This window comes from Leifsonia tongyongensis, from assembly GCF_010686705.1.
In the GTDB taxonomy this organism is placed as follows: domain Bacteria; phylum Actinomycetota; class Actinomycetes; order Actinomycetales; family Microbacteriaceae; genus Diaminobutyricibacter; species Diaminobutyricibacter tongyongensis.
In genome coordinates this window covers 1-229176 of the sequence record NZ_JAAGWY010000002.1, presented here as the reverse complement: position 1 = coordinate 229176, position 229176 = coordinate 1, and the positions used below count along the sequence as shown (strand labels likewise).

At 66.5% G+C, this 229176-nt stretch carries 215 protein-coding genes (1 of these 215 only partly in view); 101 read left to right on the top strand and 114 right to left on the bottom strand.

Annotated elements, in window-relative coordinates; translation table 11 throughout:
• The 3 genes from G3T36_RS09040 to G3T36_RS09030 form a co-directional block, all read right to left on the bottom strand.
• On the bottom strand, nt 1-3668 hold the 5' portion of the coding sequence (locus G3T36_RS09040; RefSeq protein WP_163289478.1) for a type VII secretion EssC family protein. The gene continues 847 nt to the left of window position 1, outside the view; only the first 3668 of its 4515 coding nucleotides appear in the window; it begins with the start codon at nt 3666-3668; the stop codon falls past the left edge of the window.
• 540 nt (nt 3669-4208) lie between these two features.
• Nucleotides 4209-7667: a TM0106 family RecB-like putative nuclease gene (locus tag G3T36_RS09035; protein WP_163289477.1), complete on the bottom strand. Its 3459-nt coding sequence runs from the start codon at nt 7665-7667 to the stop codon at nt 4209-4211.
• Nucleotides 7668-7729: 62 nt separating this feature from the next.
• On the bottom strand, nt 7730-8023 hold the full coding sequence (locus G3T36_RS09030) for a hypothetical protein (RefSeq protein WP_163289476.1): 294 nt from the start codon (nt 8021-8023) through the stop codon (nt 7730-7732).
• Nucleotides 8024-8219: 196 nt separating this feature from the next.
• Between G3T36_RS09030 and G3T36_RS09025 the strand changes: the two genes are divergently transcribed.
• The 5 genes from G3T36_RS09025 (at nt 8220) to G3T36_RS09005 (ending at nt 14250) form a co-directional block, all read left to right on the top strand.
• Nucleotides 8220-8534 (top strand): hypothetical protein, encoded by a 315-nt coding sequence (locus G3T36_RS09025; protein ID WP_163289475.1) that lies wholly within the window; start codon nt 8220-8222, stop codon nt 8532-8534.
• Nucleotides 8535-8600: 66 nt separating this feature from the next.
• Entirely contained in the window at nt 8601-8945 is a 345-nt protein-coding gene (locus G3T36_RS09020) for a DUF4190 domain-containing protein (protein ID WP_163289474.1), read from the top strand.
• Nucleotides 8946-9039: 94 nt separating this feature from the next.
• On the top strand, nt 9040-9441 hold the full coding sequence (locus G3T36_RS09015) for an NUDIX domain-containing protein (protein ID WP_163289473.1): 402 nt from the start codon (nt 9040-9042) through the stop codon (nt 9439-9441).
• 1262 nt (nt 9442-10703) lie between these two features.
• The gene (locus G3T36_RS09010) at nt 10704-12857 is read left to right on the top strand and encodes a gluzincin family metallopeptidase (protein ID WP_163289472.1); all 2154 of its coding nucleotides are present in this window, start codon (nt 10704-10706) and stop codon (nt 12855-12857) included.
• Nucleotides 12850-14250 carry a ComEC/Rec2 family competence protein gene (locus G3T36_RS09005; RefSeq protein ID WP_163289471.1) on the top strand — a complete coding sequence of 467 codons (1401 nt, stop codon included), beginning with the start codon at nt 12850-12852 and terminating at the stop codon, nt 14248-14250. Before G3T36_RS09010 ends, G3T36_RS09005 begins: the two co-directional genes overlap by 8 nt.
• Here G3T36_RS09005 and G3T36_RS09000 read toward each other — a convergent pair.
• The 6 genes from G3T36_RS09000 to G3T36_RS08975 form a co-directional block, all read right to left on the bottom strand.
• The gene (locus G3T36_RS09000) at nt 14237-15319 is read right to left on the bottom strand and encodes a T6SS phospholipase effector Tle1-like catalytic domain-containing protein (RefSeq protein ID WP_163289470.1); all 1083 of its coding nucleotides are present in this window, start codon (nt 15317-15319) and stop codon (nt 14237-14239) included. The two genes, G3T36_RS09005 and G3T36_RS09000, sit on opposite strands and share 14 nt — an antisense overlap.
• Nucleotides 15320-15403: 84 nt before the next feature.
• Nucleotides 15404-16003 (bottom strand): DUF2510 domain-containing protein, encoded by a 600-nt coding sequence (locus G3T36_RS08995; RefSeq protein ID WP_163289469.1) that lies wholly within the window; start codon nt 16001-16003, stop codon nt 15404-15406.
• Nucleotides 16004-16120: 117 nt separating this feature from the next.
• Nucleotides 16121-16570, bottom strand: a complete 450-nt coding sequence (locus G3T36_RS08990; protein WP_163289468.1) for an SRPBCC family protein — start codon at nt 16568-16570, stop codon at nt 16121-16123.
• Nucleotides 16571-16622: 52 nt separating this feature from the next.
• Nucleotides 16623-17060 (bottom strand): hypothetical protein, encoded by a 438-nt coding sequence (locus G3T36_RS08985; RefSeq protein WP_163289467.1) that lies wholly within the window; start codon nt 17058-17060, stop codon nt 16623-16625.
• Between the two features lie 49 nt (nt 17061-17109).
• Complete coding sequence (locus G3T36_RS08980; RefSeq protein WP_163289466.1) at nt 17110-17688, bottom strand: HhH-GPD-type base excision DNA repair protein; 579 nt, start codon at nt 17686-17688, stop codon at nt 17110-17112.
• A 52-nt stretch (nt 17689-17740) separates the two neighbouring features.
• Entirely contained in the window at nt 17741-18076 is a 336-nt protein-coding gene (locus G3T36_RS08975) for a nuclear transport factor 2 family protein (RefSeq protein WP_163289465.1), read from the bottom strand.
• Nucleotides 18077-18232: 156 nt separating this feature from the next.
• Here G3T36_RS08975 and G3T36_RS08970 point away from each other — a divergent pair, with 156 nt between their 5' ends.
• The 3 genes from G3T36_RS08970 (at nt 18233) to G3T36_RS08960 (ending at nt 21334) form a co-directional block, all read left to right on the top strand.
• The gene (locus G3T36_RS08970; RefSeq protein ID WP_163289464.1) at nt 18233-19174 is read left to right on the top strand and encodes a quinone oxidoreductase family protein; all 942 of its coding nucleotides are present in this window, start codon (nt 18233-18235) and stop codon (nt 19172-19174) included.
• Nucleotides 19175-19380: 206 nt separating this feature from the next.
• A complete protein-coding gene (locus tag G3T36_RS08965) occupies nt 19381-20226 on the top strand; it encodes an NAD(P)-dependent oxidoreductase (RefSeq protein ID WP_163289463.1) in 846 nt (281 codons plus the stop codon).
• A 55-nt stretch (nt 20227-20281) separates the two neighbouring features.
• Entirely contained in the window at nt 20282-21334 is a 1053-nt protein-coding gene (locus tag G3T36_RS08960; RefSeq protein ID WP_163289462.1) for an ATP-dependent DNA ligase, read from the top strand.
• Between the two features lie 34 nt (nt 21335-21368).
• Here the strand turns inward: G3T36_RS08960 and G3T36_RS08955 are convergent, their stop codons facing one another.
• From G3T36_RS08955 to ligD, 4 genes are all read right to left on the bottom strand, one after another.
• The gene (locus tag G3T36_RS08955) at nt 21369-23384 is read right to left on the bottom strand and encodes a cell wall-binding repeat-containing protein (RefSeq protein WP_163289461.1); all 2016 of its coding nucleotides are present in this window, start codon (nt 23382-23384) and stop codon (nt 21369-21371) included.
• Between the two features lie 127 nt (nt 23385-23511).
• Complete coding sequence (locus G3T36_RS08950; RefSeq protein WP_163289460.1) at nt 23512-23877, bottom strand: TfoX/Sxy family protein; 366 nt, start codon at nt 23875-23877, stop codon at nt 23512-23514.
• A gap of 1 nt (nt 23878) precedes the next feature.
• Nucleotides 23879-24313, bottom strand: coding sequence for an SRPBCC family protein (locus G3T36_RS08945; RefSeq protein ID WP_163289459.1), 435 nt, complete (start codon nt 24311-24313; stop codon nt 23879-23881).
• 45 nt (nt 24314-24358) lie between these two features.
• Nucleotides 24359-25381 carry a non-homologous end-joining DNA ligase gene (ligD, locus tag G3T36_RS08940; RefSeq protein ID WP_193571053.1) on the bottom strand — a complete coding sequence of 341 codons (1023 nt, stop codon included), beginning with the start codon at nt 25379-25381 and terminating at the stop codon, nt 24359-24361.
• Between the two features lie 60 nt (nt 25382-25441).
• Between ligD and G3T36_RS08935 the strand changes: the two genes are divergently transcribed.
• From G3T36_RS08935 to G3T36_RS08925, 3 genes are all read left to right on the top strand, one after another.
• On the top strand, nt 25442-26119 hold the full coding sequence (locus G3T36_RS08935; RefSeq protein WP_163289458.1) for an endonuclease/exonuclease/phosphatase family protein: 678 nt from the start codon (nt 25442-25444) through the stop codon (nt 26117-26119).
• A 70-nt stretch (nt 26120-26189) separates the two neighbouring features.
• Complete coding sequence (locus G3T36_RS08930; RefSeq protein ID WP_163289457.1) at nt 26190-27641, top strand: lipase maturation factor family protein; 1452 nt, start codon at nt 26190-26192, stop codon at nt 27639-27641.
• Nucleotides 27638-29107 (top strand): phytoene desaturase family protein, encoded by a 1470-nt coding sequence (locus tag G3T36_RS08925; protein ID WP_163289456.1) that lies wholly within the window; start codon nt 27638-27640, stop codon nt 29105-29107. The genes G3T36_RS08930 and G3T36_RS08925 overlap by 4 nt, the downstream gene beginning before the upstream one ends.
• 99 nt (nt 29108-29206) lie before the next feature.
• Here the strand turns inward: G3T36_RS08925 and G3T36_RS08920 are convergent, their stop codons facing one another.
• Nucleotides 29207-29785, bottom strand: a complete 579-nt coding sequence (locus G3T36_RS08920) for a hypothetical protein (protein ID WP_240148419.1) — start codon at nt 29783-29785, stop codon at nt 29207-29209.
• 155 nt (nt 29786-29940) lie between these two features.
• Here G3T36_RS08920 and G3T36_RS08915 point away from each other — a divergent pair, with 155 nt between their 5' ends.
• On the top strand, nt 29941-30222 hold the full coding sequence (locus G3T36_RS08915) for a hypothetical protein (RefSeq protein WP_163289454.1): 282 nt from the start codon (nt 29941-29943) through the stop codon (nt 30220-30222).
• 23 nt (nt 30223-30245) lie between these two features.
• Here the strand turns inward: G3T36_RS08915 and G3T36_RS08910 are convergent, their stop codons facing one another.
• Nucleotides 30246-30911 carry a GAP family protein gene (locus tag G3T36_RS08910; protein WP_163289453.1) on the bottom strand — a complete coding sequence of 222 codons (666 nt, stop codon included), beginning with the start codon at nt 30909-30911 and terminating at the stop codon, nt 30246-30248.
• Between the two features lie 130 nt (nt 30912-31041).
• On the opposite strand from G3T36_RS08910, the gene G3T36_RS08905 reads away from it, so the two are divergent.
• Nucleotides 31042-32193, top strand: a complete 1152-nt coding sequence (locus tag G3T36_RS08905; RefSeq protein WP_163289452.1) for an AI-2E family transporter — start codon at nt 31042-31044, stop codon at nt 32191-32193.
• An 11-nt stretch (nt 32194-32204) separates the two neighbouring features.
• Here G3T36_RS08905 and G3T36_RS08900 read toward each other — a convergent pair whose 3' ends face one another.
• From G3T36_RS08900 to G3T36_RS08890, 3 genes are all read right to left on the bottom strand, one after another.
• Complete coding sequence (locus G3T36_RS08900; protein WP_163289451.1) at nt 32205-33629, bottom strand: DUF2252 domain-containing protein; 1425 nt, start codon at nt 33627-33629, stop codon at nt 32205-32207.
• 63 nt (nt 33630-33692) lie between these two features.
• Nucleotides 33693-35114, bottom strand: a complete 1422-nt coding sequence (gene gad, locus G3T36_RS08895) for a glutamate decarboxylase (RefSeq protein WP_163289450.1) — start codon at nt 35112-35114, stop codon at nt 33693-33695.
• A gap of 72 nt (nt 35115-35186) precedes the next feature.
• Nucleotides 35187-36035 carry an MIP/aquaporin family protein gene (locus G3T36_RS08890; RefSeq protein ID WP_163289449.1) on the bottom strand — a complete coding sequence of 283 codons (849 nt, stop codon included), beginning with the start codon at nt 36033-36035 and terminating at the stop codon, nt 35187-35189.
• Nucleotides 36036-36120: 85 nt separating this feature from the next.
• On the opposite strand from G3T36_RS08890, the gene G3T36_RS08885 reads away from it, so the two are divergent.
• A complete protein-coding gene (locus G3T36_RS08885; protein ID WP_163289448.1) occupies nt 36121-36762 on the top strand; it encodes a hypothetical protein in 642 nt (213 codons plus the stop codon).
• Between the two features lie 4 nt (nt 36763-36766).
• On the opposite strand, the gene G3T36_RS08880 is transcribed toward G3T36_RS08885, so the two are convergent.
• The gene (locus G3T36_RS08880) at nt 36767-37561 is read right to left on the bottom strand and encodes a methyltransferase domain-containing protein (RefSeq protein WP_163289447.1); all 795 of its coding nucleotides are present in this window, start codon (nt 37559-37561) and stop codon (nt 36767-36769) included.
• 138 nt (nt 37562-37699) lie between these two features.
• On the opposite strand from G3T36_RS08880, the gene G3T36_RS08875 reads away from it, so the two are divergent.
• Nucleotides 37700-37984: a hypothetical protein gene (locus G3T36_RS08875; RefSeq protein ID WP_163289445.1), complete on the top strand. Its 285-nt coding sequence runs from the start codon at nt 37700-37702 to the stop codon at nt 37982-37984.
• A gap of 29 nt (nt 37985-38013) precedes the next feature.
• Here the strand turns inward: G3T36_RS08875 and G3T36_RS20165 are convergent, their stop codons facing one another.
• Together G3T36_RS20165 and G3T36_RS20160 are read right to left on the bottom strand one after the other, a co-directional pair.
• The gene (locus tag G3T36_RS20165; RefSeq protein WP_338031526.1) at nt 38014-38922 is read right to left on the bottom strand and encodes an FAD-dependent oxidoreductase; all 909 of its coding nucleotides are present in this window, start codon (nt 38920-38922) and stop codon (nt 38014-38016) included.
• Entirely contained in the window at nt 38895-39512 is a 618-nt protein-coding gene (locus G3T36_RS20160) for an NAD(P)/FAD-dependent oxidoreductase (protein ID WP_338031525.1), read from the bottom strand. Before G3T36_RS20160 ends, G3T36_RS20165 begins: the two co-directional genes overlap by 28 nt.
• Before the next feature lie 152 nt (nt 39513-39664).
• On the opposite strand from G3T36_RS20160, the gene G3T36_RS08865 reads away from it, so the two are divergent.
• The 3 genes from G3T36_RS08865 to G3T36_RS08855 all read left to right on the top strand — a co-directional run bounded on the left by G3T36_RS08865 (nt 39665) and on the right by G3T36_RS08855 (nt 41546).
• Nucleotides 39665-40810, top strand: a complete 1146-nt coding sequence (locus G3T36_RS08865; protein WP_163289443.1) for an NYN domain-containing protein — start codon at nt 39665-39667, stop codon at nt 40808-40810.
• A gap of 80 nt (nt 40811-40890) precedes the next feature.
• Complete coding sequence (gene ykgO, locus G3T36_RS08860) at nt 40891-41013, top strand: type B 50S ribosomal protein L36 (RefSeq protein WP_163289441.1); 123 nt, start codon at nt 40891-40893, stop codon at nt 41011-41013.
• A gap of 173 nt (nt 41014-41186) precedes the next feature.
• Nucleotides 41187-41546, top strand: a complete 360-nt coding sequence (locus G3T36_RS08855) for a DUF7882 family protein (protein WP_163289439.1) — start codon at nt 41187-41189, stop codon at nt 41544-41546.
• A 22-nt stretch (nt 41547-41568) separates the two neighbouring features.
• Here G3T36_RS08855 and G3T36_RS08850 read toward each other — a convergent pair whose 3' ends face one another.
• Nucleotides 41569-41898: a hypothetical protein gene (locus G3T36_RS08850; RefSeq protein ID WP_163289437.1), complete on the bottom strand. Its 330-nt coding sequence runs from the start codon at nt 41896-41898 to the stop codon at nt 41569-41571.
• A gap of 141 nt (nt 41899-42039) precedes the next feature.
• Here G3T36_RS08850 and G3T36_RS20155 point away from each other — a divergent pair, with 141 nt between their 5' ends.
• Together G3T36_RS20155 and G3T36_RS08840 are read left to right on the top strand one after the other, a co-directional pair.
• Nucleotides 42040-45348, top strand: coding sequence for a glucodextranase DOMON-like domain-containing protein (locus G3T36_RS20155; protein ID WP_205245045.1), 3309 nt, complete (start codon nt 42040-42042; stop codon nt 45346-45348).
• A gap of 74 nt (nt 45349-45422) precedes the next feature.
• Nucleotides 45423-45680: a hypothetical protein gene (locus G3T36_RS08840; RefSeq protein ID WP_163289435.1), complete on the top strand. Its 258-nt coding sequence runs from the start codon at nt 45423-45425 to the stop codon at nt 45678-45680.
• Between the two features lie 18 nt (nt 45681-45698).
• Here the strand turns inward: G3T36_RS08840 and G3T36_RS08835 are convergent, their stop codons facing one another.
• Entirely contained in the window at nt 45699-46715 is a 1017-nt protein-coding gene (locus tag G3T36_RS08835) for a PHP domain-containing protein (RefSeq protein ID WP_163289433.1), read from the bottom strand.
• A 204-nt stretch (nt 46716-46919) separates the two neighbouring features.
• Here G3T36_RS08835 and G3T36_RS08830 point away from each other — a divergent pair, with 204 nt between their 5' ends.
• Genes G3T36_RS08830 through G3T36_RS08810 form a run of 5 tightly spaced genes read left to right on the top strand, consistent with a single transcriptional unit; the run spans nt 46920 to nt 51226 of the window.
• A complete protein-coding gene (locus G3T36_RS08830; RefSeq protein WP_163289431.1) occupies nt 46920-48002 on the top strand; it encodes an ABC transporter ATP-binding protein in 1083 nt (360 codons plus the stop codon).
• Nucleotides 48003-48038: 36 nt separating this feature from the next.
• A complete protein-coding gene (locus tag G3T36_RS08825; protein WP_205245044.1) occupies nt 48039-49238 on the top strand; it encodes an ABC transporter substrate-binding protein in 1200 nt (399 codons plus the stop codon).
• Complete coding sequence (locus tag G3T36_RS08820; protein WP_338031523.1) at nt 49217-50089, top strand: ABC transporter permease; 873 nt, start codon at nt 49217-49219, stop codon at nt 50087-50089. The genes G3T36_RS08825 and G3T36_RS08820 overlap by 22 nt, the downstream gene beginning before the upstream one ends.
• Entirely contained in the window at nt 50089-50901 is an 813-nt protein-coding gene (locus G3T36_RS08815; protein WP_163289429.1) for an ABC transporter permease, read from the top strand. The genes G3T36_RS08820 and G3T36_RS08815 overlap by 1 nt, the downstream gene beginning before the upstream one ends.
• A gap of 43 nt (nt 50902-50944) precedes the next feature.
• Nucleotides 50945-51226 carry a hypothetical protein gene (locus G3T36_RS08810; RefSeq protein WP_163289427.1) on the top strand — a complete coding sequence of 94 codons (282 nt, stop codon included), beginning with the start codon at nt 50945-50947 and terminating at the stop codon, nt 51224-51226.
• Here G3T36_RS08810 and G3T36_RS08805 read toward each other — a convergent pair.
• The 3 genes from G3T36_RS08805 to G3T36_RS08795 form a co-directional block, all read right to left on the bottom strand.
• Nucleotides 51198-51731 (bottom strand): signal peptidase I, encoded by a 534-nt coding sequence (locus G3T36_RS08805; RefSeq protein WP_163289425.1) that lies wholly within the window; start codon nt 51729-51731, stop codon nt 51198-51200. The two genes, G3T36_RS08810 and G3T36_RS08805, sit on opposite strands and share 29 nt — an antisense overlap.
• Before the next feature lie 699 nt (nt 51732-52430).
• Nucleotides 52431-54005: a hypothetical protein gene (locus G3T36_RS08800; RefSeq protein ID WP_163289423.1), complete on the bottom strand. Its 1575-nt coding sequence runs from the start codon at nt 54003-54005 to the stop codon at nt 52431-52433.
• 15 nt (nt 54006-54020) lie between these two features.
• Complete coding sequence (locus G3T36_RS08795; protein WP_163289421.1) at nt 54021-54557, bottom strand: alternate-type signal peptide domain-containing protein; 537 nt, start codon at nt 54555-54557, stop codon at nt 54021-54023.
• Between the two features lie 111 nt (nt 54558-54668).
• Here G3T36_RS08795 and G3T36_RS08790 point away from each other — a divergent pair, with 111 nt between their 5' ends.
• Together G3T36_RS08790 and G3T36_RS08785 are read left to right on the top strand one after the other, a co-directional pair.
• A complete protein-coding gene (locus tag G3T36_RS08790; protein WP_163289419.1) occupies nt 54669-54854 on the top strand; it encodes a hypothetical protein in 186 nt (61 codons plus the stop codon).
• Between the two features lie 86 nt (nt 54855-54940).
• On the top strand, nt 54941-55351 hold the full coding sequence (locus G3T36_RS08785; RefSeq protein ID WP_338031522.1) for an SHOCT domain-containing protein: 411 nt from the start codon (nt 54941-54943) through the stop codon (nt 55349-55351).
• 73 nt (nt 55352-55424) lie between these two features.
• Here G3T36_RS08785 and G3T36_RS08780 read toward each other — a convergent pair whose 3' ends face one another.
• The 3 genes from G3T36_RS08780 to G3T36_RS08770 all read right to left on the bottom strand — a co-directional run bounded on the left by G3T36_RS08780 (nt 55425) and on the right by G3T36_RS08770 (nt 61050).
• Nucleotides 55425-57983 carry an AAA family ATPase gene (locus G3T36_RS08780; RefSeq protein ID WP_163289417.1) on the bottom strand — a complete coding sequence of 853 codons (2559 nt, stop codon included), beginning with the start codon at nt 57981-57983 and terminating at the stop codon, nt 55425-55427.
• Nucleotides 57984-58054: 71 nt separating this feature from the next.
• A complete protein-coding gene (locus G3T36_RS08775; protein WP_338031521.1) occupies nt 58055-60664 on the bottom strand; it encodes a transglycosylase domain-containing protein in 2610 nt (869 codons plus the stop codon).
• Nucleotides 60665-60753: 89 nt separating this feature from the next.
• On the bottom strand, nt 60754-61050 hold the full coding sequence (locus tag G3T36_RS08770) for a putative quinol monooxygenase (protein WP_163289413.1): 297 nt from the start codon (nt 61048-61050) through the stop codon (nt 60754-60756).
• 197 nt (nt 61051-61247) lie between these two features.
• Here G3T36_RS08770 and G3T36_RS08765 point away from each other — a divergent pair, with 197 nt between their 5' ends.
• Nucleotides 61248-62549, top strand: coding sequence for an aminotransferase class V-fold PLP-dependent enzyme (locus tag G3T36_RS08765; RefSeq protein ID WP_163289411.1), 1302 nt, complete (start codon nt 61248-61250; stop codon nt 62547-62549).
• Nucleotides 62546-63031 carry a Fe-S cluster assembly sulfur transfer protein SufU gene (sufU, locus tag G3T36_RS08760; RefSeq protein WP_420811039.1) on the top strand — a complete coding sequence of 162 codons (486 nt, stop codon included), beginning with the start codon at nt 62546-62548 and terminating at the stop codon, nt 63029-63031. The genes G3T36_RS08765 and sufU overlap by 4 nt, the downstream gene beginning before the upstream one ends.
• Before the next feature lie 93 nt (nt 63032-63124).
• Here sufU and moaA read toward each other — a convergent pair whose 3' ends face one another.
• Together moaA and G3T36_RS08750 are read right to left on the bottom strand one after the other, a co-directional pair.
• Complete coding sequence (gene moaA, locus G3T36_RS08755) at nt 63125-64192, bottom strand: GTP 3',8-cyclase MoaA (RefSeq protein WP_163289399.1); 1068 nt, start codon at nt 64190-64192, stop codon at nt 63125-63127.
• A gap of 61 nt (nt 64193-64253) precedes the next feature.
• A complete protein-coding gene (locus tag G3T36_RS08750; RefSeq protein ID WP_163290256.1) occupies nt 64254-65219 on the bottom strand; it encodes a LysR family transcriptional regulator in 966 nt (321 codons plus the stop codon).
• 116 nt (nt 65220-65335) lie between these two features.
• On the opposite strand from G3T36_RS08750, the gene G3T36_RS08745 reads away from it, so the two are divergent.
• The 9 genes from G3T36_RS08745 (at nt 65336) to G3T36_RS08705 (ending at nt 74815) form a co-directional block, all read left to right on the top strand.
• The gene (locus G3T36_RS08745) at nt 65336-66214 is read left to right on the top strand and encodes an FAD binding domain-containing protein (protein WP_163289397.1); all 879 of its coding nucleotides are present in this window, start codon (nt 65336-65338) and stop codon (nt 66212-66214) included.
• Nucleotides 66215-66217: 3 nt separating this feature from the next.
• Nucleotides 66218-66712 carry a (2Fe-2S)-binding protein gene (locus tag G3T36_RS08740; protein WP_163289395.1) on the top strand — a complete coding sequence of 165 codons (495 nt, stop codon included), beginning with the start codon at nt 66218-66220 and terminating at the stop codon, nt 66710-66712.
• Nucleotides 66709-69102: an aerobic carbon-monoxide dehydrogenase large subunit gene (locus G3T36_RS08735; protein WP_163289393.1), complete on the top strand. Its 2394-nt coding sequence runs from the start codon at nt 66709-66711 to the stop codon at nt 69100-69102. Before G3T36_RS08740 ends, G3T36_RS08735 begins: the two co-directional genes overlap by 4 nt.
• Nucleotides 69103-69186: 84 nt before the next feature.
• Complete coding sequence (locus tag G3T36_RS08730) at nt 69187-70083, top strand: XdhC family protein (protein WP_163289391.1); 897 nt, start codon at nt 69187-69189, stop codon at nt 70081-70083.
• Entirely contained in the window at nt 70067-70675 is a 609-nt protein-coding gene (locus G3T36_RS08725) for a nucleotidyltransferase family protein (RefSeq protein ID WP_163289389.1), read from the top strand. Before G3T36_RS08730 ends, G3T36_RS08725 begins: the two co-directional genes overlap by 17 nt.
• Complete coding sequence (locus tag G3T36_RS08720; protein ID WP_163289388.1) at nt 70672-71595, top strand: AAA family ATPase; 924 nt, start codon at nt 70672-70674, stop codon at nt 71593-71595. Before G3T36_RS08725 ends, G3T36_RS08720 begins: the two co-directional genes overlap by 4 nt.
• Complete coding sequence (locus tag G3T36_RS08715) at nt 71588-72904, top strand: vWA domain-containing protein (protein ID WP_163289386.1); 1317 nt, start codon at nt 71588-71590, stop codon at nt 72902-72904. The genes G3T36_RS08720 and G3T36_RS08715 overlap by 8 nt, the downstream gene beginning before the upstream one ends.
• Nucleotides 72904-73611 carry an SRPBCC family protein gene (locus tag G3T36_RS08710; protein ID WP_163289384.1) on the top strand — a complete coding sequence of 236 codons (708 nt, stop codon included), beginning with the start codon at nt 72904-72906 and terminating at the stop codon, nt 73609-73611. Before G3T36_RS08715 ends, G3T36_RS08710 begins: the two co-directional genes overlap by 1 nt.
• Before the next feature lie 43 nt (nt 73612-73654).
• A complete protein-coding gene (locus G3T36_RS08705) occupies nt 73655-74815 on the top strand; it encodes an XdhC family protein (protein WP_163289382.1) in 1161 nt (386 codons plus the stop codon).
• Here the strand turns inward: G3T36_RS08705 and G3T36_RS08700 are convergent.
• Genes G3T36_RS08700 through G3T36_RS08690 form a run of 3 tightly spaced genes read right to left on the bottom strand, consistent with a single transcriptional unit; the run spans nt 74788 to nt 77887 of the window.
• Nucleotides 74788-75420 (bottom strand): DUF5134 domain-containing protein, encoded by a 633-nt coding sequence (locus G3T36_RS08700; protein ID WP_163289380.1) that lies wholly within the window; start codon nt 75418-75420, stop codon nt 74788-74790. The genes G3T36_RS08705 and G3T36_RS08700 overlap by 28 nt on opposite strands.
• Entirely contained in the window at nt 75417-76277 is an 861-nt protein-coding gene (locus tag G3T36_RS08695) for a hypothetical protein (RefSeq protein WP_163289378.1), read from the bottom strand. The genes G3T36_RS08700 and G3T36_RS08695 overlap by 4 nt, the downstream gene beginning before the upstream one ends.
• Nucleotides 76274-77887, bottom strand: a complete 1614-nt coding sequence (locus G3T36_RS08690) for an MFS transporter (RefSeq protein ID WP_163289376.1) — start codon at nt 77885-77887, stop codon at nt 76274-76276. The genes G3T36_RS08695 and G3T36_RS08690 overlap by 4 nt, the downstream gene beginning before the upstream one ends.
• A gap of 134 nt (nt 77888-78021) precedes the next feature.
• Between G3T36_RS08690 and G3T36_RS08685 the strand changes: the two genes are divergently transcribed.
• Nucleotides 78022-78558, top strand: a complete 537-nt coding sequence (locus tag G3T36_RS08685; RefSeq protein WP_163289374.1) for a dihydrofolate reductase family protein — start codon at nt 78022-78024, stop codon at nt 78556-78558.
• Here G3T36_RS08685 and G3T36_RS08680 read toward each other — a convergent pair.
• Both G3T36_RS08680 and G3T36_RS08675 read right to left on the bottom strand, forming a co-directional pair.
• Nucleotides 78539-79366 (bottom strand): SDR family oxidoreductase, encoded by an 828-nt coding sequence (locus G3T36_RS08680; protein ID WP_163289372.1) that lies wholly within the window; start codon nt 79364-79366, stop codon nt 78539-78541. The two genes, G3T36_RS08685 and G3T36_RS08680, sit on opposite strands and share 20 nt — an antisense overlap.
• On the bottom strand, nt 79363-79800 hold the full coding sequence (locus G3T36_RS08675) for a nuclear transport factor 2 family protein (protein ID WP_163289370.1): 438 nt from the start codon (nt 79798-79800) through the stop codon (nt 79363-79365). Before G3T36_RS08675 ends, G3T36_RS08680 begins: the two co-directional genes overlap by 4 nt.
• Before the next feature lie 60 nt (nt 79801-79860).
• On the opposite strand from G3T36_RS08675, the gene G3T36_RS08670 reads away from it, so the two are divergent.
• A complete protein-coding gene (locus G3T36_RS08670) occupies nt 79861-80499 on the top strand; it encodes a TetR/AcrR family transcriptional regulator (RefSeq protein WP_163289368.1) in 639 nt (212 codons plus the stop codon).
• Between the two features lie 23 nt (nt 80500-80522).
• Here G3T36_RS08670 and G3T36_RS08665 read toward each other — a convergent pair whose 3' ends face one another.
• Entirely contained in the window at nt 80523-81086 is a 564-nt protein-coding gene (locus G3T36_RS08665; protein ID WP_163289366.1) for a TetR family transcriptional regulator, read from the bottom strand.
• Between the two features lie 80 nt (nt 81087-81166).
• Here G3T36_RS08665 and G3T36_RS08660 point away from each other — a divergent pair, with 80 nt between their 5' ends.
• On the top strand, nt 81167-82252 hold the full coding sequence (locus tag G3T36_RS08660; RefSeq protein ID WP_163289364.1) for an SDR family NAD(P)-dependent oxidoreductase: 1086 nt from the start codon (nt 81167-81169) through the stop codon (nt 82250-82252).
• Nucleotides 82253-82335: 83 nt separating this feature from the next.
• On the opposite strand, the gene G3T36_RS08655 is transcribed toward G3T36_RS08660, so the two are convergent.
• From G3T36_RS08655 to G3T36_RS08645, 3 genes are read right to left on the bottom strand one after another with little or no spacing between them, the layout of a single operon-like run.
• The gene (locus tag G3T36_RS08655; protein WP_240148418.1) at nt 82336-82692 is read right to left on the bottom strand and encodes an SHOCT domain-containing protein; all 357 of its coding nucleotides are present in this window, start codon (nt 82690-82692) and stop codon (nt 82336-82338) included.
• 21 nt (nt 82693-82713) lie between these two features.
• Nucleotides 82714-83145, bottom strand: a complete 432-nt coding sequence (locus G3T36_RS08650; RefSeq protein ID WP_163289362.1) for a DUF6325 family protein — start codon at nt 83143-83145, stop codon at nt 82714-82716.
• 42 nt (nt 83146-83187) lie between these two features.
• The gene (locus G3T36_RS08645) at nt 83188-83445 is read right to left on the bottom strand and encodes a DUF8691 family protein (protein ID WP_163289360.1); all 258 of its coding nucleotides are present in this window, start codon (nt 83443-83445) and stop codon (nt 83188-83190) included.
• A gap of 218 nt (nt 83446-83663) precedes the next feature.
• On the opposite strand from G3T36_RS08645, the gene G3T36_RS08640 reads away from it, so the two are divergent.
• Entirely contained in the window at nt 83664-86183 is a 2520-nt protein-coding gene (locus tag G3T36_RS08640) for a winged helix-turn-helix domain-containing protein (protein WP_163289358.1), read from the top strand.
• Nucleotides 86184-86231: 48 nt separating this feature from the next.
• Here the strand turns inward: G3T36_RS08640 and G3T36_RS08635 are convergent, their stop codons facing one another.
• Entirely contained in the window at nt 86232-87752 is a 1521-nt protein-coding gene (locus G3T36_RS08635) for an MFS transporter (RefSeq protein WP_163289357.1), read from the bottom strand.
• 117 nt (nt 87753-87869) lie between these two features.
• Here G3T36_RS08635 and G3T36_RS08630 point away from each other — a divergent pair, with 117 nt between their 5' ends.
• The 6 genes from G3T36_RS08630 (at nt 87870) to G3T36_RS08605 (ending at nt 95460) form a co-directional block, all read left to right on the top strand.
• The gene (locus G3T36_RS08630; RefSeq protein WP_163289355.1) at nt 87870-88526 is read left to right on the top strand and encodes a TetR/AcrR family transcriptional regulator; all 657 of its coding nucleotides are present in this window, start codon (nt 87870-87872) and stop codon (nt 88524-88526) included.
• Nucleotides 88527-88868: 342 nt separating this feature from the next.
• The gene (locus G3T36_RS08625; RefSeq protein WP_163289353.1) at nt 88869-92228 is read left to right on the top strand and encodes a galactose oxidase-like domain-containing protein; all 3360 of its coding nucleotides are present in this window, start codon (nt 88869-88871) and stop codon (nt 92226-92228) included.
• A gap of 118 nt (nt 92229-92346) precedes the next feature.
• On the top strand, nt 92347-92994 hold the full coding sequence (locus G3T36_RS08620; protein ID WP_163289351.1) for a hypothetical protein: 648 nt from the start codon (nt 92347-92349) through the stop codon (nt 92992-92994).
• Nucleotides 92981-93337, top strand: coding sequence for a hypothetical protein (locus G3T36_RS08615; protein ID WP_163289349.1), 357 nt, complete (start codon nt 92981-92983; stop codon nt 93335-93337). The genes G3T36_RS08620 and G3T36_RS08615 overlap by 14 nt, the downstream gene beginning before the upstream one ends.
• Nucleotides 93338-93356: 19 nt before the next feature.
• On the top strand, nt 93357-94244 hold the full coding sequence (locus G3T36_RS08610) for a hypothetical protein (protein ID WP_240148416.1): 888 nt from the start codon (nt 93357-93359) through the stop codon (nt 94242-94244).
• A gap of 25 nt (nt 94245-94269) precedes the next feature.
• On the top strand, nt 94270-95460 hold the full coding sequence (locus G3T36_RS08605; protein WP_163289347.1) for an OmpA family protein: 1191 nt from the start codon (nt 94270-94272) through the stop codon (nt 95458-95460).
• Nucleotides 95461-95580: 120 nt separating this feature from the next.
• Here the strand turns inward: G3T36_RS08605 and G3T36_RS08600 are convergent, their stop codons facing one another.
• The 5 genes from G3T36_RS08600 to G3T36_RS08585 form a co-directional block, all read right to left on the bottom strand.
• Nucleotides 95581-97605, bottom strand: coding sequence for a vWA domain-containing protein (locus tag G3T36_RS08600; RefSeq protein WP_163289346.1), 2025 nt, complete (start codon nt 97603-97605; stop codon nt 95581-95583).
• Nucleotides 97598-98998, bottom strand: coding sequence for a sigma 54-interacting transcriptional regulator (locus G3T36_RS08595; RefSeq protein WP_163289344.1), 1401 nt, complete (start codon nt 98996-98998; stop codon nt 97598-97600). The genes G3T36_RS08600 and G3T36_RS08595 overlap by 8 nt, the downstream gene beginning before the upstream one ends.
• A 174-nt stretch (nt 98999-99172) precedes the next feature.
• The gene (locus G3T36_RS08590; RefSeq protein WP_163290254.1) at nt 99173-100687 is read right to left on the bottom strand and encodes an MFS transporter; all 1515 of its coding nucleotides are present in this window, start codon (nt 100685-100687) and stop codon (nt 99173-99175) included.
• Between the two features lie 941 nt (nt 100688-101628).
• Complete coding sequence (locus tag G3T36_RS19515; protein WP_193571050.1) at nt 101629-101802, bottom strand: hypothetical protein; 174 nt, start codon at nt 101800-101802, stop codon at nt 101629-101631.
• Between the two features lie 3 nt (nt 101803-101805).
• The gene (locus tag G3T36_RS08585; protein ID WP_163289343.1) at nt 101806-103080 is read right to left on the bottom strand and encodes an MFS transporter; all 1275 of its coding nucleotides are present in this window, start codon (nt 103078-103080) and stop codon (nt 101806-101808) included.
• Between the two features lie 95 nt (nt 103081-103175).
• On the opposite strand from G3T36_RS08585, the gene G3T36_RS08580 reads away from it, so the two are divergent.
• Together G3T36_RS08580 and G3T36_RS08575 are read left to right on the top strand one after the other, a co-directional pair.
• Nucleotides 103176-104984, top strand: a complete 1809-nt coding sequence (locus G3T36_RS08580) for a DEAD/DEAH box helicase (protein WP_163289341.1) — start codon at nt 103176-103178, stop codon at nt 104982-104984.
• A gap of 181 nt (nt 104985-105165) precedes the next feature.
• A complete protein-coding gene (locus G3T36_RS08575) occupies nt 105166-106980 on the top strand; it encodes a pectate lyase-like domain-containing protein (protein WP_240148415.1) in 1815 nt (604 codons plus the stop codon).
• Nucleotides 106981-107048: 68 nt separating this feature from the next.
• Here the strand turns inward: G3T36_RS08575 and G3T36_RS08570 are convergent, their stop codons facing one another.
• Nucleotides 107049-108062, bottom strand: a complete 1014-nt coding sequence (locus tag G3T36_RS08570) for a sigma-70 family RNA polymerase sigma factor (protein WP_163289339.1) — start codon at nt 108060-108062, stop codon at nt 107049-107051.
• Between the two features lie 160 nt (nt 108063-108222).
• Here G3T36_RS08570 and G3T36_RS08565 point away from each other — a divergent pair, with 160 nt between their 5' ends.
• Nucleotides 108223-109008: an SDR family NAD(P)-dependent oxidoreductase gene (locus tag G3T36_RS08565; RefSeq protein WP_163289338.1), complete on the top strand. Its 786-nt coding sequence runs from the start codon at nt 108223-108225 to the stop codon at nt 109006-109008.
• An 11-nt stretch (nt 109009-109019) separates the two neighbouring features.
• Here the strand turns inward: G3T36_RS08565 and G3T36_RS08560 are convergent, their stop codons facing one another.
• Nucleotides 109020-109565 (bottom strand): hypothetical protein, encoded by a 546-nt coding sequence (locus G3T36_RS08560; protein ID WP_163289336.1) that lies wholly within the window; start codon nt 109563-109565, stop codon nt 109020-109022.
• A 118-nt stretch (nt 109566-109683) separates the two neighbouring features.
• Between G3T36_RS08560 and G3T36_RS08555 the strand changes: the two genes are divergently transcribed.
• Nucleotides 109684-110016: a carboxymuconolactone decarboxylase family protein gene (locus G3T36_RS08555; protein WP_163289335.1), complete on the top strand. Its 333-nt coding sequence runs from the start codon at nt 109684-109686 to the stop codon at nt 110014-110016.
• 92 nt (nt 110017-110108) lie between these two features.
• On the opposite strand, the gene G3T36_RS08550 is transcribed toward G3T36_RS08555, so the two are convergent.
• From G3T36_RS08550 to G3T36_RS08535, 4 genes are all read right to left on the bottom strand, one after another.
• Entirely contained in the window at nt 110109-110924 is an 816-nt protein-coding gene (locus tag G3T36_RS08550; protein WP_163289333.1) for a shikimate 5-dehydrogenase, read from the bottom strand.
• A gap of 11 nt (nt 110925-110935) precedes the next feature.
• Nucleotides 110936-112114, bottom strand: coding sequence for a S1C family serine protease (locus tag G3T36_RS08545; RefSeq protein WP_163289331.1), 1179 nt, complete (start codon nt 112112-112114; stop codon nt 110936-110938).
• A gap of 122 nt (nt 112115-112236) precedes the next feature.
• Nucleotides 112237-113310, bottom strand: a complete 1074-nt coding sequence (locus G3T36_RS08540; protein WP_193571049.1) for an NAD(P)H-dependent flavin oxidoreductase — start codon at nt 113308-113310, stop codon at nt 112237-112239.
• Entirely contained in the window at nt 113307-113996 is a 690-nt protein-coding gene (locus tag G3T36_RS08535) for a helix-turn-helix transcriptional regulator (RefSeq protein ID WP_163289329.1), read from the bottom strand. Before G3T36_RS08535 ends, G3T36_RS08540 begins: the two co-directional genes overlap by 4 nt.
• A gap of 106 nt (nt 113997-114102) precedes the next feature.
• On the opposite strand from G3T36_RS08535, the gene folE reads away from it, so the two are divergent.
• The 4 genes from folE (at nt 114103) to cls (ending at nt 117671) form a co-directional block, all read left to right on the top strand.
• Entirely contained in the window at nt 114103-114690 is a 588-nt protein-coding gene (gene folE / locus G3T36_RS08530; protein WP_163289327.1) for a GTP cyclohydrolase I, read from the top strand.
• Nucleotides 114691-114784: 94 nt separating this feature from the next.
• Nucleotides 114785-115870, top strand: coding sequence for a transaldolase (gene tal / locus G3T36_RS08525; protein ID WP_163289325.1), 1086 nt, complete (start codon nt 114785-114787; stop codon nt 115868-115870).
• Between the two features lie 152 nt (nt 115871-116022).
• Nucleotides 116023-116196, top strand: a complete 174-nt coding sequence (locus G3T36_RS08520) for a hypothetical protein (protein ID WP_163289323.1) — start codon at nt 116023-116025, stop codon at nt 116194-116196.
• Complete coding sequence (gene cls / locus G3T36_RS08515; RefSeq protein WP_163289321.1) at nt 116196-117671, top strand: cardiolipin synthase; 1476 nt, start codon at nt 116196-116198, stop codon at nt 117669-117671. Before G3T36_RS08520 ends, cls begins: the two co-directional genes overlap by 1 nt.
• Nucleotides 117672-117701: 30 nt before the next feature.
• Here cls and G3T36_RS08510 read toward each other — a convergent pair whose 3' ends face one another.
• The 6 genes from G3T36_RS08510 to G3T36_RS08485 are packed head-to-tail and all read right to left on the bottom strand — an operon-like array spanning nt 117702 to nt 121955.
• On the bottom strand, nt 117702-118700 hold the full coding sequence (locus G3T36_RS08510; protein ID WP_205245042.1) for a redoxin family protein: 999 nt from the start codon (nt 118698-118700) through the stop codon (nt 117702-117704).
• A 31-nt stretch (nt 118701-118731) separates the two neighbouring features.
• Nucleotides 118732-119631 carry an alpha/beta fold hydrolase gene (locus G3T36_RS08505; protein ID WP_163289317.1) on the bottom strand — a complete coding sequence of 300 codons (900 nt, stop codon included), beginning with the start codon at nt 119629-119631 and terminating at the stop codon, nt 118732-118734.
• Nucleotides 119628-119861, bottom strand: a complete 234-nt coding sequence (locus G3T36_RS08500; RefSeq protein ID WP_163289316.1) for a hypothetical protein — start codon at nt 119859-119861, stop codon at nt 119628-119630. The genes G3T36_RS08505 and G3T36_RS08500 overlap by 4 nt, the downstream gene beginning before the upstream one ends.
• Nucleotides 119862-119920: 59 nt before the next feature.
• Entirely contained in the window at nt 119921-120295 is a 375-nt protein-coding gene (gene trxA / locus G3T36_RS08495) for a thioredoxin (RefSeq protein ID WP_163289314.1), read from the bottom strand.
• Between the two features lie 53 nt (nt 120296-120348).
• Complete coding sequence (locus G3T36_RS08490) at nt 120349-121065, bottom strand: esterase/lipase family protein (RefSeq protein ID WP_163289312.1); 717 nt, start codon at nt 121063-121065, stop codon at nt 120349-120351.
• Nucleotides 121062-121955, bottom strand: coding sequence for an alpha/beta fold hydrolase (locus G3T36_RS08485; protein WP_163289310.1), 894 nt, complete (start codon nt 121953-121955; stop codon nt 121062-121064). The genes G3T36_RS08490 and G3T36_RS08485 overlap by 4 nt, the downstream gene beginning before the upstream one ends.
• Before the next feature lie 91 nt (nt 121956-122046).
• On the opposite strand from G3T36_RS08485, the gene G3T36_RS08480 reads away from it, so the two are divergent.
• The gene (locus G3T36_RS08480; protein WP_163289308.1) at nt 122047-122313 is read left to right on the top strand and encodes a hypothetical protein; all 267 of its coding nucleotides are present in this window, start codon (nt 122047-122049) and stop codon (nt 122311-122313) included.
• Nucleotides 122314-122322: 9 nt separating this feature from the next.
• On the opposite strand, the gene G3T36_RS08475 is transcribed toward G3T36_RS08480, so the two are convergent.
• Entirely contained in the window at nt 122323-122619 is a 297-nt protein-coding gene (locus G3T36_RS08475; protein WP_163289306.1) for a ScoMcrA-related endonuclease, read from the bottom strand.
• Between the two features lie 215 nt (nt 122620-122834).
• Between G3T36_RS08475 and G3T36_RS08470 the strand changes: the two genes are divergently transcribed.
• On the top strand, nt 122835-124250 hold the full coding sequence (locus G3T36_RS08470; protein ID WP_163289304.1) for an alpha-amylase family protein: 1416 nt from the start codon (nt 122835-122837) through the stop codon (nt 124248-124250).
• Here the strand turns inward: G3T36_RS08470 and G3T36_RS08465 are convergent.
• Nucleotides 124209-124952, bottom strand: a complete 744-nt coding sequence (locus G3T36_RS08465) for a TetR/AcrR family transcriptional regulator C-terminal domain-containing protein (RefSeq protein ID WP_163289302.1) — start codon at nt 124950-124952, stop codon at nt 124209-124211. The genes G3T36_RS08470 and G3T36_RS08465 overlap by 42 nt on opposite strands.
• A 109-nt stretch (nt 124953-125061) precedes the next feature.
• Between G3T36_RS08465 and G3T36_RS08460 the strand changes: the two genes are divergently transcribed.
• On the top strand, nt 125062-125805 hold the full coding sequence (locus G3T36_RS08460; RefSeq protein ID WP_163289300.1) for a DUF4386 domain-containing protein: 744 nt from the start codon (nt 125062-125064) through the stop codon (nt 125803-125805).
• A 45-nt stretch (nt 125806-125850) separates the two neighbouring features.
• Here G3T36_RS08460 and G3T36_RS08455 read toward each other — a convergent pair whose 3' ends face one another.
• On the bottom strand, nt 125851-126258 hold the full coding sequence (locus G3T36_RS08455) for a DUF7144 family membrane protein (protein WP_163289298.1): 408 nt from the start codon (nt 126256-126258) through the stop codon (nt 125851-125853).
• Between the two features lie 178 nt (nt 126259-126436).
• On the opposite strand from G3T36_RS08455, the gene G3T36_RS08450 reads away from it, so the two are divergent.
• Nucleotides 126437-126964 carry a DUF1269 domain-containing protein gene (locus G3T36_RS08450; protein ID WP_163289296.1) on the top strand — a complete coding sequence of 176 codons (528 nt, stop codon included), beginning with the start codon at nt 126437-126439 and terminating at the stop codon, nt 126962-126964.
• Nucleotides 126965-127116: 152 nt separating this feature from the next.
• Here G3T36_RS08450 and G3T36_RS08445 read toward each other — a convergent pair whose 3' ends face one another.
• Entirely contained in the window at nt 127117-128958 is a 1842-nt protein-coding gene (locus G3T36_RS08445; protein ID WP_163289294.1) for a peroxidase family protein, read from the bottom strand.
• Between the two features lie 116 nt (nt 128959-129074).
• Nucleotides 129075-131207, bottom strand: coding sequence for an Ig-like domain-containing protein (locus tag G3T36_RS08440; protein ID WP_163289292.1), 2133 nt, complete (start codon nt 131205-131207; stop codon nt 129075-129077).
• Nucleotides 131208-131881: 674 nt separating this feature from the next.
• On the opposite strand from G3T36_RS08440, the gene G3T36_RS08435 reads away from it, so the two are divergent.
• From G3T36_RS08435 to G3T36_RS08415, 5 genes are all read left to right on the top strand, one after another.
• Nucleotides 131882-133480: an MFS transporter gene (locus G3T36_RS08435; protein WP_163289290.1), complete on the top strand. Its 1599-nt coding sequence runs from the start codon at nt 131882-131884 to the stop codon at nt 133478-133480.
• 144 nt (nt 133481-133624) lie between these two features.
• The gene (locus G3T36_RS08430) at nt 133625-134833 is read left to right on the top strand and encodes an epoxide hydrolase family protein (protein WP_163289288.1); all 1209 of its coding nucleotides are present in this window, start codon (nt 133625-133627) and stop codon (nt 134831-134833) included.
• A 269-nt stretch (nt 134834-135102) separates the two neighbouring features.
• Nucleotides 135103-135615 carry a MarR family winged helix-turn-helix transcriptional regulator gene (locus tag G3T36_RS08425; RefSeq protein WP_163289286.1) on the top strand — a complete coding sequence of 171 codons (513 nt, stop codon included), beginning with the start codon at nt 135103-135105 and terminating at the stop codon, nt 135613-135615.
• Entirely contained in the window at nt 135612-136271 is a 660-nt protein-coding gene (locus G3T36_RS08420; RefSeq protein WP_163289284.1) for an NADPH-dependent F420 reductase, read from the top strand. Before G3T36_RS08425 ends, G3T36_RS08420 begins: the two co-directional genes overlap by 4 nt.
• A gap of 26 nt (nt 136272-136297) precedes the next feature.
• The gene (locus tag G3T36_RS08415; protein WP_163289282.1) at nt 136298-137356 is read left to right on the top strand and encodes an LLM class flavin-dependent oxidoreductase; all 1059 of its coding nucleotides are present in this window, start codon (nt 136298-136300) and stop codon (nt 137354-137356) included.
• A 73-nt stretch (nt 137357-137429) separates the two neighbouring features.
• Here the strand turns inward: G3T36_RS08415 and G3T36_RS08410 are convergent, their stop codons facing one another.
• Entirely contained in the window at nt 137430-138038 is a 609-nt protein-coding gene (locus G3T36_RS08410) for a TetR/AcrR family transcriptional regulator (RefSeq protein ID WP_163289280.1), read from the bottom strand.
• Between the two features lie 146 nt (nt 138039-138184).
• On the opposite strand from G3T36_RS08410, the gene G3T36_RS08405 reads away from it, so the two are divergent.
• Both G3T36_RS08405 and G3T36_RS08400 read left to right on the top strand, forming a co-directional pair.
• Nucleotides 138185-139768, top strand: coding sequence for an APC family permease (locus tag G3T36_RS08405; RefSeq protein WP_163289278.1), 1584 nt, complete (start codon nt 138185-138187; stop codon nt 139766-139768).
• Between the two features lies 1 nt (nt 139769).
• Nucleotides 139770-140642, top strand: a complete 873-nt coding sequence (locus G3T36_RS08400) for a carbon-nitrogen hydrolase family protein (RefSeq protein WP_163289276.1) — start codon at nt 139770-139772, stop codon at nt 140640-140642.
• Here the strand turns inward: G3T36_RS08400 and G3T36_RS08395 are convergent.
• On the bottom strand, nt 140539-141891 hold the full coding sequence (locus G3T36_RS08395; protein WP_163289274.1) for an MFS transporter: 1353 nt from the start codon (nt 141889-141891) through the stop codon (nt 140539-140541). The two genes, G3T36_RS08400 and G3T36_RS08395, sit on opposite strands and share 104 nt — an antisense overlap.
• Before the next feature lie 25 nt (nt 141892-141916).
• Here G3T36_RS08395 and G3T36_RS08390 point away from each other — a divergent pair, with 25 nt between their 5' ends.
• The gene (locus G3T36_RS08390; RefSeq protein WP_338031518.1) at nt 141917-143509 is read left to right on the top strand and encodes an MFS transporter; all 1593 of its coding nucleotides are present in this window, start codon (nt 141917-141919) and stop codon (nt 143507-143509) included.
• 149 nt (nt 143510-143658) lie between these two features.
• On the opposite strand, the gene glgX is transcribed toward G3T36_RS08390, so the two are convergent.
• On the bottom strand, nt 143659-145764 hold the full coding sequence (gene glgX / locus G3T36_RS08385) for a glycogen debranching protein GlgX (protein ID WP_163289270.1): 2106 nt from the start codon (nt 145762-145764) through the stop codon (nt 143659-143661).
• A gap of 18 nt (nt 145765-145782) precedes the next feature.
• Nucleotides 145783-147198 (bottom strand): MFS transporter, encoded by a 1416-nt coding sequence (locus tag G3T36_RS08380; protein WP_163289268.1) that lies wholly within the window; start codon nt 147196-147198, stop codon nt 145783-145785.
• Nucleotides 147199-147433: 235 nt separating this feature from the next.
• On the opposite strand from G3T36_RS08380, the gene G3T36_RS08375 reads away from it, so the two are divergent.
• The 4 genes from G3T36_RS08375 to G3T36_RS08360 all read left to right on the top strand — a co-directional run bounded on the left by G3T36_RS08375 (nt 147434) and on the right by G3T36_RS08360 (nt 150003).
• Complete coding sequence (locus G3T36_RS08375) at nt 147434-148006, top strand: HdeD family acid-resistance protein (protein ID WP_163289266.1); 573 nt, start codon at nt 147434-147436, stop codon at nt 148004-148006.
• A gap of 46 nt (nt 148007-148052) precedes the next feature.
• Nucleotides 148053-148481, top strand: coding sequence for a hypothetical protein (locus G3T36_RS08370; RefSeq protein WP_163289264.1), 429 nt, complete (start codon nt 148053-148055; stop codon nt 148479-148481).
• A 78-nt stretch (nt 148482-148559) separates the two neighbouring features.
• On the top strand, nt 148560-149744 hold the full coding sequence (locus tag G3T36_RS08365) for a PucR family transcriptional regulator (protein ID WP_163289262.1): 1185 nt from the start codon (nt 148560-148562) through the stop codon (nt 149742-149744).
• Nucleotides 149745-149790: 46 nt separating this feature from the next.
• Nucleotides 149791-150003, top strand: coding sequence for a three-helix bundle dimerization domain-containing protein (locus G3T36_RS08360; protein ID WP_163289260.1), 213 nt, complete (start codon nt 149791-149793; stop codon nt 150001-150003).
• A 77-nt stretch (nt 150004-150080) separates the two neighbouring features.
• Here the strand turns inward: G3T36_RS08360 and G3T36_RS08355 are convergent, their stop codons facing one another.
• Entirely contained in the window at nt 150081-150917 is an 837-nt protein-coding gene (locus G3T36_RS08355; protein ID WP_163289258.1) for an ion transporter, read from the bottom strand.
• Between the two features lie 166 nt (nt 150918-151083).
• On the opposite strand from G3T36_RS08355, the gene G3T36_RS08350 reads away from it, so the two are divergent.
• Both G3T36_RS08350 and G3T36_RS08345 read left to right on the top strand, forming a co-directional pair.
• Entirely contained in the window at nt 151084-152622 is a 1539-nt protein-coding gene (locus G3T36_RS08350) for an arylsulfatase (RefSeq protein WP_163289256.1), read from the top strand.
• Nucleotides 152558-153583, top strand: coding sequence for a formylglycine-generating enzyme family protein (locus tag G3T36_RS08345; RefSeq protein WP_491047482.1), 1026 nt, complete (start codon nt 152558-152560; stop codon nt 153581-153583). Before G3T36_RS08350 ends, G3T36_RS08345 begins: the two co-directional genes overlap by 65 nt.
• A 58-nt stretch (nt 153584-153641) precedes the next feature.
• Here the strand turns inward: G3T36_RS08345 and G3T36_RS08340 are convergent, their stop codons facing one another.
• Nucleotides 153642-154409, bottom strand: coding sequence for an ABC transporter permease (locus G3T36_RS08340; RefSeq protein ID WP_163289254.1), 768 nt, complete (start codon nt 154407-154409; stop codon nt 153642-153644).
• Nucleotides 154406-155158 (bottom strand): ABC transporter ATP-binding protein, encoded by a 753-nt coding sequence (locus tag G3T36_RS08335; protein ID WP_240148414.1) that lies wholly within the window; start codon nt 155156-155158, stop codon nt 154406-154408. The genes G3T36_RS08340 and G3T36_RS08335 overlap by 4 nt, the downstream gene beginning before the upstream one ends.
• A gap of 297 nt (nt 155159-155455) precedes the next feature.
• Here G3T36_RS08335 and G3T36_RS08330 point away from each other — a divergent pair, with 297 nt between their 5' ends.
• On the top strand, nt 155456-155725 hold the full coding sequence (locus G3T36_RS08330; protein ID WP_163289252.1) for a hypothetical protein: 270 nt from the start codon (nt 155456-155458) through the stop codon (nt 155723-155725).
• Between the two features lie 96 nt (nt 155726-155821).
• On the top strand, nt 155822-156055 hold the full coding sequence (locus tag G3T36_RS08325) for a hypothetical protein (RefSeq protein ID WP_163289250.1): 234 nt from the start codon (nt 155822-155824) through the stop codon (nt 156053-156055).
• 12 nt (nt 156056-156067) lie between these two features.
• Here G3T36_RS08325 and G3T36_RS08320 read toward each other — a convergent pair whose 3' ends face one another.
• From G3T36_RS08320 to G3T36_RS08310, 3 genes are all read right to left on the bottom strand, one after another.
• Nucleotides 156068-157795, bottom strand: a complete 1728-nt coding sequence (locus G3T36_RS08320; RefSeq protein WP_163289248.1) for an AarF/UbiB family protein — start codon at nt 157793-157795, stop codon at nt 156068-156070.
• Nucleotides 157796-157800: 5 nt separating this feature from the next.
• Nucleotides 157801-158361 carry a PadR family transcriptional regulator gene (locus G3T36_RS08315; RefSeq protein WP_163289247.1) on the bottom strand — a complete coding sequence of 187 codons (561 nt, stop codon included), beginning with the start codon at nt 158359-158361 and terminating at the stop codon, nt 157801-157803.
• A 75-nt stretch (nt 158362-158436) separates the two neighbouring features.
• Nucleotides 158437-159111, bottom strand: coding sequence for an O-methyltransferase (locus tag G3T36_RS08310; protein ID WP_163289246.1), 675 nt, complete (start codon nt 159109-159111; stop codon nt 158437-158439).
• Nucleotides 159112-159258: 147 nt separating this feature from the next.
• On the opposite strand from G3T36_RS08310, the gene G3T36_RS08305 reads away from it, so the two are divergent.
• From G3T36_RS08305 to G3T36_RS08295, 3 genes are all read left to right on the top strand, one after another.
• On the top strand, nt 159259-160125 hold the full coding sequence (locus G3T36_RS08305; protein WP_163289245.1) for a PrsW family intramembrane metalloprotease: 867 nt from the start codon (nt 159259-159261) through the stop codon (nt 160123-160125).
• 82 nt (nt 160126-160207) lie between these two features.
• Nucleotides 160208-161041 carry an aldo/keto reductase gene (locus tag G3T36_RS08300; protein WP_163289243.1) on the top strand — a complete coding sequence of 278 codons (834 nt, stop codon included), beginning with the start codon at nt 160208-160210 and terminating at the stop codon, nt 161039-161041.
• A gap of 41 nt (nt 161042-161082) precedes the next feature.
• Entirely contained in the window at nt 161083-161598 is a 516-nt protein-coding gene (locus tag G3T36_RS08295) for a heme-binding protein (RefSeq protein WP_163289241.1), read from the top strand.
• Between the two features lie 7 nt (nt 161599-161605).
• Here the strand turns inward: G3T36_RS08295 and G3T36_RS08290 are convergent, their stop codons facing one another.
• Nucleotides 161606-162199 carry a hypothetical protein gene (locus G3T36_RS08290; RefSeq protein ID WP_163289239.1) on the bottom strand — a complete coding sequence of 198 codons (594 nt, stop codon included), beginning with the start codon at nt 162197-162199 and terminating at the stop codon, nt 161606-161608.
• Between the two features lie 57 nt (nt 162200-162256).
• Nucleotides 162257-163642 (bottom strand): dihydrolipoyl dehydrogenase family protein, encoded by a 1386-nt coding sequence (locus tag G3T36_RS08285; protein ID WP_163289237.1) that lies wholly within the window; start codon nt 163640-163642, stop codon nt 162257-162259.
• 71 nt (nt 163643-163713) lie between these two features.
• On the opposite strand from G3T36_RS08285, the gene G3T36_RS08280 reads away from it, so the two are divergent.
• The gene (locus tag G3T36_RS08280; RefSeq protein ID WP_163289235.1) at nt 163714-164631 is read left to right on the top strand and encodes an AraC family transcriptional regulator; all 918 of its coding nucleotides are present in this window, start codon (nt 163714-163716) and stop codon (nt 164629-164631) included.
• 23 nt (nt 164632-164654) lie between these two features.
• Here G3T36_RS08280 and G3T36_RS08275 read toward each other — a convergent pair whose 3' ends face one another.
• From G3T36_RS08275 to G3T36_RS20000, 11 genes are all read right to left on the bottom strand, one after another.
• On the bottom strand, nt 164655-165227 hold the full coding sequence (locus G3T36_RS08275) for a dihydrofolate reductase family protein (RefSeq protein WP_163289233.1): 573 nt from the start codon (nt 165225-165227) through the stop codon (nt 164655-164657).
• A gap of 119 nt (nt 165228-165346) precedes the next feature.
• Nucleotides 165347-166588 carry an ROK family transcriptional regulator gene (locus tag G3T36_RS08270; RefSeq protein WP_163289232.1) on the bottom strand — a complete coding sequence of 414 codons (1242 nt, stop codon included), beginning with the start codon at nt 166586-166588 and terminating at the stop codon, nt 165347-165349.
• 11 nt (nt 166589-166599) lie between these two features.
• Nucleotides 166600-168165 (bottom strand): glycoside hydrolase family 5 protein, encoded by a 1566-nt coding sequence (locus G3T36_RS08265; protein WP_338031515.1) that lies wholly within the window; start codon nt 168163-168165, stop codon nt 166600-166602.
• A 20-nt stretch (nt 168166-168185) separates the two neighbouring features.
• Nucleotides 168186-169043 carry a carbohydrate ABC transporter permease gene (locus G3T36_RS08260; protein WP_240148413.1) on the bottom strand — a complete coding sequence of 286 codons (858 nt, stop codon included), beginning with the start codon at nt 169041-169043 and terminating at the stop codon, nt 168186-168188.
• A 7-nt stretch (nt 169044-169050) separates the two neighbouring features.
• Nucleotides 169051-169998, bottom strand: coding sequence for a carbohydrate ABC transporter permease (locus G3T36_RS08255; protein WP_163289226.1), 948 nt, complete (start codon nt 169996-169998; stop codon nt 169051-169053).
• A gap of 89 nt (nt 169999-170087) precedes the next feature.
• Entirely contained in the window at nt 170088-171338 is a 1251-nt protein-coding gene (locus G3T36_RS08250) for an extracellular solute-binding protein (protein ID WP_163289225.1), read from the bottom strand.
• 124 nt (nt 171339-171462) lie between these two features.
• Nucleotides 171463-172413, bottom strand: a complete 951-nt coding sequence (locus G3T36_RS08245) for an NAD(P)-dependent alcohol dehydrogenase (RefSeq protein ID WP_163289224.1) — start codon at nt 172411-172413, stop codon at nt 171463-171465.
• A gap of 221 nt (nt 172414-172634) precedes the next feature.
• The gene (locus G3T36_RS08240; RefSeq protein WP_163289222.1) at nt 172635-173372 is read right to left on the bottom strand and encodes a hypothetical protein; all 738 of its coding nucleotides are present in this window, start codon (nt 173370-173372) and stop codon (nt 172635-172637) included.
• Nucleotides 173373-173407: 35 nt separating this feature from the next.
• Nucleotides 173408-175252: a DNA methyltransferase gene (locus G3T36_RS08235; protein WP_338031514.1), complete on the bottom strand. Its 1845-nt coding sequence runs from the start codon at nt 175250-175252 to the stop codon at nt 173408-173410.
• Nucleotides 175249-177027, bottom strand: coding sequence for a DNA methyltransferase (locus tag G3T36_RS08230; RefSeq protein ID WP_163289221.1), 1779 nt, complete (start codon nt 177025-177027; stop codon nt 175249-175251). The genes G3T36_RS08235 and G3T36_RS08230 overlap by 4 nt, the downstream gene beginning before the upstream one ends.
• Entirely contained in the window at nt 177024-177299 is a 276-nt protein-coding gene (locus G3T36_RS20000) for a helix-turn-helix domain-containing protein (protein ID WP_275690003.1), read from the bottom strand. Before G3T36_RS20000 ends, G3T36_RS08230 begins: the two co-directional genes overlap by 4 nt.
• 72 nt (nt 177300-177371) lie before the next feature.
• On the opposite strand from G3T36_RS20000, the gene G3T36_RS08220 reads away from it, so the two are divergent.
• The 6 genes from G3T36_RS08220 to G3T36_RS08195 all read left to right on the top strand — a co-directional run bounded on the left by G3T36_RS08220 (nt 177372) and on the right by G3T36_RS08195 (nt 183903).
• Entirely contained in the window at nt 177372-177875 is a 504-nt protein-coding gene (locus G3T36_RS08220) for a DUF1643 domain-containing protein (protein WP_163289219.1), read from the top strand.
• A gap of 137 nt (nt 177876-178012) precedes the next feature.
• Nucleotides 178013-180076, top strand: coding sequence for a DEAD/DEAH box helicase family protein (locus G3T36_RS08215; RefSeq protein WP_163289217.1), 2064 nt, complete (start codon nt 178013-178015; stop codon nt 180074-180076).
• A complete protein-coding gene (locus tag G3T36_RS08210; protein ID WP_163289215.1) occupies nt 180076-180300 on the top strand; it encodes a hypothetical protein in 225 nt (74 codons plus the stop codon). The genes G3T36_RS08215 and G3T36_RS08210 overlap by 1 nt, the downstream gene beginning before the upstream one ends.
• A complete protein-coding gene (locus G3T36_RS08205; RefSeq protein ID WP_163289213.1) occupies nt 180287-182260 on the top strand; it encodes an AAA family ATPase in 1974 nt (657 codons plus the stop codon). The genes G3T36_RS08210 and G3T36_RS08205 overlap by 14 nt, the downstream gene beginning before the upstream one ends.
• Nucleotides 182257-182634 carry a hypothetical protein gene (locus G3T36_RS08200; protein ID WP_163289211.1) on the top strand — a complete coding sequence of 126 codons (378 nt, stop codon included), beginning with the start codon at nt 182257-182259 and terminating at the stop codon, nt 182632-182634. The genes G3T36_RS08205 and G3T36_RS08200 overlap by 4 nt, the downstream gene beginning before the upstream one ends.
• 360 nt (nt 182635-182994) lie before the next feature.
• A complete protein-coding gene (locus tag G3T36_RS08195; RefSeq protein WP_205245041.1) occupies nt 182995-183903 on the top strand; it encodes a sigma-70 family RNA polymerase sigma factor in 909 nt (302 codons plus the stop codon).
• 413 nt (nt 183904-184316) lie between these two features.
• Here G3T36_RS08195 and G3T36_RS08190 read toward each other — a convergent pair whose 3' ends face one another.
• The 6 genes from G3T36_RS08190 to G3T36_RS08165 form a co-directional block, all read right to left on the bottom strand.
• Nucleotides 184317-185630 (bottom strand): hypothetical protein, encoded by a 1314-nt coding sequence (locus tag G3T36_RS08190; protein WP_163289207.1) that lies wholly within the window; start codon nt 185628-185630, stop codon nt 184317-184319.
• Nucleotides 185631-186086: 456 nt separating this feature from the next.
• Entirely contained in the window at nt 186087-186515 is a 429-nt protein-coding gene (locus tag G3T36_RS08185) for a hypothetical protein (protein WP_163289205.1), read from the bottom strand.
• Complete coding sequence (locus G3T36_RS08180; protein WP_163289203.1) at nt 186512-186997, bottom strand: hypothetical protein; 486 nt, start codon at nt 186995-186997, stop codon at nt 186512-186514. Before G3T36_RS08180 ends, G3T36_RS08185 begins: the two co-directional genes overlap by 4 nt.
• A gap of 331 nt (nt 186998-187328) precedes the next feature.
• A complete protein-coding gene (locus G3T36_RS08175; RefSeq protein WP_163289201.1) occupies nt 187329-188168 on the bottom strand; it encodes an alpha/beta fold hydrolase in 840 nt (279 codons plus the stop codon).
• 30 nt (nt 188169-188198) lie between these two features.
• Nucleotides 188199-189080 (bottom strand): enoyl-CoA hydratase/isomerase family protein, encoded by an 882-nt coding sequence (locus tag G3T36_RS08170; protein ID WP_163289199.1) that lies wholly within the window; start codon nt 189078-189080, stop codon nt 188199-188201.
• Nucleotides 189081-189116: 36 nt separating this feature from the next.
• Nucleotides 189117-192002: a helix-turn-helix transcriptional regulator gene (locus G3T36_RS08165; RefSeq protein ID WP_163289197.1), complete on the bottom strand. Its 2886-nt coding sequence runs from the start codon at nt 192000-192002 to the stop codon at nt 189117-189119.
• A gap of 189 nt (nt 192003-192191) precedes the next feature.
• On the opposite strand from G3T36_RS08165, the gene G3T36_RS08160 reads away from it, so the two are divergent.
• Entirely contained in the window at nt 192192-193097 is a 906-nt protein-coding gene (locus G3T36_RS08160) for an alpha/beta fold hydrolase (protein ID WP_163289195.1), read from the top strand.
• Nucleotides 193098-193180: 83 nt separating this feature from the next.
• Here G3T36_RS08160 and G3T36_RS08155 read toward each other — a convergent pair whose 3' ends face one another.
• Nucleotides 193181-193582, bottom strand: a complete 402-nt coding sequence (locus G3T36_RS08155; protein WP_163289193.1) for a helix-turn-helix domain-containing protein — start codon at nt 193580-193582, stop codon at nt 193181-193183.
• A gap of 134 nt (nt 193583-193716) precedes the next feature.
• Here G3T36_RS08155 and G3T36_RS08150 point away from each other — a divergent pair, with 134 nt between their 5' ends.
• The 9 genes from G3T36_RS08150 to G3T36_RS08110 all read left to right on the top strand — a co-directional run bounded on the left by G3T36_RS08150 (nt 193717) and on the right by G3T36_RS08110 (nt 204216).
• Nucleotides 193717-194706: a DMT family protein gene (locus tag G3T36_RS08150; protein ID WP_163289191.1), complete on the top strand. Its 990-nt coding sequence runs from the start codon at nt 193717-193719 to the stop codon at nt 194704-194706.
• Between the two features lie 70 nt (nt 194707-194776).
• The gene (locus G3T36_RS08145; protein ID WP_163289190.1) at nt 194777-195280 is read left to right on the top strand and encodes a hypothetical protein; all 504 of its coding nucleotides are present in this window, start codon (nt 194777-194779) and stop codon (nt 195278-195280) included.
• Between the two features lie 62 nt (nt 195281-195342).
• Complete coding sequence (locus tag G3T36_RS08140; RefSeq protein WP_205245040.1) at nt 195343-196734, top strand: cytochrome ubiquinol oxidase subunit I; 1392 nt, start codon at nt 195343-195345, stop codon at nt 196732-196734.
• Between the two features lie 63 nt (nt 196735-196797).
• On the top strand, nt 196798-197802 hold the full coding sequence (cydB, locus tag G3T36_RS08135) for a cytochrome d ubiquinol oxidase subunit II (protein ID WP_163289188.1): 1005 nt from the start codon (nt 196798-196800) through the stop codon (nt 197800-197802).
• A 38-nt stretch (nt 197803-197840) separates the two neighbouring features.
• Complete coding sequence (zwf, locus tag G3T36_RS08130) at nt 197841-199292, top strand: glucose-6-phosphate dehydrogenase (protein WP_163289186.1); 1452 nt, start codon at nt 197841-197843, stop codon at nt 199290-199292.
• Nucleotides 199289-201148, top strand: a complete 1860-nt coding sequence (locus G3T36_RS08125) for a glycoside hydrolase family 15 protein (RefSeq protein WP_163289184.1) — start codon at nt 199289-199291, stop codon at nt 201146-201148. Before zwf ends, G3T36_RS08125 begins: the two co-directional genes overlap by 4 nt.
• Before the next feature lie 27 nt (nt 201149-201175).
• Nucleotides 201176-202723: a GMC family oxidoreductase gene (locus G3T36_RS08120; RefSeq protein ID WP_163289182.1), complete on the top strand. Its 1548-nt coding sequence runs from the start codon at nt 201176-201178 to the stop codon at nt 202721-202723.
• A 100-nt stretch (nt 202724-202823) separates the two neighbouring features.
• Entirely contained in the window at nt 202824-203201 is a 378-nt protein-coding gene (locus G3T36_RS08115; protein WP_163289180.1) for a hypothetical protein, read from the top strand.
• 76 nt (nt 203202-203277) lie between these two features.
• Entirely contained in the window at nt 203278-204216 is a 939-nt protein-coding gene (locus tag G3T36_RS08110; RefSeq protein WP_163289178.1) for a helix-turn-helix domain-containing protein, read from the top strand.
• Here the strand turns inward: G3T36_RS08110 and G3T36_RS08105 are convergent.
• Both G3T36_RS08105 and G3T36_RS08100 read right to left on the bottom strand, forming a co-directional pair.
• Nucleotides 204213-204635: a hypothetical protein gene (locus tag G3T36_RS08105; protein ID WP_163289177.1), complete on the bottom strand. Its 423-nt coding sequence runs from the start codon at nt 204633-204635 to the stop codon at nt 204213-204215. The genes G3T36_RS08110 and G3T36_RS08105 overlap by 4 nt on opposite strands.
• Before the next feature lie 81 nt (nt 204636-204716).
• The gene (locus tag G3T36_RS08100; RefSeq protein WP_163289176.1) at nt 204717-205130 is read right to left on the bottom strand and encodes a PRC-barrel domain-containing protein; all 414 of its coding nucleotides are present in this window, start codon (nt 205128-205130) and stop codon (nt 204717-204719) included.
• A 230-nt stretch (nt 205131-205360) separates the two neighbouring features.
• Here G3T36_RS08100 and G3T36_RS08095 point away from each other — a divergent pair, with 230 nt between their 5' ends.
• The gene (locus tag G3T36_RS08095) at nt 205361-206575 is read left to right on the top strand and encodes an RsbRD N-terminal domain-containing protein (protein ID WP_163289175.1); all 1215 of its coding nucleotides are present in this window, start codon (nt 205361-205363) and stop codon (nt 206573-206575) included.
• A complete protein-coding gene (locus G3T36_RS08090) occupies nt 206572-207546 on the top strand; it encodes a CorA family divalent cation transporter (RefSeq protein WP_163289174.1) in 975 nt (324 codons plus the stop codon). The genes G3T36_RS08095 and G3T36_RS08090 overlap by 4 nt, the downstream gene beginning before the upstream one ends.
• A gap of 10 nt (nt 207547-207556) precedes the next feature.
• Here the strand turns inward: G3T36_RS08090 and G3T36_RS08085 are convergent, their stop codons facing one another.
• The 4 genes from G3T36_RS08085 to G3T36_RS08070 form a co-directional block, all read right to left on the bottom strand.
• The gene (locus G3T36_RS08085; RefSeq protein ID WP_163289173.1) at nt 207557-207859 is read right to left on the bottom strand and encodes an XRE family transcriptional regulator; all 303 of its coding nucleotides are present in this window, start codon (nt 207857-207859) and stop codon (nt 207557-207559) included.
• Nucleotides 207860-207958: 99 nt separating this feature from the next.
• A complete protein-coding gene (locus G3T36_RS08080) occupies nt 207959-208441 on the bottom strand; it encodes a hypothetical protein (protein ID WP_163289172.1) in 483 nt (160 codons plus the stop codon).
• A 93-nt stretch (nt 208442-208534) separates the two neighbouring features.
• Nucleotides 208535-209515 carry a TetR/AcrR family transcriptional regulator gene (locus G3T36_RS19810; RefSeq protein ID WP_240148410.1) on the bottom strand — a complete coding sequence of 327 codons (981 nt, stop codon included), beginning with the start codon at nt 209513-209515 and terminating at the stop codon, nt 208535-208537.
• A gap of 138 nt (nt 209516-209653) precedes the next feature.
• Nucleotides 209654-210883 carry a hypothetical protein gene (locus tag G3T36_RS08070; RefSeq protein ID WP_240148409.1) on the bottom strand — a complete coding sequence of 410 codons (1230 nt, stop codon included), beginning with the start codon at nt 210881-210883 and terminating at the stop codon, nt 209654-209656.
• A gap of 96 nt (nt 210884-210979) precedes the next feature.
• Between G3T36_RS08070 and G3T36_RS08065 the strand changes: the two genes are divergently transcribed.
• Complete coding sequence (locus tag G3T36_RS08065; protein WP_163289171.1) at nt 210980-211216, top strand: hypothetical protein; 237 nt, start codon at nt 210980-210982, stop codon at nt 211214-211216.
• A gap of 19 nt (nt 211217-211235) precedes the next feature.
• Here G3T36_RS08065 and G3T36_RS08060 read toward each other — a convergent pair whose 3' ends face one another.
• The 5 genes from G3T36_RS08060 to G3T36_RS08040 all read right to left on the bottom strand — a co-directional run bounded on the left by G3T36_RS08060 (nt 211236) and on the right by G3T36_RS08040 (nt 215354).
• Nucleotides 211236-211838, bottom strand: a complete 603-nt coding sequence (locus tag G3T36_RS08060; RefSeq protein WP_163289170.1) for a dihydrofolate reductase family protein — start codon at nt 211836-211838, stop codon at nt 211236-211238.
• 6 nt (nt 211839-211844) lie between these two features.
• Nucleotides 211845-213536, bottom strand: a complete 1692-nt coding sequence (locus G3T36_RS19585) for a PLL family lectin (protein ID WP_205245039.1) — start codon at nt 213534-213536, stop codon at nt 211845-211847.
• An 863-nt stretch (nt 213537-214399) separates the two neighbouring features.
• The gene (locus G3T36_RS08050; RefSeq protein WP_163289169.1) at nt 214400-214690 is read right to left on the bottom strand and encodes a hypothetical protein; all 291 of its coding nucleotides are present in this window, start codon (nt 214688-214690) and stop codon (nt 214400-214402) included.
• Between the two features lie 34 nt (nt 214691-214724).
• Nucleotides 214725-214946, bottom strand: coding sequence for a hypothetical protein (locus tag G3T36_RS08045; RefSeq protein WP_163289168.1), 222 nt, complete (start codon nt 214944-214946; stop codon nt 214725-214727).
• A gap of 60 nt (nt 214947-215006) precedes the next feature.
• The gene (locus tag G3T36_RS08040; RefSeq protein WP_163289167.1) at nt 215007-215354 is read right to left on the bottom strand and encodes a nuclear transport factor 2 family protein; all 348 of its coding nucleotides are present in this window, start codon (nt 215352-215354) and stop codon (nt 215007-215009) included.
• Between the two features lie 46 nt (nt 215355-215400).
• Here G3T36_RS08040 and G3T36_RS08035 point away from each other — a divergent pair, with 46 nt between their 5' ends.
• On the top strand, nt 215401-215958 hold the full coding sequence (locus G3T36_RS08035) for a DUF1440 domain-containing protein (RefSeq protein WP_163289166.1): 558 nt from the start codon (nt 215401-215403) through the stop codon (nt 215956-215958).
• Between the two features lie 86 nt (nt 215959-216044).
• On the opposite strand, the gene G3T36_RS08030 is transcribed toward G3T36_RS08035, so the two are convergent.
• The 10 genes from G3T36_RS08030 to G3T36_RS07985 form a co-directional block, all read right to left on the bottom strand.
• On the bottom strand, nt 216045-217538 hold the full coding sequence (locus tag G3T36_RS08030) for a hypothetical protein (RefSeq protein ID WP_163289165.1): 1494 nt from the start codon (nt 217536-217538) through the stop codon (nt 216045-216047).
• Nucleotides 217539-217688: 150 nt separating this feature from the next.
• Complete coding sequence (locus G3T36_RS08025; RefSeq protein ID WP_163289164.1) at nt 217689-217925, bottom strand: DUF8691 family protein; 237 nt, start codon at nt 217923-217925, stop codon at nt 217689-217691.
• 79 nt (nt 217926-218004) lie between these two features.
• A complete protein-coding gene (locus tag G3T36_RS08020; RefSeq protein ID WP_163289163.1) occupies nt 218005-220653 on the bottom strand; it encodes a winged helix-turn-helix domain-containing protein in 2649 nt (882 codons plus the stop codon).
• 183 nt (nt 220654-220836) lie between these two features.
• Nucleotides 220837-221400, bottom strand: coding sequence for a dihydrofolate reductase family protein (locus tag G3T36_RS08015; RefSeq protein WP_163289162.1), 564 nt, complete (start codon nt 221398-221400; stop codon nt 220837-220839).
• Between the two features lie 18 nt (nt 221401-221418).
• Nucleotides 221419-221901, bottom strand: coding sequence for an SRPBCC family protein (locus G3T36_RS08010; RefSeq protein WP_163289161.1), 483 nt, complete (start codon nt 221899-221901; stop codon nt 221419-221421).
• Nucleotides 221902-221947: 46 nt separating this feature from the next.
• The gene (locus tag G3T36_RS08005; protein ID WP_163289160.1) at nt 221948-222301 is read right to left on the bottom strand and encodes a metalloregulator ArsR/SmtB family transcription factor; all 354 of its coding nucleotides are present in this window, start codon (nt 222299-222301) and stop codon (nt 221948-221950) included.
• A 296-nt stretch (nt 222302-222597) separates the two neighbouring features.
• The gene (locus G3T36_RS08000; protein ID WP_205245038.1) at nt 222598-224052 is read right to left on the bottom strand and encodes an APC family permease; all 1455 of its coding nucleotides are present in this window, start codon (nt 224050-224052) and stop codon (nt 222598-222600) included.
• Between the two features lie 40 nt (nt 224053-224092).
• Nucleotides 224093-225172, bottom strand: a complete 1080-nt coding sequence (locus G3T36_RS07995) for an SIS domain-containing protein (protein WP_163289159.1) — start codon at nt 225170-225172, stop codon at nt 224093-224095.
• Nucleotides 225169-226413, bottom strand: coding sequence for an alanine racemase (locus G3T36_RS07990; RefSeq protein ID WP_163289158.1), 1245 nt, complete (start codon nt 226411-226413; stop codon nt 225169-225171). The genes G3T36_RS07995 and G3T36_RS07990 overlap by 4 nt, the downstream gene beginning before the upstream one ends.
• A gap of 10 nt (nt 226414-226423) precedes the next feature.
• Nucleotides 226424-227359 (bottom strand): ROK family protein, encoded by a 936-nt coding sequence (locus tag G3T36_RS07985; protein WP_163289157.1) that lies wholly within the window; start codon nt 227357-227359, stop codon nt 226424-226426.
• A gap of 170 nt (nt 227360-227529) precedes the next feature.
• Between G3T36_RS07985 and G3T36_RS07980 the strand changes: the two genes are divergently transcribed.
• On the top strand, nt 227530-228696 hold the full coding sequence (locus tag G3T36_RS07980; RefSeq protein WP_338031513.1) for an ROK family protein: 1167 nt from the start codon (nt 227530-227532) through the stop codon (nt 228694-228696).
• The last annotated feature ends 480 nt before the right edge of the window (nt 228697-229176 follow it).

The following is a 229176-nucleotide window of genomic DNA, read 5'->3' as shown; positions in this document are numbered from 1 at the left end:
GCATCCGCGGACAGCCCTGCCGCGGAGTACTCTCCCTCCCCCGCCAGCCGCAGGACGATGGTCGCCTGCACGTTGGCCTGGATCGTCGTCGGAATCGCACCGGGACGATCCGCGGTGAGGATGAAGCTCACCCCGAGTTGTCGCCCCCGCGAGATAAGTTTCACGAACTCGTCGAACAGTGAATCGGATGCGCGGAATTCGTAGTCCGTCCGGAAAGCGCCCATCCCGTCGACCAGGATAAGGATTCGCGATTCGGGCTTGCCGGTGATCCGGCGGAAGTCGGTCAGGGATGCAGCACTGACTGCGCCGAATCGCTCTGCCCGATCTTCGACGACTGTCTCCAGCCAGCGCACAAGCCTCCCGAGTCGTTCGTGGTCGTCTCCGGCGATGATCGAGCCGACGGTGGGAAGCTGTTCGAGCTGGCGGAGCGCACCGCCCGCGAAATCGAGTCCGTAGATCCAGATGGGGTGGGCATCCGCTGATCGAGACGCGGCGAAGGCGATACTGCGAAGCAGCGTCGTCTTGCCCGACCCGCCCGTTCCGACAGCGGCCACGTTGCCGTCCCGGTCCGGGCTGAGGACGAAGGGGACTTGTCGTTGCGCTTCGGGCTCATCGGCCAGGCCAATGGGGATGCTGCTTCCGTCCGCGGCGGGCAATGTATCGAGGTCGAGGGCATCGGGCAGTTCATCGAGCCAGGGTCGCCTGGGAGTCTGCAGTGCGCAGCGTTCCGCCGCGTGCGTAATCACGGAGACGAGCCGCTCGCTGTCACGCGGTCCCGTATGTGGTCGAGCAGCGCCAGGCTGGGCCCACGCGGCCCCGTGGCCGAAGGCCAGCTCGGTGACGGCGATCTCGGACTGCGCGCTCGCTTCATTGGTCCAGCCGCCTGCGAACGCTGACTGGAAATCGATCACCCGACCAGGACCGAGCTTTGCCGCCGCCCGCCCCGGAGTCCCCGGGTCGAAGTACGCCGCGGCCGCGATGCCGAGCACATCGGTGCTGTCCGCTTCATCGGCAACCCTCAGTGCCACGCGCAGGTTCGTGTTCGCCCGCAGGCTCTGGGTGATGACGCCCGCCGGGCGTTGGGTTGCCATGACGAGATGGAGCCCCAGAGATCGGCCGCGCTGTGCGATATCGATGACCCCAGCGACGAAGTCGGGCACCTCCGAAGCGAGCGCGGCGAATTCGTCGATGACGATGACAAGCGATGGCGGCGCATCCGGATCCGATCTGCTCTCGAGTGTTTCGAGATCCTTGGCGCCTGTTCGGTTGAGCAGTTCCTCGCGATACCGCAACTCGGCCTTCAGCGACGTCAGCGCGCGGTTGACGAGCCGCGGCGTCAGGTCGGTTACGAGCCCGACCGAGTGAGGGAGGTCGACGCATTCGGCGAACGCGCTGCCGCCTTTGTAGTCGACCAGGAGGAAGTTGAGCCGGTCGGATGAATACTCCGTCGCGAGTGCGAGAATCCAGCTTTGCAGGAACTCGCTCTTGCCCGACCCCGTCGTACCGCCTACTAGCGCGTGCGGCCCATGCGATCGCAGATCGAGTTGCAGCGCGCCGCCTGCACTCTGGCCGACCAGCGCACAGATGCCGCCCGGTTCACGTTGCGCGCCCGGCGACCAGTGTTGCGTAATGCTGTCGTTCTTTCGCCATCGCCTGATGACCGCATCCGCTTCGCCCGCGACCGGGTCGCTGAACAGGTCGAGCAGCGCAACACGTCGAGGGAGGTCTGATTCGTCGAGAACCTGCGCCCCCGAGTCTTCGATCGGAGCGAGGAGCCGGGCGGCCTGCTGCGCACTCATCACGTCCAAACCCTCGATTGCGGTCAGCGGGACGCGACGACCCGTACGGACATGGCCGACGGTGGCGCGGCCGAATGCGTCCACGTCGACGAAGGTGCGACAGACGACAGGAAGAGCTGCCGCATCCCGTGCCACCCACAATGTGAAGACACCGAAATCTGGTCCGTTCTCTGCGATCGCGACGAGGCGTGCCCGGTCGACGGCGTCTGCCGGCGCAACGATCGAGACGACGGCTGGGGTGGCCGGGAGGCGGTCCACGGATGCCCCATGGTCGGCGTCGAAGCGAAGGCCTTCGTCGAGACGGCCCCGCACGAAGGTGCCTTTGCCTGCTCCTGCTGCGCGCCGACTTTCGATCAGGTCCTCAAGCTCAGCCATGAGGACGTTCGCCGAGTTGAAATCGCTCGCGAGGCAGCCACGCTGCAGCGGACTATGAGGTGAGTCGACATGCGGCAGCCATTTCAGCCAGGACCATTCGTCGCTCAGGTTCTCTGCCCCGAACGCCGCGATGACCAGGTCGGCCGGCGAATGCAGCCCCGCGAGCTGAAGGACGATGGCACGGGCGATGTCTGTGGCGATGATGCTGGATCCTGCGACGCCGATTGCTCCTGCCCGCTCGAAATTGTCGATGACCGGGACTCCATCGAGCTCTGCGAACTGGTCGGCCGTCGTCGTCAGCTCATCCCAGTCGGAGGCGGTCGAATTGCTCCGCGCCGGCAACGTCACCGTGTTTCGGGAAGGCAGCGTGCCGAGACCGAACCTCACCTCGAGGAAGGTCGTGTGTTCCGGTCTTCTGGTCCACAAGGCAGGCGATCGGATGTGAATGGCGCCGAGAACATCGCTCGTCGACGGGGATTCGGCAATCCGCGCTTGCCGTTCGCGTTCTCGCTCTGTCGTCAATGCCCGCTGGGCAGAATCCAGAGACGAGCCGAACCGGTCAGTGGCGTCCCGCTGCTTGCGGCGGTTCTGGATGCGGTTGTCGACCCAGGTCCCGATCATGATGATCGGCGATAAGGCGATGAACAGGAGGCTGATCACCTGGTGCGTAACCGCGAACAGCGCCACACCCATACCCAGCGGCGCGAACATGGCGAGCAACGGGAATCGTGCCCTATCGATCGTGCCGGGCGGCTGCGGAAGAGCGAACTCTGTGCCGCGGTAGACCGGCTCGACTCGCGGGGAGCGGGTGAAGGAGCTGTCGCCGGCGCTGGTCGCGCCCCGCTTTCCATCGATCATGGGGCCATTGCCGACCGACCACGCCACCTCTGGTGCGCTCAAAGCCCCCGCGGCGGGGAGCCATCGCAGCTCGTCGTCACCGATGCGGATGCGCGACCTCGGGGTCAGCACCGCGCGGGCGGCCGCCCTGCCGTCGACCTCGATGCCGTTGGCCGAGTTCAGATCAGTGATTTCCGCCGTTTCACCTGCAGTGATGCTGGCGTGTCGGCGCGATGCGAGACCGTCTGTGAGCTGGATGTCGGCGGCAGGGTCGCGTCCGATGATGTTCACACCTGCAGTCACGACGAACCGCCTGCCAGCGTCTGGTCCCGCGACTACTTGAAGAGCACCCGCCGGTTCGCTCGAGTCATCGCCGAGACTCCGCTCGCCGACGGGAACGAGTTCGATCGTGCATCCTGACCGCAGCCCGGATTCGTGGACCGAGAGCAGCGGGCTGAGCTGGTGGGCGTGAAGCTGTCCCGGATATTCGACGCGGAGGGTGACGCGTGGGTCGCCCGAATCTTCTGGATCCGCGCGTGACGGGTCGGCGCGCCTCAGGTGGCTGGCCAGTTCCTGAACTGTCGCCGTGACGTCGACAGTCACCTGGATGTCGCGCGCGGGTTTGCCACGCTCTTTCAGTGTGAGTTTGAGCCGCATGTGCCTCCCGTGCTCTGCTTTCGAGCCTAGAAGAGTTGGCTCGCGCGGCGCTTGGGGTGTGGATAACGTCGTCGGGCGGCCCGGTCAGCGGGTTGCGCTGGTGCCAGCCGTGGCGAGCACTCGATTCGTTAGTTCACGTCCAACGGTCGCCCTTCGGTTGTCCCGAAGGGTCGTATCCGTCGCTACAAATACTGCACTTTCGGACAAGTGAGCCCGGTTGGTCTGACGCACGCACGATCGCTGGCATGATCGGAGGAGCGAATCAGAGAGACGGCACAACAAGATGAACTTGCGACACCTTTTCAGCCGCCAGACGAGGATGGCGCTGAGCGCTACGCCAGGTAGAAAGGTGATCACTTGGGGAGAGTCCGCGGTCTTATGTGCCGTCGTGTGGCTCTGGCCGACGGTCCTTCCGTGGTGGGGTTGGCTGATTGTTGCCGTGGCGGACGGCGTCGGTTTCGCATTTCTGGGCCGGTATTGGGCAGACAAGGATCTCGGCATAGCCGAGGCTGCTGAAGCGTAACGGCGCTTGTCCCTTGACTATTCGACGAGGCGGATGAACGCGCTCAGCTCCGCTACACCTTCGGGTCTGATCGGCAGGTACTCCGTCAGCTCGGGCGAATAGACAAGGAATGCTGCCCATTTCGCACGCGAGATCGCGACGTTGAGGCGATTCTTCATGATGAGGAACGACATCCCGCGCGGAACGTCCAGCGCCGACGACGCAGCGAGTGAGACGATCGCGATCGCCGCTTCCTGGCCCTGGAACTTGTCGACGGTCCCGACGCGGACGGCGCCGAGTTCCGCATCCTCTAGCGCTTCGTGCACCATCGCGAGCTGGGCGTTGTACGGCGTGACCACGATCACGTCGGATTCTGTCAGCGGTTCTCTGAACCGTCCGGACGACGGGTCGGTCCACTGTGAGCCGAGCACCGACCGGACGAGCTCGACGACGACCGCGGCTTCTTCCGGCGATTCGGTCGCGTTGCCCCAGTGTTCGACCGGAACGACGTGGAGTCCGGGCTCGACGCCATCGAGGATCCGCTCTGACGCCTCGAGTTGTGAGCTCAGCTTGCCTTCGTACGAGAGCTGCGAGACGGGAACGGTCAACGCAGGGTGCATCCGCCGGCTTTCCGCAAGGAAGTATCCGAGTTCGGGCGGCAGCACGTCGTGTCCTTCGCTGACCCAGCCGAGTGCGGAGCCGTCGACGGGCTCTGGATGTGTTCCCTGGCTGACCTGGGGCAGCTGCTGCGGGTCGCCGAGAAGCAGCAGATTGCGCGCGGCGACGCTGGCGGAGATGGTCGACGCCAGCGAGAACTGCCCGGCCTCGTCGACGACAAGCAGGTCGAGGCTTTTGCGCGGGATACGGGCGGCGTTCGCGAAATCCCAGCCGGTGCCGCCGATGACGTAGCCGACCTCACGCCGCTCGAGTGCGAAGAGGAGCTGACCGTCCTTTTCCAGTGCTGTGTACGAAGGGGTGGCGCTGGCGGCATCCGCTTTCGGCACTTTGCCGACCAGTCGCGGGTCGAGTCCGGCACGCACGACAGCGTCGAGCAGGTGTTCGACCACGCTATGGGATTGGGCGACGACGCCGATCTTCCACTGGTGTTTGGCGACCAGGTCGGCGATCACGTGGGCGCCGAGGTACGTTTTGCCGGTTCCGGGTGGGCCCTGAACGGCGAGATAGGACCGTTCGAGCCCGAGCAGGCTGCCGACGACGGAGGGCACCAGGTCGGGACCGGGCGGGGGCAGTGCTCCAGTGCGGGTCCGCGGCGGGACACGACGGAGGATGTCGACCATCGGGTCACGCGGCCACTCCGGCCCGGCGATTTCGGTCTGCGCCGCGAGCAGCACACTCCCCCACTCGTCGATGGCTTCGATGAGCCGGTCTGCGCGTGGCGGGCTCGCCGGCGTCAGCGCGCTCGGCAGCACAGAGTAGGGCTCCACGTCTCGCTGCAGCGTCTCTTCGACGATCACCGACCCGTCGTCTTCGACCTCAACGATTCGGACGGCCTTGTAGGTTCGCGCTCCTGGCTCGGCGGTCGGGTTGGCGAAGGGTCCGGGGTATTCATACAGCAGATAGGGGCCGGCCTGGTCGCTTGCCTTCGGGTTCGAGCCTGGTCCCCATTGCCCTCGGAGCCGCAGTTCACGCCGCTCTGTTCGTTGGCCGTTGTCGCGGTACCAGTCGCGCACGACCACCGCGGATTCGACGATGAGCGCGTCGCGCGTGTCGCCCCATTCGTCGAGCGGCTGCACGAGGCGGGTGAAGTGTTCTTGCCAGAACGTCTTGTTCTCGCGCCGGTGGTAGTCGATCGCGGCCGCTGCGAACGCGAGAGCGCGCTGGTCGTAGGTGCGGTCGGGGTCGAGGGGGTTGCCTGCCAACGCCAGGAGTCCGTCCCTGATCGGTGACGGTTCCAGCTCGATGTCGGCATTGTCGGGCGCCAGTTGGCCGACCGGGATGCCGGAGCGGGCTGCGTGCGCGAGGAGGTAGTCGCGGAGGCGGAGGGTGGACACGCAGTCGTAGCGGTTGTAGTCGGCGATGGAGTCGAGCATCCGCTGCCCTTCGGCGATGTCGCCGGTGGCGATGAGGTCGCGCGCATCCGCGTATTCGGTGATCGATGCGGCCGCGTTCTGCACTTCACCTTCGCGGAGCTGGTCGCCCATGTAGAGGGGTTCGAGCTTCTTGATGGAGTAAGACCGCGACCCCACGCGCAGCGCTTTTCGCACGATCGCGTACAGGTCGACGAGCACGTTTTCGCGCAGCAGCTGGTCGACTTCGGCCTCGCCAACGCCATGGCGGGCAGCTAGGGCGAGCAGGTGGGTGCGCTCATATGCCGCGTAGTGGTACACGTGCAAGTCCGGGTAGCGGCGGCGGCGTTCGCCGAGCCAGTCGAGGAACGCGCGCAACGCCTCCCGCTCTTCGCCGAAGTCGTGCGCCCAGAACGCGGTGAAGTCTTCCTCGACGTCGATGGAGCCGAATAGGTAGTCGAGCCCCCAGCGCTCCCCCGGGCCTTCGGTGTAGAGCGGGTCGCCTTCGAAGTCAAAGAAGATGTCTCCGGGGCTGGGCGTCGGGAGTACGGCGAGAGCGGATGGGTCGTAGAGGACCACGGGCGGCGGCTCGTCGGTGCGCGCATCCCTCTGCAACCTCGCCTGTGTCTTGAGCGAGGCGAGGGTTCCATCCGCGATGCCGTTGACGTGTGTGAGGTCGGTGGTCGCGAGGTCGTCGATGGTCAGGATGCCCTCTGCCGCAAGGCGCGCGCGTTGCGTCACGCGCATCCCGGCTACCAGAAGGACGTCGCGGGATGCCTGGATCTCGGCATCGCACTCCTCACAGCGGCCGTCCACCATGTAGCGCGGGTCGCCCCATTGCACCGCCTGGGTGTCTTCGAGGCGTTCTTGCACGATTCGGAGAAGTCGCTGGCGCCGCTTGCGGTACACCGGCGCGATGTCGTCGAGGCGGTGCACGCTGATCGTGCCGTCGCCGAGGAGGAGCTCGACCGTGGGTGCGACGCGGACCCCTAGGTGTTCGAGTTGTTCGGCGTAGGCGGCGAGCTGCAGGAGGGCCGTGACGCGTGCGCTGCGGGCGAGTTTGGTGTCCTGCACCTGGTAGCTGCCGTCGGGCTGGCGGACGATGAAGTCGGCGAACCCGAGGAAGCTGCCGTCGAAGAAGGTGGCCTGGAAGACGACCTCGGCCTGGTCGGCGAAGGCCTGGCGGGTGGCGGCGACGGCTTGGGCCAGGTTGTCGGCCGTAAGGGGGCTGTCGGGGCGTGCGATCTCGACGGTTTTCGCGCCATGTTCTTGTTTGTAACGGACGAGGACCCGGGCTTCGTGTTCGTCGCCGAGCCGGCTGGTGCGCACGTACATCGGGTCTTCGGGAACGTCGAGCTTGTCGATGCGGCCGAGCTTGACGTCGAGTTTGCGGAGGAAGGCGAACTCGCACTTCGACGCTTCGGTGAGGTCACTGGCGCTGGTGACGACGCTGCCGTCGAGAATGAACACGCGACCCCCTTTCGCTGCGATGTTGCTCGCTGACTCGAGCGTATCGGGAGGGTGTGACAGTGCTAGTCGACTTGTCTGCCATACTCGACGCGGGTTCCGTTAGTCGGCTTGCTCTTGCCGCGGCGAAGCGGAGGCAGACGAAGCCGGTGCGACCGCGAGACTGTGAGCTGCGCTTCCCAACGCTGGTCGTTCTTGAGCACCCAAGTGCCGACACGCGCCGCCATGATCACGACCGCTAACCCGGCATAGAGCAGCACGGTTAACCAGATGGGATGCTCTGCATCCTGTGCTCCGATTACACCGCCAATAGCTCCTGCGAAACTCATGGCGACAAATCCGAAAAGCCGGGAATTCATAAGTGGAAACCTCTCGGCTATCGGTGTGCGGCGCAGTATGTGTCCAGCCTGCTGGATTTACATAACGAACGCAATGCTTGCATTCAATGACCGATGGCACTGTTAGTTCCTCTACCCGATCCATAGGCACTTCCCACGCCCTGCCCCAACTGTTGTTCCCACTGCGACCGAGGTTCTTGACCCTTTGTATGTTCCGATGGGGAATCATTACGCCTCGGCAATCGGCGCGGATGACTCAAAGCTCACCCACCGCGAGAAGGACAAACTCGTTCGCCGGCACAACTCCCTCGCCTACACAGGTTGTGTGCTCTCCCTCGTCGCTTTTCTTATCAACCCATTTGCGATCCTGAGCATTCTCGGAATTATGTTCGCCGCTATTGGGCTTGCCAAATCGCATGAGCTGGATGGTCGCAGTCGTGTCACAGGGCGCGGCACCGCCATTGTGGGAATCGTTCTCGGCATAGTGGGCGCGGCATGGTTTGCCTGGGCCATCAGCCGACAGTTCGGCTAAAGCGCCAAGCCCGGGGCCCCTGGGTTGGGGCTGCACGAGCAAGCCGGTCGCTGGAACGCTAAACAAATGAGCTTTCGATACGGCCCGAACGGGCAGCAGCCCTCCCAGATGGTGTACGTGCAGTATGCGCCCAAGCCTCCGAGCAACGGGTTGGCTATTGCTGGGATGGTGCTCGGAATCGTAGGCACGGTGCTTTCCCTCATTCCGATAGTGGGAATTTTCCTATGCTGGCTGCCCGCGCTCCTTGGAGTGATCTTCGGCTGTATCGGTCTTGGCACCGCAAAACGCAACAATGGCTACAGGCGTGGTGAGGCGATCACTGCAGTGATCTGTGGGCTGTTGCCGATTCCCCTCGTCATGATCGGGTTCGCGGTTGTCGCTGCGCTCGGGGCGTCTTCCTCCACGCAGTAGGTCGAATCTCAATGTCGAGCAATCGTGTCGGGCTCAATGTTTGAGTAGGTTTGAGTCGCACCTTGCTGAGCGACATCGAATGAGACGAGATCGGGTGAACCAGCCCATTCAAGTTGTTGCGGCAGTCATTGCCTCAGAGAATCTGATCCTGGCGTGCAAACGCTCCCCGCTGAAGTCTGCTGGGGGTAAGTGGGAATTCCCCGGCGGCAAAGTTGAACCCGATGAGTCCCCAGAGGCCGCGCTGATTCGCGAAATCCGCGAGGAGCTTGGTGTCGAGATTGAGCTCGGCGATCGCATCAGCAGGACCGAAACTCGAGTGGGCGATCTGTCCATCGATCTGGCGTCGTATCGCGCGATCACTATTGGACCCGCGCCGACCTCGAGCACGGATCACGACGAGCTACGGTGGCTGCCGATTTCGGATCTTGCGCAGCTTGATTGGGCAGCCCCTGACATGCCGACCGTCAACGCGCTTGTTAGAACCAAACAGATGTAGTCCGCCCCGGACGCACCCGGCTTGAGTGGGACTCGACTACTTGACTCCCGCGACGTGAGTTCGATGCCAAGCAAAGTACTTCGCTGACTTTTGCGAGTATGCGGAAACCTGCCTCCCAGCGATCGCCCCAATCCTCGACGAAACGGGTGCGGTAGTTGTCGACCCACGAGTTTGTTGTACTAACCCCATCGAGTCGACATGAATGAGTCCACCTTCGTACAAGGCGTCACAACCGAAAAGACACGCGGCCATAATCACGGCGAGATCTCGACGCTCGGACTCCGAGCACGCGTATCTCGGCTTGATGTGGGCGGCAGCCAAAAGATTCGACGGGTAAGTCTCACCGCAGATTGCACACTCGGACTGCAACGAGCCCTTGAGTAAAAGGAGTCGAATCGCACGCTGTTCGAGTCGAATTTTTCGAATGCGGGTCGCATCAGTGGGGCCATCCCCGAGGAGTCGAACATCTACCGTCGCGCTATCGGATCCCGTTACGTCTGTAGAAACATCATCCAATCCCAGATGCTCAAGGAGTTCCATGCCATCGCGGCCCGATAGGCCGAAGAAGTACCCCTGCTTGACGTCTCCGTTTCGATCAAACGGACTTCCTGCGTAGCTCTTTGCGAGCCGGACCGATTCCGGGATTGAAGCGAGCGGGATAGGAACATCAAGTTCGAAATAGGTAGTCCGAACTTCTCGTCCGGCGTCGTCCCAAGGACGATTGTCGAACGGCGTCTTTGCCGGCCGTGAGGATAGTTGCACCACGCTAATTGCTCTCAGGTAGCCGTTTGCGTAGTGGAAAACGAGGTCGCCAATGCTTGCTTCATCCAGAGCGTCCCAGTGCCCGAAACGGCGACCTTCTGATGTCGCAATCGGCGCCCAGAGAACTCCAAGGCGGAGTTCATCCGCGTACGTTTGACCCTGATTTACCCACCAGAAGTTTGTTGACTGTATGTCGTTAGACATTGGATGGCTCTCTGCTGCATCCGGATCCGCTGGGCTCGATCTGGCAGACGCCACCGGGCCTCGAAAAATGCAAGCAATTGTGACGCTAATCCCCTTGCACCGCTAACTCGACCCCCAGATCGCGTGTCCGGAGCCACCCGACTAGTGCGCAACTGCCCGCTCCGGCGGCGGTCACAGGCGCCAACACTCAAGGCCACACTCGTTCCCTCCTTCCCAAAACCCTTGGACCCGCGCCATGATCGAGACAGCACTTCTTGAGCAACACTCACGGCTGAGGATGAGCGGAAGAGGGCATCATGGGGGATTCAACTCTCGACGACGCGGCAAACCACACAGTCGACGGCGCCGAAGCGGAGCCACCGGAACGGGAACAGAAACCCGTGCACGAACACGAGCACGCGCATCCACCCGCGAAAGCCCGTGCGAAGACCGCAGCCGAACCCCCACAACGCCCCCGCAACACCCCACCGATCCGCCTTCCCAACCGACGGCTCCTCCGCACCTACGCTTTCGACCCGATGTCGACGCGGCTCTCGGGCCGGTTCCTCACCCTGGACATCCCGTTCGAACGGGGGCTCGACCCGGGGCCGTCGGGTGAGCTCATCCAGGTGGTCGACTTCGATGCGGCTCACGACGTCTGGTACCGGCCGGTCGATCTGAACGATCCGTCGATCCTCGCGCAGAGCGGGTTGACTCCTTCCGAATCCGATCCGCGCACGCACCAGCAGGTCGTGTACGCCGTGGCGATGAGTGTGATCGAGCGGTTCGAGCGGTTCGGGGGGCGGCGGTTCCGGTGGCGCGGCGGCCGGGAGCTGCGGATCGTGCCCCACGCCTTCGAAGACCGCAACGCGTTCTTCGACCCTGAGCGTCGCGCGGTGCTCTTCGGCTACTACCGCGCCGACGAGCGCGACCCGGGAGCGAACCTGCCGGGCCAGGTGATGTTCACGTGCCTGAGTGTCGATGTGGTCGCACATGAGGTGACGCACGCGATCGTGCACCGCATCCGCAAGTATTTCTCCGAGGCGACCAACCCGGACGTGTTCGCGTGGCATGAGGCGTTCGCCGACCTGGTCGCGCTGTTCCACCACTTCCTGTTTCCCGAAGTGGTCTCCGAGGCGGTCGCCAACTCGCGTGGTGAGCTCAAGAAGGGCTCGGCACTGCTCGACCTGGCCCTCGAGTTCGGCGAATCCACGGGGCGTGGCGCTGCGCTACGCTCGGCGCTCGGGTCGCCGCGCACGCCGAAACAGTTCCTCAACGCGACCGAACCGCACGAACGCGGATCCTGCTTCGTGGCGGCGGTCTTCGACGCCTACCTCGACACCTACATCGAACAGATCTCGGACCTGCGCCGCATCGCGACCGGCGGCACAGGCGTGCTGCCCCCTGGGGCGCTCCCGCCCGACCTGGTCAAGCGCGTGACGGTCGAAGCCATCCGCAACGCGGACCGGCTGCTCGGGATGGTCGTGCGCGCCTTCGAATACCTGCCGGTCGTCGATGTGACCTTCGGGGATGTGGTGCGCGGCATCGTTACGGCCGACCGCGCGCTCTACCCCGACGACGCGTTGCACCTCCGCACGAACCTCGTCGAGGCGCTCCGCCGCCGGGGCATCTACCCGCCGGCAGTCTCCTCCCTCGCGGAGGCTTCGCTGGTCTGGCCGACGCCTCCCGCGCCGCTCAGCCTCACGGTCGGCGACCACCGGGTCGACCTCGCACCGCTCATCGAAGACGCCACCCGCAACCTCGACACCTACGGGGAGGCGTCGACGATGGTGTTGAGTGCGGAAGACGACGACCCCGAAGTCGTGTCGATCGACGCGGATGCTCCACCTGAGGCTCCGTCGGCCGAACACAACTCCACGACAGCTGTGGACCTGCTCGCCTGGGGCAAGGCGCACGCTCACGAACTCGGTCTCGACCCCGACCTGAGACTGGAACTCGTCGGAGTCCACGCGGTGTACGTGCAGGCGTCCGACCTGCAGCCGCGCCCGATCGTGGTGGCACAATTCGCTCAACGTCACGAAGAGCTCGAAGACCAGAACCTTCCGCGCGACAAGCGGGTGCCCATCCGCTCAGGGACCACGGTGATCGCACGGGTCGACGGCGAGGTCGTACACCTCGTGCTGAAACCGCTGCCGCTCGTGAACGCGAAGGCGCTGGACGACCCGCAGACGTTCGAAGGGCATCCGTTCGCGGATGAGGTCCAGGCGTTCGCGCAATCCTGCAACGAGATCGGGCAGAAGCGCGCCAAGGGGCTGCAGAACTGGAGCGACCAGGTCACCTCGGCGGATGCGCTGGCCGCCTGGACGGACCAGCCGTCGCAGCTGCGGCTCACCTTCGCGCAACTCCACGCCGACCAGGAACTGCAGTTGCTGATCGACGCGAAACAGGCGGCGGCGCGGAAGGCGCGCCATGCGCACCGCCACCGCGGGCAGGGGGCGGGTCATGTCTGAAGCCACCGCTGTGACGACGGCAGCTGCGGCGACCGCCGCCGATGCGACTGCCAGCACGACAAGCCCGGGCACCGAGGCAACGCCTACCGCCACGACAAAAACGGAGACCACCGTCTCGGTCCGCATGTACAACGTCGGCTTCGGCGACTGCTTCGTCGTGACCGTGAGCCGGGGCGACCAGGTCTGGCGGATGCTCGTGGACTGCGGCGTCCACAGCCAGGGCCGCGCAAAGGTGGACGGCGTGTCCCGCACGATCGCCGAGGTCGTGAAGGCGGTCATCGCCGACCTCGCCGAGGTCACGCCGACGGGCACTCCCCCGCGCTTGGACGTCGTCGTCGCAACCCATCACCACCAGGACCACATCACCGGCTTCGCGGTCCCCGACTGGGAGTCGGTCGATGTCGGCGAGGTGATCGTCCCGTTCGTCGAGGACACGGCCGACAAGGACGCGCAGGCGCTGCGCAACTCGCTCGTGTCGACGGCGACGAAACTGAACGGGATCATCGAGGCGACCGCCAAGCGACGGGAACGCCGCGGCAACGGCTTCACGGATGCTCTCTCGCTGGCCAATTCGTTCGCGATCAACTCGATGGGCAACGCGGCGGCCACCGACCGGCTGCTGCACCGGAACGGCCAGCACTTCCTGGAGCCGACGCACGACATCTTCTTCGCGCCCGACCGCGACCCGGCGAAGAACGTCCTCCCGACGCCGATCGACGGGGTGAGCATCCACATCCTCGGGCCCTCCCGCGACCCGAAGCAGCTGTCGCTCATGAACCCACCCGCGTCGGCGGAGTGGCTGCAACTCGACCCCGACCAGGGACTCGACGATGACGACACGCCCGCGCTGTTCCCGGCGATCTACGTGGTTCCCGATGACGAACACGACGAGCTCCCGGCTGAGCTCACCAAGGCGCGCGCATCCCTTCGCCTGTCGCAGCTTGCGACGAGCGACGAGGCGCTGCTCGGCGCGGCTGCTGTGCTCGAACGCTCCGTCAACAACACGAGCGTGTATTTCGTGCTCGACGTGGCGGGGACGCGACTGCTGTTCGTCGGCGACTCCCAGGAGGGGGCGTGGGAGCACGTGCTCGACGATGCGGCGTCCCGCGAGCTGGTGAGCAACGTGGCGTTCTACAAGATCGGCCACCACGGGTCGCACAACGCGACGCCGAAATCGTTCGTGGAATCGGTGCTCGGCGACGGCGCCTACGCGATGCTGCCGTGGGGGCTCGTCAAGAAATGGGCGGACACGATTCCGAAAGCGGAGCTGCTCGCGGCGCTCGCCGAACACAAGGTGCACCTGATCAGGGCGGATGCTCCGGTCGCCGATACTCCGCAGATCGAGGTCGGCCCCGGGCAGCTGTGGAGTCAGGTGACGTTCACGGTGCCGTAGGCGACGCCGGCGCAGGCTGGGCGGGAAGCACCATCAGGGTCTCCCAGGTGGGGTCGGCCCACTGTGGGGTCTGGGTCAGGTGCGGTGCGTAGAGACCGGCACCCTCGATGCGGGCGCGCACGCTCGAATGCAGGACCGCATCCGCCGGGATCGGCCGCTTGCGGTCGATGAGGATCTTGTAGATCCACGGGTTCGTGTGGATGATCCCGTTGACGTTGTCCGCGCTCACCGCGCAGGCTTTCGCGTACGCGGCGGGTTCGACGAGCATCCCTTCTTCGATCGCTCCCTCGACGATCCACTTGAGCGAGACGGTCGAGAGGCGCGGGTCGTCGGGGAACGTTCCGCCGACATCCGTGTGGACACCAGCGAACCAGACCTCCTCGAGGCGGGAATCGTCGGTCGGGGTCACGAGATATTCGCGGAACGGCCTGCGCTTCTCGTCGATCGACACGGCGTGACGCACGCGGGCGTCGTTCACGAGCTTCCGCGTGTACGGCCACTTGATGTCCCATTTCAGGAGACCGGCCGCCTTCACGGTGTCGAAGGCACCCAGGTAGGCGATGGGCACGGTCGTCCGATCGCGGGTGACCTTGCGGGAGAAGTTGCCCGAGAACTCGTCGATGTCGGCCCAGTGGTCCTTGTCGTCGCCGCGCCGGCGGGCGAACTCGGCGACCGCGTACGGGACGAGGTTCTCCGAGCCGGGATACAGCAGGCCGATGGTGCGGAGCATCCCCGACAGTGCGCGCGCCGTGTAGGCGCCGCGGCTGAACCCGAACAGGTAGATGCGGTCGCCGGGGTTCCACTCCTGCATGAGCCAGGTGTACGCCTCGCCCAGGTTCTGGCGCAGGCCGTTGCCGAACGCGAGACCGCCGAGCCGCGACAGGGCGCGGGCGACGACGCTCCAGGATGCGGCAGATGCGAACGTACCGACGCCGGGGTCGTAGTACGCGATCTGCTTGTCCGGATCGCTCAGGTCGAGCATCGAGAACACTTTGATGACGTTCGAGTCGCCTGTCGCGCGCGGCTGAGCGCCTGTTCCGTCGAGACAGATCACCAGGTTCTTGCCCATCGGACACCTCCGCAGGTCGCCGTGCAGCACGGTTGGGATACACGGTAGCGGGGCCGTGCCCGCGGTGGCTAGAGGCTCGCGCGCTCAGCCGAACGTGGCGAGCACGAGCTGCAGGGCGAGGCCGGCCAGCGGGATCGAGAAGGTGAAGACGAGGCCGAAGGCGAGCCCGGTCAGGCCGGGCCCGAGGCCACGGTAGGTCGGGACGCGGAAGAAGCTGACGGCCGCGAAGAGGATCGCCGCGACTGCGACACCGGTGCCGATGAGGGAGAACGCGACGGCGACCCATCCCACCGCGCCGAACGGAGGCATCCGCCAGGCCAGGTCGGCGAGCACGACGGTGACGACGAACAGCATGGCCGACGTCGCCCCGAGGTTGAGGCTGCGGTAGGCGAGCACGTTGCGCAGGTGCCTTCGGCCGACGACATCCGCGCCCGGCCGACGGCCCCTGAGCGGGAGATAATCGTCATCCTCGTCGTCCTCATCGTCCTCATCGCCCTCATCGCCGCGATTCGCGCGTCCGGCTTCGAGACCTGCGCCCTCGTCGCCCGACGAGATGATCTCTGCGATGCCCGGTGACGGCTGCCGCGTGTGGTCGCTCCACGAGAGTCCCGTCCACCAGCGCTGGCCCAGACCCCCGGTGGGGTCGGGATACCAGCCGGCTTCGGGAGCGCGGGCGTCGGTCATGCGGAGCCTTTCGTCGGACTCAGGGCATCCACAGGTTAGTGAGGCGCGCATCCCTGCCACGAGCCCCAGAGCGCGGGCCAACCCCAGCTCGCCGGCCAACCCCGCCGCGCCGGCCGGTCACGCGACCGTGCCGCCCTCGAGGTACTCCTTCAGCCGTTTCATCATCCGCTCGTTCTCTCTCACGGTCGTTCTCACGACGATCGGATGCACGGCCGCGAGAAACCCGCTGGTGACGATCTCCCCGGTGCGCACGACGCGCGTGCCGCCGGCGACCGGCGCCAGTTCGTAACGGATCGTGATCGCGAGCTTGCCGTCCGTGCGCGCCTGATGGAAGACGAGAAGGTGGTCGGGCTCGTATTCGCGGACCGTCCCGTGCAGGCGCATGCCCTGGACCTCATCCGTGTACGTCGTGCCTTTCACGATCGGGTCATCCGACACCTGGACGGTCGCGCGGTAGGTGCTCGACGGGTCGAGCCACCGCGGGAAGCCGGGAAGGTCGGCCAGCAGCGCGAACACCTCCGCCGGCGGTCGCGCGACGTCGGTCGTGATCGTCCTCGTGGATCTCATCGCCACGGATCCCGGCGACTCAGCACGCCCGACCGCCCTGCGACCCGGATCTTCAGTCCTCGGCGGACGGGCCGAGGTCGGCCGAGCCGACATACCGGTAGAGGACGCGGCCGCCCGGCTCCCACGACTTGTTCTCCAGTGTGAACTCGGCAGCGAGGTTGTCTGCTCCGTAGGTGCCGATGTCGCGGATGGCCGGGGCGGGTCTGCCGCCCGCCAGCGACTCGATCGACTCCCGGTAGATGGTGCCGTCCGGGTTCACCAGGACCGCCGTGTAGTGGCTGGACTCACGAAGGTCGGCGGCCGGGTACCAGTCGCGGTGGTCGATCTGCACCATCGCCGAATCGTCGAGGTCGCTCTTCGGGCGCACGCCGGTGGCCACTCCGTCGACCCAGCGTTCTCCGTCGAAGTAGCTGTACAGGTTGCCGAGGGGGGCTTCGAGGTCCTCCTCGTCGCAGTCGGAGGCGTTCAGGTGCGCGAGCGGGCTGGTCATGTGGCCGATGGTACTGCCGACAGGATGCGGGCGGAAGGGTGCACGGACCTCATCCGTTCTTCGCCGCCGCCTTCGCGGCACGCTTGAACTCGCGCACCCGCGTGAGCGATTCCGGGTCGACGATGTCGGCGACCGACCGGTACGAGCCGGTCTCGCCGTACGGTGCGGAGGCGTCCTGCCAGCCGGAAGCCGCGACGCCCCACTGCTTGCCGAGCAGCGCGAGGAAGATCTTCGCCTTCTGCTCGCCGAACCCGGGCAGCGACTTCAGCCGCTCGAGCACCTCGGCGCCGTCGGGATCGCCCTGCGTCCAGATCGCAGCGGCGTCGCCTCCCCAATCCGCCACCAGGGCAGCACACATCGACTGGATGCGCCCAGCCATGGACCCCGGGAAACGGTGCACCGACGGCGGCTGCTTCATGATGGCGAGGAAGGCGTCCGGGTCGTACGACGCGATCGTCGAGGCATCGAGGTGGCCGCCCATCCGGTCGCGGAGCTTCGCAGGACCGGAGAACGCGGTCTCCATCGGGATCTGCTGATCGAGCAGCATGCCGATCAGGAGTGCGAGCGGGTCGGTGGACAGGAGAGCATCCGCTTCGGCGTCGCCGGTGATGTGAAGGTCGTGGGCCATTCATCCATCGTGGCACCGCGAACCGCTGGCCGCGACCGCCAGGCTGTGATGCTTAGGCGGTGATGCTCATCCGGTCGATCGAGTCGCCGGAGACCAGGAACGTGAACGTCGATGGGCCGTTGAACCCACCGCCGCCGACGCGCGCTCGCACGGCGACTCCATCGGGGATCTCCACGAAGACCAGGTCGTCGAGCGTGACCTGCAGTCCGATGAACTCCCGGTCGCTCCATCCGCGGATCTCGTCACGTCCCGTGAACACGCGCCCCCAGTCGTCGACAGTCCCCGTCGCCGCGAAGGCGTCGAGGAACCGCTCGGTGTCGTGAGCGTTCGCCGCCTCGATGGCTTCGCTCACCACCGCCGGCACGCCCTCGGGGACATGGATGCGCATGAACCCAGTGTGGGTCACAGAACCGCCGAAAAAGGGGAGGCAGCGCGCGAGTCGCCACGTGGTTCGCCGATTTCGGACGATTCGCCGATCTCGGACTATTCAGAGACCCCCTCGGGTTGTCAGCATGGGGATAGGTCTACGGAAACGGAGAGCATCATGGCGCGTGTCGTGCAATACGAGAAGGTCGGCGGACCGGAGGTCCTCGAGGTTGTCGAGGTGCCGGACCCGACGCCGTCCGATGATCAGGTGCTCGTGGAGGTCAAGGCCGCCGGCATCAATCCCATCGACCTGAAGCTGCGTTCGGGCGAGCGGCCGGCGCCATTCAACGGGCCGAGGCGGCTCGGCTCGGATGCGGCAGGCGTCATCCTCGAAGTGGGCTCGGCCGTGTCCGGGTGGGCGCCGGGCGACGAGGTGATCGTTCGCGGTGCGCACGGTGCGGATGCGACGCAGGTGGTCGCATCCGCCGCCCAGCTGGTGCGCAAGCCCGCATCCATCACCTGGGAGCAGGCGGCAGCCCTCGGAACGCCGGTGAGCACCGCCTACCAGGTACTGAAGTCGCTGGAGGTGGGCGAAGGCACGACGCTTCTGGTGCATGCGGGGTCGGGCGCCGTCGGGAGCGCCGCCATCCAGTTCGCGGTCGCGTGGGGTGCGACGGTGATCGCGACCGGCAGCGAAGCGAACCAGCAGCGGATGCGCGACCTCGGCGCGATACCGACGACGTACGGTCCCGGTCTGGCCGAGCGCGTGCGCGCTCTCGCACCGGGCGGAGTGGATGTGGTGTTCGACGCGGTGGGCACGGACGAGGCGCTCGACGCATCCTTCGAACTCGTGCCGGATCGTTCGCACATCGGCACGATCGCCGCGGGCGCGCGCGCCGCCGACCTGGGGATCCGCGCCTGGGCGGGCGGCAGCCCAGTGCCGCTGACGCCCGAGGAGCAGGCGTTGCGCGCCGAGGCGTACCAGGTGGTGGCCGGCCTGCTGGAGCGCGGTGAGTTCACCATCGACGTCGCGCACGTGTATCCGCTCGACGAGGTGGCTGCCGCCCATCGCGACATCGAGTCGGGCGCGGTCACCGGCAAGGTCGTGCTCGTCCCCTGAGCTTCTCTCGGGGCGACCCCGGCTCGCTGGCCTCGGCTCGCTGGCCTCGGCTCGCTGGCCTCGGCTCGCTGGCCGGCGACTTGGCACTCGTGGCTGCTTCGCGGTGGCCAGAACAACCACGAGTGCCAACTCGCGAGGCGCGGGGGCGGGAAAGTGGGTTGTGAGCGCAGTGTGATTGGGCGTGGAATGGGGGCGGGAGGCTGATCATGAAGATCTCATTCATCGGGCTGGGGCGGATGGGCCGCGAACTCGTTGTCCACCTGATCGATGCCGGACACGAGGTGACGGTCTGGAACCGCAGCGCTCCGGCCGCGGAAGACGCGGGAGCACGTGGCGCGACCGTCGCCGGGAGCGCCGCCGAAGCCGTCGCCGGCGCCGAAGTCGTGGTGTCGGCCCTGTTCGGCCCGGAAGCCGTACGCGAGGTGATCCTCGACGCCGGTCTGCCGTTCGCGCCGTCGGCACTGTGGATCGACGTGACCACTGTCGCGCCCGCCGATGCGGCCTCGTTCGCGGCCTGGGCGGCGGATGCGGAGGTGCGATACGTGCACTCCCCCGTGATCGGCTCCCTGGCTCCCGCGCGGGCCGGGCGGCTCGCCGTCCTGGTCGGAGGGGCACCGGATGCGGCGAAGGAAGCGGCAGGGATCGTCGCCGTCTGGGCGGACCCCGACAAGCTCCGGATCGTGGACACCGCTCCGAAGGCGGCCACCGGCAAGCTGATCGCCAACCTTGCGCTGGCCGTCTCGATGGAGGGCGTCGTCGAAGCCCTCCGGCTCGGCCACTCGAACGACCTGAGCACCGATGACGTGCTGTCGGCGCTGTCATTGACCACGCTGGCGCCGCTCGCCGCGAGCAAGGGCGACATCATCCGTGACCGCTCGTTCGATGACACGCAGTTCTCCATCGACCTCCTGCTCAAGGACACTCGGCTGATGATCGCCAGCAGCCGCGTGCCGCTGCCGGCTGTCTCAACAGTTCATGAGGCGCTCGAGGATGCGTCCCGCGACGGCCGCGGCGAGAAGGACATCGCCGCGCTGGCCGAGCCCGACGCCTGAGCCTCTCCGCGCCGCTCCGCTGGCGCGGCCGACCCGGCTGCGGCAAGATCGAGCCATGGAACCTTCGGTCTCGTCCCCTGTCGCGCCGATGCTCGCCAAGGCGGTGGATGCGGTCCCCGACCAGGAGAGCGTCGCCGGCGGCCTCAGTTTCGAACCGAAGTGGGACGGCTTCCGCGCCATCGTCTACTTCGACGGCGAGAAGGTCGAGATCGGCAGCCGCGGCTCTAAAATGCTCACGCGCTATTTTCCGGAGCTGACGGATGCGTTCGCCCGGCTCCTGCCGGGACCGTGCGTCCTCGACGGCGAGATCGTCGTGCCCACAGGAGCGAGCGGCAGTGAGCGGCTCGACTGGGAGGCCCTCTCGCAGCGCATCCACCCCGCCGACAGCCGCGTGCAGAAGCTCGCGGTCGAGACGCCGGCGATGTTCGTGGCGTTCGACCTGCTCGCCGACGGTGACCGGAACCTGACCGGCGTCCCATTCGCCGAGCGCCGCGCGGAACTCGAGCGACTGATCGGCCCGTTGCCGCATCCGCTGCACCTGACCCGGACGACGACGGATGTGGACCTCGCGCGCCGCTGGCTCGTCGAGTTCGAGGGTGCGGGCCTCGACGGCGTCGTGGCGAAGCCGCTGGCGTCGGCGTACGCGCCCAACAAGCGGGTGATGCTGAAGATCAAGCACCATCGGACGGCGGATGTCGTCGTGATCGGGTACCGCATCCATTCGAGCGGTCGCGGCGTCGGCTCGCTGCTGCTCGGGCTGTACGACGACGACGGCCAGTTGCGGAGTGTCGGTGGTGCGTCAGCGTTCAGCGATGCGCGCCGGCTCGAGCTGATCGACGAGCTCGACCCGCTCGTCGAGCGGGACGCCGACGGTGAGATCGTCAAAGGCGAAGGCGAGCGGAGCCGTTTCTCGTCCAGCAAGGACGTCTCATTCGTTCGCCTGCGGCCCGAGCGTGTCGTCGAGGTGCGGTACGACCAGATGGAGGGGATGCGCTTCCGGCACACCGCCCAGTTCGACCGCTGGCGCCCCGACCGCGAGCCCACGTCGTGCACATTCGCGCAGCTGGACCGCCCGATCGCCTACGACCTGAGCCAGGTCATCAGCTGAGGCGGGGGTCGCAGGTCGGCGACCCCCCGCATCCTCAGCAGTTGTGCATCGCGGCGACGGCGGGGCTCAGTGCGCCCGTGCCGCCGATCAGCGTGACGGCGCTGACGCCGCGGCCGGCGAGGTCGGCCTCCGAGCCGTCGGGTACACAGACCGGGTTGACGACGTAGAGCGGCGAGCCCTTCACGGCTGCGAGGACGGCGCCGGAAAGCGCATCCGCGAACGAGGTGCCGGTCGCGAAGTAGGCGGCCGTGCCGGAGGTGAACGCGTCCGAGTTGATCAGCTGCGAGGTGGTGTAGCGGTCGGCGCCGAAGATGCGGTTGACGGGTCCGGATGCGCCGAGCTGGGTCGCAATGCCGGCCGAGACCACGTTCGGGCCGCCGATGACCGTGAAGGCGTTCGCGCCGTGCGCGGTCAGGAAGTTGGTCGTCGCGGTGTCGAGCGACGACTTCGTTCCGTTCACCAGGAGCACCGGGAGGCCGGCAGCTCCGGCCGCAGCGGATGCCGACAGGGCATCCGGGAAGTTCATCCCGGTCGCGACGTACACCTTCGTCATGGGTGTCGATGTCGGGAAGGCGACGTTGATCACCTGGCGCGCGGTATCGAACCGGTCGGTGCCCGCCACCCGGGTGACCGTTGCCGCCAGCGGCTTCAACTGCTGTTCGACCGCCGTCGAGATCGCGCCCGTCCCACCGACGATGTAGATCGTCGACGGGTGCAGAGTCGTGATCTCGGCCTTGACGCTGGCCGGAAGGCGGTTGGGATCCGTGAGAAGCAGGGGGCCGCCGAGCTTCGCCGCCGGAGCAGCCGCAGCAAGCGCATCCGCGAAACCGGTGCCGGTTGCGACGAACACGACGGGCGCGGCCGTCGGGAACGCCTTCTGCGCGACCTGCACCGAGGTCTGGTAGCGGTCCGTCCCTGAGATCCGGGCGACCGTCGGGTTCCAGCGTGCCGACTTCACGTCGAAGACTGCCACGCTACCTGTGATATGAGAGTCGTCGCCGTCGATCGTGACCCAAGCCTGCTTGCCATTGGGGGAGAAGACTAAACTCCATGGTCCGCCACCGCTCACGGCGTACCGGTTGACGACAGCCTTCGAGGAGGCATCGATCACCGCAACGGTGCCGCCGTTCCAGTTGAGCACCCACGCCTGCGAGCCGTCCGGTGAGACCTTGACGGCGAATGGGCCGACGCCGACGTTGGCGATGGTCGACAGGACCTTGTTCTGCGAGGTCGACACCACCGAGACGGTTCCGGGGTGAACCGCGTCACCGGAATTCGTAGCAAAAAGCGTGGAGCCGTCCGGCGTGATGGCGATGCCGTCAGACCCCGCCCCGATCGGAATCGTGGTCTGCACGGTGCCGGCTCCGACGTTGATGACGGTGATCAGTCCCGCACCATTGCCGTTGAAGGCGGACACGACATAGGCAAGCGAACTGTCCGGGCTGAACACGACATCGAACGGAATCCCGCTCACGGGGATATAGTCGACCACGCTGCGTGTGGCCGGATTGACGACCGCTACAGAGCCGGTCGAGCTATTGGCCGGCCAGTCCATGGCGTACGCCTTCGAGCCGTCAGGCGTGAACGCGACATCCCAGAGCTGGTCGGTCCCGGTGATCGTGCCGAGATTGGTGTTGTGCGCCAGGTCGACGACGGTCAGCCCACCAGAATTCCCAGCTCCGTTTGCGTAGGCCACAAGTGCCATCGTGCCGTCCGGGCTGATCGCGAGACCGTTGGCTCCCTGGCCGTCGACGGTCGTCCCCCACAGCTTGGCGTGCGTGGTGGCGTTGTAGGTCGTGAGGTTTCCTTCGATCGCGCCCGGGGGCGCGGTCACGACGACCGCCCTGGCGCCGTCCGGGGTGAACGCGATGCCACCGGGGTTGTTTCCCACGCCGAAGGTGGGCGCCTTGTACGAGTCGGTGGCGGATGCGGGGGTCGCTGCCGCGAGCCCGATGCCGGCAAGGGCAACGGCGGACAGCGCAGCGACGAGCTTGCGCGAACCGCCCGCCCGCCGGGTTCGATCGGTGGACAGGCTTGTTTGTTCGCGCATTTCTCCACGCATTCACCCATGGCGCGAACGGGCGTCCGCTGCTCTGACGCAATTATGCATGAATGCAGGCTTCCGTGGACGGTGCAGTCACCCCCAATTTCAGGGGCGCTTCACGCACCGGATGCGGTCAGGCTTTCTTGCGCGGCTTCGCGACCTTCGGCGGCAGTTCGGAGACGCTCGCCAGGGCCCGTTCGATCCACGGCGTGATGAGCTCCGGCTTGTCCGACCAGTCGGCCGGAAGGCCCACATAACCGCCCATCGGCCGCTCGGCGGGCCCGAAGGGGCCTGTGCCGTCCACCGCTGCGAGTTCGTCGCGGGTCACGTCGTCGAGCACGCGCACCCCGATCACGTCGCCGAACAGCCCGGCGAACATGTTGCCGTGCACGAACGCGCCCAGGTTGCCGAACATCGGCTTGACCTCGACGTCCGGCGCCTCCGGCACGACCGACCGGAAGAGCGCCTTCGTCTCCTCGCCCGGTTTCGGGATCTGCACGTCAGGCCCCCATCGCCGCGGGCACGTTGTGGATGTTCGCGGCCTCGGTGGCGACCTGCTTGGTGATCATCCCCTTCATCAGGACCATCGCGCCCTTCGGGGTGAGGTCGATCGTGAAGGTGACCTCGGTCGTGCCGGGCACGATCTCCCGCAGCACGAACGAGCCGACGGGCCGAGCGGGGCCGGCGATCGTCTCGAAGTCGAGCCGGGTCGGCGCCTCGAAACGGGTGATGCGGTAGTCGCCTTTGATCGCGCGCCCGCCCGGACCTTTCATCGTCTGGGCGTAGGTCGTCCCGACTCCGGGGCCGGTACCTGCGACGTGTTCGATCGAGACGACGTCGGGTCGCCACTTCTGTTCGTTCATGCCATCGGCCAGAAAGTCGAACACCTCGGCGATGGTCCGGTTCACCGTCACGGTCTCAGCGGAATGCGCCATCTGTCCTCCTCGTGCTTCGATTCGTGCTTCGATTCGTGCTTCGATTCAGGCTTCTTTGCGGGCGCGGCTCGGCTGCACGCGCGGGGGCTCCCCCGGCATCTTGGGATAGTCGGGCGGGAACGGAAGCTCGCCGAGGCCATTCTCGAGATCGCGCGCCCACCATCCGAGCAGTTCGTCGATGTTTCCCGGCTTCGCGCCGAAATCGGCCCACGGGTCACCGACGGTCCGCAGCCTGTCCGGCACGGTCAGCACGGTGAACGCCTTCGGGTCGGTGGTCTCCAGCTCGTCCCAGGTGATCGGGGTCGAGACGGGTGCATGTGCGAGCGCGCGCGGACTGTAGGCGCCGGCCATCGTGCGATCACGGTTCGCCTGGTTGAAGTCGACGAAGATGCGTTCCCCGCGCTCCTCCTTCCACCATGCTGTCGTCACTTTGTCGGGCATCCGCCGCTCGAGTTCGCGAGCAGCCGCGATGACCGCGTGGCGCACATCCAGGAACTCCCGTACCGGTTCGATGGGCGCGAACACATGCAGGCCGCGGTTGCCGGAGGTCTTGATGAACGCCTCCAGTCCCGCCTCGGCGAGCACCTTGCGCAGTTCGATGGCGGCCGGGATCGCGTCATCGAAATCCGTGCCCGGCTGCGGGTCCAGGTCGATGCGCAGCTGGTCGGGATTGTCCGAGTCCTCGGCCCGCGACGGCCACGGGTGGAACACGATCGTGTTCATCTGCACGGCCCACACGGCCGCAGCGGGCTCGTCGATGATGAGCTGCGGATGCGACCGGGCGCTCGGGTAGATCACCATCACCGATCGCACGTAGTCGGGTGCGCCCTTGGGCGGGTTCTTCGAGAAGAACTGTTCGCCGTCGATGCCCTCCGGGAAGCGCTGCAGCGACAGAGGGCGATCACCGTTGGCCGCGACGAAGGCGTCGCCCACCGCGATCAGGTAGTTGGCGAGATCGAGCTTGGTGAACCCCAAGTCGGGCCAGAGAACGCGGCTCGGGCTGGAGATGCGCACCTCGCGATCACCGGAAGGACCGTTCACCGTCAGGACAACAGCTTCGCTCGCCATGCGACAACCGTACCCGCTGGGGATGTTCTGCACACCGTTCGGTCGTAGGCTGGCACGGTCATGAGGATCATCAGCTACAACCTGCGCAAACATGCCGCCGGCGGGGAACTCGCCGATCTCGTCGACGAGAACGACGTCGACGTGCTGTGCCTCCAGGAGGCCGACAGCGAAGCGCTTCCCGAGCGGCTCGGCCACCTCATGCTCGCCGACTCCACCAAGACGAACCGCCTCGGGCTGGCGATCTACACGAGCGCGGAGCGATACGACATCCGGTCGACGAAAGTCTTCGCGGTACACAAGTCGATGCACGACCGGGTGCTCGCTCCGGCGCACGAACGCCTGCTCGCCGCGCACCTGGTCGATCGTGAGAGCGGGCAGGATGTGCTGGTCGGGTCGTTCCACGCGGCGCCGCTGACGGCATCCAATTCGCTGCGCCGCAAGCAGATCGCAGCCGCCCACGAAGGGATGCGGTCGCTCGCGGCCGACCTGCCCGCGGTGATGGTCGGCGACTTCAACTATCCGTGGTTCATCCGGGGGCTGGAGCGCCGGCTCACGACGACCGGCTACGAACTCATGCGCAGCACCGAGCCGACCTATGCGCGCTACAAATTCTTCACGGGGTACTTCGACTTCGTGACGTCGACCGGGTTCAGTATCGACCGAGTGGATGTGCTGCCCGCCGGGGCCTCCGACCATCGGCCGATCTCGCTGGCCGCCCACATCACCGCCGCCGCCTGATCCGCGCGGCGCCGCTCTCGACCGGACGTGCGCGGCGGCGTACGGTGGAGCCGGGCCACGGGGTGGTGACATGGACTGGCTGGCGGCGAGCGACTACGGGTTTGCACGTGAGGTGCTCCAGCGCGGCACCGCGGCGATCTACCTGATCGCGTTCATCTCCGCCGTCAACCAGTTCCCGGCGCTTCTGGGCGAGCACGGTCTGCTGCCCGCGCCCGACTTCCTGCGGCTGAGCTACGCGCGACGCCAGCCCACCCTCTTCCGCTGGCGCTACTCCGACCGGCTGCTGCTGGCCGTTGCCTGGACGGGAGCCGCGATCTCGGCGCTTCTCGTGCTCGGCATCCCGCAGCTCGCACCCGGCTGGGTGCCGCTCATCCTGTTCCTCGTCATCTGGCTCGCCTACCTGTCGATCGTGAACATCGGCCAGACGTTCTACGCGTTCGGCTGGGAGAGCCTGCTGCTCGAGGCCGGCTTCACCGTCGCGTTCCTCGGGGGCAGCCAGGAGGCCCCGCCGATCACGGTCATCATTCTGTTGCGCTGGCTGGTGTTCCGGCTCGAGTTCGGCGCGGGGATGATCAAGATGCGCGGCGACCGGTCGTGGCGCAACCTGACGGCGCTGTACTACCACCACGAAACCCAGCCGATGCCGAACCCGGTGAGCCGTTACGCGCACCTGCTGCCGAAGTGGTTCCATCGCTTCGAGGTGCTCGGCAATCATTTCGCCCAGCTCATCGTGCCGTTCTTCCTCTTCGCACCGCAGCCGGTCGCATCCATCGCCGCAGCGATCGTGATCCTCACCCAGCTGTGGCTGGTGTTCACCGGCAATTTCGCGTGGCTGAACGTGATCACGATCGTCCTGGCGTTCTCGGCGATCAGCAACCCGGTCGCGCATGTCATCGTGCCGCTCATCCCGCCGACCGGAGCGACGGATGCGATGCCGCCCTGGTTCGCGTTCCTCGCGCTGGTCGCATCCGCGCTTCTGATCGCCCTCAGCTGGTGGCCGGCCCGCAACCTGCTGTCGCGCCGCCAGCTGATGAACGCCAGCTTCAACCGCTGGCACCTCGTCAACGCGTACGGGGCGTTCGGCAGTGTCACGAAGGAACGCTACGAGGTCGTCGTCGAGGGGACCGCTGCCGAACAGCCGGGCGGCGAGGCGGTCTGGCAGGTCTACGAGTTCAAAGGCAAACCGGGCGACCCGCGGCGGATCCCCCGGCAGTTCGCCCCCTACCACCTGCGGCTCGACTGGCTCATGTGGTTCCTCGCGCTCGGGTCGCACGACTCGCGCTGGTTCCTCGTCTTCCTCTCGAAACTGCTCGACGCCGACCGACGGACGCTCAAGCTCCTGCGCGTCGACCCGTTCGGGGGCACGCCTCCGACCTGGGTGCGGGCCAGACTGTACCTGTACCGTTTCGCTACACGGCGTGAACGGCGGGAAGAAGGAGTGTGGTGGATGCGTGAAGAGGCCGGGATCCTGGTCCCACCGATCTCGCGTTCGACGCAGGCCCGTCGCGGGTACGGCCGATGATCGACGCGACCGTCGTCGGCAGCGGGCCTAACGGGCTGGCGGCCGCCGTCACCCTCGCCCGGGCCGGCCTCGAGGTGGTGCTCGTCGAACGGGCTTCGACCGTGGGCGGGGGCCTGCGCACCGCCGAGCTGACGCTGCCCGGGTTCCGGCACGATGTGTGCTCCGCCGTGCATCCGGCCGCCCTCGCGTCGCCGTTCTTCCGCGCGTTCGGGCTGACCGAGCGGGTGCCGTTCGTCATCCCGTCGGCCTCGTACGCGCATCCGCTCGACCACGGTGTGGCCGGGATCGCCTGGCACGACCTCGAACGCACGGTCGCCGATCTCGGACGGGACGGCAACGCCTGGCGTTCCCTGTTCGGCCCGCTCGTGGACCACATCGAGTCGGTGACCGACTTCACCGGGTCGCAGCTGTTGCGCATCCCTCCACATCCGCTGGACGCGCTGGCGTTCGGCCTGCGTGTGCTCGAACAGGGAACGCCCGCCTGGAACGAGCGCTTCAGGGAACGGATCGCGCCGGCGATGCTGAGCGGGGTGTCCGCGCATGCGGTCGTGTCGCAGCCGTCGCTCGCCGCCGCCGGCACCGGGCTGCTGCTCGGCGCCCACGCGCACGCGGCAGGCTGGGGTTTCCCGGTCGGCGGCTCCCAGTCCATCGCGGATGCGCTCGCCGACGACCTGGTGGCCCACGGCGGACGCATCGTGCTCGACACGGATGTCGCGAGCCCCGCCGACCTGGAACCGTCGCGCGTCACGATGCTCGACACCTCCCCCGCCTTCCTGGCGCGATTCGGCGGCGACCGCCTTCCCGCCGGCTACCGGCACGCGCTGCAGCGTTTCCCTCGTGGCGGTGGCGTCGCGAAGGTCGACTACGCACTGTCGGCGCCGGTTCCGTGGACGAATCCGGATGTCGCCCTCGCGCCCACCGTGCACCTCGGCGGTTCGCGCGGGGCCATCGCGCGCTCCGAACGCGAGGTCGCCCGAGGGCGCATCCCGTCATCCCCGTTCGTGCTGGTCACCCAGCCGAGCATCCTCGACGACACGCGGGCGCCGCTCGGCAAGCACACGCTGTGGGCGTACATGCACGTGCCGGCCGGGTCGATCTACGATCCGACCGAGGCGATCACGCGGCAACTCGAACGGGTCGCGCCGGGGTTCCGCGACACGGTGCTCGCAAGCGCGACGATGACGGCGCGCGACGTGGAGGCGAACAACCCCAACGACGTCGGCGGCGAGATCATGGGTGGCACGGTCAGCGTCTACCGGCTGCTCAGGCGCCCGGTGCTGTCGCCGACACCGTGGGCGACACCGGTGGACGGGCTCTACCTGTGTTCGGCTTCGACTCCCCCGGGGCCGTCAGTGCAGGGGATGAACGGGTGGTACGCGGCGCGACTGGCGGCACACACGCATTTCGGGATCGACGTGAGCTTGGACGACCTGCGGCCGGACGCCAATCGGGGCGACTCGCACTAGGTGTTTCCGAGCGCACTCGTACGTACGCGTGCGCTGGCGAGGAAGAAGTGCGGTGGGAACGAAGAAGTGCGGGGGCGACGGCGGGGGCGGACGGGGCGCTCAGTACCCGCTGCGCTCCTCCGCCAGCCGGGCCAGGTCACGCCGGATGAGCAGGTTGAGTCGTTCCGGCTTCTCGCGCTCGTAGTCGGCCTTCAATCCCTCCACGCCCGCGAACGCGTCGAGCGACGCTTCGATCGCCGACCCGATCTCGTGCCACGCATCATCCCGCGACGTCTCGACCAGCCCGCGGAGCGCTTCTTCGTCGTCCGCCTGCCGACGCAGCGCGCGGGCCAGTTCCTCGGCGACGCGCTCCCTCCGCCTGAGGTTGAGGTCGTCGACGGCACGGTAGTCGTGGATGTGCGCGCCCTGCCCATCGAGGGCGACCGCGAACTCCCGCTCCTCGGCGATGCGCGCACCGGCCGCATCCGATTCGTCTGCGAGCTCGCGCAGCGCGTCGGCCGCGACCGGCAGGTAACGCTCGGCGTCGAATCCGGATTCGGTCCGGATGGCGTCGACGACGATCCGGTTCTTGACCGTCATGCGAGCCGCATACTCGGCGATCATGATGCCCTCGTCGAGGGCATGGTCGAGGGTCGTCGGCATCGGAGACACGAGCTGCGATTCGTCGAAGGGACGCATGGGGGGCGCGGCAGATTCGCGTCGGCGTCTGAACCAGCGCATCCGAACCCTTCCGTCGCGACCCCTCCCCCCATTGTCGCGGGTCGCCCGTGCAGTGCAACACAGAGTCACACGCCGTGCGCGGATGCACCCCGATCGGCTAAGACCGTAAGACCATGTCTCGCATCTTCACCAGCAAGATCAACCCCGGCCGCGCCCGCTGGGAGCTCGAGGTCAGTCCGGCCGGGGACGTGTACGCCTTTCCACTCACGCTGCCGATCGCCGAACGGCAGGTGCTGGGCGGCCATTCCCGCTACCTCGTCGGACACTTGGCCGAACATGACGGGCAATGGACGGCGACCGCGGCCTACGGGCTGGTCCTGGGCACAACGTTCCGCCACCGGTCGTCGGCGCTGGCCGCGATCGCCGACGAAGCCGAACTCCGCCCGGTTTCCTAGCGAGCGCGGCCGAGGTCGGCCGCTCAGAGCCGGGTGAGGCCGTCGGCGATGACGACGAATCCCACGAGCACCAGGATGAGCGCCGACACGACCGAACTGTTGTCCTCGAGCCATCGCCGCGCGTGCACCAGGGGCAGTTCCGTGCGGGTCGGCGCCACGAGACGCGCGATGATCGGGATCGCCACCGTGGACGCGGACACGAGCGTATAGATGACGATCACCCCCACGGTCTCGCCCGGCGTCAGCCCGTCGCCGCGGAGCGACAGCCCGGCAGCCGCACTCAGCAGGATCGCCTTCGGGCGCACGTTCAGCAGCAGCGCGAATCCGAACGACGATAAAGGGCCGAACGAGCTCACCGCACGGAGCCACCGAGGGATACCGGCGGTCTGCTTCCGTCTCCCGCGCGCCCAGTTGACGACCGACAGCGCGATCAACGCGACCCCGATGACGATGAGGAACGAGCCGAGAAGCACCTGCGACGTCTTCGGCACGGTGCCCGGCACTGCCTGTGCGAGGGCGATCAGCAGGACGAGCACGAGGGCGATGCCGACGATCCAGCCGATCAGGAACGGAATCGCCGCCCGATTTCTGTTCTTCGAGAGCAGGATGAGAATGGTCGCCATGATCGGGATCGAACTGAGCGCGAAAGCGACAGCCAGGGGAAGCACATGCCCCACGGCCGCCAGCATCGGTCCCGCCCCACTTTCCGGGGACTGCGCGCGGGCGCCCCTTCGTGAACGATAGTGCGCATCCCGCGCCCGCCCACATCACCCCGTTGGGATGATGTGGGCCGACCGCGCAAATCCCTAGCGTGAGGCCATGACAAGCAGTCTGGGACTGCCCAGAGGAACCAACATCCTGGTCGCGCTCGGCGCGGCGACGCTGACGGCGATCGGCATCAGCTCGATCAGGGGCATCCTCGCGCCCGTCCTTCTCACGCTCATCCTGACGATCTGCGCGAACCCGGTGCGAACGGGGCTGCTGAAGCGCGGTGTGCCGGGAGGAATCGCGACCGGCTCCGTCATCCTGGTCGTGTTCGGCCTGCTCGCCGGGTTCACCTACACGCTCATCCTGGCCACCGCCCAGTTCGTCGCGATGCTGCCGAACTACCAGAAGCAGTTCGAGCAGATCGGGGCGAGTATCGGCGCCTGGCTGACCAGTCTCGGTGTCGGACCCGATCAGGTTCAGGCCGTCGAGAAAGGACTGACGCCGAGCAACCTCGGGCACGTCATCTCCGGTCTTCTGGGCAGCGTGGTCAGCATCACCGGAGCTCTGGTGATCATCCTGACCATGATGATCCTGATGGCGGCCGACGCTGCCTATGCCCATACGATCCTGCACCAGCTGGGCACCCGCAATCCCAACCTGGTGTCGGCGGTCACCGACTACGCGTCGAATGTGCGGCGCTACATGGTGGTGACGACAGTCCTCGGTGTCGTACAGGGCGCGCTGAACTCGATCGCCCTCTACATCCTGGGCGTGCCGGCCGCGCTCCTCTGGGGCCTCCTGGCGTTTCTGTGCAGTTTCATCCCCAACATCGGCTACTTCTTCGCGCTGATCCCGCCGGTCGTGTTCGGCTTCCTCGTCGGGGGCTGGCCGACCGTCATCGCCGTCATCGTCGTGTACGGAATCATCAACGCAGTCGTGCAGTCGATCATCCAGCCCCGTGTCGTCGGTCACGCCGTCTCGCTCAGCCAGACCATCACGTTCTTCTCCGTGCTCTTCTGGGCGGTGGTGATCGGCCCGATCGGTGCGATCCTGGCCATTCCGCTCACGCTGCTCGGCAAGACGATCCTCGTCGATTCCGACCCGGATGCGCACTGGTGGCGCCCGGCGCTCGGCCCGACGACAGAGACGCGCGACCTGCAGAAGGCGGAGGAGGCGGAAGCCAAGCACGAGCGCAAGGACAGGCGCGAAGCGAAGAAGCACCCGCCCTCGTCGGGCGAGCCCGCCCCCGCCGACGCAGCCTGAGCGCCCGGCGGCTACAGGCCGGTGCGGGCCTCGAGCCTGCCCGACGCGATCGCCTCCAGGAACGCTTCGTAATCCTGCTCGTTCTGGTCGGCGTACGCCTCCGCGAAGTCGGCGATCAGCTCGTCGAAACGGCTGCTGCCGCCCATGTACGCGGCGATCGCGACGCGGTCTCCCGAGCGGGCGTGGGCACGGGCGAGGGTTTCGCCGCACACCTGCGCGTAGAGCTTCAACCCGATCGGACGGACCTTCTCCATGTCGAGCGAGCCCTTCCAGTCGTGCAGCTGTCGAATGTAGAAGTCGCGCAGCAGACCGTCGATGCCGGTGACGGTCTCCCAGCCGAGGAAGATGTCGCTCGCCGACTGCATCAGGCGCTGGCCGCGAACCACGCGTTCGCCGTGCGAAGAGAACTCGCTGGGTGCGACGAAGCGTTCGAGCACGGACGCCTGCGCTTCCTTCGCCTGGAGCAGAAGGTAGTCCTTCGTGTTGCGTCCCTTGAGGAGCACGACCCACGCCCGCGTTCCCACGCTCCCGACACCGACGACCTTCCTGGCCATGTGCACGTACGTGTACTCCTCGACCGGGTGGTGCTTGAGCAGCAGCGTCTGCGTGTAGTTCGCGATGAGGTTCAGGATGAAGGATTCGTCCTCCCGGCGCTCCACCGCATCCGGAACGATGTTCTCGATCGGTTCGATGAGAGGCGGATCCGCCAGGATGCGCAGCTGGCCGTCGACCTCGCCGACCAGCTTCTCGAACGCACCCATGCTGTCCTTGGTCCGGGCTTTCGCGATCATCTGCGCGGTGCGTTCGACCTGCGCCTCGCCCGCCTTCTCGTCGCGCTGCTGCTGCTTGACCCAGTCGAGCATCGTGTCGGCATCCATGTGGTCATACCACGCGGCGAGGACCGGGATGGACGCCGAGAACCGCATCTGCTTGCGGTACCCCCGCACCGCAGCAGTGGTCGCCTCCCGCCGATCCGTCGGCGTGAAACCTCGGTATCGTGCCGCGATCTCGAAACTCGTCACCAGCCGCTTCAGGTCCCACTCCCAGGGGCCGGGCAGGGTCTCGTCGAAGTCGTTGAGGTCGAAGATCATCGTGCGCTCCGGTGTGCCGAACAGCCCGAAGTTCGACAAGTGCGCATCGCCGCAGATCTGGGCGGTCATCCCCGAGTTGAGCGTGCCCGCGAGGTCGGACGCCATGATCAGGGCCGCGCCACGGTAGAAGGCGAACGGCGACACCATCATGCGCCCATACCGGATGGGCACGAGCTCGGGGAGCCTGCTCGCGGCCTGCTCCTCGAGGAGCTCGACAGGGTCGGGCCGATCGCCGGGCGGCTCCCACAGCGACTGCGCGGAACGCGGCGTTCGCTCACGGGCGGCGCGGCCCAGTGACTCCCTCGCCTCGAAATCGTGCAATGGGACTTCGATCGTCGAATCCATGACGCATCCTTTCGGTTCGACCCCTGACCCTCGACCCCCGACTGTGAAGCTCGACTCCACCGCTCAATGGGTGAACGACGTGACCAGCCCTTCCGTCGGCATCGGCGAATCGAGCGCATCGAGATAGGCGGCAGCCTCGGCGATGTCGACGACGAGGCTCTCCGCGAGGTTGCGGCTGAGCCCGTTGCGCACGACGATGCGCTGCACGACGATGTCGGTCAGGTCGTCGGGCATCGGGTAGGCGGGGATCAGCCAGCCCTTCAGCCTCAGCCGCTCGGAGAGGTGGTACAGGTTCCACTTGTCCGTGTGACCTTTCGCCAGCTGCCAGGCGAAAACGGGTATGTCGGTGCCGTCGTTCCAGAGCTCGAAGGCGGGCATCCGGCCGATCTCGCTCGCGAGGTACACGGCCACGTCCTGGGACGCCTTCTGCACGCGGTAGTAGCCGTCGAACCCGAGGCGCAGGAACAGGTAGTACTGCAGCAGCACCTGCGCGCCCGGCCGGGAGAAGTTGAGGGCGAAGCTGGGCATGTGGCCGCCGAGGTAGGTGACGTCGAAGACGAGCTCGCTGGGCAGGTCGTCGACGGTGCGCCAGATCACCCATCCGAGACCCGGGTACACCAGTCCGTATTTGTGGGCGGACGTGCTGATGGAGGCGACCCGTTCGAGCCGGAAATCCCAGATCAGGTCCGGTTGCAGGAACGGCGCGATCATGCCGCCCGACGCGCCGTCGACGTGGATGGGGATGTCGAGCCCCGTCGACTCCTCGATCTTGTCGAGCACACGCGAGATCTTCTCGACCGGCTCGTACATGCCGGTGTAGGTCACGCCCATGATGGCGACGACGCCGATCGTGTTCTCGTCGACATACGACTCGAGGTCGTGGCCGTCGAGCACCTTGTGTTCGAGCGAGATGGGGACGTAGCGCGCTTCGACGTCCCAGTAGTTGCAGAACTTCTCCCAGCACACCTGGACAGCGCTCGACAGGATCAGGTTCGGCTTGTCCGCAGGTTTGCCTGCGGCCCGTCGTGCCAGCTGCCAGCGCCGTTTCAGCGCGAGGCCGGCGAGCATGCACGCCTCGGACGACCCGATGGTCGACGTGCCGATGGCGTTCTCCGGGTCGGGTGCGTGCCAGAGCCCGGCCATCATCTTCCAGCAGCGCGTCTCGATGGCGGCGGTCTGCGGGTACTCGTCCTTGTCGACCATGTTCTTGTCTGCGGACTCGGCGTAGATCTTGTTCGCGAAGGGGTCCATCCAGGTGCCGACGAAGGTCGCGAGGTTGAGCCGCGAGTTGCCGTCGAGCATGGCCTCGTCGTGCACGATCTGGTACGCGGTCTCCGGCAGAGACTCGCTGGGGGGAAGGGCATTGAGTGGGAAATCGGTTGATTCACCGGCACGGGCGAATATCGGGTTGAGTTGGTTCTGGTCGCCGATGCCGGTGAAAGCGTGTGGCACGTCGCCGTGCTTCAAGGTTGTGGTGGCGGTCATGCTGCCACGCTAAGAACTCGGTCGTCGCACGGCATCATCCCATGCGGGTGATGTCCCGCCGATCTCGCCCGGTCACGGCTTGCGCGGGTTGGCGACTTTCGTGTTGAGGTCGCCCTGGGCCGCACCCGATCCGGATGCGCCGCCACCGCGCCCACGCAGCAGGAAGGCCGCACCGACCGCGACGATCGCGCCGGCGATCGGACCCGCCACGTAGACCCAGTACGACGTGAAGTCGCCCGCCACGAGGTCGGGCCCGAACGTGCGGGCCGGGTTCATCGATGCGCCAGAGACGGGGCTCGCCCACAGGCCCGCGAGCGCGATGTACGCGCCGACACCGAAAGCGCCGATGACTCCCAGGTTCTGCGCACCGGATGCGGTGCCGAGGATGACGCTGACCAGACCGAAGGTCAGCACCAGTTCCATGACGAAAGCGATGCCGGCCGCATAACCGCTGGCCGGGTAGTTGGAGCCGTACTTCGCCGAGACGGGAAGCACCCCCGCGAGGAACCAGGCGGCGAGGGATGCTCCGGCCAGTTGTACGACGATATAGCCGGGTACTCGCGCCCACGGGAAATCGCCTCTCAGTGCGAATGCGATGCTCACCGCCGGGTTGAGGTGTGCGCCCGACACCTTGCCCATGAACAGGATGATCGCGAAGACGGTGAGGGCCGGCGCCGTGACCGCGGCGGTCCGTGAGATCGTGTTCGGGAAGGCCTGGCCCATCATGCCGCCGCCGGCCGCGGCGAGCACGAGGAAGAACGTGCCGAGCAGCTCCGAGAAGAGCCTCCGCCACTCCTGAGAGCTGTCGTGGAAGTCTTCGATCGCGCGGTCGACACTTACCGGCAGGTGCGTGATGCGGCCGTGCACGATGTCGGAGACGATTTCGTCGCCCGGTTTTTCGAGCTCGTTTTCCTCGGTCATGGCGACAATGTAGTCCTCTCGCGCGCGTCGGCGATCACCCGGAAGGGATGATGTCGCCTGGGCGAACCCGCGCTACATTCGGCCGATGGCGGCCGACCAGTCCTTTCGCCTTCGCCGTGAGGCGTGGGGGTTCGCGATCGGCTCGCTGTTCTTCATGGTCGGCGCCATACCGTTCTATGCGGAGGCGGTCGGCTCGACGGTCGACAACCTGACGTTCTTCATCGGTGCGCTGTTCTTCACCGCGGCGGCGCTCATCCAGCTGGGGCTGAGCGGCCGGCGGCCGCCCCGCCGCGGAACGAACCGGCCGGATACGTTCGACTGGTGGTCGGCGGCGGTGCAGTTCGTCGGGACCCTCTTCTTCAACATCAGCACGACGGATGCGCTGCTCCACTCGATCAACGACGCTGCGAGGGTCAACGGCGGCTGGCGACCCGACGTGCTCGGGTCGGTGTGCTTTCTCGTCTCGAGTGCGTTCGCGGTGGTCGCGACGACCGAGCGCGACAAGCTGTGGGATCCACAGGCGCGAACCTGGCAGTGCACCTGGCTGAACATGACCGGGTCGGTGCTGTTCGGGCTCTCGGCGATCGGCGCTTACGTGATCCCGCAGACCGGCGACCTGCTGAGCGTGTTCTGGGCGAACGCGGGAACCCTGTTCGGGGCGGCGTGCTTCCTCGTGGCGGCGCTTCTGAGTCGCCCGGCGCGCGCCGCGACGCCCGCGAGCGCTTGAAGCGTCACGCGACGGAGGCGCGCACCGCCCAGGCGCGCGCGACGAGCGGGATCGACCCGTCGCCGCGGATCGGCAGGCGTTCGCGGATGCGGTCCCGCAGCCGGTTCCGCGCGGGCTCGTCGAGAGACATCGCGTAGGCGGGAGCCGGGCCCTGTCCACCGAGGAAGGGCTGCCAGTAGTCGTCGAAGTCGGTGAACGTCGTGGGCACGTCGATGGAGCGCGCATGCGGGCCGGTCAGCCCGGCGCCGGCGAAGAGCTCTTCCAGCCGCCCCGGGTCGCTGATCGGAAACCGGGAACCTTCATCCGGTGCGGTTGCATCGAGCTCGACCGCCGCATCCCAGAAGTAGCGCAACAGTTCCATGCGGCCGACGTAGTCCCAGACGTAGGCGGCGATCGCACCGCCGGCACGCGTGACACGTTTCGCCTCGGCGACGGCTGCCCGCGCATCCGGAACGAAGTTCAGCACGAGACCCGAGACCGTGACGTCCACGGATGCGTCGGGCAACGGGATCGCATCCGCCCCCGCACGATGCAGCTCGGCCCGGGCGCCCAGCCGCTTCTTCGCCTGGGCGAGGAACGCTTCGGACGGCTCGACACCGACCGTCGAGGAGGGCTCACAGCGTTCGACGATCTCGGCCGTGAGCGCCCCGGTTCCGCACCCGACGTCGAGCCAGCGCAACCCGGGCGGCAGCCCGAGCCAGTCGAGGAACACCTGGGCGACGCGGGTGCTCCACCGGCCGATGTAGCGCTCGTATGCAGCGGCATGCTCCCAGGTGTCGGCCGCGTCCGTCTGCGTCACGGCATCCTCCTCACCCCGTGCGAATGCTGTCCATTCCAGTGTGCTCCGTATCGGCCGACATTTCGTCCCCGCAGGACGTCAAAACCCGCGAATGTCAATCCCTTTCGCAACGCTCCCAACAGGAGTTGAGTAAGAGTCATGAACCACCGAAGACTCCAGACGTATGCCGATTTCGGAGTCGACGTCGTCGAGATCTCCGCATCCGAATGGCGTGTGAGCCTGATGAACGGCGACGAGGCCGATCCGCATTCCCTTCTCGGGTTCGTCCAGCAGGTCGGCGGCATGTTCGAAGTCACCGAGATCTGCCGACCGGGAAAGCGCACCTACCATCGCCGGTTCGAGTCGGCGCTCGCACAGCTGCGGACGGCTCCCCCGCTCACCCGTGTACTCGAAAGAGCCGAGCTGGAAGGGTCGACCGCCTGAGCCAGGTCGCCAAGCGAGGCCGGGCACACTCACGCCTGCCGCAGCGACTCCGTCGCCGGCCCCTCGAGCACGTCGCCGTCCGGCGCGAACCGTGAACCGTGCAGTGGGCAGTCCCAGGTGTGTTCGGCGTCGTTCCAGTGGACGATCCCGCCGAGGTGGGTGCAGACAGCCGACAGTGCGCAGGTGCGCCCGTCGATCGTGGACACGGCGACCGGATGCCGGCCGGCGTGCCCCACATGCCCGGTGCCTTCGGCGGGCGGGCTCATCTCTTCTGCGATGTCGGGCTCCGCCCTCTCCGCCGCCGCCCAGACCTTCGCCATCGTCGTGCCGACGCGGACGTTCATCCCGATGCCCGCAGCGAGATCGGCCGGATGCGTGCGACGGTGGTGCATCACCTGCGCCCAGTCGAGCGTCTCACCCGTCAGGTCGGCGGTCAGGCTGAGCGCGGCAGCCACACCGTTCGTCATGCCCCACTTGTTGTACCCGGTCGCGAGGTAGACGCGCCCCCGGCCGCGGGGGAACCACCCGACGAACGGGATCAGGTTTCCCGAACGGTAGTCCTGCGCCGACCACCGGGACACCTCGACCGCCCCGGGGAAGTTCTCCACCCCCCACTGCGCGAGTCCGTCGACGTACGCCAGCTCCGACGGGACGCGCCCGGTCGGATGACCGTTGCCGCCGACGAGCAGCAGTTCGCCGCCCGGATCGGGAGCGGTGCGTAGCGAGTGCGTCGGCCGCTCGATCGACAGGTACATGCCGCGCGGGATCGCATCCTCACCGCCGGGGACGCGCATCGCGACCACATAGGAGCGACGCACCTCCGTCTTCGCGAAATAGAGCCCGCGTTCCAGGATGGGTGCGCCGGTCGCCAGGACGACGGCGTCCGCCGTCATCGGCCCGGATGCCGTCCTCACGGTCGCCGGTTTACCTGCGTCCACGCCGACCACTCTCTCGCCCTCGACCACGAGACCGCCCAAGGCCGCACATCGTCGGCCAGCGCGAGCAGCACATCCATCGGATCGAACTGGGCCTGGTCGCGGAGTCGCAGTGCGCCCTCGATCGCGAACGGCAGCTCGGTCCGGTCGTCGCGCTCGACGGCGAGCCCCGCGACCCTGGATGCCTCGAGCTCGGTATCCAGGAGCGCCGCGCCTTCGCTCGTGGTCGCGAACGTCCAGGCGTCGCGGCGCTGCACCGGCACGGAGCGCTCCTCGAGGTAGTCGAGCAGCCAGCGCCGGCCGGCCAGGTTCGCGTCGACGTAGGCCTGGAGCACCCGGTCGTTGGCGTGCTGGCGGATGCTGCCCAGCACGTCGCCCTGCAGCAGACTCAGCTTCGCCGAGGTGTTGCCGGTCGCGGCAGCGCCGATCTGCCGCGCCTCGATCACCGCGACGCGCATCCCCGCCCTGCACAGCATGAGCGCCGTGGCGAGCCCGGTGATGCCTGCGCCGATCACGATCGTGTCGACGTGCTCACCTGCCGGGTACGGATCGGTGTTGGCGCGACCAGCCCGCGCCAGCCAGAGCGATGTCATGACTGCCTCCCGCCTGAACGGCCCGCGTTGGCACCGGGCCACACGCCGAACGTACGCCTGATCGGGTCGAACGGTCCATCTCGGGAAAACTTCGGCCAGACTGGAGCCACGCAGGTGCGGTTTCGGCAGGTGCGTATTCGGGAAGAGGATCCATGGCTGAACCAGGTGACGGCCGCGTGGCCGTCTACATCGACTTCGACAACATCATCCTGTCGCGCTACGACCAGGTGAACGGCCGCAACGCCTTCCAGCGCGACCGGGCGAAGATCACGGCCGGCAAGAACGCCGACCCGGAGGTCGCCGAGCGGCTCGCCCGCGCGACCGTGGACCTCGGCGCGGTGATCGACTTCGCCTCATCGTTCGGCACACTGGTGCTCACCCGGGCGTACGCGGACTGGTCGACACCGATGAACGCGGAGTACCGCGGGCAGCTGGTGGGGCGTGCGGTCGACCTGGTGCAGCTGTTCCCGGCGGCGGCCTATGCGAAGAACGGGGCCGACATCCGGCTCGCCGTCGACGCCGTCGAGGACCTGTTCCGCCTCTCCGACCTCACACACGTGGTCATCGTCGCCGGCGACTCCGACTACATCGCCCTCGCGCAGCGGTGCAAGCGCCTCGGCCGCTACGTCGTGGGTGTCGGGATGGCGGGCTCGACGAGCAAGACGCTGGCTGCAGCGTGCGACGAATTCGTCAACTACGACGATCTGCCGGGCGTGGTGCCGCTGAAGCGGGCACCGAGCAGGACGGCGGCCCCTGTCGAGGGTCCTGCTGAAGCCCCGGCCAAGGCGCCTTCGGCCCCGACGACGAAGCGACGGTCGAGCGGCAAGAAGGCGGCCGAGGCATCCGCGGAGGCGCCTGCCGAGGCGCCTGCCGAGGCGCCTGCCGAGACGAAGATCGAGCCGGCGGCCGAACCCGCAGCTGCGCCTGCGCGCTCGCGCCGCACGTCCCGGTCGGCCGGCCCGGCCGAATCCGAGGCGCTCGCGGTCGCCTTCTCGGATGCCGAGCAGGGTGAATCCGCCGACACGGAACCGGATGCGCCCGCCGAGGATCCCCAGGAACTCGCGTCGCGGCTGCTCGAGCGCGCGTTGCGCCTCGGGCATGAGAAGGACGACGCGGATTGGCTGCACAGTTCGTCGGTGAAGTCGCAGATGAAGCGGATGGACCCGTCGTTCAGCGAGAAGACGCTCGGTTTCCGGTCGTTCTCCGATTTCGTGAAGTCACGCTCCGACATCGCCGACCTGGACGATTCGACCACGATCGTCCTGATGCGCCTCTCGCCCGAGCGGGCCGGGCGCTGACGCCCGGTTGCGCAGCTGCGACGCATCCGGAACAAAACCTTCCTGAGAATGGTTCTCATCACTGGAAGGGAAACCCAGACATGAAGGTACGCAACTCGCTCAGTTCGATGAAGACCCAGCAGGGATCGCAGGTCGTCCGCCGCCGCGGGCGCACATTCGTGATCAACAAGCTGAACCCGCGCTACAAGGCCCGCCAGGGCTGACGCGCCCACCGAGCATCCGTCGAGCACAGGGTTTTTCCCGCTAAGACCGCGTCTTTTCGGGAAGAACCCTGTGCTCACGCGTGTTTTGGGGGCGCGCGCACCCGATCCCGTCGAATAGCATTCGGATCGCGGGGCATCGTCGCTTCGCGGTACAGCGCTCGATCGGGGGCAGCATGGGCACACTCGTGTACGACGGCACCGCCGAGTTCACCTTCGACGACCGCGTCCTGGCGCACCTGCAGATCGTCATCGGCCTGAAACTGCGCCGCCGCGAAGGCTTCCTGATGACGTGGACCGACCGCACCCGCGGGGACGACGTCATCACCACGGCGTGGTTCGACCCGTCGCTGAGCCTCCTCTTCCGTTACTCCGGCGCGCAGATCCCCGCGATCAACAAAGACTGGCTCATGCTCCTGACCGAGTCGTCGAACTCGTCGGCGGGGCTGCGGCTCGACGACGAGCTCCGTGCCGAGATCCGCGAGGAGATCCCGGAAGGCACCGCCGCGAAGCGACGCCGCCACGCCAGCTCCTGACGCGGCGCTACGACGACCCGCTTCAGTTGACGCCGGGGATGATCACCCAGTGCAGGGCGAGCACGATCCAGACGGCTGTGAGGATGAGGGCGATGATCGTCATCGCGCCCCCCCGTCGCTTTCCGGGCAGCACGAGCTGGACGACCAGGACGATCAACGTGACGATGGCGAGCGTCACCGCCCCGAACGGGATCGAAGGGAAGAACAGCGAGAGCACCCAGAGGGCGCCCACCACGATCTCGATGATGGCGAGGATGGGTGTCCCGCGCCCACGGGTGCGGGCGGCTCCGTCGATGACGGCGAGGACGCCGCCGACGAGGCCGATGAGGAGGAGCCAGGAGAACGTGATCATGCCGTTCCTTCGGTTCGGGTTTCTGGACGGGGGTGTCTGCTGCGAATAGTACGCGCATCCGATCCTTGTCTCGCCAGCAGCCATGGCGTACCGTCGCCATTGATGTGTCAGCAGGGGAGCTGACCGCGAAGGAGTAGGACCGTGATCCGTCGCCGTTTCGTCGTGCCTGTCGCCGTCACCACTTTCGCCCTTGCGGCAATCGGACTCAATTCGGTCAGCGCCAGCGCGGCGACGGAGGCCACGGGCTCCCCCGGAGCTGTCAGCCACCAGGCCCAATCACGCAAGGACTGCGTCGGCACCGCCCGCAACACCGGCTCCACGATCTGGTTCACCGTCGCGAACGGGATCCTCAGCGATGTGTACGCTCCGACCGTGGACGCCACGAACGTCCAGACGATGCAGTTCCTCGTCACGGACGGCTCGAGTTTCGCCGACCTGCAGGAACGCGACACGACCTACACGGTCGCCTCGGACCCGACCGGGATGATGTGCACGGTCACGTCCACGGCGAAGAGCGGCGCGTACCGACTCGTCACCAGCTACCTCACCGACCCCGCCCGTGACAGCGTCGTCGTGCACACGACGTACGTTCCGCTGACGAAGGCAGCCCGCGACTACGCGCTGTACCTGCGGATGGATGCGAACGCGGGCGGCAACGGAGGCGGCGGCACGGCGAACGGCGGCGCGGACAACGCCGTCGTCGACACCTCGACGGGAACCCCGGTGCCGGTCTCGTACGACACGCACACGACCAGCCAGGCGAACCGTACGGCCTACGCCGTCCCCTCCTTCCTCGCGCTGCGCGCGGACCGGCCGTTCTCGGCCGTGAGCAGCGGTTTCGTCGGAACCGCGAGCGATTCGATCACGCAGCTGGACAGCATCCACACGCTCAGCCCGGCCACGGAAACCGCGACCGGCGGCAACGTGGAGCAGACGGTCGGCGTCACGCGCGACCAGCACGGTTCGGCGACGATCGCGCTCGGTTTCGGCACCACGCAGGCTGCAGCGGTTGCGACAGCCGGGTCGACCGTGCAGAGTTCGCTCGCCAGACTGACCGCCTCCTACCTCGGCGGCTGGGCGAAATACGACACCGGCCTCAAGCGACCGAACCTCGACGGAACAGGACTCACGAACAGCCAGCGTCGCACCGCCCTCCTCGACTACTACCAGTCGGCGAACGTCGTGAAGGCCTCTGAGGACAAGCTCCACCCGGGCGCGATCGTCGCAGGCCTCGACGCTCCCTGGGGCCAGTCGATCGTCGCCAACGACCCGAACAACCTGTTCACGAGCGGCTACCGCGAAGTCTTCTCGCGCGACCTGTACGAGGCGTGGACGGCCCTCTACACCGACGGCGACCTCGCCACCGCACAGGACACGGTGCGCTTCCTGCTGACGAAGAGCCAGCAGGCGAACGGATCCCAGCCGCGCAACTCTCTCGTCGACGGCACCAAGGCGGCGGATGCGTTCAACGACCAGCTCGACGAGACGGCGTACCCCATCCTGATGGCCCTCCAGTCGGGGCTCGCCTCGGACAACACGCTGTGGCCCCACGTCAGGAGCGCGGCGAACTTCCTGATCAGCCACGGCCCCAGCTTCGGCGTCGAACGCTGGGAGGAGCAGACCGGCTACTCCCCCTCGACCATCGCCGCCGAGATCGCCGGGCTCATCGCCGCCGCGAGCATCGCCGACGTCCACGGGGATGCGGCGAGCGCGCGGGTCTGGCGCGCCACCGCCGACCAGTACCAGCGCACGATCAAGGCGTGGGGTGTCACGACGACGGGGCCCCTGTCGAGCTCGCCCTACTTCATCCGGCTCTCCAAGACGGGCGACCCGAATGCGGCGATCTCCTACAACGTCGGCAACGGCGGCCCGACCCTCGACCAGCGGTCGATCGTGGACGCCGGCTTCCTCGAGTACGTGCGGCTGGGCATCCTGCCCGCGAGCGATCCGGTCATCGCGAACTCGCTGGCCGTCACCGACGGGACCATCCAGCGGCACACGGCGAACGGACCCGGCTGGCTGCGGTACAACGGCGACGGCTACGGCGACTGCGTGGCCGGCTCCGGCAACAGCTGCACGATCACGGGCGCACCGTGGACGAACGCGTTCAGCGGCACCGGTCACCCGTGGCCCGTGCTCGGGGCCGAGCGGGCGCAGCAGTACCTCGCGCTCGGACAGTCGGGCAATGCGGCATCCGTCCTCGTCGCGATCAACGCGATGAACTCGGGCGCAGGGCTCGTGCCCGAACAGGTGTGGGACCAGCCCGACCTCGCACGGGCGCCGTACGGGTCGGACCCGGCCACTGCATCCATCGGTTTCGTGAACGGCGAAGCCGACGGGTCGGCCTCCCCGCTGTCGTGGGGTTCCGCCTCGCAGGTGCGGCTGACGGCCGACCTGTCGGCCGGACGCAGCGTCGACCAGCCGGTCCAGGTGCGAGACCGCTACATCACCCACACGCAGAAGGGCACCGCACTCACGGTGACGTCGCCCGTCGACCGCACGGCCGCCGGCGCGACCATCACGGTGACGGGGACCGCCGCACCGCACGCGACCATCGACATCGCCGATGTCGCGACGGACGGCAACTCGGTGACGACCCACACCACGCTGACGGCAGCCGACGACGGCTCGTTCAGCGCCGACATCACCTCGGCCGTCGGCACGAACGTGCTGGTCGTCACGAGCACCGCACCCGACGGCGGCACCGCGCAGACGGTGCGCTCCGTCGTCAACGACGTCGTCAACGGCACGCTGATCTTCACCACGGACGACCCGACCGGCGACGACAACGGACCGGGAACCTACGCGTATCCCACCGCCGGCGACTTCCATGCAGGGGCATTCGATCTGACGAAGTTCCAGGTCTACGACACCGGGACCACGGTGACGTTCCGTGTGCAGACGGCCGACCTCAGCCCGACGTTCGGTTCGACGAACGGCGCACAGCTCGTCGACGTCTACGTCGGCCAGCCCGGTGCGGCGAGCACCTCGACCGCGTCGAGCTACCCCGGGATGAACTACCAGGTCACCCCCGCGTGGAGCCGGCTGATCGAAGCGCAGGGCTTCGGCGGGAACAGGTTCGTGGATGCGTCCGGAGCGTCGGCCGGCACCGTCACGGTGAGCGCGAACCAGGTCTCGCGGTACACCACGTTCAGCGTCGACAAGACGGCGCTCGGCGGGACGCCGACGAGCGGCTGGACCTTCGTGGTGACCCTGACCGGCCAGGACGGAACGCACGGCTTCGACCAGACCCGCGCCTTCACCAGCACGCCGGGACAGTACAGCTTCGGAGTGTGCGCATCCGGCGCGTCCGGCCCGCTGTGCGCGGGCAATCCGAACACGGTGCCGAAGGTGATGGACACGATCCCGCCGGCCGGCGTCACGCAGTCGGACGAGCTGAACTTCCTCATCCACAGCCCGGTCGTCGTCCACGGACTGACGGTCCCCTGACCGTGACGGCGCGCATCCCGGACTCGCCCGGGGCGCGGCGCCGCGACGGGGGCGCGCGGGATTACGCTGCGCGCATGGACGCTTCATCGCGAACCATCAAAGCGGCCCTCCTGTACGAGGACGGCCAGACCCTCGACAGCGTCGTGCTCGTGCCCCTGATCGGCGGATGCCCGCCCGGGCAGATCCGCGTCACGACGACGTTCTGCGGCGCGCTCGCCTACGACGTCTACCAGCTCGAAGACGATTCGGACTACTCGCTCATGCCGGCGTACCCCTACCTGGCGACCATCCCGCTGACCACCGAGGACCTGCGACAGGACGCCGCGACCTGACCCGACGTTCGGCCCGGTCTACCGTTTGGCGTGCGTCCACTCGAGCAGGCGGTCGACGGGCCAGGTCGTGACGATGCGCTCGGCGGGAACCCCGTTGGCGGCCGCCCGCTCCGCGCCGTAGGAGAGGAAGTCGAGCTGCCCGGGCGCGTGCGCGTCACTGTCGATGCTGAACAGGCAGCCCGCCTCGAGCGCGAGCTGGATGAGGTCGTCCGGCGGGTCCTGGCGTTCCGGCCTCGAATTGATCTCGACCGCGACATCGTGTTCCGCGCACGCGGCGAACACCCGCGCGGCGTCGAACTCCGACGGCGGCCGCGTCCCGCGGGAACCTGAGACCAGGCGACCGGTGCAGTGCCCGAGGACGTTGGTGTGCGGGTCCCGGATGCCGCCGAGCATCCGTTGCGTCATGACGATGGAATCGGCCCGCAGCTTCGAGTGGACGCTCGCGACCACCACGTCCAGCCGCCCGAGCAGTTCCGGCTGCTGGTCGAGCTCGCCGCTCTCGAGGATGTCGACCTCGATGCCGCTCAGGAGGCGGACGCCGTGCGTCGAGTCGATGCCGGCGACGACCTCGAGCTGCTCGCTGAGACGCTCCGGGCTCAGCCCGTTCGCGACGGTGAGGGTGGGCGAATGGTCTGTCAGTGCCTGGTATTCGCGCCCGAGGAAGCGCGCACCGTCGACCATGAGCTCGATGGACGTCGTGCCGTCGGACCAGTCGCTGTGACTGTGCAGGTCACCGCGGAGCTGCGCGCGCAGTTCGGCGCCACCGGATGCGAGGGGCTGGGTGTTCCGCTCGCGCAGGGTCTCGAGGCGGTCGGGCACCGCGCCGTCGACGGCCTCGCTGATGACCGCGAAGGTCGAATCACCGATGCCTTTGGTCGATTTCATGCGGCCGTCGTGGACGCGCTCGGCCACTTCATCCGCGCTGAGGCCGGCGATTATTCCGGCCGCCTTGCGGAAGGCCTGCACTTTGAACGTCGGTGCGAGCTCGCGTTCGAGCCAGAAGGCGATCTCGTTCAGTGCGTCGGTGGCATCCACTGGTCCATCTTGCACCCGGGTGGCAACCTGCCTGAGTGTCCAGCCTCGGCAGACAGACCTGTCCGCGCGCCTCAGCTTGACGACACGCGGGGCGCGTGGTTGCATTACTTTCATTCCCGACCATCGAAACCGTCCCCCCAAAAGAGTGAAATGACCGAATTCCGCACTGCAGACCCCGGATTACCTTCGGAATCAGCAGGTGCCATGACCAGCGAGGTGACCCGAACAGCCTCGCTGGAAACCGCGGGCGGAGCCAGCGACTCCCGCACGGCACAGATCTCCCTGCGGGCGCTCCGCAAGACCTTCGGGACGGTCACCGCCGTCGACAGCATCGACCTCGACGTCTACGACGGCGAATTCTTCGCCATGCTCGGACCCTCCGGCTCCGGCAAGACGACCGTGCTCCGGATGATCGCCGGCTTCGAGACCCCGACCTCCGGTTCGGTCTTCCTCGGCGGCACCGACGCGACAGCGCTCCCCTCCTACCGTCGCGACGTCAACACGGTCTTCCAGGACTACGCGCTCTTCCCGCACATGACGGTCGCCAAGAACGTCGAATACGGTCTCCTCGTCGACAAGGTCGCGAAAGCCGAGCGCACCCGCCGCGTCGGAGAAGCGCTCGAGATGGTGCGCCTCAGCGGGTTCGGCGACCGCAGGCCGAACCAGCTCTCCGGCGGCCAGCGGCAGCGCGTCGCGCTCGCCCGTGCCCTCGTCAAACGCCCCCGGGTTCTGTTGCTCGACGAGCCCCTCGGTGCGCTCGACCTCAAGCTGCGCGAACAGATGCAGCTCGAGCTCAAAGCCATCCAGCGCGACATCGGGATCACCTTCGTCTTCGTGACCCACGACCAGGATGAAGCGCTCACCCTGTGCGATCGGCTCGCGGTGTTCAACAACGGGCGGATCGAACAGCTGGGTGGCGCACGCGACGTGTACGAGCATCCGGCCACCGCGTTCGTCGCCGGATTCGTCGGCTCGTCCAACTTCATCAACGCGGATGCGGCACAGTCCATCTTCGGCCTGACCGGCTCCTTCGCGGTGCGCCCGGAGAAGGTCGCGATCGTCTACCGGGGCGAACCCGTCCCGGCCGGGGCGGTCCGCGCGGACGCGGTCGTCCGCGACGTCGTCTACGCCGGCTCGGTCACCCGCATCGTGACGGACGGCCCGGAAGGCCTCTCCCTCAGCGCGACCGTGCTGAACGCCACCGGCGGCCTCGACCCGCGCATCCAGCGCGGAAGCGAGGTCACCGTGCATTGGCCGGAAGCGGCCCTGCGCCGCATCACGGACTGACAACACCCCACCCCCACACAGCAGAGAGGCACATCAATGAAGACGATGTTTCGCACAGCGAGCGCCGGAGCGGCAGTACTGCTCGCCGCTACCATGCTCCTGTCCGGATGTTCGGCCGGAACCACCACGACGGGCACTCGCGCCCAGCCGCCGAAGGAGAAGATGCAGTCCTCCGTCGGCACCGGCGAAGGCCAGCTCAACCTGATCGCCTGGGCGGGCTACGCCGAGGACGGCTCCAACGACAAGACGGTCGACTGGGTGCACCCGTTCGAAGCCCAGACCGGCTGCAAGGTCCACACCACCTACGGCGCGACCTCCGACGACATGGTGCAGCTCATGCGCTCCGGGCAGTACGACGGGGTGTCCGCATCCGGTGACGCGACGCTCCGCCTGATCTACGCGGGCGACGTCGCCCCGGTCAACACCAAGCTCGTCCCGAACTACGCCACGATCTCGCCCTTCCTCAAGAACGGCAAATGGAACTCGGTCAACGGCCAGATGTACGGCATCCCGCACGGCTGGGGCGCCAACCTGCTCATGTACACACCGTCGACCGTGACCCCGGCCCCCACCTCCTGGTCGGCCGTCTTCACCGACTCCGGCGCCTACAAGGGCAAGGTCACCGCGTACGACTCGCCCATCTACATCGCCGACGCGGCCCTGTACCTGAAGGCGACGAAGCCGTCGCTGGGCATCACCGACCCGTACTCGCTCACGGCCAAGCAGCTCGCCGCATCCGTCGCACTGCTCAAGCAGCAGAACACGAACATCGGCGAATACTGGTCCGACTACACGAAGGAAGTCCAGGCGTTCGAGTCCGGCACCTCCGTGGTCGGCACCACCTGGCAGGTCATCGCGAACCTGATCAACTCCGACAAGAAGGTCAAGGTCGAAACGATCATCCCGAAGGAAGGCGCGACCGGATGGTCGGACACCTGGATGGTCTCGACGAAGGCGAAGCACCCCAACTGCATGTACCAGTGGATGAACTGGATCACGTCGCCGAAGGTCAACGCCCAGGTCGCCGAATGGTTCGGTGAGGCCCCCGCTCAGACGCTCGCGTGCTCGGAGACCTCCGACCCGAACTTCTGCGCGATGTACCACGCCACCGACGCCGCGTACGCGAAGAAGATCGCGTACTGGACGACCCCGACCAAGGACTGCGTGGACGGCAAGGGCACCGACTGCACCTCGTACACCGATTGGGTGAACGCGTGGCAGAAGATCAGGGGCTAGCCGTACGGCGACCCAGCTACCTCTCCACGAGGCCCAGGGCACGGCTGGCGCTGCTCCTCAGCGTCCCGCTGCTCTGGCTCGTGGTGATGTACCTCGGGTCGATCGCCGTCATGCTGGTGTCGGCGTTCTGGACGGTCGACGACTTCACGGGCGCCGTCGTCCACACGTTCACGCTCGACAACATCACACGCCTGTTCACCGATCCGCTGTTCGGCGAGGTGGCCCTGCGGACCATCCTGGTCGCGGTCACGGTGACGGTCATCGACGTGGTCATCGCGGTGCCGATGGCGCTGTTCATGAGCAAGGTCGCTTCACCGCGGGGACGGATCGCCCTCGTCGTCGCGGTGACCACCCCGCTGTGGGCGAGTTACCTCGTGAAGGCGTACGCCTGGCGCATCCTGCTCGCGCCCAACGGCCCGATCGCGTTCGTGACCGGCGGGAACACGCCGGGCTACGGGCTCACTGCCACGATCATCACGCTCGCCTACCTCTGGCTGCCATACATGATCATCCCGGTGTACGCCGGCTTCGACCGGGTGTCGGACTCCCTGGTCGAGGCCAGCTTCGACCTGGGCGCGAGCACCTGGCGCACCATCCGTTCGGTGGCGTTGCCGCTCGTTTTCCCGGCGATCGCGGCAGGGTCGATCTTCACGTTCTCACTGACGCTCGGCGACTACATCGCGGTCGGGATCGTCGGCGGCAAGACCCAGCTGCTGGCGAACCTGATCTACGGCCAGCTCGTCACCGCCAACAACCAGCCGTTCGCGGCCGCCCTCTCGCTCATCCCGCTCGTCGCAATCGTGCTCTACCTGTTCGCGATGCGCCGCACCGGTGCCCTGGAGAACGTCTGATGAAACTGCCACGCTCGCTGCGCGTCACCCTCACCATCTGCATGGTGATCGGGCTCGCCATCCTGTACATCCCGCTGGCGCTGATCGTGCTGAACTCGTTCAACAGTTCGCGCACGTTCGGCTTTCCCCCGACCTCGTTCACGCTCGAATGGTGGCAGCGGGCCTTCCAGAGCAGCGGCGCGCTGAGCGCGCTCGGCACGTCGGTGATCGCCGGGCTGTGCGCGATGGTGATCGCACTCCTCCTGGGAACGATGGCCGCGTTCGCGGTTCAGCGGTTCGAGTTCTTCGGCAAGAGCACGATCAGCTTCCTGGTCGTGCTGCCGATCACCCTTCCCGGCATCGTGACCGGTATCGCCCTCAACGCGACGTTCGTCCAGGTGCTCGGGCCCTTCGGTGTCGCGCTGGGCCTCGCGACGGTGATCATCGGTCACGCGACGTTCTGCATCGTCATCGTGTACAACAACGTGCAAGCGCGGCTGCGTCGCGTGGGGACGTCGTTCGAGGACGCCTCGGCCGACCTCGGTGCGTCCGGCTGGCAGACCTTCTGGCGCGTGACGTTCCCGGGCGTGCGCGGCGCTCTCATCGCGGGCGCGGTCCTCGCGTTCGCGCTGAGCTTCGACGAGATCGTCGTGACGACGTTCACCGCCGGACCCGCCATCCAGACCCTGCCGCTGTGGATCTTCAGCAACCTGTTCCGCCCGAACCAGGCGCCCGTCATCAACGTCGTGGCTGCCGTGCTGGTCGTCGTCGCGGTGATCCCGGTCTGGCTCGCCCAGCGGTTCTCGGGCGACTCCGCCACGAGCCGCGTCTAGCGTACGCTCGCCAAGGTCGGCGCGCGTGCGCCACAATGAGCACGTGTCCAAGAAGATCGATTCAACGCTCAAAGAGCTCATCAAGGCGCTGAAGAAGCACGCCGAGGTCACGGGGGCGCCCCGCGTTCCCATCAAGCGAGCGCAGAAGGCCGCGGCGCGCGTTCAGGCGGCGGTGAACGCCTACACCGAGGCCGTCCACACGAAGACCGGCCTGCCCAGCCCGTTCACCGACCTCATCGAGCCCGGACTCGACGAGGACACGCTGCGCTCACTGAAGAGCGAACGGGATGCGGTGCTCAGGCGCCACAACGTCTTCGTCGCCTGAGCAGCGTCAGCAGAATCATGCACACGCCGTAGAGCACAAGTGCCCAGCCGGCGATAGCGAGCGCGAACAATCCGATACTGGTGCTTCGGAGGTAGGCGATCCACCCCACATACGGAATCGCATACCAGACCTTGCCTCTGATCTGGGCGGCCTGGACCGGTCCGGCGTCGGCGACGGCGTTGTTGTCCCCCTTGACGATGAACGTCCGCGATGCACCCGAATCGACCATGACCTTCACGATCCGATGCGTGACCACCTCCGGTTTCCCGGAGACCAGCTGGTAAGTGATGATGTCGCCCACGTGCAAGTCTTCGGCATTGCGGCGCTGGACGACGACGAAGGTGCCCGGGGAAAGGCCCGGCTTCATCGAGGATGTGAGGATCGTGTACGTCGCCGATCCCGTGGCAGCCGGCACCGCAACGGCAAACACCCCGATGGCGAGCACGACGGCGAGAAGGCCTGAAGCCAGCGCGGTGCCAACGACGGTGAGAACGGTGCGAGTCATCGTTGCCGGACTTTCCCTGCTGTGGCCCCCCGCCGATTGAGCCTGACAGCCAACGATGCCCCCGCGGCCGTCAACATCGCGCCGACAGCGCCTGCGCCCCACACCCCCGTGAGGCCGGTCGCCGCCAAGTCCCCGTCGGGAACGGGCGGTGACGATTCAGCAACCGGACAGCCGACGGCGTTCTGCCCGGCGCGCTCCGACAGCAGAACTTCGAGGCGGAACCGGATCGGGACGCCCTGTCCGTGCGTGGCCGTGAGATTCCCGAGCGTCAGGACGGAGTTCACCCGAACGCTCTGACCGGGCTCGATCAGTTGACCTTCCAGGAGAGTAAGACAGGGACGTGCGCCTGAAACGGGCAGCGATATCCCTGGGTGAGCCGACGTTCCTGCGGAAAGAGCCAGGGAATCGAGCACATCCCGGTTGGGAATCACAACCGTCGTCAGGACGACACGCACGTAGCCCGGGGACGAGCCTTCGTTTCGTACGACGAAGGAATCCGTCGCTGCGGCTTCCGGTACGAGAATCCGACCGTCGAAGAGTCCTGCGTACGGGGTGCCGAAGACCGATCCCTCCCCGGAGACCTCCACGATAGCGGGGGACGGAGCGGGAGCACCGGTGTGCCCAGGTGTCGGCTGAGGACCTCCGATTGCACCGGCGACCAATACAGTCAGGAGCGCAAGCAAGCTCATGGTCACTCCCCTAACCCGTCGGGGGCGGGACGGTGAGTTGAGTTGCGGCGAACATCTGACTCGTTGATCCATTGCAGGTTGCGAGCGCCAGAGGGCCGGGCGTGACTACGGCCGCCAGGCACAGCCCGGTCGGATCGTTCACGAGCTGGAATACGCCAGAGCCGATCAGCTGGGGCTCCCACTTCTGGGACGGGTTCAGATCGTTCCTGACCTCCATGGTGACGGTGCCGTTGCCGTTCGCTGTTGCGTAAAGGTTCGCGTTGACGGCGCTGCGGATCCCGACGAGTGACCCCGAAGCGGGCGCAAGCGTGAACCACTGATTCGCGAAGCCGGGATCGAACGAGGTGTGGCACGTCCAGGTCCCGAGTAGGGTACCGGGCGCGGCATTGATCCCACCGGTCACGTCGAGGCACCTGGACAGATCGGATGCGGGCCGGAAGGTGTACCAGAAGTTGCCCAGCGTTGAGAAAGGGTAGATGGAGGAGGAACCGACCGTTGAGTTCGACGATGACTGGGCGCTGAAATTGTGGAGTGTCAGGCGTGCCTGAACACTGGCGGCGAAGGATAGTGAACCTGACGACGAGGCTGCGTCCTGACGGGCGTTGACGGTGCTGCGGACGCAGATGGTCCGCGTCGACCCGGCAGGGACGGACGACATCGTCGAAGTCACCCCGCTCGCCCAGACGCCGGTGACCGCATCGGGACCCGGAGTCGACGTGTCAGCGCATCCCGACGAATCCGGAGCCGACCAGACGACCAGATTCGTCACCCCCGCCAACGGGCCCGATGAGCCCGTGAAGGTCACCGCCAGGTCCGCAGATGGTGCGGTGGCCCCGGCCGCGGTCGAGTTCGAAATCGTCACGGAGGCGGTGGACGAGAGGGAGGAGTTGGTGAAGGTCAGTGCCGGAAGCGGGCCTCCCGTCCCCACAGAAAGGCTGCCGGCGCTGACGGACCCCGTAGCGGTCAGGCTGGCACTCCAGCCTCCCGAAGCCTGATTCGCTGAGAGATAGAGAGTGAATCCGTCGAGGACGGTCGTGCCCTGCGCGCTTGACGCGATGCCGGGGTCGAGGGTGACGGAAAGGCAGTAGGTGACGGCCTGAGAAGGAGTCTGTGTCTGCCCGACCTGCACGGGGGTCCCCGCTATCGGCGTGAGGGAAACGACGTCCGACGGGCAGGGACCCACACCGACCGCGAAATGAACGTCTGTGCTACTGGCCGCAACAGGATCGAGCGAGGCGGCCAGCACGAATGGGGTCGTCCCCGTGTTGGCTACAGTGAAGGCCGCCTGCCGGGATTCGCCCGGCAGCATCCCTGCCCAGGTCGATGGTGTGAACGGGGCCGTTGTTCCTGTCGACGAGGCCACGTCCCCTTCCGCGACCGTCGCGGTCAGCGTTCCGGCGACAACCGTCGTCGCACTGATCGGGGCAGACCCGTTCCAGAGGGCGAAACTGCCGTGCGTCGCAGTCAGAACCGAACCGAGGATCACCGTGACGACCAGCGCGATGCGCGCGACAGCACCCCCGAGGGGCAGCGACGCTCCGTCACGGCCCCTCCTCGGCGTCGGTGACCCCGGCAGACGAATCACTGGTGTGCCGGAATTTCAGGAGGCGATCTGCTGAAGCACGAACTGCATCCCGCCGAGCTGTACGGTCTCGCCCTGGGCTTCCGTGCCTGTGACGGAATCGGCAGGGAAGTCGACCGTCACGGTCACGGGTGCCACAATCGGCGTGGCTGAATTGGGGTCGGTCGGCACGACGTCGTACACGTTCGGCTGGCCGGCGACGGGAGTGAAGCTGCCACCGGTCGCCGCGCCGAAACTGAGTGTGATCTGCAAGGCTCCCAATAGTTGGGGGTCACCGGTGATCGACGACGGATCGATCGTCACCTGCGACTTCAGATTGTCGCCTTGCGCAACGACCGACACCTGGGCGGTGTAGGTCTCCGAATCGCCGGGCACCCAGTGCTGGAGCTGCTGTGACCAACTGCCCCCGGTCGCGACAACGGTCAGCACACCGGAGGCGACGTTGCCGGCGTCGATCGTCGCAGCGTCGTTCCAGAGCGCCAGGGAGCCGGATGTTCCGATCAGCAGGATGAGACCGGACCCCGCTGCAACGAGACCCATCATTGGTTTCTTCATTGTGACTCTCCATTCGTGCGGGCTGTCCCGCCTGACTGTCAGACACACTCTGCGGACGCAGATAACGCGCGGGGTGCGGAGGATTCCTTTCCCCCGGTACGGCGGCCGGGCGTGCCCATCACCTCGAGCCCCTCGACAGCGACCACCGTGGTCGGCGGACTCGCGCACACGGGTCTCCACATCGGCCAGGCCGCATCCATTGCCGCACTGCTGGCGCTCGCAGGTGGATTCATGCTCGCAGCAGGCACCGTGTGGCGTCGCCGCCGGAGGATCCGCAGAAGTGACATCACCCGATGAGGGTGATGCACCCGCCAGCGCGACGCCGTTACATTCGAGCGACTGACGCTCCCGTCAGGGCCGCGCCGTCTGAAAGGTCAACTCTCGTGAACTTCTGGGACTTCGTTTCGTTCTTCTTCTGGACATTCGTCTTCATCGCCTACCTGATGATCCTGTTCTCGATCATCGGAGACCTCTTCCGCGACCACAAGCTGAACGGCTGGTGGAAGGCGGTGTGGGTGATCTTCCTGGTGTTCCTGCCGTTCCTCACGGCACTCGTCTACCTGATCGCGCGCGGGCGCGGGATGGCCGAACGCCAGCGGGCAGCAGCCGAAGCCGCCCAAGCCGACGCCAATTCGTACATCCGCTCGGTCGCGGCCACGCCGTCATCGCCGGCCGACGACATCGCGAAGGCCAAGGCGCTTCTCGACTCCGGCACGATCACCCAGCCCGAGTTCGACGCCCTCAAGGCCAAAGCCCTCTCGGGATCCCCCGCCGCAGCCGCCCCCACCGCCTGACGCGCAGCGAGCACAGAAAAAGTGGGGGAAAGAATCGCTTCTTTCCCCCACGATTGCTGTGCTTGCGCGCCTACTAGGCTGCTGCGGCGAGACCGGCAGGGGCCGCTGCGGCGACGATCAGGTCGCCGTCGCGGGCGTCCACGCGCACCGTTCCGCCGTCGACCAGTTCGCCGCTGACCAGCAGGTCCGCGACGCGGTCGTCGAGCTCGCGCTGGATGAGCCTCCGCAGCGGGCGAGCGCCGTACTCGGGCTCGTAGCCGTTGTCGGCGATCCACTCGACCGCGGCATCCGTCGCGTCCAGCTCGACGTCGCGCTGCCCGAGCCGGGCGGCCGTCGCTGCGAGCAGCAGGCGCACGATGTCGCGCAGTTGAGCCTTGTCGAGCTTCCGGAACAGCACGATCTCGTCGATACGGTTCAGGAACTCGGGCCGCATCGCCTCACGGAGCTTGCCCATGACGCGGTCGCGCAGGTCCTTCTCGGACGCGAAGCCGCTGGCGTCACCGGATGCGCCCACGGGCACGAATCCGAGCGCACCGCTCCTCGACGCGAGGAACTCCGAACCGAGGTTCGAGGTCATGATGACGACCGTGTTGCGGAAGTCGACCGTGCGGCCCTGGCCGTCGGTGAGGCGTCCGTCGTCGAGCACCTGCAGCAGCAGGTTGAACACGTCGGGGTGCGCCTTCTCGATCTCGTCGAACAGCAGCACCGAGTACGGGTTGCGCCGCACGCGTTCGGTGAGCTGGCCGGCCTCGTCGTAGCCGACGTATCCGGGAGGGGCACCAACCAGGCGTGCGACGGTGTGACGCTCGCCGAACTCGCTCATGTCGAAGCGCAGCATGGCCTTCTCATCGCCGAACAGCGACGCCGCCAGGGCCTTCGCCAGCTCGGTCTTGCCGACGCCGGTGGGGCCGAGGAACAGGAAGCTGCCGACCGGTCGACGCTGGTCGCCCATCCCGGTGCGGTTGCGGCGCACGGCCTTGGAGACCGCGACGACCGCGTCGTCCTGGCCGACGACCCGCCGGTGCAGTTCCGTCTCGAGGCGCGCGAGACGCTCGCGGTCGGCTTCGCCGATGCGGCTGACCGGGATGCCGGTCGCACGCGAGATAACCGCGGCGATCTCGGGCTCGCCCACCACGGCTTCCGCCTGCGGCTTCGTGCTCATCGTGTCGAGCTCGGCCTGGACGGCCTCGATCTCGTCACGCAGGCGCGACGCGTCCTCGTAGTGCTCCGCCGAGACGGCCGAGTTCTTCTCGGCCTCCAGGTTCGCAAGACGCTCGAGGAGGGCGGATGCGTCGACCCGCTTGCCGAGAGACAGTCGCAGTCGCGCGCCGGCCTGGTCGATCAGGTCGATGGCCTTGTCGGGCAGGAAACGGTCGGAGACGTACCGGGCGGACAGCTCGACGGCGGAGCGGATCGCGTCGTCGGTGTAGCTGACACCGTGGTGCTCTTCGTAGACCTTGCGCAGGCCAGCGAGGATGAGCACAGCGTCTTCGATGCTGGGCTCGCCGACCGTCACCGGCTGGAACCGGCGCTCGAGGGCGGGGTCCTTCTCGATGCGGCGGTACTCCTTGAGCGTCGTCGCGCCGACCATGTGCAGGTCGCCGCGGGCGAGCCGGGGCTTCAGGATGTTGCCGGCGTCCATGCCGCCGCTCTCACCGGATCCGCCCGCGCCGACCACCGTGTGGAGCTCGTCGATGAAGACGATGAGCTCGTCGCGGCCTGCGCTGATCTCGTCCATCAGCTTGGTGAGGCGCTCTTCGAAGTCGCCACGGTAGCGGGTGCCTGCGACCATCCCGGCCAGGTCGAGCGAGACCACGCGCTTGCTGCGCAGCTGCTCGGGCACGGCGCCGTCGACGACGGCCTGCGCGAGTCCTTCGACGATGGCGGTCTTGCCGACGCCCGCCTCACCGACGAGCACCGGGTTGTTCTTGGTGCGCCGGGACAGGATCTCGACGGTCTGCTCGATCTCGTCGAGGCGGCCGATGACCGGGTCCAGCCTGCCCTCGCGGGCGAGCGCCGTCAGGTCGGTGCCGAACTGGTCGAGCATCGGGGTGGCGGACGCCTCGGCGCCCTCGGGCACCGGAGCCCCGTCGGGGCCGACGCTCGTGGTCTGGCGCATCGCCGACGTCAGCGCGTCCGGGGTCACGCCGGCCGCCTGCAGCACCTGCCCGGCAGGCGAATCCTGCACGATGACGAGCGCGAAGAAGAGGTGCTCGGGGTCGATGTAGGTGGCACCGGATGCACGGGCGACCTGGTACGCGTGGAACAGCGCACGCTGCGCTGAGGGCGTGATCGATGCGGAGTCCGCGTCGACGAGGTTGCCGCTCTGCGGGAGCCGCTGCTCGGCTGCCGCGGCGACCGCGGCGGGGTCGACGCCGATCCGGCGCATCGCGTCGGCGGCGGGCTCCTGGTCGACCATCACGCGGAGGATGTGAAGTGAGTCCAGCTCGCGGTGGCCGTGTTCGAGCGCGAACCGGCCGGCCTCCGCCAGGACCTCCTGGGTACGGCGGCTGAGGAAGCGGCTGATGTCGATCGAGCGCGATGAACGAGCGCGCTCACCCGCGAGATAACGCGCGAGGAACTCGTCGAACGAGTTGCCGGCGTCGCCCTCGGGAGTGAAGTTGTCGGGCACGAGATCTCCTGTTTCTTGAAAGTTGAGTCGTGTACGCTCAAGTTCAACAACGGAGACCCCGGGATATTCCCCTAGCCCGTGGACAGTTTCACAGGCGTGTCCGTAGGGGCCTGGGAGCCCTCGCCGGGGTTGACGGAAGTCACGATCGCGTTCGGATCGTTGCGGCCCGCTCCCTTGACGGTCACGTTCGTGAAACCGGCCGCCGCCAGCGCAGACTGGGCGTTCGCGACGGACTGGCCGACCAGCCCGGTCGGGATCGTCCCCGGCGTCGCCGTCTGCGCGCCGCTGCCGTTGCTCACCTCGATCGTGATCGAGTCCCCGCTGCTGACCCGGCTGCCGGCGCTCGGGTTCGTCGAATCCACCTGCCCGGCGGGCTGCGAGCTGTCCACCTGATTCGGGTCGATCGTCACGGTGAGACCGAGGTTCTGCAGCTCCGACTGGGCCGCCTGCGGGGTCTGGCCCGAGACATCCGGAACCGTGACCTGCGTGCCGTAGAGCTGCGCATCCGACGGCTGCGTGAACGGAGCGCCGCCGTAGGCCGCGTTGATCGCCTGCAGGATCGGTCGTGCGATCTCGAATTTGACGTTGCCGCCGCCGACACCGTTGAAGTTCAGGCTGCGCAGCGGGGTCGAGCCGGAGACGTTGCCCACCCAGGTCGCCGTCGACACCTTGCTGGTCGAGGTGACGAGCCAGTTCTGGAGGGAGTTGTCGGTGGTGCCCGTCTTGCCCATGATCGGGACGCCGTCGCCCGGGTTCGCACTCGCGGCGGTCCCGCCCCCGCGCAGGACGCCCTCCAGGGCGTAGCTGACGCCGGCTGCGATGTTCGGTGCGATGCCCTGGGTGCACTTCGACGGGGTGACTGCACGGGCGGAGCCGTCCGCGTTGATCACCCGGTCGATGGCGACGGGTGTGCAGACCACGCCACCGTTGGCGATGCCGGCGTACGCGGTCGCCATCGTGAGGGGGGAGAGGTAGTTGGTGCCGAGCACCATGGACGGGAAGGAGTTCAGGGGATTGTTCGGGGACGCGGGATGCACATCCAGCCCCTTGGCCGCATTCAGGATCGAGCACAGGTCGATCTTCGTAGCCATCATCGCGAACGCCGTGTTCACCGACTGGGCGGTGGCCGACATGACGGACAGGTAACCGGCCGAGCCCTCGTCGTTGGACACCTGCCAGTCCGGCCCCGCGATATTGGCGCACGTGTTGGTGAAGTCGGAGGTCGGGAAGTCGTAGTGCGTCGCGTCGATGCTCTCGTAGAGACTGTGCCCTGCCTGGAGCCAGGCGGCGAGGTCGAAGGCCTTGAACGTCGAACCGGTCTGGAATCCCTGCGATCCGCCGTACGCCTCATCGGTGTTGTAGTTGACGGCCGTCGTGCCCGGGACGGCCTGGTCCGTGTTGTTGAAGGATCGGTTCTCGACCATCGTGAGGATGCGACCCGTACCCGTCTCGGTCGAGACGTTCGACGCCCCGAGGTCGATGCCCTGGGCCGACGCGGGGATGTAGGAACTGAGCGACTTCTGGGCGACGGCCTGGAGGTCGAGGTTCAGGGTGGTGTAGATCTTCAGCCCACCGCGGTTGAGCGTGCCCCAGCGGTCGGCCGACGTGGCGCCGAAAGCCGGGTCGTTGAGCACGACGTCGCGCACGTAGTCGCAGAAGAAGGCTGCGTTGTACTGCGCGGCGGTGGCGCACCCCGAGGTCGTGGGCGTGATCGTGGGCTTCACCGGGGTGGCTTTTGCGGCTGTCCGCTCCGCCGCCGTGATCTTGTGGTTCACGTACATGCGGTCGAGGACGTAGTCGCGGCGTTCCTTCGTCAGTTTGTAGCCGTTGGCGGCACCGTTGGCCGCGTTCTTCGGCTGGTCGATCCGCAGGTTCGAGGGGTTGTTCAGGATGGCCACCAGGGTCGCCGCCTGAACCAGGCTCAGCTGCGAGGCCGAGATGCCGAAGTAGTAGTGAGCGGCGCTCTCGATTCCGTAGATCTGCCCGCCGAACCCGACGACGTTGAGGTAGCCCATCAGGATCTGGTTCTTGCTGTACACCTTCTCGAGCCCGACCGCGTACCGCATCTCCTGCACTTTGCGCTGCAGGGTGACTCCGGCCGCGCTCTGGTAGCACGCCTGCACCGCCTTCGCGTCGGTGAGTGCGTCGCACTGCTGCACCTCGACGTTCTTCACATACTGCTGGGTGATCGACGATCCACCCTGAACCGATCCGCCGGCGACGGTCGAGAGCGCTCCGCGCACGGTTCCCAGGATGTCGACGGCGCCCTCCGCATAGAAGCGCGGGTCTTCGGCCGCGATCGTCGCATCCTTGACGGTCTGCGCGACCGCATTCCACGTGACGTTCACCCGGTCCTGCGCGTAGAAGGACGCGATCGGAACCTCGACTCCGCCCTTCTTGGCGTAGATGGCGGAATTCTGGGCGAACGGCGCGATCTTCAGGCTCGAGGGCAACTCGTTGAAACCGTTGATCCCGGCAGACGCCGCGGCTCCCACGCCGAGGAGCCCGGGAAGCATGACGGCCGCGACGAGCACGGCGGCCATCAGGCAGGCGACGCCGATCTGTGCGAAGACGCCGAGACGGGTTTTCGCGGGCGTGATCTCATAGTGCCGCAGAGGTTCCAGCCGTCTCCTGAGGTCGGCCATGCGGTCGCGCGGGAAAGAGAGCGGGGGTATGTCCACCGTCCCACCGTCCCACTGGTTTACGTGCATTTGCCTGACAGGTTGGTGTGAACCCTGTCCGAACCCTCATCAGGAGACGGTGGATGCACCTATTTCACGGCGAGGATCTCGATGGTGCGGATGTCCGGGTCGGCCGCGAGAAGGTCGGGCGCCACCTGCCCGAGCGCCTTCGGGATCTCGCCGTTCAGGTGCGCCTGGCGCGCATCCTCGGTCTCGAAGGTGTCGAAGATGCCGTACGTGGTATCGCTCACCTTGAAGGCGTACCAGGTGATGGTGCCGTCCTCACCCGCGGCGATGGATCTGCCGCCCTCGAGGAAGGCGCCGAGCTCGTCCCCCTTGCCCGGCTTGGCCTGCAGCAGCGCCAGGATTCCCAGTTTCACGGTCATGGTGTTTCTCCGTCCGATGTCGAGTTCGGCTCCGATTCCCGAATGTACGCCGTCGGGGCAGCTCTGGTGCAGGCTCGCAACAATGTCACAGCCGACCCATCGCGCTGTTCGGCGGCGTAGCCTTGGAGAGCGGACAGCGGCGCTGTGACCAGACCGGTGACCGGCGCCGCGCCCCACACGAACAGGACTGCACTGCGATGACACTTGCCGACCCGACGACGCGCGCGCTGACGATCGACGACGTCGAACGCCTGCGCGACGACTTCCCGATCCTCCGGGAGCGGGTGAACGGGCATCCGCTCGCCTACCTCGACTCCGGCGCGACGTCGCAGCGCCCGCGTGCGGTGATCGATGCCGAGGTCGACTTCGCGCTCCACTACAACTCCGCCGTTCATCGCGGGGCGCACACGCTCGCCGCCGAGGCCACCGACCTGTTCGAGAACGCACGCACGACGGTCGCATCGTTCGTCGGCGTCGATCACGACGAGATCGTCTGGACGTCGAACGCGACGGAAGGGCTGAACCTGGTCGCCTACGCGATGTCGAACGCGAGCGCCGGACGGGGCGGCGAGGCAGCCGAGCGGTTCCGGCTCGGCGCCGGTGACGAGATCGTGGTGACCGAGATGGAGCACCACGCCAACCTGGTCCCGTGGCAGGAACTCGCGGCCCGCACCGGGGCGTCGCTCCGCGTGATCCCCCTGACCGACGATGGCGCGCTCGACCTCGCCGAGGCCGCGAACGTCATCGGCGATCGAACCCGGCTGGTCTGCTTCACGCACGTCTCGAATGTTCTCGGCACGGTGAACCCCGTCGAGAGGCTGACGGCTCTCGCACACGCGGCGGGCGCTCTCGTCGTTCTCGACGCCTGCCAGTCCGCACCGCATCGCCCGCTCGACCTCCGCGCCCTCGACGTCGACTTCGCGGCTTTCTCGGGCCACAAGATGCTCGGCCCTACGGGTGTCGGCGTCCTCTACGGGCGAGCCGAACTCCTCGACGCCCTCCCCCCGTTCCTCACCGGCGGCTCGATGATCACCACGGTGACCCTCGACCACGCCGAGTACCTGCCGGCGCCGCAGCGGTTCGAGGCGGGGACGCAGCGGGTCTCCCAGGCGATCGGCCTGGCCGCGGCGGTCGGCTACCTCGACGCTGTCGGTCTGGAGCGCATCCACGACTGGGAGTTCTCGCTCGGGCAGCGGCTCGTCACGGGGCTCGCGGACATCCCGGGCATCCGCGTTCTCGGCCCCGGTCCCGGCGAGGACCGCGCCGGTCTCGCGAGTTTCGTCGTCGACGACGTGCACGCCCACGACGTCGGTCAGTACCTCGACGAACTGGGGATCGCAGTGCGGGTGGGTCACCACTGCGCGCAGCCGCTCCACCGCCGGTACGGCATCACTGCCACGACCCGGGCGAGCGCCTACCTGTATTCGACACCGGATGAGGTCGACGCCTTCCTGAATGCCGTCGCCGACGTGCGCCCGTTCTTCGGACTCGGGCGATGAACGACCACGGCGCGGCGAGCTCTCACGGCGTGGACGGCGGGGACGGCATGTCCCTGCGCAACCTCTACCAGGAAGTGATCATGGATCACGCACGCCGACCGCACGGCTACGGGCTCACCGAGCCGTCGGGCGCCGAATCCCACCAGATCAACCCGACCTGCGGCGACGAGGTCACGCTTCGCGTGCGAGTGGATGCGTCGGGCCGGCGGATCGAAGCCGTGAGCTGGGAGGGCCACGGCTGCGCGATCTCGCAGGCGTCCGCATCCCTTCTCTCCGACGTCATCCACGACCTCGAGCGCGACGCGGTGAACGCGCGGATCGACGCGTTCCGCACGATGATGCAGTCGAAGGGCACGGTCGAGGGCGACGAGGAGCTGCTCGGCGACGCCGTCGTACTGGCCGGCGCATCCCGCTACGTCGCGCGGATCAAGTGCGCGATGCTCCCCTGGGTCGCGCTCGAGGACGCCCTCACTCGCGCCTGAGCCCTACAGCCGCGTCGAGTCGGCGGTAACTCACCTCAAAACCGGCGGATGAGGTGAGTTACCGCCGACTCGATGCACAAGGTGGGCGGCGGGTCAGCCGCCGATCGCGCCCATGCTGCGCTCGGGTGGGATGAAGTCGGCCGCGTCGATCCCGTGGCCCGCCTGCTTTCCCCACATCGCGCCGCGCCACCACTGCGCGATCTCGTCGTCGGTGGCGCTCCCCCGCAACAGCGGCCGCAGGTCGGTCTCGTCGTCGCCGAACAGGCACGAACGGACCGTGCCCTCGGCCGTGATCCTGGTGCGGTCGCAGTTCTCGCAGAACGGCCGGGTGACCGACGCGATGATGCCGACCGTGTGCGGGCCGCCGTCCACCGTCCACTCCTCGGCCGGCGCCGACGGGTCGTCGCGACCGATCTCGTCCAGCGCGAACCGCTCGCCCAGCTTCTCCAGGAGCTCGGCCGCCGTCACGAGGTTGTCGCGCGTCCAGGTGTGGTCGGCGTCGAGCGGCATCTGTTCGATGAACCGCAGCCGGCATCCGTTGGCGATCGCCCACTCCAGCAGGTCGGGCGCGTCGTCGAGGGTCGACCGCATCATCACCGCGTTGAGCTTGAGCGGGGTCAGACCGGCCGCGTGCGCCGCGCGGATCCCCGCGAACACCGAGTCGAGCCTGTCGCGCCGGGTGAGCTCCGCGAAATGCTTGCGGTCGACGGTGTCCAGCGAGATGTTGATGCGGGTGAGACCGGCTGCCACGAGACGGGCGACCCGGTGCTCGAGGCCGACGGCATTCGTCGTGATCGACAGGTCGATGCCTGGTGCGACCGCAGCGCTGAGCCCGATGATCTCGTCGAGGTCCACGCGCATCAGCGGTTCGCCACCGGTGAAACGGACCTCGCGGATGCCGAGGTCGCGCACGCCGATGCCCACGAGCCGCGCGATCTCCACCGGCGTCAAGAGGTCGTCGCGCGCGATCGGCGGAAGGCCGGCCTCCGGCATGCAGTAGGTGCAGCGCAGCGAGCACTTCTCCGTGACCGAGATGCGGAGGTCACGCGCGACGCGGCCGAACCGGTCCACGAGGCCGGGGACGTCCGGTCGATCGGCAAGGCTCGGCATCTGCGCCGGATCGCGCCGGATGCGCGGGATGCCCACACTCACCAGGGTCATGCTGTCACTGTACGTCCTCCGTGGCGCGCCACCCAAGCCGTGGATCAAGTCCACAGCGCGATCAGGTCCACAGGGCGACGTGGACCTTCGATCCGCGGCCGGAGAGCCCACGCGATCCGCCCGGTGCCACCATGGCCGCGGTCGCTTCGGCGGTGGTGACGAACCGCTGCAGGATGCGCGCCGTGATGCCGGCCCGCCCGCGATCGAGGATCGTCGCCCACCAGAGCCCCCCGACAGGTGTGCCCGCGACCGGCAGACGCACAAGCGAGCCGCTCTCCAGCTCCCCGGCGACAGCATGCGCGAGGGCGAGCATGATCCCCTCGCCTGCGCGGACGGCGGCCAGCGCATCCGTCTCGCTCGTCAGCCTGACGATCCGGGGAACGCCGGCCAGGTGCGAGAGCCAGCGGCCCTCCTCGGTCTGCTCCTCGATACCGGCCGACCCGGCGAACCACTGCGGGGCGAGCAGTTGCGGGAGCGGGATGGGGCCTGTCAGCGAGCTGAGGCGGTGCGACCGTGCCGCGACGAGGACGCGCTGGTAGCGCAGGAACGGCACGACCTCCATCGTCGCCTCGTCCGCTTTCGAGGGTCGGGCGCCGAGCGCGATGTCGTAGGCGCGGTCCGTGAGCAGCGCGGCCACATCCGCTGCCGATTCGACGACGACATCGACGGATGCCGCCGGCACCCACTTGGTGAAGACATCGAACAGCCTGCCTGCGGCGTGTTCGGCGAAGGCGGCCGTCGCCAGCACCCGCAGCTCCGGCCTGGCCGCTTCGGCGTGGGCGACATCCCACCGGGCCTTGTCGGCGAGACCGACGATCTCCTGCGCGTGGTCGGCGAGCATCCGCCCGCCCGGGGTGAGCGCGATCCCGCCACCCGAACGGACGAACAGGGCATCGCCGAGGTCCAGGCGGAGCGCGGCCAACGCGGACGAGACCGCCGGTTCGCTGATGCCGAGTTCCAGCGCCGCGGCGCGCAAAGAGCCGAGCCGTGCCACCAGTGCGAAGGCCCTGAGCTGGGTAAGCGTCATCGACAAGGCGTCATAACCTTTCGCTTAAGTCGATATTGACACTCGCGAATCCACGGAGCAACACTTTCCCCAACGGGTGCCGCACACCGTCGTGCGGCCCTCCGAAGGAGTGCATTGTGCAAATCCCGGCTCCATTCGATTACGCCCGCGCAACAGGCGTCGACGACGCCATCGCCCTGCTCGAGCGCCACGGACCCGAATCGCGGGTCATCGCAGGCGGCCACAGCCTGCTGCCGATGATGAAGCTCCGGCTCGCCAGGCCCGAGTGGCTCATCGACATCAACAACCTGTACGAACTCGATTTCATCACCGTCGAGGACGACCAGGTCCGTGTCGGCGCCCTCACCCGGCACGCCGCCCTGCTCGACTCGGCCGACATCGCCCGGCTGCTTCCGATCATCACCGACGCCGAACATGTCATCGCCGATCCCGTCGTCCGCAACCGCGGCACCATCGGCGGCTCGCTCTGCCAGGCGGACCCGGCCGAAGACCTGTCCACGGTCTGCGATGTGCTCGGGGCGATCGCGGTGGCCCGCGGCCCGGGTGGGGAACGGACCCTGACCATGGAGGAGTTCCATGTCGGGCCGTACGAGACGGCGCTGGCTCCGAACGAACTGCTCTGCGAGCTCCGCTTCCCGCTGAGGGCGCGGACGTCGAGCGCCTACGAGAAGGTGGAGCGGCGCGTGGGCGACTGGGCTGTCGTCGCGGCGGGGGCTGCGGCCACGCTCGCATCCGACGGAACGATCGCGGATGCCGCAGTGGGCGTCACGGCCGTCAACCTCGACGGGACGGTTCCGGGCATCGACGACCTCGTCGCCGGCAGACCACCGGGCGAGGACCTCTTCGCCGAGGCGGGCGCGCTGGCCGCCGAAGCGTGCGACCCGGTCGCCGACCAGCGCGGGCCGGTCGACTACAAGCGGCATCTCGCCGACGAACTCACCCGCCGGGCACTGCGGCGTGCATGCGCACGCGCTGCCGGCTCACAGGAAGGCTGAACCATGCAGGTCACCATGACCATGAACGGTGAGGAGATCACCCGCGAGATCGAACCGCGCGTCCTGCTGGTGCACTTCATCCGCGACGACCTCGGCCTCACCGGAACGCACTGGGGATGCGACACCTCCAACTGCGGAACCTGCGTCGTCCTGATGGATGGGCTACCGGTGAAGTCCTGCACGGTGCTCGCCGCGATGGCCGACGGTCACGACATCCGGACTGTCGAGGGGCTCGCCTCCGGCGGAACCCTCGACCCCATCCAGCAAGGCTTCATGGAGGAGCACGGCCTGCAGTGCGGTTTCTGCACACCGGGGATGATGCTCACCACCCGGGCACTGCTCGACCGCAACCCGCACCCGACCGAACTGGAGGTCAGGGAAGCGATCTCAGGCCAGATCTGCCGCTGCACCGGGTACGCGACCATCGTCCGTTCCGTGCAGTGGGCAGCGGAGCATCCGGCGCAGACCGCCGAAGCACCAGAAGAGGTGGACGCATGACCATCGTCGAAGAACACACCCCCAACCCGGCCGCCGGCGACGAGCACCGCCCGATCGGCTACGGACGCCTCCAGCGCAAGGAGGATCCCCGGTTCGTGCGCGGCAAAGGCCACTATGTGGACGACATCGTGCTGCCCGGGATGCTCCACGGAGCGATCCTGCGCGCCCCGGTCGCCCACGCCCGCCTCGTCTCCATCGACACCACCCAGGCGCTGGCCAACCCTAAAGTGGTGGCCGTCATCACGGGCAAGGACCTCGAGGGGCTCGGCCTCGCGTGGGCGCCGACGCTCTCCTACGACGTCCAGGCCGTACTCGTCACCGACAAAGTGCGGTTCCAGGGCCAGGAGGTCGCGTTCGTCGTCGCCGAGGACCGTTACGCCGCACGCGACGCGCTCGAACTGATCGACGTCGAGTACGAGGTGCTGCCGCCGCTGGTCGACGCACGCAAGGCGCTCGACCCGGACGCCCCGGTCATCCGCGACGACCTCGAAGGCCGCACCGACAACCACATCTTCGACTGGGAGGCGGGCGACGCCGCCGAGACCGACGCGGTGTTCGCATCCGCCGACGTGGTGGTATCGCAGGAGGTCGTCTACCCGCGCGTCCACCCTGCACCGATGGAGACCTGCGGCGCCGTCGCCGACTTCGACCCCATCGACGGAAAGCTGACCCTGTACGAGACGAGCCAGGCGCCGCACGCGCACCGCACGATCTTCGCCATGGTGGCGGGCATCCCCGAGCAGAAGATCCGCATCGTCTCGCCCGACATCGGAGGGGGTTTCGGCAACAAGGTCGGAATCTATCCGGGCTACATCCTCGCGACCGTCGGCTCCATCGTCACGGGCAGGCCGGTGAAATGGATGGAGGACCGCAGCGAGAACCTGATGTCGACGTCGTTCGCGCGCGACTACATCATGCAGGGCGAGATCGCGGCGACGAAGGACGGGAAGATCCTCGGCCTGCGCACGAACGTGCTGGCCGACCATGGCGCCTTCAACGCCACGGCGCAGCCGACGAAGTACCCGGCCGGCTTCTTCCACATCTTCACGGGCAGCTACGACCTTCAGGCGGCCTACTGCAAAGTCACCGGCGTGTACACCAACAAAGCGCCGGGCGGGGTCGCGTACGCCTGCTCGTTCCGGGTCACGGAGGCCGTCTACCTCGTCGAACGGATGGTGGATGCGCTCGCCCGCCGACTCGACATGGACCCGGCGGAACTCAGGCTGAAGAACTTCATCAGGCCCGAGCAGTTCCCCTACCCGAACAAGACGGGCTGGGAGTACGACTCGGGCGACTACGAGAAGACCATGCGGCTCTCGATGGAGATCGCCGGCTACGACGAGTTGCGGCGCGAGCAGGAGGAGAGACGGGCCCGCGGTGAGCTCATGGGCATCGGCATCTCGTTCTTCACCGAGACGGTGGGCGCGGGGCCGCGCAAGCACATGGACATCCTCGGCCTCGGAATGGCCGACGGCGCCGAACTGCGCGTGCATCCGACCGGCAAGGCCGTCGTGCGCATCTCGGTCCAGTCGCAGGGGCAGGGGCACGAGACGACCTTCGCCCAGATCGTGTCGGAGGAGCTCGGCATACCGCCCGAGGACATCCAGGTGGTGCACGGCGACACGGACCAGACGCCGTTCGGGCTCGGCACCTACGGCAGCCGGTCGACACCTGTCTCCGGCGGTGCGGTCGCCCTGGTCGCTCGCAAGGTGCGCGAGAAGGCGAAGTTCATCGCGGCCGCGATGCTGGAGACCCGGCCGGAGGACCTGGAGTGGGAGAAGGGCCGCTGGTTCGTCAAGGGCGACCCGAGTGTCGGCAAGACGATGGCCGAGATCGCCCTCGGCGCGGTCGGAACGATCGAGCTGCCCGAGGGCATCGACGGCAACCTGGACGCCGAGGTCACCTACGATCCGCCGAACCTGACCTTCCCCTACGGCGCATACATCTGCGTGGTCGACGTCGACCCGGGCACGGGTGTCGTGAAGGTGCGGCGCTTCATCGCCGTCGACGACTGCGGGACCAGGATCAACCCGATGATCATCGAGGGCCAGGTGCACGGCGGGCTCACCGACGGCGTCGGCATGGCGCTGATGGAGATCATCGAGTTCGACGAAGACGGCAACAACCTGGGCGGCTCGTTCATGGACTACCTGATCCCGACCGCGATGGAGGTGCCGAACTGGGAGACCGGCTACACCGTCACCCCGTCGCCGCACCACCCGATCGGCGCGAAAGGCATCGGCGAGTCGGCGACAGTCGGCTCGCCCCCGGCGATCGTGAATGCGATCATCGACGCGCTGTCGCCGCTCGGAGTGACCACGATCGACATGCCGTGCACGCCCGCCCGCGTCTGGGAGGCCATGCAGGGCAGGGCCACTCCCCCTGTGTGATCGGAGCACGCGTGATCGGAGCAGGAGTGATCGGAGCAGGCGTGATCGGCCCAGGCGTGATCGGCCCAGATGAATAAGCACGGAATGAACTCGATGAAGGATGCACAGGCGACCCTCGCGGCGGAACTCGCCTCCCGCCGGGAGCCGTTCGTGCGCGCCACCGTCGTCCGCGCGCAGCATCCGACCAGTGCGCGCGCGGGCGATGTCGCGCTGGTCAGGTCGACGGGCGAGATCCACGGGTTCGTCGGCGGCAACTGCGTCGAGGCGTCCGTGCGCGAGTACAGCCTGCGGGCGCTCATCACCCAGGAGCCCGTGCTGCTGCGGGTCGTCCCCGGCGAGCCGTCGCGTGTGAACGAGGAGGGCGCCGTGGAGGTGTCGAATCCGTGCCTGAGCGGCGGAGCGATCGAGGTGTTCCTCCAGCCCGAGGTGCCCGCGCCGACAGTGCTCGTCGTCGGCTCGACCCCTGTCGCCCATGCGCTCGCCGCGCTCGGCGGCCAGCTCGGTTTCGAGATGGTGCTCACGGATGGCGCTGCCATGGCGCCCGGCGCGACGGACGCAGCCGTGATCGTGGCCTCGCACGGCAAAGAGGAGGAGCCCGCGCTCGAACGGGCCCTGCGCGCGGGCGTGCCGTATGTCGCATTGGTGGCGAGCGACATCCGTGGAGCTGCCGTCCTGGCTTCGCTCGACGTCGACGACGAGAAGCGCGGCCGGGTCTTCACGCCCGCCGGAATCGAGATCGGGGCCGTCACCCCAGCCGAGATCGCGCTCTCGATCCTCGCCCAGCTCGTCGCCGAACGCTCCCGTGAGGCGGAGCCGGAGGCGCCCATCCTGACGGCGACCGACCCCGTCTGCGGCATGGAGGTGGTCGCCGTCGAGACCAGCCTGCATGCCGATGTGGACGGCACCCGTTTCTACTTCTGCTCGGAAGGCTGCCACAGTGCCTTCCTCGCAGACCCCCAGCGCTATGTCGGCGCCGACTGACGGCCGGGTCGCCGGTCTCGTGCTGGCGGCGGGCGGCTCCACCCGGCTGGGGCGACCGAAGCAGCTGCTTCCCTACGGTGACGGTGTGCTCCTCGATGCGGTGCTCCGGCTCGCGCGCCAGTGCGGCTTCGACCAGGTGGTCGTCGCTCTCGGGGGTGCGGAGGAAGCGGTCAGGCAGGTGGTGGACCTCGACGGCGTCGAGATCGCAGACAACCCCGACTTCGCAGCCGGATGCTCCTCCTCGATCGCGGCGGCCATCCCGAAGCTCGAGGAGAGCACCGACGTGCTCGTCCTGCTGCTCGGGGACCAGCCCGGCGTCCGCGTCGAGGCGGTCAAGGCCCTGCTCGGAGGGCGGGGTGGGGCGCCGATCGCCGTGTGCCGCTATGACGACGGGATCGGGCATCCGTTCGCCTTCGACCGCACCATGCTGCCCGCCCTGGCCGCGCTGCACGGTGACAAGGCCGTGTGGAAGCTCCTCGAGCAACGGGCCGCCGACGTCGTCGAGGTGCCGGTGCCCGGCGTGATCCCGACCGACGTCGACACGGAGGACGACTACCGCAAGGTGCTCGCCGAGCTGCAGGCGACCGGATGACGGCCCGGGCGCGCACGGGGGCCGAAGACGACGTGCGGCGGCGGATACCCGATGTCGCTGCACTGTCGACCGCGCTCGAGGCCGACGACTACCTGGCGGATGACGCGCTCGCGACCGCCCTCTTCCTTGCGGTGCGCCTTCCGCAGCCGATCCTCCTGGAGGGTGAGGCGGGTGTGGGCAAGACCGAGGCCGCCAAGTCGCTGGCGCGCGCGCTGGGAACGCCGCTGTTCCGCCTCCAGTGCTATGAGGGCATCGACGCAGGCGAAGCGCTCTACGAGTGGAACCACCAGCGGCAGCTGCTGGGAATCCGTCTGGCCGAGCTGGGCGACGGCACGATAGACGAGACCGACCTCTTCGCGCCGCAGTACCTGCTGCGCCGGCCGCTGCTGTCGGCGATCGAGCACCAGGGACCGCTACCTGCGGTCCTCCTCCTCGACGAGATCGATCGCGCGGATGCCGAATTCGAAGCGTTCACCTTCGAGCTCCTCGCCGAGGCGGCGGTCACCATCCCTGAGCTCGGGACGATCCGCGCCGCGCATCCGCCGATCGTCGTGCTGACCTCCAACCGCACCCGCGACCTCCACGACGCCCTCACCCGCCGCTGCCTGTACCACTGGATCGACTTCCCCTCGCCGGCGCGGATCGCCGAGATCGTGCGCCGTCGCGTTCCCGGGAGCTCGGAGCCACTCGCCCTCGAGGCGGCCGCGGCGATCCTCCGCCTCAGGACGCTCGACCTGGCGAAACCGCCGGGCATCGCCGAAGCGATCGACTGGGTCTCGGCATTGGCGATCCTCGGTGTCGACCAGCTCGCGGCGCCCGTCGTCGACCAGACCTGGGGCTCGGTGCTGAAGAACCGGGACGACCTCGACCTGGCGGCTGCCCGCGGGGCCGACTGGGTGGTCGGCGGCGCCCATGGCTGAGTCGGGGTCGAACGTGACCGTGCTGCCCAGGCCCGCACCGCGGGTCGAGGCGGCGGCTTTCGCTGCCGGGCTCACCACCACCCTGAGGCGTGCCGGGCTTCCGGTGCCACCCGAGCGGACCGGCTGGCTAGCCGAATCGCTTCGGCTGGTCCCGCCCGACTCGCGCGACGCCCTCTACCGCACCTGCCGCACCGTCCTCGTCTCGACGCACGCCCAGCTTCCCGTCTTCGAGGCGGTGTTCTCCGCGGTGTTCGACGGCCGGCTCGACCCGGCGGACAGCCGTGGCGACCCGAACGCGCCGCCGTCCGTCGGGTCGGAGCCCCGCACCCGCCCGACACCGCCGGACAGCAGGCCCTCCGTGCCGCACCCGGTCGAGGCCCCCCGGCCGCCCGGCCCCGCCACCACGGACCGCGACAGCGAAGGTGACGAGTCCGGCTCCGACGACGGACCGGAGCGGGATGCGGTGCTCGCGGTCGCATCACGCGAAGAACGACTGCACGACATGGCCTTCGCCGACCTGTCGGACGACGAACTCGCCGGGATGCGGCGCCTGGTGCAGAGCATCACGGTCGCGACCCCGGTGCGCCCGAGCAGGCGCCCGCGCCCGTCGGCGCACAGCAGCGCCCGCCTGGACCTGCGCCGCACCCTCCGCACGGCCCAGCGCACCGGCACGGACGCCACACGCCTTGTCTACGCCCACCGCCGAACCCGTCCGCGTCGCCTCGTGCTGCTGTGCGACGTATCGGGCTCGATGGAGCCGTACACCCGCGTCTTCCTCAGCCTCCTGCAGGGCGCCGTCGTCAATGCCGCGGCGGAGGCGTTCGTCTTCTCGACCCGGCTGACCCGGCTTACCCGGCAGCTGACCGTGCGCGACCCCGACCAGGCGCTCGCCCGCGCCGCGGCCAGCGTCCCCGACTGGGCGGGTGGCACCCGACTGGCCGACAGCATCCGCCGGTTCATCGACGACTACGGTCGACGCGGGGTCGCACGTGGCGCCGTCGTCGTGATCCTCTCCGACGGGTGGGCACAGGATGCGCCGGACGAGGTCGCGGCCCAGATGAAGCGGCTGCGGCGGCTCGCCCATCGCATCGTGTGGGTGAACCCCCGCAAAGTCGCAGCGGGCTTCCAGCCGCTGGTCGGTGGGATGGCGGCCGCCCTCCCCTACTGCGACGCCTTCGTGAGCGGGCACAGCTACGCGGCCCTGCAGGAGGTGGCCGCGGCCATCAGGGCCGACCGGCCGCACCCCGGCGAGGTCCGCCATACTCCCAGCGAGATGAGCCGTACCCCTAGTGAGATAAGGAGGGCGTGATGGAACTGGACACCAGCTTCTCGGTCGTCGCCCCGATCGAGACGGTGTGGAAGATCCTGCTCGATTTCGACCGGGTCGCCGCATCCGTGCCGGGCGCCGAGATCCTTGAACGGCCGTCGGACGACACCCTCACGGTCGGGATGAAGGTCAAACTCGGCCCCGTGTCGCTGCAATACAAGGGAACCGTCACCATCGTCGAGCTCGACGAAACCCAGCACCGGGCGGTGTTCCGCGGCAAAGCCCAGGAGACGCGCGGCCAGGGGACGGCCGACGGCAGCGCGACGATGCAGCTGACGCAGGACGGCGACACCACGACCGGACGTGTGCACGCCGACCTGAACCTCTCGGGCAGGGCCGCGGCCATGGGAAAGAGCGTCATCAACTCGGTCACCCAGCAGATGATCGGGCTGTTCGCCGCCAACCTGCAGCAGCTGGTGGAGGACGAGCTCGCCGGTGGGGCGGCTGGCGCAGCGACCGCGACGGCGCCGACCGAACCCACGGCCGACCCGCCGACCCCCCCGGCGCCCGCATCCGCTGCGACGCCGGCACCTCCGCGCGCGCAGGTGGCCGCGGAGAATTCGCTCAACGGGCTCAGCCTGGTCCGCGGCGTCTTCGCCGATCAATTGCAGAACCCCTTCAAGCTGGCTGCGGCTCTGCTGGCAGCCGGCTTCATCGGCTTCCTGATCGGCCGGGCACGGCGGCGCTGAGTGCGAAACTGGAGACGAATGCGCTCGACGGAGAGTGATCGATATGCGTGATGTTCTCGATGCCCTGATGGCGGATTGGGATGCCGGGCGCACGTCCGGGCTGGCCACGGTGGTGCGCACGTTCGACTCCGCGCCGCGGCCGCCCGGCGCCTCGATGCTCGTCACCGCCGACGGCAGCGCGGTCGGCTCGGTATCCGGTGGCTGCGTCGAGGGTGCGGTCTACGAGCTGGCCACCGCGGTGACGGCGGATGGGGTCCCCCAGCTCGTGCGCTACGGGATCAGCGACGACGAAGCCTTCGCCGTCGGGCTCACCTGCGGCGGAATCCTCGACGTCTTCGTGCAGCCGGTCTCGCGCCGCACCTTCGAAGGACTCGACGCCGTTCGAGACGACATCGCCGCAGGCCGCCCGGTCGGCGTGGCGACCGTGATCGAGCATCCGGATGTGCTCTGGCTCGGTCGCCACGTCGTCGTCCGGACCGACCGTTTCGAGAGCGAGCTCCCCTCCGAGCGGGCCAGCGCCGCCATAGCCGACGACACGCTCGGCCTCCTGGCGACGGGGCGGAACGCCACGCTCACCTACGGCACCGACGGCGAACGTCTCGACGAAGGGATGCGGATCTTCTTCGACAGCTACGCGCCACGACCGCGGATGCTCGTCTTCGGCGCGATCGACTTCGCGGCCGCGCTGGCGCGCCTCGGCGCCTTCCTCGGCTACCGCGTGACCGTCTGCGACGCACGCCCCGTCTTCGCGACGCCGGAACGGTTCCCGGAGGTCGACGAGGTGGTCGTCTCCTGGCCCGACCGGTATTTCGCGGACCAGGCCGCGCTCGGCCTCATCGACTCGCGCACGGTCGTCTGCGTGCTCACCCACGACCCGAAGTTCGATGTTCCCCTGCTCGAACTCGCGTTGCGCGGACCGGAACTGGCGTACATCGGGGCCATGGGCTCGCGGCGCACCCATGACGACCGTCTCGCGCGGCTGCGCGCCGCCGGGCTGACCGATGCCGAACTGGCGCACCTGCACAGCCCCGTCGGTCTCGACCTCGGCTCTCGCACTCCCGAGGAGACCGCCGTGTCGATCGCCGCCGAGATCATCTCGCGCCAGTGGGGCGGAAGCGGCGAGCCGCTCACCCGGCTCGACGGGCGCATCCATCACGACGACCTGGTCGAGACCTCTCAGCCGAAGAGCACCACGAGCATGTAGCCCATGACGAGCGCCATCACGACGTTGGTCGCGGCCGCCAGCTGGGATGCCACCGGAGCCGTCGTCGTTCTGGATGCGGTGGCGGGCGCCCGGCCGATCGGGCGCGCGTCCCCGATGCCGGCGACGGCGATCACCGGCAGCCGATCCACCACGATGACCGCGTAGCCGGCCATGAAGACGACGAAGGCGTAGGCGAGGGTCGCGAGGGAGGCGAGCCCGGCATCCGCCCCCGGGATCGGTCCGTCACCGACCGAGAACATGTAGACCATCGCAGCCGACATGACGAGGTGCGGGACATGGTGCCCGGCGAAGCGCCGACCGGAGGCGCGACGTGCCGCGTCCCGTGCGACGCTGACGGCGAACCACAGTGTGACGACGATCCACACGACGAGCCATGCGGTCGTCGCCGCACGGCCGGTGGCGATCAGGAGTTGCGGGATGAGCACCCCGGCCATGGATACCCCCATGAGCAGGTTGTGGATGTCGACCTCGGCGTCCGTCGGCCGGTGCGACCGCCAGGCGACAACGAGTCGCGCGAGGGCCGACGCGCCGGCGACAAGGACGACGACGCCGAGCACGGCGCCCAGCCAGACGGGCCCGATCATGGGTCGCTCCGCGACGGCCAGTACGCGAGCGCGATCAGGGCGAGCAGCGGCCCCGAGTCGGGATCGGTCGACATCCCGCCACCGGGGTCGCCGAGCGACTCGCCGACCACCCAGATCCAGGCACTCGCGACGAGCGCGAGGATGACGCCGACGCGCATCGCTGACACGGGAAGGAACACGGCCACGGCGATGACGGCCAGGATGGCACTGCCGGCGACGAGCCCCAGCGTGACGAGACCGGCCGGGGCCAGCGGGCCGCGCACCAGGGCGAGCAGTGCGAGGCCGCCCCAGAGAACCGCCCAGACGACGCGCGCCGCGACCGGCCCGACCGGCTGCGTCGCGACGAAGTCACACGTGGTCGGCTTCTGCGTCGGCCAGAGAAGCACGCCGAGCACCGCGTAGAGGACGACCGCGCCCGGCGCGCCCGTCAGCGGATCCGCACCGCCCGAGAACAGCCCGCCGAGCCCTTCGCCGAACCACCAGACCAGGAGCGACCAGACGATCGACACGGCGAGGGCAGGCTTCACCGAGCGACGCCAGGCGATCCCCAGGCCGATGGCGAGCTGCAGGGCCGCGAACCCCGTGTTGATCAGGACCGGCTCGTGTTCGACGATGCCGGATGCCCACCGGATCGGACTCGCGAGCCAGCCGGGATTGCCGTTCGCGGCAGCCGCGAGCACCTGGGTGGCGAACGCAGGGGTGAACATGAACGGCTGCAGCTGCAGCAGGCCGTCGAGCAGCCAGAGTGCAGCGAGCGCGAGCTGCAGCGCGCGACGCGCATCGGTCGTGAACGGTATCGGCTGACTGGCCGCCTCCTCATGAGCTCCTGCCACGGGAGCCCCCGTGGACCGGCTCACGCGACGGTCTCCTCGCTTCGCTTGCGCCCGGCCACCTCGTTCGGGATGCCCGACGACAGCAGGAGGGAGCCGAGGGTGATGGCGATCAGGCCGAAGAACGCCGTGCTCAGCGATGAGAGCTGGGATTCGCTGTAGATGGTTGCCAGCTGCTCGCTCTGGTCAGCGTTGAGGCCGTTCTCCTTGCCGATCTCGGTGACGGTCGACACCGGCACGATCGCGACGCCGCCCTGAGTCTTCTCGCTGATGGTCGACTTGACGCTGTCGGGCAGGGTGCTCGAGGCGACTCCGGCTGCGAACGAGGTCGTCAGCGCACCGATGAGTATGGACCCGATCAGCGCAGTGCCCAACGACGAACCGAGGTTCTGGAACACGCCCTGGAGCCCCCCCACCTCGCTCGTCTCCTTCTCGGTCACGCTCGACATGTTGACGGCGCCGAGCTGCGAGGCGAGCAGTCCGAGCGCCGCACCGGCGAGGAACATGCCGACCGCGAACAGGGCTTCCTGCAGGTCGGGCGTCACCGCGCCGAGGAGCAGGACGGCGCTGCCGACGAGGATCCACTGCCCCACCCGCACGATCCGCCTGGGCGACCAACGGCTCGAGAGCCGGGTGCCCACGATGGAGAAGAGGATCAGGGAGATCGAGAGCGGAAAGATCCGGATGCCCGTCTGGAGCGCATCCAGCCCGAGTGTCATCTGCAGGTACACCGGGACCATGAAGAACAGGCCGGCGGTCACGGCGTACTGCGCACCGAGGACGCTCAGGCCGCTGCGGAGCTGGCGGATCGAGAACAGGCTCACGTGAACGAGCGGCGGACGGCCGCTGGCGACCAGCCGGCGCTGCCGTCTGAGGAACCCCCACAGCAGGACGATCCCCGCCAGGATCAGCCAGGCGGTGAGTGAGATGCCGAGCGGGGCGATCGGCACGCCCGCGATGACCGGTGAAGCGAGCGGGGTGATCCAGCCCCAGGTCTTGCTCTGCAGCATCCCGAACACCACGAAGACGAGACCTGCGGCCGAGAGGAGCACGCTCCAGAAGTCGATCCGTTCCGAACGCGGCGCGGCCTTGTCGGCGATGATGCGCGCGAACAGCACCACGACCGCCATGATCACGACCTCGGCGACAAACACGATGCGCCAGCTGGCATACGTGGTGAGGAACCCGCCGATGAGGGGACCTGCGGCCACGGCGGCGCCGGACACGGCACCGATCACGGCGAAAGACGTGATCCGGTCACGGCCCGCATAGTTGTCGGCGACCAGAGCCGCGATCGCGGGGATGACGAGCACGGCGCCCAGACCTTCGACGATCGACCAGCCGAGGAAGAGCACCGCGATATTCGGCGCGAGCGCGGTCGTCAGCGACCCGAGCGCATAGACGATCGACCCGATCACGAACGCCCGCCGCCGCCCCCAGATGTCGCCGAGCTTCGCACCGAAGAGCATGAACGCCGCCATCGTGAGCGTGTAGAAGGTGATGGCGGCCTGCATCGCTGAGACGGTCGTGCCGAGATCCTTGACGACGGTCGAGATCGAGACGTTCATCACCGTGCCGTCCAGCACCATGACGAACTGGGCTGCGCCGAGGACGATGACGACGGACCACTTCTTCATGTTCTGCCTGCTTCCCCGATCACCGCCGTGGAGTCCGGCCCCGTCGTGTCGACGCCGGGCCGGTGTCAGCCAAGTATTCTCCTCGCGGCACGCCCAGCGGAAGGTGTAGGACGGAAGCGACGGAAGGAACGGCCATGGGCACACTGATCGCAGTCGAGTTCCTGAGCCTCGACGGAGTGATGGAGGAGCCGCGGTGGAGCGGGCCGTGGTTCGACGACGAGGTCGCCCGGTTCCAATTCGACAACCTGATGGAGAGCGACTCGCTCCTGCTCGGCCGGGTCACCTACGAGGGGTTCAAGGAGGCGTGGCCGGCGACGTCGGACCCGCAGGGCTTCGCCGACCGGATGAACGCGCTGCCGAAGCACGTCGTGAGCGCGACGCTGACCGAGCCGGAATGGAACGCGACCTTCGTCTCCGGCCGGGTGGTCGACGCCGTCAGGCAGCTGAAGGCCGACACCGATGAGCGGATCATGCTCGAGGGCAGCGCCACCCTGTTCAACGCCCTCTACGCGCACGGCCTCATCGACGAACTGCGACTCATGATCTTCCCGATCACCCTGGGCAGCGGAAAACGGCTTTTCGACGAGACGGGCCAGACGAAGACGATGGAGCTCGTGAAGTCGCAGCTCTCGCCGAGCGGGGTCGCGATTCTCACGTATCGGCCGGCGTAGGCGCGGAGACTCGCCTCGCGGTCATGTCGGTCGTGTTCATCACGACTGCCGCGCGGGCCTGGCGGGCGAACGCCGGCGCGAACGGTTTCGCGGCCCGGGCGAGCATCCGGAGCATGCCGAGCGGGACGTGACGGATGCCGGTCGCCATGGGGGACGCGGCGACCGCGGCTTCGGCCAATCCGGTGAAGCTCTGGCAGCGGCCGCCGGTCACGTCGAACTCGCGGTTGCGGTGCGGATGCTCGCCGATCGCCGCCGTGATCGCATCGGCCACGACGGCAACGGGAACGAAATCGATGAGGTTCGCCCCTGGGCCGAAGACGATGGCCTGGTGCCGGTCTCCGACGTGCGCGCCCACGATCCCCGTCCAGGTTTCGAGGAACGGGGTCGGTCGGATGATCGTCCAGGTCAGGTTGGTCGCTTTCAGGGCGCGCTCGGCCGCGAACTTGGCGCGGTGCAGGCTCATCGGATGATCGGCGGAGGCGCCGTAGGCTGAGACCAGGACGATGTGGCGGACTCCTGCCTCGGCCGCTCGGCCGATCGCAGCGATGTTCGCGTCGCGATCGATGGTCTCGGGGCTGATCCCCCGCGGCCCCACGAACCCGTGGGCGGCGAGGACGACGACCTCGCAGCCATTCATCGCGCGTTCGACCGCGGGCGTGTCGCGGAGGTCGGCGACGACGACCTCGACCCCGTCGGCCGGGACCCGCGACGCATCCCGGGTCAGCACCCGGACCTGTTCGCCGCGTGCGACCAGGTCGGCGACGAGTGTCCGGCCGAGCGTCCCGCTCGCACCCGTGACGAGGATCATGGCCGTGCATCCTGAACGGCACCGTGTGTTGCGCGAGCGATCGCGCCGTCGATGTCGGGTCCGGATGCGGTCACCGGCTCGAGATAGAACCGGGCGGACGCGATGGCGTCGGCCTCGACGACGAAGACGATCACACCGCGCATCAGATGCTGGGTACGGTCGGGACGCGTACCGGACATCTCCCATTCGCTCCAGACCGTCGACCCGTCGACGGCGGTTGCGAGCAGGTCTGCTCGCAGATCGGGGATGGCGCCGAAGAGCGCTGCCCAGTTGCGTGCGACCTGGGCCGAGCCGCTGAAACTCTGGGCCGGATGCACCGGGGTCACGTTGACGTAGTCGTCGGCGAAGCACGCTGTCAGGGCGTCGAGATCGTGGGCGTTCGTCGCAGCCGCGAGACGGGTGATGACGGACTGCGGATCGGTCGAACCTCGCATGGGAGGCCTCGATTCCATTATTGGTAGCTGGATTCAATACGGTAGCATAGAATGAATCTCATGTCCACGGAATCGAAGCGACGCCCCTACGACTCGCGGGCCCGCCGCGCGCAGGCGCATCGCAACCGCACGGCGATCCTGCGTTCCGCGCGCGAGCGGTTCCTCGCCGACGGGTACGCAGCGACCACGATCGCCACCATCGCCGACGACGCGCAACTCTCGGTCGACACCGTCTACAAAGCCTTCGGAGGCAAAGGCGGGCTGGTCCGGGCTATCTACGACGAGAGCCTCCTCGGCGCGGGCCCGACAGCGGCGCCCGTCCGGTCCGACGAACTGCAGAACAGCGAGGCGGATGCTCGCGCGATCGTCCGCGGATGGGGAACGCTCACCGCCGAGGTCGCGCCCCTGGTGGCGCCCATCCATCTTCTGGTCCGGGATGCGGCGGCATCCGATCCCGAGATGGCCGCGCTGCTGCGCGACAGCGACACGAACCGCCGGGCGCGCATGCGGCACAACGCGCAGTCGCTCGCCGAACGCGGTCAGCTCAGACCGGGCATCACCCTCGCCGAGGCGACCGATGTCCTGTGGGCATTCAGCGCACCCGAGCTGTTCGAGCTGCTGGTGCTCCGGTCCGGATGGTCGGCCGAGCGCTTCGGACGCTACATCGCCGAGTCCCTGGAGTCGGCACTCCTCGCCTGACGCCAACTGCCCGACGGCGAGCGTCAGCTCGCGCGGGGAGCGAAGGAGGCCTCGAAGATCGAGCGGGCGTGCGCGGCGACCGGGCCACGTTCATCCGCTGCGGTCCGCGCGAGCAGGAAGGCCAGCATCGAGAAGGCGAGCATGACGTCGGCGCTCGAGACGTGGGTTCCCACCCGGCCGGCGGCCTTGTCGCGCACGAGGACAGCCTCGACGACCGTACCGACGCGCTCGGCCAGGTGTTCGGCGCGCGGATCACCGAGGTTCGACGAGACCACCTCGATCAGTGCCGTCGACCCGAGCGCCTGCTCGGTGACACCGTCGAAGAGGTCGCTCAGTGTCGCATCCTTGCTGGAGCCGAGCGCCTCGAGTTCGTTGATGTTGTCGTCGAAGACGGCGACGGCGAGGGAGATCCGATCAGGGAAGTGCCGGTACAGGCTGCCCTGGCCGACGCCGGCGCGACGCGCGACCGCGCTGAGCGGCGCGCTGAACCCGGATTCGGCGAAGACGTCGCGGGCTGCAGCGATCAGTGCACGCCGGTTGGCGGGGCCGGCGCTCGGTCCGCGGTTTGCTTTCAGATTGTCCGGCACGGGTGTAGCGTACTACCGGACAAGGATGTCCGGTAGGAGCACCCGTCTACGCTCCCCACGAATCAGGAGGAACAACCCCCATGCCCACAACAACCCGACTGACCGGCGATTCCTCGATCGGGACCTGGCTCGACGACCCCATCGGCGGACCGATCATGAACGAGCTGCTCGCACAGGCCGGCCAGAACGCATCCGTTATGAAGCCGGTGCGCCGCCTTGCGCTCAAGCGCCTCATCAAGCTCAGCCAGGGCGCGTTCACCGCAGAGATGATCGACGACCTCGTGGCGCGCGCTGCCGCAGGAGAGGTGCCTGCCGGCGCCGAGGCAGCCACCGGAGACGGCGGCGCGACCGATGACGCCGAGCACGGCGCCCCCGCTGCCGAGACCCCCGCCGCCGAGACCCCCGAGTGGGTCGAGAAGGTCACCGATGGTCGGTTCAGCGGCAAGACCGTCATCGTGACGGGCGCAGGCTCCGGCATCGGCCGCGCCACCGCATCCCGCATCGCGCGCGAAGGCGGCCGCGTCATCGCCGTCGACATCTCGCGCGAGCGACTCGACGACTTCGTCGCTGAGCTTCCGGATGCGCAGATCGTCGCCGTCACCGGAGACATCACCGACGAGGCCGCGATCGCCGCGATCGTCGCAGCAGCCGGCGACAGGATCGACGGGCTGGCCAACGTCGCCGGGATCATGGACGACATGACGCCGGTCCACGAGGTCAGCGACGACGTGTGGCGCCGGGTTTTCGCGATCAACGTCGAAGGCACGATGAAGCTGACGCGCGCGGTAATTCCCACGATGCTCGCCCAGGCGTACGGATCGATCGTCAACATCGCATCCGAGGCCGCCCTGCGCGGTTCCGCCGCGGGCGCCGCCTACACCGCCTCCAAGCACGCGGTCGCCGGCCTGACGAAGAGCAGCGCGTTCATGTACGGCCCCAGCGGTATCCGTGTCAACGCCGTCGCTCCGGGCCCGACCATCACGAACATCGAGGCTCGGTTCGCGTCCACGCTCGGCGCCGAGCGGGTCCAGCTCGCGATGACCGTGTTGCCCGACCCGGTCGAGGCGGACGCCCTCGCCGCGTCGATCACCTTCCTGCTGAGCGACGACGGCGTGAACGTCAACGGGGTCGTCCTGCCCTCCGACGGAGGCTGGTCGGCGGTCTGATCCCCGCATCCCCATCGATTCATCAAAAATGGCTAGTGGCGCGCGCGCACTAGCCATTTTTGACAACCAGGCTGCTCGACAACTCAGCCGAGGAGCTTGGCCTTAGCTGCGGCGAACTCCTCATCGGAGAGGATGCCCTGCGAGTGCATGGAGGCGAGGTTCTGCAACTGCGCCATCATGTCGTTCGAGGGCGCTGCCGCAGGCGCCGGAGCTGCCGCCGCCTGCTGCGCCTGCTGCGCCGCGACAGCCTGCTGCGCCGCGTACTGCATCTGCGCCTGCTGCTGCTGTTGCTCGTAGGCCTGCGCTTCCGCCGCCTGCTGCTGACTCGCCTCCTGGCGCCCGCGTATGCCCCCCGAAACCGCCGTCGCCGTTCCTGCGACGACCGCCGTTGTGGCTGCCGCGCGCACCAGGCCGCCTCGACCCATCCGTCGACCCAACATGTCTGTCCTCCTTCGGACGATCTACTCGACGCCGCTCAAAGCGGCGATCTCGTTGACGACAGGAGCAGGGATGCGCTCCGTGCGCAGCACCGCCCCGCCTGCGTTGAAAAGGGCCTCCGCGAAATTGCGGGCCCAGGCGTGCTCGACGACGAGGAGCGCCGCCGATGTTCCCGGTTCGAGGTCGCCGGCGAAGTCGGAGACGTCCTCCTCGCCGGCGATGCCGACTTCGAGGAGTTCGAACTCGGGGAGCCCGTACGCGTCCGCCACCTCGTCCACCTCGAGGACGACCACATCGCCTGTCTCGTAGGAGCGCGTCACGAAGAGCAGGTCGAGCAGCCTGACCACTCCCGAGTTGACGAGTTCGACGATCGCGTTGACCACGTCGGGCCCCGGGCGCTCGCCGTCGAAGCCGATCAGGAAGATCTCGACCGGTCCGTACTCGAATTCAGCCATGATGCGCCCCCGAACGCGAAAATCGGCCCTGAACTGCGATTGTCATGTCTCTTCCCTTCGTGTTGATTGATGCTGGTCCGTCCGCGTCGCGTCGGGCGAGCGCGGGTTCACCGAGACGAGCTCGATGTTCAGGCTGGCGACGGTGTCGAGCAGACCGTGGAGTCGCGCCTGGTCCGGGACCGTGCCGACCAGATGGGTGAACCCATCCTCGACTTCGGTCACGTCGAACCCGGGAAACGCACCGAGGACCGCCGGGCTGAGTGTGCCCCGGATCACGATCTCGTAGGTTTCGTTGAGCACGACGCTTCTCCTGCCTGGCCCCGACCTTCCCGTACAGTGTCGGCTCATGCCGCGTCGCCGTCATCATCCGGAGAGGGTGATCCCGTCCGCTCACCCCAATTCGGGTGTGGCTTCGAGCCACGACTCCTGCCAGACTGAGGGCAGATAGAGAGAGCTGGGTTATGGGTGAAAACCACAGCGTTCCACATCACGCGATAGACAGGCCGGCGCTTCGGGGAGTGCTCGACGAAGTGTTGTCGCAGCCGCTCGCGCTCGTCGTGGCGCCCGCCGGGGCCGGCAAGACGGTGCTGCTCGAACAGTGGGCGGAGACGCATCCCGACCGCTCGTTCGTCTGGCTCGACATCGTCCCGGCAGACAACGACCCCGCCCATTTCGCCGCCAAGCTGGTCGCAACCCTTTCCCGCGTCGTACCGCATTTCCTCGACGCTGCTGCGCCCGTATCCATCAGCGGCCGCCGGCTCGGCGAAACCTTCCTCGAGGTGCTGCCGGCGCGCCTGAGGACTCTGCCCGAGACCGTCATCGTCCTCGACGACGTGCACCAGCTCACGAATCGGAGCCTCCTGGACGACCTCGAGCGGATCGTCGAGTTCGCTCCCCCGAACATCCACACCGTCTTCTCGACCCGGATGGACCTCCCTCTCGGCTGGAGCCGACACCGCCTGAACGGTGATCTCGTCGAACTGCGCAGTGCCGACCTCGCCTTCGACTTCGACGACTCGGCCGAACTGCTCGCACGGCTCTGCGGGCGGCCGTTCGACCCCGAGGCCGTCGCGGCACTGGTCACTCGCACCGAAGGGTGGGTCGCCGGGCTGCAGTTGGCCGCGATGACGATGAAGGGGCGTGACGATCCCGAGGAGTTCATCGAGCACTTCGGCGGAACCGACCGGCTGGTCGCCGACTACCTCACCGATGAAGTGCTGCGGGCGCAGCCGTCGCGGCGGCGGACGAGCCTGCTGCGGGCATCCGCCTTCGACGAGATGTCCGCCGACCTCATCACAGAGGTCACGGGAGAGGACGGCGCACAGTCATGGCTCGAGTCGCTCGAGCGCGAATCGATGTTCCTCGTGCCCCTCGACACGCGACGCGAATGGTTCCGCTTCCACAATCTGTTCCGCGACCTGCTGCGCTACCACCTGCGTGCCGAAGAACCGGGAGCCGAACCCACGCTTCTTGCGGGCGCCGCCGACTGGTACCTCGCCCGTGGGGACGTGCAGCGCGCTGTGGAGTACCTGTTGCGCGCCCGGGAATGGGAGCGCGCGCTGACGCTCGTACGAACCAGGGGGGCACACGTCTATGAGCGTGGCGAACTGCGCACGGTGATCCGATGGATGACCGACCTCCCCGACTCCGTGGTGCACGATCGACTCGACCGGCTTTTGCTGCTCGGGTTCCTTCACGGACTGGAGGGTCAGGTCGTGGCGGCGGCAGATCCGCTGCGGCGGGTGATGAACGACCCCGACGCCACCCTCAGCCAGCAGCTCGTGGCCCACGCCATCGTCGCCTGCGAGGCGTGGTGGAGTCCGCGCCCGGAATCATCGGTCGACGCGGCGAAGCGATCCCTAGCGCTTCTGGATGCGAACCCGGGCGCGTCCACGCCCGACCTGCTGGGCCTCACCCACTACGAATCCCTCAGGACGATGACCCTGTTCTCGGGTGGTCGCGCCCACTTCCTCTGCGGTGACCTGGCGGAGGCGAGGCGGTGGCTCGAACTCGCTACGCGCTCCGAGGGTGCCGACTACGCACCCTGGCGCATCAGTTCGCTCGGTTCGCTGGCGCTCGTCGAGGCCTGGTGCGGACGTCTGGGCCGAGCCGAGGAGCTCGCGACCGAGGCACGTGCAATCGCCGAGGAGGCGAACCTGGTCGCGCATCCGTCGACGGCCGACGCCTACCTTGCGTCGAGCCTCGTCGCGGCGGAACGATCCGAGCCGGAGCACGCGGAGCGGATGCTCGCCGAAGGGGTCGCCCGGGCGGCTGCCACCAGGCGCACCCAGCTGATGTGGATCGCACACCTCGTGAGTGCCATGCTCGGCCAAACGGATTCTGCAGCCGAACTGGCGGTCGTGCCGGAAGGGCCGCCGCCACCGGTGGTTCGCGATCGCCTGACCGCGCTGAGGCAGCGCGAGCGGCGGCTTTCGGGCAGGGACTCGCTGCCGTGGGCGGCTGAGCCGGAAAGCTCGGATGCTCCTGCCACGCGCTTCGAGCAGACCGCGTATGCTCTCGCACACCTCCAGCCGCAGCGGGCCCGGGCGTTACTGGGGACGGAAGCCGAGCCACGCGACGACGAGCCTCTCGTCACCGTCGAGCGGCTGCTCCTGCGCGCGTGGCTCGCCGATGTCGAAGGCCGTCCGCCGGCGGCGGAGCGACGGCTCGGGAAGGCGCTTGCGCTGGCGGAGGAGCACGCGCTCGTCGATGTGTTCCTGCGTGCCGGCCCGCACGTCGTCGCGCAGCTCGCCCAGCTTCCGGGTCAGCGGTCGGCTTTCGTCGAGCACGTTCTGGAGCGCGCCGCGACGACGCTCGCCCCCGCAGCTTCTTCCATCCTGAGCGAGCCCCTGACCGAACGGGAACTCGAGATCCTGGCCTGCCTGCCCAGCCGCTCGACGAACGGCGAACTGGCGGACCGCTTCTACGTCTCAGTGAACACGATCAAGACCCACATGGTGCACATCTACCGCAAGCTCGACGTGCCGAACCGGAGTGCGGCCATCGTCCGTGCGCAGGAACTCGGCCTGCTCCGCTGACAGCAGTGCCGGCGGCACCCGTGGGCACCGCCGGCAGCGTCGTGGGAATCAGTGGGCGATGGCCGGCTCTGGGCTCCTGAGCTCGGCCGCGCTGTCGTGCGCGACCGGGACGGCCACGCGCCCGCGACGCCGGAACAGGAGTGCCGAGATGACCGCACCGACAGCGAAGAACAGGGCACCCCAGAGGTAGGCGACCGAGTAGCTGTGCACCGCGGCATCCGTCACGACCGACGGAGTCGGGGGCAGGTGCGAGGCGAGGTAGTCGGCGGCCGCCGTCGCCGCCAGGGTGTTGAGCAGAGCCGTACCGAGCGAGCCGCCGACCTGCTGGCTCGTGTTGACCGTCGCGGAGGCCACTCCGGCGAACGCGCGGTCGACACCGAGGGTCGCCGTCTGGATCGACGCCGGCATGATCGACCCCATTGCGAAGCCGAGGATGAGCAGCGGCGGCAGGATGTCTGCAGCGTACGTGCTGTGCTGGTCGAGATGCGTGAGGTAGAGCATCCCGATCGCGCCCAGCGTCATCCCGAACGGAACCATGAGCTTCGGCCCGAACCGCGGCAGGAAGATGTTCGTCGACAGCTGCGCGGAGGTGACCAGCATGGCGATCATCGGCAGGAAGCCGAGACCGGTCTGGATGGGCGTGAAGTGCAGCGTGGTCTGCATGTAGTAGGTCACGAAGAGGAAGATGCCGAACATGCCCGCACCGGCGATGAGCACGGAGATGAAGGCGGCGCCGCGGTTGCGGTCGAGCACGATGGCCAGCGGCAGCAGCGGATGCGCAGCCCGGCGCTGCCAGAAGACGAACGCGACCAGCAGCACGACCGCCGCAGCGAGGAAGCCCCAGGTGAGCGGTGAGCCCCAGCCGTCGGTCTCGGCGTTCGAGAAGCCGTAGACGAGGCTGAACAGGGCACCGGATACGAGAACCGTGCCGGGGATGTCGAGCTTCGGGCGCGGGCCGGAGCGCTTGACCGACGTCACGAACAGGGCGGCTCCGACGATGGCGAAGAGCGCGATGAAGACGTTGATGTAGAGGCTCCAGCGCCAGCTCAGGTCCTGGGTCAGGAAGCCGCCGAGGAGGAGTCCGACTGCGCCGCCGGCGCCGGCGATCGCTCCGAACACGCCGAAGGCCCGAGCGCGTTCCTTGGGGATCGTGAACGTCGTGGTCAGCACGGCCAGCGCGGTCGGCGCGAGGAGTGCGCCGAATGCGCCCTGGAGCGCGCGGGCCCCGACGAGCAGCCCGAAGGAGTTCGCCGCACCTCCGAGCGCGGATGCTGCCGCGAAACCGATCATGCCGATGATGAAGGTCCTCTTGCGACCCATGAGGTCGGAGAGCCGGCCTCCCAGAAGCAGCAGGCTGCCGAATGCGAGCGAGTACGCGGTGATGATCCACTGGCGTTCGGCGTTGGTGAAGCCGAGGTCGGCCTGGGCCGACGGGAGTGCGATGTTGACGACGGTCGAGTCGAGCACGACCATGAGCTGTGCCAGCGCGACGGTGGCGAGAGTCCACCAGTGACGCGTGGTCGCGGGCGCCTGAGCGACGGCCTGAACAGGGGAAGTTGTGGGGGGCATGTGAACACTATATACGGAACTGGCCAGTTTCGGATAGTAGAAGTTCCGGATATTAACGGTTCCTTAACTGCTATGATGGCTTCAGCAGAACGCGCACGACAAAGGGAGATGGCCGCGATGACGCAGCTCGACCTCACGCAGAACGAGGCCGCCACAGAGCCCTCGGACGACGTGCCCACGAAGCTCGGCCGGAAACGCGACCACACGCGGGATCCCGAAATTCTCGAGGCCGCGCTCGACGTCCTCGCCGAGACCGGCTATGACGGCATGACCATCGAGATGGTCGCCAATCGCGCCAAGGCCGGCAAGGCGACGCTCTACCGCCGGTGGGCATCCAAAGGCGAACTCGTCATCGACGCCGTCGCCTGCATGAAAAGCGTCGACCTCGACCTCGCCAACCTCCCCGACACCGGCACCCTCCGCGGCGACCTCATCGCGATGATCAAGCCGCACACGATCGAAGACGGCGAGAAGAAGCTGCAGGTCATGGCCGGGCTCATGTCCATGCTGTCACGCGCGCCCGAACTCGCCGACGCGGCCAATGCGGCCATCGTCGAACCGCGAGCCAGGGTCAATCGCATCCTGCTGCGCCGCGCCGTCGAGCGGGGCGAGATCTCCGCCGACTGCGACATCGACGCCCTGTCGGTCCTCACGCCCTCGATGGCCGCCTACCGCACGCTGATCCAGCGCAAGCCGGTCGACCGCGACTTCCTCATCTCCCTGATCGACGGCGTCCTGCTCCCCGCCGTGGGTATCACTCCCCCGAGGCCCTGAGCGGCGCCGGCCGGCACGCCGGCCCGTCTGCCCCGGCCACCCGGGCACCTCACGCGTTCACAATTCAGGAGATCTGCGACCCATTTCCCGCGACACGCCCAGGAAAGGGGTCAACTGGGCCAGGTATCCGCCGAATCTCCTGAATTGTGAACGCGGGGTCCGCGCGAAACTTCGCGATCCGGGAGTTCGACACCTGGCTCGTCCCGCCCTCGGCCGGTCCGCGAGCACGCGTGCGCGCCCTCCGTGCCTCCACGGAATTTCGGCCGTCGACCCCTGGATCCTCTTTACTTTCAGGCCCGACAGGCGCACCCTTTTTGTCGAGCATGAAAGTGAGTCATTCTCATGAAAAGGAAATCCGCGCGCCGCCTACTGGTCCTCACAACGGCTGTGAGCCTCGCGGCACTCGCGCTGTCCCCTGCCCCCGCGTTCGCGGCGGACCCCCTCGCAACCGACGTGGTGGTCAGCGCGCACCAGAACACACCGGCGGCGAGCGTGACGACCGCGGCCTTCTCGACGAGCCATACCGGAGAGCTGCTCGTCGCATTCATCGCCACCGACGGCGCGACGACGGCGGGCTCCGCCAAGGTCAACACTGTCACCGGCGGCGGACTCACCTGGAGCCTGCGGAAACGCACCAACAGCCAGTACGGAACCGCTGAGATCTGGCAGGCGGTCGCGCCGACGGCACTCACGAACGCCACCGTGACGGCGAACTACGTGGGGTCGTATGTCGCCTCCCTCACCGTCGCCGCCTTCACCGGCGCCGACACGACGACGCTGGGTGCTGTCGGCGGCGACAGTGCGGCGACCGGCGCCCCGAGCGCCAGCCTGACCTCGACGCGTACCGGGTCCTGGGTCTGGGGGGTCGGCGACGACTGGAGCACGGCCACGCCGCGCACGACCGGCATCGGCCAGACCCAGGTGGACCAGATGCTCGCAAGCGTCGGCGACACGTTCTGGACCCAGCGGCAGACCGTTCCCGGCACAGTCACCGCGCCGTCCACCGTCACGATCAACGACACCGCCCCGACCACGGATCGCTGGAATCTCTCCCTCATCGAGATCCTGCCGGCCGGTACCGGCGGCGTCGACACCGCCCCGCCCGCGGTGGCGCTGACCAGCCCCGTCGGTGGCGCAACGGTGTCAGGGACGGTCACCGTGTCGGCTTCCGCAAGCGACAACGTCGGGGTTGCGAGCGTCGCGTTCGCACTCGATGGGTCGCCGCTCGGGTCGGCCCTCACATCCACCCCCTACTCGCTGCCGTGGGATACCACGTCAGCTGTCGGCGGATCGCACACGCTCACGGCGACGGCCACGGATGCCGCAGGCAACACCGCGACGAGCGCTCCCGTCACGGTCACCGTCGCCAACGCCGCCGACCCGTCGGTCGTCGGATCGTGGGGCCCCGTCGTGCCGTGGCCGGAGGTCTCGATCCATGCGGCGCTCACGAACACGGGCAAGATCCTCACCTGGATGGGCGACTTCAGCCAGGGCGGCCAGCAGTACCTGCTCGATCCGACGACCGGTAGCTACAGCCAGGTGCCCGACGCCGCCGTCGACCTCTTCTGCGCCGGCCAGGCCGTGCTCGCCGACGGCCGCATCGCGGTGATCGGCGGCACCGCGACGAGCGGCGGTCTTGGGATCAAGGCGGTGACGGCATTCAACCCGGTGACCTCGACCTGGCAGCCGCTCGCACCGATGAACTACCCGCGCTGGTATCCGACCGGCACGACTCTCGGCGACGGCCGGGTGCTCGTCACGTCCGGTTCCGACACGACGTCGACCGACCTGGTGCAGGTGCCGGAGGTGTACAACCCGCCGACCAACACCTGGACCTCGCTGCCGGGCGCGACCAAGCTCATCCCCTACTACCCCTTCATGTACCAGTTGCCCGACGGCCGCGTGCTCCAGGTCGGCGCGAGCGAGGACCCGACGCTGACGCAGTCGCTCGACATGTCGACGCTGCAGTGGACGACGATCGACTCGCGTGTGCTCGACGCCGCGTCGGTGACCAGCTACGCGCCGGGCAAGTTCCTGAAGGCGGGCACAGCATCCGACGGGGGCTTCAGCGGCCAGTCCGCCAAGACCGCCTACACGCTCGACATGAACCAGCCCAACCCGACGTGGCAGCCCACGGCCTCGATGGCCTATGCGCGCAGTTTCGTCAACCTCACGACCCTTCCCGACGGCAATGTGCTCGCGACCGGCGGCGGCACGGACAAGTCGGGGCAGAACGAGGCGCTCGCCGTGAAGCCCGCCGAGCTGTGGCACCCGAGCACGGGAACCTGGACGACGGTCGCCTCCCTGACGGCGCCGCGGCTCTATCACTCCGTGGCCCTGCTGCTGCCCGACGGCCGCGTCTTCGTGTCGGGCGGCGGTGGCGACACCGGGGTGACCAACGAAGAGAACTACCAGATCTACTCGCCGCCGTACCTGTTCAAGGGCGCCAGGCCGACCATCACCGCCGCGCCGTCGACGGCGCAGTACAACAGCACCGCGTTCGTCCAGACCCCGGATGCAGCCGGCATCGGGTCGGTCATGCTGGTGCGGACCGGCTCGATCACACACGGCTTCGACCAGAACACCCGCACCATCCCGCTGAGCTTCACGAAGGTCGCGGGTGGCCTGAACGTGCAGCTGCCGGCCAACGGCAACGCGGCCCCTCCCGGCTACTACATGCTGTTCATCGTCAACGGGGCTGGCGTACCGTCGGTCGCAGCGATGACACGCTTCCCGGCACCGTACGAAGACACGGTTCCTCCGTCGGCACCGGGAGCCCTGACCGCCACGGGTGGCACCGGCCAGGCCGCGCTGGCCTGGGGCGCGGCGACGGACAACGTCGGCGTCACGACCTACGACATCTACCGGTCGACGACCGCAGGATTCACCCCGGCCGCGGGCAATCGCGTCGCCCAGGTCGGCGGAACGACCACGACCTGGACGGACACCGGACTGGCCGCCGGCACCTACTACTACCGCGTGGCAGCCGAAGACGCCGCCCACAACCTCGGCCCCGCATCCAACGAGGCGCAGGCGGCGGTGACCAGCTCGGGCACGTACCGCACGATCACGGTCGACAAGATCGCCACCGCGCATCAGGGCACGAATACGTCCACGATCGCCGCGGCCGGCGTCACCACGACCGGCAGCAACGAACTCCTGCTCGCCTTCATCAGCTCGGACGGCCCGAGCGCAGGCGGGAGCGCCGCCATCTCGTCGGTCAGCGGCGGAGGTCTGACCTGGACCCTCCGACAGAGGTCGAACGCCCAGGCGGGCACCGCCGAGATCTGGCAGGCGGTCGCGCCCGCACCGCTCACCAACGTCACCGTGACCGCTACCCAGGCATCCGGCACGTGGCAGTCGTCGATGTCGGTGGTGGGCCTGCTGAACGCGGACGCGTCCTCCGGGGCCACGGTGGCAGCATCGGGTGCGACGGGCGCTCCCGCCGCGTCGCTGACGACCACACGGGCCGGCTCGTGGGTGTGGGGTGTCGGAACGGACTGGACGGCTGCACGAACCCACACCGCCGGGGCGGGGCAGACCATCGTAGACCAGTACCTCCCGCCGGCGGGTGACACCTACTGGCTCCAGCGCCAGACCGCGCAGACCCCCGGGTCCGGCACGAGCGTCACGATCAACGACACAGCTCCGACGACCGACCAGTGGGATCTGGCGTTGATCGAGATCCGGCCGGCTCTGTAGAAACGCGTGCGTCGATTATCGGGAGATATTCGACAATCCCCTAGAACTTTGTCAGGACCTGTGCGTACTCTTCGAGGTCCATCGGTTTGTGCCGAACTGGGGAATAGGGGTGGATGGCATGACGATCCGTTCGCAGAACGTCCCCCGCGCCACGCGTGCACCACTGCGGGTCGGGATGATCTCCCGCAAACGACTCGAACGACTGGCCCGCCAGGACTCCGCCACCAGCGCGCCCGCCGGCCGGTTCGACGGCGACGCGGAGCCGTCGACGCCCACCGTGCAGGCGATCCAGGCGCACGCCAACGGCTACGCGCGTCGCGAAGAACAGCGCTTCTTCTCGCGCATCAGCGCCGAGCTCACCGAGTACCGGATGCTCACCAGGGCGCTCGAGGACGACCTCGCCGCCTACGAGATGAAGACCGACGAACTCGCACCGCCCGACCGCGAAGCGATCGCGGAAGGCCGCGGACCGATCTTCGAGGAGCTCCGAAGACTGGAGCGCCGGATCAGCCGGGGCCGACGTCGGCGCGACGAACTGGGGGCGGTCATCCACGCCCGCTTCACGGCGGCCCGCCTGCGCGCGAGCCGCTACTACGACCACTCGGACGAGAAGATCGCCATCTACTGGGGCGCCTACCGGCGCTCCGGCACCCAGGATCGCCCGGTCGACCGCGCACCCGTGCTCCGGCGCTCGGACTGGCTGACGACGAAAGAACAGACCAAACTGCTCGAACTCTGGCAAGGGAGAACCGATGCCCAGACGTGACCGGCCGCTGGCCGACTATGACGTTCCCACGACGGGGCGCATCCGTCGTCGCCTCTTCTGGCGGCTTCGCAGGATGCGGGATGCCGTCGACGTGGAGACCCTCGAGGTCTTCGAGCACGAGCTCTCGGCTTTCGAGCGCGCCGGCGCCGCCGAGCTGGATCGCCAGCGCACCCGCAATGTGGCGACGTGCGCCGAACGCGTCTCCGCTGCGCAGAAGCGCGAAGAGCTCATCCGCACCGCGATCATCCGCACCGACGACCAGATCAGGCGCGCCGACATCGCCGTCGAGCGCCTCGACGCCAAGCTCCTCGGGCGCGACCCCGAGTTCCACAACTACGCGTGAACGGCTGAAGGAGAAACCCATGGCCAGGGACATCGTCTCGAAACCGCCGCGCATCCGTCCCCGCGTCGGTCACATCTCACCGTTCGCGCACGTGCTCGTGTACCTGCTGCTGCTCGGCATGATCACGGTCGACTACATCCTCCTCGCCCAGGCGCTCACGCTGCTGCTGCGCAACGACAGCCAGTACGGCTCGATCGGCCTGCAGATGTACGTGATCACTTTGGGCATCTCGCTCGCCGTGGTGGCACTGCCGCACATCGTCGCCATCCTGATGCGGCGCATCCAGGCGGGAGTGATGTCGCGGCGCTGGTCGATCCTCGCGATCGGCCTGATCATCGTCTGGGTGGCCGTGCTCGCGGCCATCACGATCGCCCGGATCAAGGCGGGCATCGACGCGCAGAACGCCGGCGGGCTCTCCGGGCTCGTCGGAGGATCGACGTCGACCGGCACCACCGGCTTCTCCTGGTCGGCGCCGGACACGATCATGGCGTTCCTGATGCTCGGCGTCCTCGCGACCTCCGGCGCCGTGAGCTTCATCGTCGCCTGGCTGACGACGCGACCGCTGCTCAGCGCCGCCGAGAAAGCCCATGCGCACGCCGACAAGCTCCGCAGCTATCGCGACCAGCTCATGGGCGAAGCGGTGCAGGCCCGCGAGGCGACGCAGCAGGCGCAGCAGCTGGACCACCAGGATGCGGTGCGCTACACCGGCGCGCGCATCACGTTCGCCGCCCGCGTCGACCTCCTCCGCGCCCAGCTCGCCACCCGGCTCGCGCAGCACGAACGCGACCCCGAGAGCACCAGCCAGATCATCCGCGAGCTGCGTGCGCGGCGGATACCCGAGATCCCCGAGACGCCGGGGACTCCCGAAGTCGCCCCGAGCGTTCAGCCGTCGCAGCTGACCGACTGACCTGCTGACCGACCGAAAGGACCCTATGCTCATCCGTCGACTCGCCCGAGCCGGCTTCGCTGTCGCCACCGTTCTCGCGATCGGCGGCGGTCTGACCGCCTGCGCATCCGCGACGGCGGCCGGCGCGGCCTGCGACCAGTCTCAGAAGCGCAACATGGGCGTGGTCGCCGGCAGCACGGCGAATGCGCCGGCGACCACACTGGCGTCGTCGGCGGTCGCACAGCTGGCGGCCGTCGGAAAGAGCAACGGCAGCGTGACGGTAGTCGTCCCGTCCGGCACGCCCCGGGTGATGGGGACGACGCTGGTCGGCTCCACCGCACAGGATGCGATCGTCTGCCAGAACGACCAGCGCAACAAGCTCAGCCAGATCACCGCGTACATCAACGGTCTGAAGGCGACGACGCCGCAGGTGGACTTCCTCGGCTCGATCGACCGCGCCGCACGCAACCTCGGTTCGAAGCCGATGGGCGTCCTCGTCGTGGGTAGCGGACTGCAGACCACCGACCCTCTCGACTTCGCGACCAGCGGCGTCCTGTACGCCGACCCCGCCCAGGTCGTCAGCGACCTGAGGTCGCGCAACCTCCTGCCCTCCGACCTGAAGGGCGTCACCGTCTACTGGTCGGGGATGGGCGATGTCGCGGGTTCGCAGACCCCGCTCACCATTCCGGCGCGCAGCAACCTCATCGCGATCTGGACCGCGATCGTCAAGGCGGCGGGCGGAACCCTGTCACTGCTGCCGGAGCCCGCATCCGGAACCGCCGTGAGCGGGCTTCCCGCCGTGTCGACGGTTCCGGTCGAGTCGGTGCAGACGAAGACCGACTGGACGCATCCCATCGTCATCCGCAACAGCGACCTGCTGTTCGTGAAGGACACCGCCACCTTCTCCGACCCGGCCAAAGCACAGTCGGTGCTCGCCCAGCTGGTGCCGTCGATCGAACAGAACGGCCAGGTGGTGACGATCACCGGCACCGCGTCGAAGGACCAGGCGACGAACAACGCTCGCGACCTCGCGCTGTCGCAGCGCCGGGCGGATGCGGTCAAAGCCGCTCTCGTACAGCTCGGGGTTCCCGCATCCCTGCTGCAGACCACCGGCGTGGGGTTCCAGTGGTGCGGCTGGAAGAGCGAGACGGATGCGAGCGGCGCCTATTCGGATGCTCTCGCCGAGCAGAACCGCTCGGTCATCCTCACGTCTCCCGGCGTCGGCCTCTGCGGCTGACCGCTGCCGGGCGCCGAGCAGCCGAGCAGCCGAGTGTCACCGTTGGCGTCGAGAGTGACCATTCCGCCGATGACATTCGGCCGAAACGGTGACATTCGCGACGCCGCGAACTCGCGCCGCTCAGCCGCCGACCCAGAACCCCCGGCCGCCGAACCACTCGCCGTAGTCGCTGCCGAAGTCCGCATCCGGGGCTGACGCGCGCGAGCCGAGGTAGGAGCTGACGACGGCGGCTCCCAGGTCGTCGAGTTCCGGCGCGACCACGCGCCCGGAGACCCGCCGGGCCATCGACGCCGTGAACCGGGCCAGCCCGGGGTCGTCGCCCAGCCGGAAGAACGTGGTCTGCGCGCCGAGCCGCCCCGAATTGTCCAGCTCTTCGAACGTGCGCATGATGGTGCGCGGATGCGGCGGGTACGAGAAGCTGACCGAGCCGTCCGGCTCCAGGTGCGATGTCGGCTCACCGTCGGTCACGATCAGCAGCACCGGCTGCGCGTTGGGATGCTTGCGGAAGTGCCGGTTCGCCAGCAGCAGCGCGTGGTGCAGGTTGGTGCCTTTGTCCCACATCGCGTCGAGCGCCGTGAGCTGTTCGATCTCCATCACCTCGGCATGCCGTCCGAACGCGATGAGCTGCAGGTGGTCGCCACGGAAGCGCGACCGGATGAGCGTGTGCAGCGCGAGCGCCGTGCGCTTCATCGGGATCCACCGGTTGTCGAGCGCCATCGAGAACGACGTGTCCACGAGGAGTGCGACCACCGCCTGGGTGCGCGCTTCGGTCTCCTGCACCTCGATGTCGTCCACGGCGACGAGCCGGCCGCCTCCCCCGTCCCCGGCGCGACGACGCACGCCGTTCAGGATCGTGCGCGGAATGTCCCACGGCTCGGTGGCGCCGAACTCCCAGGCGCGGGTCGCGCCCGAGCTCTCGCCGGCCGCCCCCGCCTGGTGGAGTTCCCGCTGGCCCTGCCGACCCGACATCCGGTTCGCGATGTCCTTCAGCAGGGTCTTGCCGAGCTGGCGCATGGCCTTCGGTGTGAGCTTGAGCGCTCCGGCCGAATCACGCCGCAGCGTTCCGCTGTCGCGGAGGGTCTTCTCCAGTTCGCGCAGGGTGCGCGCCGACACGGCAGCGTCGTCGCCCAGTTGCCGCGACAGGGTGTCGAGGTCGATGTCGTCCATCCGGGCGCCGCGGTACGACTGCGACAGCTGCTCGGAGAGCTCGTCGAGGTCCGCGAGATCCTGCAGCACGCCGGTGCCGTCGCCCAGGCCCAGCGATTGCTCGCCGTCGAACCGCTGCGATCCGCGCCAGTCCTCCCCCGGCCGCAGCGCCTGGAGGTTCGCGTCGAGCTGCGAGAGCGACTGCATCAGTTCGGGGGTGCCGAACGCCTGCGCGGAGAGCTGCATGAGCTCGTCCCGCTGTTCCTGCGTCATCGAGTTGAGCATCCGCTGCGCTGCAGCCGAGCGCTTCGCGAGGGAGTCGATGAGCTCATCCACATTCTGCGGGTTGTCGGGGAAGAACTGCCCGTGTTTGCTCATGAAGTCGTCGAAGTCCTGCTCGGTGTCCTCACCGAGCCGGTGCTTCTCCAGCAGGCTGTTCAGGTCGGTGAGCATCTCGTTGATGGCGGCGCGATCCTCGTCGGTCGCGTTCTCCATCGCCTCCTTCATGCCCTCGAACCGCTGGTCGAGCAGTTCGCGGCCCATCAGGTCTTTGATCTTCTCGTAGTCGGCCCTGGCCTGGGGGGATCTCCAGTCGTAGTCGCTCAGCTCGGTCACCGCCGCGGCGGTCGACGCCGGCAGGTTCTCGAGGCGCATCTCGGCGAAGGCGCGCTCGTCGTCATCCATCAGCGCATCGCGTGCGAGCTGCTTGCGTTCCTCGAGCACCGCGTGGTCGAGGAGTTTCTTCACCTCGTTGAGCGTGCCGTCGAGGTTGTGCCTGCGCAGCAGGTCACGCCGGCGTTCGGCCACCCGGCGCGCCAGGTCGTCGAGTCCGGTCTGGTTACGGCCGCCGCGACGGAGGAACTCGTTCATCGCCCGCTCCGGCGAGGTGCCGCCCATGACGGACTCGCCGATCGCATCCAAAGCTTCGGCGATGTCGACGGGCGGCGCGAGCGGATCCCCGCCGTCGTACCGCCGGAAGTGGGTGCGCCCCCTAGCCATAGACCGTCTCGATCCCATCCGTGTCCTTGCCGACCTTGCGGGCGAGGTAGAGGCCCTCGAGCGCGAGTTCGATCGCCGCCGCGATCTCACCCGATCCCACCGCTTCGAGACGATCGGCGATGTCGTCGTAGAGCTCGGACTCGCCGAGCACGGGAAGCTCCGACAGGAACTGCCGCGCCGTCACCTGCTCGCCCGTCGTGACCATGGCGCCGTCCTCGATCGCGGCGACCAGGGGCCCGAAGTCGAGGCCGGCGAAATGCTGGCGCACCGCATCCGCCGTCGCCGTGCGCAGCAGATGCGTGAGCACTTCGGATTCGCGGCCCTCTTCGCCGGTCTCGAACTCGATCTTGCCGGCGAGCACGTCGACCGCCGCCTGCAGGTCGACCACGCGCGCGACGGCCTCGTCCTCACCCTGCGTCGTCGCGCGATGCAGGGCGGCAGCCGCGATCGTCTCGGCGCCGGCGATCGCGAACCGGGCGCTCACCCCGCTGCGCTGGTCCACCGACGACGACTCGCGAAGGTTGCGGGTGAAACGCGCCAGGATCTCCACCAGGTGGTCGGGCACGTCGGCGACCAGGTCGGCCTCCTGACGGATCACGGCCACCTCCGCCTCCAGCCTGGTCGGGTAGTGCGTGCGGATCTCCGCGCCGAACCGGTCTTTGAGCGGCGTGATGATGCGCCCGCGGTTGGTGTAGTCCTCGGGGTTGGCGCTCGCCACGACGAGGACGTCGAGCGGCAGGCGCAGCACGTAGCCGCGCACCTGGATGTCGCGCTCCTCCATCACGTTCAGCATGGCGACCTGGATGCGCTCGGCGAGGTCGGGCAGTTCGTTGATGGCGACGATGCCGCGATGGCTGCGCGGGATGAGGCCGAAGTGGATGGTCTCCGGGTCGCCGAGGGAGCGGCCCTCCGCCACCTTCATCGGGTCGACGTCGCCGATGAGGTCGGCGACGGACGTGTCCGGTGTCGCGAGCTTCTCCACGTACCGTTCGTCGCGGTGCCGCCACGCGACCGGGAGCCGGTCGCCGAGTTCGAGCGCGCGACGCTGCGACTCGTGCGTGATCGGATCGTACGGATGCTCGCCCAGTTCCGCCCCCGCGATCACCGGGGTCCACTCGTCGAGCAGTCCGCCGAGCGTGCGCAGGATGCGGGTCTTGCCCTGGCCGCGCTCGCCCAAGAGCACGACGTCATGGCCGGCGAGGAGGGCGCGCTCGAGCTGCGGGATGACCGTGGACTCGAAGCCGTGGAGACCGGGCCACGGATCGTCCCCGGCCCGCAGTTTCGCCAGCAGATTGTCGCGGATCTCGACCCGCAACGGCTTCTGGAGGTGGCCGGAGGCACGCAGCTCTCCTACCGTCGTGATATTGGGAGCCTGAGTCGCCGTCGTCGTCACCTTTTCAGGCTAAACCCGCGCAGAGGCGATTGGTCCGGACTCAGCGAAAAGGGAGCATCCCGAAACCTGCGCGCCATCTGCGCGGGTGGCCGCGTGCCCGCCAGGTCGGGACGTGCCCGCCACGTCGAGCGGGCGGGCACGTCCCGACCTGGCGGGCACGCGGGAGGCAGACGCCTACAGGGCCGGCATCTCCTTGAGCACGATGTCGGGGAGCCGGATCATCCTGAACGACAGGCCGAGCCCGATGAGCCCGGCCGCGAGCGGCACCAGCAGCGCGATCTGGAGCGCGAGCGGCCGCGCCTCCGTGTTGATACGGATCACTTCGGCTTTCACGTCGGCCGGCTGGCCTTCCAGCAGCGTGGCGAGCTGGGTGTTGCTCATGACCTCGGCGTCGTGTTCGAGGGTCTGGACGATCTGCTGCTGCTCCGCCTCCGGCAGCACCGTGCTGGACGTCGTCAGGTTCGTGAAGATGGGCACGAGGGCAGCAAGCAGGATCGCGCCCGCGAACGCGAGGCCGAACGAGAGCCCGAACGAGCCCGCGGCCGAGTTGACGCCCGCGGCTTCGCTGACCCGCTCATCCGAGATCGGCGACAGCGTGTAGTTGTTGAGCTGCGACACCATGAACCCGAGCCCGGCACCCGAGATCACGAGCGGCACGAGCAGCCACCAGCCGGAGTCCGCGCGCGGCACGATGGGGATGAGGATGACCAGCCCGAGGCACAGCAGCGCGAACCCCCAGCGGATGAGCACCACGGGTCGGCGACGCCCCGCCCGCCTTCCCGCGAGGGCAGCGATCGCGAACATGGTCAGCGACAGCGGCGCGATCGACAGCCCCGCCTGCAGAGCGTTGTATTCGAAGACCATCTGCAGGTAGATCGGGAGCACGATCATGGTGCCGCCGAGGGCGATCTGCTGCAGCATCTGCTGCGAGATCCCGAAGCGGAAATGCTTCGATGAGAACAGTCCAGGGTCGAGGAGCGTCGCCTTGCCGAGCCGTTTGCGCCGCCGGAGCCAGAAGACGAGCCCGACCAGCCCGAGGATGCCGACCGCGAGCAGCGCTCCGACCGACCCGACGCCTTCCTGCCACGCGAGGATGGAGAGCACGATCCCGCCCATGCCGACGACCGAAAGCAGCGAACCCACCCAGTCGACCGCTCGCGACCCGGTGTACGGCACATCGTGCACGAGTTTGATGCCGATGAGCACGATCGCGATGATCACGGCTTCGAGCAGGAACGCGATACGCCACGACAGGAACGTGGTGATGAAACCGCCGAGCAGGGGTCCGACGGCGGCGGCGATGGCGGCGGATGCCCCCACGAGCGCATACGCCCGCGTCTGGCCGGTGCCGTGGAAGTTCCCGTGGATGAGCGACTGCATCGCCGGCAGGAGCAGGGATGCACCGAGGCCGCCGATCACCGCCCAGAACACGATGATCGCGAGGATGCTCTGCGCGAGCGTCATCGCGATGGCGCCCGCCGCATACCCCAGGAGCCCGAGCACGTAGGCGCGTTTGCGCCCGATCAGGTCGCCCACTTTGCTTCCGATGAGGATGAACGCGGCCGACACGAGCGCCTCGAGCGCGATCGCCGACTGGACACTGCTGACCGTCGAGTGCAGGTCGTGCACGACCGCGGAGATCGAGACGTTCATGATCGACGTGTCGACCACGAGCACGAACATCGCCATCGCGAGCAGCAGCGCCAGCCGCCCGTTGAAGGCCGCGGTCTTGTCAGTGGCGTCGGCCTGTTCCTCGGTCACCGCCGGCTCCTGCCCGCTCCGGGATTGCCGTGCATCCCCTCACCCTAGGGTCGGCGCGGCTGCCGCGTCGTCATCCGTTCCGGGTGATGCCGGTCAGCTGGGCCGGGGCGTGCCGAAGCAGTCACCAGCGAACCCGCCAGTTCGGTACGTGCCGGCCAGCTCGAGGTGGCGGGCTTGTCCCGACGTGGCGGGGATGTCCGAGTGCCGCCCGTGGGAGGGCTAGCTGGCCACCCAACAATCGGCACGTAGGATGAATCTCATGACTCGGCCGGCACGCTCACTAGTGCTTTTCCTACTTGTTCTGCCCGCCTTCTTGGTCGGTTGCGCGGCTGTCGGTAGTCAGTCACCCGGTGCAGAAAGCCAAGCGGCAGCGATCAACCCCTTGGCAACCTATCCTGCGCCGGCTACCGGCATGGATGCGCTTCTCAGGGGCACGCTTCGACTCTCGAACGGGTGTGTGACCGTTGAGGGGACCGACGGATCTCTCGCGGTGCCCGTGTTTCCATCGGGCGACGCATCCTGGCACGATGGCGTCCTGACATGGCAAGGGCACGAATACCGCGAAGGCGACTCGGTTGAGTTCGGCGGCGGAGGTGGCGTGCCGTCGAAGATCCAATACCTCCCCGAAGGCTGCGGCGACCATCAGACATGGTTCGTAGGTCCTTAGGGTTCGCCTGGTGCGCGGAGCCGGATGGTGAAGCGCTAGACGTACCAAACGGGCACAATCGCGACGAACCCGCCAGTTCGGTACGTGCCGGCCAGCTCGAGGTGGCGGGCTTGTCCCGAAGTGGCGGGGACGGGCGGGGACGTGGCGGGGATGCGGCGGGGACATGGCGGGGACGCGCCCAGGACGCAGCGGGGCGCGCCCGCTAGTCGAGCTTGGGCAGCAGGTGTACGGGGATCGCGATCGACAGCGCGATCGAGACGATCCCCAGGAAGAAGACCAGTCCCTGCCAGGCCGGCAGGGTCGTCGCATAGCCGAGCACGACGATTCCGCCCAGGAAGAGGACGAACGAAATGATTACTGCGATGCCTGTTCTCATGGGTCACGCCACCTCCGGTGCGGCCGGGGCCGCTTCGTCTCGTGTCTTGATGGTGTCGGCTGGATCCTGCTGGCGCCGGCTGGCGAACAGGAATGGGATGCCGATCAGCTGGATCGCCCCGCCGATCACGAATGATGTTCCGTACCCCCACACGTCTGCTGCGCGGCCGAGGGCGGGCTGGATGAACACCCCGCCCAAGCTGCCGAACAACGATTCGAACGACAGCACCGTGGCACGCTGCTTCGAGGGGATCATGTCGTTGATGTAGGACTGCTGTATCGGCCCCGCGACCGCGAAGACGAAGCCCCAGATAACCAGGAACACCACGGCCAGCCAGAACAGGCTCGTCACTCCGAGCACCACGAGGGCGACGACGCTGGCGATCGAGGCGCCGATGATCGTGCTCGTGCGACGGGCGAACAGCCTGCGCACGCGTGATGCGAGCATTCCACCGGCGACCTGCGACAACGACAGGATCGCAGCAGCGAGACCGGCGATCGAGTACGCCGTCTTGTCGCCGTACAGCTGGAGCAGGTAGGGCTGCAGAGCGTAGAACGCGTAGATGCCGACACCGGATGCGAACGGCGCCGCCAGGATGATGTATCGCACGGAGCGCTTCTTCAGGCCGTGCTCGATCGACATCGCCAGGATGTTCCTGGTCGCCTTGATCGGACCCCTCGACTTGTCGGGCGTGAACCCGAGGTCCTTCATCACGAACGCAGCGAAGACGAGCATCACGACGAGGATCCCTGCACGGATGAGGAAGGGGACCCCGAGGTTGGTCGCCTGCGCGATCACCCCGCCGAGCACGGAGCCGGTGAACATGGCTATGCCCGTGACCACCAGGCCCCGGCCGAAGACGGTTTCGAGACTGCCGGTGTACTGGGTGAAGGTGAGCGCATCCACAAGCCACGCATCCACGGCTCCCGAGAAGAAGGTGAAACCCAGCCCGAGCAGGATCGAGACGATCGCCCACCACACGAACGGCGCATGCATGAGCCAGAGCATCCAGTACAGCCCGGTCGTGACCGAGAGCGTGATGGTGCCGAGCAGGTAGGACGCCTTGCGGCCGATCGTGTCGGCAACCACCCCGGTCGGGATCTCGAAGATCACCATTCCCGCGGTGAAGAAGGCGTTGGCGGCGAATGCCTCGAAATTCGTCAGCCCCGCGTCGAGGAGGAAGATCGTGTTGATGCCCCAGATGAACGAGGCCGCGAGGGTGTTTCCGAGGAGGAGCGTCAGGTAGATGCGCTGCACACGACGGGATGCCGGGTTCATGACCCGGCACCGTTCGCGGCGTCGCCTTCATCCACGAACCCATCATCGACCCGATCGGGTGCTGAGGGCTAGGGTTCGGGGACTACCGTTGAACCATGACGCCTCCGGATACAGCGCCCAGCGAGGCAGACACTGCCAGCGACGCGATCACCTTCTCCGAACTCGGATTGAGCGAGCCGACGCTCAGAGCGCTCAAGGATGTCGGGTACGAGACCCCGTCGGCCATCCAGGCCGCGACCATCCCCCTGCTGCTCGCCGGCCGCGACGTCGTCGGCCTCGCGCAGACCGGCACCGGCAAGACGGCCGCCTTCGCGCTGCCGATCCTCTCGCGCCTGGACACGTCGCAGAAGGTCCCGCAGGCGCTGGTCCTCGCGCCGACGCGCGAACTGGCGCTGCAGGTGTGCGAGGCGTTCGAGAAGTACGCCGCCCACATCCGGGGCGTGCACGTGCTCCCGGTCTACGGAGGCCAGGGCTACGGCGTGCAGCTGTCGGCGCTGCGTCGCGGAGTCCACGTCGTGGTCGGGACCCCGGGGCGCATCATGGATCACCTCGAGAAGGGCACGCTCGACCTCTCCGAGCTCAAGTACCTCGTGCTCGATGAGGCCGACGAGATGCTCAAGATGGGATTCGCCGAAGACGTCGAGACGATCCTCGCCGACACCCCGGACGACAAGCAGGTCGCCCTTTTCTCGGCCACCATGCCCGCGCAGATCCGCCGGATCTCGAAGAAGTACCTGCACGACCCTGAAGAGGTCACGGTCAAGAACAAGACCACGACCTCGGCGAACACCACCCAGCGCTACCTGATGGTGTCGTACCCGCAGAAGGTCGACGCGCTCACGCGCATCCTCGAAGTGGAGAACTTCGAAGGGATGATCGTCTTCGTCCGCACCAAGAACGAGACGGAGACGCTCGCCGAGAAGCTGCGCGCTCGCGGCTATTCGGCGATGGCGATCAGCGGCGACGTCGCCCAGGTCCAGCGCGAACGCACGGTCGAGCAGCTCCGGTCGGGCAAGCTCGACATCCTGGTGGCGACGGATGTGGCGGCGCGCGGCCTCGACGTCGAACGCATCAGCCATGTGGTCAACTACGACATCCCCATCGACACCGAGTCCTACGTCCACCGCATCGGCCGGACCGGTCGCGCGGGCCGCAGCGGCGCCGCGATCAGTTTCGTGACTCCCCGCGAGCGCCGCCTGCTCTCGGCTATCGAGAAGGCGACCCGGCAGCCGCTCACCCAGATGCAGCTGCCCACAGTCGAGGACGTGAACGTCACTCGCCTCGCCCGCTTCGACGATGCGATCACCGAGGCGCTCAACCAGGAAGAGCGCATTTCGCGTTTCCGCGACATCATCGGTCACTACGTCGAGCACCACGATGTGCCGGAGGCCGACGTGGCGGCTGCGCTCGCGGTGGTTGCACAGGGCGAGGAGCCGCTGCTGCTCTCGGCCGACGACGCACTCGCGCGCCGTGTCGAACGCGATGACCGCTCACGGGATGACCGGCCGGATCGTTCCGACCGCGGCGCACGCGATGACCGCGGGGCTCGCGGCGGACGGACCGAGCGTCCCGAGCGTCCCGAGCGCCGCACACGGCCGAGCAGCGGCCCGATGGCGGCGTACCGCATCGAGGTCGGCCGCCGCCAGAAGGTGGAGCCGCGCCAGATCGTCGGGGCGCTCGCCAACGAAGGCGGACTGAGCCGGGAGGATTTCGGGGCGATCAAGATCCTGCCCGACTTCTCGCTGGTGGAGCTTCCGGCCGACCTGCCCGGCGATGTGCTCGACAGGCTCCGGGACACCCGGATCAGCGGCAAGCTCATCGAGATCCGTCCCGACCGGGGCCGGGGAGGTCGCCGGGACGACCGGGACGACCGGCCACCGCGCAAGCCGCGCACCGGCAACTGAGCGCTGGCGATTCGGCTGTGGCAAATGCACGGCAACCATTGACACGCGGGCCTGTCGAGAATTGAATACTCGGCGTCGGCTCGGACTCCACCAGGATCCGGCCCCGTTGGTGACTGCCTGAAGCGTAAACCCGAGGCACCAGGCATTGCGGGGATTCCTCCGACCTGCCAGAAATCAGGTAATGATGCCTCGGAAGCTCTTCGTCCTCATCGCCGCCGCCGCCCTCGCTGTCGCAGGGTTGGGAGCCGCCCAGACCGCGACCGCGGCTCCGCCGCCGCCGGTTCCGGCCTCCCCCGACTTCGGACCGAACGTCATCGTCTTCGATCCGAGCATGCCGCAGAGCCAGATCCAGGCGACTGTGGACAGCATCGCGGCAACGCAGGTCGACAACGAGATGGGGACGCAGCGCTACGCGCTCCTGTTCAAGCCGGGAACCTACGGTTCGGTCACGCATCCGCTGGTCTTCCAGGTCGGCTACTACACCGAGATCGCCGGCCTCGGACAGTCCCCCACCGACGTCACGATCAACGGCGAGGTGAACGTCTTCAACCGCTGCCTCTCGGCGAACAACTGCATCGCGCTCGACAACTTCTGGCGCTCGATGTCGAACCTCACCATCAACCCCGTCGGCGGATCCGGCTGCCGCACCAACACCGAGTTCTGGGCGGTGTCCCAAGCGGCGCCGCTGCGCCGGGTCAACGTGAGGGGCAACCTCACCTTCATGGACTACTGCACCGCCGGGCCGCAGTACGCGAGCGGCGGCTTCCTCGCCGATTCGCAGACGAGGAACATCGTCAACGGTTCGCAGCAGCAGTTCCTGACCCGCGACAGCAGCATCGGAGGGTGGTCGAACGGCGTCTGGAACCAGGTCTTCTCCGGAGTGACCGGGGCGCCGGCCCAGTCCTTCCCGACGCCGCCGTACACGACACTCGCCACCACCCCGGCCAGTCGTGAGAAGCCGTACCTGTACGTGGATGCGGCCGGCGCGTACAACGTGTTCGTCCCGGCCGCCCGCACCGACTCATCGGGACCGACCTGGACGGTCGGCCAGACCCCCGGGCGATCACTGCCATTGAGCAGCTTCTACGTGGCCAGGCCGTCGGACACGGCCAAGGCCATCGACAAGCAGCTCGCCCGCGGGAAGAACCTGCTGCTGACACCCGGGGTCTACAACGTCGACCGCAGCATCCGCGTCAACCACCCGGACACGATCGTCCTCGGGCTCGGTGTTGCGACCCTGACGGCTGTCGACGGTGCGATTCCGTTGACCGTCGGCGATGTGGGCGGCGTCGACATCGCCGGGCTGATGATCGACGCGGGTACCGTGAACTCGCCCGCGCTGCTTCAGCTGGGCACCGGGCACGGCGAGCGGGGCGACCACGGCGCGAACCGGGGCTCCGGGCCGACCGCACTGCAGGATGTGTTCTTCCGGGTCGGCGGCCCGCACGCCGGCAAAGCGACCGTGAGCCTGGTCGTGAACAGCAGCAACGTCATCCTGGACGACATCTGGGCGTGGCGCGCCGACCACGGCACGGGCGTCGGCTGGACCACGAACACCGCCGACACCGGCGTCGTGGTCAACGGCGACGACGTCACAGCGACCGGGCTGTTCGTCGAGCATTACCAGAAGTACAACGTGATCTGGAACGGGGAGAACGGAAAGACCGTCTTCTTCCAGAACGAGCTGCCCTACGACGCGCCGAACCAGGCCGCCTGGCGGCACGACGGGGTATTCGGCTGGGCCGCCTACAAGGTCGCCGACAACGTCACGACGAACCAGCTGTGGGGCGGAGGCTCGTACATCTTCACGAACGTCGACCCGACGCTGCACGCCACCCGCGGCTTCGAGGTGCCGGTGAAGCCGGGCATCCAGCTCCACGACCTGCTCACCGTCAACCTCGGCGCCGGCACACTGGATCACGTCGTGAACGACACCGGTGGCGCGGCCACCACCGCGCACATCGGCGTTCCCGTCTACGTCGTCTCTGGTCCGTAAGGGATCGGGGCCGTAGCGGAAACGGCGGGCGCACGGCACAGTCAGCCGTGCGCCCGCCCTCGCTGTGCCTAGCTGGGGAGCGAGCGCGGCAGCCCGAACGACGGCAGCACGCTGCTGTCAAACCGGGTGATCCCGCTGACGCCGTCGTTTCGGAACTCGAGCACGACGAGACCCGTGCCGTGGCGCATGCCGCCCGCGTTCGAGTGGGAGTACATCGCGAACGCAGGCTGCCCGTTCGCGCGGGTGGGAACGAGGTCGTAGATCCGGCCGGGGCGCATGATGAGGCCGAAGAACCGGCCGACGGCCTCCCGCCCCAGGTACTCGAGGGCCATCGGCGGCATGCTGAGCCGCACATCCGAGGTCAGGAGGGCGACTACCTCGTTCACGTCGCCCGACGTGTAGGCGCGCGCCCACTCCGCGACGAGTGCCCGCTCCTCCGGCGAGCCGGCCGCGAGCATCCGCGCCTGTCCGTCCCGGTCAGGGAGGTCGCGGCGCAGGCCGGCGCGTGCGCGCTTGAGGGCGCTGTTCACGGATTCGACACTCGCGTCGAGCATGTCCGCAACCTCTGCGGCGCGGAAACCCAGCACGTCGCGCAGGATGAGCACGGCGACCTGGCGTGGCGGCAGGATCTGCAGCGCCGTCACGAACGCCAGCGAGATGGATTCGGTCTGTTCGTAGTGCACTTCGGGCCCGAGCGGCACGTCCACACCGTCGAGAAAGCTGTCGGGGTACGGCTCCAGCCAGACGATCTCGCCCATCCTCGAGGGCTCGGGCGGTTCGATGTCAGGAATGTCCCACTCCTTCGCCGCGCGACGACCCGCTGCACGACGCGCGTTCAGGCAGCGGTTGGTGGCGATCCGGTACAGCCAGGTGCGGAGCGACGACCGCCCTTCGAAGCCGCTGAGCCCCTGCCAGGCGGTGAGGAGCGTGTCCTGGAGCGCATCCTCGGCATCCTGGACCGATCCGAGCATCCGGTAGCAGTGCACCTGCAGTTCGCGGCGGTGCGGCTCGACCAGCTCGCGGAACGCCTCACCGTCGCCCGCCTGCGCCCGGGTGATCCGTTCATCCGCGACCGTGCTCATCCGCGTGCCACCCTCCCTGAACTGCCTACCCGTGTACAGACACCGGCCACGACCGAAACTGGGCGGTCGCCCCGCGCCCAGTTCTCCGGATGCACGGTGTCTGCATCTTCGACGACTCGGATGATCCGAGGGTACGTCACCGACGGGGAGGAGACCAGAGATGCTGCTCGACAACAAGATCGCCGTGGTGTACGGCGCAGGCGGCGCCATCGGGAGTGCCGTGGCGCGCGCGTTCGCCGCCGAAGGGGCGGACGTGTTCGTCACCGGGCGGGTCCTGGCGCCCGTCGAACGGGTTGCCCGCGACATCGCCGCGGCAGGCGGGTCAGCCCACGCGGCCGAGGTCGACGCGCTCGACGAGCGGGCCATCGACGTGCACCTCCGATCCGTCGTCGATGCGGCCGGACGCGTCGACATCTCGTTCAACGCGGTCGGCGTGCCCACCTCGACGTTGCTGGGCGTTCCGCTCGCCGACCTCGACGCCGAGAGCTTCGTCCGCCCGATCACCGCGTACACGACGAGCTATTTCCTGACCGCCCGGCTCGCGGCTCGGCGGATGCTCTCCCGAGCCTCCGGCGTCATCATGACCGTCTCCGCACTGCCCGCACGCACCGGCACCCGCCTCAACGGCGGCTACGGACCAGCTCAGGCCGCCAAGGAGGCGATGACCCGCGACCTGTCGGCCGAGTTCGCACCGGCGGGCATCCGCGTCGTCGGGATCCGGCCGCACGGCATCCCCGAGACCGAGACGATGCGGCACTCATACGAGTCCAAGCCGCCCGGGATGACCTGGGAGGAGTTCGAAGGCTGGCTGGAGGGGATGACCCACCCCCGGCGCACCATGACGATCGACGAGGTCGCGAACGTCGCGGCGTTCGTCGCATCCGACCGGGCGAGCGGGCTGACCGGAACCATCGTCAACCTGACCATGGGAAGCCTCGACGACTGATCCGCCGTCGCCTACTGCAGCAGGATCTTGAGGATCATCACCATGGCGCCCAGGCTCGCCGTCGCGAGCGACCCGAGAAGGTGCCCATACCAGGGGATGCCGCGCTTCGAGAACGCCACCCAGCCGACTCCGCCGAGGATAACCACGCCGGAGAGCAGCGCCGCCCAGTAGGCGTTCTGTCCCGCGCGGAGGCCGTTCACCCCGACCAGGAGGATGAACAACGGGGCGGCCGCCGCCAGCAGCAGGCCCTTCGCGCGGTGCAGCGCAAGGCGCACGGAGACACGGAGATGGATGGGCTCGTCCGGCTCGCGCCCCTCCGCCGCAAGCGCCTGCACGAAGACGTCGGTGGCCCAGAACACCAGCACGCTGACGGCGGTGATGGTGAACACGTTGACGAGACCGCGACTTTCGTCGGCGACCGAGATGACCACACTCACCAGGACCGTGCCCGAGACGAACTGGGGCGTGACGATGTTGCGCCGGGCCCAGGAAGCCCGCCGAGGATGCCCTTCCGGGTGCTGAACCGGCGGGATCTTCCAGCCGTCCCGTGCCGCCATGAGCCCCAGCCTAGAACGATGGGGCGGCGCGTCTCACCCGGTTCAGGTGATGCGCGCGGCGCGAACGTCGTGTGCGATGAGAGCTGTCCACCACCGACCCCGAAACGAAGGAACCATTATGGCTGACTCGAACGGCGCCCCTGTCCTCGACCTCCTCGCGCAGATGACGGCCGACTCACTGGCGGCATCCACACTCGACCCGGAGACCCTGATGCTGGTCCGCATCGCGGCACTGGTCGCGGTCGACGCACCGCCCGTGTCGTATTCGCTGAACATCGGTGCGGCCAGCGATGTCGGGCTCGACGCGGATGCGGTCCGGGGCGTCCTGCTCGCGATCGCCCCCATCGTCGGAACCGCTCGCGTCGCCGCGGCGACGGGCAACATCGTCCAGGCCCTCGCGGTCGAGATCGAGCTCGCAGCCGAGGCACTGGCCGACCTCGACGACGAATGAGTCGACTTGGCAGTTGTGGTTGTCTTACGTCGATCAGAGCAGCCACGACTGCCAACTCGTCGCTGGGACGCGTGGAAGATCGCGGGTGACGCTCACTCGGCGCGGGAGAACTCCGACGCTCGGGCGACCTGGTCGGCCGTCAGGCGGACGCCGGTGTAACGCTCGAACTGGCGCGCCGCCTGCAACGCGATCACCTCGGCTCCGGTGATCAGCCGCTTGCCGGCGGCGCGCCCGGCCGCGATCAGCGGCGTCTCCGACGGGAACGCCACGACGTCGAACACAGTGGATGCGCGCTCGATGTGCTCGGGGCCGAACGCCAGCACGTCTTCCGCGTCCCCGCGCATCCCGAGCGGCGTCACGTTGACGAGCACGTCGAAGCCGGGAGCCGGGTCATCCGCCACCCAGGCGAAGCCGTAGCGCCCGGCAAGAGCCGGGCCGGCCTCGGGATTGCGCGCCACGATCGTGAGGTCGTCGAAGCCGGCGTCGCGGCATGCTGCGACGACGGCTGACGCCATCCCGCCCGACCCGCGCACCAGCACGCTCTGACGCGGGTCGACCTGATGCTCGGCCAGCAGCTGCGCGACCGCCTCGTAATCCGTGTTCGACGCCGTCAGGACGCCGTCGTCGTTGACGACCGTGTTCACGGACTGGATGGCGGCGGCCGACGGCTCCATGACGTCGACCAGCGGGATGATCGCCTCTTTGAACGGCATCGAGACCGAGCATCCGCGGATGCCGAGCGCGCGGATGCCGCGCACCGCCCCCTCGAGATCGGTCGTCGTGAATGCCTTGTAGATGAAGTTGAGACCCAGTTCGTCGTACAGGTAGTTGTGGAATCGCGTGCCGATGTTGCTCGGCCGTGCTGCGAGCGACATGCAGACCTGCATGTCCTTGTTCAGGATGGGCATGCCCCATCCTTTCAGGACGCCGGGGTCTGCAGGGTGACCGTGGTCGTATGGGTCTGGCCCTCGCGCAGGTACGTGACGGGCACCTTCTCGCCCGCCTTCGTCGTCATCACCGTCTGCGTGAGGATGTCGACGCTCGTGGCTGCGTGGCCGTTGACCTCGGTGATGACATCGCCCGCCTGGATGCCCGCCTGCGCCGACGGACCGCCTGCGACGACGGATTGGACGTACAGGCCGCCCGGCACCTTCAGGTCTTCGGCCGCGGCAGGCGGGATCGGCGCGACGGAGATACCGAACGACGGATACGTGACCTGGCCGGTGTCGATGAGCTGGGCGACGATCGCCTGGGCGAAGTCGGACGGGATGGCGAAACCGATTCCGACGCTCCCGCCGCCGGACACGCCGGATGCGTTCGGCACGGTCGCGATCGCCGTGTTGATGCCGATCAGCGACCCCTCGCACGTCACGAGCGCGCCACCCGAATTGCCCGGGTTGATGGACGCATCCGTCTGGATGGCGTTGGCGAGGATGGCGTTGTGGCCGTTGTCGCTCGGCACGGGAACCGTGCGGCCGAGCGCGCTGACGATGCCCGACGTGACGGTGCCGGAGAGCCCGAGGGGTGCGCCCAGGGCGACCACGGGCTGGCCGACCACGAGATCGGACGACTTGCCCCACGGCACCACCGGAAGCGAGGAACCGTCGTCGATCTTCAGCACGGCCAGGTCTGACCGTGGGTCGCGCCCGACGAGCTGGGCGGGAAAGTGGGCGCCGCTCGAGAGCAGCACACTGATGGCGCCCCCGGGGACGGCCGTCGAGATGACATGGTTGTTGGTCACGATGTAGCCGTCTTTGCGGATGAACTCACCTGTTCCCGTTCCCGCGCCCGACTCCCCCGCCGCCGACACCGTCACGATCGCGGGGAGGACCTCGTTCGCGACCGTGATCGCGTTGCAGGTGTTGCCGTTTCCGCTGCTGCCCGACGACGATGCCGCCCGCGTAGCGCCGAGGCGGCCGACTCCCCAGCCGAGGAGTCCGCCGACCACGAGCGCGACGATCACGGCGACGATCGCGATCGACCAGCCGCGCCGGCGGCGAGGACGAGTCGGTCTCGCATCCTCGGGTGTCGTGCCGGCCGGCGGCGTCGTGTCGGCCGAAGGTGTCGGCGCTTCGGGAGAAGGCCCGCTGTCGGTCATGTCCACTCCCGAGTGCTCGCGTTCAATACAGCCGGACCAATTCGGTCTACACCTTGGACACGCGGCTGGCAAGCAAGATAACGCGGCCGGTCACAGGTCGAAAAGCGGAGGCCCTCCGGTCGTTACCGACGACTCGGCGGATCGTCGGACGGCTCGAGGGGCGGCACGCCGGCGGCGAGCTCGTCGAAGACGTCCCGGGCATCGGTGTGGCGCGCCAGCGGCGCAGCCTGCCCGAGCCAGAGCGACTGGAGTTCGCCGATTCCCCGTCGTACTGCCTCCGCCCGGAACTGCCCGGTCAGCCAGTTCTGGATGGGGAACGGCGCGATGACACGGCCGGCTTCGATCGAGCGGATGGCTCTGTTCGGTAGCCCGCGCGCAAGCCGGCCGCTCATCGCGCGGGTGAGCACGCTTGCGTCGGCGGACGCCTCGGCGATCGCCTGCCGGTGCGCATCGTTGGCCGCCGACTGCCGTGTCGCCAGGAAAGCCGTACCGACCTGGACTCCGGATGCGCCGAGAGCGAAGGCCGCTCGCACACCGCGGCGATCGGCGATTCCGCCCGCCGCGACGACGGGAACACGCACCGCGTCGACGACCTGCGGGATGAGGGCGAACGTCCCGACGATCGACTCCTCGGGAACGCGCAGGAACGAGACGCGATGTCCCGCTGCCTCCATCCCGGTTGCGACGATCACATCGACCCCGCTGCGTTCGAGAGCGACCGCTTCGTCGACCGTGGTGGCGGTTCCCAGGAGGACGATCCCGCGGGCGCGGGCGGCATCGACGACCTCGGCCGGCGGGACACCGTAGACGAAACTGATCACGGCAGGCTCGCTCGCGATGACCGCTTCGAGCTGTTCCGCGAAGGTCGGCAGGAATCGGGCGGGCCGGGACGGCACGGGGATGCCCAGCTCATCGAAGAACGGGCGAAGGGCCTCGACGAACGTGTCGAATTCGGCGTCGCTGATCGCGGGTTCGTCGCCGGTGAGCCAGAGGTTGACCGCGAAAGGTCGAGCGGTGCGTGCCCGGATCGCAGCGAAGGCCTGGCCGATCCGCTCGGCGTCATAGCCGTAGAGGCCGAAAGCGCCCAGACCGCCGTACTCGCTGACGTCGGCCGTCAGCTCGGCAGACGACATTCCGCCGAACGGCCCGAGCAGCACGGGGATATCGATTCCGAGCAGCGAGGTCAGCTGATTCATGGGTGCGCCCCTCCGATCCGCACGCAGCATTCGCCTTCCGTCGGTTCGAGCCACACCTCGCGCGGTTCGGCCGACTCGTCGGTGAGGCCGCGTACGAAGGCGGTGTTCGCCGTGCAGATGAGATCCGTGTGTCGTGCCGCCAGCCGGTGGAAGGGGCAGTTCGTGAGCCGATAGCCGCCGTCGCACGCGACGGGCGCGTAGCCGATGCCCACAAGGGTGTCGACGAGCGGAACCTGGTCGCTGCCGAGCTCGTGCCCCCGGACCTCTGCCGTCTGGACGAGAGCGTCGCGCACGGGCACCCCCGTGCTGTCGGAGTACTCGGCCGCTTCGGCGAGCATGTCGCCGGCGAGCACGTATTGGCGGGCGGGAACGGATGCGGTGAGCTCGTCATTCGCTAACGAATACAGCTTCGCCGGCCGTCCGGCGCCGGGCCCGGTGCGGCCGGAACGACGCTCGAATTCGACGGTGAGTGCACCGACGTCGACGAGCCTGTCGAGATGGAATGCTGCCGTCGCGCGGGCGAGCCCGGCCTGCTCGGCGAGCTCGTCGCGCCCGAGTGCGTGGTCACTGCGGCGGACGGCCTCGAAGAGGGCTCGGCGCGAGGGATCGGCGAGCGCCGCGAGGACGAGCGTCGCCGTGTGTGTTGCGGGGTCCGTTGCGGGGTCCGCATGCAGGGACTGGCTCATGCGGTCATCCTATCTCTAAAAAAGTACATCTTGACAAAAGAAATGAAACGAACTTACGCTCAGCACAACTGACGCACACAGCCGATGGTACGAGAAGGGGGCGGCGATGTCGCTGCTGCAGGAGACAGGCGAACGGATCACGGCCTCGCTGCCCGACCGGCGCTCGGAGAACGCGGTGGCAGAACTGCTCCTCGCCCTCGGCCAGGACCTCGACGACCCCAACCTCGTGGAGACGCCACGCCGCGTCGCAGCGTCGTACCGAGAGCTGCTCCGCCGGGAAGCCCTCACCATGACGACGTTCCCCAACGAGGAGGGCTACGACGAGCTGGTGCTCGTGCGCGACATCCCCTTCACCTCGTTGTGCGCCCACCACCTGCTCCCGTTCCGCGGTGTCGCCCACGTCGGCTACCTGCCCGGGGCGCGGCTGCTCGGGCTCTCCAAACTCGCACGAGTCGTCGACCATTTCGCCCACGGCCTGCAGCTGCAGGAGCGGCTCACCGTCGAGATCGCCGACTACCTCGACGCCGAGCTCATGCCCAACGGCGTCGGCGTCGTGCTCGAAGCGGAACACCTGTGCATGTCTATCCGGGGTGCGCTTGCGCCGACCGCGCGGACGCGTACCTCGCGTTTCACCGGCGCGCTGGCCTCGCATGGCCGGGACCACTTCCTCACCGCGCTGCGCGACCGAGACTAGCGCGACCGCGACCAGAAAGTAGCAGACATGTCTACGGCGAAGCCATCCGACCCGGTTCCGACCAGGTCGTCGCGGTGAGGGAGGGCATCGGCTCATGAGTGTGACACGCGAGCTGCGCAGGGCAGGTGTGAGCATCTGGCTGGACGACCTGTCGCGGGAACGGATCCTCTCGGGGGGCCTCGCCCGGCTGATCGCCGAGCGTGATGTGGTGGGTATCACGACCAACCCGACGATCTTCGCGAACGCTTTCGCCGGCACGGGCGCCTACGAGAGCCAACTGGCCGAGCTGCACCGCGCCGGGTCGAGCCCCGCCGAGACGGCCTTCGGGCTGATGACCGCGGACGTGCGGTCCGCCTGCGACGTGCTCCGGCCGACGTTCGACGCGACGGAAGGCGTGGATGGCCGCGTCTCGATCGAGGTGAGTCCCGCGGTCGCCCACGCTCCCGCCGCGACCCTTGCCGAAGCGCACCGCCTGCGGTCGGCTGTCGACCGCGAGAACCTGTTCGTCAAGATCCCGGCGACGGCGGCGGGGATCGCTGCGATCCGCAATGCGACGGCGGCGGGCATCAGCGTCAATGTCACACTCATCTTCGGACTCGACCGCTACCGGGAGGTCGTCGACGCCTACCTGTCCGGGCTGGAGCGGGCGAAGGAGGCGGGACTGCAGCTCGACACGATCCAGTCGGTCGCATCGTTCTTCGTCTCGCGTGTCGACGTCGAGGTCGATCGGCGGCTCGAGGCCCTCGGGCGCGCGGATTCCGGGCTGGAGGGGCGCGCCGCGATCGCGAACGCGCGCCTCGCATACGAGATCTTCGAGCAGACGCTGCGCACGCCGCGCTGGCAGGCGTTGGAGGCGGCCGGCGCGAACTGGCAGCGCCCGCTCTGGGCGTCGACCGGCGTCAAGAGCGCGCGGATGCGCGACACGGTGTACGTCGAAGAGCTGGTCGCTCCCCAGACCGTGAGCACGATGCCCGAGAAGACCCTCGAGGCCGTGTGGGAGCACGGCTCGATCTCGGCCGATGCGATCACCGGAAACCTCGGCGACGCCCGGAACGTCTTCGCCCTGCTCGAGGACGAGGGGATCTCGATGGCCGACGTCGCGTCGACGCTCGAGGCCCAAGGGATCGAGATCTTCTCCGCCTCCTGGGAGCGACTGCTGGGCATCGTCGCGGCCGCCTGACCGTGCGCCGGCAGGCCGCTACGCGTGTGTCCCCGCCGGCTGGAGACGTCCCTGCCACCTCGACGTGGCGGGCTCGTCCCGAGGTGGCGGGCACAGCGGTCATTGTGCGCGCGCGCCGCTCGCGGCAGACTCGGTCTCGGAAGGGAACGCACATGGACGATCTCACCGGAAACGCAGCCCAGCGCGCACACCAGCTGGCGAAGCTCGAAGCGGAAGGAGCCCTGCCGCCCGACTGGGTGCGGCGCCAGCTCGATCTTGTCCTCATCGAGTGGGACGAAGACGAGAAGGCGCTCGACATCGACGCCGAGGGTCGAGAAGACTTCTGATGGTGAACGATCAGCTACCGCCGCTCATCGGCGGCATCCTGATCCTCATCGATCTGGCGATCCGCATCACCGCACTCATCGTCGTGCCCCGGGATCGCAAACCGACGGCAGCGATGGCCTGGCTGCTCGCCATCTTCCTGATCCCGTTCATCGGCATCATCCTGTTCCTGCTCATCGGCAACGCGAAGCTCCCGAAGAAGCGGCGCGAGAAGCAGGCGGAACTGAACCGGATGATCGTCCAGCGCTCTGCGGAGCTCGATCTCGCCGGCGACCGCACCCGCTGGCCCGCGTGGTTCTCGGGCCTGGTGCACCAGAACCACAGCCTCGGCGCGCTTCCCGCGGTCGGCGGCAACAGTGCGACGCTCCTCGGCGACTACACCACCTCCATCGACGCGATGGCCGCCGAGATCGACACCGCGACGCAGTTCGTCAACGCCGAGTTCTACATCGTCTCGTTCGACGCGACGACCAAGGGCTTCTTCGCCGCGATGGAGCGCGCCGTCCAGCGCGGGGTGTCGGTCCGGATGCTCGCCGACTACGTCGCATCCCGCCGCGTGGCCGCCCATGACGAGACCTTCGCCGAACTGGATCGCATCGGTGTGAAATGGAGCTACATGCTGCCGGTGCGCCCGTTCAAGGGCGAGTACCAGCGACCGGATCTGCGCAACCACCGCAAACTTCTCGTCGTCGACGGCCGCGTGGGGTTCATGGGGTCGCAGAACCTCATCGACCGCAGCTACAACTCCCCCAAGAACCTCAAGCGCGGCCTGCAGTGGCAAGAACTGATGACCAGGGTCACCGGCCCCATCGTCGCGGCGACCAACGCGGTGTTCCTCTCGGACTGGTACCTCGAGACCGGCGAATTACTCGGCGAGGAGGCGAACCTCCGCGCCGTCGACATCCCCGCCGACCCCTCGCCCAGCGCGCTGGTCTGCCAGGTGGTGCCGAGCGGACCGGGCTACGACGGCGAGAACAACCTGCGGCAGTTCCTCACCCTGGTCACCTCGGCGCAGGAGCGGGTCATCATCACCAGCCCGTACTTCGTGCCGGACGAGGCGATGATGTACGCGATCACCTCGGCGTGCGAACGCGGGCTCGACGTGCAGCTCTTCGTCTCGGAGATCGGCGACCAGGGCTCGGTGTGGCACGCACAACGCTCCTACTACAAGCCGCTGCTGCAGGCCGGCGTGCAGATCTGGTTGTATCCGGCGCCGTTCATCCTGCACTCGAAGCACCTGTCGATCGACGACGATGTGGCGGTGATCGGGTCGAGCAACATGGATATCCGGTCGTTCGCCCTCAACTCCGAGGTGACCCTGCTCGTGCGCGGCGCGTCGTTCGTCGCGGACATGCGGGCCGTCGAGCGGGGTTACCGCGACGCCGGGCGCCGACTCACGCTCGAAGAATGGGAGAAGGAGCCGGCCTCCGCGACATTCCTCGACGGGGTCGCGCGTCTGACGTCGGCGCTGCAGTGAGCAGGGCGCCGACCAGGCGTGCGGGTCGCCTCACCCGAACGTGAAGACGTAGCCGCGAGCGCCGGCGTCCAGGAACGTGATCTCGAACGTGCGGTCGGCGGTCGGCCCCCGCCAGCGGATGAGCTGGTAGACCCGTGGCTCCCTGATCGTTCCGTCGCCGTGCTCGTCGGTGTCGAGACCGTGCCCGTCGCCCGGCTCCCGGCCGTCGACCGTCACCCGGAACCGCACCGGCACATCGGCGGCCGGCGGCGCCAGCACGAGGTTCACATCCCGTGCATGGAAACGGAAGACGACCGACGCGCCTGCGCGATTCACCAGTGCGGCGCCGCTCTCGATCGTCCATTCGCCCGAGAGCGACCACTGGTTCAGTTCGAGCGTCTCGGTCGCGGCGTAGGTGTGCGGCCGGTCGAACCCTGCATCGCCGGTAGACACGAAATTGCGGCCCTGCTGGTAGCCGAGGTAGGTCTCCGGCGACTCCAGGTGCAACCAGTCGGCCTGGGCTTCGAGCCCCTCGTTGGGCACACTGACCAGGTCGTGGCCGACGCCGGCCGCGCCCGCCTCGCGGAGCAGCTGCCGGATGGCGAGCTCCGTCTCGTCGTACTCGCCTTCACCGAAGTGGTGATACCGGATCCTCCCCTCCGTATCGGCAAGATAGATCGCCGGCCAGTACCGGTTGCCGAAAGCATTCCAGACGGCGTAGTCGGTGTCGACCGCGATCGGATACTCGACCCGCATCTCCTTCGATGCCCAGCGCACGTTGTCGAGCTCGCCTTCGAACGGGAACTCCGGCGTGTGCACGCCGACCACCACGAGGCCGGAGTCGGCGTACCGCTCAGCCCAGGCGCGGACATAACCGAGGGTGCGCAGCCAGTTGATGCAGGTGTACGTCCAGAAGTCGACCAGGACGACCTTTCCGCGCAGCCCCTCAGGGGTGAGCGGCGGGGAGTTGAGCCAGGCGGTCGCACCGTCGAACGACGCGAGTCGCCCCTCGAAAGGCAGGTCGAAAATGGGACGATGCACGTCGGACACGGGAACTCCTTCGTCAGTGCCGGTTCCGGTTTCAGTGGCCGGCGACGTCCAGGATCGCGGCGACGAACGCATCCGGCGCCTCCTGCGGGAGGTTGTGCCCGATGCCGCCGTTGATGGTGCGATGGTCGTAGGTGCCGGTGAACTTGTTCGCGTACGCGCTCGGCTCGGGGTGAGGCGCGCCGTTCGCGTCGCCCTCGAGCGTGATCGTGGGTACAGAGATCGCCGGAGCCTCGGCCAGGCGCGCTTCGAGTTCGTCGTACTGCGGTTCGCCCTGAACCAGCCCCAGCCGCCACCGGTAGTTGTGGATCACGATCGCGACATGGTCCGGGTTGTCGAATGATTCCGCGCTGCGCTCGAACGTCGCGTCGTCGAACGCCCAGTGCGGAGAGGCGGTCTGCCAGATCAGTTTCGCGAAGTCGCGACGGTGGGCGTCGTAGCCGGCCCGGCCGCGCTCGGTCGCGAAATAGAACTGGTACCACCACTGCAGTTCGGCGGCGGGCGGAAGGGGTTGCCTGCCCGCAGCCTGGTTGCCGATCAGGTAGCCGCTGACGGAGACGAGCCCGGCGCACCGCTGCGGCCAGAGTGCAGCCACGATGTCCGCCGTTCGCGCACCCCAGTCGAACCCGGCCACGATCGCCCGATCGAGCTGGAGCGCATCCATCAACGCCACCGCGTCGACCGCGACCACCGACTGCTGGCCGTTCCGCGGGGTCTCGTCGGAGAGGAAGCGCGTCGTCCCGAACCCGCGCAGGTACGGGATGATCACCCGGAACCCCTGCGCGGCGAGAAGCGGCGCAACCGCGGCGAAACTGTGGATGTCGTACGGCCAGCCGTGCAGGAGAAGGGCGGCTGAACCATCCGCCGGTCCGGTCTCTGCGTATCCGACGTCCAGCGTTCCCGCATCGATCTGCCTGAGCTGCCACTCGCTCACGTCTCGTACTCCTCAGAGCTGGTGAGGCGGTAGTAGTAGTGGCTGGCGCCCGTCTCCTCTGGGCCTTCGAGTTCGAACGTCTCGTCCCGGAGATAGCCCGTCGCCAGGATCGTCGTCTGCCCGTAGGTGCGCTGCGGAAACCCGTTCGGCGTGAACTCGACGCCGGGGACTTCCTCGCCTTCGGCCGACCCGGGCCACCGCCTGAGCACCGCCGTGTACGTCTCGGCCATGCATCGACGGTAGACCCTCACGAGGGGCTAAGGGAATGCCCCGGTCGTGATGGATGCGCTTACTGGGCCGCGCGCTCCGCCAGCTGCTTCTCGTATTCGGCGCGGATCTCGGTCATGTCGAGTGCGCGCAGTTGCGTGATGAGGTCTTCGACCGCCTCGGCCGGCAGGGCACCTGCCTGCGAGAAGAGCGGGATGCCGTCGCGGTAGGCGACGAGGGTCGGGATGGAGCGGATGCCGTAAGAACCGGCGAGCTCCTGCTCGGCCTCGGTGTCGACCTTGCCGAACGTGATGTCCGTGTGCGTCTCCGACGCCTTCTCGAAGACCGGCGCGAACATGTGGCACGGGCCGCACCAGTCGGCCCAGAAGTCGAGGAGGACGATGCCGTCGCTGACGGTCGCGTCGTGGTTCTGGCTTGTGATTGCTGTAGTTGCCATGTCAAGTTGAACGCTTGTCGCGGCCTGCTATTCCTGACGGCCACCACCGAGCGTCAGCGGCCGGCCTCTTCCAGCACGATCGCCTGGACCTCCGGATCGGACAGCCCACGGAAGTGCCCTCCCCTCGCCACCAGCCGGTTCGTCGCGCCGGGCAGCTCGCTTCCCTCCGGGATGTGCGGATCGAACGGCCCGAAGATCGACACGATCCGGGCGTTCACCGACACGTCGGAGCGCAATGAGATGCCTGCCGGATCCAGCGGCGAGAAGTCGCGCAGCGCACGGATCGGCATGTACTGCGCATAGCGCGAGCCCGCGAACGGCGTACAGATCGCGATCATCCGGGCGACGCGGGGAGCGCTGCGCTCCCCCACGATGCCCTCACCCACGCTGCCCTCACCCTCCATACGCTCCCTCAGCATGACGAGTTTGCCGATCAGGCCGCCTTTGCTGTGTGCGACGACGATCACCTCGCGTAGATCGCGCTTCACCAGGGCGTCCTCGACCGTGGCGGCGCCCTCGCTGAGCGTCCCGTGATTCGGCCCCAGTTCCGGCATGACGAACACCGGATGGCCGCCCCCGTGCAGCCGGTCGATCAGCGGGCGGAGGAACTGCCACGGCTCATACACTCCGGGGATCATGACGACCGGACGCCGCGAACCGGTCTCGAAGTGCCGCGGGTCCGTCCGGTCGACCGCTGCCCGCGCCTGCCACGCGACCGCATAGGCGTAGTCTTCCGCCCACCACCCGAGGTTGCGCAGCAGCCCTGTCATGCACTGTCCTGCGGATCCGGCGCGTCCTCGGCCGGCGGGCGCAGCATCCCGCGATGAAGCTCGTAGGCGCGGGCGTGCCCCGGCGAGTCCGGATCGTCGACGATCGGCCGGTCGGCCATGAACTGGCGGATGATGTTGGCCAGTTCACCAGGGTGACTGAAATTGATCGCGTGCGCGGCCCCCTCGATCACCACGAGCACCATCTGGTTGTCGATGTGACTCGCGATCTCTTTCACACGCGCGGGGCTCGGCATCAGCGGGTCCCGGTCGCCGAGCACGACAAGGGTCGGAATGTGCAGATCGAGCAGCCGCTCCAGCGACGGGTAGTGCATGAGCGCGCTGAACATCTTCGCGGTGCTGGAGACGCCGAATCGCAGGTAGTCGGGGGTCGCGACGCGCACGAGAGCGCTCGGTTCGCGGCCGCCGTCACGGGCGAGCTGGCTCATTGCACGGGTCAGCGGCTGGTTGTGCATCCCGCCCGCCGGTGACACGAGCACTGCGCGATCGATCCGCTCAGGGTAGTGGTGTGCGAACTCCAGGATGACCGGGCATCCCATCGAGTTGCCGACCAGCGTTGCGGAGCTGGCCCCGCGATCGTCCATGAACCTCGCCGCCGCGTGCGCGAGCCCGGGCACGTCGAGGGCCTTCGCCGGTTTGACGCTCCGGCCGAACCCGGGGAGGTCCGGGACGTAGGTGCGGAATTCGTCCTGCAGCAGCTCTGCGGTGGGAAGAAGGTAGCGGCCCGAGAGGCCGAACCCGTGGAGATGCATCATCACCGGTGCATCGGGCGGCGGATTCTGCGACTCGCGGTAGAAGAGGTCGAGACCGTCCATGGTCGTCCATCGTTCGGCGAGCGCCGATGCGGGATGCCTGGGGAGCCGCGGTGCCATGCCCACAGTCAACACCTTCCCAGCGGCGCCGAACACAGATTTTCTGCCCAGCCCCTCTCACGCTCACGCCCTCTGGCATTACCGTGTAGGGATGACCAATCCACCGCGAGTCGCACACGAGTACATCGTCGAATACGTCGACGGTCCTTTGGCCGGAACCACCGACCGGCGGCTCCTGATCAACGGCAGCGTCGACGAGCGTATCGGCTCGGTCGCGGCGATCGAAGGTCTCGAGTCCCTGTTCTGGTACGTCAAGGGCGCCGAACGCCTCGTCAACAGTGAGAAGTACGTCGCCTACCACTTCGACGCCCCGGACAGCGACCCGGTCGAGACCGACAAAGACCACGAGTCGCTCTGAGCGCACCGCTCAGGCGCGCGTCCCTTTCGGCTGGACGACGAACCCCATCGCGCTGAGCACCTTCACGGCGCCGGTCTTGCCGCCCTCGAAGTCGGTCGATTCCAGACGGTTGCCGGTCGCGAACTCGTAGGCCACGCCCAGGACGGCTTTCGGCGGATACAGCCGTTTCGCCCAGGAGAGCTCGTAGGTCGTGGCGGGCGCGAACCCGTGTTTCGCGAAGAATTTCTCCGGCCCGAGCCGGTCGTACTCCTTGATCGCACGCAGCACGTCCGCGTTCTGCACCTGATCCCAGTCGATGGACGCCATGAGGTCCTCCCAACGTTCGGTTGATCCATTGTGGTGCCGCGCTGGCGACGTCCAACAGGCCGCGATTCGAAGGGGGTCGATATTGCCCCCCATTCGGGGGTACACATGGAGTAACAGCGAAACAGGACGAGGACGTGCGCCCACACCATCCAGCTACGACATTCGGAATCGTTCGAGGAATCTCGTACGGTCTGTTCGGCCCACCCGATGACTGCATGGCACCGGCCAGGGAACTCGGCGCCACGCTCATCCGCGTCTATGTCTACTGGTCGCAGGTCGAACCGCGCCCCGGCGAGTACGACTGGCAGGTCGTCGACGGTCTGATCGCACAGCTCGAGCCCGACGACCAGGCCTGGATCACCGTCTGCTCGAGTTCGCCGTGGGGAACCCGCGTGCCGACCGATTTCCAGCCCCCGTCCCCCGCGCTCTACGACGAGGCCTACGAGCGCTTTGTCTCCGCACTCGTGCAGCGGTTCGGAGGCCGGGTCCGCTACTGGCAGTGCAACAACGAGCAGAGCAACCACGACCTCCTGTGGTCGGGCAATACGGCCGAGTACGCGCACCAACTGGCAGGCTTCGCCCGAGCCGTGCGAACCGCCGACCCGGCAGCGTCCGTCGTCCTCGGCGGATGCGGCTACGACGCCCTCTCGTCACGCTACGGCAGCGACGCCCGCCGGTGCTACGAGACGCTGGCAGCGACATCCGGAGCCGATTTCGACGTGTTCAGCCTCAACCTCTACGGCGACCCGTACCGCATCCCCGAGCACATCGCGTGGGCACGCAGCATCATGCAGGCGAACGGGTATGAGCATCCGATCGTCGTCGGCGAGTACAACGGGCCGACCCTCTTCGAATTCGCGGACGCGAACGCCTCACTCGAGGCGGCGATGATCGCGGCATTCATCGGCATGACCGACGGGGCGCACATCAGGACCGAGTCGATGAGTACGGTAGCGCTCGCGGAACGCGTCGTCACAGAGACCCCCGACCGCCGGGCGTTGCGCCAGCTCTACCGCATGGAGGAGCGGCTTCCGCCGTCGCTGCGGATGTTCATGCACGACGCACCGGACTACCTGATCGCGCAGCGTCACCGCATCGCCCGCCGCCAGCTGGTACAGCGGGTCGCCCTGATCCGTGCCGAAGGCGTCGACACGATGGCGTGCTGGAATCTCGCACCCGAGGTCGGCGACTACTCGGACCCCCTGAACATCATGGACCTCATGTTCGGCTCGCTCGCCCTCATGAACTACCGCAACGGCCGCATCTCGAAGCCCCACCCCGAGGCGGAGACGCACCAGCTGGTCGCGACACGGTTGACGGATGCACGTTTCGTCGAGCCTCTCGCAGCGGATGCGCACGCCCTGGTCTTCCGCGTCGACCACGGCCGTGACCGCGAAAGCGTCCTGGCGTGGCTGAAGACCGACGACCCGATGCAGGAGGACCGGGAGCGGCGCCGGGTGAGCATCCGCTGGAGTCACGGTCTGCCCACAGCCGTCGACGCGTTCGGCGAGGTTCGCGAGATCGTCTGGGACGAAGCCGGCCAGACGATCTCGCTCGACCTGACTGCCACGCCGGTCTTCATCGCCCTGTCAGTCCGCGGTGGTCGCCACGTCGCCGACCCCGGGCACTGACTCCGGTACTGACGCCGATACTGACGCCGCGTCGACCCAGTCGGGGCGCAGCTTCTCGATTCCGTCGAGGATGAGGTCCAGCCCGACACGGAATTCGACGTCGTAGTCATACCCGGACATCCCGAGCTCCATGACCACTTCGATGAGGTACGGGAACTGCGCCGCCATCTCGGCCGGCTGCATGGCCAGCTTCTGGGCGGCGACCTCACCCGACTCCTCCGCCGTGTCGAACGGGAGGGTCTTCTCCTGCAGGAGGAAGCCGTACGTGTAGCTGTCGAGGGTGGAGTAGGCGTGCACGGTCGTCCGGAACGAGAATCCGGCCTGGCGGAGGCACGCCATGACGGCGTTGTGGTGACGCAGGTTCGCGGGGCCAGGTCGCATCCGTGACTCCATGAAGCCGACCGCCCAGCGGTGGCGCACGAGCGCCTGGCGCATCGAGATCGACCGCTCGCGCATGGCGGTCTTCCAGTCGGGACCGGACGGGACGGCGACCTCGCTGAAGACGATGTCGACCATGCCGTCGAGCAGGTCCTCCTTGTTGGCCACGTGCTTGTAGAGGGCCATCGGGACCACGCCGAACTCCTGCGCGAGGGTGCGCATCGTGAGGCCTTCGAACCCGGTCCGGTCGGCCAGGGCCACTGCGGTGCTCAGGACAAGGTCGCGGTTCAGCCGGGTGCGGCGTTGGGTCTCCTGCTGCGTCATCCTGTTCTCCTGTCTGCGTTCGGCTCTTGACAAGTGTACTTGGTACACCTATCGTTGGCGTCATTGGTGTACGTCGTACACCTTCCCTCTTCGCTCAAAGGAAACCGCCATGACCTCAACCAGCCGAACAGCGCTCATCGCGGGCGTACTGTTCCTGATCACCATCGTCTTCTCGATCCCTGCCGCCCTGATGTACGGGCCGCTGCTCACCGACCCGAGGTACATCACCGGCCCGGGTGCAGACACCCAGATCGCGCTCGCGGCGTTCATGGAACTCATCGTCGCGGCGGCCAATATCGGCACGGCGGTCGTGCTGTTCCCCATCCTGCGGAGGCAGAGCGAGGCGCTCTCGCTCGCATACGTCGCCTGCCGGATCGTCGAATCGACCATGATCGTCGTCGGAGTGGTGAGCATCCTGTCGGTCGTCGCGCTGCGGCAGACCTTCGCCGCGGGCGGGGCCGACGCCACCTCGTTCGTCGCCGCCGGCCAGGCGCTCGTCGCGCTGCACGGCGCGACCTTCCTGATCGGCCCGGGCCTGCTCGCCGGACTCGGCAATGGTCTGCTGCTCGGCTACCTGATGTACCGGACCGGACTGGTGCCGCGCCCGCTCGTGTGGCTGGGGCTCATCGGCGGCCCAGTCGTCTTCCTGTCGGGTGTCGCCAACCTGTTCGGGCTGTACTCGCAGGTGTCGGTGTGGTCGGGTGTCGCGACGATCCTCGAATTCCTCTGGGAGACCTCGCTGGCGATCTACCTGATCGTGAAGGGTTTCCGCGCCGTGCCGATCCTCGACGCGGTGGCGGGCGGGGCGTCCGGCGCCGAGCATCCGGTCGCCACCCGCGGGGTCGCCGCGTAGCGCCCGGATCGCCCTCGGCCGACCCGGCCGGCTCAGCGGCCCCGCTCAGGCGGCAGCGCGCCTCAGCTCGTCCCCGTGGACGGTGACGGCGTAGATGATCAGCAGGTTCATCGCGACCAGCGCGAGCGACCAGATCGGCTGCGTCGGCATGGCCAGCAGGCTCGTCACCGCGTTCACGCCGGCGATGATGACCGCGAACAGGCGGGCCCACAGAGCGCCGCGGAAGAGGAACGCCCCGGTCAGCAGCACGATGATGCCGAGGATGAGCGTCCACCAGCCCCAACCCTGCACGTTGTAGCCGACGAGAGCCCCGGTGCTCCCGCGGAAGTACGCGCTGTCGGGCGCGAGCAGCGCCATGAACCCGAAGAGGATGTCGAACGCACCCTCGACGACCAGCAGGACGCCCGCGAACCACACCCAGCCGACCCATCCGGTGACCCGTGTCTCACTCATGGCCGCACCCCTTCCGTCATCTCACACGCTATTCAGCGCGGCGGTGCGCCGGATCACCCCGTGAGGATGATGTCTGCACCGGCCCGCCAACCGAAGCTTCCTATGGGTGCCGCACCGATGCGGCGGAGGATCGCAGTCGGCTGTCGTTGCCGGCCGCTCACGATGGGAGTGAAAAGTTATGGCTGATCAGGCGTATGTCGCCATTGCCGCGCAGTATGCGAGCGAAGACGAGGCGGTGGCCGATTTCGACCAGATCCACGCGCACTACAAGGATGCGGGAAAGCATGCCTCCTTCGACGCCGCGGTTGTCGTGCGCGACGTGGAGGGGAAGGTCTCCATTCCCAAGCGGGATGACGGAGCGAAACACCACGGCGGACGGAAGGGTCTCGCCATCGGACTCGCAAGCGGGCTCGTCGTCGCCCTGTTCCCGGCCGTCGCACTGGGCGGCGCGCTCCTGGTCGGTGGCGGTGCAGGCGCCGGTATCGGCGCTCTGGCCGGTCACCTCTCCAACAAGGCTTCGGCCGAAGACCTGAAGACCATCAGCGAGACACTCGACGCCGGAAGCGCCGGGATCGTCGTCGTGGTCGACCCGGCCGACGCCGACGAAATCCAGAACCTGCTGACTCACGCCACCAAGGTCACCAGGAAGGACATCGCGGTCGACGACGAGCAGCTCGACAACGAGGTGCAGGACGCGACCGAATAGCATCCATTCAGTCGCCGATCAGCAACGTCGCGAGGTAGCGGGTGGGATTGCGGGTGCGGAGCGCGGCTTCGAGCACCTGGCGGAGCGCATCCGCGTTCTCCCCCGACCCCTGTCTGACTCCGCGGCACCGGGATGACGTGTCCCGGGTGCGCTCACGCCTTCGCGCCCGCCCTGCTCCAGAGGGCGAACGCATTGTCCAGCTTGCCCACGTACGGCTCCAGTTCAGGGCAATGCCGCACCAGGACCGAGCGCATCGTGTTGTCGTCGATCCACTTCATGCCTTCCGGGGTATATACCTCGTCGGTGAAGTGGGTCGTGAAGAAGCGGTCGCTGTTGAGCCGTCGCGACGCCATCAGGATGAAGATCCTGAACGCCGTGTCGCTGAACGCGAAGCCTTCCGGACGGTCCTCCGCGAACATCCCGGCGATCAGGTCGACCGAGTCGAGGTCGTCGTCGTACACCGCTCTCAGCTCTTCCACCCATTCTGTGTTGCTCGAGAGTTCGTCGAACGACGACGGCACGGGTAGGTGCAACAGTCGGCGGAACGCTGTGTAGCGAGGAACGCCGAGTTCGCGGCAGCGGAGGATGTCGGTCGCTGCGAGATCCATCAGGGCTCCTGTGTCGGGCCGCGTGAACGTCTGCAGGTATTTCGGGAAATTGTGGAGGGTGACGAGCCCCGGGTTCTCGGTTCCGAACGTGTACAGCAGGTCGACGAGGCGGTTCGCTTTGAGCGCCTCCAGCCCCGCCGGTCCCGCAAGCGAGTCGAATTCGCGGGGGCCGAGGGTCTCGGCGTCCGTCGCGACCGAACGGAAGTCGAAATGATCGGGGATGAGCGGATGCATCCGGTAGACGGCCACGAATTCCTCGGTGAGGGCGAACGGCACACCGAAGTCCTCGGTCGTGCCGCCCGGAATGCCGGAGACGATCTCGCCCGAGGTGAGCCGGCCGAACGCGTCGTGCAGCCGCTCCCCTTCGAGCCCCCACCAGTTGGCATGCAGCGCCTCGACCGCCGTCGGGTGGGCCGTGACCGCCGGCGTCCATTCGACGGTGTGGATCTTCGCGAGCAGGCCGGACAGGATCAGCCGGGCGTGCTGGAACAGCGACTCGTCGTCGAACTCCGGATGCGCATCCGCGAGCATCGCGCAGATCGCGTTGTGCTCCTGGATGAACAGGCTCTGGAGCATCCCGAGCCCCAGCCAGAAGCCAGAAACATGGGTGGGATTCTTGGCCGGGTCGTCCGGAATCGGCGGCGCACCGTCCACCAGGCGCATCCGGCCGCCTTCGTGCTCGCGCAGGAACTGCTGGTCATCGAGGGTGTTCCCGTAGATCTGGGAGCCGTCCCACCAGTGGGTCATGATGTTGACGTACGTCGGCGGGTACTCCGAGTCGGGCGGCGTCGTCGGATCGGGTGGTGTGCGCATCACGGTGAGCGGCGGCGCGGGCCAGTCGTCGTCGGGCGCGAGCGGGATGATCCACGGGTTGTCTGTGGGGCTCGTGCCGTGACGGAACCAGTCGCGGATCATGAACTGCAGCCACGCTGCGATCAGGACGTTCCCGGCCGAGGCCGGGATCAGCTCCGTGCGCGTCATCAGTCTCCGGCTGATCTCGCGGGGGCTCGGTTCGAGCATCCGGTCGCGGTCCGGCCGTGTCTCCTCGAGCGGGACGTTGCGGCCGAACCGGGTGCCCGCCATGCCCATCTCCGGGTGTACGAGGTCGTTCCAGCTGCCGTCCGGCGCGCGTTCCGTCACGTACTTCTCGTCGTACGGCGGCGGTACGACCGCGTTCACCGCCGGAAGCCGCGATGTGTCGTAGAGGTTCTTCTCGCGCAGCGTGTTGCGGATGCCGATCAGTTCGACGAGGCCGAGAACTTTCGGCAGTTTGTACCAGGGAAGCGCCTGGTCGATGTCCTCGGTCGCGCTGTCGAACAGTTTCTCGAACAGGTTCGGCTTGTCCGGGATGTCTGACGTGCTCGCGCCGACAGGTGTGTCATTCATGGGCGACCCCCTCGCATCCAGCCCCGAACGTCACCGCCAGTATGGTCCTCCGCCGCGCCCAGCGAAAGAGTGCGTGCGCTCCCCCGCGTGCGCTCGCGCAACGGGCTCGGGAGCGCCTACGCCTCGTCGCTGATCGGCACCTGTTCGTCGTCGGGCTCGCCTTCGACGTACAGCGGCGGCGGCCAGAATCGGAAGTACAGGTACACGCCCAGGCAGAGCGCGCCGAAAAGCACGACGACGAGCATCCAGAGCCAGAAGGCCGTGCCGAGCACCTCCCAGTTGCCGTCCCACGAGACCACAGCGACGAGGAAAGCCGTCAGCGCCACGAGGTAGACCCCCGACCACAGCAGTTTCGAATGCTGGTACAGCCGCTCCCCCTCGAGGAAACGGAACGGCAGCAGCACCACGACGAGGGCGACAAGGCTTTCCGTCGTGACCGCGACCAGCGTCTCGGAGAGCAGGGCCGATCCGAACGATTCCTCCGTCGCGTGTTCCGCCGCCATCACGCTGAAGGCGCCCCAGGCGGCGATGCCGAACGTGAGCAGGATGACCGTTCGGGTGAGGACGACCTTCCAAGCTGAGGCCTGCATGGCTTTGCTGCTCGCGATGGTGAGTCCGAGGATCAACCCGACCAGGAACCCGGGCGAGAAGTGCAGGAACCGCGACAGCACGACGCCGACCACCGTCAGGATGAGCCCGAGCGGCCGCACGCTGATGGCAACGTCGACATCCCACTGGCGGTGGGCGATGACCATCGTGACGGCGTTGGCGACGTAGCCGACGAAGAACAGGGCGATCGCGCACGCGAGGAACAGCCGGAGGGATGCGAGCGTGAAGCCGAACGTCGGATCCGCGAACCCGAACAGGAGCGCGGTGACGACGACGATGGAGAGCACCCCGACGACCGGTTCGTGGTTGAGCCAGGCGGTCGCCGCCTCGAGCCAGTGCGGCGGCTTCTTCGGCTTGGGCAGCCGACGGGCGAAGCGCTCGTACTGCTCGGAGATTGTCGCGTTCAGCAGGTGGGCGGGCAGGGTCGCGAAGATGATCAGCGCCAGGCCGATCGCGATCGAACCCGACACCTTCTGCGGGTGGGCCAGGATGTCCTGGATCGTCCTGATCGCATTGGTCAGGATGTTCGGGGCGATCGCCGCCGCAGGTGCGCCGGCGGGCTGCGCCCGCCCTGCGTCGGTCGCCCCCGACCCGCCCTGGTCGCCGGTCGGGGCCGGGACGACCGCCGTGCCGTGGGAGGCCACGAACGGCACGGCGGCGAACGGCAGGGGCGCCTGCGCGACGAGCGGCCTCGCTTCGGGGATGGCGTCCGGCACCGAAGCCGGCACAGACGCCGGCACAGAAGCCGGCGCGCTTTCAGGCGCGAGGATCGTGACGTTCACGCTCTTGGTGGCCGTCACATACCCGGCGCCGGCCACCGTCACGATCACCTGATGGTGACCCGGCACCGTGTCGCCCGGAACGGACGCTCCGAGGCTGAACGAGCCATCCGCTCCGACGGTCGTCGCCCCGAGCCGCACCGGGGTCGAATGCAGGTCGACCGCAGTGCTCAGGCCGGGCGGAAGCCCGCGACCGCTGATCGTGAAATGGTCGCGCAAGTGCAGGTGGCCGAGATCGACGCCGAAGATCCCGAACGACCAGCTGTTCGGGTCGATCGTGATCGGTCCCGGCGTGGCAGGAGGCGCGACGGTCACCATCACCGAGCCGGAGGGGGCGGATGTTCCCCCGCGCACGTACGTCGCACAGTCCACGCCGTGCGAGGCGCCGGCCCCGACATCGACCTGGACCGCGGTGAACGCGTAGTCACCGGGGTCTCGTTCGTCGCCGGCGCACGACCACTGCCCGGCGTAGTCGACCGTCGCGGAACACGCGCGGTCGCCGCTCGAACCCGTCACGACGACACGGTCGCCCGCGACACCGCCGCCGCTGAAGCGCAGCGTGCGGTCGTCGTTGACACCGGCCGTCATCGTGGGCGCATCCGGTATGACGAAATACGCTGCCTTCCCGATTCGGAAATCGTCGTCGAACGCGTGCTCGGTGTAGTGCGCTCGGAGCTCCCAGGTCCCTGCCGCGAGTGGGCCGAAGTGGCAGTCAGGCGCCGACTGGTACCAGACGCAGGAACGAGTGAGGGCGGCGTGTCCGTCAGAGGCCGAGTAGAGGTCGATACCGGTCGCACCGTGCTCGAGCGTGCCGAACGTCGAAACCGCTGCGGGCGAGAAGGTGTAGGAGACCGGCGGCACGTTGTCATCGTGATCCGGGGGCGGAGTGGGCTCCGGGTGCGGGTTCGGACGCGGCGTGGGGTTCGGATGCGGGGAGGGCGAGTGAGTGGGCTCCGGGTGGGGCGAGGGCTCCGGGTGCGGCGAGGGCGTGTGTGTGGGCTCCGGATGCGAGACCGACGATTGCGTCGGCTGAGGACGCGGCGCGGACGAATGGGTCGGCACAGGATGTGAGACCGGCGGGTGTGTCGGCTCTGGAGCCGGCGCGGGCACGTGGGTCGGCTCCGGCGTAGGCGCCGGATGCGGCGCGGAGTCGGTCTTCTGGTGCCCCGGATGCGCAGACTGCGACCCGCCGGATCCGTGCCCGCCCGTGTGGGACGAGTCCGATGCCGACGCTGGAACCGCGACGAAGAGCGCCGCGCCCAGGGCGAGTGCGAGGGCCGAGAAGCCGGCCAGAACGCGCCGCACACGGCCTCCCTTCACTCAGCGTGCATGCCGAAAGTGAGACCGTGACGGAACCAGAAGAACGCACTCAGAAAGTGCGATCAGCGAAATGGTAGACGCCTCATCCACCTCTCCGCTACCACAAATTGATTTTTTCTCAAGTCCCCAAGTGCGCCGAGCACACGGTTCTTCCGGTTATGAGCGACTCTTTTCGGGAAGAACCCTGTGCTCGACGGAGCATTAGCCTGAGATACATGTCGAACTCGCAGGCCGGCGCGGTGAGAATCTCCGCGTGGGCGCCGCTGGCGATCCCCGCCTTCCGGGTGCTCTGGTTCGCGCAGCTGGGGAGCAACATCGGCACCTGGATGCAGACCGTCGGTGCGCAGTGGTACCTGGTGGATGCCGCTGCTGGCGCCGCCGTCATCGCGCTCGTGCAGACCGCGAGCCTCGCTCCCTCGATACTGTTCTCGCTGCCGGCGGGTGTGCTCTCCGACGTGCTCGACCGCCGAAAGCTGCTGATCTGGGGCTCGATCGTGAGTGCGATCATCGCCGCGGCGCTCACCGTCGTCGCGGCAGCCGACCTCCTCAACCCGTGGTCGCTCCTCGCGTTCACCTTCCTGCTCGGCATCACCTCCACCCTCACGTCGCCCGCCTGGCAGGCCATCCAGCCGGAGCTTGTGCCACGCGAGCAGATCGGCGCCTCGTCCGCCCTCGGCGGGGTGACCGTCAATGGTGCGCGCGCCGTCGGGCCGGCGCTCGCCGGCCTCATCCTGTCGGCCTTCGGCGTCGCCGTCGTGTTCGGCCTGAACGCGCTCAGTTTCGTCGTCGCCGCGATCGCCCTGATCTGGTGGAAACGGCCCGCCCAACAGGGCCTGGACGACCGCGAGCATTTCGGTGCCGCTCTGCGGGCGGGCGTCCGGTACATCGCATCCGCGGGGCTGGTGCGGCGCATCCTGCTCCGATCGGCACTGTTCGCCTTCCCGGCGAGCGCACTCTGGGCGCTCCTCCCGCTCACGTCGAGACGGCTCGACCTGGACTCCGCCGGCTACGGGCTCCTTCTGGGCGCGCTCGGCGTCGGAGCGATCATCGGGATCTTCCTGCTGCCCCTGGCACGCCGGCGCTACTCGGACAACGTGGTCATCTCGGCGAGCGCTGTGCTCTTCGCGGTCGGCACACTCGCCGCGGCGTTCCTCCCCTTCTTCGCCGCGCTGGTCCTCCTCGTGCTCGCCGGGCTGGCCTGGATCGGCACGCTGACAGTGCTCAACGCTGCGCTGCAGCTGACGCTCCCGCAGTGGGTGCGCTCGCGTGGCGCGGCCACGTACATCCTCGTGTTCATGGGCACCATGGCGATCGGTTCCTTCCTGTGGGGGCTTGTCGCGCAGGTCTTCGGGACGACCGCAGCCCTGACGGCCGCCGCGGTGCTGCTCGTACTGGTCGCGGCCAGCACCCGGTTCCTTCCGCTGCTGCCCGGCACGGGAACCATCGACCGCACCATCTCCCTCACGTGGGCGACCCCGAACCTGGTGTTCGACCCCGACCCGACCGACGGCCCTGTGCTCGTGATCAACCGTTACATCGTCAGGCCGAACGCGGTCGCTCCGTTCGAGACCGCGATGAAGGATGTGGCCGCATCCCGTCGGCGAACGGGTGGGTACCGCTGGCAACTCTTCCGCAGCGGCGAAGACGAGGATCTCCTCCTCGAGTCCTTCATGGTGCCCTCGTGGGCCGAGTTCCGGCGCCAGCAAACGCAACGGCTCACCGGGCGCGACCGCGAGATCCTCGCCGAAGCCCGCGAATACTGCGAAGGCGACCCGGTCGAACGGCACTATTTCTCCACGAAGACCTCGAGCTGAGCGCCTATCGGCACCCCCCACCCGGGGGGTAGCCTGTCGGGCATAGGGCGGTAGGTGCCGGCGCGTGGTGCGCGACGCGACATCGACGGTGAGCCCGTGCATCCGCCCGCAGGAATCACGCCAGCGAGGGACAGGAGAACAGCCATGAGCAACACCGGATCTGACACGTCGATCCGCCCATTCAGCGTCGAGATCCCACAGGCCGACATCGACGAGCTGCGCCGTCGCGTGCAGGCGACCCGCTGGCCCGAACGCGAGACCGTCAGCGACCAGAGTCAGGGCGTGCCGCTGGCGACGATGCAGGAACTCGCCCGCTATTGGGCCTCCGACTACGACCTTCGCCGGTTCGAGACCCGGCTGAACGCGGTACCGCAGTTCATGACCGGGATCGACGGCCTCGACATCCATTTCATCCATGTCAGGTCACCGCACCCGAACGCCTTGCCGCTGATCATCACGCACGGCTGGCCGGGCTCGATCATCGAGATGCTGAATGTGATCGGGCCGCTCACCGATCCTCCGGCACACGGCGGCGACGCAGCGGATGCGTTCGATGTCGTCGTACCCTCGATCCCCGGTTACGCGTTCTCGGAGAAGCCGGCAGCGACCGGATGGGATCCCATCCACATCGCGGATGCGTGGATCGCGCTCATGAGCCGCCTCGGCTACACCCGTTACGTCGCCCAGGGCGGCGACTGGGGTGCGCAGGTCACCGATGTGATGGGCGCGAAGGCACCGGCCGAGCTGCTCGGCATCCACTCCAACATGCCGGGAACCCTGCCACCAGAGTTGTCGAAAGCACTCGCGACGAACGTGCTCGGCGCCGGTGACCCGCCGACGGGTCTCACGGGAGACGAGAAGCGGGCGTTCGACCAGCTCAACTCCCTGTTCACGAAGGGTTTCGGGTATGCGCTCGAGATGAGCAACCGCCCGCAGACGCTGTACGGACTCGCCGACTCCCCCGTCGCGCTCGCGGCCTGGATGCTCGACCACGACGCCCGCAGCCTCGCGGACATCGTGCGCGCGTTCGACGGCTCACCCGTCGACGGCCTCACCCGGGATGAGGTGCTCGACAACATCACGATGACCTGGCTGACGAACACCGGGATGTCGTCCGGCCGGCTGTACTGGGAGAACACGCTCGGCTTCTTCGACATCAAGGGCGTCACGGTGCCGGCCGCGGTCTCGGTCTTCCCGAACGAGCTGTACCAGGCGCCGCGGAGCTGGACCGAGAAGGCGTACCCGAACCTCATCTATTTCAACGAACTCGACCGGGGCAACCATTTCGCGGCATGGCAGGAGCCCGACCTGTACACGTCCGAACTCCGCGCCGCGTTCCGCTCGCTCCGCTGAGGCCCGCCCGATCGGCTGAGGCTGCGCTCGCTCCGCTGAGCCCCCGATGAGCAAGATCTGCGGGTAAGCGGGTGCGCGGGTTCTAGCGGTCAGGCCGCCGGGCCAGGACCTGTGCGCCCAGTCGGCGCGAACTCCCCTTCTCGCGCACGAATGAGGTCGGTTAGCGCCGACTCGATCCTCCATCCGAGCACCCGGGAACAAAGTGGGCCACGCCTCGGTTTACTGACACGTCAACTACTTCATTGACACGTCAACGAGGCGAGGTACCCATGGCCGGGACGCAACGGCACGCACCGAGCGCGACCACGCAGAGACTGACGGACGACGAGCTCGCCGTCTGGCGCTCGCTGCTCGACACGACGACCGAGCTGCGCAGGCTCCTCTCCGCGAAACTGCAGGAGGTCGGGCTCTCATCGGGCGACTACTCGGTGCTCCTCGCGCTCATCGAAGCGCCCGGCAACGCCCTCCGCTCGTCGGAGCTCGCGACCGCGATCGACTGGGAGCGCAGCCGCTTGTCGCATCACCTCGGACGGATGGAGCGACGCGGCCTCCTCCGCCGCGACGACTGCCCCGGGGACAATCGCGGAGCACTCGTCGTGATCACGGCCGATGGTTCGAGTGCGCTCAGGCGTGCATCCGGACCCCACCTGCGCGCCGTGAAGCGCTTCTTCGCCGACGCCCTCGAACCGCACCAGCTCGCAGGTCTCGGCGACGCGCTCGCGAGCGTCCGCGCACACCTCGACACCCTGGACCGAGCCACGACCGAAGGAGAAGCCTCATGACCGACAGCATCCTGACCCGTCCCCGTGTCGCCATCCTCGGCGTCGGCCACGTCGGCTCCGCGCTCGCCCGCATCATGCTCGACTCCGGCTACGACGTCTCGGTCGCCGCATCGGGGGATCCTGCGAAGATCGCGCTGATCGCATCCGTGCTCCTGCCGGGCGCCAAGCCGGAATGGGCGAGGGATGCGGTGGCCGACGCCGACATCGTCATTCTCGCGATCCCCCTGCATCGTTTCGCCACCCTCGACCACAGCATGCTCGACGGCAAGATCGTCGTCGACGCGATGAACTACTGGGCGCCGACCGACGGCGTGCAACCGCAGTTCGAGAACACCGACCTGACGAGCAGCGAGATCGTTCAGGATGCGCTCCCCGGCTCGACCGTCGTCAAGACGTTCAACCACATCGGCTACCACGAGATGGAAGAGGACCGGCGCCCGGGCGGCTCCGCCGACAGGCGTGCGCTCGGGGTCGCATCCGACGATCCGTACGCAGCAGCCCTCGTCGGATCGCTCGTCGACGCGATCGGCTACGACGTCGTCACGCTCGACAGCCTGCGCGACGGCGGCTCGTTCGAGCCGGGTGGCCCCGTCTTCGGCGCGCGGATGACGGCGCCCGAATTCGAGAGCGCCGTCTCACTGGATGCCGTCGCCTGACCCTTCCCCACAGAAAGCACCCACAAATGAATACAGCTCTCACACCCTCCACCGGTCCTTTCCCGCTCGAATTCGGGCTCAACACGTTCGGTGACGTGACCTGGGACGCCGACGGGCATCCGCTCTCGCATGCGGAGACCATCCGCAACCTCGTGGAGCACGGTGTCGCGGCCGAGAAGGCCGGCATCGACTTCTTCGGCATCGGCGAGCACCACACGGACGACATGCCGTTGTCGGCGGCGGATGTCGTGCTCGCCGCCATCGCGGCCCGCACCGACCGCATCCGGCTCGGCTCGGCGGTCACCGTGCTCAGCTCGGACGACCCGGTGCGCGTCTTCCAGCGCTACTCGACCCTGAACGCGATCTCGGACGGCCGGGCCGAAGTGATCCTCGGCCGCGGCTCCAGCATCGATTCGTTCCCGCTGTTCGGTTTCGACCTCAACGACTACGAGGAACTGTTCGAGGAGAAGACGAACCTGTTCGCCCACCTGCTGAAGGGCGGTCCGGTGACCTGGGAGGGTCGCACGCGAAGCGGCCTGCGCGACCAGGATGTCGTGCCGCACCTCGACAAGCCGCTGCCCACCTGGATCGGCGTCGGCGGCAGCCCCGAGTCGGTCATCCGCGCCGCCCATTACGGGTTCTCGCTCATGCTCGCCGTCATCGGCGGCCCGACCGCACGCTTCGCGCCATTCTCGGAACTGTTCCACAAGGCGCTCGAACAGTTCGGCCATTCGCCGAAACCGGTCGGGCTGCATTCGCCGGGGCACGTGGCCGCGACCGATGAGCAGGCGCAGGAGGAGTTCTGGCCCCGCTACCTCGAGGTCATCACTCGTGTCAGCAAGACGAGGGGCTTCGCCGTGCCGACCGAGGCGTCGTTCCGCCGCGAGATCGGACCGGACGGCTCCCTCTACGTCGGCTCACCCGAGACCGTCGCGAACAAGATCGCGGTGAACCTGAAGGCGGTCGGTGCGAACCGTTTCGACCTGAAGTACGCGATGGGCGGCCTCGCCGACGACGCACTCCTGACGAACATCCGCCTCTACGGAGACGAGGTGGTACCGCGCGTGCGCGACCTCCTCGCCTGAGGTCGCTCGATTGTGCAAAGAACGCTGGTGACCGGATGCGGCACTCGCATCTATTGCCAAACAGCGGCCCGTGTCAGGCGGGCTGGGTGCGCAGCTGGGCGCCGAGCATCGCCTCGGCGACCGAGACGATCAGGGCCACGACCTCGTCGCTCGACTTCGTGCCGGCGAGGATGTCCATGACCAGACCGTCCTCGAGGCCGACGAGGGCGACAGCGGCCTCGTCGTAGTCGAGGCGCGGCTGGAACATCCCGGCCGCCACGCCGTCGTCGATGATCCTCCGGTAGATCGCAGCCTGGCGCCGGTCGAGAGCGTGGTCGGCGTCGTTGAGGCGCTCATCCCTGATTCCGGCCGCCCAGAACTCGTACAGGATGCGCGACTCGTGCCCTTCGATGCCTCCGGTCGCTCCCGCGCGGATGGCTGCGAGCATCCGGTCGACCGGCGACTCGACCGCGCCGACGGCCCGCGTGATCGTGTCGATGAAGCGGTCGCTCGCCGAGAAGACGAGTTCTTCGATGATGTCGCCGAGCCCGTCGAAGTAGTAGAGGACGGCCGACGGCTCCATGCCGGCCGCCGTCGCGATCGCGCGCAGCGTCGTGCCCGCGGCCCCTTCGCGCACTGCTACGCCGCGGGCGGCCTCGAGGATGTCGAGGCGCCGCTCGGCGCGTTTGCTGGGCCGTGACATGGTCCCCATTCTGCCGTACGCATCCGCGGAATCGGACAGCGGCGGACGTTCCCTGAACATAATTCAGAAAACGCTTGACACCGGATGCCCACAGTTGTTTGAATGCCATTCAGATTTCCTTGCCAATGACGACGAAGGAGAGGCCGATGAGCTCGACCCCTGCCCACACCGCAACCCCCAGCGACACGCACGACAAAGGGCTCCGCCGAAATGCGATCGGCCTCGGCCGGATCGTGGCCCTCGGTCTCGCCGCTGTCGCACCCGCCTACAGCCTCGCCGTGACACTCGGCTTCGTCGTCGGCGCGGTGGGGCTGCAGACGCCCGCAGCCTTCCTGCTCGGCTTCGTACCCATCCTGTTCACCGCCTTCGCGTTCCGCGACCTCAACCAGGTCATGCCCGACTGCGGCGGTGTCTTCGTCTGGATCAGCCGGGCGCTCGGGCCTGTGGCCGGATGGTTCTTCGGCGGCTGGGTGCCCCAGATCGCTACGTTCATCGCGACGGCCGCCCTCGCCGAGGTCGCCACCGTCTACCTGTTCGATGCCGTCGGCCTCGGGGCGATCGCCGCGAATCCGCTGGCCACGACATCCGTCGCCGTCGTGCTTATCGCACTCAGCGCCGCGATCGCCGTCCGTGGAATCGAACTGGCCGCCTGGGTGCAGTACGCACTCATCGCACTCCAGATCGTGGCGATCGGCGGCTTCTGCGTCGGCGCCTTCATGGCCATGTCGAACGGAACGGCCCCGGGAGCCGGAACAACCCCCAGCCTCGCCTGGTTCAACCCGTTCGCCGTCTCCGACCCCGGCGGTCTCGTCACCGGCGTCGTCCTCTGCCTCTTCATCTACTGGGGCTGGGACTCGCTGATCTCGGTCAACGAGGAGACCACCGACCGTTCGCGCAACCCCGGCCGCGCCGTGCTCATCTCGACGATCATCCTGCTGGTGCTCTACTGCGGCGCATCGGTGGCGGCGATCGGCTTCGGCGGAATCAAACTCATCACCGACCCGAAAACCATCAACGATGTCCTCTCCGTGCTCGGCCCCATGGCCACCGGCCAGATCTTCGGACACATCATCACCCTGGCGATCGGCCTGTCGGCGCTGGCCTGCCTGTTCACCGTCGCCGTCTCGACGCCGCGCTCCTGGCTCAGCATGGCCACCTACCGGGCGCTCCCCGGTGCGATCACCCGCATGCACCGCCGGTTCCTGACGCCGCACATCGCCACCTACTGGTGGGCCGGCATCAGCATCGCCACGATCGTGCTGCTCACCCTGCTCGCCACCGACTTCATCGGGCTGGCCATCCTGGCGATCGGCGTGATGATCGCCGCCTACTACGCGGTCACCGCCATCGCAGCGATCGTCTACTTCGCGCCCGACATGCGCCGCAACCCGGGCCGGCTGATCGTCGCCGGCATCCTTCCGGGCCTCGGTGCGGTGATGATGGTGATCGCGTTCGTCGTCAGCGCCGTCGAGATGGCCGCTCCGGACTACGCGGGCGCATCCATCCTCGGCATCGGCACCGTGTTCTGGATCGGCATCGGAGCGCTCGTCCTCGGCGTCGTCGTCACGTTCGCCCTGCGCCGCCACTACCGCGACTTCTTCTCGGGCCGCACGATCCCCGTGGGAAAGTTCGGCGACACCGACTTCGTCATCGCCGACCCGATCGTCGCCCCCTCCCCCGACGTCGTCGACCTCGACGCCGAACCGACCCTGATCCGTGAGGAGCGCTGACATGCGCGTTCTGTCCATCGCAGCCATCCAAACTGTTCCCGTCCCCGGCGACCTCGAAGCGACCTGGGACCGGTTCGAAGCGCAGGTCGTCGCCGCGAAGACCCTTCGACCGCACGTCAACCTGGTGGTCGTGCCCGAGTTGCTTCTGGCCGCTCCCGGGCCGCTGCTGCTCGAGGACGCCGAAGCGGATGCGCGTGCCGCGACGACGATTCCCGGTCGCGTCACCGACCGGCTCTGCGACCTCGCCCGCGACCTCGGCGTCTGGCTCGTGCCGGGCACGCTTGTGGAGCAGACGGATGACGGCCGGCTGTTCAACACGGCGCTCGCGATCTCTCCCGAAGGGTCGATCGTCGCCCGCTACCGCAAGCTCTTCCCGTGGCGGCCGTACGAGGAGCTCCTCCCGGGGAGCGAATTCGTGACGTTCGACATCCCCGATGTCGGGCGGGTCGGCCTGGCGATCTGCTTCGACGGGAGTTTCCCCGAGGTGTCGCGTCAGCTCGCCTGGCTCGGAGCCGAGGTGATCATCCAGCCGACACTGACGACCACACGTGACCGTGAGATGGAGATCGTGATGGCGCGCGCCAACGCCTTCGCCAACCAGGTCTTCGTCGTCAACGTGAACGGCGCCTCCCCGGTCGGTGTCGGCGAGAGCGTCGTCGTCGACCCCGAGGGCACGGTCATGCAGCAGGCCGGCGGCGGCGAGGAGGTGCTCTTCGCGGTGCTCGACCTCGACCGCGTCGAGGTCGTCCGCGAGTACGGGTCGCACGGCATCAACCGGCCGTGGAGCCAGCTGGCCGACCAGTGCGCGCTGCTCGAGTACCCGATGTTCGGCGGCGCGACGGTCCGCCCGCCTGAGTGGGCCAAACCCCTGTAGCCGTCTCACGGCGCTGGCGGCGCACGAAGTGCCAGCCGACGAACGCGGCGACCACGCACGCGGCGGCTCCCACGCCCAGGGCCAGCCGCGGGCTGATCGAGTCGACGTATCCGATGATTGATGCGCCGATCGGGGTGGATCCGAGGAAAGCGGTCGACCACAGGGCTGTGACACGGCCGCGGTATTCCGGTTTCGCCGCGAGCTGGATGGTCGAGTTGCCGATCGTGATGAACGCGATGCTGCCCATCCCGACCACCACCAGCAGCAGAACCGCGACGGCGACGTTGGGCGCGAACGCGGTGGCGGTCATGGCGACGGCGTAGACGATCGCCGCCCCCACCAGCCGGCGAAGCCCGACCTGCGGTCGCCAGACACAGTAGAGGCCCCCGATCACGGAGCCTGCGCCGAAGGCCCCGAGCAGCCAGCTGTAGGTGGCCGGCGTTCCCGACAGCGTCACATGGGCGAAAAGGGGAAGGCTCACCTCGAACTCGTAGGTGAAAGTGCCGATCAGCGCCATCATCGCCACCGGGGCGATGATCTCGGGGATGCGGACGGCGTACCGGAATCCGCTGCGCAGCTGGCCTTTCGCGCGCCCGACCGAGCCGACCGGATGCAGCGCCGGCACGTTCATCGTGGCCAGGGCGACGATCACCGCGATGAAGCTGGCGGCGTTGACGATGAAGCACCAGCCGATCCCGAGCGTGCCGATCAGGATCGCGGCGGTGACCGGTCCGATGGCGCGCCCGACGTTCACGACCGTGGTGTTCAGCGTCACCGCGTTGCGGATCAGCGGTCGCCCGACCATTTCGGGCACGAACGCCTGCCGTGCCGGGTTGTCGAGTGCCGACATGACCCCGAATCCGAGTGCGACCAGGATGATCGACCAGTAGGCGACGGTGTGGGTGAGCACGAGGACGCCGAGGATCGCCGACAGGGATGCGAGGCACATCGCTGTGACGAGGAGGATCTTCCGCTTGTTCCTGCGGTCGACGATGAGTCCGGCGTACGGGGTCAGGAGGAGGACCGGAAGGTAGCGCGCTGCGGTCGCGAACCCGACGGCGATCGCGGAGTTCGTCAGCTGGAGCACCAGCAGGGCCTGCGCGACGGTCTCGGTCCAGGTTCCGATCAGGCTCACCCCCTGACCGATCACGAACCGGCTGAAGTTCGGCACGCCGAACGCGGCGAACAGACCGGCGTGGAGGTTCTGTTGAGCCGGCGGAACTCCGCCGGTCTGTATGGCCGTGGTCATCAGTACCTGTCTGTCATGAGGCAAGGTGCGCCCGATCGAGCGCAGTTCCCAGCTTTCGCCGCATCCGGGAGCCTGTCCAAGACGCGTCGTCGACCGGTCGATAACCGACACCTATCGGTCGGTCGAATCAGGGTCTTGGACAGCCGGAGGCGTCCCCGGTCAGTCTGAGTGCGACCGGCAAACACGTCACGAAAGGGCAGAGAGCATGCAGAGACGGAAGTACGCGATCCTCGCGGTCTGTTGTATGGGCCTCCTCCTGGTGTCCATCGATAACACGATCGTGAACGTCGCGCTGCCGTCGATCGCGACCCAGCTCGGCGCATCCGTCCAGACCCTCCAGTGGACCGTCGACGCGTACCTGCTCGTCCTCGCCAGCCTGCTCATCCTCTCCGGTTCGCTCGCCGACCGGTTCGGGCGCAAACGCGTCTTCATGACCGGCCTGGCGATCTTCGTGTTCGGATCGGCGATGTGCGGCCTGACCATCAGCGAGACCTGGCTCGTCGCGTTCCGGGTGGTGCAGGCGATCGGCGGTTCCATGATGACTCCCGTCGCGCTCGCGATCGTCACCAACGTCTTCACCGGGCCGGGCGAGCGCGCGAAGGCGATCGGCTACTGGGCTGCCGCGAGCGGCCTCGGGATCGCGCTCGGGCCGCTGCTCGGAGGATTCCTGGTGGATGCGTTCGGGTGGCGGTCCATCTTCTGGGTGAACGTGCCGGTCGGACTGGCGGCGATCATCCTGACCGCCCGTCTGGTACCCGAGTCGCGGGCGCGCGCCCCGAGGCGATTCGACCCCATCGGCCAGGGGCTCGTCTTCCTGGTCATTGTCTGCCTCACCTTCGGAATCATCGAAGTGCCGGCGCTGGGCTGGGGCTCCCCGGTCATCTTCACCGTCTTCGAGCTGGCCGCGGCGGCCATCGTCATCCTGGTGCCGTACGAACTGCATCGCCGCCAGCCGCTCGTCGAGATCCGGCTCTTCACCAACCGCGCGTTCAGCGCCGCCTGGAGCACGACACTCGTGGGGTTCGTCGCCTTCGCCGGCCTGCTCTTCGCCAACACCTTCTACCTGCAGGACTCGAGGGGGCTCAGCGCTTCGGCGGCCGGGCTGCTCTCGCTGCCGCTCGCCGCGTCGGTGATCATCGCCGCCACCGTCTCAGGGCGTCTCGTCGCCAGGGGGAAGACCAGGGCCACGCTGGTCTCGTCCGGGATCGCGTTGACGGCCGCTCCCGTCATGCTCGCCTTCTTCGGGCCGACGACCCCTCTCGGCTGGATCGTCATCCCCTTCATCATCTTCGGAGCGGGCTACGGGCTGCTGAACGATCCGGTGAACAACACAGCGGTCTCCGAGCTGCCGAACGATCAGGCCGGCGTGGCCGCAAGCCTCGTCGCCACCTCGCGACAACTCGGTTCCGTGCTCGGCGTCGCGATCATCGGCACCTTGCTGAGCACCGGCCGACCGGCTGCACTCACCACCGTTCCGAGCGGATTCGGAGTGGCCGTCAGCGCGGTGCTCGCCGCGTGCGGGCTCGCCGTCGTCCTCATCAACCTGCTTCCCGCCCGGCGCTCCGCTCTCGTGCACCAGACCCCTCCCACGGCATCCATCGCCGCACTACGCCCCTGAGGACGTCAGCAATTCAGGAATTCCTGTGGCGAGAGTGACAACCACGAGCCCGACAAAGGCAAAAGGCCTGGTCGGATGTGCTGCTCACGCGCATCCGACCCCAAAGTTCCTGAATTACTGACGGCAACGCACCAAGACCGGGTGGCGCCTCAGGCGGCGACCCGCCGAAGCACGACCAGCGAACGGTCTGCCAGCGTGATCGTCGTCTTCTCCAGCGGTGCCGGCGCAGCGTCGGCCTGGGAGGTGTCCAGAAGCACCTCCCAGCGCAACGGCACCGCGCGCGGCGGAAGGGTGAACTCGACCGGCGCCGAGTCGGCGTTGAAGAACAGGATCACGTCGTCGTCGGTCAGCTGGTGACCGTCGGCATCCCGGCGTTCGAGGCTCTGGCCGTTCAGGAAGACGGTGATCGACTTGTTGAAGCCGGCCGACCAGTCCTGCATGGTCATTTCGACCCCGCTCGGAGAAAGCCAGCCGATGTCGGGCAGGGGGTCCCCATCCGCCCGGTCCACCGGTTTGCCGTCGAAGTAGCGGAGGCGCCGGAACGTCGGATGCTCGGAGCGCAGCTTCGCGACGGCAGCGGTGAACGCGATCAGTTCGTGGTCGGCCGTGTCCCAGTGCATCCACGTGAGTTCATTGTCCTGCGCGTACGCGTTGTTGTTGCCGTGCTGCGTGCGTCCGAGCTCATCGCCGTGGAGGATCATCGGCACGCCCTGCGACAGCAGCAGCGTCGCCAGGAAGTTGCGTTTCTGTCGCGCGCGCAGAGCGAGGATCGCCGGGTCGTCGGTGTCGCCTTCGACGCCGCAGTTCCAGCTGCGGTTGTCGTCGGTGCCGTCGCGGTTCTGTTCGCCGTTGGCCTCGTTGTGCTTCGAGTTGTACGAGACGAGGTCGGCGAGCGTGAATCCGTCGTGCGCGGTGACGAAGTTGATCGAGGCGCTCGGCCGGCGCCCGTCGTCTTCGTACAGGTCCGCCGACCCGGTCAGCCGGGAGGCGAACTCCCCCAGCGTCGCCGGCTGTCCCCGCCAGAAGTCGCGCACGGTGTCCCGGTATTTGCCGTTCCATTCCGTCCAGTTCGGCGGGAAGTTGCCGACCTGGTAGCCGCCGGGGCCGATATCCCACGGCTCGGCGATGAGTTTGACCTGCGAGACCACCGGATCCTGTGCCACGACTTCGAAGAAGGTGGAGAGTTTGTCGACGTCGTAGAACTCGCGCGCGAGCACCGAGGCGAGATCGAAGCGGAACCCGTCGACGTGCATCTCGGTGACCCAGTAGCGGAGCGAGTCCATGATGAGCTGCAGCGTGCGCGGCTGCCGAACGTTGAGGCTGTTGCCGGTTCCCGTGTAGTCGAGGTAGTAGCGGAGGTTGTCCGGGCTGAGCCGGTAGTACTCGCTGTTGTCGATGCCGCGGAAGCTCAGGGTCGGCCCGAGCTGGTTGCCTTCGGCCGTGTGGTTGTAGACGACGTCGAGGATCACTTCGAGCCCGGCCGCGTGCAGTGCGCGCACCATCTCCTTGAACTCGGCCACCTGGTGACCGGCGGCGGGGTCGGTCGCGTATGCATTGTGCGGCGCGAAGAAGCCGATCGTGTTGTAGCCCCAGTAGTTGGAGAGGCCTTTGTCCTGCAGGGTGCCATCGATCACGAACTGGTGCACGGGCATGAGCTCAATCGCGGTCACGCCCAGCTTCTGCAGGTGCTCGATGATCGCGGGATGGCCGACGGCCGCGTAGGTGCCGCGCTGTTCCGGCGGGATGTCCGGATGCAGCTTCGTCAGGCCCCGCACGTGCGCCTCGTAGATGATCGTGTCGCCGTAGGCGCAGTGCGGAGGCGTATCTCCCTCCCAGTCGAACGCCGGATCGGTGATGACGCTCAGCATTGTGAACGGCCGGGAGTCGTCGACGTTCAGTGCCGTCTCGTCACCCTGCTCGTACGAGAACAGCGCCGGATCCCAGCGGATGGCACCGTCGATCGCTCGCGCGTACGGGTCGAGGAGCAGTTTGCTCGGGTTGAAGCGCTGCCCGGATGCGGGGTCGTAAGGGCCGTGGACCCGGTAGCCGTAACGCTGCCCCGGCCCGACGCCGCGGAGGTAGCCGTGCCAGACCTGCGCATCCACTTCGGTCAGGTCGACCCGCGACTCACTGCCGTCGTCGCCGATGAGGCACAGTTCGACGCGTGTTCCGTTCTGGCTGAACAGCGCGAAGTTCGTGCCGTTCGGGTCAGCGGTCGCGCCCAGCGGGTAGGCGGAGCCCGGCAGCGTGTCCATGGGCACAGTATTCATGATCTACGAGAGGGTGGCAGCGGTCGAGGGCTGGGGGGCGAGGGATGCGCGACCGGGCAGGAATCCCGCGACGAGCATCCCGATGATGGCGACCGCGACCAGCGGAGAGAGGGCAAGCACGTAGTTGTCGTTCGGCCCGCTCACATTGAGCACGAGGAGGGTACTGACGATCGCGGTTCCGAAGGTCGACCCCAGGTTCGAGATGCTGCGCGAGAGCCCGGAGATCTCGCCCTGCTGTTTCTCCGGGAAGGCCGACTGCACCAGGTTCACGCTCGGGGTGAGCATGACGCCGAGGCCGATGCCGATCGCCAGCAGGCCCCACGCGAAAGCCCACGCGCCCGGCACCGCGCCGACGATGAGGAGCAGGATCAGTCCGACACCGGTGATCAGGAAGCCGGTGACGATGAGCGAACGCTGCGAGAACCGTTGCACCAGCCTGCCGGCGGCGAGCGACGACCCGAGGATGCCGATGGTCGCGGCGCTGAAGATGATGCCGGTCTCGATCGCGTCGTAGCCGCGCACGACCTGCAGGTGGCTCGCCACGAGCATCGACGTGCCCATCAGGAGCAGCCATTGCAGGTTCTGCGTCACCAGCCCGAGGTTCGACACGCGATTGCGGAACAGCTTCGTCGACAGCAGCGGCTCCTTGCCTCGTGCTTCGCGCCTGCGCACCCACCAGAAGAACAGGGCGATGATGGCGGCGCCGCCGATCATCAGGGCCAGGCACAACCACAGGTTGTTGTCGGCGGCGAGGATGCCGAGCACGAATACGATCAGGCCGAGCCCCGAGAGCACCGCCCCGACGAGGTCGTACGGCCGGCTCGGGTCGGCGGGCCGCGGGTCCTTCAGACGTATCGCGAGGATCAGGATGACCACGATGATGAGCGCCTGGAAACCGAATGCGGCCCTCCAGCTGATGTACGAGCAGATCCAGCCGCCGATCAGCGGCCCCATCGCGGCCCCCACACCTCCGGCCGCACTCACGATGCCGAACGCCCGCGCCCGGTCGGCGATGCCGGTCCAGTACATCGTCACCAGAATGTAGACGGGCGGGATGAGAAGGGCCGTACCGGCGCCTTCCAGGATCGAGTTGCCCAGGATGAGCAGCCCGAGGCCGGGCGAGAGCGCACTGACGATGGCGCCGGCTCCGTACACCGCGAGCCCGAGGACGAAGCACACTTTGCGCCCGAGCTGGTCGGTGAGTTTGCCGAACGGGATCATCAGGGCGGCCATCACCAGCAGGAACAGGGTGATCGAGATCTGAATGCCGTGGACCGTCGTATCCAGATCGCGGCTCATGTCGTTGAGCATCACGTTCATGTTCGACCCGGCGAACGAGCAGATGAACTGCGCGAGCGCGAGGGGAAGCAGGGTCCACCATCCGGTGGTCGTACGCGTCACCGCCGACGAAGTCACCATGCCGGGACGTTACCCCACCCAGCGCGCCGCCGGATCACCCCCTGAGGGTGATCGCTGTGGCCATCTCACCCTCCGGGTGACGAATCAGGTCCCTGGGTTGACTGGACGGTCTATGGCTGTGCAGGAGTACATTCTGAGGCACCCAATCGTGTGACGGGCTCCATTGTCCCCCACGTAGGGGGCACGTCAGTATCGGTTCTGTCACTTTCTCAATCGTGAATCGGAGCCGTAAATCATGAGCAACATCGCCTCAAGTCCGCTTGCCACTGCCGCGAAGAAGATCGGCGGGGCCTGGTGGATCCTGCTCATCGCCGGGATCGCCTGGATCGTGATCGGCTTCGTCGTCCTCCGCTTCGACACCTCGACCGTCTACGTGATCTCGATCGTGTTCGGCATCCTCCTCCTCCTCGCCGCCGGCAACGAGATCCTCCGTGCCACGGTCACCGTCGGAGGCTGGCGCGTCTGGCATATCATCTTCACGATCCTGCTCATCGTCGGCGCCGTCATCGCCTTCGTGAACCCCGGAGCAACTTTCGAGTCACTGGCGATCGTCATCGGCATCTACTTCGTGTTCGTCGGAACCTACGACATCATCTCCAGCCTCTTCAGCATCTCGCTCAGCCCCGTCTGGTGGCTGCAGCTGCTGTCCGGCATCGCCGAGCTCATCCTCGGCTTCCTCGCCTCATCCTCGTTCTCCTCCAGCGTCGTCGTGCTCGTCACCTACGTCAGTGTGCTCGCCATCTTCCGCGGCGTCGCAGAGATCGGGGCCGCCTTCACCGTCCGCCAGGCGACGCACAGCATCAGCTGACCGCAGGCGCGCACAAGGACCCATCGAAAGGAAAGAAGGAAACACCATGGCACTCTCGGATCACCTCAAGAAACTGTCCAAGCAAGCCAAGAAGGTCGAAGAGTCGGTCGACTCGTTCAACAAGGACACCGCCGACAAGATCAGCGAAAAGCGCGACGAGGCCAAGAAGTCGCTCGACGAGACGAAGGTCAAGATCGGCGACCAGATGAACGCCGACGCTGCCTCCGCGACCGCCTCGTGGGCGGCCATGCAGAAGTCCGTCTCCGACAGCTTCGACTCGATGCAGGCCGACATCGCCAGGAAGCGCGCAGAACACGCTGCGAAGAAGGCGGAACGCACTGCCGAAGACGCCGAAGCCGACGCGGAAGACGCTGTCGACTTCGCGGTCTATGCACTCCAGGAGGCGGAGTACGCCATCCTGGACGCCGCGTATGCACGCGACCAGGCCGACAAGCTCCAGAGCGCGCAGGGGTAGACGATCGAGCGGATGGGCGTGCACAGTTTCGGTGCACGCCCATCCACCCCGTCGAGCTCGTTCCGAACGGACGACCCCATGTCAGCAGAACAGTCCCAACCCCCCAGCCTCCTCCCGAGACTCACCGCAAACCTGCTCGCGACCGCCGACGACCTGCCGGGTCGGCTGGCCGAAACGATCAGGCGACGCGTGCCGAGCTACCGCCAGCCGTCGCTCGTCTCCGACCAGGAGCTCGACGACTCCTGCGCTGCACATGTCGGTTTCATCTCCTCGCTGGGCCAGCCCGATCCGGAACGCGACAAGACCATCAGGATGATCGGGGCGTCGCGTGCCCGGACGAACTTCCCTCTCCCCGACGTGCTCGACGCCATCCGGGTCGGCTCGGAGTTCATCTGGGGCGAGATCGTCGACCATGCGCGATCGTCCGGGACGGCATCCGACGCCGAACTCGTGACCGTCGCCGGACAGGTGTGGTCGATGAGCGACGAATTCGTAGGCCTCATGAGCGCCGGGTACCGCGAGGAACAGGATTTCCGGCTCATCAACGGGGAGCGCCTGCGGTATGCGCTCTGCGACACCGTGTTGAGCGGTCATGACCAGCCGACCGCGACCCTCTGGCAGGCCGTCGACAGGTTGGGGCTCCCCCGCGACCGGCCTTTCGTCGTCGTCGCGGTCGAAGCCCAGGGTGACGGCGAGGTCCCGACCCCACGCGTCGACAAGCGGCTGCGGGAAGACAAGATGGAGTCGGCGTGGCTGCTGCGCTCCGACGTCGAGCTCGGCATCGTCTCGTGCTTCCACGACCAGATCCGCGTGGTGCGCAAAGCGCTCCAGGGGTACGAGGTGCGCGCGGGGATCAGCCCGGTGACCGACGACTTCGGCCACACTCCGCAGGCCGTCCGGCTGGCCCGGACCGCGCTGGCAGCCTCGGATGCAGGCCAGGTGACGTTCTTCTCCGATTCGGCGATCAACACGATGGCCGCCGGCGCTCCGGATGTCGCGTCCGAGCTCGCCGGAATCGTGCTGTACCGCATCCTCGAGCTTCCCGACCTCGAGCGCGAGACGATCCTCGACACCGTTCGCACCTGGTTCAGCACCGGCGGATCGGTCGCGGAGTCTGCACGGCAGCTGTTCCTCCACCCCAACACGGTGCGCAACCGCCTCCGGCGGCTCGAGACCCTCACCAATCGAAGCCTCTCCGACCCGCGCCAGGCCGCAGAGGTGTATCTCGCCGTCGTCTCCCTTCCGCGACGCCCGGTCGGCTGAAACCCACTCACAGCATCCGTCTATGTCGATAGGAGACCCTCGAACCATGCCAGACAAGAAGACCGAGCGTGAATCGATCGACGATGTCGTCAAGCGACTGAAGAAGAAGTACCCGGATGTGGGCGGCAAACACATCGAGGAGATCGTCGAGGCGAACTACGCCACCTTCAAGCAGGCCAAGCTGCGGGACTACATCGCGGTCCTGGTGGAGCACGGTTCGAAGGTCACCATCGTCGCGGAGAAGCGCAAGAAGAAGTAGCGCCCTCGCACTCGTTGTTTCCCGCCGCACTCGTTGTTTCCCAGCGCACTTCGTTGTACGCGTGCGGTCGTGCGCAATTAGTGCGCGGGGCCGCCGCTGATCAGCTCGCGCATCTCAGCCAGGTTCGCCTCCGACTGGGCGAGAAGGATTCGCAGCCTCTCGATCGTCGCAGCGCTGGCTGCCGCATCCGCGCCCTCGGTCCCGCCATCGGCCTCGGCCTCGGCCGCGGACCGCGCCGTCTCCGTCGCCTCAGCGGTCTCCCCTTTGGGCGACCCCAGGAAGACCGTGGCCAGGTATCCGGTGAAGGTGCCGAAGATTCCGACGCCCACCACGATGATGAGCGATCCGATGATGCGTCCCGCCTGGGTGACCGGATACTGGTCGCCGTAGCCGACCGTCGAAATGGTGACGATCGTGTACCAGAGCGCATCCGAGGCAGTGGTGATGTTCGCTCCCGGCGCGTTCTCCTCGACGCGGAGCACCAGAAGGCTGCCGAACTGCAACACGAAGACACCCATCAGCAGCAGGACGTACAGGGCGCTGCCGGCCCGGTCCCTGATAAGGGTGCGACCGACGGTGCGGATGCCCACCTTGCGAAGCAGCCGATAGACCCTGACCAGGCGGAAGACGCGCAAGATCTTGAACTGCGGAAACGGCAGGCTGGCGAGCAGGTCGGCCCATCCGAAGTGCCGGAAGAAGTAGGCGCTCCGCGACGGCGCGGTCACTATCCGGTAGGTGAAGTCGATCAGGAACACCCCGCTGAAGATGGCGTTCATCACCTCGATGACCTGATTGAGCGCGGGGTCCCTGAGTAGGTACAGGAGGCCGATGTTGACGATCGAGAGGATCGACAGGATGCCGATGAAGATCTCGTATCCGGTGCTCTTCAGTTCACTGCGCTGCTTCTTTGCCATGGCTGGATTGTGGCACGCAGCCACGCCACGGGGATGGCCGAGCATCCGAATTGTTCATCTCCGATGGGGAACGGGGGTCTGGTCCCGGCCCCATGACGGGGTACAGAATGGGCGAGCGTGACGGCGGTCGTCCGATCGCCGCCGGTCGCGAATCGGAGGGGACGCCATGCCGAATGGAAAGCCGAACATTCTGGTCATCTGGGGGGATGACATCGGGATCACCAATCTGAGCGCCTACAGCGACGGCCTGATGGGCTACCGAACGCCCAACATCGACCGAATCGCAGAAGAAGGGATGCGCTTCACCGACTCCTACGGCGAGCAGAGCTGCACGGCCGGCCGCTCCTCGTTCATCACCGGGCAGAGCGTCTTCCGTACGGGGCTGAGCAAGGTGGGCATCCCGGGCTCTGATCTCGGCCTGCGGGCCGAGGACCCGACGATCGCCGAAGTCCTCAAACCGCACGGGTACGCGACCGGCCAGTTCGGCAAGAACCACCTGGGCGACAAGAACGAGTTCCTGCCGACGCTCCACGGGTTCGACGAGTTCTACGGCAACCTCTACCACCTGAACGCCGAGGAAGACCCTGAGGCGGTCGACTGGCCCTCGCCCGAGGACTTCCCCGGGTTCAACGCGATGGCGCGGCCGCGCGGCGTCATCCATTCCTGGGCGTCCGATGATGACGACGACACCGTTGACGGTCGGTACGGGCGACGCGGCAAGCAGCGCGTCGAAGACACCGGTCCGCTGAACAGGAAGCGGATGGAGACCGTCGACGACGAGTTCGCCGACGCCGCCAAAGACTTCATCGGTCGCGCCGTCGCGGCAGAGACGCCGTTCTTCGTCTGGATGAACACCACCCACATGCATTTCCGAACGCATCCGAAACCGGAAAGCATCGGGCAGGCCGGGCGCTGGCAGTCCGAATACCACGACACGATGATCGACCACGACGAACTCGTCGGATCGCTGCTCGACCAGCTCGACGAACTCGGCATCGCCGACGACACGATCGTGATCTACTCGACCGACAACGGCCCGCACATGAACACCTGGCCCGACGCCGGCATGACCCCGTTCCGCAGCGAGAAGAACACCAACTGGGAGGGCGCCTTCCGGGTTCCCGAGATGATCCGCTGGCCCGGTCACATCGCAGCCGGCGTGGTCTCGAACGAGATCGTCCAGCACCATGACTGGCTGCCCACGTTCCTCGCGGCGGCCGGCGACACCGACACCGTGGATGCGCTGAAGGCCGGCAAGACGATCGGCGACAAGACCTTCAAGGTGCACATCGACGGCTACAACCTCCTGCCCTACCTGACCGGCGAAGTGGAGAAGAGCCCGCGGCCGGGCCTCGTCTACTTCTCAGACGACGGCGACGTGCTTGCGATCCGTTACGACAACTGGAAAGTCGTCTTCATGGAGCAGCGCGTCCAGGGCACCCTGCAGATCTGGGCCGAACCGTTCGTCCCGCTCCGGGTTCCCAAACTGTTCAACCTGCGCACGGATCCGTTCGAACGTGCCGACGTCACCTCCAACACCTACTACGAGTGGATGCTCGAGAACGACTTCCTGATCTTCGCCGCGACGGCGCTGACCAGCCAGTTCCTCGCGACCTTCGAAGAGTTCCCGCCGCGTCAGCGTGCGGCGACGTTCAGCATCGACCAGGCAGTGGAGAAGCTCCGCTCCTTCCTCGCGGGAGGCTGACCTGACGACCGAGGCAGTCCGCGCATCCACCGATTTCGTGCGGGTGGACGGCGGCGAATTCACGATGGGCTCCGACCAGCACTACCCCGAGGAGGCGCCCGCCCACCGCGTGCGCGTCGAGGGGTTCCGGATCGCCCGCACGACGGTCACCAACCGCGACTACGCGGCGTTCGTGCGCGCCACCCACTACCGCACCGTGGCCGAGCGCCCGCTCAACCCGGCCGACTTCCCGGATGCACCGGCCGAGAACCTGGTGCCCGGTTCGATGGTCTTCACGGGAACTCCGGGGCCGGTGGATCTCCGTCATCTCAGCCAGTGGTGGGCCTGGACTCCGGGGGCGAACTGGCGCAGGCCGTTCGGGCCTGGGTCGAGCGTGGGTGACCGCCCGGAGCATCCGGTCGTGCACATCGCGTACGAGGATGCGCAGGCGTACGCAGAGTGGGCGGATGCGCGACTGCCGACCGAGGCCGAATGGGAGTTCGCGGCCCGCGGCGGCCTCGAGGCCACACGTTTCACGTGGGGCGACGAACCGGAGGCCGCCGGGGAGGCGCGCGCGAACTACTGGCACGGCGACTTCCCGTGGCGTGCCGCGCCGGGCTACGGGTCGACGGCGCCGGTCGGGTCGTTCCTGGCGAACGGCTTCGGGCTCTTCGACATGGCCGGCAACGTGTGGGAGTGGACGTCCGACTGGTACCAGGGACATCAGGGCGACGAATGCTGTATCCCGGCGAACCCGGTCGGCGGCTCGCGCGAAGGGAGCATCAACCCGGCCGAGCAGTTCGCCGTGCCGCGGAAGACGGTGAAGGGCGGCTCCTTCCTATGTGCGGACAGCTACTGTCAGCGCTACCGGCCGGCCGCCCGCCGTGCCCAGATGATCGACACCGGGATGAGCCACATCGGGTTCCGGCTCGCCGGCCGACTGACGATTACCCTTGCCGAGTCGTCACGAACCCCCTTCTGAGCGCGCGTTTCGGTGACTTCGCGACGACTCGACGGCGCCTACGCGTTGTGCGACAGCGCTAGCGATCGAGTTGGAGCCGCCGCCAGGCGACGACCGTGAGCACCGCGAACACGGCCGGGAGGAGCAGCCCGACGGCCACCGCGATACCGCCGGTCCCATCCGGATGGAGGGCCCACAGCGCAGGCGCCGCCGGGGGAAACCACGGCCCCGACCCCGAGAACACCAGGACCTGTGCGCTCACCACCAGCAGAATCGTCGCGGCGATTCCGCCGAGGAGTCCCCGGCTGACCGTCGCCACCCATGCGACGGGGAGCGCCATCAGCGCGGTCAGTACCACCAGCGCCGGGAGCCTCAGCGCCACGCTGAGGTCTGCCGCCGACGGCCAGCCGAAGCCGGCCGCCACCCCTCCGCCGAGTATGACTATCGTCACCGCCAGGGCGATCACGACCGACCACGCAACGTAGACCGCGAACTTCGCCGCGGCGATCTCGGCCCGCGTCACGGGCAGGGCGAAGAGACCGGTGATCGTTCCCTCGCCGAATTCGCGCCCGAAACTCCAGCTGAGCAGGATTCCGGATGCACCCGCTGCGCCCGCCCCGATGACCTGGAGCGCCGCGCTGAGGTATCCGGCCCAGCCGCCTGCCGCGACGATCGGGCCCAGCTTGGCCACGATCTCAGCGGAACCCGAGGTGGCCGCGACCGCCGTGGAGAGGCAGATCGCCGCGACACCGACCACCACGATCAGGGCCGTGACCAGCGGAACCCGTGATCGCACGGTCTTGCGCAGCTCGACGGACGTCGCCGCGGCCAGACCGCGCGCGTTCATGCGAACCTCCCTGCCGGGGCGCCACGCTTTTCGTCGTCGTGCAGGACGAGGTCGAAGAACGACCTCTCGAGTTCTGTACCGCCCGGGTCGAGCCCGCCGATTAGGCGTCCGGCGTTCATCACGGTGATCCGGTCGGCGATGCGCGCCACCTCATCCAGGTGATGGCTCGAGACGAGCACGGCAGCGCCGGCCAGCGCGCGGTTCCGCAGGATCTCCCGCAACAGGATGGTGCCGGCCGGGTCCAGGAAGCTGGTCGGCTCATCCAGCACCACGAAGTCCGGATGGTGCTGCAGCGCAGCCGCCAGTCCCAGTCGTTGTCGGTTGCCCGACGACAGGGTCCGCGTGCGGTTGCCGGCGAAATCGGCGAGGCGAAAGCCGTCGATCGCATCGTCGACCATCGTCGTTCGCACGGCGGAGGCGACACCGCGCAGTCGGGCAGCGGCGAGCAGGTTCTGCGTGACGGTGAACTCCGGATACGCCAGCGGGGTCTCCACCACCTGGCCGACGCGCGCCCAGAGTTCGGGCCTGGCGTTCCGGATGTCCACGCTGCCGACGCTGACCGTGCCGATGTCCGGCCGGAGCATCCCGAGCAGCAGTTTCATCAGCGTCGACTTGCCCGCGCCGTTCAGCCCGACCAGGGCGTGCACCTCGCCGGGGCGCACCTCGAGGTCGAGGTCGCGCACGCCGGCGCCGCCCCGGTACGACCGGCCGACCCCACGGAGGGTCATCCCCTCAGTCATCGGCGTCATGGCGACACTCGCAATCGATCGACCAGAGCAGCCGGCCCGGCTGCCCGCCGACCAGACTTCCCGGCGCGCCAGCACACAGCATAGTCCGCGCGCTTCGCCCGCGAAACGGTCCCGCCGCACTAACCGAAACGGTCCAGCCGCACTAACAGTTTCCGGTCGCACTAAGTGGTACGGGTGCGCTCGGAAGAAACAAGTGCGGCCGGACAGAACGAGTGCGGCAAGACAGAACGAGTGCGGCCAACGCGACCGCACAGCTGCTCGCTTGCGAATCGTTCGAACATATGTTCGAATTCAGTCGTGAACCCCCCGCGCCCCATCCGCTACGACCAGGACACCTGGCTGGTGATGCGCGACGACGAGGTTCTGCCCAAGGCGGTCATCAAACGTTTCGTCGACCGGCGAGGCGCCGACCAGTACCTGCTGATCCGCTGGGATCTCGACCCGAAGAAGCGCGTGCTCATGGCCGTCTGCGACTCGCTCGAACGGGCGGACACGCTCGTGCTCTACGACAACCGCAAGCCATCCGGCTACTGGAAGGGGCCGCCGAACCCGCACCCGGCGCAGTAGAGCGATGCCTCGGCGATTCGCTACGCGAATGGTCCGACCGCACGTCATCCCGGGGAGGGATGCGCGTCAATCGCCGGGAACGTTAGGTTCGATCTCATGAAGCTCAGCCGGGTCGCCGTGCATTCCGTTGTCCTCGGTGGCGGCGCTGTCCTGCTGGCAACGTTCGCATGGCTCGAAGTGCACGCCTTTTTGGCGTCGGCGTCGCGCCCGAACGAACCGGATGCCGGCATGGTCGACCCGCTCATCATGCTTGCGCTGCTCGTGATCGGGCTGGCTCTCGTCGCATTCTCCGTGGTATCGATTGTTCGATCCCGACGGAACCGAAGCTGACCATCCCAGCGCTCAGCCGCCGCGGCGACCCGCCAGCAGAGCGACAAGCAGCGGGATGACCGACGCGACCATCAGCACAATGCCGAGCACCGCATCCGTCGCATTCGCAGCCCCCGCCACATAGAGCACCGCGCCGGCGATGAGCAGCCCGGCGAACAGGATCGCCGACACCACCCGGCGCGTGGCGCGTTCCAGTCGTGCGACCCGCTTCTCGAGGCGCGGGGTCGCGACCGCTACTGTGCCGTCCTCGAACCGGGTGATGAGCTCATCCAGCCGCTTGGGCAGTCCGACTGCGACGCGGGCGATGTCCAGGGCCTGCTTCGCGACATCCTGCACGGCGTTGCCGCGTTCATCGCGCAGCAGCTGCGTCGCATACGGCTCGATCGAGTTCCACACGTTGAATTCGGGGTCGAGCGCACTGCACACCCCGGAGGTCGTGCCCATCGCCCGGATGATGAGCAGGAAGTGCTCGGGCAGCTGGAACGGCAGCGACCGCACCACATCGCCGAACTGTGTCGCGAACTCGCGGAACTCGCGTGGATCCACTTCGCGAAGCTCCGCGAACCCCATCCCGCCGAAGCGGGCGAACAGCTGCGTCATCGCCCGTTCGAGCTCGGCCGTGTCGGACGTCGGAAGCAGCACGCCCACCTCGCGCATCGCATCCACCATGCCTTTGCCGTCGCGGGTGGCGGCGGCGATCAGGAGCTTCCGCAAGCCGCTGCGGGTGCTCGTGGGAACCTCGCCCATCATGCCGAAGTCGATGAAGGTGAGTTTCCACGGCCGCTCACCGGGCGCGTCGGCGACGGGCGTGACGAAGATGTTGCCCGGATGCGGGTCGGCGTGGAAGTAGCCGTTCGTGAACAGCTGGTCGAACATCACCGTCGCGAAGACCGGGGCGACCTCGGCCGGGTCGATCCCTGCCGCGCGCAGTCCTTCCACGTCGGTGATCTTGATCGCCGTCACGTCGCCGAGCGTGAGCACGCGCCGGGTCGTGCGCTCCCAGACGACCGCGGGGACGGCGACCCGATCGTCGCCCTCGAAGTCGGCAGCGAAGCGCTCGCATCCCGCAGCCTCGTGCAGGTAGTCGATCTCTTCGAGGCTGGTGGTCGCGAACTCTTCGACGAGGGCGGGCATGTTGACGCGGTCGGAGACGAGCCGCACGCGACTCAGCCAGCCGCCGACTCTGCGGAGTGCCGCCAGATCGACGTCGACGATCCTGTCGATGCCCGGTCGCTGCACCTTGACGATGACCTGATCCAGCCCGGTTTCAGCCGCATCCATCGGAGCGAGCCAGGCCCGGTGCGCCTGCCCGAGGGATGCCGCCGCCACCGGCGTCTCGTCGACTCGCGGAAAGGCCCGCGCCAGCGGCATGCCCAACTCCGCCTCGGCGAGCACCCGGATCCCCTCGAACGGTACGGGTGGCACCTCATCCTGCAGGCCTTCGAGCTCGCTGGTGATCTCGGGCGGCAGCACGTCGAGCCGCGACGACATGAACTGCCCGACCTTGATCATCAGCCCGCCGAGCTCGACCGCGAGCGCATGGAACCGCTGGGCGATGCGGCGCAACCGTTTCGACCGGCCGCGTGCCGCGACCCTTTCGAGCCCGATGCGGGGCAGGAACAGGTCGAACCACCACACCACGGCCAGCTGCCGACCTGCGAACCGCAGGATGCGGCGGTAGCGGATGCGCGTGGCACGCGCATCCGGCCCGCTTGCGGAACCCTGTCGAACCGGCGGCACCCTCGTCAGTCCTGAGCGAGGATCGAGTAGAGCTTCCGCCGCGCTTCGTCGAGCACTTCGGCGGCCTGCTTGACCTGCTCAGGCGACCCTGTCCGTCGCACCTGGGCTGCTGCCTGCGCGAGTTCGATGCCCGCTTTAGGCAGCAGATTGGATGGCGTGCCTTCGGTGGCCGTGCTTTCCCATGGCGCCGACGAATCCGCTGCCTCGGCCTCTGCGCGGCCGGCCTCGGTCAGCGCGTAGGTCTTGCGGCCGTTCGACTCCTCGGCGGTGATCAGCCCTTCGTCGGCCAACAGCTGCAACGTGGGATAGACGGACCCGGCGCTGGGTTTCCAGCTGCCACCGCTGCGCTCGTCGATCTCACGGATGATCTGGTACCCGTGCATCGGCTTCTCAGCGAGGAGCGCGAGCACTGCGGCGCGCACGTCGCCTTTGCCCATCCGCGTTCCGCCGCCACGCGCGCCGCCCATGCGTTTCTCGACCTCCGAGAAGATCTGTTCCATCGTCTGCCAGATGCCCTCGCCTGGAGAGCCGCTGCCGAAACCTCCGGCGGAGAATGAACCACCCATGATGTCCTCCTCAGAACCACGAACGATACTCAACGATATATCGTTATGGGAGCAAACGGTAGGTTCCGGATGCGGTCAGCTCACGCGACGAATGATCGCGAAACCGTCCCACCCCTTGAGCCCGACAGTCTGGAGGGCCGTCGCCTCGAGCGCCGGATTCGCGGCGATGTCGGCGAGTGCTGTGCGCATCCCCCGCACTTGCTCGTCCGTGCTGTCCGCGTCGGCCGTGGAGCCTTCGCGCACCACGTTGTCGATGACGATCACGCTGCCCGGGTGGGTCACCTCGAGCACGAGTCGCAGGTACTCCGGGGTGCTCTGCTTGTCAGCGTCGATGAACACGAAATCGTAGGGCTCGACGCCGGCGTCGACGAGCGCCTGGGCCGACGCGCGTGCCGGGCCGACGATGACGTCGACGCGGTCGCCGACTCCCGCTCGCTCGGCATTCGCACGGGCGATCGCGGCGTTCTGCTCCTCCAGTTCGAGCGACGTGACGACGCCGCCCTCCCCGGTCGCGCGCGCCATCCAGATCATGCTGTAGCCCGCGAGGGTGCCGAACTCGAGCACGCGCTTCGCCCCGATCAGTTCGACGAGCATCCCGAGCAGCCTGCCCTGGTTGGCGGTGACCTCGATTCCGGGTGCCGTCGTGTCGCGACTCGACGCGCGCGCCGCGGCGAGCGCCGCATCCTCTCCGACGAGCGTGTCGATCAGGTACCGGTCGACGTCGTCCCACTGCGACTGCGAATCAGCCATGTCGTGTCTCCTTGCCGGTGCTGTGTGTATCCGGCCGTGCGCCAGAATGTGCCGGTTATTCGCCAGAGTGTGCACAATCGTATGCCTCCCCTGTTCACGACCGCACCATCCGTGGGATGGTCATACAAGAGTCGAGAGGGGATTCCGATGGCAACCGACAGCACCCTTTACGCCCCCGTGGCACATCCGCATCATCACCACGGTTGGTGGTGGAAGACGCTGCTCTCCGGCCTCGCCCTGTGGATCGTGACGATCATCGTGACCGCGACCACGCAGAACACGAATCTCGTGCCCACGCTCATCCTTCTCGGCAGCTTCCTCGTGCCGTTCTGCGTCGTCCTTTTCGTCATCGAGCGCGTGACCGGGTCGATCAGCACCCTGCAGCTGGTGCTCGCGTTCTTCGTCGGCGGCATTCTCGGCGTGCTCGGCGCATCCATTCTCGAAGCGCGCCTGCAGCAGTCGTTCGGCGTCTACGGGCTCGTAGGCCTGATCGAAGAGTTCGTGAAGGGCGTGCTCCTCGTCATCGTCGGCTGGCGGGTCACCCCGAAGACAGCGAAGCAGGGAGCCCTCCTCGGCGCGACGATCGGGGCCGGATTCGCGGCCTTCGAATCCGCCGGCTACGCGTTCAACGCGGCGATCACCTCCCAGGGAATCGATCTCACGTCGCTCCTGGAGACGGAGGTGGTGCGGGCGATCCTGGCGCCGGTCGGTCACGTGCTCTGGACGGCCATCCTGGGCGCCGTGATCTTCGGATGCGCGCACCTCAGCGATCGTTTCCGCTGGTCGTGGTGGATTGTGATCGCGTACCTGGGCGGCTCGCTCCTACACGCGGCATGGGATTCGGCTTCGGAGATCGCCGCCTTTACCGCTGTGGCCACGAACGGTGGGGCGATGCAGTTCCTGACGTTCTACATCTTCGGTCTCGCGCTGACGTCGGCGGCGGGCATCCTGACGCTCTGGCTGGTGCTGCGGCACTTCGGGCGGACCGAGGCGCTGTTGCAGCCCGCGACCTGACCACAGCCGAGAAGGGCGACTTCTGAATCCCTACGCCCTCACTTGTTGGACGCGCAGCCGCCCGCCTCGTACGCTCGAAACCATGACTTCCCCTGTGCCTACCATCGTTCTCAACTCCGGCAAGAGCATCCCCCAGCTCGGTTTCGGCGTGTTCCTCGTCGACCCGGCCGACACGCAGCGCGTGGTCGAGGATGCGCTCGAGGTCGGCTACCGCCACATCGACACCGCGACCGGCTACAACAACGAGGCCGAGGTCGGGGCCGCGCTCCGAGCATCCGGAATCCCCCGCGAAGAGATCTTCGTCACCACCAAGCTCCGCAACGACCACCACAAGGCGCGCGATGTCGAAGGCGCTTTCGCCCGCAGCCTCGACGCGCTCGGGCTCGACTACCTCGACCTCTACCTGATCCACTGGCCGATGCCGGCGAACGACTTCTACGTCGACACGTGGCGCACCTTCGAGACCTTCGCAGCGGATGGCCGCGCAGCCTCCATCGGTGTCAGCAACTTCCTCATCCCGCATCTGCAGAGACTGCTCGCCGAGACCGACATCGTTCCTGCCGTCAACCAGGTGGAACTGCATCCGATCTTCCAGCAGCGCGAGCTGCGTGCGTTCCAGGCCGAGCACGGCATCCAGACCGAGGCGTGGGGCCCGCTCGGGCAGGGCAAGTACGACCTCTTCGGGATGCAGGCGATTCAGGATGCGGCGGCAGCGCACGGCGTCCAGCCCGCCCAGGTGGTGCTGCGCTGGCACCTGCAGACGGGCAACATCGTCATCCCGAAGTCGAATCGCCGCGAGCGGATGGCGCAGAACTTCGACCTGTTCGGATTCGAGCTCAGCGCGGACGAGATGGCCGCGATCGACGCCCTCGACGAGAATCGTCGGGTCGGCGGCAACCCGGCCGACATCAACTAGCCGACGCCCGCGCCCGCGCCGCGACCTGTTCAGGAGACACCATGGCCCGCCCCGAACCGACTTACACGATCGAGCAGCTCGAGAGCGAGCCCGTCTTCGACGTCCCCGCGTTCGCTCGGGATGATGCCACCCGGCTCGGCGAGATCGCCGTCGCCGTCATCCGCGAATGGGATCGCAATCTCGCCGTCGACATCCACATCGGCGACGAGCTCGCCTACCGCGCGCAGCTCGGCACGACCGGCCAGCGCAACGCCGACGTCATCCAGGGCAAGAGGCTGGTCGCGAAGAAGTTCGGCCACAGCTCGCTGCTCGCCCGCCTGAAGAAGGACGCCGACCCGTCCATCGCCGACGGCCTCGACGACAGCTACAAATTCTGGGGCGGCTGCATCCCCATCTTCGTGAACGGCGACCTCGTGGCCACGATCACAACCTCGGGCGAACCGGATGTGGTCGACCACGAGGCCGCCGCCGAAGCCGTGAGGCGGTACCTCGGCGAGGTCGCCCAGCGACACGACTTCGTAGGCGCGTCTGCGGGTCACCCTTTGGCGAAAAGGTGACTGCCGGTCACTGATGGACGACCGGTGGCGCGTACGCGATGTTCGTACGGAGCCAGATCCAGCTGCCGTTTGTGCTGTTTCTGACAAGGTCGGCTCGGATCGTCTCGTTCGGCTCGATCGGTCCGGCGGCGATGCGTAACCTCCGCACTCCGAACTCTTCCAGCGTCCAACTTTGAGCGGTAGTCCCGGAATTCGTCGAAACCTCAAGGGTCAACACGGCGCCGAGCTCGAAGATCCAGGGCACAACGACCCATTCGAGCTCGTACGAGCGCGCCTGGGTGATGCCGAAATCCGCCGGAGTGAAACGGACCGAGACCCGAAACCAATCGGGCGGCTGCTCGGGATGCACATCCCACGAGTAGAAGAATGCCGGATTGAGGTTCGGGGCGAACAGGACATCTCCGGTGGCGACGCCGGATGGCAATGCCAGGTTCGCCCCGGTGCCGAGACTGTGGAAAAGGTGTCCGGCATCGATCGAGACGATTGTGCCCGGGTACAGGCCGGAGCCGGGTCCGATCTCACGGAGTTTCTTCGTGAACTCGGCCAGCTCCGAAGCGTCGGGTCGCCGAGGAGCGTTCTGAGAGTCGGTGATGCGGTCCATAGTGCCGCAGAATACGCCGGGCGAGTCGCCGCGGCAACGCTCGCCTGACGCACGACTTCAGCCGATCACTTTTCCGAGCACCTCGTTGAAAGCTTCCGTCGAACTCGGATGCGTGTAGATCGAGGTCCGCAGCTGGGTCGCGGTCACGCCGTACCGAATCGCCAGCGCGACCGTGTTGATCAGCTCCTGCGAGTCGATGCTGAGCAGCGCAGCCCCGAGGATCAGATCGGTGTCGGCGTCGATGATGAACTTCATCACTCCGCGGGTCTCCTCGACGGTGTACGCGCGAGGCATCGCGATGATGTCGGCGACGTTCTCGCGAGCGACGGTGATGTGCAGGCCCTGTGCCCGTGCATCCGCCTCGGTCAGCCCGACCGTCGCAAGCGGCGGCGTGATGAACAGCGTGTGCGGCACCGCCACGCGGTCGGCGGTGGTGCGGATGCCGTCGCCGAGCAGCTGATCGAGAACGATTCGGGCGTCGTCCAGGGCAACGTAGGTGAACTGGGGTCCGCCGTTGACGTCGCCGAGCGCGAAGATGTGCGGCTGGTTCGTCCGCAGGTGCTCGTCGACCTGGATCGCACCACGTGGGCTCGTCGTCACACCGGCCGCGCCGAGGTTCAGTTCCGCCGTCGCAGGCCGTCGGCCGATCGCCGACAGCACTGATTCGGCTTCGACCGTGTGCATCCGCCCATCTTTCTCGTAGTCGATCGCCGCGGTCCTCCCGTTCTCTCGAACCCCGACCACCGATGCGCCCGTGATTATCCGGATGCCGTCGCCCACGAGAATCCCGCTCGCAACCGCCGCGATGTCCGCATCCTCCCGGCCGAGGAGCCGGTCGGCCGCCTCCAGTACCGTCACCTGGGTTCCGAAGTGCTGGTAGATCGCGGCGAACTCGAGCCCCAGGTATCCCCCGCCGACGATGACCAGGTCACGAGGAAGGTGGTCCTTCTGGATGAGGTCGGTGCTGCTGACGAGGTGGGAGCTTTCTGCGAGCCCCGGGATGTTCGGGACGATCGGCTCCGACCCCGTGTTGATCAGGATCGTCGGCGCGGTCACGGTGATGCGGTCGTCGCCTTCTCCGACGGTGACCGTGTTGGCGTCGACGAATCGTGCGGTGCCGGTGATCACCGTTGCAGTGTCTTTGCCGTCGAGGCTCGCGAAGTTGCCGGCGCGAAATGCACTCGTCAGTCTTCGGACGCCCGCGACGGAGTTGGCGAAGAATTCCTGCGCGTCGTCTTCGAGACGCTTCGCGTTGGAGTAGTGGACGAGCATCTTGGTCGGCACACAGCCGACGTTCGGGCAGGTTCCGCCATACATGTTCTCGGACTGCTCGACCAGAATGACTCGTTTGCCCGCGTCGGTGAGGGCATGTGCAGCCGTCTTGCCGCCTTTGCCGAATCCGATGACGAGTACATCCGCTGTGAGGTTCGTTGCTGTTTCCATGTCACTAGTCAACGATTTCGGGATGCGCGATGTAGGCTGTTTCATCGCATGTTTCAGTCCGAAAGTCTCATATGGATGCTGTAAGCCACCTGATCCGACTCGCCCGCGTGGATGCGTCGCTCGACAAGCACTGCATGCTGAGCGTGTCGACCGCGATGGATGTGTCGTACGCGAGCGAAAGAACGGCGCCGTTCCACGTCCTGCTCGAGGGGACCTGCCAGCTCCAGGTCGGCATGCACCTCCTGGAACTCAAGCCCGGCGATGTGGTGCTCATCCCCCGTGGCGAATCGCACCGGATCATCACACCCGGTCACGCGCACCTTCGGGGCGTGACGGAGTCGCTTGGTGACGCTTTCACCACAACGCTCAGCGAGGGCGGCGGCGACCCGGTCATCGATCTCTTCTGCGGGCATTACACGTTCGGCCCCGGTGCCGGCTCGATCCTCTTCAAGAGCCTCCCCGAACCCGTGCACATCTCGTTCGGCGAGACGCCCGAAACGGATGCGGCGTTACGGATGCTCAGTACGCTGATGCGCGAGGAAGCGGCCCGCGAAGGCGAGGGAACGGCAGCGATCCTCTCGTCGCTGTGCAGCGTGCTGCTCACGATGATCCTGCGCACGTCGCGTGGCGCGACAACCGATGCTGCCCTGTGGACCGCATCCACGAGCGCGACGATCACCCAGGTCGTCGAGCGGGTGCTGACGGACCCGGGCGGCGACTGGTCGATCGAGCGCGCGAGCAGGATGTGCGCGATGTCGCGCGCCACATTCATCCGCCAGTTCGAGCGAAACACCGGAACGACGTTCGGCGCGTTCGTGACCAGGGTGCGGCTGATGGTCGCGGCCGATCTGTTACGGACGACCGGGCTCACCGTCGGCGGGGTTGCCGCAGAGGTCGGGTACCTGTCGGAGTCGGCATTTGCTCGCGCGTTCCGGCAGGAGGCCGGGATCACGCCGGCGCGGTTCCGTCGCGCCGCGGCGGGCACCTAAGCGATGATCCCTGCTCATCGGGCCTAACGCACGACCTCGTAAGTGAGGTGCGTCAGGCCGTCACCGACGGTCTGCGTGTTCCGTAGACGCAGCGACATCGTGTCGGCGGATGCACCGAAGAGGCGTTCGCCGGCGCCGAGCACCACCGGGAAGACGGTCAACCGCACCTCGTCGACCAGGTCGTGTTCCAGCAAGGTGTGGACCAGCTGCCGGCTGCCGTAGACGACGATCTCGCCGGACGTGTCCTGCTTGAGCTTGCGGACCTCGTCGACGACATCGCCGCTCACCACCGTCGAGTTGACCCAGATCGGTTCGGTGATCGTCGACGACACGACGTACTTGGGCAGGCTCCGCAGCCGGTCCGCCCACTCGCCGGGGGCGACGTTCCAGCGCGGGCCGAAGTACTCGTCCGTTCGACGACCGTGCAGCAGAGCATCCGCCCCGAGCGCCTCGGCATACTCGATCCTCGCCCACGCCTCCCGGTCGTCGCCCATGTACTCGGCGAACCAGCCACCGCGCGCGAAGCCCGCCTCGCCGGTCGGATCTTCGACCACCCCATCGAGCGACACGTTCTCGCTGACGACGATCTTTCCCATTTCGTTCTCCACCTCGTTGGTTGGTGCTGCTCCGTTGGTCGGTGCCTACGTGTGATGTAGACACCGCGCGCGGGCCGAACTGGGCGCTCGCCCTTCACACCGTCGTCAAGGCGGCTGTCCTACGCGCCGGCGTGGACCATCCCGCGCGGCTCGTTGAGCAGCACACCCAACGGCATCATCGCGGCGCCCAACGCCACGGTGTCGCCCCCGAATCGGCACGGGACCAGCTCGAACTGGCTCCCTGGCCGGTCGAGTGAGGCGGCGCGGATAGCCGATTCGATAGGTGGCGCGAGGGTCTCCATGAGGCGCAGCCCGACCCACCCACCGATCACGACCCGCTGCGGGTTCGTGAGGTTCACCAGTCCCCCGACAGCCGAACCGAGGGTCTGGACCAGCTCCTCCACGACAGCCGACGCCACGGGGTCACCCGCCCGCTCGGCTTCGAGGAGTTCGCCAATGGCCCGCCAGCCCGACCCCTCGAACCGGCCACCCGCCTCCCGCCAGCTGTCGAGGATCGCATCCGCGCCGAGATAGGCCTCGACGCATCCTCGTCCACCGCACCGGCACAGCCTGCCGTTGCGCTCGATCTTGACGTGGCCCCACTCGCCTGCACTGCTCATGTGACCGTGGGCGAGCTCGCCGTCGCTGACGATCCCCAGCCCGACGCCGCGACCGAGGAGAAGGACGAGCGCTTCGTCGACGTCGCGTGCCGACCCGTTCCACATCTCTGCCATAGCCAGCGTCTTCGCCCCGTTCTCGGCGAAGACCGGGATGTCGCTGTCGACGAGTTCGGAGATGGAGACGGCCGGCCATCCGAGACTCTGGGCGTGCAGAACCTGGTGTCCGTCAGCATCCCATTCGACGATGCCCGGGAGACCGAGCCCGATGCCCACGGTCCGCTCCCAGGCGTCAGGGTTGCGTTCGCGCAGCGCGGCGACCGCCTCACGCAGGTCTTGCGAGATCGCCTCCAGGCTCTCGTCCTCTCGGCCACCACGGAATTCACGGTCGACGCGGGTCATCGAAAGGTCGAAGAGCTCCACGGCGACGCCGCGCTCTCCGACGTCGGCGCCGAGCAGGTACGCGCCCGACGGGTTCGGCGCCAGCAGGGTCACGGGCCGGCCACCCTGGGAGGCGACCATCCCTGCTTCGACGACGAGACCCTCGGCGATCAGTTCGGTCGCGATGTTCGTGACCGAACCGATGGACAGACCGGAGTCCCGCGCGAGCTCGGCGCGCGACGTGCTGCCCGCGAGGATGATCCGCCTGAGCGCCTCCCGACGATTGCGCTGACGGACATCGCTCACCCGCGCAGGAGCCGAACCACCGGCGCCGACACTGGTGGAGGCAGAGAGTCCGGTCATAGTTCTAGAACCTACCAACCCGCGCCTCCCGGGATGACGCGCGAGATCGCGGTCCGTGTCGTCGCAACGACGCGCAACCCGCGCTCGCTGGTGTGGATGCGCACCGGAGCATCCTTGCCGGATCGATCCAGCACTCGCGTGGTCGCGGGGTCGACCCTGGTTGCGACCTCGAATTCGAGCCAGTCATCGGTGTCCAGTTCGACGACCAGCTCCTCCGCCGGGTGGTACGGCCGGCCGTCGGATTGCTCGAACGGGTTCGTCGGGTTGTCCCCCGGCTGCCGCCAGTTGATGGCGACGTGGTCTCCGTCGCGAATCCCGGGGACTGTGGGGCTCACGGCGGTTCCGTACGATTCGCCGGCGCCGCGGTACCCGAAACCCCAGCTGGGCAGCACGGCCGGGCCTTCCGCCAGCAGTGCCGCGACGACGTCAGCTCGCGACTCGCAGTTCTCGATACGGATGGCCGCGAGAAGGTCGTCGAACACGCGCTGCGCCTCCGGCCGCGAGATGGCATCCACATCGTCGATCGCGGCCACCACCTTGCCCCAGCCGGCCGGCGGAACCACAGAGACCGGCGAGGTCACGGTCGCAAGTTTCTTCCACGGCCAGAAGTTCCAGCCGATCTCGTAGGTCTCGTACATCCGGAACGCGGTGTAGATCCATTCGAGCGTGTTCTCGCCGCCCTCACCCATATAGATGGGAAGGCCGAGCCGGTCGCGGGCTTCGAGGAAGGCAGCGATGCTTCCGGCGTCCGGCGCCGACCAGTACTTGTGGAACTGGAGGCACGAGTTGTCGTCCCAGACCTCGGTGAACATGTCCCAGTTGGTGCCCCAGTGGGAGCCCTCGTACATGATCAGGTGATCCGGGTCGTGCATCCGGATAGCAGCCGTCAGGTCCTGGTACAGCGCCGCGAGTTCGCCGGCGTACCGGTACTGCCACTCGTTCGGCAGCGGCTCGTTGAGCAGGTCGTAGCCGAGCACCACCGTCTCGCCGGCGTAGCGCTTCGCCAGCTCCTCCCACAGCTGGATGGTCAGCAACCGGTACCGGTCGCTCATGAACAGTTCGGGAATCCCGTGAGGCGAGTCGTCGATGTTCGTGCCGGTCTGGCCGCCCGGCGCTCCGTGCAGGTCGAGCAGCACCCAGAGCCGGTGGCCCCTGCACCAGTCGATGAGGCGATCGATCATCGCGTACCCGGCTTCGATCGGCGCGCCGTCTTCGTCCTGGATGACGCGGGCATTGATCGGCAGCCTCACGTGATCGAACCCGCTGGCCGCTATCTCGCGGATGTCGGATTCGGTGATGAAGGAGTCGCGGAACTCCTCCCAGAACGCATCCGCCGCATCCTCGCCGATCAGTTGCGTCACCAGCGACTCGATCTGGCGTGGCGACTCGGCCCCCGGGCCGAACCGCCACATGTAGCCCTCGGGGAGCATCCAATTGCCGAGACCGACGCCACGGAGCAGGAGCGGCCGGCCGGTCCCGTCGACGAGCCGGGCGTTCTGCGCTCTCACGAACCCGCTGAAGTCCGCTGGGCGCGGTGCGAAGCGTCGGCGTTCGGTCGGTGTCGGTGCGTTGGTCACAGTGATCTTTCCCCCACGTTTCATTTCAAGCCTGAGAGCGCGAAGCCCTGGATGACGTACCGCTGGAACACGATGAACACGATCAGGATCGGCACCACCATGACCGTCGCCGCAGCCATCTGCAGCGACGGATTGACGGCGATCTCCTTGTTGAGCAACGACAGCCCGACCGACAGCGTGTACAGGTGCTGGTCGTTCGCGATGACCAGCGGCCAGAGGAAGCTGTTCCAGCCGGCGATGAAGGTGAGCACGGCCTGGACCGCGATGATCGGCTTCGACAGCGGCAGCACGATGAGCAGGAAGGTGCGGAACTCGCCAGCCCCATCGATGCGAGCGGCCTCGAGCACCTCGGTCGGTATCGTGCTCATGAACTGCCGGAACAGGAAGATGCTGAACCCGCTGACCAGGGTGGGCAGCGCGATTCCGATCAACGTGTTGGTCAGTTTCATACCGTTGAGAATCAGGTACGTCGGAATCATCGTGACCTGGACCGGGATCATCATCGTCGCGAGCACCAGGAAGAACATCCACTGCTTGCCCCGGAAATCGAACTTCGCGAACGCGTAGCCCGCCATCGCCATCAGCAGCAGGCCGATGCCGCCGATCAGCACGACGATGATCGTGTTCGCGAGGTACTGGCCGAAGTCGAGTTCGGTGAACAGGGTGCCGAAGTACTGCAGGGTCGGCGTGCGCGGCACCAGCGTCGGCGGGTAGGTCAGCGATTCGGATTGCGGTTTCACCGAGGTGGTCAGCATCCAGAAGAACGGAAACGCCGTGATGAGGGCGCCGATCGCCAGGGCGGTGCCGATGACCACCGTGAGGCGGCGGCCGCGGCGTTTCGCCGAGCGGTGGCGCAAGGCGCTGAGGCTGGTGGTCAAGGTCGGGCTAGTAGTCAACGTCGGACCTCCGAAGGCGCAGCTGGGCGAGGGTGACGACGGCGATCATCACGAACAGGATGAGCGAGCCCGCGCTGGCATAGCCGAACGCGCTCTGCTGGAACCCCTGGTGGTACAGGAAGATCGAAATGGAGGTGGTCGCTCCGAGTGGGCCACCGTTGGTCAGCACGTACGCCTCGTCAAAGAACTGGAACCACGAGATGATCGTGGTGACCGTGACGAAGAAGATCGCGAATCGCAGCAGCGGTATGACGATCGATCGGGTGATACGCCACTCGCCGGCCCCGTCGAGCGAGGCCGCCTCGACATATTCGCGCGGCACCCCCTGGAGGGCGGCGAGGAAGATGATGATGTTCAGTCCCGTTCCACGCCAGATCGCGACCAGTGCCACCGAGAACTTGGCGAGCGTCGGGTCGGACAACCACTGGACGGGAGGCACGCCGACCAGGGAGAGCAGCCAGTTCAGCAGGCCGAACTGCGTGTTGTACAGGTAGCCCCAGACGAGCGAGATCGCGACGATCGCCGTGATCGCCGGGATGAAGTAGAACGCACGCAGCGAGCGGAAGAACCAGTTCCCGCTGCGGTTCAGGAGCAACGCCACACCGAGCGACAGCAGCACGACCGACGGAACGCCGATGACGACGAAGAACGCCGTGTTGCCGATCGCCTGCCAGAAGTCCGGATCGGCGAAGAGCTTGACGTAATTGTTCGCGCCGATGAAGTTGACATTGCTCCAGTCGGCGAGCCCCGAGATGTTCATGTCGGTCGTGCTCACCAGCGCGGCGACGAGGATCGGGAACACCCCGAACGCAAGGAGCAGCAGCATCGCCGGAGTGACGAAAAGGTACGGCGTGAGGCGCGCAAATCCGGGTCGACCGCGACTCGCGGCGGATCGCCGTCGAGTCAGCGCGGTGCCGAGGGCGTTCGTTGCAGCCATGGGGTGTCCTTCGGTGCGGGGTGTAGAACGATGGATGTGGTGGGCCGCGGAGGCGTGCGGCCCACCACTACCTATCGAGCTGCCATCTTCTACTTTGCGGACATTCCCGCCGTGGACTGGTAGAACGTGTCGAGCGTGCTCTTCGGATCGCTGTGTTGCAGGGCGATCGAGTTGAGCGCCTTCAGGAGGTTCGCTCCGACTCCGCCATCCCAGTTCGGGATGAGCGGCAGCACCTTCGCGTCGGCGAGCTGCTTCGTGTAGACCTTGACCAGCGGGTCGGAGGTGAAGCTCGGGTCGTTCAGCGCGGCCTTCACTGTCGGCAGTTCGCCGTTGATCTTGTACCACTCGAGCTGAGTGCTGCTCTTCGAGATGAAGTCGAGGAGCTTCAGCGAGCCGTTCTGGTGCTTCGAGGTCTTGAAGATCCCGAGGTTGGACCCGGCAAAGAGCGACGTGCCCTTGTCTGCCTCGGGCAGGGTGCTCACCGTCCATTTGCCGGCGAGGTTCGGCGCTGCGGCGTTGATCGCGGCGGCCAGGTACGGTCCACTCACGAGCATCGGTGCCGCTCCGGAGACGAACCCGTGCACCTGGTCGAAGTCGCCGTTCACCGGGACACTCTTGTCGGAGTACAGCCCCGTGTAGAGGTCGACGGCCTTGTGGAAGGCGTCGGTGTTGAAGTCGATGTTGCCCTTCTTGTCGACGATGCTGCCGCCGAAGTCCCAGGTCATCTCCACCGGGAGCGCGTTGTCCCACTGCGGAATGTAGTAGCCGTATTTGTCCGGGCCGCGCTGGGCGAGCGTCTTCGCGTCGGAGCGAAGCTGGTCCCAGGTCGAGGGCGGGCTGTCGATGCCGGCTGCCGAGAGGATGTCCGTTCGCGTGAACAGGACGCGCGTGTCACTGACCCACGGCACGCTGACGATCTTGCCGTTGACCGCGGTCGCCTTGCCGCCGACCCCGTCCGCGAACTTGGCTGCGGCAAGGTTCGGGTAGGCGGAGATCTTGTCGTCGAGCGGCAGCAGCGCACCCGCGTCGGCGAACGACCTGAGCTTCGTCAGGCCGATCTGGACGACATCCGGACCCGAACCGGATGCAACCGAGGTCGTGAGCTTCTGGTCGATGCTGTCCCACGGGATGGCGACGACGTCGACCTTCTGACCGGTGGACTTCACGAACGGTGCGACGAGCTTCTCGAAGTTCTTGCTCGAATCGCCCATCACCCAGACGGTGAGCGGACCGCTCGCGTCTTTGGTGGTGGAGCCGGACGCCGCACCGCTGCACGCGGTGAGGGTGAAGGCCAGCCCGGCCACGACGATCGGGACGATCGCCTTTGTGAACTTACTCATCATTGAGGTTCCTTCTCGTTGGTGCGGGGGTGTGAGGGGGTGGGGTGGGACTTATTTCAAGTCTTATCATAACTATTAACTGAAGTCTGTCAATCACATCCCTGCCAGAGCGTGGCGTGAGTATTTAGGGTGCGACAACCACTTTGCCGAGGGCGCGCCCCTGACCGACGTAGGCGAGCGCCTGCGGCACTTCGTCGAGGGCGAACGTGCGGTCGATGTGGATGCGGAGGTCGCCCGCGATGCAGCGCTCCGCGACAGGCCCGAAGTAGGTCGGCCCCTCGCGCGCAAAGAGGAGTCCCAGCCGGCGGCCGGTGAGCAGGCCGAGCACTGGTCCGACAGTGATGGCTCGCAGAAGCGACCGCATGGATCCGCCGACCATCAGGTAGCGCCCGCCGCGCGCCACTGCCCGCTGATAGGCGAACATGGAGCGGTGCGCGACCAGATCGAGCACGAGATCGTAGGGTTCGCGTTTAGTGAAGTCCTCGCTGCGATAGTCGACCACCTCGTCAGCGCCGAGCTCTCGCAAGAAGTCGAGCTTGCCCGCGTTGTCGACGCCTGTCACGTGCGCTCCGGCGAGCTTGGCGAACTGGATTGCGAAGGCGCCCGACCCGCCTCCCGCCCCGTTGATCGCTACGCGCTGCCCCCGGCGTGCGCCGGCGGTTCCCTGGATCGCGATCGCACCCGCCTGGGGAAGGGTTGACGCCTCGGCGAACGTCAGTGTCTCCGGCTTGAGCGCGAGCGCAGTTTCGGGTGCAACCGCGTATTCGGCGAACCCTCCCTTGAGGCCCAGATTGTCGCCGTACACCTCATCGCCCGGGCTGAACCGCGTGACGGCCTCGCCGATGGCTGCGACGCGGCCGGCAATGTCGGAGCCGAGCACGTGGCGGGACGGGGCGCGCAGCCCTCCGATCCGCGCGTACCCCGGCGACCCCGTCAGCCCTTCCCAGTCCGACAGGTTCACGGAGGTCGCGGCGACCTCGATCAGCACCTGCTTCTCGCCCGGCGACGGCATCGGCACGTCCTCGATCCGCAGCACGTCGGGGGGCCCGTACCGGTCATAGACGACGGCCTTCATCCTGCGCCCATTCGAGCGAGACGCCGAGAATCGGACATGCGGCCGAGTGTACTCGGGCGGCGCAAGGGCAGAACGATGTCCTGAGCGATCAACGCCAGCTCCGGTTGCCTCTCGAACGCTGGACCGCTCCGCGCGCCTGTCGCTGCTCAATCTCAAAACCGCTCAAGTGCTTCGCTCACGTTCGTGCAGCCTTGGGACTTGTTATGGCCGCTTGTTGCCTCTCAGGACTCGGTAATCCTGTCGCACCGGAAGACTACCGAGCGTCGAGGGTACCTCTGGCCCGGCGGTGAAGTGATGACAACCTGCGCATTCAGGATCCGCCACTGCTGAGTTACCTGGGAACGTTTGTCAGCCGAAGGATCCAGAAGTGCCGTGTCCCCCGGGCGCAACCAGGCCGCCGGCGAAGAATCCCAAAGATCAGCAGTTATGACCGCGCTATCTCTATCGATCTCAATACTCAGAGGTTCGACGAATGCCGTTCGGGTATTTCGTTGCTCAAGGATCCAATCTATGAGTCGATCTGCGCTTTCCGACGTCGACGCGGCGCGAGCGTCCCAGGGATCCCCATCCTCCGCAAAGCCATCGGTTTGAGCGGCCGTCAGCAAACTGCGCTTTATGTGAACGCTGGACGAGGAACCAGTAGCGCGTTTCGTCCAACCGTCGAACACGGCGATTACGTCGCGTTCCTTGTCATATCCGAACCCCATGGTCAAACGCTCCCCCTCGATGAGCAGATCATCGTGGTGACTTCGCGTCGTCTGAATCCGATAGTTTGTGCCTTTGCGGCCCGCGCCTTCTCCTGTAATTCTCCAGGCATAGACGAGCATCTCTAAGCGCTCGTGTCCAGCAATTATGCCGAGTCGCGTTGGGTTGGCGCCGCGTCCAAAAACCTCCTGTTGCCGAAAGATCTTCCAGCCCGCTCGCTCAAACGCCGACGCGACGACATCAACAGTGCTCATATCCAGACTCCATTGTTCTCGCGACAAGGGACCAGCTAGTCGACTGCGTAGTAAAGACCGCCTTCGCATACAAAGTTCTCTCTGAGTGCCAACTCCATTGCTTTGAACGACAATCCCTTCGGTGAATGGTCACCGGCGATAAGCGATCCAATGGAAAGCGAGTAAAGATACTCGAGGCTGCGTTCATGGCTTGTCTCTTCACTTAGGACTGGAGAAACATGCTTGAGATGCGCCGCGACGGTCCTCATCGCTGCGCTCAGAACACCGTCAACCGGGACGGTCGACTCTCGTCTACCGGCCTGATAAGTGATTACGAGGTCATAGAACGGGACGAGCTCTGAGCCGCTTCGCCCCTTGTATCCCTTCATCGACCGCTGCACCTTGTTGAGCACGCTTACATCTGTTTGCACCAGCCCGGCGCGGGTCGTAGCGGAAAGTAACGCGGACCATACCTTGTCATCGGAGTTGTGAAACACGACGCTCGCTCGGGCCTCAGGCGCCATCACCCGTCTAATTTCGGCGAACGATGAAGTAAGCAAGTTTTCGTAGTCCAGCATGTTCTTGCCACCGGCAGACTCAGGAAGCGATCGGTTTACCACTATTTCCTTTTCTAAGTCTGTGACGTCGCCGAGCCACGATTCCCAGACGACGTTGCAATCGGCATAAAACAGATTTGCGCCGAAGGGCGGATCCGTAAACACATAGTCGATACTTGAGTTCGGAAGCCAATCCAACTCGTTCGCCGATGATTGCCGCGTGTACGTCAACAGCGTTGGATCAGCGATGTGCGGATGACTTTGATAAAAGCGCATCAATTGGGCGACCTGATGACGGAAGATCTCAAAAACGTTCCCCTCCGCTATTAGTTGCGGGATGTAGAGAGTTCCGGTCAGCGGTCTTTGCCCGCCGCGGGCATTGTAACGACGCATTCGGGTGGCATGCCAGGCTGTGTTCGTAAAGGCGAACTGGAGAGCGCTTTGAGCCCGCGGATCTGACCGAGTGGAAATGAAGTTCCATAGCTCGCTCAGAGCAATCTTGCTTCGATGGGTCCAAAAGTCCGCAACGTTGCTGATCTCTCGAAGATGCAATGCGGATCGCCTATACATCTCACGATCCGGTCCAAGAGCGACTGACGGGATCCACAGTTTGAGTTTCTGTGAGTTGACGCGGGCAATGCGCGCAAGGTCAGCGGTAGATACATTGCCCCTTTGAAGTTTCTTGCAGTCGACACACGCAACGGTCCGCTCGACAGGAGTGTTCTTCGCACCAGCGACGCCGGCACGGGACTGCCGGTTACCGCAATTTTCGCAGGTCAGAATACGGGAACTCCCGCCAGCAGTATCTGCGTGGTCCCAAACCCGCATCTCGTGGCCGCAAGATCCGCAAGCGTGGACATCGCTCCAGATCATATGGCGCAGCAATCCTGCTCGCCCGCACGTCGGGCATGCTGACTCGTAAAGGAATTGCTCCAGCGGTGCGAGTCGCTTGGAAATCTCGAGCAATGATGCGCCAAGAATAGCTCGGTCGATAGCGTGCGTGTGGTTGAAGGCGAGGTGAATCGCGCCCGGCGCCAGATCGGACAGAATTGCGCGCCGCCCTATGTTCTGCGCCGCAAGCCCCGTCATACCGGATCCGCAGAACGGGTCTAAAACGACCCCGCCCGGACGCGTACTTGCTTCTATGAACGGCTCTATTGCTCCAGGTGGAACTTTGGTCGGGTAGGTATGAACCTGATAAGCCTTACTCCCTTTGGATGCAGTCGTAACCGCGGGAATTGGATGCGACGCAGTACCCCCGGTCATATACAGAACCTCGGAAAGCGCTCTGTCCTCTGACACCTCCGTTGGCGTATTTGCCTCCAGATTTTCGACGATTGTCACAGTAGTCCCTTGTTCAGCTGGCTTGTGTCTGATTGTTCCGAAATGCGCCACGCACCGTCACGATTCTCGAAATTGGCCGAGAGGAGCGACTCGACGTCACCATATGAATAGCCCCTAAATGGCCAGTTGTGCTCAAGGAGTGTCCGCATCACGAAGGAGTGCAGGTAAGGGGTACTGCGGAGCCTAGGCGGTGCGCTGCGAAGGTGAGTCGTCAGGGCTGTCACTATCTCGTCACGCACGGCCCTGTCCTGCGCGATCGTCGGTTTCGCTCTTTGTCGCTGGAACGTTGCGGGCCGGAGATGGAGAACCAGATCAAAGCTTGAGACGCGCTCTTGATTTGTCAGTTGTTTGACGCCCTTGAAGCTGGGTTGGCTTTTGTCGAAGGCAATCGCCGACTCGAGGTTGAGTCCAGCCGACTCGATGGCTCTTTCTAGGCTGCTCCAGACAGCGTCGTCGCTGTTGTGGAACATCACGCTCGCCCACGCCCCGGGCTTTAGGACTCTCACGATTTCCTCGAAGCTCGCAGACATCAATGTCTCATAATCGCTAAGCGTTTTGCCGCCGTGGCTCGCCTTCAGTGATGTGGAGACAATCGCTTCTTCCGTAGTAATCGTGAAGTCATCTAGCCAGGCTTCCCATAAGAAGGAGGCATCCGAATAGTAAATATTTGCCCCAAATGGCGGATCCGTAAAGACATAGTCGATACTGTGGTCGGCTACACCTGACAAGTTTGTTGCCGAGCGTTGCTTCACAACGCTTGAGCCGGGGGAGTTTTTCTGGGCGACGGCCAATTGGCGGACTGCCGCCAGCTTCCGTCGCAACAATGAGAAGACATTGAACTCGTATGTCAGGGAAGCGATATACAAGGTCCCCGACAGCACGTTCGTCGGTCTTTTTGGATTCCATTGATAGCGACGGGACGCTCGATTAACAATCGCCGTCACCGCGAACATCAAGGTTGTGCTTTCCTCTGAATTTCTCGCGCGCGCCCAGACCGCCGCGAGAGCCTCAAGATTTCGATCGGTAAAGAAGTCCGCCGCTGTATGGATACCCATTTTGCCGTGCTGGCCTCGCCACATCTCACGCCATGGTTCGAGCGGAGCTGTTGGGAACCAATCTTTGATCGAGGTTCGTCGAGAACGTGATGCGATCTCGACTTCGCGTGCCGTTAGCCCGCGTTGCTCCCGAGTGCCGCATGATGAACACGCGACCGAAACCAATACGGGACGCGGTGCACCGATCTCGGATTCGCTCTTACGAAAGCTCTGCCGACAGCTCTGGCAAGTTAGGGCCTTCGAAAGCGTGCCGTCGGGTCGACGAGCTGCGTCCCAGAACAGCATTTTTGAGGAGCAGACAGGGCACGTGATGATGTCTGACCAAACGGTGTATTCGATGCGAGCAGATCCATCACAGCGAGCGCATTGAGTGCCGTATAGATCATGCTCAATCTCACTGAGACCGCTAAGGAGATCATTAGCAGCTCGGGATACCGCGTCGGGTGAGGGGGCGGCCACGTGCCCTCGTGCGATATGCACAGCCGCGGGTGAGAGATCCGATAGAACACCAAGTCGTCCGGACAGCATCGCAGCCACACCGGTCATGCCTGATCCGCAGAAAGGATCGAGGACCGTGTCTCCTAGGTCCGTGTAATGCTCGATCATCGGCACGATTCCTTGTGGGGGCACCTTGGTGTGATAGCTGTGCGTACGATAGAAGACCGAACCCTTGCTGGCCGTTACCTGGTCCCGAAATGGTTCACTAACTATTCGACTCAAGATCCGCTACCGACCCGCCCGAACGACAATTTGACACAGATGCCGAGCGCCTCTGAGATCCGATTTAGGGTTGAGATGGTCATCTCGTGTTCACCGGTTTCCCATCGGGCGATAGTCGATTGAGTCGACTGCAAACGCGTTGCTAATTCCATTTGAGTTAATCCGTCATGTTCCCTGACTTGGCGAAGCAGTTGAGCTATTTCCCCCGCGCTCGCCGCACATTCGTACACACGCGGCGTCAGAAAAGGTTGGTCGACCAGCACAGCTCTCATGCTATGTGTCGCCGCCGACATTCTGTGTTTCGACACCGCAGTCCGCGTGTGTGCCACAGATATTCTGTCTCCATGAAGTGTGTGCCTGGGACCAGTTCGTCGGCGCCATTGCTCGCGATCCTGGCGAGTCCGCCGTCTGAAACATCCGGCGCGCGAACGCTCGCACGTGTAGATCTGGCTGCAGGTCTAGCTGGCTGTGACGGTTACGTTGTCGGAAATCTGTTTGCGCAAGCGACTGCAGATGTCGTCGAGATTAGCTCCGTTGGTGCCAATCCCACGCATTGGATGTCAGCACGTCTTCTGCTCGAGCCGTTGCTACTGCAATCGACAAATGTCCTCTTTGCGTGGGGCAAAAGCGAACCCACTGGTCTGGCGCGCGAGTTTCATCGTTCGCAAGTCAATTGGTTAAAAAGCAAAACTTCCGAGATATCGGCAACGGTGTGGATGGTGGGAGATGAACCTCGGCATCCTTCCCGTTGGCAACGCTATACGGCGGCGCGCCACCCGCAGATGGCGTTCAAAGATGCACTTCGTCTGGCGCTCCAAGTGGATATGGCACAACAAGTGGGGACGTAGCTAACGCCACCCAATGCGCGGGTGTGGGATACGTTGATGCTGTGCCCTGGGACGTCGCGGTAGGGCCGTCTTCACGACCTAAAGCGTGATCAGGCAGCTACGTCCTGAGTGAGCAGAAGGGATCCATTTTGGGGCAAGTGTCCGGTGGCTTCGCGGATCTAGAAATTGCAAATAGCTATTCAACGAGTACAGATCAAATGCTCCAAGATTTCTATGCGCCGACGATGGCCAGAGCAATCGAATACGACCGCGCGGTCGGCTACTTTTCGTCCTCCCTTTTCGCACTTATTCCCCTCGCGTTTACCGATTTCGTGGCTCGCGGTGGAAAGATGCGGATCTTATGCTCGCCCTACCTCACGGCCGCTGACGCGGAGGCTGTCGCTGAACTTCCGCTGCGCGAACAACCCGCAACCGCGGCAATCGCGCAAGCCTCATTGCGAGCGTTAGCACATGGAAGTTCGAGAGAAGTCAGTGCGGCGAAGTGCCTGAGTGCGCTAATCGCATGCGGTGCCCTGGACCTCAAGTTCATTGTTCCGCAATACGGCAATGGGCTATTTCACAATAAGTTGGGAATCTTTCGCGAGGCGTCCGGCCGAACGATCGTCTTTTCCGGCAGCGCTAACGAGTCGGCTGCGGCCTGGTCAGGTCGGGGAAACCACGAGCAGATAATTGCCTTCCGAAGCTGGTTGGATCGCGACACCGAACGATGCGAGCAAATGGCACTCGACTTCGACGAGTTGTGGGAGGGCAACCGACGTGGGCTCGTTGTTACCCCAGCCGCGGAAGCCGGCGACCTCGTAATCGGCACACTGCCCCCGGAGCCAATCGACCAGATTCTTGAAGAGTTCAAGGCAGTCTTGAATGGCGGAGGCTCGGCATCGAATCTCGAACTACGCCAGTATCAAGACGAAGTTCTGGAGTCGTGGAGATTGGCTGGTCACCGAGGGATTGTTGCCTTTGCAACCGGCGGGGGTAAGACGCGGACGGCTTTGGAGGCCATCCGAGAGTGGACGGCTGACGGACGACCGGCTTTGATCCTGGTTCCAACTCGCCTCCTACACGACCAGTGGGCAGACGAATTGTCTGTACTCCTGCCGACGATCCCGGTGCTCATGGTGGGTGCCGCGCACCCCAAAGCCGTGTGGGTACAGCGGTTACGCGATTACCTGAGAGACGATCTCGAGGCAGGGCCGCGTATCGTCCTGAGCACGTATCAATCGGCAACTGGCGCTGATTTCGTGAACCGATCGGTCGGTGGCGACCACCTTCTTGTTGTCGCCGACGAGGTGCACACGATCGGCGCTCCCGATACTAAATCGATCATGCAACTAATCGATGCTGGAGCACGCCTTGGACTCAGCGCCACACCCGAGCGATTCGGGGATCCTCTGGGTACACAGGCACTCTTTGAGTATTTCGGCGATGTCCTGGAGCCCAGATTTGGGATCGGTGAGGCGCTCGCAGCGGGTGTCCTGGTTCCGTACGAGTACGAGATCCGGTCTTGTTCGCTAAATGATCTGGAGCAAGAGGCCTGGGATACTTGGACCGACAAGATTGCGCGCGCGCTGGCGCGAGACGACGGCGTGGTCTCTGAGCAGACAAAGCTGATGCTCATTCAACGTTCCCGAATCTTGAAGAGCGCCGCACGCAAGTCCGAAGTTGCATATTCGGTCCTAGCCGATGAGTACCGTGAAGGCGATCGATGGCTCATCTATTGCGCAGATATCAATCACCTGCACGGTGTGCGGCGCGAGCTTGAGTCTCTCGGCCTTCCTTTGCTTGAATACCACTCCCAGGTGTCAAGCGAGCAGACGGCAACCCTCGATTACTTCCAACTACGCGGCGGTGTTCTTCTGGCAATCAAATGCTTGGACGAGGGAGTGGACATTCCATTGATAAACAAGGCGATGATTCTCGCCTCTTCGTCCAACCCCCGCGAGTATATACAGCGCCGGGGTCGAGTTCTCAGGCGAAGCCCGGGCAAGTACTTTGCGCACCTCTTTGACATTCTCGTGCTAGACGCGGACGGAGTTCCCGTTTCGAAAGGGGAAGTTGACCGCGCCGAGGAATTCGCGGTTCATTCCATGAACGTCAGTCCGTCCCGCTATCTTGAACAATTGCGGGCCGCGATGGGGCAAGTCTCAGACAAAAGATCCATTTCCGGCGACCTTGAAGACGACCTAACAGAGAGGGATCAGTGATGGCCGAAAACACGTCGCCTCGAATGATCGCGCTAAAGGCTATGAGCGATGCAAGCAAGAGTTCATCGGGCTTGCTGCCGCCGGAAGCCTGGGAACGCTTGGTCAATGTCGCGTGGGACAGCCAAAGCCAGCTCGGTGATCGCCGTCGGACAATTGCCCAATTGACGGAAATCCTTGACGAATACGCGCGCCTAGTACCGGAGGTCACTAATGAAGATTCTTGAACTGGGACTACTCAACTGGGGACCGTATGAGGGCGCTCATACCCTACCGTTGGATGTCAGTCCAGAAGCGCCGGTCGTTTTGATCAGGGGCGAAAACATGCGGGGAAAGACGTCACTTCTCCGAGCAATCGTGTGGTGCATGTACGGGGCAATGAAGCAGCAGGATGGCCGAACGCCTTTCGAGCTCAGCCGAATGGTCAATTGGGGCGCGCTCGAACTAAACTCCGCAGATTTCGAGGTCTCAATGAAGGCCGAGCATAGGGGCGAGCAGTTTGAGTTAACTAGGTCTGGCCGCGCCACGACCAACAGCTTCGGAGAGACACACGTTGAGTCGGTAAAAGTATCGATGCTAGTTGCAGGAAAGACAGCCGTTGCCGAGAAGAATATCCGTGACATTCTGGACGGCATTCTTAGCGAACAGATTTCCGACTTCTACTTCTTTGACGGCGAGATGTTGAATCGATTCGAAGAACGGCTACGAGAAGACAAGGAGTCAACACGGAGATTCGTACGCGACCAAGTCGAACGGGCACTCGGACTCCCCTTTCTGGCTGCCCTCAAGACTGATCTCGACGACATTCTGGCAACGCTTTCTTACCAGATCCAAAAGATCGCTAAGGGAAGCAAAAAGGCTGTTGAGCTCCAAAACGAGTTGGCTGAAATTGAGCAATTGTTAGGGGTCAAGAGCCGCGATGTGGCGGAACTAACGAGTGCTCAAGAAGTATTGCGCCTTTCCATCGAGCGCCTCGATGCTGAGCTAGAAAGCGCTGCTGATATTCGGGAGAGCTTTTACCGGCGCAAGAGCCTCGAGCGCGAGGTCGAAATCGACACACGAGACCTTGAGGACTATCGGTTGCAGCTCAGCGGCTATGCCGACAAGAATTGGTGGTTCCCGCTAGCGAAGCGACTTCGAGCGAAGTCCGACATCGCCGCTAACAAGCTTCAGCAAGCACGGGGAATCGAAACCGAGCGCATCCGGCTCTCGGTCCAACTCGAGGCGTTGGAGAACCAACGCGGTGATTCGCATTGCCAAAGCTGTGGTCAACTCATGCCACATGACCACCTAGCTGACTTGGATGCCAGGGAAGCGGCAGTTCTGGCTCGACTTGATGAGCTTAATGGCCAGACCGATCTCGAGGGGGTGCAACTTGAAATGTCGCGGTTGGCAGATTTCGCGGGAGGAACTGCTCTGCAAGAGCGGATCGTCGATATCGAAGATGACATCCGCCGTCTCAAAATGCGCCTGGACCGAAAGCGCTCGGAGATTCGTGGATTGGACGAGATTCTCGGCGGGAGCAACCTGGAAATTGCGTCCTTGGAGGCTCAGCGCCGCAGCGAAAAGGACAAGTTAGCGGAGTACGGTCAGGACATCGAGAAGGCCGAGGAGGACACGCGAATCCTGCGTGCTCGACGTACCGAGCTGCGTAGCGAGATCGGGAAACTCCCCGAGGTTGACCCGCTCGATCGTAAGCGCATGAAGGTTTACAGCGAGGCTGTGGAAGTCGTCGGGAATTCATTCGAGGAATTTAGATCGTCCATGCGCGCGCAGATCGAAAGCCAGGCAAGTGAGATCTTCCGGACGTTGACCACGGAGAAGGACTACACCGGTGTTTTACTCAGAGAGGATTACTCGCTGGCGGTGCTGGATGACGACGGCCGGCCGATGAACAACATTTCCGCTGGTGCAAACCAAGTGCTTACGATGTCGTTTATCGGAGCACTCTCAAAGCTCTCGGCGGACGCCCCGATGGTGATGGACACGCCTTTGGGCAGGCTCGACAAAGGCCATCGAGCCTCAATTCTGAGGTGGGTTGCTTCGATGCCCACCCAGGCCATCATCTTTGTACAGTCTGGCGAGTATGATCCGGCTACTGATGCCGAGCTGCTCGGAGGGAAGATCGGCCGAGAATTCGTAATTGAGCGGATCTCGGCCAACAACTCACAGGTGGTCCCGGCATGAGCGAGGCCGATGAAGGACGAGAACGAGACAGCACCACAATCGCCGTTTCGCTGCAAGGCCAGCCAATCCTCGATGAATTGACCAAGGGCTTGGGGTACTTTTCGACAGAGCTCGCTGCCTTCTTGGCCTGCGCGGCCCTTGCTCTCGCGCTTGAACTCGAGCCGGTCACCGACTTAGGGCCGACCGGCCCTACAAAGTGGAACCGCGGGAGCGGAGCTATCTCCGAATGGGCCAAGCTGGCTGAGTGGTATGTCCCAACAGACGAGCCGGTCAGGGCTCTGAGATCTTGCGGTGAAGCGGGATTGAGGCATGTTGGCGCACAGCTGAAGCATGGGTTGTCCCTCTCGGAGATATTCATCGCCGGGGCAGACTAGCCAGCTCTGCCGATATGGAGCATCCGCTTGACGCTTGACGACGCCACATCTCTTCACGAGCACTCCAACTCGGACGACCCGCACGGCCCTCCGGTGCGACACCCGCTTCTCGCTCAAGCCGATCTACAGCGCGTCTTGGCCGAGGGGAGAAACCGACTACGAGGTGTTATACACAGCAAACCGTATGACTGGGAACGGCCGGCTAACGCAGCCATCCTTAAGAGGTGGATGCTCGATCAAGCGCGGTTAGAGCTTTCGCGCGTAAGTATCGAATGGCCATACCGCCGGTCAATTGCTAAGGACGACACCGACGAACTTGTATACGATGGCGATCTTCTTCGGCCTTTATACAATGATTTCTTGCAGCACGATGATGGCGGGGACGAACTCGCCGATACGTCAATTGGCATCGACGAATACTTCCGAAAGATCACCCAAGTCGAACTGCTTTCGGCCAAGGAAGAAATCGCCTTGAGCATGAGGATCGAGTCGGGTCTGTTTGCGAAAGAGCGACTCGAGGTGAGCCACGATCTTCACTCGGACGACGAGCCATTGTTGCGTTGGCTAGTCCGAGATGGTGCACGGGCAAACGAGACGATGCTTCTTGCGAATACTCGGCTCGCAGCCAACATTGCCCGAAGCTACCAGGGCCAAGGGTTGGAGTTGGCCGACCTAATTCAAGTAGGGAACCTCGGCCTTATACGCGCAATTCAGAAGTTTGACTACAAGCTGGGCTACAAGTTCTCCACATATGCAACGTGGTGGATCCGCCAACAGATATCCCGATCCATAGCCGATCTGGGCAGGACAATTCGATTGCCGGTACACGTCGTGGATCACCTGCGAAAGGTGCAAGCGGCGCGGAGGGTACTGGAGTCAGGATCGCCAGAAACGGCGAACACCTCACAGATCTCGGGCGTTTCGGGTCTTGGAGAGTCCTTAGTTACGTCGTTGCGATCGTGGAGCGAAGATGTTTTCTCGCTCGAATACATTCGTGATGAACTCGGGGAGGAAATCGTTGACGACGGCGAAGATGTGTTCCTTTCCGTTGAAAATCGACTCGACTTGAAGAGGCTGCTTGACATGGTGCTCGGAACGATGAGCGAAAAGGAGGCGCAAGTTTTCGCGCTGCGTCATGGACTCGATGGGGGCGACCCACAGACGTTGGAACAGATCGGAGCCTGTCAAGGGTTGACACGAGAGCGCATTCGCCAAATTGAGACCAAAGCGGCGAAACGAGCAAGGTTCCAAATTGCTCCGGACCTTTGAATAGCCAGGACTATTCGACGCCATGAGCCAACTGCGGCACTCCGCGGTCAATCGTTGATGAACATCAGTGGGCGCGACCGCGCGCGGATTGAACTACTACTTCGACAATGTGAGCACCTACATTTTTCATTACGACGCGAACCATCGGTTCCCGTAGGCCTCGCGATAATTGCCGAATCGCCAGCGATGGCCAAGGTGTTGTCACGTCCGGTCGACGACAGGGAACTATGCCCGCAGGCTATGACGTACTAAGCAACAAACGAGCCGGGAAACCGTCTCAGCCAAGTGACTATTTTCGTCCTCGGCTCGACCGAGGACGACCAGGAAGATCGGCGATTGCGGACACTCCCTCGCAAGCCGAGACAAGAACCTCGACTGCCCTGGAGCTCAGCTCGGCCACCGGTACTCGATGATCACGCGCCGAGCGCTTTGGCCCTCTCACGGCCGCGATAGGAGCGAACACGCCGTACTTGTTCCCATTCTCGACTGAGCGCAGCCCCCAACCTCGCGTCTACTAGGTCGCTCCCAGCAAGGAAGAGGATTGACAGTGAAGATTCGCGCATGTGTGCGTTGGCCGCGCTCCGGGCGGCGGGTCCGACACTCTTGGAGCTCACGAACAAGATGACATTACTCTTCAACGCCGCGGAGACACCGACTTCCCTGTCTACTACCTCTCTGCCGCTGATGGCCGACGCCTTACTTTGGATCTGCATTATTTGGTAAGGCGCGTGCACTGATTCGGCAACAACATCAACCTCCGCACCTTCAGTATCTTCACTACGGAGTCGCCAGCTTAGGAATCGGGCGCCCGCGACACGAGCCACCTGAATACACACACCTTCAAGTGCCAATCCTCGCTCGTGATTCGAGCGAGCCTTATCGTTCACGACCGCAAGAAGGTCACGAATTGGCCGACGAAGTGCAGTGGGGTCCTGAAGATGGACCTGCTCAATTACCACGTTCATCAGCGGCTCAGCGATCATGCTTCTGAATTTCTGAGTTGGCACAACCTGATGGGATTTCGCGCCTCGACCGCTCGTCGACTTTGTCACGTCGATCCAGCCGCCGTCCTCCAGACTCCTCAAAGTCGAAGGCGCGAACCTCTTGGCGTCGATGTCGAGGCCTGGTGTCTGCAGCTCCGCAAGCGCCCGAAGCATCGCGCCGCTTAGAGGCGGCACATCCGTCACAGTCGCCATAGCCCGCAACAGCGCTTGCTGTGTCAGAGGCAGCGCAGTCAAGACAGCTAGTTCCCCTGCAGTCGCGCCGATCAGGCCTTTCAGGGTCGACTCGCTAATCGTCCAGTCCTGGGTAAACACGCCGGCTTTCGCAAGCCAAAGCCTCATCGGGTTGATATTCTCACCGGATTTTCCGCCCGGATAGACACCGATCGCAGTAAGGTCCCGCGCAACGCGGCTAGCAGTAACACGCTCTCCTCGTGCCTGGAGAGACTCTACGACCTCGACCAACTGAATCCCTTGGTGCTCCAGAAGTAGGTGCGTCGCGAAAATTGCGTGTAGCTCGCCTTCCGATCGCGTCCCGAGCAACCTCTCCGCCAAAGGTGTCAGCACGAACGACTCATTACCACTAACCAGACCATGAGCTCGAAGAGCGAGGAAGGCATTGCCTCCTGACTTGACCTCATTGTGCGGGTCATTGGGTTTGGAAAAGAACCTTCTACCTATGGCAGCGTGCAATTCATTCCTGTTGCCCGAATATGTGCTTGCCATCGTTAGTAACTCGCGCAGATCGATTTGGTTGGGGCTCAACTGTTTCGCAAAGGGCAAACGCGACTCCGGCATGGCCACGAGCATACCGTGCGAAATGCCCTCTGACCGGCATGCAAACCGTCGCGAGGTGCCCTTGGAGGGAGCGTGCGTACGCAAACCGCACGGCCAACAGTAATCGCTAGGACGCGCGACGACCGTCTTGTCGGCAGACCCAAAACACATCGCACACAGCCAGAGAACCGTGTAGATCTCCGGGGGGCCGAGCTCCGACCTCGGCATGCGCGCGTAAACGACGGCGGACCAGGTTGGCTTCTACCACTGCGGACTGGTACACATCACGGCCGACGGGGTTGCGCAGCTCGCGGTGGAGCCCGTGCCCCAGTCGCTGGCGATCGATGGGTCGGTGCCCATGGCCTGCGACTCCCGCACTCCTTGCGATCAGTGCGACCAAAGCCTTTATGCCCTGTCGCTCGAACCCAGTTCTCTGATTTGAGCCGAGATCCCATCGGACTCACGAATCAGTGCAGCGAGTTCGTCGGGCCCTTCGAGCGAGGAATACTTCTCCAAAAGGAGAGAGAGCTTTTGCGCATCTGTCTCGAGCCGGTCCGTTAACTCGATTTGGGCAACGTACGTGCGGAGCTCGCGAACATCCAGCTCGCCAAGCGACACCGATTCCTCTGCTCCCAATCGTTCGCGTGCGGCCGCGGCCTCAGTGATTGCGTGCTCGAGTGCGAAAGTCACTTGACTGATTGAGGGCAACATCGCTTTCTTGTTCCGGGCAGTACGGGCCGCCAAGGTAAGCTGCGCGGCGCGGCCCACCAAGGCAACAGATGCCACCGGCAACAGTGCCGAAAGTGTTGTTGCTAAGACGACCGCCCAGTTCATTTAGTGACCTGTTTCCTGTAGGGCCGAAATATCACCGAGGCAGCAGCAAGGACAACCGCGGCTACTGCGAAATTGAATGACCATAAAAATACAATTCCCGATTGAATGTAACTCGCCAGAACTGGCACGTCGTCGACCAGAGCCGCCAACGCGATAAAGATTGCCGAGAAAATGACGATAAGCAATCTCATGGATCGAAAGGCCCGGCCAAGCAGTTCTCTCGGATGCGAGCCTGAATCCTGCCAGTGATCCGCCTCGAGATTGAAGAGAAACGCATAGGTAATCGCTATCGCATATCCGGAAATAGCCACCGTCGGCAGAGCAATCTCAGGGGGCGATTTCGTTAGGAGGAAGATTATGAGCAGTGGCAAAGTGATAGGAAAGGTTGCCACGATCACCCACTCGTAAAAAAACTTCCATGACGCCTGACCACGTCGAGAGCGGGTCTTGCGTCGCTCCTTCATCGGCGGTGTCGCGGTCATACGTGACAGATTATCGGTCGGTCGCCGCCCTAGCGCTACTTCGACGAGATTCGACTATGTTCGTTGGGCACCGCAGACTTGGAACCAAGGGTCGGTGGGATTCAGGGGCCTGGTCTCTACTCGGCGCCTCTCGGCCACATCAGCGCCAGCCCAGACAATTTGGCCGGTGGAGCGCTCCCAGAGCGGGGAACATCTGAGGAGCCAGGGGTATCTCCCTGCTAGTGCTGAAAACGCTGGGGCCATCAGTCAAACGGCGGCTCGCATCGTATTCATGAGGCTTCTGGCTGCTCACTTGTTGGCCGCCAGACGCCGCCTCCGACCTCAACGTGCCCTACCCGAGGAACGCCGCGACGTCCGCCGCATACTCCTCGTGGTGCTGAAACAGGAACCCATGCGCAGCATGCGGGTACAGCTTCACCTGCGAACCCGGAATCAACCCGGCGAGCAGATACGAGTAGTGCGGCAAGATCATCGGGTCGCTGTCGCCGTTCCCGATGAGCGTCGGCACCGAGATCGCCGACAACCGCTCCAGCGCCGCGTGATTCGGGATGCCCCACCTCACCACCGCGTCGTACTGCGCCAGCCGCGTCGCCCACGTCGTCGGTGCGTCACGATCAGCAGTCCGCGCCTGCATCCGCCCGAACGCCTGCTGGCCGGCCTGGCGGCTCGCATCCTCATGCCCGAAGAACACATCGAGGTACCCCTGGGGATTGAGGCCGCGGCCGCCGATCGCCATGATGACCTCGGGCGCCCAGCCGTGCATCCCGGCAGCACCTTTCGGCGCTGCCGCAGCGAGCACCAGACGGTGAACCAGCTCGGGCCGTGTCAGGGTGATCTCCTGCGCAACGAAACTTCCGAGCGAGAACCCGAGCAGATCGACCCGCCCGAGGTCGAGCGCGTCCAGGAACGCGAGCGCGTGCTGCGCCATCGCCTCCACAGTCGAAGGCGTCTGCCCGGACGACCCCGCGACGCCCGCATTGTCGAACGTGACGACGCGACGACCAGCGGCCAGCGCGTCGATGAGCGCAGGATCCCAGTTGTCCAGGTTGCCGCGGAAATGCTGGAAGAGCACAAGCGGCAACTCCTTCTCGCCGACCTCGCGGTACGCGTAGTCAATGCCGTCGGCCGCCTGCACGTGTTGCGTCTTGGCGGTCGTGTATGACGTGGTCATCGTTGAACCCCCTTCTTCGGGTCGGAAATACTACTTCTGATCGGAACTGTCGCCGCCCTCCGCGGCAGGAAGGTCGCCCAGCCACTCCCCCAGATCCAGCTCCGTCTCGCGCTGCTGGAACCCAGCCCCGAGCGCCGCAGCGAACAAGCGTTGCGCCTCAGGCGTCCGCGCACCCTCACCGAACTGATCCGAGTCGAACCGAAAATCCTCAACCGGCGCCAGCGCGATCGCATTGACGCGCTCCTTGATCGCCACGTGTCCCGCTGCAGGAAACCCCGCGATCCGCTGAGCGAGCCTCTGCACGAAAGAAGACAGCTGGTCGCCGGGAATCGCTCGGTTGATCCAGCCGTACCGCTCGGCGAGCTCGGCCGAGTAGTCGTCTGCGCTCAACATCACCTCAAGTGCGCGCCCGCGACCGAGCAGCCTGGTCAGGTGTTGCGCGGCGCCACCGCCGGGGAGTTGTCCGAACGCACCCTCGAACTGACCGAAGATCGCTGTCTCGAGAGCGGCGAAACGCATGTCGCACGCCAGAACGAATTCGCTGCCCGCTCCACGGACCCGCCCCTCGATCTGCGCGATCGAGACGAGGCGGCTCGCGCTCAGGTACCGGAACAGGAGAGCGATGGATGCTTCACCCGTCAGCCGCGCGGCCTCCGCCCGGTAGGCGGCGATCTGCGTGACGTCCACATGCGAGATGAAGTAGTCGGGATCGGCGCTCATGAAGACGAGCACCTGAACGCCCTCATCCGCTTCGGCCCACTGGATGAGCGAGACCAGATCGCGCACCAGTTCGGGTCCGAGGAGGTTCATCGGCGGCGCCGCGATCACCACCGTGAGTACCCCGCCGTCGCGGCGAACGCGCAACGTCTCGCCTTGTGGGGGCTCCAGCTCGACAGGCTCCTGCGTTGTCATAATTCCTCCGAACCCTCAAGGTCGCGGCGCCGCCGGTCAGGGCGCCCGCCGCGCATCCACCGGAACCGCCCCCAGCCCCGGCCCGGCCGGCGCCACCACAGAACCTCGCAGCCCCCGCCGCGAGGCGACGCCGAGCTTGGTGAACACCTTGCCGAGATGCCACTCGACGGTGCGCGGGCTGATGAACAGCTGCGCCCCGATCTCGGGGTTGCTCCGGCCCTCCGCGGCGAGGCGCGCGATGAGCGTCTCCTGCGCGGTCAGCTGGTTGGCGGTGTCGACCGAGCGGGCGCGCACGGTCTCACCGGTCGCCGCCAGCTCGTGCCGTGTCCGCTCCGCGAACCCTTCCATTCCCGCCTCGCGGAAGAACTCGTGGGCCGCGCGCAGCTGCTCGCGCGCATCCATTCGCCGTCCGCCGCGGCGCAGCCACTCGCCGTAGAGCAAGCGCGTGCGCGCGAGCGCCATACGAATGGATGTGCGACCCAGGCGCTCGATCGACTCGCGATACAAATCCTCGGCCAGAGAATCGCCGGCAAGCAGGGCGCGACACCGCGCCAGGACCCCTAGTGACCAGTCGGTGTCACTCACGCGAGCGATCTCCTCCAGGCGACCCAGCGCGGAAGCCCCGCGATCCGCATGGTCGCTGCGCACCGCCGCCTCGATCAGCTCCGGGTACACCCACGTCGACAGGCCCAGTTCGAACGGATGCTCCGCAGCGCGCTCGGCCGTCACGAGAGCCTCGTCGTACCGCCCGAAGGCGTTGAGGAACACGGCGGTCGTCAGCTCCGTCCCCATGAGAAAGAGGCCCTCGCCGCGCGCGGCGACATCGGCGCGGGCGGCCTCGAGCAGCGCACGGGCTTCGGTCTCGCCGCCACCCCAGGCCGCCCGCAGAAACGCGATGTGCGGACTCAGGGCTGTGCCGGTGGCCTCGGTCACTGCATCCGCCTCGGCAGCGAGCGCCAGCGCAGCCGGGAGATCCCCGGTGAAAAGCTCGACGGTGAAGCGCTCGGTGAGGGCGATCGGCAGCATGGCGAGCGCGCCGCTCCCCCGCGCGAGCCGGACGAGTCGGTCCGTGAGCTCGAGCCAGCTCGTATCGTCGCCCATCGCGCGCGCAGCCCGCGCGGCCGGCCAGAGCCACCGCAGGGCGTCCGCGTCGCTCAGCGGATCGCTTCGCATGGCATCGAGCGCGCCGCGGAGCAGCGGGACTCCGGATGCGTACCCACTCGTGACGAGCACCGCGAATCCATTGAGCAACGGCTCGCACGCCGACGGATGCTCGTCCCCCGCGTCCTTCCAGCGCGCGTCGATGATCGCGTGCGCCACGTCGTCGAGCGCACCTCCGCCGTCGGCCAGCCGCCCGGCGAAGAGCGCTGCCGTGAAGGCGTCGAGGTAGGTCTCGCGTGCAACGTCGGCATCCAGCGGTTCGAACCTCTTCGCCGCCCGGAGCAGAAGTGACGGAGCATCCCGACCGCGCGTCGACGCGAAGGCGATCTCGGCAGCGAGCAGCTGCGCCCGGGCATCGTCGAGGTCGCTGAGCGGTCCGGCCGAGGCGATCGCGAGCATGGCGTGTGCCGCGTCTGTCGCGCCGGCCTGCAGTCGGGCATTGGCAGCGGCGAGCGCACGTCGAGCGCGCTCCCGGGGGTCCGGGGTCAGCTCCATGGACCGGGTCAGGAACGCAGCAGCCGCCGCCCATCCGCCGCGCGCCTGCGCCCGGACGGCGGAGCCCTCGAGCTCGGCGGCGATGCCCTCATCCAGGCCGGCAGCGGCCGCGGCCCGGTGCCACGCGAGGTAGTCGGAATCCGCGTCGCCGCTCATCGCCTCGGCCAGGACCTCGTGCGCCCTCCGCCTGTCCCGTTCAGAGGCCGCCCGGTAGACGGCCGAACGCATCAGCGGATGGCGGAAGCGGACCCGCGCACCGAGTTCGAGCAGCCCGGCCTCCTGCGCCGGCTCGACTGCATCCGCCGGAATCCCGAGCAGCGCAGCGGCCCGCCACAGCACCGTCACGTCTCCGGACGGTTCGGCGGCTGCGATCAGCATCAGCTGACGGGTCGGCTCGGGAAGCGCATCCAGACGCCGGGCGAAGCCGCGCTCGATCCGGCCGGTGAGAGCGGCACGGTCGACCGAGCCGATGCCGAACGCGAGCTCGGCCGCATCCAGGTCGCGGGGCAGTTCGAGGAGGGCGAGAGGGTTTCCGCGCGCTTCGGCGATGATCCGGCTGCGCACGCGATCGTCGAGCGGCCCGACGATGACCGAATCGAGGAGGGCGGATGCGTCGGCGTCGGCCAGACCGTGGACGTGGCGTTCGGGGAGGCCGGCGAACGCATCCGACGGGGTGCCCCTGCCACGGGCATCCGTGTCGCGCGCACCGGTACCACGCGCATCCGTGTCGCGCGCATCCGCAGCCACCGCATCCCGCACGGCGAAGACCATCCCGATCCGTTCGGCAGCGAGGCGCCGGGCCACGAACGCCAGGGTCTGACCTGAGGCGGTATCGATCCACTGGGCGTCGTCGAGCACACAGAGAAGCGGCGTGGTCTCGGCCACCTCCGCGAAGAGGCCGAGCACCGCGAGCCCGACGAGGAACCGGTCCGGAGGCTCACCAGTGCGCGAGCCGAACGCCGTGCCAAGCGCCTGCTGCTGAGGTTCGGGAAGGTGGCGGATGCGGTCGAGAAACGGCGTACACAGCTGAAGGAGCACGGCATACGCGAGCTCGACCTCCGACTCCACGCCGGTGGCCCGCGCGACGACGAAGCCGTCCGCGCGGTGGACGACGTAATCGAGCAGCGCCGTCTTGCCGACACCCGCCTCGCCCCGGAGCACCAGCACCTCGCTGTGGCCCGCAGCTGCGCCGGCGAGAAGCCGGTCCAGCTCCTCGCATTCCACGCGCCTGCCTCGCAGTGCACGGCCCTCATCATGACTCGTCATGGCACTCACCGTCTGCTCCGACACTAGGGATCGCGGTCTCCCCTTGGCAAGGTTCGCCCGGTGCCCGGCACCCGGGGTTTCCGGATGCCCACCCGGGCGCAGACCCGGGTATTACCCGGGCGCGACGGCGGTGCCTGAAGAGCAGGATCGGTGCCATCAACAAGGAAATCTCTTGAAAGGGGATTCGAAATGAACACCACAACCACCACCCTCACCACCGCCTCGATCGACTCGGGCACCGGCCTCCGCGAGGGTTACGCCAAGGTCAGCGACGACGTGACCCTGCACTACGTCGAAGCCGGCGAAGGGCCGCTCGTCGTGCTGTTGCACGGCTTCCCGGCATTCTGGTACACCTGGCGCGAGCAGATCGCTCCGCTCGCAAACGCGGGTTTCCGCGTTGTCGCACCGGACCTTCGCGGCTACAACCTTTCGTCGAAGCCTGGTGACTTCACCGACTACACCGCCGACAAGCCGGCCGCCGACATCCGGGCCCTCATCCGGGAGCTCGGAAGCGAGAAGGCAACCGTGATCGGACACGACTGGGGCGGATCGGTCGCCTGGACGCTCGCCATGAACAGCCCCGAGGTGGTCGACCGTCTCGTCATCCTCAACGCCGCGCACCCGCGCAAGCTGAACGAAGGACTCAAGCACCCGCGTCAGCTGCGGAGGAGCTGGTACTTCTTCTACTTCCAGCTCAAAGGGTCGCCCGAGCGCCACGCGGAACGCGACAACTGGAAGTTCTTCAAGGAGTTCCTCGACGCCAACCCGGCCTACACCGACCAACAGCTAGATCGGTACACCGAAGCCTGGTCGCAGCCCGGCGCGGTCAAAGGGATGATCGACTACTACCGCGCGGCCGTCCGGCTGGGCTCGAAGCAGAAGGTTCTCCCGATCTCGGCACCGACCCTCGTCATCTGGGGTCAGGGCGACCGCTACCTCGGCGCCGACCTCGCCGAGCCGCACGCAGAGGATGTGCCCAACCTGGTCGCCGTGGAGCGCCTCGAGAACGCATCCCACTGGGTGCACCACGACAAGGCTGCGCGTGTGAACGAGCTGCTCGTCGACTTCCTCGCGCCGGTGGGCGAGGGCAAGTAGTCGGCATCGGTCAACAAGGAGAGGGTCTGCCCGACTGGGCCGACCCTCTCCTTATTGGTGAAGCTGTCTGTGGAATCAGTCGGTCACTGAACGAGAGCGGGAGTTCCTAGACGCTCGACGAGTGCTCGGGCGTCTCGCACTTCGCCATCCAACAGGGGTCTGGTGGTCGACTCGCGTTCCTCGAGTGAAAGCGGCTCGAGGGTCAGTCGCATTCCGAGTGCCGCAGCGAGCTCTGCGACAGTTCCAACCGTTGGGTTCGCTCGTCTGCCGCGACCGAATAGCCTTCGAAGCGCACTGGGCTCAGCATTGATGGCACGCGCAAGCGCAGCCTTACTCATGCCGGCGTGTTCACGCGCATCGTCGAGGGCGTTGACGATCGCGTCGGTGGTCGTGATTCGGACCCAATTCGCGACATACTCGCGCAGGAACTCCGGGTCCTTCAAGTCCTCTCGGAGGTCCTCCCAGAAGACATCTACCGCGGCCATAGCGCCCACTCCCTTTCCGGTCCTACGATCAACTATGCCTCAAACCGTGGCATTTATGCAACACTCGATCCCGCGATGCGACCACAGATTTGTTCGGACCCACGTAATGAAACGGGCACAGGCTCGTCCCATAGATGAAGGCGGAAGCGCGACAACAACGGGAGAGCTGGTGCCGTGTGGGGTTCCCCTCTCCGCAGGAAATGTTGGGCATTTCACTGGCGCTCATCGCAGGACTTCTGCTCGCGATAGGAGCGCAATTTCAGCATCGTGGCGTCAGCGCTGTACAGGCGAGGACCACAAACGTTCCTCGTTCGGTTCTTGTCCGGCTCTCCAACCTTCTGCGTCAGCCGAGTTGGCTTGCTGGGACCCTGATCATCTGCCTCGCAATCACGTTTCAGCTGTGCGGCCTCTATCTGGCGCCGATCAGTGTTGTCCAGCCCCTCGGAGTGTCGGGGCTGGTGTTCGCGTCAGTCCTGAACGTGAAAGTGTCACGGATTTCACTCGGCGGGCCCGCGCGGTGGGCGGTCGCGCTGTGCTGCGTTGGCGTCACAATCTTCGTGATCATCGCCGCCCTGGTCACTCGCCCCCGTCCAGCCTCTGCCATTGAAGCCTACGAAATCGTGGGCCTCGTTGCGGCGGTCTTGGCGGTCATCGCCGGCGCGTATGCAGTCTTTCGCGAGACGTTGAAGCCGATGTTCTTTGTCGTTGGGGCCGGAGCTCTCTTCGGGCTGGTTGTAACGCTTGCGAAGATCTCGATGGACCGAGTGGGAGCGCTCATGCAAAGCGATGAGCCGCCAAGTGCAGCAGCAGTCTTACCGATCGTGTTGAGCGTCGCCGGGTTGTCGACTGCTGCGCTCGTTGGATCTGCTCTGGTCCAGCGCGCCTACGCACAGAGCACTCCTGACGTGGTCATGGCCGGGCTTACCGTCATTGATCCGATAGTCGCCGTGACCGTTGGGGCTCTGGTTCTTCATGAATTCACCAGCGCCCAACCATGGGTGGTTCTGCTCTCCATGGGCGCTGCCGCGATCGCGATCGTCGGAGTCTGTCGCCTCGCGGTCACACACCCCAGTGCGAAGACCCAACGAATTGCACCCCTCCTGCGAGACCAACTCAGTCAATAGAGGCGGAATCCATCTGGCGTGTCGAACGCCGAGGGGTGAATACTGGGCGCCGAGTGGATCGGGGTCGCACATGAAAGCACGAGTCCTGAAAAGTGTCGTGGTCGCAACAGCCGTTCTTTCGCTGCTGACCAGTTGTGATCTCTTTGCACCCCAGGACACCCTCTACATCAAGGAGACGAGCGATGGCGTCAGCGGCTCGACCGGCAAGGTCTTCGTCGGCAACGCCGTCATCGTCACCACGACCGGCAAGGTCGGCAATCTCGTCGCCACCCTCGTGAACAAGGACTATCTGCCCCACCCGGTGCAGATACAGCACGATGTGAGTTCGGAGTCCGTGAAGCTGACACTGGATCCGGCCGCATCCCTTCAACTGGGAACCCCCGGTAACACGGTCGTTCTCATCACCAACCTGAACGCGACTCCCGGGTCGCTCGTACCGGTCTACTTCCAGTCCGGAATCAATCCCGGCGTCCTGCTCAACGTGCCCGTGCTGACCGGCGCGCAGCCTCAGTACAGCGATCTCACGCCCGAAAAGATCGCAGCACGTGCGCTGAAAATCACTACAACTGGGTGATCTTCGAGGAGATCGGCTGAAGGCGTTGCGACCCGCTCGCGGAGGCGCGCAGACTGGCCCACGTGAATCTGGTGGACCTGGCGCGCTTGCAGTTCGCGTCGACGAGCATCTACCACTTCCTGTTCGTACCGGTCACGATCGGTCTGGCCTTTCTCGTCGCCTTGCTCCACACTGCGTGGTTCCGTTCCCGCGACCCGCGCCACAAGCGCCTCACGAAATTCTTCGGCACTCTCCTGCTGATCAACGTCGCCATCGGCGTCGTGACCGGCCTCGTGCAGGAGTTCCAGTTCGGCATGAACTGGTCGAAGTACTCGGTCTTCGTGGGCGACGTCTTCGGCGCACCGCTCGCGATGGAAGGTCTCGCCGCGTTCTTCCTGGAGTCGACCTTCCTCGGCTTGTGGATCTTCGGCTGGAACGTGCTGCCGCGCGGAGTGCACCTGCTCTCGGTGTGGCTGGTGGCGGCAGGCGCGATGCTGTCCGCGGCGTTCATCATGGCCGCGAACTCGTGGATGCAGCATCCGGTCGGCTACGCGACCAGTTCGACCACCGGGCGCCCGGTGCTCAATTCGATCGGCGACCTGTTCACCAACCGCGTGTTCGTGTGGGGTTACATCCACGTGATCCTCGCTTCGCTGGTCACCGGGGCGATCGTGATGCTGGCCGTCTCGGCGTGGCAGCTCAGGCGGGGGCGGATGCTGTTCAAGACCTCCGCAGTGCTGTCGCTGGTGGTGCTGGTGCCGGCATCCGCTCTCGCCCTCGGCGTCGGCAGCCACCTCGGTGTCATCGAGACCACCTACCAGCCCATGAAGATCGCGGCCGCCGAAGCGCAGTGGACGACGTGCCAGCCGTGCTCGTTCTCGCTGTTCCAGATCGGCGGCGGCAATAACGACGAGACGCCCACGCAGATCATCGAGGTTCCGCACCTGCTGTCGCTGCTGGCGACCGGCACGTGGGACGGCAAAGTGGTCGGCCTGAACGAACTGCAGCAGCAGTCGGTCCAGCAGTACGGGCCGGGCAACTACGTGCCGAACGTATTCATCCAGTACTGGTCGATGCGCGTGATGGCGTACCTCGGGACGCTGGTGTTCCTGTTCTCCCTGTGGGGCGGGTGGATAGCACTGCGCCGAAAACTGCCGACCTCGCGCGCGTTCCTGTTCCTGGCGACCTGGGCCGTGCCCATCCCGTTCATCATGAACACGGCCGGCTGGTTCCTCACCGAGAACGGGCGACAACCGTGGATCGTGCAGGGGCTGATGAAGACGGCCGACGGAGCCTCGACGACCGTCTCGGCCACCGACCTCATCATCAGTCTCGCCGCGTTCTTCGTCGTCTACGTCATCCTCGCCGTGCTCGATGTCGTGCTGATGCTGCGCTACGGGCGCCGCGACCTCGAGCCGATCGACGAGGACGCTGAGAGCGACACCCATACCGACACGCCGGTGCTCACATACTGACCCGACCCACTACGCACGACCCGACCAGACCCGACCCGACCCTGAACAGATGAGGAGGACCCCGTGAATCTCGCCGACGTGTGGTTCGTCATCATCGCCGTCTTCTGGACCGGGTTCTTCGTGCTCGAAGGCTTCGACTTCGGTGTCGGAGCCATTCACTCGGTCGTGGGCCGCACCGAGACCGAACGCCGTGTCGCCATCAACACCGTCGGTCCGTTCTGGGACGCCAACGAGGTCTGGCTGGTGGTCGGCGCGGCGGCGATCTTCGCGGCCTTCCCCGCCTGGTACGCGACCTGGATCTCCGCGTCGTACCTGGCCATCGTGCTCCTCCTCGTCGCCCTGATCGTGCGCGGCATCTCCTTCGAATGGCGCGGTCGCGGTCGCGGCGACAGCTGGCGCTGGGGGTGGAGCCTCTGCCTGACGATCGGCAGTGTCGTCGCCCCGACCGTGCTCGGGATCGCCCTCGGCGACCTTCTCGCCGGCCTCCCGATCGACAGCGACGGCAACTTCACCGGCACCTTCTGGAGTCTCTTCACTGGCTTCGCCGTCTGGACCGGCCTCACCGTGCTCGCCCTCTGCCTCCTGCAGGGCTCCACCTTTCTCGCGCTTCGGACGACGGATGCGGTCCGCGCCCGGGCGCGCACGTTCGGCCACGTCGTCTCGTTCGTCGACCTCGGCATGGTCGTGGTGTTCGGGGTGTGGATGGCGCTGGTTGCGCATCCGGGACCGGCCACCTACGTGATGCTCGCCCTCGCGCTTGCGGCGATCGCCGTATCCCTCATCGCGCAGTTCCGCGCTCGCGACGGACTGGCGTTCGCGGCCAGCTCGGTCGCGATCGGGCTGGTGGTCGCATCCCTCTTCGTCAGCCTGTACCCGCGCGTGCTGGTGTCGAGCACGAACGCGTCCTACAGCCTGACCGTCGCTGGGAGCGCATCCGGGACCTACGCCCTGACCGTGATGACCATCGTGGCGGCCGTCTGCTTCCCCATCGTGCTGCTCTACCAGGGCTACACGTACGTGGTCTTCCGTCGCCGAGTGGTCGGCCCACCGGCGGCGGCTGCGAAGTGATCAACGTGACGAAGTGATCAAAGTGAACGGAGACAATGATGAACGCATCCACCGCGTCGGCATCCGAGCGTGACGAGTGGTCGAAGGTCGCCGACGTCCTGGTGGTCTTCGGCATAACCGGGGACCTCGCCAGGGTGATGACGTTCCGCTCCCTGTACCGGCTGGAACGCCGAAAGCTGCTCGACTGCCCGATCGTGGGCGTGGCCGTCGACGACTGGACGCTCGAGCAGCTGGTGAAACGCGCGCGGGATTCGATCGTCGCCACCGGTGAAGTGCTCGACGAGGAGGTGTTCAAACGGTTCGCCGGGCGCCTGGCGTACGTGCAGGGCGACTTCGACGACGCGGCCACCTACCAGCGGGTCGGCGACGCGATCAAGGGCACGAAGCACCCGGTGTTCTACCTCGAGATCCCGCCGTTCCTGTTCGGCCGGGTCGCACAGGGGCTCTCGGAGGCCGGCCTCACCGCGACGGCCCGTGTCGTCGTCGAGAAGCCGTTCGGTCATGACCTCGAATCGGCCAAGGCGCTGGCGACCGAGCTGCACAAGTACCTGGACGAATCGCAGCTGTACCGGATCGACCACTACCTCGGCAAGATGGGCTACGAGGAGATCCTGTACCTCCGTTTCGCCAACACGATTCTCGAACCGCTGTGGAACCGCAGCTATGTGGAATGCGTGGAGATCACGATGGCCGAAGACTTCGGCGTCGAGGACCGCGGGCACTTCTACGATCCGGTCGGTGCGTTGCGGGATGTGGTGGTCAACCACCTGATGCAGGTGGTGGCGGCCGCCGCGATGGAACCGCCATCCGGAACCGGAGCCGAGGGGATGCGCGACGCGGCGGTCACGCTGTTCCGTGCGGTGAAGGCCGCCGATCCCGCACATTACGTCCGAGGTCAGTACGAGGGCTACCAGAGCATCGCGGGCGTCGCCGAGGGCTCGACGACCGAGACGTACGCAGCGTTGCGGCTCGAGATCGACAACTGGCGGTGGCAGGGCGTTCCGTTCTACATCCGGACCGGCAAGAAACTCCCGGTCACGCAGACAGAACTGCGCGTCGTCTTCCGGGAGCCGCCGCCCGTCCACCTCGGGCTGGGCGCCGGCGAAGACCGCCGGCCCGCACGCGACGAGTTCGTCGTCAAGCTGGACCCGTCGACCGGAGCCCGCCTGGTCGTCGATGCTCACCGGGCAGACGGCCAGGGCCCGCGGGCGATCACCCTCGACGCGGAGTTCGCCGACGAGGGGGGCGAGGGCGCAACACCGTACGAAGTGCTGCTGCACGCCGCTCTCATCGGCGATTCCGGCAAGTTCAAGGGACAGGACGTGATCGAGGAGAACTGGCGGATCATGCAGCCGCTGATCGACAACCCGCCGGCTGTGCATCCGTACGCGCCGGGGACGTGGGGTCCCGCGATCGCGTCGACCCTCGTCGCCGATCACGGCGGGTGGCAGGGCCCGTGGATCGTGGAATCGGACGGTGACGCCAAATGAGCACGACGTCGCCGTTCCCGCCGATCGCCGACTACGCGTTCCTGTCGAACTGCCACACCGGAGCGCTGGTCGCGCCAGACGGCTCGATCGACTGGCTGTGCGTCCCCGCGTTCGACTCGCCGAGCGCGTTCGGGAACCTGCTCGACCGCGAAGCCGGCTCGTTCCGGTTCGGGCCGTTCGGCATCAACTCGCCCACCGCGCGCACCTATGTGCCGGGTACCAATGTGCTGACCACGACCTGGCACACGCCGGGTGGCTGGCTGCTCGTGCATGACGCCCTCACGATGGGGCCACGAACCGGACCCGACCACGTGACCCCGCACACGCGGCCGCCCGCCGACGACGACGCCGACCACGTCCTCGTCCGGCTGGTCGAATGCCTCGAAGGCTCGGTGGAGGTCGAGCTGAGGTGCGAACCCGCGTTCGACTACGGGCGCGAGCCTGCCAAGTGGACACTCGTCGACAAGGAGGGACACGTCGCCGAGGCCACCGGCTCGGGCCAGACGTTCCGGCTGAGCACAGACATGTCGATCGGCCTCGAGGGCAGTTCCGCGCGCGCCCGCCACACGCTCTCGGTCGGCGAGAAGGCGTACTGCGCGCTTTCCTGGGCCGAAGAGTTCGCCGCCCCGGTGGATGTGGACGACGCCGTCGAACGGATCGACCGCACGGTCCGGTTCTGGCGGCGCTGGCTGGCACGTGCGCGCATCCCCGATCATCCGCTCCGGCACCCTTTGGAGCGCGCCGCCCTGACGATCAAGGGCCTCACCTACATGCCGACCGGTGCGACCGTGGCTGCTCTGACCACGTCGCTTCCCGAGACGCCCGGCGGCGAAAGGAACTGGGACTACCGCTACACGTGGATGCGCGACACCACCTTCACCCTTCAGGCCCTGCATTTCCTCAACCTGGACTGGGAGGCCGACGAGTTCATGCAGTTCGTCGCCGACCTCGAACCGGATCAGGATGGCGGCCTGCAGATCATGTACGGCATCGACGGCCGGCGCGACCTGACCGAGTCCACCCGCGACGAGCTCTCCGGCTACGAGGGCGCCAAGCCGGTCCGGCTCGGAAACGGGGCCTTCAACCAGCGGCAGAACGACGTCTATGGCGCTGTCCTCGACTCACTCTTGCTGCACACCCGTCGCAACCAGCACCTGCCGAGGCGCCTCTGGCCACTGGTGAAATCGCAGGCCGAGGGTGCACTTGCGACCTGGCGCGAACCCGACCAGGGCATCTGGGAGGCCCGCGGGGCGCCGCAGCACTATGTGTCCTCGAAGCTGATGGAGTGGGTGGCGCTCGACCGCGCCGCGAAGATCGCGGCGATCAGGGAGGACCTCGAGCTCGAGAAAACCTGGTCGGAGGCCGCGGAGGAGATCCGCGCCGACATCCTCGCGCACGGTGTCAGCGATCGCGGGGTGCTTCGGCAGCACTACGACACGGACGCGCTGGATGCATCCACTCTGCTTGCCGCGATCTTCGGCTTCCTGCCCGGCACCGACGAACGGCTGAAGAACACGGTCGACGCGATCGCGACGGAACTCACCGAGCACGGCTTCGTGCTGCGGTATGTCACCGGCGAGACCGACGACGGCCTCACCGGCAAGGAAGGCACGTTCCTGATCTGCTCGTTCTGGCTCGTGTCGGCGCTCTCCGTCGTCGGCGAGAGGGAGCAGGCCACGGATCTGCTGGAGCGGCTGCTGCGCATCGCTTCGCCGCTCGGCCTGTACGCCGAGGAGTTCGAAGTCGATCGCTCCCGGCACCTCGGGAACTTCCCGCAGGCGTTCTCCCACCTCGCGCTCATCGAGGCCGCGGCCCGGATCATCCTCGCCGACCGGCTCGAAGAGCTGTCGCTCTAACACGCATTCGATCGTCAGGAGACAATCATGGCCGACGACTACGACGTCATCATCGTGGGATCCGGGGCAGGCGGAGGCACGCTCGCGCACCGGCTGGCACCGTCCGGCAAACGGGTGCTGATCCTCGAACGCGGCGACTGGCTGCCCCGGGAACCCCAGAACTGGGATGCGACCGCCGTCTTCGTCGACAACCGTTACGTCTCGAAAGACACCTGGTACGACAAGGACGGCAAATCCTTCCAGCCCCAGGTCCACTATTTCGTGGGCGGAGCGACGAAGTTCTACGGAGCTGCGCTCTACCGGCTGCGTGAGGCGGACTTCGGCGAGCTGAGACACCACGGCGGGCTCTCCCCCGCCTGGCCGATCACCTACGACGACCTCGCCCCCTACTATCAGCAGGCCGAGGAGCTGTACCAGGTGCACGGCGTCCGGGGAGAGGATCCGACGGATCCGCCCGGCGGGCCGTACCCTTTCCCGCCGGTGTCGCACGAGCCGCGCATCCAGCAGCTTTTCGACGATCTGGGACGCGTGGGACTGCATCCGTTCCACTCCCCCAACGGGATCATGCTCGACGAGGCGAATCCCGCCTACAGCGCGTGCATCCGGTGCGCCACCTGCGATGGGTTCGCCTGCCTGGTGCACGCGAAGTCGGACGCCGAGGCGATCGCCGTCCGTCCCGCGATCACGCACGACAACGTCACCCTGGTGCGCAACGCACAGGTCCGGAGGCTCGAGACCGACCCGTCGGGCCGCACCGTCACCTCGGTCGTCGCCGACGTCGATGGAACAGAGCAGCGGTTCACCGGTTCTATAGTCGTCGTCTCAGCCGGCGCGGCGAACTCGGCGAAACTCCTGCTGTCGAGTGCGAACGACAAGCACCCGAACGGCCTCGCCAACGGGTCCGATCAGGTCGGACGCAACTACATGTTCCACAACAGCCGCGCCTTCCTCGCCCTCTCGCTGGAGAAGAACGACACCCGCTTCCAGAAGACGCTCGGCCTCAACGACTGGTACCTCGGCGACGACGACTTCGAGTACCCCATGGGCAACGTGCAGATGGTCGGCAAATCCTCGCCTCCGATGTATCGAGGCGAGCAGCACCTCGCCAAGCTTGCGCCCGAATTCACCCTCAACGAACTGGCCGAGCACGCGGTCGACTTCTGGATCTCGGCAGAGGACCTGCCCGTTCCGGGCAACCGGGTCACCCTCAACAAGGACGGCGACGTCGTGCTGAGCTACACCGAGAACAACCGTGAGCCGCTCGAGCAGCTGTACAACCGGGTGAAGAAGCACCTCAGCCATTTAGGCATGCACCCCCATCATCTGCTTCCGCGCGACGCGTACATGAAGAACGACATCCCGGTCGCCGGATGCGCCCACCAAGCCGGCACCGTGCGCTTCGGCAACGACCCGGCAACCTCCGTGCTGGATGCAGACTGCAAGGCGCATGAGCTGGACAACCTGTACGTGGTGGACACCAGCTTCTTCCCGAGCATCGGGGCGGTGAACCCCGCCCTCACCGCGATCGCCAACGCCCTGCGCGTGGGCGACCACCTGCTCGCGCGGCTCGGCTGAGCGCAGCTCCCTGACGCACTGTCAGCCGACACTCGTCGGGAAAGCGAAACGACATGCTGGCCAGCTGGACCTACCCGGCTAAGCGACATACGCTGACTCGATGGCGAACGGCGCGGCCGTGAAGGGCGTCGAGATCGGTTTCGAACCGGATGACGGCGAGCCGAGACGCGTCGTCTTCCGGTTCACCGGTCCCCGCGTCGCCTACGAGGTGACTTCGTTCGTGAGTTTCAGCGGAGGCAGCGCCGACCTGGGAAACCCCCGTCCACAGGTCTCCCCGAGCGATCCGCCGGTCACCCTCGAGCTGCCGCGGTCGACCGCCGACATCGTCCACGTGGGTGTGATGTGGACGGAGCGCCTGCTGATCGGCCGTCGTTTCCGGGCGGCACGCATCCGGCTGGGTGAGGGACACAATCCCGAGGAGTGGCGGATCGTGCCGGTGATCGGAGTGTTCGCGCCCAACGCCGGCCGCTGGGTGTAGCGGATCACACTTTCGCGCATCCAAGCGTGTTAACGATTCCATTGTCCCCATAGTGGGGGTCACGTCAGGATCGATTGTGGTTCTTCGATCCCTCTCCGATATCCCGCAGCGTGACCGCGCCAAGGCGTTGACCGCCTGGTTTCGAGACGCGGATGCTCCTGCCGAGTTCAGCGTCGAGCACGATCGTGGCCTCAGCGGCCATTTCGGCGCCGGCCGCATCGGCGAACTCGGTGTCGTCGAGTCGCTGGTGACCGGTGTCGACGCGTCACTTCGTCGACAAGCGAAGCCCGGTGCAGCTGACCCGGAACTGCTGCTGCTCAGCATGGTGGAGACAGGCAGAAGCGCTGTTCACCAGAATGGTCGCGAACTCTCGTTTCCACCTGCACGTCTCGTCCTCACCTCGACCCGCTTCGATCTCGATGCCCGCCTGGAATCCAGTCATCGATACTCGGTCGCCATTCCTTACCGGACTCTGGGCCTGCCGGATAGGCTCGTCGACCCGCTCCTGGCCTCCCCCCTACAAGTTGACGAGGCGTTGTCCTCGACGGTGTCGAGTTTTCTGATGCGGGTCGTTCACCAGTCGATCGAAGGCGACACGGCGATGGCTTTGCTCTCTGCGCCGATCGTCGAGATGGTGCGCGGAGTGGTGTCGTCAGCCGCGGGTGACGCGGCGCGAGCGAGAGAACCGCTCGCCGAGACGCTGTACCCGCGAATCATGGAGTACGTGCGCCTGCACCTTTTCGACTACGGACTCTCCGCCTCTCGCATCGCTCGCGCCCACAGCATCTCGGTCAGGTACCTGTACACAGTCCTGGCCCGCGAGAGCCTGTCTCTCGGCGACTGGATCCGCGAGCAGCGCGCGCATCGTGCGGCCGGGCTTCTCACCGCGGCTTGCGACCTCTCGATCGCCGACATCGCACATCGAACCGGTTATGCCGATCAGGCCCATTTCTCTCGGTCGTTCCGCCGCTGGTACGGCACCTCGCCACGCGAGTGGCGGCGGATGCACCGCTAGGCTCCGGACGCCAGCTCGCCACCCGCATCCCGGGCCGCAATAGCAGCAAGTACGAAGTACTCGGCTTCCTGCAGGGCGTAGAGGGCGAAATCGACCGCATCCTCCGCGTCGAGCTCAGCAAGCTGGGCGGCGGTCCTCGGCTTCACCGTCGGGTCGATCCGGCGGGTGTCGGCCTCGGCACGGAGTGTCTGGAAACCGTCGGCGATGGTGCGCTGCAGGTCCGTCAACCGGGTGGTGGTGGCGTCCGTGTCGGCATAGAGCTGCTGCCCGATCGCAACCTTGACGTTCGACAGCGTCTCGTGCAGTTCGCTCGCACGTGTCTTCAGCTTGATGTCGGTCTCAGCCTGGTGGGCCGTAGCGGAGTCTTCGAGATCCTTGGCCTGGCTCCCCAGCCGGAGCAGGAGGTCTGACAGTGACATGAGTGGTCCTTTCGAGAGAGATGTCGATGTCGGCCGGTCCGGCCAGAGGAGCCCCGGGGGTCTCTGGCCGGACCGATCGGGTCAGACGTAGATGGGGTAGGTCGGGTAGACGTACTCGTCGTACCAGAAGGGGGTGTAACCGTAGTAGTCGTAGACGTCGACGAAGTAGTCCTCGTCGTAGATCAGCGTCGGGTCATAAGCCGGCGCGTCACCGACCTTGTCCTTGTTCTGGTCGATCACGACCTCGTCGGCCGTGATCTTCGTCACCGCTTCGACGGGGATCGCCGAGGTGGTCTTCGAGAACAGGTGACCGTGGTTGACCACGAGCGCGCGAACCCGGTTGGTCGTCTGGTCGACCAGCAGATCGTGGACCGTTCCGAGCTCGTCTCCGGCACTGCTGACGACTTTGCGGCCGCGGATGTCCGCATCCACGTCGAGGGTGATCTCGTCGCTCTTGCTCAGCAGGACGAGTTCATTGGGGTTGTATGTTGCCACTTTTCTTCTCCTCAGTTCGGTGTTGAGACGCATCGACTGCTCGACGCTCTGACCAAATTAGGAAGGCACGCGGCCGGAATCTTGTACGAGCGTGAACGACGAAACTCCATTTCGTGCACACTGTTCCGGCGGACATTTTGAGCTCCCCGATCGTGTGACGGATTCCATTGCCCCCCGCGTGGGGGCCGCGTCAGTATCAGACGACTCCCTTATCGTGAACGGACGAAACCGTGACTGATTCGCGGCCCACAAGCCTCCTCCCGCGCCTGACATCGTCGCTGCTCGCCACCTCGTCCGACCTGCCTGCCCGGTTGGCCGCGACCATCCGCCTACGGGTGCCCGGCTATCGCGCATCCTCGCCGGTCAGCGACCAGGAACTGCTCGATTCCTGCAGCACGCAGATCGGCTTCATCCCTTCGCTGGGAACGCCCGATGCGGAGCGCGAACGAACGGTCCGGATGATCGGGGCGGCGCGTGCACAAGCAAATTTCCCGCTCTCCGCCGTCCTCGACGCGATACGGGTCGGCTCGGAGTTCATCTGGGGTGAGCTCGTCGACCACGCGCGCTCCTTCGAGTCCGCATCCGACGCTGAACTCGTTTCGGTCGCCGGGCAGGTGTGGACGATGAGCGATGAATTCGTCAGCCTGATCAGCGCCGGATACCGCGACGAAGAAGAGCTCCGCCTCATCAACAGTCAGCGCGAGCGCTACGCCCTCATCGACACCGTGCTGAGCGGGCATGACAAACCCAACGCGACCCTCTGGGATGCGGTCGACCGGCTGGGACTCCCCCGCGACCGACCGTACGTCGTCGTGGCGATCGGAGCCCAGGGGAATGGCCGTGTTCCGGCTCCCCTCATCGACCGGCGGCTGATGGAACACGAGCTGGATTCGGTCTGGCTGCTTCGCTCGGATGTCGAGCTCGGCATCGTCTCCTGCTTTCACGAGCAGATTCGCTTCGTCCGCAAATCCCTTCAGCAGTTCGGGGTCCGCGCGGGAATCAGCCCGGTCACCGAGGACTTCGGGCAGATCTCGCACGCCGTTCGACTGGCGCGCACCTCGCTCGCTGCATCCGGCGACGGGCAGGTGACCTTCTTCTCCGACTCCGCCGTGAACACGATGGCCGCTGGCGCGCCCGACGTGGCGGCTGAACTCGCCGCCATCGTGCTCTACCGAGTTCTCGAACTGCCCGAGAGCGAGAGGGAGATGGTTCTCGACACGGCTCGAACCTGGTTCGGCACGGGCGGCTCGGTCGCCGGCACCGCGAGGGCACTCTTCGTGCACTCCAACACGGTGCGCAACCGACTGCGCCGGCTTGAGACGCTCACGTTGCGGAGCCTTTCCGATCCGCGCGATGCCGCCGAACTGTATCTCGCCGTCGTCTCACTCCCGTTGCGCCGGCACGGCACACGATCGTCACGCGATGGAACGAAGAGGGAAACATGAAACGGACGACCTGCGGATTCGACGCGAACGGAGTGCGGATCAGCGGTGGCACTGAGGAGATCGCGGTCGCCTGCACGAACGGTGGCTTCGCATGGGTGGACGTTTCAGACGCCGACGCCGCTGGAATGATCGAGCTGGGCAACGAGCTCGGCTTGCATCCCCTGTCGGTCGAGGATGCGACGGCCAGTCGACTCAAACCCAAAGTGCAGTGGTTCGAACAGCACCTCTTCATCGTGATGTGGGAAATCGGAAACGCTTTCTCCCCGGACGAGCCGCGGATAACGGAGACGTTCATTTTCGCTCGTCCCGGTCTCCTCGTCACCGTCCAACGCGGAACGGGGAGGCAGGAACGGGTCGACCTCTCCTCTGTCCTCGACAATGCGCCCACGGGCCTGAGGGGTGGCGTCATGAGCGGAGTTCACGCGATCGTAGCGAACATCATCGACGGATACATCGTTGCCGCCAGCCTGAACGAATCCGAACTGGAAGAACTCGAGGAGCAGGTGTTCGACGAGACAATTCGTGATGACCCCCAGCGCATCTACCGCCTGCGCAAGCGGATCGGCAAAGTGACCCGGGCCGTCTCGACCCTCTCGATCGCGTTCTCCAACAACAAGGGCCGACTGGACGAACTGACGGGCGGCAACCGTGATCTCGAACCGTATGTTCAGGACCTGATCGACGATCTGGCAGGAGTCAGCCAGCTCGGCGCCGACCAGGAGTCCGCTCTGGAAAGCGTGATCGCGACGCACGAGAACGCGATCGCAAGCGAACAAGGCGTCGACTCCCGAAAGATCTCTGCGATCGCGGCGATGCTGGCGATTCCGGCGGTCATTTCGGGACTCTACGGGATGAACTTCCAGAACCTTCCCGGCACGAATCTGGCTTACGGGTGGGTGGGAATCACCGTCGTCATCATCCTCATCGAGGCCTGGGCCTACATCCGCCTCAGAAATCGTGGATGGCTGTAAGCCACGGACGTCAGGCGATCAAGTAAGTCTCTTCGCCGACCTCTACTTCGACCTTCAGACGCCCGCCGACCGCTTCGACGTACCTTCTGAGAGTGTCGACCTGGGTTCGTTCGATATCACCATGCTCGATTCGGGACACACGATTTTGAGTGACGTGCAGCAGGGCTGCAAGTTCGACTTGAGTGAGGTTGTTCTGTTCGCGGAGCTCGCGGAGCCGATAGGCGCGGACCTCATCAAGCATGCGCTTCTTGTGTGCGTCAACACTGGCCCGGTTCACCGGACGTCGAGCGAGCATGTCATCAAGGCTTGTCATGATCCCAAGCTACAACTCTCAGGGTGTATTCGCCGTGCGGGAAGAACGGGATGCCGCCCCCATCCGACGCCATCCTCCCTGTTCGCTTCGACGATACGATCAGCCCGCATCACCGGCAACGATCGGTGGTGCCACGTGCCAGACGGCTTCTTTCAGCCGGGCGGCACTGTTCAGGTACAGGTACGCGAGGATGCCGCTGACGATCACACTGAATGCGTCGTTGACTGGTGCGAACGGCCCAGGCCCAACGCGCAGAAGGTCGACGACGAGCATGATCACACTGAGCGCGGTCAGGACCACGAACACGATCCCCAAGCGCCGGGAGAGTTTCGGGCGGGCGGTCATCTGCCACCACGGGCGAGGAAGCGCAGGGTTCTCGCCGCGACCGCGGAAGATCCGCGCGCCAATCAGATATGCGCCGAGCACGGTTATCAGTGAGTAGATCTGGTAGCCCGGGTCATCGATTCCGGTCCAGTTGAGCAGAGCCCCGCCGATGAGACTGCTGAAGACCAGCCAGAAGCCGAAGACGTAGAGAAGCTTCCCCCACCAGGTGGTGATCCTGAACGGGTACCACCGGTTCATCTGCGCTCCCTCATGTTGTGATCTGAACACTAGCGGTTCAGATCCTCGACGAGGGTACAGGTTGAAGGCGCCTGGCGCGGTGACCGATCCGGATCAGCCGAGCGCCCAGCGGGGGTCGAGCTGGTACGAGCCCGTGTCCGTGCTCACGGCCCGGTGACGCCGAATCAGGTCGCGGCCCATCGCCTGGGCTCGCAGCGCCGCCTTGTCATCCCCTTCGACTGCGTTGATGATCGCGCCTTTCATCAGGATGTGCCAGGAGAATGCGAACTCCTCCGGGTCACGCAGGCCGGCCTCTCTCGCCAGGTCGGCGACCAGCGATCGGATGTACGCGAGATGCTCCATGCTGGCGCGACCCAGCGAGTGATCCCGTCCCATTTCGAGAAGAACGTTGATGAAGGTGCACGCTTCGTAGTCGTCCCGGTGGAACCACTCGTCGAACACGTCGAAGATCGCGAGCAACCTGCCCTCCGGATGCTCCGCCCGGGCCCGCGCGCCGGCGCGAACGATCCCGATCGTCCAGTCGCGTTCGCGGCGCTTCAGGCATTCCTCGGCCAGTGCATCCACTGAACCGAACTCCTGTGCCAGCTCAGCTTCGGTCACGTCTGCGGCTTCCTGGACGTGTGCCAGCGTGAGTTCGTGAACGGAATGGCGGGTGAACAGTTCGTATGCTGCCGACAGAATGCGTTCGTGGTTGGAGGGCATCGCGGATCCGTTCTGTGTGATGGTGAAGGTGGTCTGCTCAACCGGCTGGCGGATAAGATCCGGCGCGCGTGCCGGATCCAGCGGATCGGGGCTGTCCCAGAGGGACGTCGGAACGCCGCCCGAGAGGTCCCAGACCAGTGCCGGTGTCTCGCGGGTGAGGAAGAGCAGCTCCACCCCTCCCGAGTGGGCCAGGACAGTCAGCGGGGCGCCGGGGATGTCGAGATTCGCGCGCGCCGCCTTGATGAAAAGCCGGCCCAGCGTGCGGGTGCTTCGATAGCTTCGCCCGTCGATCAACACTTCGATTTGATAGAGCGTCACGGTCTCCGCGAGCGCGTCGGCTGGCTTTTCGCGTACCTCGACGGACCGTTTCATAAGCCTTGTTCCCCCATGATCGTGGCTTCGATGTCAGCGTGTTCCGGCGTGGCATCGCGAACTTACATGAAGTATGAGGTATGAAAACGCTTGCCCGGAAGTCGGCTCCCGACAATGACGTCTTGACAGCGCGAATTCTCAGGGAGTGACGAGGTCAGGCCCCCACCACGTCCACCACGACCCGATGAGCCAGACGGCCTGTCCGGCGATGAAGACGACCACGATGGCGATGCGGTAGACCCGTGATCGCGGTTGGGCGAGGGCCCCGAAAAGCGGAAACATCGGCGTGAGGATGCGCAGCGTGCTCGTCTGCGGAAAGAAGACGGCAAGAACGTAGAGCGCGTAACTGGCGATCCACAGGCGCAGGTCTGTTCCCAGCCTCCGCACGGGTCGGGTGAAGAATGCGGCAATCGCCGCGGCGAGGGTCAGCGCCAGCAGCAGCAGCCCCCACGGCGGTGCGAAATAGAAGTTCGCGCTCTCGATCCACGGCGTGAACGGCACGAGGGATGGCGAGCCGATGTCGCGCGCGCGCCACGCCAGCTCCGTCGCCGTGTAGGCCGATGGCGAACCGGTCGCCACCCAGGCGATGATCGGCCAGACCAGCCCGAACCCCGCTGCAAGACCCGTTGCGACGAGCGAAGCGGTTAGCTGGCCGGGCAGCCAGGGATCCGCCCGCCTGTTTCGCCACCGCAGTGCCACATGAACGGCAAGGGTCAAGGCGAAAGCGACCTCGCCCGGTCGCGTCAACGACATGATGCCCAGCACCGGTATCAGCCACAGGTAGCGACGACGGACGAGGAGATACAGCGCCAGCGCGACGAGGAAGAGGTTCATCGATTCCGCGTAAGCGACCTGCAGGATCGGCGACAGGGGCGAAACGCACAGCAGGATGAGGGCGAAGCGGGCGGTGTTCGACAGCAAGACCAGGTGCATCAAGCGATCGAACACGAGCACGAACGCGAGAGAGAAGGCGATCGATACGGCCGCGGACACGACATCCCAGGACAGCCCGGTCGACGCCATGAGTACTCGGACCAGGAACGGATATCCCGGGAGAAAGGCCCAGGTGTTGGCGACGACTGCACCCGATGTGCCGTGGGGCAGCACCGACGGGTAGCCGTGGAGCGCGACTTTCTGGTACCAACCCGCATCCCACAGCTGTGAGAGTGTCGCATAGCTGAAGAGGCTGTCGGCGCGCGGGCGTGACGGAGCTTGCGCCGCCGTCACGACCATGATGGTCGTCGTCAGCACCCGCGAAGCCAACCAGATCAGGACGACTCGTACCCACCACGGAAGAGCACGCCGGGCCGCCGGTGTCGGAGCGGTCCCGGGCGCGTCGAGTTGCTCAGCGTCGGAGATGGATTTCATGGGCTCGAGGGGCCGGATGTCATGGTCGTCTGCACAGTATCGGAACAAGCTCCCTGAACGCTATGTTCGGCAGATAGTGCTGAAGGGAGCGAAATCGTGAACACGAACGACGAACCTCTGGGTTACGCAGCGAATATCAAGCCGCTCTTCCGCGAACTCGACCGGAACAGCATGCTCGACCATTTCGATCTCTGGAACTACGACGACGTCGTGAGCAATCAGGATGGCATTCTCGGGCACCTCGTCTCCGGCGAGATGCCCTGTGACGGCCCGTGGCCGGAATCGAACGTCGCCCTGCTGCGTCGCTGGATCGACAAGGGCTCGCGCCCGTAAGGCGAGCGCGATCGCGCCCTCACTGCGATCGCAGCGGCCGGTACGTGATGTGCGTCACGAGGGATGCCACGCGGACCGACACCCGCTCGAGGCGCTGCGGAGGCACGCCGTCGAAGATCCGCTCGCCGGCGCCGAGGATCGCCGGCGTGACATGCAGGCGAAGCTCGTCGATAAGCCCGGCCGCAAGAAACTGGTTGACCGTTCGGGCACCGCCCGCGACGGAGATATTCCGCCCCTCGGCCTCCGCGCGTGCCCGCTCGAGCGCTGCATGGATCCCGTCGGTCACGAAATGGAAAGTCGTTCCGCCCTCCATCTCGATCGGCTCGTGCTCGTAGTGCGTGAGTACGAAGACGGCGTTGTGGTACGGCGGATTCGGCCCCCACCAGCCGCGCCATTCCCGATCCCATTCGCCGCGAACGGGCCCGAACATGTTCCGGCCCATGATGGTCGCGCCCGAGTCGACGATCCCGTCGACCTCACCCTTGTTCTCGTCGTACGTGTCGAACATCCAGTCATGGAGCCAGCGCGAGTCGATATCTCCGAACGGCGACTCCTCTCGCTGGTTGAGTCCGGTCGAGAAGCCGTCCGCCGAAACGGAGATATCGCTGTAAACGATGCTCATACGAGATTATGGATTGCCCGGCGCCTCCGGCCAAGTCTCAAGCTGGTCGATCCAGCCGCCCAGGGAGTACCAGCCGCTCCAGCCGTTGCTCGGCGATGTCTGCCACATGTGCCAGAGCGCCTTGTCGCCGCCACGCGCGAAGATCTCCATTCGGCCATCCTGGTTGGGCGCGACCTTGAGCAGGTCGATCCAGCCGCCGAGCGAGTACCAGCCACTCCAGCCGTTGTTGGGGGCCGTCTGCCACATGTGCCAGACCGCCTTGTCGCCGCCACGCGCGAAGATCTCGAGCCGGCCGTCAGCGTTCCGGCTGACATCCAGCAGGTCGATCCAGCCGCCGAGCGAGTACCAACCGCTCCAGCCGTTGTTCGGCGCCGTCTGCCACATGTGCCAGACCGCCTTGTCGCCGCCACGCGCGAAGATCTCGAGCCGACCGTCGGCGTTTCGGGCGACACTGATCAGGTCGATCCACCCGCCGAGCGAGTACCAGCCACTCCAGCCGTTGTTCGGCGCCGTCTGCCACATATGCCAGATCGCGCCGTCCCCACCGCGGGCGAAGATCTCCAGCCGGCCGTCAGCGTTTCGCGCCACATCCAGCATGTCGATCCAGCCGCCGAGCGAATACCAGCCGCTCCATCCGTTGCTGGGTGACGTCTGCCACATGTGCCACAGGGCGCCATCGCCGCCACGGGCGAAGATCTCGAGCCGACCATCCGCGTTCTTGACAACGTCCAGTCTGTCGATCCAGCCGCCGAGCGAATACCAGCCGCTCCAGGGTCCGCCGGGCGACGTCTCCCAGTTGTGCCAGACGGCGCCGTCACCGCCACGAGCGAAGATCTCGAGCCGACCATCCGCGTTCGTCGCGACCTTGATCAGGTCGATCCAGCCGCCGAGCGAGTTCCAGCCGCTCCAACCATTGTTCGGAGCCGTCTGCCACATGTGCCAGAGCGCGCCGTCGCTGCCGCGAACGCAAACATGGATGCGAACACCGTGCGGCGACACGATGGTGGTTGTCGGAACCCGCAGCCACGCCTCATGAGTGATCGCTCGCATGGAGGGCTCGTCGATGATGCCGATGGTATTCCAGGTGAACATGGCGTAGCCCTGCGCGTTGCCGTCCACACCGGCCGGCACGGTTACCCCGAGCTGTTGTGCCAGCCAGCTCATAGAGCCATAGCCGCACAGGGCAACACTGTGATCCTCGTTGGCGTCTGCGTGCCATCCGGTCCCGAACCAGCCGGTGTGGCCTGTGTACGCCGTCTGAATCTGGTCGGCGGCGACGCCGAGCTTGACCGGCCCATTTGAAATCGCATCCTTGAGGACGCTCGACTGGGTCCAGTCGACGGAGCGTTTGCCGCCGTCGTTGTAGCGTGAACCGTCCTGATTGAAGCCGTCATTGACCATCCAGTCGAGCACCTGGTTGATATAGGCGCCCTCCAGAACTCCGTGGCTGGTGGCCCAGCTGATGACTTCCGCGTCGGAGATGAAGATCTCCGGCTGGTAGCAGGCTTTCGCGAAGGCTTCCTCAGCTGTCACGCAATCGCCGTGGACATCGTTGCCCCACATGGATATGTGGGGCGGATTGACGAGGTACTGGGGTGGCGCGCCGACGAGCTTGGCGGCGTACGGTGTGGCGGTCGCGAGTTCGGACCGCGGGGTGGGAAATGCTCCGCGCTTCGGAGCGTCGATCTTATCGGGCATGGCGTCATACTCCTGCCGATTATGGGTGGACTACGTGTTCGGTGTCGTGGCTCCGAATCGGGCCACGGTGCTGTGGCGTGCGGTGCCTGGCGAACTACGCCGGTGGTGGCGGCGTACCCGGGGTGCCCATCCCGACACCCGAGCTTGACGGCGAGTCCGCCGTCGTGCTTCCGGAGGGCGGCGGAGGAGGGGTGCCTTCTGTGCCCACACCGCCGGCGCTGCCCTGCTGGCCACCGTCTGCACTTGCAGGAGGAGGCGGCGGCGTGCCGGGAGTGCCCTTGGTGCTGCCATCACCCGATTGCGAACCGGCGGCAGCGTCGCTCGAGGGTGGCGGCGGAGTGCCGGGAGCGCCCACGCCTTCGGTTGATGGTGCACCTCCCGAGCCGGCTTGCTGGCTGACTGCGCCGCTCGGGGGTGGCGGCGGGGTGCCGGGAATTCCCATATTGGCTTCTGTATCGCTCACGATCGTCTCTCCTATCCCAGGGTCTGGACGGCTGGGGCTTTCAGCCGAGTCAGATTCCGAATCCGGTTCGTTCGGCACGTCGGATCGCGGCTCGTAAGGCGTGGCCGATTCCAAGACGTCCTTGGGCGTCGCAAAGGCCCCGCGCTTCGGACTTGGGGCGTCTTTCACCATCGCCGCACCTCCGGCTCAGCATTGCGGTCGGCACATCGACCCACGCCAAATCCCCGTGAGACGCGGGCGAAGAAGGCTTTCTGCGCGGGAACTTCGGCGCAGCGAAACCGACATGATAGTCGACCCCCGATTAATCCTCACATTAGCACTGAGTGGACCAAACGGTCTAGCCTCGGGAGAGGCTGAAATGACGACACGCCGAGCTCATTTCTCATCCAGCCTGATGCCCTCAGGCTCGACGGAACCAGCGACCGCCGACACGCTCGGTCAGACGCCACGCGCCCGTCTGAGCGAGCTCCCGGAGGCGCGCGACCGCGTGCTCCGCGACCGGGATGGCGTCGTCGACACCATCCGCGGTGAAACGCACAGTGACCCTGGCCTCACCGGCCACCACGTCGACGCTTGACGCCTCGACGACCGTGCGCTCGGCCACGGCGTCAGCGGCGGCCGGCACAATGGCATCCGGGCGGACGCCCGGTCGGAGCGCACCGACAGCCACGATGACACGGAACGATGGCACCTATCGAGACTACGGCCTCAGCAGAGGCTCGGGTTCAGTGCCCTAATGCTGCGCCCCTGGTGTGACGGAACTCGTAGAGCGCGAACGGGGCCAATGGCTCCCCGTCGATGAGTTCGAAGACATCGACCGCGTCCGCGGCCGTGGCACACGTCACCGCGAGGACATGGGGCAGAACGTCCTCCGGCGCGACCCGCGTAACGACGATGTCTTCGACTTCGGGGTTGTCGTAGCTGAGTAGCGCGGTATAGGCGCGCACGGTGCCCTCCTTGCATTCGCAAGGGGCAGGGTCCGGGCTCCTTTGTCTCCCATGATAGGCCTACCTCAAGTACACATAGAGCGCGGAAATGCGTCCGTCGCGGATGATCGCAACATCCGTTCCATTCACGACAGGGTCAGCGCCGGCGGGACCATACGACCACTCGATGGTGGCGAGGTCCTGGACTTCGTGGAACGGCCCAGGCGCGAACACGAACCCGGGAGTCCGGGCGTGAAGCGCGCGGATCTTCTCATTGATGGCATCGAGGCCGACGGCAACACCGTCGTGGTCGGCGAACCGAGCATCCGGCGCATACAGCGCAGCCAGCTGCGGGAGACGCAGCGACTCCTCCCGCTCATTGAAGACGCCGAGCATGTTGCGGTGGAGGAGATCTTCGAAAACGGTCACGCTTCTGTCTACACCTGAAAGGATGAGGTCGTGTGAGGAGAAACTCATGAGTGCAACAGCCCCCGATGCCTTCAGTCGGCCCCGCGTCACCCCGGTGGGAGCTCTAGCCCGCGGTGTGGCCGCTGGCCTGATCGGCACCATGGCCATGGATCTCTGGTTGTACGGCCAATACCGGCGACAACACGGAACCGAACCCTTCCGTGAATGGGAGTTCTCCGCCGACGTCACCGACTGGGACAAAGCTCCCGCACCGGCCCAGGTCGGACGACGCATCGTAGAAGGACTCTACGAAGTCAAGCTCCCCGATTCACGCGCTGCACTCGCAAACAACGTCATGCACTGGGGATATTCAGTCTCGGCGGCAGTGGGCTACGCAATGGTCGCCGCTTCCTTACGTAAACCTCGTACCAGCTATGGGCTGATTTTCGGCGCAGGCATGTGGGGTCTCAGCTACGCCATCCTGACGCCGATGCACCTGTACAAACGCATCACCGAATACGACGCCAAGACGCTCGGAAAGGATCTGGTCGCGCACCTCGTGTACGGGATGGGAACGGCTGCTGCGCTCTCGCTGCTGCTGTCCCGCGGGCGCGACCGCCGGTGACGATTCGTTGAATCGTCGGCGATGGATGCGCCGGCAAATGGCGGGGCCACCTTTCGGTGACCCCGCCATGTTCAGAACCCGGCCAGTCAGGCCCCTGGCTGGCTGTCGCCGTACGTGCCGCCGGTGTCGCTTCCGACGACGCGACGGTTGTGCATCTCGGAGATGCTGTCGACGCGAACCTGCTCGTCCCAGTTGACCTGATTCCAGCTGCCGAGCACATAGGTCATGTTGTACGGGCCGTCAGCGGGCGTGTTCAGGAACGACGGGGAGACCTGCGTGAAGTAGCTCTCGAGATCACTCGGCAGGGTGCTTGCGCTGCTTGTGAGGAGCAGAGGCGCGTGGAAGCCGAGGTGCGAGAGCGGGGCCGACGCGATCGCGCCCTGCCAGTCGTTGATGTTGACCAGCGTGAATCCGTGGCCCGGTCCCGTGATCTTCCAGCCGAACATTCCGGCAGGGTCCCACATCTTCGCGAAGGCGAGGGCAGTGGCCTCGGGCGAGTCGGGCGCCGGTGCGTTGAACGCGACCGGGTCGTCGTTCGAGACACGAATGACCTCGCCGTACTGGTAGAGCTGCTTAGCGACCGAGGCTGAGATCTGGTCGGGGCCGCCGAACAGGTAGATCCGCGCCTTGCCGCCGCGCCGCTTGAGCGCGTCGATCGTCGCAGTCGGGATCGAATTCCGGTGAACCCAGAACAGACCCGTCGGCATGTGCGCGACCCAGTGCGTCGCCGGCAACGTGTACTGCCAGTCCTTGCCGTCCATCGAGCCGACCACGACGTCCTCCATGCCGGGCATCGTCGCGACCCCGAAGTCGGGGTTCGAGATCGAACCGTAGAGCTTGTCCACGTTGTCAGCGAGTTGCGGGACATCCGCGCCCTTGACCTCGTAGTACTTCATCCCGATGGCCTTGAGCTGGCTCTCAACGCCGGGGTTCGCGGCCGCTCCGACCAGCAGTGCATGGACATTGTTGAAGCGACTGATACCGACAGGTCCGAGCCGCTTCAACTCGTTCAGCGTGATCGCCGGGATCCCGTTCTTCGTGACGTAGAGGATGGGCGCGGCGTCGGGGAAGTGGATCAGCGGCGTCGCGGTGATATCCGTCAGCGGATCGTCGGGCGTTACCAGCGTGACCGCGCGGGTGCGATCCGCGTTGTTGCCTGCGTTTGCGGGAACGTTCTCGGGCAGCGCAGATGTCCAAATGTGCTGGGAGACCGAGACGGCCTCCTCGAACGGGTTGGAACCGTAAATGCGGGTCGTCGTCTTCGTCGCGTACGCCGGCGACAGCGTCGGTTCCCCGGGCGGTGGCGGCGTGTTGACTGCGACGCCGCCCTGCGGCTGGCCGAACGGATAGAGGCTCTTGGAATTCGGATCGACGCTACCGCTCGCCGCCGAGCTCTTTGGCGAGGGTGTCGTGGATGTCGGCGCCTTCGTGGAAGTCGGCGCCGTCGTGGCGGTCGGCGGCACGGCAGAGGCGGAAATTCCCCCGGCGATCGCGAGCGCAACTACCGCGCCGACCCCCGCACCCGCGAGCAGCCCTCGCCTCCCTTCCAACTTGGGTCCCTTGTTGAACACGTACTTCATGACTTACTCCTAATTTGGTGATTCAATATGGCTCTGTTCGGCGGCTGAACGTCGCCGGTCGGAGCCCGGTGCGATGTGTCCCCGGTCAAGCCAGCGGCAACACCTCCTCCGCGTGCTGATACCGGCGCCGGGGATGCGGGCACAGGATGGTCATCGCTCAGTTCCCTTCGGGCACGGGTCACTCGAAACGTCGATCAGTGCGATGCCGAGTCCCTCGAGTTGAGCGAGGACGCCATAAAGCGCCGCCTGATCCCGGAGCACCCCGACGAGGACGCTGTCCTCACCGCGCGACTCGGCGTCGAGTTCGGGAAAGGCCATCCGGAGCGTCTCGCTCAAGACGCCGCGAACTCGGATCGTGTAACGCGCTGGAAGCGCTTCATCAGGCACAGGCCCAGACTCGCGAGTGGCATGGTGAGTCCACCTCGCAAAGATCTTGCGATTCTGTCCCGGTTACGGGCCCCGCGTCTCAGCGGCGGCTGACGGACGGCCCCAAGAGCCGGAGCCCGCGCGCGAGTTCGACGGTCTCGCTGCGCTTGTGAGTGCCGAGCTTCGCGTAGATGTTTCTAACGTGCGTGTTCACCGTGTGGACCGACAGAGACAGCTCCCGGCCGATGGCCGCCGCGGAGAGGTTGCTCGGTAGGTAGCGGAGCACGCGGAGTTCGCTCTCGGTGAGTTCAGCACGGGGCTCTCCCGGGCGATCGGCGGGGCGGCCTCCGGCGAGCACGTCGAGGATCTGTTTGAGCAGCGCGCCGTGTGCGGTGCGATGGGGCGGGATGCGTTCGAGCAAGTGCTGGACCGGCACTGTGACGAACGGCCAGATCAGCGACTCCGGTTCGGCGACCTCGAGCGCGTGTTCGAGCGACGCGTGAGTGCCCGGATCGTCGCCCACGCGGTCGTGGGCGACGGCGTCGAGCAGGTAGCACTGCACGAGCCAGGGCGAGAGGACAGGTTTCGCACCGCCCACAATCGGCTCGAGGGCGACGATGGCGTCGCGAGGATTCTCTTCGGCGAGGTGGATGACGGCGCGTGCGGCACGTACCTCCGCCCACTCCCGGCCGTCCTCGGGCAATCCCGCGAGGACAGCTCGCGCGCTCGCCAGGTCGCCCACCCGCACAAGCTGGTGCACGAGCGTCGCTTGCGCCGGGACCGTCATCAGCTGAGGGGCGACAAGCAGCGCCCGGACCTCGTTCGCGGCGCGGAGCGAGGCGAGTGCCTTCTCATCGCGGCCGCGAGCGATCTCCACCATCCCCCGCACCAGGTTCGCCAGCAACCTCGTCGGCGGGTCGCCGCCCCGAGAGACCGGATCCTCGGCGCGCGCGAGCGACTGCTCGGCCTCGTCAGAGCGCACTTGCCACATGTCCAGAGCTGCGATCATGACCAGTGCAGGCGCGACAACCGGATCGGCCCCCCAGCCTCGCGCCTCGGCTATCCTGATCGCGTCAAGGCACCGTTGCCTGGCCACCGCGAACGAGCTCACCGCGGCGAGCGTTCCCAGGTGTGCGAGGCAACCCACCTCGACGTACGGCCGCCCGGCTCGTCGCGCCAGTTCGAGACCCTGCTCGAGATGCCGCTCCGCCTCCTCGAGACGCACAGCCCAGAGTTCCACGATGCCGAGGATCATCAGCGCGTATGCGCGTACGTCGGCGCCGACCCCGGCCTCACCGGGCCCCTCGTTGTCCGGCGGGGCGAGCAGCCGTTGCACCTCGTCGACGACAGCGCTGAAGTCGCCGCGTCTTCGGGCCAGAGATGCGCGCTCCAGCGCCAGCATGGTTTCGAAGTGGCGTCGCCGTTCGCCGGGAACGACGGCTCTGTGCCGCTCGGCCCGCGCGAGGCTTGTCGCGACGTCGTCGAGTAGCCCTCTCGACAGCTGCTGCGCGGCCAGGACGACCGTCAGCTCGGGATCAGCCGACACGGCACCCGAAGGGAAACCACGGAGAAGGGCGGCAACCGTCCCCTCCCGGCCGTCCAGCACGAGGCTGAGGCTGTGGTCGGCCAGAAGACGTCCGGCAAACGCCCAATCGGCCGCGGACTGTGCGTGACGGACAGCTTCGACGACCTCGTCGTGTTCGGCATACCAATGCGCAGCGGCCCTGTGCAGCTCGCTGACACGGTCAGGTTCGGTCCGCCGCAACTCCAGACTCAGGACTTCGGCGAACAGCTGGTGATACCGGAACCACGACCGGCGAGCGTCGAGGGACGTGACGAAGGCGTTCGCATTCTCGAGTTCGAGGAGGATGCGCTCGCCGCCGCGGCCGCCGGTCAGGAGGTCGGCGAGCGCGCCGTTGACCCGATCGAGCACCGACGTCCGCAGCAGGAGACGCCGTACCTCCTCGGGCTGGTGCTCCAGCACCTCCGCGAGCAGGTAGTCCGCGATCATCCGGTCGCTGCCGCGCAGCTCCCAGACGAACCGCTCTGGATCGGCCTGCCCAGCGAGCGAGAGCGCCGCCATCCGAAGCCCCGCTGCCCATCCCTCGGTGCGGTCGTGCAGCACGGCGAGGGCGTCATTCGAGAGCCCGATCCCGGATGACGCAAGCAGTTCCTGTGTCTCATCGACCGTGAAGCGCAGGTCGCCGGCGCGAATCTCGGTCAAGCCTCCGGCGACGCGCAGCCGATGCAGCCCGATCTGCGGGTCGTGTCGCGTCGACAGCACGACCCGCAGCAGCGGAGGCCGCTGGGCGAGCAGGCGCTCCACCTGGGCGAGAGCCTGCGGCGAGTGAAGCTCGTGGAGGTCGTCAACAACGAGCACGATCCGTTCGTTCAGCGTGCCCAACTCGGCCAGCAGGCGCGCTGCAGCAGCCTCCTCATCGAACTGCGGTGTGGGAGAGAGCTCTTGGAGTAAGGAGTTACCTCCCGCGGCACGGCATAGCTCGCTGACGACCGAGAGCCAGAAGCGCTGCACATCCTGCTCGTTGCGCTCGACGGTCACCCAGGCCGTGCGGTCCTGGAGGCCCGCATCCGCTATCCACGACCGGAGGAGCACCGTCTTCCCGCTACCCGGTGGCGCGGACAGCAGTGTGGTGCCGTTCTCCGCCCCATCCAGCTTCACGAACAGCCGACGACGGGCGACAACGGACTGAGCAAGCGCGCCGTGCATTCCCTGGAAGGCGGATGGCATAAGCGTCGCCGGCCCTACCGGCCCGCGATATCAAGCGAGGCGCGCACCAGCGCCGCACTCAGATTCCCGTGGTGGTACGTCGAGGTTGACACGGACCGCTCCAATATGGCCACCGCTCACATCACGAAACCAGTGTGAGCCATAAGTCGATGCATGTACAAGCTCCTGCACGCCGGCGGGGAGTCAACGCCGGGATTCGTACCTGCTCAGCACCACGCCGCCGGGAAACGTCCGCGTCTCCACCAGGCTCAGATTCACCCAGTTGTCCAGGGCTGTGAAGAACGGCGTGCCACCGCCCACCAGTACCGGATGCGTGACAACCGCGTACTCGTCGATCAGCCCCGCCCGCATGGCCGCCGCGGCGAGCGTGGCACCGCTGATGTCCATGGGGTGGCCGTCGTCGGACTTGAGGCGGGTGATTTCGGTGACCGCGTCGTCTGTGACCAGACGGGCGTTCCAGTCGACCGTGAGGGTCGTAGACGAGAACACTACCTTCGGCATGTCCCGCCATCGGTCGGCGAACTCGATCACCTCCGGTGTGGCGCCCGGCTGCCTGTCTGCGTCCGGCCAGTGGGAGCACATCGTCTCCCACACCTTGCGTCCATAGAGCGCCAGGCCCGTAGCGTCCACTCGATCGGACCACCACTGGAACAACTCATCGCTCGGCATGCTCCAGCCGAGGTCGTCGCCGGGCGCGGCGATGTAGCCATCCAGACTCACGTTCATGCCGTAGCCAAGTTTCCGCATCGTGTCAGGCTCCCTCAATCAGGTGTTCGGTACAGAGGTCTGGGGACCGATCAGTGTGGTGTCCAGCTTGGTCAATGTTTCGAGCCAACCCTGCTCGGCATGACCCGTCAGGTGTTTGGGGAGCCACTGGCGAATCGTGAGCCGCGTTCGCCCGTCGGCCTCGTCGGAGAACTCGACTCGGATTCTCGTCTCGAACGGCTGAACGCCACCCGGCAGCTGGCCAGTGACGTGCATGACACCGTCGACAACCTCGCCTTCCGTGACGTCTGTGAGGTCGACATGGATGCGCACCCGTATGTCGGGATCGGCAGCGGAGACCTCCGTCCATCGTTGGTAGCCGCCCGGCCGCACGTCGAACTCGATCTCGTTGCGCGGTAGCGAATTACCGATCGGACCCCACCAAGCCACGAAGTGGTCCGGATCGGTGAAGGCTCGATAGACGAGCTGCCGCGGCGCGTCGATCGCGCGAGAGATATCGATCTGCGGGCTTTCTGTCTGCATCAGGGCTCCTCGTGGTCCAAGACGTGTCGATAGGCGTTGTGTTGTATCAGTCCGTCGGGTTCGTTGCGCGTTCGGCGGCCTGCACAGTGGCTAGGTGGGCATTGAGGCGCGTGAGGGACGAGTCCCAGAACTCCCGGTAGCGCTCAATCCAGTCGGCAGCCTCGCGAAGCGGGGCAGCTTCGAGATGGCTCGCGCGCCACTTGCCTGAGCGCGTCCGCGAGATGAGCGTCGCACGTTCGAGTGTCTTGAGATGTCGCGATATCGCCGGCATCGAGATGGCGAAGGGCGCCGTGAGCTCCGTGACCGTGGCATCACGCTCTGCCAACTCGGCGAGGATCGCCCGCCGAGTGGGGTCTGCGAGTGCCGAGAAAACGGCGCTGAGCTGATCGGTGCCGTCCACGCCAACCTCCATCATTTAACGAGTACGTTAAATGTATGGAAGGGGAGCGATGGCTGTCAAGGGAGCCGCGCTGATCACCTCAACCGCGAGCCGCGTCCTCCACACGGTGCCAACCAAGGCCTCAGCACGGAAGTGATAGAACCCAAGTCATGCGCTTCTGGCGTAGGGCGAGTTGCCCGATGGTGGCCTGGCTGTGGCTAGACAGCAGGCAGGTCACTCTGTGACGGGGGTGGGTCGATTCTGCTGACGCTGAACGGGTGAAGGAGAGTCGGCTCACCCGTTCAGCGTCGGCTCGCTCATTCGGTGGCTGAACTCGGTGCGACTGTCTCGGGGGTGTCTTCGAATACCCGTCCCATCGCCTCGATGAGGTCTTTCCCCTTGCGCTTCAGATAGATCAGGTAGGCCGTGCCGGCCAGCATCCAGATGATGACGATGTATGGCACCAGATTGTTCGGGAAGGGTGGCACAGGCGAGACCTGTCCGTACACCGGCAAGAGCATCAGAATCGCCGTGATGATCGGCAGGACGGCATGTCGCCCGATTCGAAACTCGCTGGGGTGCTCGCGAAGATAGAAGCGGATGACCGAGAGGCTCATCAGGATGTAGATGATGATCATTCCCAGGCCGAGGATCGTCCCGCAGAACCCGTAGATCACCAGCGGGTCAAGAAACGCTCCCAGCACGAAGACGAAGACGAGACCGAAGATCATGTACGCACCAAGGGCGATGTGGGGAATCTGGCGTTTGCTGGTGCGTCCGAGGATCTTGGGGAGGATTCCTTCTCGTCCCATCGAGAAGATGACGCGGACGACCGCGTTCGTGCCGGACACGAAGTTCGCGAACTGGCTGGCCAGGACGGTGAGGACAAGCGCCCAGCTCGCACCCCAGAACTTCGTCGCCAGTGTGCCCCACGGGTTCGTGTCGGCAGCGAACGCCTCGGCGTGAGATTGTCCGAACCCGATGGCCGCACCGTAGGCGGACAGCACGTAGAAGATGCCGATCACGATCACGGCCGTGAACAGCGCGATAGGAATCGTGCGCTTCGGCGACTTCGCCTCTTCGCCGAGGGTCGCGACCGACTCGAACCCGATGAACATCAGGATCCCCCACAGCATGCCGGTCCCTAGTCCGCCGATCCCGTGGAGGGAGTTCGCCGGATTGAACGGCCCGAACGACAGGCCTTCCGCTCCGCCGTGGCCGAGAATCGTCCCGACGAGGCCGAGGATCACGCCGACCTCGATGACGAGGAAGATGAGCGCAGTCTTGGCCGACTCCGAGACACCGGATGCGTTGATGCCCCAGACGATCGCTCCGAAGATCAGCGCCATCGCCTGCCACGGGATGTTGATATTGAACTGGTCGTGCAGGAAGCCCGAGCTGTAGGTGCCGATCGCCGAGAGCAGCATCGGCGCGAGCATCCCGTAGCTGAGCAGGAGCAGCCAGCCCGAGAGGAATCCGCCCGAGTGTCCGAAGCCGTGCGTGTTGAAGGTGTACGCGAAGCCTGAGGTCGGCAGCTTTCGCGCGAACTGCGCAATCGTGTTGGCCAGTAAGAGGCAGGCCACCAGTGCGAGAACGATCGAGAGGGGCAGGGCGAATCCCGCTCCGGCTGCAGCTGGATTCGTGTTGAACGCGACACTGGTCGCGGGGCCCATGAAAGCCATGCACATGGCGACCGACCCGACGATTGTCAGGCTGTTGCGTTTGAGCGAACTGGTCTTTCCCGGAGCTTTGAGTTTTTCTGGAGCGGACATTACGGGACTACCTTTCTGTGTTCGGGAGCGCTCTGGTCTCTTAGAGTGTCCGGGTGATTTTGCTCAGCCCTGCCGGTGCGTCAGGGTTCAGCCCGCGGTGAAGCGCGAGTTCGCGTGCGAGCTGCTGAAAAGGGATGATCTCGAGCATCGGAACCAGGTCGTCTGGGATGGTCGTCGGCATGACGTCCGTCAGCGGGCTAGGTGATAAGTGTTTGCTGCCCGCGGTCGCGGCCAGAGCATGAATGCGGGCCCCTTTGGCCGCGAGGAGCGGGATCAGGTCCTCCACGGAGGCGCGGCCGCGGGTGATCCGGTTCAGCAGGAAGACGGGGGTGCCTTCGACGACCTGGCCGAGCGGGCCGTGTTTCGCATCGGCCGCGCTCCACCCGGAAGCCGGGAGCATCGAGGTCTCCATCAGCTTGAGCGCGGCCTCCCGCGCGGTCGCCATCGAGAGGCCTCGACCGATGACGAGCGCGCGGTCGGTATCGCGGAGCTCGTCGGAGAGGCTGCGCGCGATCTGCGCAGACGACGTGATCACGCCTCGTGCGGCATCCGCAAGATCCTGAACACTGCGCTGGAGTTCGGTCCATCCGACGTCCGCTGCGCGGTTGATCCAGGCGTAGAGGGCAATGAGTTCGGCCGTATAGCTCTTGGTGGCGGCAACGGAGAGTTCGGGGCCCGCACTGAGATCCACGTGCACGGCTGCCGCAGTAGCGAGAGCGCTCGAGGTGTCGTTGGTGAACGCGATCGTCGGCACGCCCGCAGACCGCGCATCCTGCACGGTGGCGACGAGATCCGGAGAGCTCCCCGACTGGGACAGTGCGACCACGGCCATCGCACGGTGGTAGATGCTCTGGCTATCGTTGCGGCGCACACTAGGGGTGGCGAGGGCAACCGGCACGCCGAGCAGCCCCTCGAGGAGATACTGACCGTACAGCGCCGCGTGGTCACTGGTGCCGCGGGCCACAAGCACGACGAAGCCGGGCCGTGCCTGACGGAGGATTTCGGCAGCGACGTCGAGTGGTCCCTCTTGAGTGGTCACCACGTCGATCCAGCGGGCGGGCTGCTCCGCGATTTCCGCGGAAATGTGCATCCCGGGCTCGGTGATCAGTGCGTCGCTCATCGGTCAGTGCCCTTCGCCGCGGCGATCGCCTGGAGCGCGTCTGCCGGATCGATCGGTCGAGAACCGTTGGACGACCAGATCCCCTCGACCTTCGGGGTGCCTTTCGAGACACCCGAGATCGCGGCGGTCAGTCCGCGGGTGACGAAGACCTGCGGCCGGAATCCGAAGATCACGGTGTCGCCTGGTCGCACATCCTGACGGCCCGAGATGTCGACCTTGGCGTAGTAGTCGATGGCGGATGGCGAAGGCATGTCCACCTCCAGCGCCGCCGACTGCGCGACGGTCTCGTCACCGGTGACCACGATGGCGGTCGTTCGCGGCTGATCGGCGAGCACGGGGTCGACGTAGAGACCGCCGCCGAAGACGAAGGCCTTGTCATCCCAGAGATGCGAGACCTCTGTGATGTAAGCGATCGCAGGCTCTTCCTCGAGGTCTTCGACCGCGTGCCACGGCGTTGTACCAGTGAGACCGTGTCCGGGCTCTACCTGGGTGGCGCCCGCCTCAGCGAGAGGCTCGAGCATCGCGACCGAGGTCGTCCCGGGCGCATTGATCTCGATATCAGTTCGGCCGGCTTTGCGTAGCTCGGCGCTCGCCTGGCGAAGGGTCTCCAGATTGGGAGTGGTCCGCACCGTCCTCGCCTGGACATCGAACAGGGATGCAGGGAACGTTGTGATTCCCGCGAAGCGCGCACCGCGCATCCCGTCGATCTCATTGGCTACCCGAACGATCGATGCCACGTCGAAACCACCTTCGTGGCCGGGATAGAAGACGTCCCCCTTGCCGACGACGCGCGCCATGAGGTTCTGCACTCGGCCGAGACGCTCGGTCGCCGCGGCCGCTTCCCGGGCTTTCGTTTCATTGAACACGGTCCAATACAGCGGGGCGAACGACGCAGCGATCGCGGCCTGGTGCCGAGGAATCTGCACGAGGTGGCCCATGTGGCCAGCGGCTAGACCCCCTGAGGCGGCCGCGATCGTGCACTCGAGATCGACACCGACGGAGTGCGTGATTCCCGCCCGGACGAGGGCGGCTGAGACGTCGGGATTCCGGCCGATCTGCTTGACCATGGCGAAGGCCTTGAGGTTGAGGCGATCCGCTTCCCGACGGATGGCCGTCGCATTGCGCGAGACCGCATCGAGGTCGATCGCATAGCAGTTGGGCGGAAGTTCACCCTTTCGATGCAGGTCTGCGGCGGACTGAAGGAACGAGTTGTTACGTCGGCGAAGCAGTTCGAGGAACATGGTGGCCCTTTCAGGCGAGAGCGGATTCGGTTTGGCGACTGCGGTCGAGTTGTTGCAGGGCGAGGCGGACGGCTCCGATGGCTGCAGCGTCTCTTCCGGCCCGACTCAGGCGAATGTCGACACGAGGAAACCCGAATCGGCCGAGCCAGGTCTTGATCGGGCCCAGAAGTTCGGAGAGCAGACCGATGCCGCCCCCGAGGACGACACAGGCGGGGTCGAGGACGGCGACGACTGCTGCGATCGCCTGCGCCGTGTGCTTCGCCTGCCCGTCCAGCACGAGCGCGGCGGCCTCGTCGCCGCGCAGCGCAAGTTCGAGCACTTCCCCCATCGAGCGGGAGGTTCCTGTCAACGCTCGGTAGCGGTCACCGACCGTCGATCCCGCGGTCGCCTCTTCCAGCGCACCACGATGGTGGTTCGTCGTGTCAAGAGGGTCCGTACCGAAAGGAAGGAGACCGATCTCGCCAGCCGCACCATGTGCCCCCGTGATGAGGGCGCCGTCGACGACGATTCCCATTCCGATGCCTGTGCCGACGGCGATGAAGACAAACGAGCTGGATGGCATGCTCGCCCCGTTCGCCAGTTCAGCCAGCGCCGCCAAGTTCACATCGTTCTCGATCCTGACCTGATGGCCGAGCCGGTCAGCAAGAAGGGATCCCAACTCGAGGTCCTCGGCGACTTCGAGTGGTTGGAGGTTCGGTGCATGTCGCACGGATCCGTCCGGCCCAGCGACGCCGGCAATACCTACAACGGTCCGAGCTACTGCCTCGCGGCACACGCCAGCCTCCGCGATGAGGTCCGAGAACAGTGTGTCGACCTGGTCTACGATGCGGCTTCCGCGTTCGGACGTGGGAACGAGCTTCCTGGCCACAATACGTCCTCGTTCGTCGGCAAGCACCCCGACGGTCTTCGTTCCGCCGATATCGATTCCGCTGACGTAAACGGTCACGGCTTGCCTCCTCGCACGCTTGCCGCTTTTTTTGCAGCCTGAATGGAAATATAGATATCTGGACGCGTCGTGTCAACTATGTTCTGGTATCAGCCCCACATTTCCTTGAATTTCATGCGAATTCGTGGGCTCATGGGATATCTTTACTTGCACGGTGATCAGAAAGGCCAGTGGTGCCCGAGGTTAGAGAATCAAATCGCAGCGCGGTTCTCGGCGAACTCTTTGCGACTTACCCGACGCGTCGCGCCGACCTCGCGTCTGCGACAGGCCTGTCGAACGCGACAGTCTCACGCAGCGTGGAAGGCCTGATCGCCGAAGGCCTGGCTCGAGAGATTGACTCCCCCGTCCAGGGCAGTCGTGGGCGTCCGGCAACAGCGCTGGAAATTGTTCCTGACCGCGCGTATGTCGCAGGCGTCGACCTCGGCGCTTCGAATACGAGAATCGTGGTGGCGGACGCAGTGTGCACGGTGATCTCTGCGCGTTCTGTTCCCACGCCGACCGACCTTGGTGCCGACGACCTGGTGTCCTGGCTCGCCGGAGAGCTGGCCTCCGACGCGGCGCGTTTGTCCGTGTCCCTGTCGCGAGTATCCGTTGGGCTGCCGGGCGCGGTTCACCTGCAGAATCACTCGGTGACGAACGCCCCGAACCTGGCCGTCGTCGAGCGGCCGGGGTTCTTCGACGCTCTCGAGCGGATCGCAGATACACAGCTCGGCATCGACAACGACGCGAACTACGCGCTGATGGGCGAGCAACGGTACGGGGCCGCCCGGGAGGCGTCGACCGCCGTGATGCTGACGATCGGCGCCGGGCTGGGTGCAGGTATCTCGATAGAAGGCAAGCTGTTGCGCGGTCGCTACGGACTGGTCGGCGAATTCGGGCAGCTTCCGGTTGGACCGCTGGGCACGCCTCTCGAGAATATGGTTACCGGCCCCGGAATCATGCGTCACGCCGCGGAACTGGGAATCGCATTACCCAGTCCCGCAGACCTTTTCCTCCCCTCGGACGACAGGGCCGTTCGCAAGCTCCGCCAAAGCTTCGACCAGGCCCTCCTGATCGTGCTCGCCGCCGCCGTCGTGAGTTGCGAGCCCGAGGTCATCGTCCTGGGCGGCGGGATCTCACGATCTCTTGCACCCGATCTCCCCCAACTCGAAGCTGCGCTTCGCGACAATCTGGGCTCCGGACCGAGTCTGCGACTCAGTGAGCTCGGGGAATTCTCCGGGGCGATCGGTGCAGTGATCGCATCACTGCACCGCCTCTACGTGCAACTCGGAATCGACGAGAACGATCTCGCGCGACTTCCTCGCCACCGCGAGGACGCACTGTCTCGCCTCGAGTGATGACTGCACCGCGGTCATGTCTACAACAAGGCGCAAACACAGGAATCGTGCAGCCGCGTGCGAATCACTAGAGCGGAAGAGGTACGCGGACTAGGCCGAGGGCTTGTCGTCGCGCAACTCCCACGGAAGCTCGTCGGGATCGAGCTCAGCAGTCTCGGCGACGACCCCACGGAACGGCTCCGGATCAGCGGGGTGTCCGAGCATTCCAATCTGACCAACGTTGCGGATCGCATCCGACACATTGGCCGGATCCCCGCCACCATATACCGCGTGTCGAACACGCTGCATGAACGAAGCCATACCGCATCGTAACGCCGAGCAGACAGCTTCGGCTGCCAGCCAAGGAAGCCCGTCACGCGAACGTCGCAGAAAGTCTGCCTCCGCCCTTTCATCACAACGCACGATAACCATGCCCTACCTCTTGCTGCGGTTGCGGTGCCGTTTGTGAGGGCAAGAGTGGTGGGGGGGGGGGGGGGGGGG

Coding starts and splice junctions, on each gene's coding strand:
- G3T36_RS08585 (WP_163289343.1), bottom strand. CDS start 103,080: ATGAACCCGGCATCCCGTCGTGTGCAGCGCATCTACCTGACGCTCCTC.
- G3T36_RS08850 (WP_163289437.1), bottom strand. CDS start 41,898: ATGATCACGTTCTCCTGGCTCCTCCTCATCGGCCTCGTCGGCGGCGTC.
- G3T36_RS08425 (WP_163289286.1), top strand. CDS start 135,103: ATGGCCGGGACGCAACGGCACGCACCGAGCGCGACCACGCAGAGACTG.
- G3T36_RS08250 (WP_163289225.1), bottom strand. CDS start 171,338: ATGAGTAAGTTCACAAAGGCGATCGTCCCGATCGTCGTGGCCGGGCTG.
- G3T36_RS19810 (WP_240148410.1), bottom strand. CDS start 209,515: ATGAAACGGTCCGTCGAGGTACGCGAAAAGCCAGCCGACGCGCTCGCG.
- G3T36_RS08085 (WP_163289173.1), bottom strand. CDS start 207,859: ATGACAAGCCTTGATGACATGCTCGCTCGACGTCCGGTGAACCGGGCC.
- G3T36_RS08255 (WP_163289226.1), bottom strand. CDS start 169,998: ATGGCTGCAACGAACGCCCTCGGCACCGCGCTGACTCGACGGCGATCC.
- G3T36_RS08985 (WP_163289467.1), bottom strand. CDS start 17,060: ATGACCAGCCCGCTCGCGCACCTGAACGCCTCCGACTGCGACGAGGAG.
- G3T36_RS08295 (WP_163289241.1), top strand. CDS start 161,083: ATGGCCCGCCCCGAACCGACTTACACGATCGAGCAGCTCGAGAGCGAG.
- G3T36_RS08245 (WP_163289224.1), bottom strand. CDS start 172,413: ATGAAGGCCGTCGTCTATGACCGGTACGGGCCCCCCGACGTGCTGCGG.
- G3T36_RS08890 (WP_163289449.1), bottom strand. CDS start 36,035: ATGACCGAGGAAAACGAGCTCGAAAAACCGGGCGACGAAATCGTCTCC.
- G3T36_RS08170 (WP_163289199.1), bottom strand. CDS start 189,080: ATGACAACGCAGGAGCCTGTCGAGCTGGAGCCCCCACAAGGCGAGACG.
- G3T36_RS08360 (WP_163289260.1), top strand. CDS start 149,791: ATGCCAGACAAGAAGACCGAGCGTGAATCGATCGACGATGTCGTCAAG.
- G3T36_RS08150 (WP_163289191.1), top strand. CDS start 193,717: ATGAAGGCGGAAGCGCGACAACAACGGGAGAGCTGGTGCCGTGTGGGG.
- G3T36_RS08805 (WP_163289425.1), bottom strand. CDS start 51,731: ATGACTCGCACCGTTCTCACCGTCGTTGGCACCGCGCTGGCTTCAGGC.
- G3T36_RS19515 (WP_193571050.1), bottom strand. CDS start 101,802: ATGAGAACAGGCATCGCAGTAATCATTTCGTTCGTCCTCTTCCTGGGC.
- G3T36_RS08405 (WP_163289278.1), top strand. CDS start 138,185: ATGAGCTCGACCCCTGCCCACACCGCAACCCCCAGCGACACGCACGAC.
- G3T36_RS08465 (WP_163289302.1), bottom strand. CDS start 124,952: ATGACGCAGCAGGAGACCCAACGCCGCACCCGGCTGAACCGCGACCTT.
- G3T36_RS09000 (WP_163289470.1), bottom strand. CDS start 15,319: ATGGGCAAGAACCTGGTGATCTGTCTCGACGGAACAGGCGCTCAGCCG.
- folE (WP_163289327.1), top strand. CDS start 114,103: ATGTCGCTGCTGCAGGAGACAGGCGAACGGATCACGGCCTCGCTGCCC.
- G3T36_RS08565 (WP_163289338.1), top strand. CDS start 108,223: ATGCTGCTCGACAACAAGATCGCCGTGGTGTACGGCGCAGGCGGCGCC.
- G3T36_RS08305 (WP_163289245.1), top strand. CDS start 159,259: ATGGCAACCGACAGCACCCTTTACGCCCCCGTGGCACATCCGCATCAT.
- cls (WP_163289321.1), top strand. CDS start 116,196: ATGGTGAACGATCAGCTACCGCCGCTCATCGGCGGCATCCTGATCCTC.
- zwf (WP_163289186.1), top strand. CDS start 197,841: ATGAACGCATCCACCGCGTCGGCATCCGAGCGTGACGAGTGGTCGAAG.
- G3T36_RS08750 (WP_163290256.1), bottom strand. CDS start 65,219: ATGACGCTTACCCAGCTCAGGGCCTTCGCACTGGTGGCACGGCTCGGC.
- G3T36_RS08920 (WP_240148419.1), bottom strand. CDS start 29,785: ATGCGTCCCTTCGACGAATCGCAGCTCGTGTCTCCGATGCCGACGACC.
- G3T36_RS07990 (WP_163289158.1), bottom strand. CDS start 226,413: ATGTTCCTCGAACTGCTTCGCCGACGTAACAACTCGTTCCTTCAGTCC.
- G3T36_RS08560 (WP_163289336.1), bottom strand. CDS start 109,565: ATGGCGGCACGGGACGGCTGGAAGATCCCGCCGGTTCAGCACCCGGAA.
- G3T36_RS08710 (WP_163289384.1), top strand. CDS start 72,904: ATGGAACTGGACACCAGCTTCTCGGTCGTCGCCCCGATCGAGACGGTG.
- G3T36_RS08770 (WP_163289413.1), bottom strand. CDS start 61,050: ATGACCGTGAAACTGGGAATCCTGGCGCTGCTGCAGGCCAAGCCGGGC.
- G3T36_RS08855 (WP_163289439.1), top strand. CDS start 41,187: ATGGGCACACTCGTGTACGACGGCACCGCCGAGTTCACCTTCGACGAC.
- G3T36_RS08500 (WP_163289316.1), bottom strand. CDS start 119,861: ATGGCCGAGACGTACACGGCGGTGCTCAGGCGGTGGCCCGGGTCGGCC.
- G3T36_RS08600 (WP_163289346.1), bottom strand. CDS start 97,605: ATGGCTAGGGGGCGCACCCACTTCCGGCGGTACGACGGCGGGGATCCG.
- G3T36_RS08070 (WP_240148409.1), bottom strand. CDS start 210,883: ATGAAATCCATCTCCGACGCTGAGCAACTCGACGCGCCCGGGACCGCT.
- G3T36_RS08275 (WP_163289233.1), bottom strand. CDS start 165,227: ATGGGAAAGATCGTCGTCAGCGAGAACGTGTCGCTCGATGGGGTGGTC.
- G3T36_RS09005 (WP_163289471.1), top strand. CDS start 12,850: ATGTCTGAAGCCACCGCTGTGACGACGGCAGCTGCGGCGACCGCCGCC.
- G3T36_RS08830 (WP_163289431.1), top strand. CDS start 46,920: ATGACCAGCGAGGTGACCCGAACAGCCTCGCTGGAAACCGCGGGCGGA.
- G3T36_RS08000 (WP_205245038.1), bottom strand. CDS start 224,052: ATGTCCGCTCCAGAAAAACTCAAAGCTCCGGGAAAGACCAGTTCGCTC.
- G3T36_RS08155 (WP_163289193.1), bottom strand. CDS start 193,582: ATGGCCGCGGTAGATGTCTTCTGGGAGGACCTCCGAGAGGACTTGAAG.
- G3T36_RS08165 (WP_163289197.1), bottom strand. CDS start 192,002: ATGACGAGTCATGATGAGGGCCGTGCACTGCGAGGCAGGCGCGTGGAA.
- G3T36_RS08470 (WP_163289304.1), top strand. CDS start 122,835: ATGGCACCGGCCAGGGAACTCGGCGCCACGCTCATCCGCGTCTATGTC.
- G3T36_RS08945 (WP_163289459.1), bottom strand. CDS start 24,313: ATGGCGCATTCCGCTGAGACCGTGACGGTGAACCGGACCATCGCCGAG.
- G3T36_RS08395 (WP_163289274.1), bottom strand. CDS start 141,891: ATGACCACGGCCATACAGACCGGCGGAGTTCCGCCGGCTCAACAGAAC.
- G3T36_RS08700 (WP_163289380.1), bottom strand. CDS start 75,420: ATGATCGGGCCCGTCTGGCTGGGCGCCGTGCTCGGCGTCGTCGTCCTT.
- G3T36_RS08650 (WP_163289362.1), bottom strand. CDS start 83,145: ATGGCTGAATTCGAGTACGGACCGGTCGAGATCTTCCTGATCGGCTTC.
- G3T36_RS08430 (WP_163289288.1), top strand. CDS start 133,625: ATGAGCAACACCGGATCTGACACGTCGATCCGCCCATTCAGCGTCGAG.
- G3T36_RS08610 (WP_240148416.1), top strand. CDS start 93,357: ATGGCCAGGGACATCGTCTCGAAACCGCCGCGCATCCGTCCCCGCGTC.
- G3T36_RS08915 (WP_163289454.1), top strand. CDS start 29,941: ATGTCTCGCATCTTCACCAGCAAGATCAACCCCGGCCGCGCCCGCTGG.
- G3T36_RS08420 (WP_163289284.1), top strand. CDS start 135,612: ATGACCGACAGCATCCTGACCCGTCCCCGTGTCGCCATCCTCGGCGTC.
- G3T36_RS08030 (WP_163289165.1), bottom strand. CDS start 217,538: ATGAAGTACGTGTTCAACAAGGGACCCAAGTTGGAAGGGAGGCGAGGG.
- G3T36_RS08190 (WP_163289207.1), bottom strand. CDS start 185,630: ATGGCAAGCACATATTCGGGCAACAGGAATGAATTGCACGCTGCCATA.
- G3T36_RS08475 (WP_163289306.1), bottom strand. CDS start 122,619: ATGGCGTCCATCGACTGGGATCAGGTGCAGAACGCGGACGTGCTGCGT.
- G3T36_RS08815 (WP_163289429.1), top strand. CDS start 50,089: ATGAAACTGCCACGCTCGCTGCGCGTCACCCTCACCATCTGCATGGTG.
- G3T36_RS08970 (WP_163289464.1), top strand. CDS start 18,233: ATGGCGCGTGTCGTGCAATACGAGAAGGTCGGCGGACCGGAGGTCCTC.
- G3T36_RS08735 (WP_163289393.1), top strand. CDS start 66,709: ATGACCATCGTCGAAGAACACACCCCCAACCCGGCCGCCGGCGACGAG.
- G3T36_RS08840 (WP_163289435.1), top strand. CDS start 45,423: ATGGACGCTTCATCGCGAACCATCAAAGCGGCCCTCCTGTACGAGGAC.
- G3T36_RS08270 (WP_163289232.1), bottom strand. CDS start 166,588: ATGACCGGACTCTCTGCCTCCACCAGTGTCGGCGCCGGTGGTTCGGCT.
- G3T36_RS08865 (WP_163289443.1), top strand. CDS start 39,665: ATGGCTGAACCAGGTGACGGCCGCGTGGCCGTCTACATCGACTTCGAC.
- G3T36_RS08720 (WP_163289388.1), top strand. CDS start 70,672: ATGACGGCCCGGGCGCGCACGGGGGCCGAAGACGACGTGCGGCGGCGG.
- G3T36_RS08630 (WP_163289355.1), top strand. CDS start 87,870: ATGACGCAGCTCGACCTCACGCAGAACGAGGCCGCCACAGAGCCCTCG.
- G3T36_RS09030 (WP_163289476.1), bottom strand. CDS start 8,023: ATGAATTCCCGGCTTTTCGGATTTGTCGCCATGAGTTTCGCAGGAGCT.
- G3T36_RS08660 (WP_163289364.1), top strand. CDS start 81,167: ATGCCCACAACAACCCGACTGACCGGCGATTCCTCGATCGGGACCTGG.
- G3T36_RS08090 (WP_163289174.1), top strand. CDS start 206,572: ATGAAACGGACGACCTGCGGATTCGACGCGAACGGAGTGCGGATCAGC.
- G3T36_RS08365 (WP_163289262.1), top strand. CDS start 148,560: ATGTCAGCAGAACAGTCCCAACCCCCCAGCCTCCTCCCGAGACTCACC.
- G3T36_RS08340 (WP_163289254.1), bottom strand. CDS start 154,409: ATGAACGCGCGCGGTCTGGCCGCGGCGACGTCCGTCGAGCTGCGCAAG.
- G3T36_RS08795 (WP_163289421.1), bottom strand. CDS start 54,557: ATGAAGAAACCAATGATGGGTCTCGTTGCAGCGGGGTCCGGTCTCATC.
- G3T36_RS08290 (WP_163289239.1), bottom strand. CDS start 162,199: ATGGACCGCATCACCGACTCTCAGAACGCTCCTCGGCGACCCGACGCT.
- G3T36_RS08935 (WP_163289458.1), top strand. CDS start 25,442: ATGAGGATCATCAGCTACAACCTGCGCAAACATGCCGCCGGCGGGGAA.
- sufU (WP_420811039.1), top strand. CDS start 62,546: ATGAACGACCACGGCGCGGCGAGCTCTCACGGCGTGGACGGCGGGGAC.
- G3T36_RS08310 (WP_163289246.1), bottom strand. CDS start 159,111: ATGGCTGATTCGCAGTCGCAGTGGGACGACGTCGACCGGTACCTGATC.
- G3T36_RS08220 (WP_163289219.1), top strand. CDS start 177,372: ATGAAGTGTGTGCCTGGGACCAGTTCGTCGGCGCCATTGCTCGCGATC.
- G3T36_RS08580 (WP_163289341.1), top strand. CDS start 103,176: ATGACGCCTCCGGATACAGCGCCCAGCGAGGCAGACACTGCCAGCGAC.
- G3T36_RS08355 (WP_163289258.1), bottom strand. CDS start 150,917: ATGGCAAAGAAGCAGCGCAGTGAACTGAAGAGCACCGGATACGAGATC.
- G3T36_RS08520 (WP_163289323.1), top strand. CDS start 116,023: ATGGACGATCTCACCGGAAACGCAGCCCAGCGCGCACACCAGCTGGCG.
- G3T36_RS08285 (WP_163289237.1), bottom strand. CDS start 163,642: ATGGAAACAGCAACGAACCTCACAGCGGATGTACTCGTCATCGGATTC.
- G3T36_RS08015 (WP_163289162.1), bottom strand. CDS start 221,400: ATGCGGAAACTTGGCTACGGCATGAACGTGAGTCTGGATGGCTACATC.
- G3T36_RS08410 (WP_163289280.1), bottom strand. CDS start 138,038: ATGTCACGGCCCAGCAAACGCGCCGAGCGGCGCCTCGACATCCTCGAG.
- G3T36_RS08965 (WP_163289463.1), top strand. CDS start 19,381: ATGAAGATCTCATTCATCGGGCTGGGGCGGATGGGCCGCGAACTCGTT.
- G3T36_RS08280 (WP_163289235.1), top strand. CDS start 163,714: ATGGATGCTGTAAGCCACCTGATCCGACTCGCCCGCGTGGATGCGTCG.
- G3T36_RS08175 (WP_163289201.1), bottom strand. CDS start 188,168: ATGACCACGTCATACACGACCGCCAAGACGCAACACGTGCAGGCGGCC.
- G3T36_RS08705 (WP_163289382.1), top strand. CDS start 73,655: ATGCGTGATGTTCTCGATGCCCTGATGGCGGATTGGGATGCCGGGCGC.
- G3T36_RS08730 (WP_163289391.1), top strand. CDS start 69,187: ATGAACTCGATGAAGGATGCACAGGCGACCCTCGCGGCGGAACTCGCC.
- G3T36_RS20160 (WP_338031525.1), bottom strand. CDS start 39,512: ATGACATCGCTCTGGCTGGCGCGGGCTGGTCGCGCCAACACCGATCCG.
- G3T36_RS08535 (WP_163289329.1), bottom strand. CDS start 113,996: ATGAGCCAGTCCCTGCATGCGGACCCCGCAACGGACCCCGCAACACAC.
- G3T36_RS07995 (WP_163289159.1), bottom strand. CDS start 225,172: ATGAGCGACGCACTGATCACCGAGCCCGGGATGCACATTTCCGCGGAA.
- G3T36_RS08990 (WP_163289468.1), bottom strand. CDS start 16,570: ATGAGATCCACGAGGACGATCACGACCGACGTCGCGCGACCGCCGGCG.
- G3T36_RS08180 (WP_163289203.1), bottom strand. CDS start 186,997: ATGACCGCGACACCGCCGATGAAGGAGCGACGCAAGACCCGCTCTCGA.
- G3T36_RS08435 (WP_163289290.1), top strand. CDS start 131,882: ATGTCGAACTCGCAGGCCGGCGCGGTGAGAATCTCCGCGTGGGCGCCG.
- G3T36_RS08445 (WP_163289294.1), bottom strand. CDS start 128,958: ATGAATGACACACCTGTCGGCGCGAGCACGTCAGACATCCCGGACAAG.
- G3T36_RS08450 (WP_163289296.1), top strand. CDS start 126,437: ATGGCTGATCAGGCGTATGTCGCCATTGCCGCGCAGTATGCGAGCGAA.
- G3T36_RS08020 (WP_163289163.1), bottom strand. CDS start 220,653: ATGCCATCCGCCTTCCAGGGAATGCACGGCGCGCTTGCTCAGTCCGTT.
- G3T36_RS08545 (WP_163289331.1), bottom strand. CDS start 112,114: ATGACCGACAGCGGGCCTTCTCCCGAAGCGCCGACACCTTCGGCCGAC.
- G3T36_RS20000 (WP_275690003.1), bottom strand. CDS start 177,299: ATGAGAGCTGTGCTGGTCGACCAACCTTTTCTGACGCCGCGTGTGTAC.
- G3T36_RS08210 (WP_163289215.1), top strand. CDS start 180,076: ATGGCCGAAAACACGTCGCCTCGAATGATCGCGCTAAAGGCTATGAGC.
- G3T36_RS08370 (WP_163289264.1), top strand. CDS start 148,053: ATGGCACTCTCGGATCACCTCAAGAAACTGTCCAAGCAAGCCAAGAAG.
- G3T36_RS08380 (WP_163289268.1), bottom strand. CDS start 147,198: ATGGTGACTTCGTCGGCGGTGACGCGTACGACCACCGGATGGTGGACC.
- G3T36_RS08910 (WP_163289453.1), bottom strand. CDS start 30,911: ATGCTGGCGGCCGTGGGGCATGTGCTTCCCCTGGCTGTCGCTTTCGCG.
- G3T36_RS08300 (WP_163289243.1), top strand. CDS start 160,208: ATGACTTCCCCTGTGCCTACCATCGTTCTCAACTCCGGCAAGAGCATC.
- G3T36_RS08635 (WP_163289357.1), bottom strand. CDS start 87,752: ATGCCCCCCACAACTTCCCCTGTTCAGGCCGTCGCTCAGGCGCCCGCG.
- G3T36_RS08995 (WP_163289469.1), bottom strand. CDS start 16,003: ATGACCGACGCCCGCGCTCCCGAAGCCGGCTGGTATCCCGACCCCACC.
- G3T36_RS08955 (WP_163289461.1), bottom strand. CDS start 23,384: ATGCGCGAACAAACAAGCCTGTCCACCGATCGAACCCGGCGGGCGGGC.
- G3T36_RS08335 (WP_240148414.1), bottom strand. CDS start 155,158: ATGACGCCGATGACTGAGGGGATGACCCTCCGTGGGGTCGGCCGGTCG.
- G3T36_RS08980 (WP_163289466.1), bottom strand. CDS start 17,688: ATGGCCCACGACCTTCACATCACCGGCGACGCCGAAGCGGATGCTCTC.
- G3T36_RS08680 (WP_163289372.1), bottom strand. CDS start 79,366: ATGATCCTCGTCACGGGTGCGAGCGGGACGCTCGGCCGGACACTCGTC.
- tal (WP_163289325.1), top strand. CDS start 114,785: ATGAGTGTGACACGCGAGCTGCGCAGGGCAGGTGTGAGCATCTGGCTG.
- ykgO (WP_163289441.1), top strand. CDS start 40,891: ATGAAGGTACGCAACTCGCTCAGTTCGATGAAGACCCAGCAGGGATCG.
- gad (WP_163289450.1), bottom strand. CDS start 35,114: ATGACCGCCACCACAACCTTGAAGCACGGCGACGTGCCACACGCTTTC.
- G3T36_RS08325 (WP_163289250.1), top strand. CDS start 155,822: ATGAAGCTCAGCCGGGTCGCCGTGCATTCCGTTGTCCTCGGTGGCGGC.
- G3T36_RS08550 (WP_163289333.1), bottom strand. CDS start 110,924: ATGCCCATCCTGAACAAGGACATGCAGGTCTGCATGTCGCTCGCAGCA.
- G3T36_RS08350 (WP_163289256.1), top strand. CDS start 151,084: ATGCCGAATGGAAAGCCGAACATTCTGGTCATCTGGGGGGATGACATC.
- G3T36_RS08715 (WP_163289386.1), top strand. CDS start 71,588: ATGGCTGAGTCGGGGTCGAACGTGACCGTGCTGCCCAGGCCCGCACCG.
- G3T36_RS08905 (WP_163289452.1), top strand. CDS start 31,042: ATGACAAGCAGTCTGGGACTGCCCAGAGGAACCAACATCCTGGTCGCG.
- G3T36_RS08115 (WP_163289180.1), top strand. CDS start 202,824: ATGGCGAACGGCGCGGCCGTGAAGGGCGTCGAGATCGGTTTCGAACCG.
- G3T36_RS08885 (WP_163289448.1), top strand. CDS start 36,121: ATGGCGGCCGACCAGTCCTTTCGCCTTCGCCGTGAGGCGTGGGGGTTC.
- G3T36_RS08685 (WP_163289374.1), top strand. CDS start 78,022: ATGGGCACACTGATCGCAGTCGAGTTCCTGAGCCTCGACGGAGTGATG.
- G3T36_RS08120 (WP_163289182.1), top strand. CDS start 201,176: ATGGCCGACGACTACGACGTCATCATCGTGGGATCCGGGGCAGGCGGA.
- G3T36_RS08930 (WP_163289457.1), top strand. CDS start 26,190: ATGGACTGGCTGGCGGCGAGCGACTACGGGTTTGCACGTGAGGTGCTC.
- G3T36_RS08625 (WP_163289353.1), top strand. CDS start 88,869: ATGAAAAGGAAATCCGCGCGCCGCCTACTGGTCCTCACAACGGCTGTG.
- G3T36_RS08690 (WP_163289376.1), bottom strand. CDS start 77,887: ATGAAGAAGTGGTCCGTCGTCATCGTCCTCGGCGCAGCCCAGTTCGTC.
- G3T36_RS08555 (WP_163289335.1), top strand. CDS start 109,684: ATGGCTGACTCGAACGGCGCCCCTGTCCTCGACCTCCTCGCGCAGATG.
- trxA (WP_163289314.1), bottom strand. CDS start 120,295: ATGGCAACTACAGCAATCACAAGCCAGAACCACGACGCGACCGTCAGC.
- G3T36_RS08900 (WP_163289451.1), bottom strand. CDS start 33,629: ATGGATTCGACGATCGAAGTCCCATTGCACGATTTCGAGGCGAGGGAG.
- G3T36_RS08200 (WP_163289211.1), top strand. CDS start 182,257: ATGAGCGAGGCCGATGAAGGACGAGAACGAGACAGCACCACAATCGCC.
- ligD (WP_193571053.1), bottom strand. CDS start 25,381: ATGGCGAGCGAAGCTGTTGTCCTGACGGTGAACGGTCCTTCCGGTGAT.
- G3T36_RS09010 (WP_163289472.1), top strand. CDS start 10,704: ATGGGGGATTCAACTCTCGACGACGCGGCAAACCACACAGTCGACGGC.
- G3T36_RS08490 (WP_163289312.1), bottom strand. CDS start 121,065: ATGACAGGGCTGCTGCGCAACCTCGGGTGGTGGGCGGAAGACTACGCC.
- G3T36_RS08605 (WP_163289347.1), top strand. CDS start 94,270: ATGCTCATCCGTCGACTCGCCCGAGCCGGCTTCGCTGTCGCCACCGTT.
- G3T36_RS08460 (WP_163289300.1), top strand. CDS start 125,062: ATGACCTCAACCAGCCGAACAGCGCTCATCGCGGGCGTACTGTTCCTG.
- G3T36_RS08125 (WP_163289184.1), top strand. CDS start 199,289: ATGAGCACGACGTCGCCGTTCCCGCCGATCGCCGACTACGCGTTCCTG.
- G3T36_RS08675 (WP_163289370.1), bottom strand. CDS start 79,800: ATGCGAGGTTCGACCGATCCGCAGTCCGTCATCACCCGTCTCGCGGCT.
- G3T36_RS08620 (WP_163289351.1), top strand. CDS start 92,347: ATGACGATCCGTTCGCAGAACGTCCCCCGCGCCACGCGTGCACCACTG.
- G3T36_RS08590 (WP_163290254.1), bottom strand. CDS start 100,687: ATGGCGATGTTCGTGCTCGTGGTCGACACGTCGATCATGAACGTCTCG.
- G3T36_RS08975 (WP_163289465.1), bottom strand. CDS start 18,076: ATGCGCATCCATGTCCCCGAGGGCGTGCCGGCGGTGGTGAGCGAAGCC.
- G3T36_RS08825 (WP_205245044.1), top strand. CDS start 48,039: ATGAAGACGATGTTTCGCACAGCGAGCGCCGGAGCGGCAGTACTGCTC.
- G3T36_RS08240 (WP_163289222.1), bottom strand. CDS start 173,372: ATGAGCACTGTTGATGTCGTCGCGTCGGCGTTTGAGCGAGCGGGCTGG.
- G3T36_RS08570 (WP_163289339.1), bottom strand. CDS start 108,062: ATGAGCACGGTCGCGGATGAACGGATCACCCGGGCGCAGGCGGGCGAC.
- G3T36_RS08725 (WP_163289389.1), top strand. CDS start 70,067: ATGTCGGCGCCGACTGACGGCCGGGTCGCCGGTCTCGTGCTGGCGGCG.
- G3T36_RS08205 (WP_163289213.1), top strand. CDS start 180,287: ATGAAGATTCTTGAACTGGGACTACTCAACTGGGGACCGTATGAGGGC.
- G3T36_RS08455 (WP_163289298.1), bottom strand. CDS start 126,258: ATGAGTGAGACACGGGTCACCGGATGGGTCGGCTGGGTGTGGTTCGCG.
- G3T36_RS08185 (WP_163289205.1), bottom strand. CDS start 186,515: ATGAACTGGGCGGTCGTCTTAGCAACAACACTTTCGGCACTGTTGCCG.
- glgX (WP_163289270.1), bottom strand. CDS start 145,764: ATGGACACGCTGCCGGGCTCCGCCTACCCGCTGGGCGCGACCGCTGAC.
- G3T36_RS19585 (WP_205245039.1), bottom strand. CDS start 213,536: ATGCCCGATAAGATCGACGCTCCGAAGCGCGGAGCATTTCCCACCCCG.
- G3T36_RS08740 (WP_163289395.1), top strand. CDS start 66,218: ATGCAGGTCACCATGACCATGAACGGTGAGGAGATCACCCGCGAGATC.
- G3T36_RS08925 (WP_163289456.1), top strand. CDS start 27,638: ATGATCGACGCGACCGTCGTCGGCAGCGGGCCTAACGGGCTGGCGGCC.
- G3T36_RS08010 (WP_163289161.1), bottom strand. CDS start 221,901: ATGCAGACAGAAAGCCCGCAGATCGATATCTCTCGCGCGATCGACGCG.
- moaA (WP_163289399.1), bottom strand. CDS start 64,192: ATGACCCTGGTGAGTGTGGGCATCCCGCGCATCCGGCGCGATCCGGCG.
- G3T36_RS08315 (WP_163289247.1), bottom strand. CDS start 158,361: ATGGGTGGTTCATTCTCCGCCGGAGGTTTCGGCAGCGGCTCTCCAGGC.
- G3T36_RS08575 (WP_240148415.1), top strand. CDS start 105,166: ATGATGCCTCGGAAGCTCTTCGTCCTCATCGCCGCCGCCGCCCTCGCT.
- G3T36_RS08400 (WP_163289276.1), top strand. CDS start 139,770: ATGCGCGTTCTGTCCATCGCAGCCATCCAAACTGTTCCCGTCCCCGGC.
- G3T36_RS08105 (WP_163289177.1), bottom strand. CDS start 204,635: ATGTCACTGTCAGACCTCCTGCTCCGGCTGGGGAGCCAGGCCAAGGAT.
- G3T36_RS09020 (WP_163289474.1), top strand. CDS start 8,601: ATGAGCTTTCGATACGGCCCGAACGGGCAGCAGCCCTCCCAGATGGTG.
- G3T36_RS08415 (WP_163289282.1), top strand. CDS start 136,298: ATGAATACAGCTCTCACACCCTCCACCGGTCCTTTCCCGCTCGAATTC.
- G3T36_RS08655 (WP_240148418.1), bottom strand. CDS start 82,692: ATGTTGGGTCGACGGATGGGTCGAGGCGGCCTGGTGCGCGCGGCAGCC.
- G3T36_RS08875 (WP_163289445.1), top strand. CDS start 37,700: ATGAACCACCGAAGACTCCAGACGTATGCCGATTTCGGAGTCGACGTC.
- G3T36_RS09025 (WP_163289475.1), top strand. CDS start 8,220: ATGGGGAATCATTACGCCTCGGCAATCGGCGCGGATGACTCAAAGCTC.
- G3T36_RS08540 (WP_193571049.1), bottom strand. CDS start 113,310: ATGAATCAGCTGACCTCGCTGCTCGGAATCGATATCCCCGTGCTGCTC.
- G3T36_RS08145 (WP_163289190.1), top strand. CDS start 194,777: ATGAAAGCACGAGTCCTGAAAAGTGTCGTGGTCGCAACAGCCGTTCTT.
- G3T36_RS08035 (WP_163289166.1), top strand. CDS start 215,401: ATGAGTGCAACAGCCCCCGATGCCTTCAGTCGGCCCCGCGTCACCCCG.
- G3T36_RS08670 (WP_163289368.1), top strand. CDS start 79,861: ATGTCCACGGAATCGAAGCGACGCCCCTACGACTCGCGGGCCCGCCGC.
- G3T36_RS08480 (WP_163289308.1), top strand. CDS start 122,047: ATGACCAATCCACCGCGAGTCGCACACGAGTACATCGTCGAATACGTC.
- G3T36_RS08765 (WP_163289411.1), top strand. CDS start 61,248: ATGACACTTGCCGACCCGACGACGCGCGCGCTGACGATCGACGACGTC.
- G3T36_RS08960 (WP_163289462.1), top strand. CDS start 20,282: ATGGAACCTTCGGTCTCGTCCCCTGTCGCGCCGATGCTCGCCAAGGCG.
- G3T36_RS08160 (WP_163289195.1), top strand. CDS start 192,192: ATGAACACCACAACCACCACCCTCACCACCGCCTCGATCGACTCGGGC.
- G3T36_RS08060 (WP_163289170.1), bottom strand. CDS start 211,838: ATGAGCATCGTTTACAGCGATATCTCCGTTTCGGCGGACGGCTTCTCG.
- G3T36_RS08615 (WP_163289349.1), top strand. CDS start 92,981: ATGCCCAGACGTGACCGGCCGCTGGCCGACTATGACGTTCCCACGACG.
- G3T36_RS08485 (WP_163289310.1), bottom strand. CDS start 121,955: ATGGCACCGCGGCTCCCCAGGCATCCCGCATCGGCGCTCGCCGAACGA.
- G3T36_RS08375 (WP_163289266.1), top strand. CDS start 147,434: ATGAGCAACATCGCCTCAAGTCCGCTTGCCACTGCCGCGAAGAAGATC.
- G3T36_RS08080 (WP_163289172.1), bottom strand. CDS start 208,441: ATGAACCGGTGGTACCCGTTCAGGATCACCACCTGGTGGGGGAAGCTT.